Source organism: Paenibacillus pectinilyticus, from assembly GCF_001700435.1.
GTDB classification, from domain to species: Bacteria; Bacillota; Bacilli; order Paenibacillales; family NBRC-103111; genus Paenibacillus_E; species Paenibacillus_E pectinilyticus.
Genome location: NZ_LYPC01000030.1, coordinates 115,343 through 311,372, shown reverse-complemented (window position 1 = coordinate 311,372; position 196,030 = coordinate 115,343). Strand labels below are relative to the sequence as shown.

Here is a 196,030-nt window from a genome sequence, read left to right as displayed (position 1 = left end):
TGGACTGACACCTCTTAGTCATAGTTAAGATTATTATTACTGCTACACTAAGAGACGTCCACTATTAATTCTAAGAGCATTTTTGTCGTTATTCGATTCAAGTAAGCGAATTAGCCAGATTAACTGTATGTTTTCCAGTTACTTGAAGCAAGCTTCGTAGGGACTCAGGCTATCTCATCCATGATCCGATCAATCAACGGATACACAAGCTCTTCTTCCAGCGTAAAATGCTTCAACAAAATGAGGCACGCCGTCAATAACTCAGAGGCCATCACATGGACGAAGTCCATGTCGATCGGCACGCTCATCGCATTGACACCGTTGACGTATGACTGTACGACTCTTTTGGCCAAATCGTGATCTTGCTCCAACACATGAATGGAGCGCGACACGGAGATCGCCATCGTCGGATGTAAATAGGACTGCAGACTCGGGAATAACACAGACTCTTCCCATTCCGAATGCTGCTCTAATTCTTCTACTAAGGAAAGTATTCCGTCCTGCAATTCGATTAGCCGACACATTCCAATTGAGCAATCTTCAAGGGAGTACAAAGCCGCAGCCAGCGTACGAATGTCGGAGAGCTGCTCACGCATTTGCACATGCTCCTCCTTCAAACGCTGGGCCAGCATTCTAAATTCACTAGGATTCACATTATCCGCCCGATTCGTTTGAATGCTCAAACGGTCACTCATTCGACATCCTCCTTTGAGTTTTCGTTAGAAAACTTACATCGTAAGCATTCACCTTAAAGTTTCTTTAGAAACTCTCTTCGTAAGCATTAGCTTTAAGTTTTCGTTAAAAAACTGGCATCGTATGTATAAGAGCCCCATACCGCATTATCAGTCTATGCGGGATGGGGCTCTTATCATGCGAAAGAAATGTCTATGATTAGCAGTTTAGCGAATTCGGCTTTCCGTCAAATGAAACTGGTTGACCAGTCGAAGCATCGACTGTGTGATTGCACCAACATCCCCGGTCGTTTGACGCACATGATGCATGTCTTGCAGAAGCGCCTGCACCGTATGCTCAACCTCCGCCGATATTTGGCGGTTCTCTTTGCTCACCGCTGCAATCTTCTCCATCAGCGCGACCACTTCTTCGACCACCTGCGTTTTCATGGTATCGTGTGCATTCGCGCTGCTAAGAATTTCAGAAGCCGCAGCAACAATCTGCGTCCCCTCCAGAACAACCTTCGTGCCTTCTTCCATGGAGACGAAAGCTTCATTCGCTTGAACCTCGATATGCTCAATCGCTTCATTGATCTCCATCGTAGATTTCTTCGTCAAATCAGCCAGCTTGCGTATTTCACCTGCTACAACGGCAAAGCCTTTCCCATGCTCTCCTACACGAGCCGCTTCAATAGAAGCATTTAAGGAAAGTAAATTCGTTTGTGCGGAAATTTCCTCAATAACTTTAAGCAGCTTCGGAATTTCCTGTGTCGTTTGCAGAAACGTTTGAATCGTCTGATTCGTTTGCGCAACCTTCGCCGAAATATCTGTCATCTTCTGACCGATGCGCTCTACTTCATCCTGCGCCACAGCGATTTGACCCGAAGCCTTCTGCTCCAACTCGCGCAAGGTTCCGCTCATATTTTGCGTAACATCCTTCGCGACATCAATATCCTTCAGCTGCCCACGAAGCGAGCGAATCATATCGTGGATTTTCGTACTCATCCGTCCAGTCGATTGCTCGGTAGAGCCTGTCGATTCATTCATCAATTCCTGACTGACTTGAACCTCTGCGGCCGCTTGCTTCACCTGCAGCATAATGCCTTCGAGTGAATCGATCATATTATTGATCCATTTGGCCAAATCCCGCGTTTCATCCCCTGCGAAATCATTCACCGTTAAACGCTGAGTCAAATCCCCTTTGCCCTCAGCATTAATGCGGATAAATTTGTTGATCTTCCCAAGCTGTCTCGCAATTGGCTTACTTCCCTTACGTCTGATCACGCTGGCGCCAATTCCGCCAAATACTAAACTTGCTCCCGCCATAATCACCGCACCAAGACCATTGGATACATGCCCATTCAACAACCAGAATCCAGCGGCCGAGACAATCATCAACAGAGCAATAAATCGCATCTGTAAGGAAAACATTTTCCAATCGATCGAACGAATCCGGTAAACTTCTTCCAAATCCCCCTCACACATCATCCCCCATACGTCCGGGCAATGCGGCAGTTGGAAGGTTACCCCTTTTCCAATAACAGAAATATGTCGATAATCGGAATATCCGGGGAACTCTACGAATAAATTATTTCCCTTAGCAATTGTTCCAGCAACACCCGGATGTAGTTGTCCAGTCGCAGGATCCGTGAACACGAGTTCAAGCTCCGTGTGCTCTTTTACGCCTACAATGCCATAATCCGTACGAACGCCATCCTTCAAATTGTCCCCATGCGTAAAGGTCAAATCTTCAAAACGGCTGCGTGATAACGCGGTCCCTGGGACGATTTGTTTATTTAACACGGGCTTCGCCATGAAGAGATAGTTGTCACCGGAGTCAGGATACACATGGCCTGATTCGCGTTGAATCAGATCGCCGAGCACATCATTCGGCACACGACCGCACGCCGCACCTTGCCACTCCCCATTCACCACAATAGGAGCTATAAAAGCGATCGTCATCGCATCATGAAAAGGTGACGTGCTTGGCCCAATTTGCAGCGTTAACGGATCGGAGAATGGCCCGAATAAGCATTTCACGCCTTTTTTCGATTCGTCTAATCCTTTGCCCAAGACACCGCCAGAGGCATAGGATCTACCAACATGTGCTGCGTGTGTGGAATATATTACAGAAGCTTGGCTATTCAAAATAAAGACTTCCGAGAAATCGGCCCCACTCTTCATTGAAGCAGCAAGCAGTCTTCCAACAATCGAAGGATCCTTCGGTAAAGGCTCAATCACAGGCTCAGCTTGTGCTAATTGTTCGAGCAAGCGATCCAAATTAGACCAGTAGGCTTTGGCCCAGCCGCGCAAAATTTCTGTTCGTGTGTGAGCTATACCTTCAAAAATATGCTCAACATCCTCTTTGATATGACGATTCAGGCGGTAAGACCACCACAAAGGCAGACCTTTTCTAAATCCCAGCCAATCAAACATACCGCAGCCCCCTCTTATCACATTTGCTGTGACTTTATTTAACATTTATCATATTCGACAATTTTATAGCGATTTGGTGAGATAAGCAAGATAAATTACTGAATATTCAAGAGCATCGCTTTCTTTTACAAAATTAACATGAATTCTGTCGATATTTTTATATGTAAGCTATATTGACATAATTTTCTGAAAAATTTACAATAGTATGAAAACCAGAGTTCACCATTACAAAGTGTTAACTTATCTAACAAATAAAGAACTTAGATCAGAAAGGAGGCCTGGTTTCTGCTTCGGGCCCATAGCTTCATGTAGCTTCCGAAAGCATAAAGATGAAACCAGGGAGCTGCGATGTCCAAACCTGAGAATCTGGTCACTACCCCTTATGATCCTCGTCCTTTTTTTGATGAAATGTTTATGAACGCGTACTCGGTTCGACCCCATTATCAAAGTGTCTTCCTTCAATTTATGTCGATGAAAGCTGGTAATCTTAGCAAGCGTCAATCAGCTACCATGAAACGAATGATGGAAGAAGGCATTACGTTCACCTTGTACAGCCCAGATCAAACGGAGGCTTTGGAGCGCACGCTTCCTTTTGACCCGATTCCTAGAATTATTCCGCAAGATGAATGGCTGAAGCTAGAACGCGGATTGAAGCAGCGAGTTAAGGCACTTAACCTTTTTCTCAAAGATATTTATCATGATCAAGCCATCTTGAAAGATGGGATTATTCCTCGGAAAATGGTGCTGTCTAACTGCTATTTCCGCCCTGAGATGATGCGACTATCTATACCCAATGATGTTTATATTACGGCCTCTGGGATTGATTTGATTCGAGATGAGCACGGGGAATACTTCGTTCTTGAAGATAACCTGCGTTCCCCTTCAGGCTTCTCTTATTTATACAAAAGCAGATCGATTATGACGCATTTATTCCCTGAACTCGTCTTCTCTCATTCCATTCAAGATATTGAGCATAGCTTAAATGTGTTTCTGACCGCACTTCGTAAATTGAGTCCTTCTGGTAAGTCAGATCCGGTCATAGGACTGTTGACACCAGGCTGTTATAACTCCGCTTACTTCGAGCATACGTTCCTCGCTCAACAAATGGGATTAGAGCTTGTTGAAGGGCACGACCTCGTTGTCATTGACCATAAAGTGTATATCCGCGGTATCAAAGGACTTCGTCAGATTGACGTACTCTATCGCCGCATTGACGATGATTTCCTAGATCCACTCGCTTTCGATCCGAGCTCTATGCTTGGTGTCGCTGGCATCATGAACGCTTATCGCGCCGGTAATATCAACATCGTCAATGCACCTGGAACGGGTGTCGCGGATGATAAAGCGATTTATGCTTTTGTACCTGATATGATTCGTTACTACTTGAATGAAGAACCTATTCTGAACAATGTACCTACGTATATTCTCGCGCGCCCCGATGAGCGGGACTATGTTCTACAGCATTTGAATGAAATGGTTGTCAAAGAAACCTCTCTTTCAGGCGGCTATGGCATGCTGATTGGACCGTCGGCTTCGGACATTGAGATCGCTGATTTTCGGCTTAAAATCATCGCAAACCCGGATCGCTATATCGCGCAACCCACGATCCAATTATCGCGAGCACCTGTCATGATGGAGGGTCAGATGGCGGCTAGGCATATTGATTTGCGTGCTTTTGTCATTGCGGGTGAAGATATTCAAGTGATTCCCGGCGGACTTACACGGGTTGCTTTGAAGGAAGGATCCCTCGTGGTGAATTCATCGCAAGGCGGGGGCTGTAAGGATACGTGGGTCATTCGTTAACGTGACGTATAATTCGAATGGAGGCCAAGAGACATGGTAATGATGGGACGTACAGCGGAAGCTTTATTCTGGATCGGTAGATATTCGGAAAGAACAGAGAACCACGCTAGGCTAATCGACGTGTACTATCATATCCGTGAGGATAAAGAGGCCAGCAATGGTCAATCTTGGAGCCGATTAATTGATACGATTGGTGATCGCGCTGCGTTTATTGAACAGTATGGCAGCTTCACCGAACAGCACGTGCTCCAGTACATTACGCTGGATAAAAATAATTCGAATTCCTTGCTCGCATGCACCAACCATGCACGGGCCAACCTGCGAAATATTCGTGAGAAAATGCCCTCTGAGCTCTGGGACATTATGAATGGCCTCTATTTATGGCTCAAAGAAAAAGAAGTCCGCGATATCACGAATGATTCGCCTCATCTCTTCTATCGCTTTATTCGCGATACGCTCTCTATGTTCCAAGGCGCAGCCACGTCCGTTATGCCTCGTGAGAATGAATGGCATTTCGTCGAGGCGGGCCGCTACTTAGAACGAGCAGAGAATCTGCTTCGGTTGCTGCAATCGCTCTGCTCCGAGTATGCCAAGGAGGACTTCTCCTCCTATCCGCTTATGCTCGCCGTCCTCAAATCCGTCAGCGGCTACGAATCGTACCGCAAAGAGTATGCGGACACGGTTAATTTGAACAGTATTATTAAATTTCTGCTGTTAAATGAGACCTTCCCGCGCTCCGTCTCTTTCTCCATTCAATCCTTGGAACGTTCGTTCAATGGCATTCAATTGGATGATCCAGAGTTGAATCACGCGGTGCATAAGCTCGCCAAGCTCGCTGGCAAAGTAAAAGCGAACCTCGCCTGTATGGATGAAGATGATCTAAAGTCTGGCAAGTTAGAGTCGACATTACAAACACTTCTGGATTCCTGCAACCTCATGGGCGCACGGATGTCGAAAGTCTTTTTTCCCTCTCGGGAGGAGGTTATTGCATGAAAAAGTTGGAAATCACCCACATTACTCGCTACTCCTACACCGACTCCGCACAGGACAGTGTCAATGAAATCCGGCTTACCCCGTTAACGGACGGTCGTCAGGCCTGCTATCATCATGCCATTACAACGGAGCCCGTCTCCGCCTTCTTCACGTACTCCGATTATTTTCATAATCGCGTACATGCCTTTACAGTCAATAAATTTCATCGTGAGCTCACGATTAAGATGGTCTCCACGGTCGTAACGCAAGTCAACGATAATAACCCTGTGGCCGTTCCCTCTCCGTATGAAGATAAAGCACAGCGGCTCGGCGATGTTTTCCAGAACGAGTATGCCGAATACTTGCTGCCCACCAGCTATACGGGGCTAACGCCAGAACTCAAGGTATACTCAGATGCAATTGTCGATGAAAATGTAAGCTTGTATGAGCTGCTTCGCACCATCTACACCACGATCCATCGCGACTTCACCTACGACCCCTCGGCTACGTCCGTGGGAACCACCGTTGGCGAAATGCTTAAGTTACGACGTGGTGTTTGTCAGGACTACTCACATTTTATGATCGCGATTTGCCGAGATAAAGCCATCCCAACCAGGTACGTGAGCGGCTACCATTTCGTTGGTGACCTGCAAGGAGGCAGTGCGGATTTCACGCAAGCATCCCATGCCTGGGTGGAATGTCTCATCCCTGGATCCGGATGGTTCGGTTACGATCCGACGAACAATTGTGAAGTCAATTGGCGGTATATCAAGCTCGGTCACGGCCGAGATTACAACGATATCGTACCTGTCAAAGGTGTCTATCGCGGCTCAGGTACACAGAATTTGGAAGTCATTGTCGATGTTAAACTCGTTGATTAAATGATCAATGTCGAAGGGCCAATGTCTGCTGGCATGCACCACGTCTATGTGGCAGTTGCCCAGCAGCGGGGCCCCGCTGTGATCGTTTCCCCTGTTTGAATCGCTTTTTCAATCATCATCCCCAGATAATGATCCTGCGAAGCCTCTGCAAGACTATAGAAGCTAGCTCCGCCGCGCGCATAATCGGCCATTTTTTGCAGACAGGTGGCAATCGCGATTTCATCGTCATACAACCTTGCTGGTGCAAACGGATTCTCATAGATCCAGCGTTCGCCACAAAGAATTCCTTTCAAGTAATAGCCTTCGGCGTTTTCCAATTCCCCTCTGTTCATTCGCTTAAGGTCTAGGCGCATTTCCGTGCACGAATCCTGCTGAATCAGAACACGATCATCAAAGATTTCGCCCCGTTCTCCCCTCACTGATAAATGATTGGATCTCACCCATGACCTATGCTGGTTATTCGTGAAGTCATAAATCCCCAGTCGATCGCCGAAATCCAGCCACGCCAAATCGCGTTGTAAAGGAATAAGTTTATCCTCCGTCGGCGGCCCACTTCGCGTAGGACCCTGAACCCAATTCGATTCGAAGCGCATGGCTCTAATGTTAACTTCTTCGTAAGTGATCCCCAGCATCTTCCGCATTAAGCTTACCGCATGATACGTTTGGGAAATCGATACCGTTGTCTCCGTAATTCTGCCTAATTGACCGGATTGAATCAACCCATACCGTGCTTCTTGCATCGGATAAAATTGATACTGCTCTGCCACTTGGACACGTGCACCATGAAGCGTTAATTGCTTATGTAGCTGCTCCAGTCCCGCAAGATCAGGTGCAGGAGGCGTCTCCAACAAAGCAGGAATGCCTAACTCCGCCAATTGTAAGACATAGTTAACGACCTCGGAAACATTAACGGATACGACAACAAAGTCCGGCTTTTCGTTCGCTAGCAGCTGTTCAAGCGTCCGATAGGTCGCAGTCCCCCATTTCTGCTCCATCTCTTTGCCTTTCGACTCGTCTCTTACTACCATACCGCTTATTTGAAAATGTTCAGGCAGGGCCTGTGCAATACGCAGATAATATTGTGCGCGAAAGCCTGCTCCGCCGACCAAACTGAATCTGGTTATCCCCATGTCAAATGCCTCCCTTGATTTTGGTTAAAAGATGTATTCTCTTCATGACCTCGTTCTCCTCATTCTCCAATGCACACGTTTTCATTATAACCTCGGGACACAAATACCTCCACCTCAATTGCATCACTTATTTCGAAATCACAAGTAGTAAATAAAAGGAATTTGAGTTCAAATGTGGAATACCTTACTACACAGATTTGAGGATGCTTCGTTCATAAATTAAAGGGGGCTAACGTGTGAAATCGACGGGAATTGTTAGAAAAGTTGACGAGTTGGGTCGGATTGTATTACCTATTGAGCTGCGACGCACACTGCATATTGATATCGGTGACGCCATCGAAGTCTACGTCGATCCAGAGCGGATCACACTCAAAAAATACATGCCCGCATGTGTCTTTTGTGGAAACTTCGAGAATATGACCTATTTCAAGGGTAAGCTTGTTTGCGGTACCTGCATTGATGAGATTGCCTAGGGGATCGGGAACACAACTACCGCTAAGAAGCATGTTATGAAGCCCTCAGGTGGTGTCCTGAGGGGCTTTTTTGTGTATGGCAGAGCCGGGGGGCTTGCAATACCGACTACCTTGGCTCGGGTTACCTTGCGGAGCATGAGATAGTCGGGTTTTCCGACTATCTTGGCTCGGTTTGCCTCTGCGGAGCTTGAGATAGTCGGGTTTTCCGACCATCTTCACTCGCGTTGCCTCTGTGGAGCTTGAGATAGTCGGGTTTCCCGACTATCTTGGCTCATATCGCCTCTGCGGAGCTTGAGATAGTCGGATTTCCCGACTATCTTGGCTCGGTTTGCCTCTGGGGAGCTTGAGATAGTCGGGTTTCCCGACTATCTTCACTCACGTTGCCTCTGTGGAGCTTGAGATAGTCGGATTTCCCGACTATCTTGGCTCGGTTTGCCTCTGGGGAGCTTGAGATAGTCGGGTTTCCCGACTATCTTGGCTCATATCGCCTCTGCGGAGCAGGTGCAAATCGATTTTTTCTACTTACACTCTCATTCTACCTCTGTCGCACACGCGCAAATCGATTTCTTCTACTTACACTCTCATTCTACCTCTGTCGCACACGCGCAAATCGATTTCTTCTACTTACACTCTCATTCTGCCTCTGTCGCACACATGCAAGTCGATTTCTTCGACTTACACACTCTTTCTGCCTCTATCGCACACTTGTAAGTCGATTTCTTCGACTTACACACTCGTTCTGCCTCTGTCGCACACGTGCAAATCCATTTCTTCTACTTACACTCTCATTCTACCTCTGTCGCACACGTGCAAATCGATTTCTTCTACTTACACTCTCATTCTCCCCCTGTCGCACACACGCAAGTCGATTTCTTCGACTTACACACTCATTCTGCCTCTGTCTCACACGTGCAAGTCGATTTCTTCGACTTACACACTCATTCTGCCTCTGTCTCACACGTGCAAGTCGTTTTCTTCTACTTACACTCTCATTCTGCCTCTGTCTCACACATGCAAGTCGGTTTCTTCGACTTACACACTCGTCCTGCCTCTTTCGCACACTTGTAAGTCGATTTCTTCTACTTATAACCAGTCGTACCTTAAAGCCTATCTATGACTGATTACCCCACTGTAATATGCAATCTTCTGGAGTGACTATCCCTTTTGAACAACAAGCATTTCCCACTCAAAAAACTAGAGTCCTTGCACGAGAAACTTCTCGCACAAGGACTCTTTCGCACACTCACTCGTTATACATACCGCCACAACTTGCAATTTCCGCACACTCTTTACTCACTTTCTACATTTTTCACTCACTCGTCACTCACATCGCCACATTCTGCATATCCCACTCACTCGTCACTCATATCTCCACATTCTGCATTTTCCACTCACTCTTTACTCATATCCACATTCCACAAATCCCACTCACGCGGTACACATCCCTTTCAACTTGCCTTCCCTCTCCCTCTCGCTTTCGCTCCCGCTCGCCTCTACCTCATCTCCACCTGAACCTGCTCAGGTCGGTACACGGCCAGCATTTCGCCTTCGCGATTCACCGCGAACATCACGGTACGCTCGGCTTCCAGCTCGAACGCATAGCTCCGGCCCGTTGCCGGGTCCGTCACTTCAATCTCCGTGTCCACGCCGAACTCGGAGACGAAGATCAACAACGCGCCCGCTTCGAAGCTCAGCTTACGCCCATAAATCCCTGGCAGCTGCCCGCCTTTCACCCACGTTAGCTCCGCTCCAACACCCGCTTGCTTCATCGCATAGGAGTATAGCTTCTCAAGCGCATCCCCACGCTCGTTCAGCTCAACCGGCAATGGGCACCAGATCAATTGCCCTTTCCCTAGCTCGTAGCTGCATACGATGCCATGCTGCGAGTTCCAGCTTCCGTCGTCGGATAACGCGACTTCTTTATTCAACTGAGCGATGCGAGCGCCTCCGAAGGACACAGGCATCATTTTGCCATCCAACACCATGGCTTCTTCCCGCACAATATTACTTAAAACCGTCTCACCCACAATATCCGTCAAACGCGGCGTAGGAGCCCAGTACTCATTCAACCCTAGCGGCCCTGTAAATAGCAAGGTTCCACCATTCTCACGCACATGCGTCGTCAAAGTCTCCAACGCGGCATCACTGAAGTTATGCGCACTCGGCACGATAATCAGCTTCGGCTGATCGGACGCCAGCGCCTCCAAGTGATACTCGCTCAAGCCACGGAACGGCACATTCATCTCATAAGCGAGTGTACGAGTGAGCTTGGCTGTGGCGTCTCCAGCAACTTTTCGCGTGGAAAAATCATTCGAATACGGGAATACAGCCACCACATCCTCTAACTTGCGGCCAACGAACAGATCACGGATCTCGCCCATGAATGCGCCGAAATCATACGATACATCCGCCTCCGGCTTCTCCGTCCCATCCGCACGAAGCGCTCCGATATGCGACTCATTGATATTATTCATATAGTAGTTAATATTCCAAATCCACTGCACAGCGCCCGCTCCGCCCGTAGAAAAAGCATACGCATACTTCCGCTCCAGAATATTACGCAGCTCATATTCCGAGCGCTTCGCTCGTCCATCTGCCGTTTCCACGTACATGATGCCCGTTTCTTGAATCAAGCTTGGCTTCGTCGGCGCCTTGGAGAAAATCCCGTCCCAAACTAGCTGATCCATCAGCCACCACGTGTGCACGGTTGTATAATCCACAGCTTCTGCGTAAAAAAATGGCGATGGCCGCTGCGCGCCTAAGCCTTCATCCTGACCCACCGTCGCCAATTGCGCCGGGTTGATACTGCGGATCGTCGCGATTAATTCCTTCGCCCAACGATTGTGCATATCCATGGTGAACAGGGTGTAGTCCAGCCATGGATTACCTTTTTTCTCCACACTCTCCGTTGTGTTCATGTTCACTTCCGAAGCATCTGGCAGACGCACGCTAGCGAAGCTAGGCAGTTCATCTGGCGACATATTCCAGCGCTCTTGCAGCTTGCGAATGTCTCCATGACGATTCTCCAGCCAAGCTACATAAGCCTCATGTTCAAAAGGATCACGCGCAGATTGCGGTCCAGCAAAAGGCTTGTTCGGATTAAACATCGAAGGCTCATTGATCAAATCCCAATGCACGTTCGTCGTTTCCTTATGTCTGGACACCACTGAGGAAATAAATCGCTTTTGCGCTTCCACGCTGCGCGGATCCAAATACGGATTCACACCCTCCCATAGCTCAGGCGTAAACGCGAAGAAATTAAACGTGACTTCAATGTGATGTCTTTTACACGTCAAAATGAAAGCATCGATGCTCCGCAGCACTTCCTCATACGGGTGCCCGTCCACGAACATGACTTGCCGCCACGCCGACCAAATTCCTGTACGCAGCAGGTTGATGCCCGCTTTGACCATTTGCGCGATATCACGGTCCCACACGGAAACGTTCGGCAAGAACAGGAATTTCCTCGCAACATCGCTCGTCATATACGTCATCCCAACGATCGGGAGCGGACGCCCGTCCTTCCAGAAGTAGTCCCTGTCACAGGACATAGGCGTACCTTCGCGCAGCAAATCGGCATCGTACCCCCAGAAGCCTTGGTTAAACGTACGCGTTTCCCCTGTATTCGCAACAGCTGTACAAATCGCGGTATAGTAACCCGCTTCGATATCGATAGGCATGTTCACCTTTTTAAAAGAGAGCTCGCGCGACGCATTCATACTGAATTCCGTCGTCCAGATCGGGATCGCATTCCCCTCTTTCATCACTTGCAACTCGAATGTCCATGAAACATTCTCTGAACTAGCTCCCGTCCGAAGCGCTAGCGTCTGCAATTGAACGGTCAAAGAGGCACGATCCCCAGGATCATAGCAGGCATAGTTCGGCTTGAACCAAATCTCGGTCACACCGCGTTTTGTAAAAGCAGCCAAATCAGCCAATAACGCTGTTCCTCCGTTACTCCAGAAGGTATCGTCCGTTACGATATTGGCAAAAATCCAACGACCCCCGGCGAACGAACCCTTCGTGTTCTCAAGGAGTACAATCGGTGCAGCGACTTCGCGACCTGCGTTTGAAATCCCTTTGAGCAATGGCGTGATATGCGCATCCATCGGTCCGCTTGAGCCGACTTGACCTGGATGATCATCCGTCCGTGTCACATGCAAGGCAAATCCAACCGTCGGTTGGATCGTGAGTAACGCCTCTTTGTCAGCTAGCAAAGGCAGTTCAACATGCGCCGCATATCGGGCAATAGGTGCATCATCCACAGGCAATATTTCATGAATCTGAAGCTGTTGATGATACGTCGTTTGCTCTATCTCCAGCTCCCAGCCATCAGCTCCAAGGTACGCTGGTACTCGAAAAGGTGCACTGCCGACATGTACGAATCCTTTGCCCTTGCGCGCATGTCCCAAAATAGCGTTCCACGCTGACTTCGGGAAATAGCGACCATGCAGATGAATGAAATTGTCTGCGCCTTGCGCCAGAGCCTCCTCTAACTCCTTTGCACCAACCACACGTCCGATTTCTGCAAGCTGTGCAACCGCCTTCTCGTCAGGTCGTGTTCCTTCATATGGAAATGAATCATCATAAAAAATAATCGTCGTACTCATCGTCTCAACCTCCAGAGGAATGTGTATCAAAATTTGTTCAATACTTATGTTTTGTTATTTTTGTTAGCCTAACAAATAATATTCATGCACATAATTTACTAACTTTCAGGAGATAGGTCAATGTTTTTTTCACATTCCACAGTCTCGCTTATCTTATTGACATTACCACCCTAATCAGGAACAATAGATTCGTTAGGTTTGTTATACACATGAATAGCTTCGGCACGATAATTTTCAACTCTTCTATAGTTAAAGGATGACGATCATGGGTAAAAAGATTTCCATGCAGCAAATTGCAGACCGACTTGGTATGTCCAAGTTTACGGTTTCTCAAGCCCTCTCGGGTAAATCAGGTGTCAGCGAAGAGAATCGGCTGCGTATTCAAGAGACCGCGAAAGCGATGGGGTATTTGATCCAGCAGCAGCATAGTCAACAGCCGATCCAACACGTGGCCGGGGAACAAACCCACACAACAGCTGAGGTCACTCCCTACATCCTTGTGTGGATTCAATCGGCCTACTTACAGGATAACCCCTTCTGGGGAAAGGTGCTCAGCGGTATCGCAACGGCCTCCAAAGCGTTAGGCTATGAACATCTGCTTGTCCCTGTCGCACCACATCAGCAGCCGCAATTGCAAATGCCTTCCTATCTCGATCCCTCGCATTGCATAGGGCAGTTACTCGCAGGAACATTTCCAGCTCAGTCCGTCATTTCGTTGAAGCAGTCGGGCATCCCGCTCGTACTGATCGACCATGATGAACCACTCGTTGAGGTGGACAGTGTGTTAAACAGCAATTTGGATGCTGGCAAAATGGCCTGTCAACGCCTGCTCTCCGCTGGAGCGAAGCGTATTATTTTCATTGGCGATGATCATTTCGCCATCAGCTTCAAAGAACGCTGGTGGGGCTGCCGCATGGCAATCGAGGACATGGCTGGACCAGCTGAGCCCTATCATTTGAAGAAATGGCACATTACGTTCGGTCAGCCTCATACCCACCAACAAATAGAACGCAAGGTCGCAGCCTTAACCGTGGAGTCGATGCCGGATGGCTTCATTTGCGCAAATGATCAGCTGGCGCTAACCTTGATCCCCTTGTTAAAACGCCACAACATCGACGTTCCCGATACCGTCAAAGTCATTGGGCTCGATAACATTGAAGCAGCCGCTTATGCGAGTCCACCGCTAAGCACCATTGAGCTAGGCAAGGAATCGCTAGGCATTCGTGCCGTCGAAACGCTGCTCTACCGGCTGCAGCATCCAGGCAGACAAGCTGAGAAAGTCGTTTTATCTGCACGCTTCATTGCCCGCGACTCAGGGTAACGACAAACACCAAAAAAGCGTAAAGGCCTCATGACAAACATGAGTACCTTTACACTTTTCAGACTAGCCATCTATCTTATAAATAACTGAGCCCAACTGAAATTAGCATTCCCGCCAGCGCAATCCAGAATAAGTAGGAACGCCCGATTCGTTTCAAGCTTCGATCTTGACGATCCATGACGGATTTCTTGCGCGAGCTGCTTGTTTTCGTTTCCGCATCTAATTCATCATTGACTTGTGATTTCCAACTCATGAATTGAAAACCGACACCGCTAATGACCACGGCCACCATCATCAAAATTAATGAACCCATAAATACCTTGTCCGCAATGGACGCCATGCTGCACCCAACCTCACTATCTGCCTGTAGTCGTTCTATTATACTTCAAATAGCGCTCAGAATACAGGAAAGCCCCAACCGTCGGCATGACAGTTGAGGCCTCTTATTACAAGGTGCGATCGCCTGGTTTCCAGTTCGCTGGACACAGTCCGCCTGCTTGCAGCGCTTGGAGCACTCGCAGTGTTTCGTCAACCGAGCGTCCAACGTTCATATCCGTTACCACTTGATAACGCAGAACGCTTTCAGGATCGATGATGAACAATCCGCGATGCGCCGCGCCCGTTTCATCGTCTAGGACGCCATAAGCCCGTGCTGTTTCTTTGGAGAAATCACTGACCAATGGGAATTTCACAGGGCCGATACCGCTTTGATCGCGCGGCGTTTGCGTCCATGCACGGTGCGTGTAGATGCTATCTACCGAAGCACCGACGATGTCGCAATCGAGCTCAAGGAATGCCTCGTAGTTGTCACTGAATGCCGTGATTTCTGTCGGACACACAAAAGTGAAATCGAAAGGCCAGAAGAAGAACACGAGCCATCTTCCACGGTAATCCTCTAGCGAGATTTTCTCCTCGAGCGTCTCCATATTTTTCGTCGAAAGAAGTGAAAAATTCGGTGCAGGAAGCCCTATTTTAGCCCATGGATGAGTAGCTTGTACGGTTGTTAGTTGTGTCATTGTGTAACCTCCTCTTCCGTTGTGGTTGCGATCTCGGCAAGTGCTTTTTTGAGTTTTGTGACGTTGAGCCCCAGAATCTTATGCTCGCCAATTACCGTGACAGGCAAGGACATCAAGCCCATATCATGCAATTCTTGGCCAAATTGATCATTCAGATCAATGTTTCTTTCTTCATAAGCAACGCTTTGATCCGTTAAATATTTCTTCAATTGTTGGCAATAAGGGCAGTTCGTGCTGGAATATACGATAACGTTAGACATGTTCGTTCATCTCCTCAAATATATATTATTGCTTATTCGGCACACACATCGTGTGCATTATTTGTATTGCGGGATCAATTGAGCCCGTTTGTTAATAAATTTATCGACAGCCATCGCGGCAATCGCGCCGTCTGCAGCAGCTACAACGGCTTGTTTAACAGGTGTACGTCTGACTTCTCCCGCCCCGAACACACCAGGGACCGAAGACTGCATCGAGCTATCTAAAATCATAAAGCCATCCTCGTCTAGGGGGACTTGATCCTGAAGGAAATCGGTACCTGGTTTACTGCCCGATAGGAAAACGAACACACCATCCACCGCTAGCACTTCCTCAGCACCCGAGCTTGTCCGAATTCGCAGACCCTGAACCTGATTGTCGCCTAGCACTTCTAGGGGTTTGGTTTTATAAAGAATGTTCGTTCCCGTAAGCTCTGGTACGTGATGAACGCCTTGGAGTTCAGGGCGCGGTACAACAAAGTGGATGTGACTAGCGAACTTACCCAAAGCTTGCGCCTCTTCCAGCGCTTCTTCCGAATCCCCGATGACAGCGACCGTTTTCCCTTCGAAAAAAGCACCATCACAGGTGGCACACGTGCTTACGCCGCGCCCCATCAAGTTCTCCTCACCAGGCAGCATGCGATTGCGGCCCTTTGATCCCGTTGCGATGATAATCGATTTGCCCTCATACATCCCATCGGCGGTGAACACGTACTTCGTGTCACCTTCCACATCCACATCCGTGATTGTCGTTTGTATGAATTCAGCACCAAAACCCTTGGCTTGCTCGCGCATCGTATCCAGCAAATCTTTCCCTGACAATTCGCCAATCACGCCGGGGTAATTAGCTATTTTGTGCGTAATCGCTAAAGCTCCGGTATTGGGGGCTTTGTCAATCACGAGCGTTTTCAAGTTCCCTCTAGCTGTATAAATCGCTGCAGAAGCGCCCGCGGGCCCAGCTCCAACAATAATGACATCATACATCGCGATGCACCCCTTCCAAGTTGTTATCTATAATTCATTGATAATCGATATCAGATAATAATTATTATAAATAATATTAAATGAAAGTCAATCCTTTTTTATAATAATTATAATTAAGAAGAGGAAAACAGGAGGAGAGAGGAAAACCCTTTGAATCAGGATGGTCAATTTTCGAGATTTGCCAAATGAATTTGAATTTGATCTCAAAAATCAGCTTTCAGTTGAGGGACAGAATGCAGAAAAGCCGTCAGTTCAACCCCCTGACGGCTCAATCATTTCAAATACGAATTATTAATCAGTTAATACCTTAATTTGTTACATCCACCCTGTCGGCTGTAATAAATGTGCCGGATGAACTCGCATTCTTCGTACCTGTAACCCTCACCTTAAGCGTATGCGGTCCGCTTGTTAGGGTCGGACTCGTATACAGAAGGACATTGTCGGACCTAGTTGATGCATACTGATCAACGTTGATCTCTGCTCCCCCATCGATAGATACTGCCGCTATGCCTACATTCGCTGCTTTGGCGCCATACCACTGTATCTTGGTACCGTTAAACGCCACCTGGAAGTAATTGTTTGCCGTGTTTGAGTAGTGGTTATCGGTCTGATAAGCTCCGCTTTGACTTCCGAAGTAGGACCAGCTTCCCACATAATTGAACTGGTTGTTCCCTGTGCCTGTTGTGTTATCATTCGTTGTTACGGTGACAGGGTTATAGGTGACGCTATAGCTGTCATTGTCCGTGAGTCTCATCTTAACCGTGTTGCTGTAACCCGAAGGAACTGTAATCGAAGTAGTATAATTACCCCAAGCCAAATCGTCATAGCCCCATTGATTATTAATAGCCATGGCAATACTAGGGGATGTTCCGCCTGATGGTACAAAGGTATCAACGACAACGTACCCGCTTTTTACAACAACTTTGATGGTATGCGTACCATTGGACAGTCCAGCAACACTATACAGTACCTGTTGGAAATTCTTGCTTGTCGCATAGAGGTTCAAATTAGATTGAACCAGTGTACCGTCTAAATAAATATCAGCTGTACCTAAGTTATTATTCTTAGGTCCTAAGAAACTTATGCCCGTGCCTGAAAATGTATATTGGGCATATGCACCTATCGTATTGCTGTACTTTTCCGTACCTTTGTAATCTCCTGCATCACTAAAAGCTGTCCATGTTCCGCTGTACGTAATGGAGGCATCCCTATCATCCATCCAATTCTTATTTAGCTCCATTCTCACCGCTGCCGTACCGTCCGATTCGGCCCTTAATCGGTTATTAGAGCCTGCCATGATAGCCGAGGCATACGTGATATATTCCTTCTGGCTTCTGAAATCATTCGTGGCGCGTCCTCCGATATCATTGCTGCCAAATAGGAAGAAGTCTTTCATGTCCTGTGACCATGACCAAGTAGGTTTGACTCTGTACGTATCGTTGTTTCCGCTAACTTTGTTAGCCACTCCCGTATTCCTGCCAATATGGTCGGCGGGATAAGCGGACCATAAACCCTTCCGATCCCAGCTCAATCGATCGACTGAACCTGAAACATCATAGATAACCCCAGTCTCTTTGGCCCCTGCTAGCGGATTAGTCAGACTATATCCAGTCGTAACGAGTCCGGCGCCATCTATACTTACCGTAAAGTTGGCCCCCATAGTCCCATATGCGCCGGAAATGCTAATCACGGCTTGGTTTCCTTGCACAGATTGGCTGATCGTGGAAAGCGTCCATGCTGGAAGATCGACCGGAGCCAGATTTATTCTCGGTCCACCAACAATAATTGTGCTTCCGTTATAGGTTCCGCTTGTTACCTGTCCCGTAGTCTTACTGAATACGACATTGAAGTTGGAGCCTGACACGGTAATGTTTGAAGCGTTATCGGTTATTGTTGGAGCTGGCCCCTGAACAGCTGGGAACGTCTTCACTGGTGTTCCTATTGTCAAATTGTATTCATCTATCAGTTTGGAAGATTTAACTGCTTGAATATTTAAAATATCGCCGTTCTGCCAGTTTCGTGCTGGTATGACGAGTGTACCATTTCCATGCGGAGCTATGTTCAAGTTCGTTATGCTGCCTGAATCAGAACCTACGCTCCAGTTAAAGGAAACTTCATTGAAGTTGGTATGATCAAACCAGTTCTTGATTGGAATTTGAAGCGTATTGCCGCTTCCTGGATTCGCAACAGGTGCATCCGTTATACGAACAGGAGAGTAGGCCTTTTTGGTCAACCAGAATTCTGGCTTATCCCTTCTCCAGCCATCGATGATACCCCATTCACCATATCCACCACTCGAAGTTGGCGACTCAAAAACCTCGTCAGTAGAAGCCCAGATCGCGCCTCCGAGCGACCCGGTAGTTGGGAACATGTTTTCCCAGAACTTCTTAATGCTTTCTCCCCAGAAATTTCTGGTATTCGGATCTCGCTGCTGCGTAGCTGTGTTGTAAGCGTTCACATGAACATATTCATCATGCAGTGTTGGCTGCGTTGCAGATGGGGCAAAATTGCCATTGTAGTTCGGATAATGGGAACTATTAATGTCGGTTGCTGTATTCCCCCAACTTACAATGGTAAGTCTCGTTGGATCCTCCGCTTTGGCATAATCAAGTTCTTTCTGAAAATTAGATCCCCAAGCCGTTTCATTACCAAGCGACCAAATGATAATGGAAGGATGACTCAAATCTTTTTCAAGCATCTCGGAAAACTGATTCATATAACTAGCCGTAAAGTTCGCATCACTTATGGTATTCGGATTCGTGCCAAATTCAGCGCCCTGCCAAACTACCGCGCTTTCTTCCTCTACATATATACCGTACTTGTCTGCTGCATCAAGAAACGCATCTGAACGCGGATAATGGGAGGTTCTGATGAAATTGATGTTACCTTCTGCAAATTTTGCTACCGTCGCATCATCCAGTGCATCATTCGTTGCACGACCCAATAAGGGATCTATATCATGCACATTGACGCCTCTTAGCTTAATTTCCTTTCCGTTTACGAATACTTGGTTACCGCTCTTAACGACTTTCCTGAAGCCTATTTTCTTCGTAAGGGTTTGTACAGTAGAGCCTCCAACAACTAAGTTTGTTGTTAAGGTGTACAGATTAGGGTGCTCCGCATCCCATTTCTGCGGTGAAGTGACAGGAATACTAACCGTACTTTCATTCGTCGATGCCGAAAGATTCAGCGAACTTGGACTAAGCACCACATTATTTCCCTGTGGATCTTTCAGGCTAAAGTTAAGCGTCCCGTTGCTTGCGCCGTTAAAGTATACTGCTCCTGTTACATTCAAGGTTGCGTTCGTATACGTTGCATCAAAATCGGTTGATGCTTGCAATCTGGTTGCATAGCTCTGAGGCAAGGCTATAAGCTTGACGTCTCTCAATATGCCCCCGATGTTATGCTTTGCATATTGATCTTCGTTTGAAATATCATTCGACTTGTCGGTAACGCCTACCGTAATCCATACTGACTGCCCTGGAGTGACATAGTTGGTTATATCGGCATCCCACCCAGAGAAACCGCCAGTATGGTCTCCGACATAGTTTCCGTTTACCCACACCCGTGCATAACTGTATACCCCTTCAAATCTTAAAATAACCCGTTTGCCGCTATAATCCGCAGGAATACTAATTTGTTTTTTGTAAGGGTATTCATAATTCTGTATGATTTGAAAATTTTGCATATAAGCTTCACCAGGCACCTGTATATCGCTCCATGCTGATGGATCCGTGGTGTTCTGCCAAAAATTTGCCGGAGTCGTCATATTGAATTTCCAAGTTCCGCTCAAACTGATGACAGGATTCGCAACGCCGGATACCGAAGTCGGTATTGGCACAATCTGGGGCCTTGGCCAAACTGCATTGGCTTCTGCCGATTGGGGTGCAAATTGCGCGATACAGGTAATCAGCATCATGACAATTAGATACATACTCAACCCTTTTTTTGTCCTCATGAATCATCCTCCTCTTCTTGTATACAACCCTCTACATGACAAACTCAATCTAATTTCACCTGCCACATATAGACCTTAAGATCAACTTTCACCTCCTTTCCTTGAGACTCCCATGTCTCTTGCTGGTTTTTAACCTTTGATACCCGAAGATAAAATCCCCTCAATAAGAAAACGCTGCAAAGAGAAGAACAACACAACAATGGGCAAGATGGCTACGATGGAACCTGCCATAACCATTTGGAATTCCGCCGAGTGCTCACTCATAAAGCTGGTAATGCCAAGCTGCAGCACCCAGAGCGATTTATCATTCGTTACGATAAGCGGCCACACATAGTTGTTCCAGTTCCAAATGAAAACGAGAAGTCCTACCGTGGTGAAGATTGGCTTCGACGTTGGCACGATGAGTCGAAAGAAAATACCGATCAGTCCAAGACCATCAATCCGCCCTGCTTCTTCCAGTTCTTTAGGGAAATTCATATAGAATTGTCGCAGCAGGAAAATGGAGAAGGGATGAGCGATGGCGATAACAACAATACCCCAAAGATTATTGATTAACCCGAGCTGCCGAATAACCATGAACAGCGGAATCATATACGTGGCGAACGGAATCATCATAGATCCAAGCACGAACATGAATATGATATTCCGGCCCGGAAATGTCAGTCTTGCTAGTGCATATGCAGCCATCGAATTCACGAGCAGCGAAAGCAGGACGATGGCAACGGTAACGAAGATCGTATTTTTCAAGTACACATCAAAATGAAAAGAGTTGAACAATTTCGTGAAATTGTCAAAGTGCATCTGTTGCGGAATAAACCTTGGTGGATACTGATTGAAGTCATTTTGTGACTTCAGTGAGCCTGACACCATCCATAACGTTGGCACCAGGGAAACAATTGTGTAAAAGATGGCCAGCACAAGCAGGAATGGTTTTTTTTGTCTCATAGCTTCTCCTATTGATTCACTGATTTGTTGACTCGGAATACCTTCACTTGGATAAGCGTTAGCACGAAGACGAGCAGGAACAGCAAGAACGATATCGCTGAAGCATAGCCAAGACGCAACTCGCCAAAGCCCAGATTGTAAATATAAAGCACAGTAATTTCAGTCGCCCTCGCCGGCCCACCCTTCGTCATAATAAGGAACAGGTCAAAGTATTGGAAGGCATTGATAATGTTGACGATAAACACAAATGTCATCGAGTTCTTCATCTGCGGCACCGTAATATGCCAGAATGAATGCCACCGATTAGCCCCGTCGATATGCGCAGCCTCATAAAAATCAACAGGGATGTCGAGTAGACCTGACAGCATAATAAGCATGTAGAAGCCGATAGACGTCCAGAAAAACACGTTGATGAGTCCAAACCATGAACCACCGGTCGTTCCCAGCCATGAGACGGGTTCAAAACCTAGGAAACTGATCAGATAGTTCATCAACCCCGAAGGAGCCGAATCCAGAATGAAGCGGAAAATAAGTACGCTGATAACCGTAGAAACGAGATTCGGGAAGAAGAAAAGCGTACGGAAAAAGTTACTCGACCTGCCAATGTGACGCACTAGCAGCGCGAGACCGAATGAGAAAATAAAAACGAGTGGCACGACGATCGACGCATACATGACAGAGCGCCATAAGGATCTCCAGAAATAAGTATCATCGAAAAGTCGCGTATAGTTGCCGAACCCAATAAATTTTCTTCCCCCGAGTAAGTTCCAATCATGCAAGCTGACAAAGAAAGCGTACATGGACGGGAAGAAGACGAATGCAAGCAGCAGCAGTACGGCTGGTGACATAAATAAGTAAGCGATCCATTGCTCCCTACCCAATTTGTTCATGCTATCCCTCTATTCTATTTCATAAGCAAAGCGCGGCGTTTCACCGCACCTGCTTACGCATTTGAAGATTTATTTGGCAAGCGTTTCTTTCACTTTTTTATCTGTATCTTTCACAATCGTATCGATACTGCGGTCCATAGAAAATAGTGCGTCTTGCACGGCGTCGTTCGTAGCTGTTACGATTTCTGGAGGCAGTGATAAATCCTTACGTCCTAATGGAACGACCGTATCCACCCAATCTTTGTAAATTGGTTTGCTGTAAATATCCTTCTTCGCATCCAAGACGGATTTGCGGGGCGCAAGGTGGAAACCGCCTATGGTGTTGAACTGCCCCATCCGATCCGTCCCCTCAAGCCAGAACCAGCGGATGGCTTCTTTCGCTTCTGCTTGATGACCCTTGGAGCTGACAACCATGTTCCAGCCGCCGAGTGTTGAGGTCTGTTTGCCTTGTGCATCTACAGCTGGGTATGGTACTAAGCCAATATTCTTGCCTGATTTTTCAATTGTTGGTGTAGCCCAAATACCAGAAAGCTGCATGGCCGTTTTGCCGCTGAGTAAGTAGTTAATATCCCAGCTGTCCGTCTGCAGCGTCGTGTAGATCGATCCGTCCTTCGCCAAATCGCGATACAATTGCAAGGCTTTACGTGTAGCATCGCTATCGTACGTCGACTTCTTGCCGCTTTCGTCAAGCACATTGCCGCCTGCAGCCCATAAGAAAGGCCAGAACTCATAATTCTCATAGCCCCCGCGAATCGGGCTAAGCGTGAAACCTTTGCGTTCCGGTGTGGTCAGCTTCTTAGCCGCATCGCGCAGCTCATCCCATGTCTTCGGAGGCTGAATATTCGCAGCCTTGAGTACATCCTTGTCATAGTACAAACCAATCGCGTCAATGATGAAAGGCATCCCATATAATTTTCCATTATATGTATTTCCCGCTAATGCTTTTTCGTTGAAATCTTTACGAACATCTCCGGCGATAAGATCATCCAGTGGAGCAGCAATGCCTGAGCTTACATACTTAGAGAAGTCCGAAGCATCCATTTCAAAAAAGTCCGGTCCCGCTCCGCTTGCAAATGCCGTACTGAGCTTGGAATAATAATCCGCAACTCCGCCTGCAACGATCGTGGTCTCCAACTTAATCTTGCTTTGGCTTTTATTGAAATCGGCCGTCCAGTTATTGAGGAAATCCACCGCCTCTTTCTCGCCATATTGATGATACCAAGCTTTAACGACGACTGGATTGCCTGAACTGCTTTCAGCTGGTTTGCTTGTATCCGATGTTGAACTCGTGCTTGTGCTGCTGCAACCGCTTGATACGATCATCATGCCGAGAATGGCGGCCATACTCGTTTTGGACCAATTCTTTGTTCTCATTGAAACGTTCACTCCCCTTATATGGTTATATGGATGACACGGCAAGAAGCTTGAAAAACAAAGTAGAATGGCTGTCATTCAAGCCGTATGCTAAGCCTGTATTCATCGTAGTATGAATGATGGACTCTCACAAGACACATAATTATTGGAAAAAATCCTTAAATTCACGCACTTGCTTCTGGTTATTGATCCCTATTTATAGAAAATGGTACAATTAGAGCGCTTCCAAATTTTGCATGCAGAGCAGGTGATTTTCATAGCTAATTTATTTTCATCCTATCTTCCCTGGAAGCAATTACGCCATCAACTCTCCCTGGGAGGGATAGTCCTCGTACTCCTTTCAATGGCCATTATTACCTATGCAACGATTCGGCAATCAACCCGTGTGATTGAACACAATTCATACCATTACATCAATCTGGCGCTGAATCAAACGGATCAGAACTTGCAACGCATCCTTCAGGTTGCTCATGATACGACGAACAAAGCCATCAATAATAAGTTGCTTCAGAAAACATTGATCGAATCTAAGCGTAATGGGGCTATGGATCCACTTACGTTCAGTTCCATTCGTGACTCCCTTAACACCGCGTTTGTAGATACGAACGTTATTTCCTATATGGAACTCCATTCTTTAACTGCCGAAACCGTCTCCTCAGGCATCTGCTTTCAAACCATTATGAGGGATGCTATGCGACGTGGCTCTGAAACGTTACAAGGTGCAACCTATTGGTCCATCACGGAAGATCAGCTTTGCCAAATCAGTACCCCCTACACGTTGACCGGTACACGAGCAGTCGTCAATTTGCTCAATCCCAATGAAATCCTCGGTTACTTGACCTACACCATTAATTTAAACTTCCTTACCGATATTCTTCATCGAGATAAAGATTCTTCATCCACTGTGATGATGCTTATAAGTGAAAACGGCGAGCCCATTATGAATCATTTAAGCGAAGAAGATCATACACATATGAAAGCACTTTTCACCAGTCATCCATCGATATATGATGAGCTTCGTAAGCGCCATAGTTACAACGACCAAGGCTACTTATTCACTTCATACGAAGATGTTTATACCCACTGGCTGCTTGTAGCAATTACACCTCAGCTTGAGCTAACAAGAGGTTTGAATGAGATTTATATTACGAGCCTATGGGTTGGCGGTGGACTCATCGTAGCAACGATCATTTTCTCCACACTGTTTGCATCGTTTCTGACGAAGCCCCTTCGTGATATCATCAGCAAGATGAAATTGGTTGCTTTCGGAAATTTTAAGGTAAAGGTGGAACCCCAACGCTATTTCAATCAAGAAAGCGAGCAACTCGCACTGCATTTTACCTATATGGTGGAAAATTTTCGTTACTTGGTGCAGGAGGTGTATGAGAAGCAGGATCTTGAGCGCAAAGCCACGCTACGAGCGCTGCAAGCGCAAGTGAATCCTCACTTTCTGTATAACACACTCGACAATATTTTTTGGGGATTGGAATCAGAAGGCGGTTCCAAAACATCACAAGTCATTCTTGATTTATCGCAAATGCTGCGGTATGCCCTGAATCCTAATTCTTCGATGACAACGTTGGAAGAGGAACTGTGGCATATCAAACGCTATATCTCGATTATTCAATACAGATACCCTGGGCGCTTTCAAACCCATATCCATGTCCCGGAGGAGCTGCTCTGTTGCCAAATACCGCGCCTGCTTATCCAGCCTATCGTCGAGAACGCGATCACCTACGGCATTGAACCGAAAAAATCGGCCAAAGAGCTTCGCATTGAGGCTACTGAAAGTCAGGGTATCGTTACTCTCACTATTTCTGACGATGGCGCCGGTATTCCGGAGGAAAAGCTGAAAGTACTCCTCAAAAAAAGACGAGCAACGGGCGAGCAACAGAGTGACAAAGGTCTTGGGATACTCAACGTACATGAAAGACTTGCGCTTCACTACGGTGACACATTTGGTGTGCAAATTTCAAGTGAAGTCGGTGTAGGTACACAAATTACGATGAAGTTCCCTAGCTTAATACATAAAGGAGATGAAGCAACAGGATGAACCCATCAAGAATTGTCCTTATCGATGATGAAATCAACATCCGGGAAGGTTTGCGACGCATTATCGATCGATCGCCATCGTTCCAAGTCGTGGCTGATTTTCCTGACGGCGGGGAAGCGCTAGAATGGTTAGAAAGAAACACCACGGACATCGTACTTTCTGACATCCGTATGCCAGGTATAGACGGTATAGAGGTGTGCAGTACCATAACCAACAAATGGCCGCAAATCAAAGTCATATTACTCACAGGGCATGCAGAATTCAATTATGCTTATTCCGCGATAAAGGCCGGCGTTCTCGATTACATTTTAAAGCCATGTGATCCAAAAATGATTATCGAAACCTTGGAGCGAGCCGCTAAAGCCGCTGTAGTGGCTGCAGCCAAGGTTAATGCTGATGACACTGCTGGTGAGAGCACATCGGGTGCCACATACAGCATTCAATCTACCAACCCTTGGATTCTAACGGCGGTGCAGTACATTGAGGCCAACTACGAAAAAGAGCTCTCCGTTCCCGACATCGCAAGTCGAGTTCATTTGAGCTCTTCCTATTTCAGCACAGTATTCAAGGAAGAAACGGGTCATAGTCTAAGTCATTTTATCCATTTGGTGCGCATTGAACGCAGTAAATATTTGCTCTCCGACTTACAATACAAAAGCTATGAGGTGGCGGAGCTTGTGGGGTATAAAACATTTCGTCACTTTAATGAGATATTTAAGATGATCGTTGGACAGACGCCGTCGGAGTACCGCCGCACCCTCGGCCCGCGTGTCGCGACTTCATGATGCTTACTGTGTGCCCTCCCTGTCCTCACGATGACAGTGAGGGCATTTCTTCAATCTTGCAGCAGCGCAGTGCGCCCGCCATCCACCACATAGGTGGCACCGGAAGCAAAGGACGCATACGAACTGGCCAAGAACGCGCAAAAGGCGCCAATCTCCTCGGGCGTACCTAAGCGCCCAACGGGATGCCGTTGCACGGTCTGCGCTCGTTCTGCTTGCGGATCGGGGAACGATTGAAACCAGCCATCATTGCCAGGCGTGTCTATGAACCCTGGGGCGATCCCAACCGTGCGAATGGCAGGTCCCCATTCGATAGCAAGGCTGCGAACGAGTCCGGTCAATGCCGTCTTGGCTACATTGTATGGAAAGCATCCTGGAATGGTTGCGATTGCATGATTGGACGTCATAATGACGATAACGCCATTGGTGCTTCGTTCCAGATAGGGCTTGCAGCTTTGGCTCATCATCCAGTGGGATTTCAGATTGAGATCCATGTTGCGCTGCCACGCGTCAGTATCACAGTCAGCAGCCTCACGAAATACGTTAGCTCCCGCATTTGAAACAAGAATATCAATACCTCCGAAATACTGAACAGTCATCTGCACAAAACGATGAACGGATTCGTCATCCGTAATGTCCAGTGCGGTAAACAAGATCATTTTACCTGATGTCATTTGCTCCAATTGGAATTGTTCCCACGCTGGACTGCTTTCTCGTGCACATGCAGCCACATGAGCACCCGCTTGTGCCATCATGCGCGCTACTCCTAGGCCAATCCCCCCTGATGCACCAGTAACAATCGCAACTTGGCCGCTCAGATCAATGTTTAGTGCCATTGTAAGTCTCCCCGTTTGCCAGAATGCTAACCACTTGCTTTATTCAATCCAACTACCACGCCTGTACACATCGTAATATGGATGATCAATGCCAACAAGTGACGTAATTGTTTGAAAAAATCCTTGAATTCACAAAAAGACGGCATTCCATTCAGTATTGAAATGAATGCCGTCTTGTGGATGAGTCTTCCCATTATCTATGCAATAGTGAACCAAATTCTGCTAAGAACTGCTGAATGAGTTCCAAATCATCTTGACTTAATGGATATGAAGGTTTTCTACAATAATCCGTTTTGATCAAACCTCTTTGTTGTAGGATGTTCTTCTCCACTTGAATGATGTATTCGCAATCTTTCATCCAGCATGAAATATAGACGAGCAATTTCTGATGAAGTTGTCTCGCTTCAATCTCCAAACCTTCTTTAGATAAGCGATAAATTTCAACGTAAATTTCAGCAAACGAACAGCCCGGCATGACGCCGCTACCGCCCGCCTTCATAACGTCCAGCATATATAATCCGGCATAGCCGTTCATAATAATTGCTTGATGCCGCTCTTGCAGAATACCATTTATGGTGTCCATCGGCGGATTGGACTCGATTTTGAAAACAACATTCGGATACGCATCGTAGATCTCAATTAACTCGTCGATGGCAATCTCCACGTTCGTTTCCGACGGCGCATATTGCACAAGCACAGGAATGGTTACAGCGCTTAATACAGCCCGGATATGTTCTTTAATGGCCTCCATGCTAGGATGAAGAAAGAAAGGAGGTAACAGCATTAACGCATCTGCTCCAATTGCTTGGTATTCCTTCGCACGTTTAACGGCCACTTCCGTGCTGTGATCAGTAACCGAGAGAACGCTGCGCACACCTGTGCCTTTCAGCTCATGAACAAATACAGCAGCCAATTCTTTTCGTTCAAAATCTGTGAACTTATAGAACTCACTCGCAATCCCGAACATCGTCAAACCCTGAATACCGGACTTTGACAGATGGCCAATTAAAGCACGGAAATCCGCCCAATCGATTTCCCCGTCCGTCTGGAATGGCGGAGCCATGATTGGATATACACCGTTAATGTCCACTTGATCCTGTTCCTTCCTATTGTTCATTTCCTGGCCTCCTGAATGAGATGTGCGAACTGCCTTGCGGTATGTGTCAATTCCTCATATCGTCCAGCCTCTATAGCATCCTTCTTCACTAACGAACCGCCGAGCCCAATAGCAACAGCCCCATTTCGAATAAACTGTGCTGCATTATCCAAGGTCACTCCGCCAGTTGGCATCATGGGAATATGCCCTAGAGGTCCTTGAAGCTCCTTGATATAATCAGTTCCCAATGCATTCCCAGGAAAAATTTTGATTAAATCAGCGCCCGCCTCATAAGCGGTTACAATTTCAGTTGGCGTCATGACGCCAGGTATGGATATTTTCCCAAGAGCGTTCGTCACTCGAATCGTTTCTAGATCCAAGATGGGGGCAAAAATAAAATCCGCCCCTGCTTGAATCGCTAGTTTAGCCGTCTCTGCATCGAATACCGTGCCCGCTCCTACCAACGTACGCCCGCCAAAATTATTTTTCAAACTGGCAATCATTTCGAAAACACCTGGCGTGTCTACAGTAATCTCCAACGCGCCTACGCCTCCTTCAATCAGCGCATGCGCGATATGCTGAATATCTTGCGGCCGGGGACGGCGAATCACAGCAACCATTCCTGACTCTTTGAGTTTCTCTACATTAGCCAATTTATTCATTGACGCTTCGCAGCCTCCTACCTAGATACATCTTGCGTTGACGAGCTCCTTGACATAAATTGCTCAACTTCCTCAATCTTTGGCAATCCTTCACTGTCTCCATTAACACCGACAACCAAAGCGCCAATGGCATTTGCTCGTCTAACAACCTTCGGTAAGGGTTCATCACGAAGAAGTCCGCTAAGGATACCTGCACTAAAGCCATCTCCTGCCCCAACCGGATCTACGACTTCCTGTACCAAAAAGCCCGGAACAACCCCATTTTCGTCCTCGTTTTGGTAGAAAGCGCCTTCTTTACCCAGCTTCATAATGACGGTCTTGCCGCCTTTCGTCAGCTTAGTTGCAATGGCTTCACGCGTATGCTCACCCGTTAAGAACATTCCCTCATCCATACCGGGGAGAATTATATGGGACTTTTGAGCAATATCGGATAACACCCTTCTCGCCTCATCCTCGTGCCAGAGCTTCAATCGCAGGTTAGGGTCAAATACAATCGTCACTCCGTTGGAACCCGCAATCTCTATTGCTGCATATACGGTTTCTCTGCAAGATTTGCTTAATGCAGGCGTTATCCCTGTTATGTGCAAATATTTAGCACGCAAAATGTAATCTTCATCTAGATCTTCGGGTTGCAGCATACTTGCTGCAGAGTGTCGGCGGTAGTAATAAATTCTTACATCGCCAGAACTCCTTTTTTCTTTGAAAAAAAGCCCAGTTGGCGCTTCTTCCGAGTATGTACAGCGGGAAACGTCGATGCCTTCACCTTGTATGGATTTGTAAATGAATTCACCAAAAGGGTCACGTCCTAGTTTACTGAACCATCCTACCGAATGACCCAATCTGCTCACACCGATGGCGACATTGGATTCCGCACCCGCCATTTGTCTATAGTATTGATTTTCGTACGCTAACGGCAGCATTCTGGCCGGAGTGAACAAGACCATGGACTCCCCAAAAGTAACCACATCCATTGATTTCATAAGCTGACACCTTCTTCTGTTCAATCAAACTCATACACTTATCGGTTACACTGTTACACGTAGAATTCTGGTCTTGCTTCGCGAATTCCTGGGTGGGCTTCCATGACTTCCTCAACCAAATCGACACCTAATCCCGGACGCTTCGATAATACGAGATGTCCTTGCTTCACTTCAATTGGATGATCAATGACTTCATCTCGCCAAGGAACATCATTGAACATAAACTCTTGACGGAAGAAGTTAGGCACCGAAGCACAGACATGCGCACTTGCCAAGGTGGAAAGCGGTCCATTCGGGTTATGCGGCGCTAGCAGTACATTATACGCTTCTGCCATCGTAGCCATCCGTTTCATTTCAGACGGTCCGCCGCAGCGTGTAATGTCTGGCATAATAATGTCAACCAGTTGTTTCTCAAGAATCTGACGAATCCCATATCGGGTATAATGACGCTCTCCCACACAAATGGACACTCTTGGATTCAGTCGATCACGAACCGCTTTTAAGGTATCTGCGCTTTCAGGTCCCACAGGTTCCTCATACCATGTAATATCTAACTCTGCTAATTTATCTGCCATTGTAATCGCTGTCTTAAAGTTGAGCATGGCATGGGTTTCAATCATCATATCCATATCAGAACCAATCGCATCTCGAACGGCCTTCGTTACGTCATAAGCTCTTTGTTGAAATTCTGGCGTCAGAGACAAATTACTGGACAAGTCTTCTCCATATAAATAATTCGTATGCGCGAATGGATCGAACTTCAGTCCGCCGAAGCCTGCTTCTTTTACTTTACGGGCTTGTTCTGCGTAATCGATGGCGTTATGACCGCCGCCAGTAAACCAGTAGTTGGCATAGAGCGGGATCTCCGTGCGGAACGCGCCGCCAAGCAGTTCGTAACATGGAACGCCTAATACTTTTCCTTTCAAATCGAGCAAAGCCATATCAATGCCGCTGATCGCACACATGCTTGCTCCGTATGGTCCAACCCAGTTCAAATCCCGATATAATTTCGTCCAGATAAAATCCGTTCTCATCGGATCAAGACCAATGATTCGTTCACCCACATGCTTAGCTGCTGCTTCAACAATGGGACTTCCCGGCCAGTTCGTTGCTTCTCCGACCCCTGTATAACCTTCGTCGGTATAAATTTTGATCATTGTCCAATTGTACTTAATGCCTTCAACCAACCATACTTTCACGTCTGTAATTTTCATAGGATAACCTCCGCTTGAATAAATAATAGATCATATCTTAATGATGTAATGATATGATCTATTTAAACGAATGTCAATCCTGATATTTGATGATTTGAGGAAAATCCCTGCGATATACTTAAAAATGATTAAAAACTATCTATTTTGGTTATAATTAATGATAAATTCATCATATCTATATCTCTAGGATTGCTAAAATCTTCGTACTTATCATTGTTGATGATACGCTTTACCAAGAAGATCATATGTATGTCTCTTTTTTTTCATGGTGATCTGAGCTATGCTAGAAGAAAATCTCGAGCCTATGGAACAAAGAAAGGTCTATTAACCTATGAAAACGATGGCATATGAAACTGCAATACAAGCAATTAAGGAAAAAATAAAGTCTGGCGAATGGAAAGCTGGAGATCGGCTGCCAACCGTACAACAATTAGCCATAGAACTTTCTCTCGGTATCTCTACGGTTCGGGAAGCCTTACGTATTCTAGAAAACCAACGTATTGTCAGCATTGAACATGGCCGAGGCATGTATTTGCGCAATGATCCTTTATTACTTGAAGACCCCACAACAACACTAGAACAGCTTGGGAATATTTCATTAGTCTCATTACTTGAGGCAAGACTGCTCATTGAGCCAGAACTCGCAGCGCTATGCGCTAAGCATGCCACGGATTCGCAAATCCAACAGTTACGGTACCTTGCGGACCAAATGGTTGTACAAATGCAAAAAGGGGGAGATTTCTTCGAAACCGATATGACCTTCCACCAGCTCATTGCAGAAGGGTCCAATAATCCGGTCCTGATCAGAATGATGTCCATGATAGCCCCCATTTCTGTTGAAGCAAGAAAACAAACCAATACTATCCCTAATATGCGTACAAAAGCATCGAACTACCACATTTTAATAGCAATCGCTATAGAAGAGCGTCATGCCGAACAAGCAAAATTGTTAATGGAAGCACATATTCGGGAAATGCTGCGCATGTTTATCCAGTAGGGAGGAACGACATGTACAAACCGCCAGGGATGATCCCTGACGGTTGTTTCTGATTGGAGATACCTTTTTAAGATCACATCGTCATTAAATGGATACTTTTATATGAAGCGCATTGTGTTTAATACAATCATTAATTCGTATACTCAAAAGCATCTACAGCCCCATATGTCCCACTAGAAGCAGGATTCTTCGTCCCTTTGACCACAACTTTAATCGTATGCGAAGCATTCGTTAACCCTGTCTTCGTATACGCCACTACTTGCTTGGTGACAGTTGACGCATACAGATCAATATTGCCTTGATCGAGCACCCCGTCTATGTACACATCCACAATGCCCATGTTTGGTTGCGTCATACTGATAAACTTGACCGAAGTCCCCGTAAACGTGAACTGCGCGTAAGCCCCTGCTGCCCCTGAATATTTCTCCGTCCCCAAATAATCGGCGGCTCCGCTATAGGTCGACCATGCACCGCTATACGTCACGCTCGAATCCTGATCGTCCACCTTAACCGTCGTAGTCACCGGGATCACATATTCGAACGCATCCACAGCTGCATAAGTGCCGCTGGAAGCAGGATTTTTCGTCCCTTTGTTTACGACTTTAATCGTATGCGAGGCATTGGACAGACCTGTCTTGGTGTATACCACTGCTTGTTTGATCGCGCTCGGCGCATACATATCCACATTAGCTTGATCGAGCACGCCGTCCACATACACATCCACAATCCCCATATTCGGCTGCTTCATACTAATGAACTTAATCGAAGTCCCCGTAAACGTAAACTGTGCATAGTCTCCTGCTGTCCCCGAATATTTCTCTGTACCCAGGTAATCGGAGGCATGGTTATAAGTCGACCATGTGCCGCTGTACGTCACGCTGGCATCTCTGTCGTCTACCTTTACAATCGTAGGACTAGGTGGAATCGCGGTTATTGTGTACGTCGATCCTACCGTAGTATTGAACTCAATCTGGTTATTGTCGACTACCGTGTAAGTAACAGGAGTGCCGCTCTGATCCACCACGCTAGCACCATTAATATTCAAATAAGAAAGCTTCGCTCTTGTTCCATCGAGTGATTTGACCTGTATACTCGTCGCCCGAGATTGCGACCAAGATACGCCAACTTCAAATCCACCTCGCGCTTTTATGCCAGAGAAACTTCCAGTTGTCCAAGAGGAAGGTAATGCCGGTAAAATATCAATATTATCTAGATGACTTTGTACAAACAATTCTGGATAATAAGCACCTTTCACTTGCCATTCGTTCACATATTGACCTGTCGGGTAAACGTCTGCAACGGAGATAGCCTTATCCCCCTCATTTAGACGCGCCCACATATAGGCACTATCTGGATGATATCCACCCGTTCCTCGATCGGTCAGCGATACTTTAACGGCATCAAATAGCGTAGGCGTGTCTCTCTTTGTAATTTGATCGAGAAAACCAACGCCAATTAAATGGGAAGCATGACGGTGACTTGGGTCTGAATTGACATAGTCATTATTCCACTCCTTAAGTTCTCCGTTGCTTGCAATCTGATAAGGAAGCAACAAAGGCAGGGCAGTTTGGATACGACCTCGTAAATCAACATCTGAAGGAGAATTCGCACCCAATATATTTCCCGCTTCAAGGATATTTTCAAACAACTCTCGAATTACCGTCATATCGATCGTAGAACCTTGACTAACTGCAATATGTGTTCCATCTGACAATACATACTTCGCTTCGGGAGATGTGGAAGGCGATGTAACGAGATAACCATCTTTATTCGTAACAAGAAGATCCAAAGCAAATTCTGCAGATCCCTTCATGAGAGGAAATGCTGTATTACGAAGGAACGATATGTCATGTGTAAACCGATAATGGTCATACACGTTGAACATAAGCCACATGCCACCCGTTGGCCAAATAGCCCATTCATTGTCCCCAGCACTAAGTTCTGTTTTGGCCCAAACATCGGATGCGTGCGGCACCATCCAACCGTCAAACCCAAAATCTGATTGTGCAGTTTTCGCTCCGTTTATAGCTAGATTTTTAATATACTTCCAAAGTGGATCGCCATTTTCAGAAAGATTTCCAGTCTCAATTAACCCGTACATCTTCTCTACATTTTCATTGAAAAAATGTGCCCCATAGGAAGTAGGCCTCCACTCTTTCTGCCACATGCCATTCTCGTTAAAAGGGCGGTCAAACGTATTCTCTCTGGAAGCGGCTATGGATACATAACGGGCGTATTGGTAAGTTAATGTGTAAGGCCTAGAACTACCCGAGTTGCCGTTAACCTCCGTCCACAACCTGCGGAACAAGCTCCGGTAATCCGTCTGATGGGCATCCAGAAGCTGTGTATAGGTTTTGGCAAAAGCTGCATTCATAATCCCATTTACGATCGGGGTAGGCAGATTACCGCCTTGACTTGGATTCGGATTCGTGAACGGATCCTTGTAACTTGTCGCGTCTGCATATAGCAATTCGATTACCGTAGCACCCGAAATGTTTAAATTACCACCCGTTGCGGTTATGGTTCCTCCCGTCGTTCTCACTCGAAGACGAGCATCAAACGTCATGCCTCTCCCTGTTGCCCACTGACTTGCGTACTCATCGTAGGGAGCTGTTCCTGTCATCTGGATCTCGTTTCCAGATGAGGATACCGTCCCATGCGTGTTCATTTCTGCCGGAAGCGTCATCTTAGCAGTCATACTCATCGGCAGGCCACCGTCATTGGTCATGCGTATGACCATAACGCGGTCCGGGTTACTGGCGAATACTTCGCGTGTGTACGTCGTGTTCCCCACTTTATACTTCGTCGTAACCATCGACTTATCCAGATGCAGCTCTCGATTATAGTCCGTATATCCCGTTGTATTCGGGACATCCAGAACGATCCTGCCAATCGGCAGAAATTCAGCCAATTGCGTGGATCCCCACATACCCGTTGCCGCTGTCTCAGCTGCCTTCAATTTATCCTCGCGATAGGTCACTGTCGTTGCTGTATCCGCTTGAGCCAACAAACTTCTCGTCGTATTCAGAGCGGTTTGACGAGCTGGCACATAATTATTAAAAGGTTCGCCAGAATGAAACGTTTTGTCACTAAGTTGAAGAATTTCCGAAGCGACACCGCCCGAAACTTTAGCGCCGAAGTATCCATTCCCAACGGGTGCTCCGTTAAAATCATTCCCGCTGGCCGGCGTTGTCCAATTAAATTTCAAATCATCCCAATTGCCCGTTTTCAGGACAGGGATCTCTGTGCCCCCTGCTTCCGTAGCCGATACCCGTGAGATGGAAGGAACCCCCGATGCCAATAGTGCTGTGGCCACCAGGGAAAACAAGGCAGTCGTTGCTGCCATTTTTCTTAATTTGCGAATTTTCATCAACTATACGTCTCCTTCAAGATTTGAATACGCTTCCATTAGTGCATAACTATCCACACTCAGCCACCAACATACCTAAAACCCCTACCTATAAGTTCGTATTTGTGTTGCATTCAACAGTTGCATCACCCCCTTTCTCACCTGTATCTTCATTGCCATTCCGCTACACAGTTTCTATCGTGATCGTTTCCGTTGCTAAGCCTGCCGAACTAGCTCTTAGGTTGATTGTTCCCGCTGCTCCATTGGACTGAACCAGTACGAGGCAATAACCGTTAAAAGCTTTACGCCGGTTCGATTTATCTGATTCATGACTACTTGGATTCCCGTTACCGACACCGATAATAGTACCCGATCCCTCTATTTTAAAAAGGATTTCATTATCGGCCGTTGGAACGATACGTCCCCCTGCATCCGCCACTGCAACTCTTATGACGACTACATCCTTACCATCCCTTTGAATCGTCGTACGATCGGGCATGAGCTTGATTTGATTCGGAGCGTCAGCAGTCGCAACCCGTTTCTCGAGAATGGCCACATCGTCCTTATATCCTATTGCCGTCAGTTCACCAGACTCATAAGGGACATCCCATGCTAAATGGGAATTTGGAATCATCGTCTGTCTGCCAAGGCTCACGTCATTCAACCGTAGTTCTACCGCGTCACAGTTACTATAAATCCGAACGTTAATCAGTTCGCCTTCTCTGCCCTCCCAATTCCAGTGAGGCATGATATGAAGCACGGGTTCATTCGTCCATACAGATTTGTAATAATAGTAGCTGTCCTTGGGAAACCCGCACGTATCCATGATGCCAAAATGCGAATTGATGCATGGCCACTCATAAGGCGTCGGTTCGCCGCGATAATCGAATCCGGTCCATACGACAATGCCCGTCAGGAAGGGATTCTGAACAACGTCGCTCCAAGCTTTCTCCGGTGTGCATCCCCAAGAAGGATACACAGTTCCGTATGCGGGAACATACCCGCGTATTTCGTCCGTCTCATAAATACCGCGTGTCGTTGTACAACTTGCGCTCTCGCTGCCGATCATGATCCGATTCGGATACGTGACATGATCATTCACATCCTGATCCTCACGCTGACCGTAATTGTAGCCCACAATATCCACGGCTTCCGCGTAGCCCCCGCCGTTCCAACCATGATTCAATGCGGCAGTCGTTGGACGTGTAGGATCAATCGCATGAGTCACATCGGATAACGTCTGCAGGATGCGAGCACCCATAACCGTCCCTTCCAAAATCTCTTCATTTTCCATACTCCACATGATGATACTCGGATGGTTGCGTCCCCTGTACAGCATTCGTTTCAAATTATCGATACCTTCTGGCGAGCTGTCGAGTTTACGGTTCTCTTCAATAACCATCATGCCCAAGCGATCGCAAGCATCAAGCAGCTCAGGTGTGGCAGGATGATGTGCGCTGCGGTACGTATTGGAGCCCATTTCTTTCAGCAGTTCGATTTTATATGCGATAATCCGGTCGGGAAGCGCCACACCTACTCCCGCGAAATCCTGATGATTACACGTTCCTTTGATAATCAGCGGTTTTCCGTTTAGGAAGAACCCTCGGTCCGTTGTAAATTCAATCGTCCGAATACCGAATGTCGTTTCATAGACGTCAACTACTTTCCCATCCCTATCGCGTATTTCCGTTAGAACTTGGTATAAATGTGGTGTATCGGGTGACCATAGCTTGGGATCAACAACAAGAACCGTATGTTCGAACGTCCGATTGGAGACAGAATCTATCAGACCTCCGGATGAAAAAGACCCGACCGCCTCTCCGGTCTGCTTATCTATGACAGTTGAAGTAACTAAAGCTGCAGCGGATATAGAATACGCATTCTCTACCGTTGTACGAATGCGAACATCGCTATACGATTCGGTTACAACCGGTGTCGTCACATATGTTCCCCAATGTGCCACATGCAAGCGTTCCGTCTTCGTAAGCCAAACGTGCCGATAAATGCCGCATCCCTCGTACCACCAACCTTCGCTTTCCGTAGCGTCTACTTTGACACAAACAACGTTCTTTCCCTCATCGCCATAGCGCAGCACATCGCTAAGATCATACATAAAGCTGGTGTAACCGCTTGTATGTGTGCCCATGAGATGTCCATTGACCCAGACGGTCGAATTCCGCATAACACCATCGAATTCAAGGCTAATTTTCTTGCCAAGATCTGCCTTCGCAATATCGAAAACCTTTACATACACGCCGATACCTGTTGGCAAATACCCGCTGCTGGCTGGCCGGCTGCCTAAATTCGGATCGTTGATATAATCGCCTTCTATGCACCAGTCATGAGGTAGATGCACGGACACCCAGTCTTTCGGAACGCTATCTGCATCAACACTTTTATCCACGAATGCAATGTCGAGCCAATCGCCTTCTTCCAGCTTTTCACAATCTGTGATACCTCCGGTCATACCGGCTTTAACGGCATACCGAATCGGAATGTCTCCTTTATGAAAAAGCCAATCTGTGTCAAAACTGTTCTTCGTGCGAACCATTTGTATATCCATAAGTTATATCCCTTTCATCCATAGACAGAAAGAAAGGAGACCTGCTTAATAAAGTCTCCTTCCCCATGTACGGTATGGTTATTTCTTCGTCGCTTTCCATTTGTCGATTTGAGCCTGCTTCTCTTTCACAATGTCATCTGCACCTGCAGCCTTCAACTTCTGAATCAGTTGCGGTAACACCGTATTAGGACCGGATGTACCTGTTTGAAGGGCATTTAAATACTGATTCAGCACTGTCGTAACTTGAGCAATTTTACTGTTTACAGGTTCAGGGTTAAAACTGAAACCTAGCAGGTCTGAAAAGGCAGCTTCATTATTCAGCTTTTGTGTTGCTTCCCAAGCACCAACTTGCGATTTATCGGTATAATAGCCGTTAAATTGGTTACCGAACATCCAGTCCGTGTTCGGATTATAACTGTTCGTCTCCGCCGTCACACCGCTTGGCATACCAATGACGTTATCTTCAACTTTCACGTAGTGCTTATTTTCTATCCCGTGCGAGATCAAATTGTACAATTGCTTATCGGTGTTCATCAGTTCCATGAACATCATGGCGCGCTCTGGATTTTTAGATGTTTTACTAATCGCATTTAATGTCGAGATGATACCTTCTGTCGATACTACCGGCTTCTCAAGATACGCGCTGACGAATTCAAAGCCGTACTTACCCTTAAGCTCCTGCTCGCCTCCAGGCTTCACCACACTGATCAAGGCTGCATATTTGCCAGCTTTCATATCGCCATCAGCTTGATCTCTTTTGGTCGAAGTGACATCTTTCTTGATGTACCCTTTATCAAACCATTTCTTCGCATCCTCGAAGTGTGTTTTCATTTCCGGCGTTTCATATTGATTGACAACCTTAAGCCCTTTATCACCGATCATCACAACACCAGGCGAGAATTGGTCGCCGATGGTGTCGAATTGACTTTTGTACGGAAGCGTGGCGTTGACTTCATTATTGAGCGCCAACGGCGTGATGCCTTTTTCACCCTTCAATACTTGATCAAAGAAGGGTTCCAAATCCTCACTCTTCTTGACTGTCTTAATATCTAAACCATATTTGTCGGCTAAATCCTTACGGATATACACCCCATATGCTTTGGCAAAAATTTGTTGATTAATGATGCCGTAAATTTTGTTATCGACCTTAGTCGCATCCCAGAACTGCGCTGGCATGCTCGCTTTCAGCTTAGGCGCATATTTAGTCAACAGATCATCTAGCGGAGCAAAGCTGCCTTTGGCTACATTTTGATAATAATTGTTCGTCCAGCTCGACGTAAAAGCAATATCATATTGCTCGTTGGTGGCGTTGATTACGTTCATTTTCTGATCATAGGCACCCCAATCGATCACACTCAGCTTCACAGTCGCATTAATTTTCGCTTTTGTAATTTTATTGATTTCATCCTGAACGAGGGCTGCGTCTTTCTGTACCGTTCCTGGGTAATACCAAGTTAGTTCCACTGGCTCTAATGCTTTGTCTGCGTTTTTACCAGTATCTGTTGGCTTAGCATCACCTGTAACTGCCGGTTTACTGCTAGTTTCTTCAGAAGATTTGCTGCATCCTGTGAGCGCCGTCATGACGATCAAGGAAGATAGGGTTAAGACTGTGAATACATGGCTTTTTTTCATTTGTTTGCCTCCCCTTAATCATGTGTATGATATATGCTAATCCGAATTATCGGCGATAGCTACTTTTAGCCTTTCACGGCCCCTACCGTTAACCCTCTGACAAAAAATCGCTGTACAAACATGAAAGCAAACAAGATAGGTCCTGTTGCCAGTACAGCAATAGCCATACGTGCCGTTTGTCCAGGTAATGCGATTCCCATCGTCTGTGGATTAGCCGAGATCGCATTAATGTTTTCCATAATCGAGTATAGTAGGTATTGCAATGGATAAATGCGAGGGGTATCGACATACATCAGTGCCAAATACCAGTCGTTCCAATACATTAGAATAATGAACAATCCGATTGTTGCCATGGCTGGAAGTGATAAGGGAATCACAATTTGGAAGAAAATCCGTAATTCCTCTGCCCCCTCCATTTTGGCACTTTCAATCAAAGATTCGGGAATCTGGGTGAAATAAGATCTTAGCAAGAGAACGAACCAAGGAATGACGATATAGGGAATGATGAGAGCCCATATGCTGTTCTTAAGGTGCAAATACTGCGTAACCAATATATACGTCGGTACGATTCCACCGTTAAACAACATCGTAAAAAATACGTAAAACGAAAGCGGCTTGCGCAGCACAAAGCTTTGACGTGATAATGTGTACGCTAACAACGAGGAAACAAGTAGACTTATTACGGTACCTATGGAGGTAACGAGTGCTGTCACACCATAAGCCTGCAAGATTTGTTTCGGTTCTGATAGTACATATTTGTAAGCGAATAAGCTCCATACTTTAGGGATCAGTCTATATCCATACTCCGAAATCGCGGTTTCGTCCGAGAAAGATGCAGAAACCACTAACAATAACGGGATGATGCAGAGTATACTGACGATGAGTAAAATGCCATTAACGACGGTACGTTGTACAATTTCCGTGTTGTTCACGTCTTGCGTTTTCATATTCGACCTCCTCACTTCCTTAAAACAACGCATTGTCCGGGTTAATTCTGCGAACAATCCAATTGGAGAGAAGCACCAGAACTAACCCCACAACCGCCTGATAGAACCCCGCCGCCGAAGCCATGCCTACATCGCCCAGCATACGTAAGGATCGGAATACATACGTATCGATGACATCCGTAGTCTCGTAAAGCATACCTGTGTTTTGCGGTACATGGTAGAATAACCCGAAATCCGCGTAAAAGATTCGTCCAATTTGCAACAATGTCATAATCGTGATGACAGGCGTAAGTAAAGGAATTGTTATCTTGGTAATTTGCTGCCATTTGTTAGCTCCATCTATCTTGGCAGCTTCATAATATTCATGACCGATGCCCATCATGGAGGCCAAATAGATCACACTGAAATACCCTATATTCTTCCACACATACACGATAATTAGTATGAAAGGCCAGTAATTCGGTTTAGCATACCACTGGATTTTGGAAAACCCAAACGATTCTAACAGCTTATTAATCATGCCACTATCATAGTTGAGCAAGGCGAAAGTAAAATACCCAACGATGACCCAGGATAAAAAGTAAGGAAAGAACAGCGCTGATTGGTAAAATTTAAGCAGTCCTTTTTTGCGGACTTCATTTAGTAACAAGGCGACGATCAGTGAGCTGACTGTTCCGATGACAATAAATAGGGCATTCAAGTACAACGTGTTTAACGTAATTCGCCAAGCATCACGTGTGGCGAAAAGGAACTCAAAGTTCTGAAAGCCAACCCATTTGCTGCCGAAAATCCCTTCATCAAATCGATAACGTTTGAATGCGATGACAAGGCCTAACATCGGTGTGTACGCATAAATAAGAAGGAAAAGCGCACCTGGCGCAGCCATCGCAAGCAGCCACTTGTTCTTACGCATCACATTTAAGAAGCTTTGTATTCTCGATCTTCTCTGGCTTTCTTTTACTGCACGGTTGAGCGTATTTGCATCATTGACTTGCATAGTAGTTTCACCACTTCCGTTCTGTTTTGATCATTCGTTGTGATTGCTTCGTAACTACAGCCTACCCCGCTTTTCCCTTGAGCGTAAACCACACAATTCAGCAAAAAGCCCGTCTTTTCCTTAATGTGCGGAATTTTACATGAAGTTCGGAATTTTGCACAAGTGTTCTAGACATGCCAAAAAGGCCAATTCACGGAGAATTGACCTCTTGCCATTCCTAACCAGACGGATGCCCACCAGCACATTTAATCATCAACTTTTTCTGCCGCTTCGGCAACCTTATGCAGTCGATACTCGCTAGTCGTTACGCCAAATTTTAACTTAAACATCTTATAAAAGTAGTTTTTGTTCTCCCAGCCAATGGCCTCCATAATGTCGGAGACTGTCCGGCTATCCTGTTCGAGTAGTTCTTTCGCTTTATTCAAACGAATTTCATTGATGTAATCCGCAATGGACATCTCGTAGGATTCCCGAAATAATTTACCAATATAATCACGTGATAAATTCAAGGTATTAGCGATCCCTTCATGGGACAGCGCCTTATCTGTATAGTTACTTTCCATAATCTTGACGATCGAGTTGATAATAACACTTTTGCGGCTGTTCTTGGATTGGTTGTTCACCTCGCAGATCATTGCAAATAATTCCGTGAATTTGACGAAAATTTGCTCCATGGTTTCGAGTGAACCTAATTCTTTGGTAAAGGAATAATAATCAATATCGAGCTTCCTACTGTTCCCGTTTGCTTTTAGTTCATTATTTTTCTTAAACAGCGTATAAGCGAACGAAAATAAATATGACATAGCCGTATCATAGGCATATTCGCCGATATAGCTATGGATTTCACCAAGGACTTCTTTCGCCTCTTCCAACCGGCCGTATAGCAAATGCTCCTCAAGCTTCACTTCCAGTTTCACCGGAGGTTCGAAATAATCGGCTTTAATATGCGCAAGGGAATCCGGCGTCAAGATGCAACCCCACCCGAAAAACATCCGGTACTTTAAAATCGTCTGAGCCTCCAAATAGGACCGGGAAATATCCGATAGATCCAAAGCAACATAACTAATTGCTGCCGATAAAGATAGCTTTAAATTGTCCGTTGTCCATTGCTGGATGTCACGTATGATGGCATACTGTTGGATTCGGTTGTACTCGTAAGTATCAGATCCCACTTCAAACAAGATGACGATACTGTCTGCTTCGATGTCAACAAATACGTTAGTAAACTTGCGACACGCAATTTCACTGGCTGCATTGCCAATGGCAAACTTCAATGATTTCTGGTCCCCATTGTTATAAACTCGCGTGAAATCATTGAATCGGTCGATGCTGAGAATAAACAGCTGATGACTCTTACCGGGTTCCAACGGGATATGATAGCTGCTAAACATCCTTTGCAAATAGGCAATATCATTCTCTCTATTCGAGAGTAAGTTTCGGAGGACATCCATCTTTTTAGAATAGACCGTTTCTCGATTTACTTTCTCTAACGATTTCATTTTACCAAAAAGTACTTCTACAGGGGCATATAAGTACCTGCTCAGAATGAAAGCCAAGGATAGTCCAACAGCTAGAAGTATGGCACAGACCAGAAATGTAATATGTTTCATCGTATTAATATCTTTGACGATAAGTTTATAGGGCACAATGCTGATGAAACGCCAATTCAAAATGTCCGAGGTGGCATAGGACAGCATAAATTTCTCATCATGCATCTTTTGCAACATATAACCGGATTGATCTTGGCGGATACTTGCGTATGGCTTGCTGGACCAGTCGATCAACCGATAATCAGGCGAGGTTGTCGTAACAATTTCCCCTTGTTGATTCAAAATCACAATATCCGAAATCGTTGAAATTTGTTTCTTGCTTAAGGAATGAATCATCTGGTTCAAGTAATCCACGTTAATATTAATGATAATAGCGCCTTGAATTTTATTATCCATTGCCGGTAGATCATAGAGAATGAAGGAAATAACGTCCATAGATGGATTGCTTTCCGTTTGACCTGCTAAACTGACAGGTATTTTCCTAAGAATCGGCGCAAACTTGGTCTCCGGGCTAAATTTCATCTCACTAACTACATTCACGATATCCTGATCGAAAAATGATTTGGCATCATTAATCGGAGATTTCCACGTCGAATAGTACTTGTCCAGCTTGTTATTATAGACGTAAACGGAATGTACGAACGGGGACTGCTCGACGAGCGTATTCAAATATTTGATTTGCGCGCTTACTAAATCGTAATTCTCTGTCTCACTGTACATCAGGGGGACATTTTTCTCATCAACGTACAGCGATACGGCAAAGTTTTTGGCATTTTCATACATGTAGTTAGCGCTGTAACTAATTTGCGATAGTACATTTAGATTCGCTTCCGACACTTGCCGGGAATGGATTTTCTCGAAGTTCAGGTACAAAATGAACGATAACAGCATCATGACCACGACAACCAGAAGCGTTATGGAAGCCACCATTTTCACGAATAGCCGCTGAGGTGCGTTGATGTTTTGCCCCATGAATACGTGCCCCTTTCTTGATACACATAACTCAATTATAGACGATTCCTGCGACACCTGCCCGAAAGCATTATTGTTTACAGTTTCGCCCCGTCCTTTATGAATATACCACAAGGGTACAACAAAGTGAGTTTGTTGTACCCTGCGTGTTACTACCTATTCGTTTGCAATCGTTCTTTCATCCACTCACAAACGCTCCACAGATCCGTTACTGGTTGATTCGAGTATGGCAAGGTATGCATGTAACCTGGCGGCCCTAATTCCGGCGTGATTGTCGTGATCGTAAAGCCCTTCTCGGCGCGGGCTTGCCTGATTTGCCTCCACCACGATTCATGGGCCGCTAACTCGGCGGCGTACTCCGGCGCACCGGGGTGAGGAACTTGCGGACCTTGCGCGTACCCTACACGGGCGTGGATATGAATCGTTCGCTCAACAGCGATCCGCAGATGATCCGCTTGATCTTCCAGTAACGTTTCGCAAACACAGCACCAATGACTGAAATCTGCCGTAATCTTCAAATCCGGCAGCGCATTCAACAGTCTTGACGTCGTCCACGGGGTAAACATAGCCCGGTGACGGTGCGTCTCATGACCAATTGGAATACCATGCTGTCTCTCCACTTCTAGCGCGCGTTCAAAGAACCGCAATTGCGTATCTTCATCCATCGAGTCGCGGGCGCTATGCGAAATAATCAACTGCGGCCGGAGAGCTGCAGCATCAGCCACGCCCTCGGCGAAAGTTCGATCATGATCCCCAGATGTCCCGATCAAAGCAATATAGGTTAGTCCGTGCTCCTCCAAGAGCTCTGCGAACTCGCTGCGCTGTTCCTTTGATGGTACTCCCGCTTCAACCCCTGTGTATCCGGAAGCGGCAATTTTCCCGAAATTCTCTCTGAGGGTACCCTTCTCCATCCCCCACAACGATTTATATAGCCGAAGCTCCAAGGTTCGTCACCTCTCCTTCTGTTCTTCTACGTTTGCGAACGACCTTCTCAATGACCGCGTCTCCTTGCAAGGTCGACATACATAACAAGCGACGACCTGCTTCCAGCTCTTGTTCTGAAATCATGCAAATGTCCGCGTCCTCCTGAACGAGCGTCCCCTCCACGACCTGGTAAAGACAGGTTCGGCATGTCCCATTTCGACATGTATAAGGAATGGGCACTTGTTGGCGGATCGCCGCGTCGAGAATCAATTCTTTGTCATCCACCTCGAACCAATGCTCGTTTCCTTCGTTCAGCACCTTGATGGAATTATTCATGATTTTTACGCTCGATAAGGGCGATTTTGGCTGTGATTCTGGAGAGGAATGGCTCATAATCCCATTGACGCTTCGCATTCGCTTGCCAGTCATCCCAACGCTCCGCCGCTTCTTCCATTAAATCCTCAATTGCATCAATATCATTATTCAGTTTGTAACTAAGCCATTTATGACCATACTGCATATGAATGCTCTCATCTGCCCAGTCGTAATCGAAATCTTGAGCGCTTGCCGTATCTCCCTGTGCCGTGAATTCTGTCACTAAGCTGCTTTTCCACACAGGTGCTTTATTCTCGAATTTGTGAATCATCGCCAACAAGGCCAATGGCCCATGACCGTTTTGCGAAATGTAATGATCAGCCACCATCGCATGGTCGACGCCGATTTCGAATCCCCACGCCTTTAGCCGTTTCTCACCCATTAAGCAATGCCGAAGCTCGTCATAACACCAACGGGCCGTATCCAAGTAGAACTCCCATGGCATATCCTCCCACTCCCACACCATGGCTCCGATAGCTTCGCATGCCCACATCTCATTCACATGGTTAATGGCCATGCACACTTGGCGCTCGATGAAGCTCATTGAGCTTTCTGCCGGTGTGAAAAATTTAGGAGGGAGATGATAGAGTGCTTTCTCGAATTTAGGATCACGAGCGGGTATTTCGGGCAATACGTAGGCAGGTCTCGCCGTAATTTCTGTGTTAATCGATAAGTCCTGAGCCGACTGGCCCTTCTTCTCTAGTCCGCCAATTTCCGTTAGATAACGTTCCAGATAGGATATCCAATCATCAGCCGCGACAAACCGTCGTGTGATTTGCGGATATAATCGTTGAACATCGAGCAGCTGCTCGGCGATCTCTTCAGGAAATCGTTTCATGAAAGCGATAGTAGGCGCATCGTCGATCGGCTCTGCGATCTGCAAGTATTTTTCATATCGTGTTTTTAGGAATTCTTTGGTCACGAAATAAACGCCCTCTATGAATTCCCGTTCATTGGCACACTTGCTAAGGACCTTCAGAAAATCTGTCAGCTGCTCATCATGGCCTTCATCAACGTCTCTACGCGGATAGCGAAGCTCAAGCACCCGGGAGCGCAAGGCGTTCGCGCGAAGTGAATCCTGCCACATATGGCGTGGAATCGTTTTTTTCAACTCCCAGTCCGAGACATTTAACAAATATCCACCCAACAAACGCATAATTTCACGCTCAACGTAATATAACATTTTTAACATTTCTGATGCGGAATCAACTGTCATACGACCTGGGTTCCCCATTATTAATGCTTGTGCCATCGACTCTCACTCCTTATAATCAGTAGTATATCTCGTTTATTAACTTGATTTTACCATGGTATAAGGATGGAAACGATTTGTGATTGTTATGAAAAATGTCAAAATTGTCGCTTTCTAAGGAGAATCTATATGGAGTACTTCCTCACGTTCCCTAACATGTATAGTGCTTTTCGAATGATCGGCATGAACTACGCCCGTACAGATAAAGATTGGTCTTATCCCAAGCACAAGCATACGTATTTTGAGTTTCTGTATTGTGTTGAGGGTGTCATTGAACAAACCGTCGGCGGTACGATTTACGAACTACACCCGGGCGATGCCATTGTTATGAAAGCAGGCTCACCCCACGCTTCTCGGACTGCCAAACCTGCGGTTTACTTTGGCTTTCATTTCGATGTCGAAATGAAAGCAGCAGTCGGCATTCTACAGAATGCCGTACTGCCGCTTATTTCTTCGAAGACGAAGTGGTCCAAAAATGGCTCCATAACCACTGCCGTAGAACAACTCATTCATGCTTTTCGGTCTCTGCAAGATAGACCGCACAGCGATCCGTCAGAGACTGTCTCTTCGCTCGACCGCTCCCTGGCAGAGTTGTCAATTCAAGCTCAACTGCTCGAATTTATTACCGACCTATGCCGCTTCTTCTTCGAACAATCCAAGCAAACGAACTCGGGAACTGGCACTTCCACGCAGTTCGCGCTCGCACACGAGGCGGCTTCATTGCTTGAGGCGGCTATTCATGAACCTCTTAAAATTCACGAACTAGCAGAAAGATTAAATGTAAATCGTTCTTATTTATCCGAATGCTTTAAAAAGATATACGGGCTTTCTCTTCGATCCTATTGGGCACAAACTCGCACACATGAAGCCAAGAAGTGGTTGACCGAATCCGAGCTATCCATTGAGCAGATCGCGGATAAGCTACAATTTTCTTCCGCGAGCCACTTCTGCCAGCACTTTAGACAGTGGACGGGGCTGACGCCACACCAGTTTCGCAATCAGAACGATAAAGAAAATCTGCCTACGGCGAATTACACGACTACTTACTTGTGATCTATAACTCAACGGATAACAACCTGTAAACCATGACAGCGGCTTGCGCTCTTGTCGCGTATTCATTCGGCGCAAATGTGCCATTATCGAAACCATTGATAATGCCGCCTTGCTGCATCATGGCAACGGCATCAGTAGCATAAGCAGCAAACGTCTCTTGATCTTTGAATGCGGCGGCCTCTTCTTTGTTCGGCAAGACGATTTTCATTGCTTTCACGGCCCGGTATATCATGGTGGCCATTTCTTGTCTGCTGATGGGATCTTCGATGCCAAAGTTTCCGTCTTCCCTACCGTTAACGATACCGACTGCTTGAGCCGTAGCGATGGCCCTGTAATACCATGCGCCCGCCCTCACATCGGCAAATGACGCAATGGCTTTAGCATCCTCAATTTCCAATGCTCCTATTAGCATTTGTATAAACTGTGCCCGTGTCACTTGGTTGTTCGGACCAAACCGTCCTTCCTCGACCCCGTTCACCACTTCTCTGACAGCGAGTCCCTCAATACTAGACTTCGCCCAAGCTACGCCTGAAAGATCTTGGAACGTGGCGCTTGCAAGGGCAGCCGCATATTGGCTAAAATGCTTCGGATAAAATTCTACCATGCCGCTCGATGCCTTATACTTGCTGTTGTTGACCGTTTGCACTGTTCCAGAATCGTTAATGTAGTACATGATGACTTTCTCAGTATCTTGACCCGGCAGAAGGTTGTAGGGCATGGATACCTTGATCGGACGTTCCCCACCGAAGTTACTGATCTTCTTCCCATCGACATTTAAGTCGAAATCGTACACGGGGTTACTGCCGATTTTCTTCTTCACTTCTTCAGCCATCTTGGATGGATTGACCTCGGAAACGGAGAGCTGAACGTTCGATGCGGATGCTCCGATACGACTTCTCAACAATTCGGTTGAGATTGAGATAGTTGCTAATCCCATCTTAACTTCAATGCGTTGAATACCGTTGGAATCAGACGCCAGAAGCTGCTGCGCCGGAAGGTTGACCGTTACCGCCTGCGCTGATTCAACCCATTTCACCTGAACATTAAGGGAAGGACCTTCTGCCTTTTTCATCGCTTCTGCAAGCGAATTGGCATCGAGTTGGACGCTCGCTTTTCCGTTTACGTCAGTTGTTGCTTCTACAACAATAACCCCACTGGCTGTTGCCGACGGTGATGAAGGAGCGGTGTCGGTGTTGCCAATGGTGATGCTATTGGTGTTACCGTCAGTATTACCATCAGTATTACCATCAGTATTACCATCAGTATTACCGTTAGTGTTTCCATTAGTGTTACCGTCAGTGCCACCATCCGTGTTACCATCGCCATTGCCACTGCTGTTGCCTCCGGTATTACCACCGTTGTTCCCGTCAGTGCTAGGCAGCACAGTAACATTTGCTTCAGCCTGTATATTCGTTCCTACCACGGTGCCGTACACTTGAAACGTTCCTGCTTGCGAATATAGTGACGCATCCGGGCTGATCCACACCACCGGAAGCTGCGCAGTCGTTTGATCGCTATATACAGCAGTTACGACACTTGGCAGCACCGGGGCAGTACCGGAAGTCGTTGTTACAGAAGTAGGTTGAATACTCACAACTTCCGGACCTACAGGTGGGTACGCGATTGCGTCGTCATCCTTTTGATAGGACTCTTCTGCCGTTTCGATCAACAATTGCGGTCCTAAGCTGCCTTTTTCCCTAGAGTAATAGTAGTGGGAAATATTATTCGCTGTTAGTGAGGAAATATCCAAACTAAGTTTCTTATCCCCGGCAAGCTCTGCTAACACCTGCGACGTTACGTCGATATCCACGAATTGTTGGGCTGGAGGCATCTCCCATGTGCCCAGATCCGCGCCTCCTGCCGGCTTGTTATTATAATTAGTTGTCGCTTCATCCCAACTGTCATCGCTGACAAATTGTACTTTGTCTGTAAAAGTCCCGCCAACAATAGACGATGTCAGGCGAAGCTTAGCGGATGCTACATTGCCCGATAAACCTGATAGATTGAAGCGAACGAATGTTTCGCGTGGGACAAAAGCCGAATTTCTCACCTCAAGATTCGTATTTTTACCATAGTTCGCAGTGGGTACACTTCCACTCACCATGGTGTCTGCCTCTGCACCAATCGTTCTGCCCGTAGACTTTTTCGTGTAAACCACGATCTTTGGCTTGCCGCCCCCATTCTCCTTCGCATAATAATAGTGAGAAACGTTATTTGTCGTCTGCGATGTGATAACCATGCTTAACTGTTTGTCTCCAGCAAGTTCGGTTTTATAAGGAGATGTGATATCCACTTCCACCGAACTTTCAGCCGATGGCATGCTCCATACCCCCAAGACAGCTCCTGCTGCAGGCTTGTTATTATAGGTAATTGACGTTTCTCCCCAAGAATCATCCTGAACGAACTGAGCTTGATCGGTAAACGTTCCCGCTGAAGCCGATGTCAGCCGCAGTTTCGCAGCAAATGCATTTGAATCCGCCGGAACACTCCCTAAATCAAATCGCAGATAAGAATGGCGATAAACAGTTGAACTCGTTGAGTTTCTTACTTCCAATTTCTTACCGGTCCCATAGTTCAAAGTTGGATTTCCTGACCACACATAGGCATCTGAGTTCACATCTAATTCGAAGAAATCCGGACGTCCTAACGTGTGGTCATTAATCTGAAACTGAACATTACTTGAACTATTCATGACCAATTTCCCAATATCCGAAATAACAGGAGCTCCTGTTTGAAACGCGAAATGATCCGCGATCTGAATTTCAGGTTTGCCATGCGGAGCGACATAAACGTTATACGTTTTCGAGTCCAAATCCGCAAGTAACGTAACATGATAAAGCTCATTCGCTTTATAGTCGAGCTTGATATTTTGCCCATAAGTATTGCCATTACGGACATCAAAGTAACCCTCGGCATTCATTCGGAGAATCATTGGCAAACCAGACTCACTGTTCACGACTGATGATTGTCCCGTATATCCGACTATGCCTCCAATTTGGTTCGCTGTCGGGACCAGGTCAAATTCAATGGATTGAACCCCTGAATGTCCTGCTCCCAAATCGATACTATTCTGATAACTGGAGGAGGAAGACCATGACGGTACGCCTACTGCATAAATATAACCACCAGTACTGGTATAGTTGGTTATAGGGCTACCATTCAATTTCACTGTAGTCGCACCAGAAGCTCGTATAGCAACGGCCGAAGCTGCGTTGGAGTCATTGGCGGCGACCAAATTCGATCCGGTAATCTCCAGAGTCGTGCCATTCCAGTCAACGGCAATGTCGGACACTGGCATTTTAGAAGCAATCAAATTTGACCCACTTTGCCCCAGTGTCGTTCCCGATTTCATGAGGGCTGATTTAACCTTACCGCTGCTCGTCTTCTCGATATAGGCCAGCTTCCCGTCAAATGAAAAGGCATCAAAGTTGCGTCTGAACTGCGGATGTTCTTCGTGAGACATATAATAATAACCCGAAGTTCCCACATCTCCGATGTTGTCAATCTTCAGCGAGCTGGCTACGGTAGTCGGAACTGAAAGACCAATTCGACTGACTTTGATGTCACGCTTCTCTCCACTTGCGGTCGGATACAAAACCGTGTCAAATGTCGTATTTCCAGACACGTTCTTCGTAAATGACGCATATGTGGCGTCAGATACCGAATAAAAAGCATTGGAATAATAACCATGATCGAGAGTGGCCGTAACTTGCTCGGGATCAGCAGGTACAACTTGGATATCACCGTAAGTGTCGCCAAAGACTGTGCTTACCTTTTTGGTGGACACATCTAGCGTCGGACTGGCTGTAGGCAGAAAGTGCCATGTTTGTTGGTACTTATTCGTTCTCGAAGGCGCTTCCACAACGTCCGAAACAATCGAGAAGGACGATTTCAGGAACAGGGTTTCACGCGAATGCTTAAATCCTGGCACATTTTGGGTCACACCCGTAAGGAAGTTGAACTTGCTATTATCTGTCCAATCTTGCAACCAGCCCTCAGACAAATTCTGAGGCGTATCGTTGATTTCAATCGTATTATGCGCTTCCGTTGAGAATCGCAGCCAGTTGGCAATCGGATCATCACTATAGGAATAGGCACCAGGATCAACCAATAAAGGTCTGCCATACGCATAATAAGTGATGGCGTTATCATCGGGATGCCTGTGGGGTGCCGCTTGCTTCACATTCGTAAACAAGTAGCGGTCATTCGGCGACCAGCCGCTCCGCATAATGGCACTTTTACTATCGGGATATAGAACTGACGTGTAGGAAGGCTTAGTACCTTCAACTCCTGACGTCCCTACATAACGTAAGGAGTCATCGTTCGTAATCTCACCTATTTGTTTGATCGTACCTTTGAGATCGGTGTACTGACTGTCCCCGAAAGTGGCGGCGTAGCCGTTCGGAAACGAAATATCGGCCAGGTATTTACCTAAATGGTTCAAATTACTATCAAATGCTCCTTGAAAAGGGACATTATTCATTGCCCCGAGCTGTTTAATTGCAATCATAGGAGCGGTTGTTACCGTCGTATAGGTATCACTAGACTCCATGTACGAGCCATCTTTATAAATCAGTGTCGACATTAAAAAGTCAAATCGGGCATAGGCCGTGGACAGCCAAGTTGTGGAATCAGTAAACTCAGGGAAATAAATGCCAAGGGAATATAACCCCTCCGTTTCAACCGTTCCATGATTGCCATCGGGACTGAATCCCCCAGGACTATTTAAGTAATCCCCTTTTTTCCAGAACGTTTTCAAAATATCCGTATTGGATTGCGCATTCATGGAGGAACTCTCTCTTAGCACATGGTACGCTTTCACCCAACGCGAAGCCCGAATGCCAGCATCAAAATTTCTAGGAAATGACCCAGCGCCATATACACTCGTAGAGACATCACCATCCGCGATAAAATCGACCATGTAGTCGATATATTTCGCCGCATAGCTTTCATTCCCGGTATTGATGTATTCCGCTAATAACGGATTCAGCCAGTCAAACCGGGTGATCTGATAATGGTATTCAATATCTGCAATGTTGGGTGCAGGACCAGCCCAATCCGTACCCGAGGAAAACCCTTGCCAAGAGAATGTTTTGCCATTTTGGTTTGCAAAAGTAAGCGTATTCTCATCCCAAGCTGTGTCGCCTGATTTATAGATCATCACATCTGTATTTCCATCTAATTCAGAATACCCTGATAATTTAAGTGTTGCCGCCGTAACCGTTCCCTTAATCGACGATAAGTCAAAATTCAGATAAGCTTTACGCGTATTCGAATCATAGGGAGCGCCGGATTCCTGTACTTGAAGCAGGGGCTCGCTGGCGTGAATAGCTGTATCATTACCACGAATATAAGTGTCCTTGGTTGGCGTCAATTTTACAGTATGAGCGCCCGTTCCATCCGTATATTGAATCTCGAGCGTGGGACGGCATTGTGGGAGCTGTGTCAGCGAGCAATCTTGCTCACGACTGTACATATTTGCTCGATTGGTTCCCTTGTAGCGTCCCATCAGCATGAAGCTAAGGTCGGAGCCCGCAGAGCCTTGAACCGTAGAAATCATATCCACGTTATACGTTGTGGGGGTAGACACAACCGTAAAGGTATTTAAATAATATTCTTTAAGCGGCGTTGCAATCTGGTCCATCAAGAGCGGCACCATCGTTGGATTTGAAACGAAATCCGTTGGAATCGTTCGGGTTGTTCGATTTTTATAATAGTCGAGTAAATCCGTTTTGGCCTGATCGTAATTGCCAGCTTTTACATCGGATTGCACGGTGCTTAACCCTGAGAATCCTTCGTAGTTCAGCTTGCTCGGCATTGTCCATCGCTGTCCCGCTTGATCCCAAGCGCCAAAGAAAGAGGCATCTGACACATTACTCGTCCCAGAGGAAGCGCTTACAATTACTGGAAATAAAGTTAACACCACTTGAGCAAAGACTAAGAAAGCTACGAATAAATAAGAACCCCTTTTTATATGTGAAGCCACTACATGTCTCATTAAAATACCTCCTTGTAATCTAGATATTCACCATTCATTATCAGAGGAATTCACTTCCGTTGGGTGAGTTACTTTGACAATAACGCCACCCAACGAGCTTATGAATTCTTTTTAACCTTACATGCTTGGCTTTTTCAAAAGGAACTAATCAACATATCCTGATCTCTAACGTCAACCAGATAACGCTCCTCATAATCGAATTCGAAAACGCCGTCCCTCACCTCCTTGATTTGAACAGCAGGCTGCTGCCCCCCTTTATACGGAATAAGCACCGTCAGAAAAATTCTTGAGCCGTTATAACGTCCCTGAAATTTCACTCGGGTAGAAGGTCTTGCGACATCATTAATATCCGATAGTCTTCCCGGCAAAAACTCAACCTGGCCTTGCTCATTTGTAAAAATAGCTAGATTCGCGATATCGCTTGCTGCGATGATACCGCCTGCTGCTTCTTGCACATCAGTAAAATCAAGATGAAAATAACGTTGCACGTTATGCTGCTCCAAACCCTCAACCCGATCCGCAATTACAACAAACTTGTCATGGACGAGAGAAATATGACGATAATGGACTATCGGCTCATAATTCAGATGGCAAGCGCTTGCGAGCTGGTAGATGCCTCTATCTTCCACATTGTAGATTTCCCCCTTTTTTTGGGGACCATATTCCCATGTGCTCTTATATTCAAAGTGATCACGGTCATCTATGAGAAGTGTGGAATGGAAGTTCGAGCTCTTGAACTGCTTGCGATCGTCATCATTCCTGAAACAAAAAAGACCAGGATCGCAAACCATATCTTTACCTAGCGCCGTAAAATCAAAGCTCATCAGATCGATATGGGCGTGTAAATTTTGAATCGGGCTGCGGCAAGTAAATAAGAAGCTAAGTGCCTCGCGATCCCAACCGCTGCGAATAATCGCTTGATGAAGCGTACGATTCCAAAATGTGGTTTGCTTATCACATAGAAATCGCTTTCCCTTTAAGGCATGCAAATCGCTTACGAATTGCTCCACATCTAGTGCGCGCCATACATGTCTGCTTGCCTCCTCCATAATCTCGCTCGTGTCCATCAAGTTAGCAGCCAGACCCAGCCAAGTCATATCGCCCAAGGCAAAATAGCCGTATACACCGCCCATTATTGCAAGATTGTTTGCATGTGAATCTCCCACAGGCACACATTTTCCTGTCGGCCTTAGTGAATAAATGGAGTAATCCAAATTATGCTTATACCGTTCCATATATGGCTCTGAGAACTGAAAGCCAAAACGCTTGGCCAGCACAACAGCAAGTCCGAACCAAAACATACAGCCATTATGATAGGATGGACAGCCTTCAATCTGCCCGCCATCCTCCGTCAACTGGGCGAAGCAGCACTTTTCGATGGCATCGATTGCAAAGTCTTTCCATTCCTCCGATTCCTTGAGCTCGGGGAAATAAAGCGCTGTGGTCAATATCCCTAAACATTCCATCAAATAATGATTATGATCCGCTTTGGGCCATAGCTGCGGTGATACCTTGCGTAAGATTTTAATTTGCTTATAGACCGCCGTTACATACTGCTCCAGCACTTCCTCTGTAAACAGCTCGGAGTGACCCAGATGCTCTAAGACAAGCGGCCAAGTCTTATAATTGCGTATGCCCAGTTCCAGCGCGCGAAGCGGATGACATTCGGAATAATAGCTGAGTGGAAGATCGATCATGTCCTCGGTAATTTCTACCGTTTCGATCCAGTTCAGCATTTCCTCAATCACTTTGCGGCCATATTTCTCATTCTTCGTTAAGGAGTAGGCTTGCAATAAATCCTGCCAATCGTTCATACGGTTAAGCTGCCACAAATACTCGTTGTCATTGTGTCTGTGTTCCAGCCAGCGAGGCGGATTGCCTACGAATTCCCTCATACCGCCTGTGCCGGGAAGCATGATCATTCCTTGATAAGCGAGCTCCGCCTTGGCTATCGTCTCTTGTGCGCTTTCAGGCAAATGACTGGCGATATACGCGCTCTTTACGTCCATCCGCTCTAAGCGTGAACGCAAATTGCCCAGCAGCACAGTTGTCGACATCGGCTCCTTCAACCATTGTTGTATGCTCATTGCTTTATCTCCCTGCTTCTTCTTACCAGAATAATGTTTGGCTCCCTTTCAATTTCAGGAGAGCTTCAATGAAGAAATAATCGCCGTAAATGACCGGTACTTCAATATGTCGGTTATCGGGATAACTTACCGTGGCTTTATGGAGTAAACCTTCCTCGTCAGAATCATGAGAGAAGTAATTGGCATAGAGGGATTGCATAATGTCACATGCTGATCTATGGTAGTATTCAGCCATTTCCCCTTGCGAATACTTAGCGATTTCCAGCAATCCGCTAGCCAAACACGCAGCTGCTGAGCTGTCTTTTGCCCATATTTGATCCTCAGCCGCCTTGAAATCCCAGGGAGGTACAGCATCTGCAGGAAGATTCTCCAGCACGTATTGGGATACTTCTATCGCCTTATCGAGATAGCGTTGATTTTGTGTATAGCCGTAAGCAAGTGTCAATCCGTAAACCGCCCATGCTGCGCCACGCGACCAAGCCGAACATGCCGAGTAGCCTTGACCGCCTAACTCCCCTATGCGTAAACCTGTATTAGGATCAAATACAACAACATGATGAACAGATCCGTCTTCCTGCAAAAACTCTCGAATGACGGTCTCAACATGCGCTTCAGCCATATGCTTGAATCTCGGATCACCCGTGGTTTCACTTGCCCAAAACAGCAAAGGAAGATTCATTAAGCAGTCAATAATGGCCCAGCCTTCTTTGCCCTCTCCATTCCATGCCCTGATAAAGTTGCCCTTGTTGTTAAAACGACCTGCTAAATGACTGGCAGCCGTAAGCGCTCTCCTCTTCGAGACTTCGTTTCCAGTTAATTTATAGGAAGCCACGGAAGATAAACTCCACATGAATCCTACATCATGATGAAGCAGCTCGAAATCGTGAAGAGGCATATCCAGTTTATTTTCACAGGACTCAGCGATTTGTCTATACGCCGGATTTTTTGTCTCTTCATACACCATCCATAGAATGCCGGGCCAAAAGCCATTGGTCCACCAATCAAGCTCATTGTCATCGTAACGTCCATTCACCGATACATGTGGAAACGTATCTCCAATTCGCCCGCTAGTCCGCTCTATCTTCTTCGCCACATCAAGCCAAGCAGCGTCGACCATCGATTCAACTAAACTGTTCATGTTGAAATTACCTCCATTTAAGTCACATCTAAGAAATGCTTGTTCTTAGCCTTTTAAAGCTCCGACCATGACTCCCTTAACAAAGTATTTGGAAACAATCGGATAGAAGAACAGGATGGGTAAAGTCGCAACCATAATCGTTGCATACTTAATCGTTTCGGCAATTTGAAAGCCTTGATCCGCACCGGCCCCACTTGTCATGCTTTCCGTCGAATTCGCAAGCAATATTTCACGTAAGATAAGCTGCAGCGGGAATAAATCTCTATCTTTTAGGAAAATCGAAGCATAGAACCATCCGTTCCATTTCTCAACGGCATAAAACATGATCATAACGGCTATGACAGGCATGGATAACGGAATAATGATCCGAAACAAGATGACATAGTGATTGGCTCCATCTATTTTCGCCGACTCTTCCAAGCTATCTGGAATGGCCATGAAAGAAGTTCTCATAATAATTAAATTAAAAGTACTGACAGCAAAAGGAAGTACAAGCGACAATAATGAATTGTAGAGCCCAACTCCTTTAACGACCAAATACAAAGGAATCAAGCCGCCTTGGAAGAACATCGTAAACAAAATAATAAATATAAACACGCGGTTCCATAAGACATTCTTTCGCGACAATACATAAGCACCAAGCGAAGTTAGCAGCAAATTTATAAATACGCCCACAACAATAATGATGAACGTGTTACTGTACCCCGTTAGAATACTATGATTGCTTAATACTCGTTTATAAGCCTCGAGATTCATTCCGTATGGCTTTAGAAGCAAGCCTTTATGAGCCATAAATGAGCTTGCATCGCTAATCGATGCGAACCCTACATAAACCAAGGGATATAGGGTGACTATAACTAATCCAAGCATGATGATCATAATAACGACATCAAATATCTTTTCGGACCGATTCATCTTGTTCATTTCGTCCCTCCTCCTTACCACAATCCGTTTTTAGTGATTTTACGGCTGATCTGATTCGCAGCTACTAATAAAATCAAATTAATCACGGAATTGAATAGTCCAACGGAAGCACTGAATCCCCAGTTAAATTCCAGTAAACCTTTTCGATAGACATAAGATGAAATCACATCAGCCGTGCTGTACGTTACCGGATTATAAAGCAAAATAATTTTCTCAAATCCGACATTAAGTAAATGGCCCATCCGCAAAATAAACATAATGGCGATCGTAGGTGCTATACCAGGCAGTGTAATGTTGAGGATCTGCCTCCACCGGCCTGCCCCATCGATTTTGGCGGCTTCGTATTGCTCTTGATCGATTCCCATTAAAGCGGCCATATAAATAATGGATTCCCAACCGATTTTTTGCCAAATTTCAGAGAGAACATAAATCGAACGGAAATACTCTGGCTTCTGCAGTAAGGCCTGCCCGTCACCGCCAAAATGAACAAGGGCCGAGTTAATCACACCGCCACTATTGGTGAAATCGGTTATGATTCCGCAAATAACAACCATCGAAATAAAATGAGGCATATAGGAAACGGACTGTACAAACCTGCTGAACATCTTATTCCTTAACTCATTGATTAACAAAGCTAATAGGATTGGAGCAGGGAACTCGAAGAGAATGGAATATAGACTAAGGATCAACGTGTTCTTAAGAATACGCCAGAAATAAAAGCTGTTTATAAAATCCTTGAAGTTCTGTAGGCCAACCCAATCGCTCCCCAGAATTCCTTTAATTGGAGAGAAATCCTTAAAAGCAATAACGGCTCCATACATAGGCGCATAATGAAAGACAGCGTAGTAAATAAGAACGGGAAGCATCATCAGATATAAGGATTTATTCAGAAGGAAATCCTTCACGAATAGATTCTTCTTAGTAATCATAAGGTTTCCTTCTTTCAAATTGTAAAATCTGGTTGTTGGTTAGAAGGGGAGGTACTCGCCCTCCCGCTTTCTCCTTCTATCGCTTGTTGTATCGATCCAAAGCCGTTTTCTGGATCTCAATCGCTCTGTTAATGTTCAACGTTTGAAGCTTGGTCATGTACTTGTCTAATTCTTCGACCGGTGCAGCTCCAAGAATAATTTTAAGAGATGTTTCATCCACTAAAGCATTCACTTCGTTCATAATTTTAGCCAATTCCGTGCTTTCTTCTGGAGAGGCGGTAATTGGAGGAAGCGCATATTTCGCAGCATCTGTATTTTGCCAAGTAAGGATGGCGTCTTTTTGCTGCTTCATTGTGTAGTACTGCTCAAGATAGCGAACATCCTGAACGAATGGACCGCTTGTATTTCCTCTGATGTAGAGACCCATCGCTTGCGCAAGGGATAACTTCTCAGGGTTGTTCATCAGCAAATCCGTATATTTCGGATACCCATTATCCATTTTGTAGCTAACGCCCTCGGTGCCGAAATTAAAGAAGTTATGTCCTTCTTCGCTATAGCCGTAGTCAAGGAATTTAGCGGCAAGTTCCACATTCTTGCTAGTTCCTGTAATTGCAATCATGCCACTAGGCTCCGAGCCAAATGCAAAGCTTTTTTGACCGAATTTCGGTTTATCACCCTTGTTCAGAACGGGATAAGGAGCTGCAACAAGGTTATATTTAGGATCTTTGGCTTGAACAGCGCCTATCCATTTCCCCATCCCACTTCCAGCAGCGCCGATGGAGGCACCGGATTTACCGGACGTCATGTTGGCGTCTTGCGCTTTAACATCGACCGTAGCGATATTCTTATCGATAAGTCCCTCGGCATACCATTTACGCATCGTAATCAGAAAATCTTTGTAAGCAGGCTGTGCCGGCCCGAACTTTACTTGGCCGTTATCCACATAGAAGGAACGGTTAATCCCGTAGGCTCCTATGAAAGCTCCATTATTGAGATCGTTGAGACCCCGGAATGTCAGTGGAGCCTCTACTCCTTTTTTCTCTTTGAATGCTTTCAATACCGTATACCACTCATCGATCGTAGTCGGCACTGGAAGATTCAGTTCAGTTAAATAGTCTTGTCGTACCATTGGCCCTTGGAAAACCATCAGAGATTCATCACCGCGTATGAATGGGAATGCATAGTAATTTCCGCTGTCCGTTTTCACCATTTTATCGACTTCGGGATGCTCTTTTAAATACTTCTTCAAGTTCGGAGCGTACTTATCAATCACATCATTGAGTTTCAAAATGGCTCCATCTTTGATCGCTTTTTCAGGACCGCCAGGGAAGTTCGTCTTCCAGTTATATTCAATCATGTCCGGCAGATCACCAGAAGCCAGCGTGACGTTCAACTGTTCTTTTTCTTGGCCCATAACAGGGTTTATAAAATTGATCGCAACCCCTGTTTTCTTCTGCCAATCTTGATAAAAAGGAATATCTTTCACACTTGGCTTAATCTGTAGGATTGGGTTAAAATCCGCTGTCCAAAATGAGAGCGTCTTATCTGTTTTCATCGGATACGTCGTTGCTGTTTGTGCGCTTGGCGCGGATGATGGTGACGTCGTTGACTGTGTATCCGTTTTGCCACTGCATGCGACTGCGAGTGAACTCAACATAATAATGGATAATGTGCTTGATATCAGTTTCACGTTCTTCTTCATCTGTATTTACCTCCCTATAATGTGTACGATTTCGATTTCTGGCGATTTCCCTTTCGCCTCTTTATTATGCTTCTGTTAATCCGCTTTGAATATCTTAAAATCCTCCAACAGCATCAAAAAAAACATAAAATCGATCTGAATTTTGTACAATCGCATATTACTTTTTTCATTTCCACGTCCAAAATAGGAAAAAAGACCGCTTTGCAGCGGCCTTCTTCGGTCATTTTAAATACATTTCTTTATATTTGCCAGGAGTAACTCCCTCATACTTTTTAAATATCCGAATCAATGCGTTAACATCGCTGAAACCGACAAGGCTGGATATCTCGTTCAGGGTGATGTTCTGACTTTCAATCAATTCTTTCGCTTTCACAATACGAACTTTATTCATGTAATCGAGAAGCCCTTCTCCTGTTTGCTCTCTGAACAATTTGGATAAATAGGTTGATTTCATATCAAACCGCAGACCAATCATGGAGATATTCATATCCGGGTCCTGATAATTTTCTTGAATAAAGCGGACGATATTTTGCGCTAGTGTCTCCAGATCCTGATGTCTGACTTGAATCAGCGCTGATTTCCTTTTGGCCAAATTATTGCTACATACTTCCCACAACATCTCTGTGAGCTGTTCATGCATATCCTGCATCGTTTCACATGCCGTCAGCTTCTCGATTTCTTTCAAACTACCGCCAGATGATTCTTCCTGTGCATCACCTGTTTCATGAAGTGCCTTCACCATCGTACTGACCAAATCAAACATCAAGCAGCGAGCCAGTGGTAACGAAATCTGATTAATTTTCAAATTCCTGTCCACGATGGAATCGAGCGTTTCCTTTGCCCTGTCATATTCACCAATTTTCAAAAAATTAATGAGCTGCTGTTCCACCTGTAGGGGGTAGTAATAGCCCTGAGGGATTTCATTCTGCGCTTCATTTTGAATTTCATGAAAAGAAATAATTTCTTTTCTGCCCATAATAAGCTTATACTCCATCGCATCAACGGACTCTTTGTAGGCAATCGAGAGATCGACAATGGATGTGTGGATATTACTGATCGAAACGGTAAGTTCGATTTGGAATTTAGTTTTCAAAAACTGCTGTGCTTCGCTGGCCATTTGACGAAGTTCGGTCAAGCTGCCTGCCTGCCCCGTGTCTCGGAAATTAATAATGCAAGCGAGCATGTTATCAATCTCCGTCATATACCCAATATGCCTCGTGTTCATGATCTCCTCAACTACATTGGCAACGATAAACTGAAGCAATTTGGCTTTCTCATTGTCACTCTTTCCTTTGATGCTAGAGAAAAACAGATCATTGGTCTCTAGATACAATAAAAGAACGGCGTACTGATCACTGTCAAAATGCATCTCGAAAGCAGGCAGCGCATCCTCTATCGGGATTTGATTATCTAACCTGCCTTTTAATAATCTAGTCATAAAATTAGATCGCAGCAAATAATTTTGCTGCTTTAGACGATCCTTGACTTGCTCCTTCTCATTGACGGTATTAGAAATCATGTGATGAATATATTGAAATTCGTTACTCCCGTCATGAAATTGATCCGCCGATTCATCTGTGAAGGCATGAATTAATTGTTTAATCGGATTATAGTTTTTCTTTAAGAAGAAGAACGTTAAGAGAATCCCTCCGAGAATACTCACAGCGATGCTAATGTAAGTAAACCACCTCACTTTGATCGCTTTTTGCCAAACAACAGCACTTGGCATTATCGTCACAAATTTAAGATTGGATTTCTTGGAAGCGATATAATCAAACACGGAGTCTTGTCCATTGTACGTTTCATGGAAGGACCCTTGATCTTCAGAAAGGACTCGATTCGTTAATACCGGATGCTGATTGGTCTCCAAAGAAGATAGCAGAATCTGATTATCTTTATTCAATACCAAAACTTCGCCCCCGTTGAACATTTGAACGTTCTGAAGAGCAGTTAATAACTTTGCCCCATCGACAAGAATCACGACCGCTCCCTCAGGCTTGGCATCAAGGTCCGTTGTAAAATAACTAATATGGGCAATGGACTGATGAGTACTACCGTCCACCCCTCTGTAGACCATTGGAACAAAAGCCGGCTCTTTCTTCGAAGTGATCATGGACATCCAATCACCATAGCTGAGATCAGGGTTGTCATGGACTTCCTCGTATACATCCTTGCCGCTTCGTACCACCCCTGGCAATAGACCGGTATCGCTCGGCGCGTAATAGACATAGAAATTAGTAATTTGTGGATAGAAGGTTTTGTACATTTTAAAATCCATCGCCACTTGATAGAGGGAATACTGGAAGTCATCCCGCCCCATTTTATTCGTATACATGAGATCTTGGATTTTGGTATTCCAAGTAATCTCTGTATTCAGTCTTAAAACACTCTCAAATTCATTGTCCATGATTTCACGAACTTGTTTCAATAATGCATCGTTTGCCCTATGAATTTCATCTTCGAGAGCCGCATTTGATTCACGATATACAAAAACACCAATTAGAATCGGCAGAAACAAAATGGCAACGTAAGAAAATAACCAGGTTAAAATAACGCTTCGTCTTTTCATCCAAATATTGTTTAATATGATGTTAGCCTCCAATCCCAAGCAAGAAAAATGTGTAATTTCATGTTACACTACCTTATCTCGGTTTGAATAGAGCGAACATTAGTTATTGCCCAATTAACATTTAATTAGAACAGGAAACATAAACAAGATCTATCTGCATTCTGCAGAACACTGTTGGACAATTGACCAAGCCTTTCGGTCATTGCAGAATATGTAGCATAAAGAGCAGTCGGAGAACTTCTCATCTCTCGACCGCTCCTTTGCAGAACTGTCTACTCAAGCTCATTACTCGAAATTATTACTGATATATGCCGGTCAGTTCTCCTTGAAGATATCGAATTTCAACTTACCCTTTAACTGCACCTACCGTTAAGCTGCGCTCTACCTGAGAACTCATAAGTAAATACAGAATGATCGTAGGCAGCGTTGACACGAATAGTCCTGCTCCGATGGGTCCCCAAGAAGTGGCGTGTTGCCCCGACAGCGACATGATCCCAACCGTCAACGTCTTCAGGTTATCACTGCTGATAAACGTAATCGCAAACATTAATTCGTTCCATGAGGACAAGTACGTAAATATGGAAACGGTTGCGATAGCTGGTGCCACCAACGGCATCATGATCGAAGCAAATGTCCGATAGATTCCGCTGCCGTCTATAAAGGCGGACTCTTCAAGCTCTCGGGGAAGTGTAACGAAAAAATTAACGATGACAATTATCGCCAGAGACAATCCGAACCCGGTATAAGGAAGAATCAATGCTAGTCTAGTGTCCAGAAGACCCGTAGTTTTCAGAATAAGAAATACCGGTAGCAAGGCTGCATGAATAGGAATCATTAGCCCAATCATAAAAACGGTCAGTGTCACTTTACTGAGCTTCCATTTCATCCTTGACAAAGAATATGCGGCCATAGTCGCCAAGATGGCGGTAAGCAGCATTGTAGCAAATGTAACAATCAAACTATTGATAAAATAGAGACTTAGCTTACCACCAGCAAACAAGGAACTATAATTTTCCCAATGCCATACCTTCGGAAAACCAATTACGTTGCCACTGAATATATCTGCGTTATCTTTCAATGAAAAAAGAAAGAGCCATACCAAAGGAAATAGTTGAATAATAGCAAATACGATGAGAAAAAACTGCATAATCAAGGTACTGATCCTGATTCCGCTTTTTCGTCGTGAAGCATTCTTTGCCTGTTGTACAGTCATTATTAGGCCTCCTAACGAAAGTAATGGTCTAGTCTGTTTTAAACATTTTTTGAATCATAACCGTAAACAATAAACACTCTAGAATGATGATGATCGCAAGAGAGCTTCCGTATCCGTATTGATACTGCTTAAAAATATTGCTGAACATCCATGTACTTGGTACTTCAGTAGCATGCATCGGGCCGCCATTCGTCAATACATAAATGAAATCAAACGTTTTTAAGGATCCAATAACAGCAAAGATTGTCGACAATTTCAGCATCGGCTTAATGAGCGGAATCGTAATATAGAGGGATGATTTCACTCCCGTTGCCCCGTCAATCCGCGCAGCCTCATAGAGATCCTCCGGTATGGACTTGGCTGCTGCAAACAGAAGCAGCATATGATAGCCGATAAATTGCCAAACGATAGGGATGAAGGTAGCAAGTAAAGCAGTTTTGGGGTTGCCTAACCATTCCCCTTTCCAAGCTTCCAATCCGAGACTTCCCAAGACCCCATTCAGAAGACCAAAGGAAGGATGATAAATTTTCATCCAGAGCTGCCCGATAACAACCGTGGACATAACAACTGGGATAAAATATACCGTACGATAGAAACGGTTACCTTTCACGTTACTAGCTAAAAAGAGCGCTAAGACTAGCGAGATCGGAAGCTGTACAAAAACGGAAAGGATGGCAAGCACAATGGAATTCCATAGTGACTGTCTGAAAATATCATCATCACGAAACATGGTGACGTAATTCTCAAGACCGACGAATACCCCCTTGCCTACGCCGTCCCAGTCCAACAAGCTGTAGTAGAAGGAAATAAAAACAGGCAGCAGCACAATGACTGCGTACCACAATAATGCTGGCAATGTAAAAAACAATATCGCTTTCTTGTTGCTTAAAACGCGATCCATGATAAGATCCTCCTTGAGGGAAAGGAGGAGAGCGTTGAACTCCCCTCCTCACGGATATGGTTATCTCTCTAATGCCTGCATTTGAGTCCCAAATTCTTGAGGCGTTACTTTGTTTGATAGAAGCTTTGCGACAAGATTCATATGCGTTTCTCCTTGTTTGCCCCCCAAGTACAAGTCATACAAGGGAACAACACCGGTAGATGTTTTGAAATTCGCTAGAACATCTTTCAATATCGGGTCGATTTTAGACTCGTCGACGTTCGTTTTCCACGTAGGTAATCCAGCCCCTGCTTTGTAACCTTCGCTTGATAGATTTTCAGTCAAATACTTCAAGAATTGAACAGATTGTTCTGGATACTTGGTTTTCGAGCTTACCATGAACGTATCAAGCACGCCGCCAATCCATTCATTTTCGTTCCCCGCTGCTCCTTCTATCGTCGGAAATTTCATAACCTTAACTTTGGCTTTCACATCTGGAGCCGTGTCCAGTGTTTTTGCAAACCAGCTGCCATTGTAATACATCGGTATTTTACCTGCCAGGAACACGGCCTCCGACTCATCCCGAGATAAACCCATGTAGCCTTTCATAAAAGCATCCGCTTTCGCTAATTCCTGAAGCTTTCCTGTCGCTTTTGTAAATGCAGCATCTTCGAATGATGCTTTACCTCTCAAAGCATCGTTATTCAGCTTTGCTCCACCTTCACGCAGTGCGAATACGTTTTCGTAAAACTCGCTTGTCCACAGATCCTTGCCGCCTACTGCCATCGGATCGATGCCTTTGGCACGGAACGCTTTTACTGCATCAAGGAGCTCCGTATAGGTGGTCGGTATTTTAATATTGTTCTTATCGAACAGTTCTTGATTCACGAAAAAAGTTCCAAGCCACATCGTATACGGCAAGCCGTAAACTTTACTGTTATAGGTTAAATTGTCCAGAGAACCTGCTGTTAGCTTATCTTTGGTTCCGTCGTTCAGGTATGGATCCAGTGCTAGAACCTTACCGCCATCAACAAATGGCTTCGAAAAGCCCGCGCCATAGCTAAAGAATACATCCGGAAGTCCATCAGCCGCTGCAGCAGTTTGTACTTTCGTTTTATAAGCGTCGTTCTCGGCGGACTCCACGTCCACCTGAATATCAGGGTGGTCTTTATTCCATTTCGCTACTAGCTCATCCCGAATGGGCTTGAAATCTCCTGAAGGCCAAATGGTCCAGAGTTTCAACTTAACTTTCTTCGCCGTTGTAGAAGACTGGCCCTCCGTTCCATTGCTAGCGCTATCATTGGAGGCTTTGTTGCCGCTTGAGCATGCAGTTGCAGAAAAAATTAGGAATAATGCCAATACTAGGACACTAAATCTTTTCATCTTACAGATCCCCCCTTAAATTAACTTGCATCTATCATGTTCGCCTTCGTCATCAAGCATAATCGCCTGGCTGCGTCTTGCTCTGCATGGCAACGCCAAAATCTGTATAAATTCGTTGGGTCAAGTCGATGCCCCGCCCGCCCGCGATATGATGTGCAAGGATCTGGAAAGGTACGATGAGTGCAATGGGTGCTTGGTATTCATCCAATGATAGAGGCAGCCCAAGCGTCCGTTCATCGTTACTTTCGCCCAGCCTAATGGTGTACGTATACGGTGTGATGCGCGATTCATAGGCTCGGAGCGCCTCGAGTCGATGTTTGACCGGACTTTCCGTTTCCAAGAAAAAGATGCGGTGCTCCGGATTGACTTCTAGGTACGGGCCGTGCATGAATGCTTCTAGTTCGATCCCTTGCGTCGGCAGTCGGACCGTTTCTGAGAATTTGGTCTCCATCTCTTTTGTCGTGCCAACGGCCGGCCCATTACCGACCACAGTGAATCGGGGAGCACCCACGAATTCCTCTTTATATTGCTCATAGAAGTTTTCCGTAGCCGTTATAATGTCGGGGAGAGCTTTTCCGAACTTTCGTAATGCCTCGAGCTCACTGTTTACTTGATCGTCCGAAGCGATCCCTTTGCGCTGTGCAAGGCGGAGTCCGGCGAGCATGAAGGTTAGCACCGTCGCAGTGAAGCCCTTGGTCACGTACCCTACTCGTTCCTTGCCGCAGCCGATCTCCGTCGTTGCGTTCGCCACCTCAGAGATCGCGCTGTTCTTATCGCTTGCCATCGCTATCGTCCTTATATCGGATTCCTGACGTACTCGGGCTAAAGCGCCGATCGTCGACGTGCTCTGGCCGCTCTGCGAAATGCCGATGGCAAGATCAACATGCGGGGAGATACGGTCATAATGTGTAAAATGAAACGGCTCTTTGATCTCCATCCGGACATTTGCCCGGTTCTCGACATAATACTTTGCGCTTAAAGCAGCATTATAGCTCGAGCCCGTTGCGAATACGAGCCAATCAGACGTACCGAGCGCGATGTCGACGAATTCCTCCACGTTATCCGGAAAGCGCGAGAGGATCGATTGAACCATCTCCGACTGTTCCAACACGTAGGTCATCATAGTAGGTTTATCCATAAACCGCAGTCCCTTCCCCGGTCATACCGATCGCTTGCATACCAGCCAATGCTGCCCCGACGAGCCCTGGCTCCGGCAACTTCGTATTCACAAGAGGTCTGGTAACGAACCTCATCGTTTTCGTATTTAAATATGACTTGACTCTGCCCACAAAATAATCACTCTCCATGACACCGCCGCCCAGAACGATCGTATCGGGATCGCTGACGCGCACGAGGTTCATGATGAGCGCCGCTGCGGCGCTTGCCGCTTCTTCGCAGACACGTGCGCCGAGCTCGTCTCCACTTTCCGCCGCAGCGAAAATGGCTTGGGCAGGGACGCGTTCGCCACTCAGAACTTCCAGAGACGAATTTGGATATTGGCTCTTCAGAACGACCACTCTCTCATGAAGACCAAGGCCCGAAGCGATCCGTTCGACGCATCCTTTACGCCCGCAGCCGCAAATCACATCGCTGTGCAAATCAACAACCATATGGCCGACTTCGCCCGAATTAAAACTCGCGCCGTTCACGTAATGGCCATCCACAATGAATCCTGCCGCGATTCCAGTGCCGATATTCAAATAGATGAAATTATCGGACTGCTTCCCCCATCCGAACTGCTGCTCCGCCTTCGTCGCACAAGCGACGTCATTGTCGATGCCGCAACGAATTCCGAACGTTGATTCGATGATCGCCTTAACGTCGGTCTCCACGGATTTCCCCGGTTCGATCTCGAGCCAGACGCCTCGCTTCTCATCGACACGACCGACAACACCAATCCCAATCGCCACTGGCTCCACCTGAAATGAAGAAGTCTTCTTATAATCTGCTATCGCATGAATAATATTCTGCATCGCGATTGCTTGGCTTGTCGTGTCGCTTGGATAGGATTTCGTCCGAATAATCTCTCCCTCACCCGTGACCTCCCCTAATAGAATGCTAGTACCTCCCAGATCGACCGCAATGACCGATTCTGAAAACTGTTTTTCCATGGAACACACCCCCTTATTATATGGTAACGTTACCAAACAAGCTCGTTTGAAGCGGTTACAAATGCAATCTTAGCAGGCGATAACACTACTGTCAACCCCCACTTTCCGCCTAAACAACAAGGAAATCCATTCATTACAGTCGGTATTCCACAAAAAAATAATTTGGAATCGTTACCATATACCTGTTGCGCTGCTTGATAAATTGCGATAGAATTAAACTAGTAGCAAGGTTTGCAAAAAGGATGTGTCAAATTGAAGAGCAAGATTACAATTACAGAGATTGCCCAAAAAAGCGGCGTGTCCGTATCCACTGTATCGCGCGTGCTGAACAATAGCCCCTCCGTTTCCCAGAAGAAACGAGAGCGTATCCAACAAATCATCGACGAGCATAACTACACCCCCAGTGTATTCGCTAGAGGTATGATCAATCAAACGACCAAAAACATCGGTGTTATTTTACCGGATATTACGAATCCTTATTTCGCCTCCTTATTTCTTCAAATCGAGAGTTTCGCCTTGAAAAACATGTACGCCACACTCATGTTTAACACGATGTTCTCTCGCGACTCGAGGCGCTTCGACACGCACTTAACTGAAGAAGATTATTTCAAGATCATTCTTGAGAAGCAAGTGGATGGCGTGCTGATTCTTGGTGGCCAGATTGATAAAGAGGATATCGCTGATTCATTCATCCATGCCCTTAACCAGCTTCACCAGCACGTGCCAGTGGTCGTTGTCGGAAGCAAAATCGAAGGATGCGAATGCTTGTTTGTCGAACGGAATCTCAAGCAGGGCGTTACTTCCATCGTGCATCATTTCATTGCGCTAGGCCACGACAGGATTGGGTTCATCGGAGGAGAGCCTGGTATTCGCGTCACCTCTTCCCGGATTGAAGCGTTCAGCAAGGCCATGAAGTCGCTCGGACAATCCGTCTATAACCCTTACATCGTGACCTCGGACTATTACGCGCCGGACGGCTATGCTGCAATGATCCAATTACTCGATGCTAACCCGGACAGGCTGCCTTCAGCAGTCATCGCCCATAACGATATGGTAGCGCTCGGCGCGATTCGCGCCATGAAGGATCGAGGGGTACACTGTCCCGAGCAGATTGCCATAGCAAGCTGTGATCAATTTCAACTGAGTGACTTCAGTATTCCGCGACTGACTTCAATGGATCAGCATAACGAGTATTTGGGACGAATGGCCGTACTACAGATGATTAGCGCGATTAACGGCTCCGACGAGACGATCACCATTAACCATTCTCCTGAACTCGTGATTCGCGAATCGTGCGGCGCCACTTTCAAATCCGGTTAAGAAAGTCCCTCCAGCAAAAACGCGCCCCAAAAAATTTAGGGGATCGCGTTTTTTTGTGCTCAGAATGTTATTTTTTAGATTCTCATTGTTTCTGTGGATTATGGCAAGCATTTGTAATAAGTTTGTGAATTTATGTTAATGTTTAATGAGTTGACTTTACTTTTCTAAAGGAATCATAACAGTTAACGTTGTGCAGATGGATTCTACGCTTTCCACAGAGATTGTACCCCTTTGATGATGCACGAGGTTATATGTGATCATTAAGCCATGTCCGGTTCCGCTAACATATCACATGGAATACCGCACCCCTGATCCTGAAAGCTAATGGTTTCGAATTAATCATCCCTCATGTTAGTGAGGCGAATTGAGACCGCCACTTTGCATCACTTCAATACCATTATGATAAGGTTGATAAACACTTGTTTGATTTGATTAAGATTGTAATAAATCCATACTTCCTCTTCCGTCCAATAACTCACCATTTCAATGTCAACCATCATGGTCTGAACATTCATTAGTGAAGCCTCCGAATGCCACGTAGCATTGGTTATGCGCTATCGTTCGTTGGCACACTTGTCATCGGACAAGCTGCGGTTGAGGCGGGAATTGTTTCCGCGGCTATGGTCATTGTAGTTTCGATAACTGCAATTTGCAGTTTTGTCTTCCCTTCCTACGATTTATCCAACGCTATTCGCATTCTGCACTTCCCTTTTATGGTGACGGCTGCTTCTTTTGGATTATTGGGAATTCTAACAGGATTGTTTGGACTCGCTATGCATATGAACAATTTGTAATCGTTTGGCGTACCGTATTTAAGTCCTTTCTCACCACTAGAGCTAGACAAGCAGAAAGATCCCCTGTTTCGGTTCCCTTTTCACATGTTATTTTCAAGATCCCGTTTCGTTCGTGCAGGCAATGTGGTCAACAAAAAGAAGAATAACGTCAGGAGTTGGCATTCGCGTGTGCGATAAACACTTTCCTTATTGATGTGTGTCCTACTTCTAAGTGGTTGTTGGAGTCGCAATGAGTTTAATGATATCGCAATTGCTGAAGAAGTGGGTATTGATATCGCAGGAGATCAATTTGAATTCTCGGTCCAGATTGTAAATCCTGACAGTATGTCGAAAACCAAAGGGGATCAAGCTCTACCTATTATCATATATGCCGCCAAAGGGAGCACGCTAAATGAAGCGGTTAAAAGGTTGGCTTCATCGATGTCAAGAAAAGTCTATTTCTCACACATACGCATCCTTGTTCTATCGGAGGAATTGGCTCAAAGAGGCGTTTCGAAGTCAATGGACTACCTACAAAGACGCAATGAATTCAGATCGGATTTCAAGTGTGATGACCCCGTTGGCATACAAATTGTAGGTAACACCGCTTCTGGAACAGGCACCAATAAAAGTAACATTAACTTTGTTACCCCACCCGTTAGGTTGCGTTACTTTGGAAATGGCGTATTCAAAAATGATCGTCTTGTTGGCTGGCTGAATGAAAATGAATCACACGCCTATTCCATCATAACGGATCATTCCAAACCGTTCTTCCATGCATGTAGATTGTCCTCAAGGTGGATATGTTGGCCTTGATATTGAGCGCGGTAATACGAAAGTATATGCCAAAGTTAAAAATGACAAGCCGGAAATGTTCATCGAATCCAGGTTTGTGGGACAAGTCGCTACGAAACTCGAGACGATAAACTATTTAATTAAAGGAGCTCTTAACTTTGAAAACGCTGCAATGAACTTTCAGCAGCAATGGGATGAGCGCAGGCGGCCTCCATATGCGATTCTTATCGGACTTGTGTATCCTCTTCTAATTTTACTTATCGGATTAATTCATAAGTTTAGAACGAAATATAACGTCAAATAAATACTTAATTTTCAACTTGGTCCATGCCTTTTGATTCTATGGGTAACACATACAGGGGCGAATGTGATCAATAGTGGAAAGTCATACGTGTAGGCAAAAGTACTAGAATTCATAAAGATGTACCACTACAATTTATACAGACAATATAAGAATAATCCAGCTGTAAGTGTCTTGCTAAACGTGCTCCCTGCGCTTTATATCGAGATCGATAAAGCCTTTCAGCTCTTCGAAATCTTTGCCACGGTTTTACATACCAGCTTGTACCTCTGCCAAATAAATCCGAAGCAATTTTACATCAAATAAGGAGATTCTTACGCTAGTACAAAATGGTTTGAATATCTTGCTGCGTTGAACGATCTGACCATCATAGGTGGCCAGATCGTCGACACCCGTTCCCCCTTCTACAATCAGAGTGGCATGGATGAAAACCGCACGAACGTTATCGTCGATACCTTTAACGGGCAGATCTGTCTCAAAACAGTGCCGAATACTGGCTTCCCCGTCGCAGAAAAGTCTCTGAGCTCTTCATTAAAGCCATATGTGCACATCAGTATGGCCAATCTTCGTAATAACGACGCCTTCGGCACAACCCTTTCAATGTAGCGAATAAGTTCTCTTACCGCACCTTTCAACGCAATTACTCCAATCCTCATCATTACCAACCTCGCTCCTGCATACGTTGAGACGCATCCAGCTTGGAAATTTCAATTCCCTTCATAGGAGTACCAAGATCTTTGGAAATTTCAGCAATCAATCTGTAATCGGTATAGTGAGTAACAGCTTCTACAATCGCTTTCGCGAATTTTCCCGGGCTGTCGGATTTAAAAATACCGGAACCGACAAATACGCCATCAGCACCAAGGTGCATCATAAGCGCCGCGTCAGCAGGTGTAGCTACGCCGCCTGCGGCAAAGTTAACGACTGGAAGTTTGCCAGTTTCAGCAACTTGCAAGAGAAGCTCGTACGGAGCACCAAGCGTTTTAGCTTCAAACATTAGCTCATCCTTGGACATGCCTTGTACTTTGCGAATTTGGCCTTGAATCATTCGCATGTGGCGAACTGCTTCAACGATATTGCCTGTTCCAGGCTCACCTTTGGTACGAAGCATCGAAGCGCCCTCGCCAATACGACGCAGGGCTTCACCTAGATCACGAGAACCGCAAACAAAAGGAACCATAAAATCGCGTTTATTGATATGGTAAACTTCATCAGCAGGTGTTAAGACTTCACTCTCATCAATATAATCAACGCCCAGTGATTCAAGGACTTTCGCTTCTACAAAATGTCCAATTCTTGCTTTCGCCATAACGGGGATAGAAACAACTTTCATAACCTGCTCCACAATCGTTGGATCAGCCATACGGGATACGCCGCCAGCCGCACGAATATCAGCAGGTACTCGCTCAAGAGCCATAACTGCGGATGCACCAGCCGCTTCAGCGATTTTCGCTTGTTCAGCATTCATGACGTCCATGATGACGCCGCCTTTTTGCATTTCGGCCATACCTGTTTTGACGCGGGATGTTCCAATTTCCATTTTTTTCGTTCCTTCCACTATAAATTAATGTTTTCTTTCATTTACTCCAGTTCTCTTTGGTTTTCAACTTTCGACCCTCTTAATATATGGTTATATTATGTTTAAATAACATATTTTTCAATTAAAGTGCCAAGTCGAAGCACTCGCATTCCTCGTTTCTACCTCTCACGGAGGGGAAGCCGTTTCTTGCTCCTTTACTAGGTCGTTGCGTTTATGGATTAAAATCTGCAGCTGCTCCGTGCTTCTGTTGTCGTTGTTAAAGTCTGATTTGCTGACCATGGCCGTATTACCATCTCCAGGAACGGTTAACATTTCTTCCGTTCCAGGATTTGCTGTAGAAGTTGTTCCATTTGACGTCCTGTTCCCACAGTTTGAGAATTGTAAAGGCGCCAAATTTTACGATCGCATATGGTGTAGAAAGTAGATCCTATACCATTTAGGCATAATTGACTCTTATCAAATCTGCAGCACTAATTTCGTCAAATCGATTCAAAAGGTGAAGTGAAAAACGTTTAGCCCTACACTAAACGTTTTTCACAAGAATTAATATTTAACACAGATCGTGGAAACCTCACTGTAGAAATCAAGGCTAAACATACCACCTTGACGCCCAATTCCACTTTGCTTCTCTCCGCCATATGGTGTTCTTGGATCTCGAAGGAACCATGTGTTTACCCAAGTCGTACCTGCTTCAATTTGATGCGCCACGCGTAATCCACGGCTGCTATCCTTCGTCCAAACGGAAGCGCTTAAGCCATAATGCGTGTCATTTGCATACTGAATTACCTCTTCTTCTGTATCAAATGGTTGTACGGTAACGACTGGACCAAAAATTTCCTCATTAGTCACCCGGCAACTTTTATCTAATCCACTAATAATGGTAGGTTCCACATAATACCCCTTACCTTGACCTTCCGCACGTTTTCCACCCGTTTCTATGGTGCCACCTTCCGCTCTGGCTAGTTCAATATATTCAAGTACTCGTTCATAATGCTGTTTACTAATTAATGCACCAATGTTTGTGTTTGGTTGCATTGGGTCTCCCACAATTTGCTCTTTCGTGCGGGCAACGAATCTTTGCATGAACTCTTCATAAATGGACCGTTGCACATAAATACGTGAACCACATAAGCATACGGCACCTTGATTAATAAAACTACTTCTCAACGTCGTATCTATTACCGTATCCAGATCGCAATCTTCAAAAATAATGTTAGGATTTTTACCACCGAGTTCAAAAGAGAATCTTTTTAAACTTTCCGCCCCTGCCTTCATAATACTTTTTCCAGTTGAAGTCTCCCCCGTAAAAGCAATGGCTCTAATATCCGGGTGCGCAGACAACGCCTCACCAACAACTCTCCCATTGCCATTTACAACATTGATGACACCATCCGGAAGGCCAGCTTCCTTACAAATCTGCCCAAGCAATGTTGCTGTCATTGGTGTCCAACGGGCAGGCTTCAATACAACGGTATTCCCCATTGCAAGACAAGGAGCTAGTTTAGCGCATAGTAGCAAGAGTGGAAGGTTCCAAGGATTAATCATGCCGACGACCCCAAGTGGACGACGAACTACAATATTCACTGCCCCAACTTCCATAGGATAGGCATCCGTACCCATTGTTGATATAAAATTAGCATAAAAATGAAAGCTTCCCGCAGCGCGTGGAATGTCAACATTCGTAGACAACCATAAAGGCTTTCCTGTATCCATGGTTTCTAACATGGCTAGTTGTTCTTTTTTCTCTAGGAGCAGATCCCCTATTTTTCGTAAAATCGCTGCTCTCTCACTTACTTTGGAATTCTTCCATCCATTGTTAAACGCATTTTTCGCTGCCTCAACTGCTAAATCAACTTCTTCTTGGCTACCCTCTGCAACTCTGCCAATAACTTCTTCTGTAGCAGGATTGATATTCTCGAACGATTTCTCACTTTGAATGGGGATATACGTTCCGCCGATAAAGTGCTGACAATCAAACCCTTTAGAAATTTCCACCATGGTTAGTCCTCCTTGAATATATTAAAATTTTTATTAGAGATATTTCATTTCCATAGCTTAATTCGAATTTTGATCTATATTATTTGTTAAATGAACTTTAGGGTCTTTTGACAGTAAAGCTCTTACAATAAGATAGATTATCCCTAATGCCATCCATGAAACTCCGACTATTTTACCGATTGTTGATAGACCGAATAAAATATAGAGGCAGACTACGATCCCGATAAATGGAACAATCAAATGCTTGAAAATATTTCTTTCCTTATTTCGAATGTAATAATGGCTAATGACCGACAAGTTGACGCAAGCAAATCCGAATAACCCACCGAATGAGATCAGGTCTGATAAGATTGGCAAGCTTACTAACAGAGCTCCTGCGATCGCCATAGCTGACATTAACAAGAGATTATGGACAGGAGTCTTAAACTTGGGATGAATATAACCAAAAAACTTATTAGGAATAACATTATCCCGCCCCATCCCGTACAACATGCGGCTCGCTGATATTTGGCTGGCCAAACCAGCGGCCACATTCGATACAATAATCATTACGGCAATGAACGTCTGAACAAAAGGATGGGACACGGTTTCAAGAATGGCATAGAACGCTGTATCCGGATTATCGATCGCCGTGTAATGACCTATCACGACCATGCCTAAATAGGTTATGGTTACGAAAAAAATCGTCTGAATGATACAGGTAATGAACAGAGCCGTACCAATCTTTTTGCCACTTTCACGCGTTTCTTCCGCCAGTGTTGTAATCGCATCGAATCCCAAATAGGCAACAATAACAATAGCAGATCCACTGATGAGTGCACTGAACGAAAATGTGTCCGGATTATACAAAACATTCATATCAACAAGCTGCAGGCTACCTGTAGTAATATATTGTATAGCCGAGACAACAAAGGTAATGACAACGACGATCAATAGTATGGCTAACCCAAAATTTACTTTCGCTGCAATTTCAATACCCAGAATATTAATAACCTTGACCGGTATAGCAAATATAAGTACCCAAGCCCAAATCGGAATACCAGGGACAAGCTCGTGCGCATAACTGGCACTAATGAGGTATGTCAGCATAGGAAGGAATAAATAGTCTAGCAAAATCCCCCATCCAGCCATAAACCCAAAACGAGGATGAAGTGCACGTTTGGCGTATGTATACGTAGATCCAGCAACAGGAAATGCTCTTACCATTTTGCCAAAACTGTAGGCCGTGAAGAGCATAGCTACAAAACCGATCACATATGCCATAACAGAGTGTCCATTAGAAACTTTCGTAATAATTCCGAACATAGCCATCGCTGCTACAGGATTCATAAATATTAGACCAAAAATGACAAGATCCCATATTCTTAATGATCTTTTTAATCCATTTGTACCTTGGTTATCTTGGATTGTTGCATCCATATGGTTCGCCATTTCATTACGCCTCCGGTTCATATAAGAAGTTAGGAAATCGCTTTCAATTTATCACTTCATTAATTAGCCCATCTTATGAATGACCCGGAAGTTATTGAATTTCCAATTCAGCGTAATTTCAAGTATGTTATAGTAGCCACCCACCTCTAAAAAAGATGGGCAGCTTGAACCCTTTCTACCTCCCTAATCCTTGTTCGAAATTAAGCAATACTTTGTCAATAATCTCGATAATCTTGGCAATCTCTTCTTGATTAATGACTAGTGGAGGAGCAAAAGCTAGCATATCGGAACCTTCATACGTTACACCCCGACAAATTAATCCATTGTTAAGAAGCTCTGCAGCGAGTCCTGGGGCAATAGGGCTCTCGAATCGTTCATTCGTTGTTTTATCTTTATAAAGTTCAATAGCTCCCATTAGTCCTATTCCTCTGACTTCACCCACGATCGCATGTTCTTTCTGCAGCCATTGGAATCCTCTTAATAGTTCTTCACCCATCATTCTTGCATTCTCTACTAGATTTTCCTGTTCTATAATCTCAAGATTTTTTAGACCAACGGCACAAGACGTAGGATGACCGCTGTACGTATATCCATGGAAGAAGATTCCGTTGGATAATTCCTTTAAATCGCTGTGAATTTGTTCGGAGATAATTAAACCTCCTAATGGGATATATGCACTTGTCACACCCTTAGCAAAACAAATAATATCAGGAGTTACACCAAAATGCTCAATCCCAAAATTTTTCCCAGTTCTTCCGAAACCGGTAATGACTTCATCTGCGATAAACAAGATATTATGCTTGTCACAGATTTCCCTGACTTGTGTAAAGTAATTGTCTGGTGGAAGGATGACTCCTCCTGTACCTTGAATAGGTTCAGAAATAAATGCGGCAATGGTGTCTGGTCCTTCCGTTTCAATCAATTCAAGCAAAGCTTCTATCGAAAAATTGTCCACCTGAAAAAAATCTGGTAGTGGCGAATTTGTAAATGTTCTAAACGCTGCAAGGCCAGTTGCACTAGTCGATCCCATGGCTACACCATGATAAGATCTTCGGCGAGAAATAATTTTCTTCTTCTCAGGCTGACCTTTTAACATCCAATAATATCGAACTAATTTGAAAGCGGTGTCATTTGATTCCGATCCACCAGAAGTGAAAAATACAGTATTTAAAGACTCGGGTGCTAATTCAGCAATTTTAGCAGAAAGTAAGATTGCCGGTTCATGACTAAACGTAGAAAAGCATGAACTAAATGCAAGCTTCTCCATTTGATCCATAGCCGCCTGACCCAGCTCAGTGCGTCCATATCCGACATTGACATTCCACAAACTAGAGAAACCATCAAGGTAAGACTTCCCTTTTATATCTTTTACATAGATCCCTTTTCCTTCCGTAAAAATCAAGGCAGGGCCCTTCTCTTGTTGTTGTTTAATTGAGGAAGTCGGATGTAAAAAGTGTTTTTTATCTAGCTCAACTAGTTCTTGATATCTACTCTCTGAATATCCCGTTATTGATTCTTTTTCTTGTGCCATTTTTAATTCCTCCTTTTAATTAGTTGCATGTTATCCAATAGGAAACTTGGAAGCTTACTTATTATTTTAGAGAAAACTGTACATGGTGTCTGACCCATATCGGATTTTCATTCGCAATATCGGAAATAATTGTAAGTTGAAAATTTCAAAACCGCTGCAATGTTCCGTGCCGTTTGCTTCATATTGATAGAAGCATGCTCAAATGCTTCCGGAAGGGTGACGACACCAGGAACAATGCTAAATAAGGCGTCTATTCCGTGGCGAAGGACGATGTCACTGTCTGGAGAAATGCTGCCAGCAAGGGCGAACACAGGAATTCCATACTTTTTGGAAGCCCTGGCAACTCCGATAGGCGTTTTGCCATAAATCGTCTGGGCGTCGATTCGCCCTTCCCCTGTAATGACCAAATCTGCCTCCTTCACGATGTTGTCGAAATGAACGGTTTCTAATACAATATCGACGCCAGGCTTTAGATCCGCAGAAAGAAACGCCATCAATGCGGCTCCCATGCCGCCTGCTGCTCCTGCTCCAGGTATATCCCTGACTGATTTTTGTAATGTGCTTTCATATATCTCTGCAAAATGGGCCAGGTTATGTTCAAGCTGGTTCACCATTTCAGGGGTAGCGCCCTTTTGCGGTCCATAAACTGCCGATGCACCCGTCAAACCTGTTAATGGATTATTTACATCACATGCAACCTCTATCTGTATATTTCTCAGTCTGGGATCTACATTTTTCAGATCAATAGAGGCTAGTTCTGCTAATGCCCCGCCACCGTGACCGATTTCGGCCCCATATCTATCTAGCAGCTTCCCGCCAAGCGCTTGAATCATTCCTGCTCCGCCATCGTTTGTCGCACTCCCGCCTAATCCGATAATGAGACGGGAGACTCCTAAATCTAAGGCAGCAAGGATTAATTCACCAGTTCCTCTTGTTGTTGTGACTAGCGGATTTCTATAGTCAGCTGGGACAAGATGTATACCAGATGCCGCAGCCATTTCAATGACAACCGTAGTGCCATCGCCAAGCCATCCGAAGAACGCTTTAACTGGCTCGCCCAACGGACCTGTAACTATTGTTTCAATTATGGAACCATTCGTAGCGGCAACAAGCGATTCAACGGTACCCTCGCCGCCATCGGCCATCGGGAGTTTGACATAGTCAGCATTAGGAAATATTTGCCGAAAGCCTTGTTCAATCGCATTAGCTGCTTCTAGAGCGGTTAAGCTTTCTTTAAAAGAGTCGGGTGCTATCACTATTTTCATGGTATTTGACTCCCTTCATCCACATGAGAAAAAGAAGTGACTACGATCCATCACTTCCTTAATTCTTATCATACGTGTGTTAAGTATCTTTCTTTCATTTGACAGACCGTTTCATCGCCTGGCTGATTCCAAATTTGTTCATTAAAGATTTCCACTTCAATTGGCCCGTTATAGCCGGTTTTCTCTACAGCCTGGCGAATTCGGCTTATTTCGATGACACCGTCTCCCATCATTCCGCGACCCTTTAACATATCTGGCACGGGGATAATCCAATCGCATACATGAAAACCTAGTATTCTTCCTGTGGCTCGATGGATTTGGTTATACAAATCAGGATCCCACCACACATGGAAGACATCGACGACAATGCCTACCTGGTTAGGTTGGTAGGCTTCAGCCAAGGTATTGGCCAAGTCCAATGTGACAACAACCGAACGATCAGCAGCATACATCGGGTGCAATGGCTCAATCCCTAATTTCACCCCATAAGATTTCGCAAACGGGACTAATTGCGCAATCCCGTCGGCGACCATTTGCCTGGCGGATTGGATATCCCGATCAGGCAAGGAGCCGCAAACCATAACCAGCACATCCGTTCCTAGTTCTGCAGCTTCTTCTACTGCCCTTTTATTATCATCAATCCTTTTTTGTCTCTCGGAGGCCGTTACAGCCGGGAACATGCCTCCTCTGCACAAGCTTGAAACCTTGAGCCCAGCATCCTTTATTAGACGCTTACTCGTGCTTAAGCCCAATTCCTCCACTTTATGGCGCCACGGGGCAATCCACGGAACTTCTGCACGTGCACAGCCCTCAATCGCTTCGCGAAGGCTCCACTGTTCCGTTGTCATTTGGTTTAGGCTCAATCGTTTAAAGTCTTCCACTTTATAAGTCCTCCTGACGAATACCCGCTAAGTTTAATACCTGCTTCATTCTTTCAGCAGCAAGCTCCGGGTCCAATAGAAGCCCAGCTTGATCAGCCAGTGCAAATAACTCAGAAAGGTGGACAATGGATCGTGCACTTTCAGCCCCGCCAATCATGCGGAAGTGCGATTGATGCCCATTCAGGTAGGCCATAAAGACAATTCCGGTTTTATAGGAATAGGTTGGCGTTTGGAAGATATGACGTGACAAAGGAACCGTTTTTTCTAATAAATCATAGTATGTGTCGTAATCCTTCTTATCCAAAGCATGAAGAGCCACCGCAGCTGCTGGTGCTATCGCATCAAATATTCCTAATAGCGCATGACTGTAACCCTTTTCATCCCCTTTGATTAATTCCGGATAGTTAAAATCATCTCCGGTGTACATGTTAACCCCGGGAGGAAGAAGCCTGCGCATCTCAATTTCACGGGATGCATCGAGTAAAGATATTTTGATTCCATCGACTTTTTCTTTATTGTCCCAAATGACATTCAGGCAAACTTCCATCGCATTATCCAGGTTTTTGTAGCCCCAATAGCCTTCTAGGGCTGGATCAAACATGTCGCCTAACCAATGTAGAATAACGGGCTTAGACACCTGTCTGAGTATATTGGCATACAACTTTTCATAATCCTCTGGTCCTTGCGCACAATGAGCTAACGCCCGGCTCGCCATTAAAATGATTGGTGAGTTGTTCTTTTCTACGAATTCACATTGCTCCTCATAAGCAGCTTGTACGTCCGCAAGTGTGACGGACGATCGGGGGAGGAGATGATCTGTACCCGCCCCGCAGGCAATTCGTCCTCCCACGGCACGAGCTTCAGCAGATGACCGCTCAATTAGCTCCTTAGCCTTATCCCAATGGAGAGCCATCCCACGCTGGGCTGTATCCATCGCTTCTGCTACCGAAAGGCCAAGTGACCAAAGATAACGCCTGTAGGCGAGCGTATCATTCCAATCAATGTTGGCATTTAAAATAGGGTCCCTATTAGCCAGTGGATCGCAAACGACATGCGCTGCTGAAAAAGCCACTCTACTTTTAAATTGACCCTCCGGGATCGTAAAAGCACCCGCTTTTCCTACAGCATGTTGATAGGTTCCGCCATTCTTACTTGGCAGTGTACACAGTTTCCCCATCCTGTTTCACCCCCAAACTTAATTCCGGGACATCAATCCAACGGCGTTCTGCCCACGATTGAATGCCTAAGTCAGCCAATTGCGTGCCTTTAGCTCCCTCTAACAAGCTCCATGCAAATGGCTCATCCGCTGCAACATGCTTTAGGAATAACTCCCATTGTATTTTGAAACCGTTATCAAAGATTTGATTATCCGGAACGTTCACCCATTGTTCACTAAAATTAAATGGATTCTCGATATCAGGATTCCAAACGGGTTTTGGCGTATTCACGCGATGCTGCACCTTGCAATCCCTTAAACCAGCAACCGCGCTTCCTTCCGTACCATCTACTTGAATGGTCAACAGATCTTCGCGATTTACTCTCACTGCCCAAGATGAATTTACTTGCGCAATGATGCCGCCTTCAAGCTCAAAAGTCGCATAAGCTGCATCATCAGCCGTGCACGCATAGGGAGTTCCCTTTTCATCAATTCGTTGTGGAATATGAGTCACGCCTAAGCAGGAAACCGACTTAACATGTCCAAACAAGTTATCCAAGACGTATCGCCAATGGGCAAACATATCGACAATCATTCCGCCGCCGTCTTCTTTCCGATAGTTCCAGGAAGGCCGCTGCCCTTCTTGCCAGTCACCCTCAAATACCCAGTACCCGAACTCCATGCGAACGGATAACATTTCCCCGAAGAATCCTGAGTCCACCAATCTCTTTAACTTTAGCAGTCCTGGCAAAAATAGTTTGTCTTGAACAACCCCATTTTTCACTCCTGCCTGAGTGGCCAATTCCGCCAACTCTAATGATTCTTTCGTGCTTGTAGCCGTTGGTTTTTCACAGTAAATGTGCTTTCCTGCTTTGATAGCTTTTCTAATTGCTTCTACGCGTCGAACCGTTGTTTGCGAATCGAAATAAATAATATTATACGGATCTGCGAGACACTCATCCACGTTAGTGCTCCAACGGTCAATCTTGTGCTTTTCCGCTAAGGCTTGGAGCTTATTGGCATCTCTTCCTACCAAGATTGGATCTGGCATGATAATATCTCCATTTGCCAGGGGCACTCCGCCTTGTTCACGAATGGCTATAATCGATCTAATTAAGTGCTGACGAGTCCCCATCCTGCCGGTTACACCATTCATAATAATCCCAACTTGTTTTACTGTCATCGTAGTTTTCCTCCTTGATTTGGGCTTATAGACTAAGCTAATTAACAGATTTGCTCCTTTTCATTTTAAGAAAATGAGCAATAATAATCTCATCCAAATCGGAAACAAGTTTGCAATATCGGAGAAAATCAACGATCTGATGTCTTGCCTGATATACGGTATCTATTCGGAGAAATCCCGACTAACTTTCTAAATGTCCGGTAAAACGTCGATAACGTTTCATATCCAACCTCGAAGCAAATCGTTACAATATCTATATCCGTTTGCGATAGCACTTCTTTTGCTTTATTGATTCTAATTTGTTGTAGGTATTGCAGAGGAGTATCATTGAATTTTCGTTTAAAAATGTCATTCATATACCTCGTAGAAACACCGAAAAATGCAGAAAGGCTTTCTGCTGTTATGTTTTCAAAATAATGGAGTTCAATATATTCTTTCATTTGAATTGAGCGAAAATCATTGGCATCCTGGATATGAACGGAATCTTGCTGTCTCAATAAGAGAATAATAATCTCAAGCAGATAAACCGGCATAGCTAACTTGCCCAATACATCATCGTTTTTTTGTTGGTACATCATCTTTCTAAATAGTGGTCGAATTTGACTGGCTGTAAATAAATCAAGCTCAACATGCACAGAATGATGCTGAATGAAAGTAAGAAGTTGAGCCGGATTAATCATTTTCAATGCTGGAATTGAAAAAGCTAAAACAAGAACGGTCAGTTTGCTCTTCGCTTTAATCGAATGCATGCAGTTCGGCGTGATAATGACAATCTTATCTTTAGAAAAATCAGAATCCTTTCCATCAAGACGGATTTCCCCTTCCCCTTCCAGAGCGTAAAGAACTTGGAAATGATCATGATAATGATCAGAAACCAACTCTCCTTTGTGGTGGTTGCTTTCATATAAGGAAATTCCAGTATCCGGGAACGGAATGTGATTGAATAACCCCTTATCCAATTTGAGTCACCTCTTTTCAGATCAAGCTAAATGTAAAAACAAGATCCACGAAACGATCATCCCCAACGAAAAGGGGGAGCGATACACTCCCCCCCCTTTCCAAGAATATAGTTATCTCTCTAACGCCTGCATTTGAGCGCCAAATTCTTGAGGCGTTACTTTGCTTGCCAAAAGCTTCGCCACAAGGTTCATATGCGTTTCCCCTTGCTTGCCTCCCAGGTACAAATCATACAGAGGTACAACACCGGTGGATTTATTGAAAGCCGCTAGAACATCTTTCAATACAGGATCGATTTTGGACTCGTCGACCTTCGTTTTCCACGTAGGCAATCCAGCCCCCACCTTGTAACCTTCGCTTGAGAGATTTTCAGTCAAATACTTCAAGAATTGAACAGCTTGTTCCGGATACTTGGTTTTGGAGCTTACCATGAACGTGTCGAGCACGCCGCCAACCCATTCATTTTCATTTCCTGCGGCTCCTTCGATGACAGGGAATTTCATAACCTTCACTTTGGCTTTAACATCCGGAGCAGTATCCAAAGTTTTGGCGAACCAGCTGCCATTGTAGTACATCGGTATTTTACCTGCGAGGAACACGGCCTCCGACTCATCCCTAGATAAACCCATGTAGCCTTTCATAAAAGCATCCGCTTTCGCTAATTCCTGAAGCTTTCCTGCCGCTTTCGTAAATGCAGCATCTTCAAAGGATGCTTTGCCTCTCAAAGCATCGTTATTCAGCTTTGTTCCGCCTTCACGCAGTGCCAAGATGTTATGGTAAAACTCGCTCGTCCAGAGATCCTTGCCGCCTACCGCCATCGGATCGATTCCTTTGGCACGGAACGCTTTGACAGCCTCAAGGAGCTCGGTATAGGTTGTCGGTACTTTAATATTGTTCTTGTCGAACAATTCTTGGTTAACGAAAAAAGTTCCGAGCCACATGGTATACGGCAGGCCATAAACTTTACTGTTATATGTTAAATTGTCTAGCGAGCCGGCTGTAAGCTTTTCTTTTGTTCCATCTTTCAAGTATTCGTCCAGAGCTAGAACCTTTCCGCCATCTACAAATGGCTTCGAGAAGCCGGCGCCATAGCTAAAGAAAACATCCGGAAGTCCATCAGCCGCTGCTGCAGTTTGTACTTTTGTTTTATAGGCGTCGTTCTCAGCGGATTCTACGTCCACTTGAATATCAGGATGGTCTTTGTTCCATTTGGCTACTAACTCATCCCGTATGGGTTTGAAATCTCCGGAAGGCCAAATGGTCCAGAGCTTCAGGTTTACTTTTTTGACAGGTGCTGAAGACTGACCGGCGCTTTCAGCCTTGTTGCCAACGCCGTTATTTGCCTCTTTATTGCCGCTTGAGCATGCAGTTGCAGAAAACGTCAGGAGTGATGCCAATGCCAGGACTATAATTTTTTTCATATTGCAGATTCCCCCTTAGATTAACTTGCACCTTAATATTCGCCTTCGCAGTCAGGCGTAGTTGCTGGGCTGCGTCTTGCTCTGCATTGCAACTCCGAAGTCGGTGTAGATTCGACTGGTCAAGTCGATGCCCCATCCGCTCGCGATGTGATGCGCAAGGATCTGGAAAGGTACGATGAGCGTTAGAGGAGCTTGCTATTCGTCCAAAGTGCCGATCGTCGACGTGCTCTGGCAAGAATGGAAATGTCATTTTAAAATCATATATCGCATCGATAATTTTCTGTTGAGCGATTGCTTAATTCTTCGTATCGCTAGACTTCTCCCTCCGCAGTGGCCTCCCCTAACAGAATGCTTGTATCTCCCAGATCGACCGCAATCACCAATCTTGAAAACTGATTTGTTATGGAATACATCCTCAGCATTTTTGATAACGTTACCATTTAAAAATTTATTGACCGGTCACAAAGAAGCTTACCAGTCAAATGTAATCGCTGTCAATACCATATTTATTGATTAGTGGAAAATATATAGCGGTATTTAATAGAACTCATTTATATTCAAATTTATTGGTATCGTTATCAAAAACCTATTGCGCAGCTTGATTACGTGCGCTAAAATCTAACTAGTGGCAAGATTTGTAAATGAATGTATTCGTTCTGAAGAGTACGATTACTATTGAAATCGCCTTAAAAAGTGGTGTGTCCGTATCACGCATGCAGAACAATAGCCCCTCCGTTTAGAGATTATCTACATACTCAAGTTGAATCAACTGAGTGAGTCGTATGCCTTAGTAGGGCATGTGCGGTTATATAAGGGTGTGCCTTGAGAGTGGTTCCCCTACTTTATTAAGTATTAAAGCGCGATGTCTTCGATAACCTCGTGTACCATGTACTTTCGATACAGCCTCATTTTCGTGCAGACCAAGGAAATGAAGCGTATCAAGAAGTGTCATTCCCTTTCAATATTCACAAACACTCTCAATGAAATACTGTTAGTAGCTTTAGGTGACGAGTAGACAGAAAAGAGAGAAGTGACAGCCCGTGCATCAACAATATCAATTAACGGTTGAAGAAGTGTTGAAACGCCCTTCCTTTGGGCATGCCTACATCGCGGCTGGCAGGGTGGGCTTAGGACAGTTGGTACGGTGGGTTCACATCATTGAAGTAATACAGTTTGAACAACTACTCCAAGGAGGCGAGATGATTCTAACCACAGGGGCAGCGTTCAAACAGGATACGAATTCGTTCATGATCTATTTGGAGCAGTTAATCCATCGCAGCGTGTCCTGTTTGTGTTTGGAAATGGGGCACTATATCAGCTCTGTTCCCCAAGCATGGATTGATGCGGCAGAGGCACGGGGTTTCCCATTGATTATTTTCCGAGAAGCGGTGCGATTCATTGATATTACGCAAGATATTCATGCTCATATTATTAATCAGCATCATATCGCTCTTCAGGATTTGGAGAAAATATCTCGTGAATTTCATCGCATGACACTGACCTCCCAGGGCGTTTCACATGTGCTTGCGCTTTTGCAAAGGAGTACGCGTGCGCAAGTTATTTATGTGCCCGTCGATGGTCAACCTAAGTTCACGCCTCCTGTAGGAAAGAAGGAGTCCGCACAATGGCTGTCTTTTCTTTCGAATCGAAGCGCAGAAAGTGGGAATGAGAGTTCGGGAGCTGTACCTTCTGTTGAAGTTTTTGGTGGCCTGACAGTGATTGTCCAGCCCGTAGGAGCTATGGGCAAAACCTGGGCTAACCTTTTACTCGTGCTTGATCGGAAGCCGATGGAATATGAGTTTTTAATTCTAGATTCCGCTTCTCTCTCTATTGCACAGGACTTGCTCCGGAAACGCTACATGGAAGAGCGAAAATTATATTCGCAGACGCTGTGGGTCGATGATCTTCTTCAGATGCGCATTCACGATGCAGAGCAGATCAAGGCGCTGATCGGGGCTGAATATAAGCGGTTAAGTGTACTGCCTTATCAGGTGATATTGATTGAATTCGAAGAGGAGCATGAGGAAGGTCTATCTGTTGAAGAAGACGGGATAGAGTCTGCTGGATTGCATTTGTCGCTTGCTGTGAGATCCATTTTTGAGAGACAGCTATTTCATCCCATCATCACGCTGAAACACAACAGACTTGTCGTCATGGCGTTCGATAAGGCGCAAAAGAAGCAAACGAAGGAGCGGCTGCAGCACGTTTTTTCGTCCCTCCAGGATATGAAGGCTGACGAGAGCATACAGTTGAAAATTGGGGTCGGGCAGCCTAATCACAACTTACTGCATGCCCACAAGAGCTATCAGGAGGCGCTGCAAGCACTGTCACTGGCGGTTTTGCAACAGAAGAAAGTCATGTTTCACGATGAGTTAGGGGTATTTGAGCTTTTTTTTCATATGGCGGATAAAGGGATTCTGGAGTCATTTGTGCGAACGTATCTCGGGCCGATTATCGACCATGATGTGCTGAAAGGCAGTGAACTTCTGCGTACCCTTAAGATCTATCTAGACCATGATGGCTCGAAGCAGATTGCTGCGCAGCAGCTTTTTATCGTAAGGCAATCGCTTTATTATCGACTTGATAAAATCGAAGAACTGCTTGGCGCTGACTATATACTTCCTGAGAAAAGATTAGCGCTGCAAGTAGGAATCCGGGCGTACCTACTGCTATATCCGGAGAAGATACTATGAAAAGAATTCACTCTACTTTTTGACAAAATGTCTAATGGAACGGCCATGAATCTCTCTTATACTTGGAAACAAGCAGAGAGCGATCCTTAGTTAAAGGGATCCTCAAGAGAGGTTGATGTAGCATGCTTATTGGTGTTCCTAAGGAAATTAAAAATAATGAATTTCGCGTTGGTATGACACCGAGCTCGATACTTTCATACAAAAAAGCAGGACATGATGTTCGAATCGAAACATTAGCAGGTCATAGCATTGGATTTACAGATGAGGATTACACGAATGCGGGGGCGACAATTGTTGCTACCGCTGCTGAAGCATGGGCCTCGGACATGGTAGTGAAAGTGAAAGAGCCGCTTCCTGAAGAATATGGATATTTTCATAAAGGGATGATTTTATACACCTATCTGCATTTGGCACCAGAGGCTGAATTAACGCATGCGCTGATTAGCAAAAAGGTAACTGCGATCGCATATGAAACCATCCAACTTGATAATGGCAGCTTACCTTTGCTAACGCCAATGAGTGAAGTGGCTGGACGCATGTCCGTACAGATCGGTGCTCACTTTCTAGAGAAAGCCCATGGCGGCAAAGGGATTCTGCTTGGCGGTGTACCAGGCGTAGAGCCAGGTAGAGTAACTGTTATCGGCGGTGGAATTGTCGGTGCAAATGCAGCGAAAATGGCCATTGGCCTCGGAGCCGAAGTGACAATTGTTGATTTGAACGCAGATCGGCTTCGTCAGCTTGATGACCAGTTCCACGGACGTGTAAAAACAATCATGTCCAACCCCTATAACATTGCAGAAGCAGTGCGCCACGCTGATTTAGTTATTGGTGCAGTGCTCATTCCAGGGGCACGCGCTCCTCGGCTTGTGACCGAGGATATGGTGAGAACGATGAGCCCTGGTAGCGTTATCATTGATGTTGCGATTGACCAGGGCGGATCGATCGCAACCATCGACCGCATTACAACGCATGATCAACCAACCTACGTGAAGCACGGCGTCATCCATTATGCAGTTGCTAACATGCCAGGAGCTGTGGCACGCACTTCCACGCTAGCGTTGACGAACGTCACTACAACCTATGGTTTGCAAATCGCCAGCAAAGGCTTCGCACGTGCAGCGCTTGAGAACATAGCAATTGCAAAAGGTATTAACGTGGCGCTCGGCCATGTTACGTATCAAGCAGTTGCTGAGGCACATGGCTTCGAGCATACGGATATTTTTGCGCTTCTTCAATAAAATGTTAATAAATGGGAACTTCTGCACTTCTGCGGAAGTTCTTTTTTTGATGCCGCTGCTAGGGAAGTGGGAGTCTCAGTCCCCACCACGTCACAAAGCGCTACAACAAAGCTCCTAATATCCTAAAAATGGAGTTCTCAGAATCCCTTTCATCCCAACTCACGGTATATCCATTCAAGTAAATTCGCAAAGTATCAACTTTATGTACCTAAACTTCATCTAGGATAGTTTAGTTCAATCTTAACGGAGTACGGACAATTCTATCTTGAGATCAGTGTAAATTAATGGGGTTTTCACGATTCAGCTTACCAAATCCCACTTAAAAACATCACATCATCGGATGTTAAGTGTGAGGATTGACATAGGAGGTTCTCGCCCAAGACAGCCTCACCGATAGTGTCAGGCAGGCGAATTCGCTCCCCTTGCCATTCTTGTTGAAACCATTGATTGGACAGTCCGATATCCTTAGAATCTAACCTTACTTGCCAATCCCCTGCTAGATCCACGAACTCAGACTTTCTGTTATGTATTTAATTTGGAGGACGTAAGAATGGAGAGGCAAATTTCCCGCTATGCTTGAGTGATTCTGAGACAATATTTTAACACCACTTTATCACCAAAATGTAATCTAAAAATCATGTCGGATGACAAGAAAATGATGTTAACTCTATCTAAGACTTTTGTAAGCTCTATTTCATCGAGGTGTAAAGGTTTCTTAAGGACTGCTCATCATAAAAAAGATGCTGGCGCTTGAACCATCAGCGCAGCATCCTTTGCACAGCAAGTGAACTACCCTTTCACACTTCCCGCAGTAACTCCCTCAATAATTTGTTTTTGCAATAGGCCATAAAAGAGCATAACCGGCACAACGCAGAATACAATCCCCGCGGACATCTGCGCGTAGTTGGACAGCTTCGCGTCCCGGAACTGAACCATTCCTACAGGCAACGTACGCAGCGCATCGTTCGATAAGAAGTAATTTGCAAGTAAAAATTCATTCCAGTTGCCGAGAAACGATATGATAAATACAGTAACGATAGCGGGACCTATGAGCGGCATTATGATTCGGACAAAAATGCCTTTGGCACTTAAGCCATCAATGACAGACGCCTCTTCTACCTCTGCAGGCAAGGAGCGCATGAATGCCGCAATGATAATCGCAGAAATCGGAATTGCATTAGCAACATAAGGAATGATGAGAGCCAAATGGGTATTCAGCACCCCAATTTTTTGAAGCAAGAGGTAGATCGGCAGCATCAAGGAAGTGTTCGGAATGAGCATACCTAGCAATAAGATACTGAAAATAATTGCACTTATCTTCTTATACCTCATACGCGTAACGGCGAAAGCCACCATCGATGAAATCACAATCGTCAGCGTTGAGGACAGCACCGAAATATATAAACTATTAAAGAAATAAACATTAATCTTCGCATTTACCCAAGCATCCACATAATTTTCCCACTTCAGTTGCTTCGGTAAACCGAACGGATTTAATGCAATTTCCGCATTGTTCAATTTCAACGAGGAGAAAATCACGAAAAGAAATGGAAACAAAATGATGAGCAAATACGCCATCAAAAATATGTGATTTCCGCTTTTTTTCAGCGCTCTCATCATTAGTAATCAACCCTTTCAGCACGTCTAGCAAATAAGACTTGATAGATGACAGTAATCGCCATCGTGAAAATAAAGATCAAGAAGGATAAGGCGTTGCCATAACCATATTTGAAGTTCGTGATCGCATATTTGATCATATAGGTTGCCATGACATCGGTCGAACCTGCTGGCCCACCCTTCGTCATTACGATAATAATGTCCGCCGCCTTCATGGAACCGGCCACGGATAACATAATGACAACGCTGATAACTGGAACGATCAGCGGCATCGTAATTGTTCTCACACGTTGAAAACCTGTTGCACCATCGATCTCTGCCGCCTCGTCCAACTCTTTCGGAATCGTGAGAATGGCTGCAAGAATCGTAATAATGTAGAACCCAGACCACTGCCAGCAGTTGGTAATCAGAATCGACAGCATCGCCGTCTTCGAGCTGCCTAGCCAATCGATCGGCGCTCCTCCGAAGAACACAATTATTTTATTAAGCAGACCTACATCATAGTTATAGATGAATCCCCATAATATGCCGATGACGGCTGTCGACATCACAGTGGGCATGAATATCGCCGTTTTATACAAGCCTTGAAGCTTCTTTACATTCGCAATCATAAGTGAAGCAACGATCGTGATCGGTACTTGGATAAAGACAGAGAATAGAATGAAATAACCGTTATTTTTAACGGAGTTCCAGAAGACCGGATCTGTCAGCGCTTTCGTATAGTTTTGGAAGCCAATGTATTTCGCATGTTCAGATATCCCGTTCCAGTTCGTAAAGCTGTAATAGAGCGAACTAATGAGAGGATAAATGAAGAACATAATCAATAAGACAAGCGCAGGAACAATGAAAAATAAATAGGTTATCGGACTTTTTAATGTCTTGTTCATAGAAGCCACACCACCTTACCAGTTTCTTCATCTAACAACTTGTGTGGCGTCACCTTCTCTTCGATCAGGGACGCCACACAAGTCACATTACACAGATATTATTTTGCGTCGGCATTCGCTTCGTCTTGAACTTTTTGAATGGACGCAGCAGCAGCCTCAGGTGTTGTCTTATTATCAATCAGCTTTTGAATTTGAGTGCCGATTTCCGTCGTTACATCCGCAGACACTAAGGCATCAAAAGCCGAATAGGAAGAAGTAGAATGCAGCAGTACCGACATGATCTCCAGCAACAATGGATCTTTTACGCTTGCTTTGACTTTTGCTTCATCAAGTTTCATGCAAGGCAGTGAGCCCATTTGAACGAGAAATTGCATCTGCATGTCTTCGGTATAGAAATTTTTAATGAATGATTTCACCGCAGCCATTTTTTGCGGATCCTTGGCAACATCTGCTGAGAAGGCATAACCGTTGTTCATATCCTGCATTAACGATGTCTGGTCTCCCACGCCTTTCGACATCGAAGGGAAGTTGAAGAAGCCCACTTTGGAAGCCATCCCAACACCCGCTCCGCCTTCTTGGAATAATGAAGCTGCCCAGCTTCCGTCAAACATCATCACAGACTCGCCATTTATGAATTGTGTATTGTAATCTGCATACTCAAGTCCCAATTGGGCTTTTTTGAAGTATCCTTGATTTACCCAATCCTTATGAACTCGGAATGCCTCAGTAACTGCAGGATCTGTCCACTTTGCTTTACCAGTCGAGAACTTCGAAGTTACATCCGGACCGGCTAGTCGTGACCAGATTTGGTTCGTCAACATCAATGGAATCCATGCGCTCTTCGAAGCGCCAGAGAATGGAATCTTTCCATCTGCTTTAATTTTCTCCATCAGCGTTATAAGTTCGTCATATGTTTGAGGTACCTTCAAGCCTTTCGCTTCAAAATAAGCTTTATTGTAATACACGCCTTCTGCCCCGGCAGCCATTGGCAAACCATAGACTTTGCCATCCAGCGTCCATGCTTCTAGGTTCGTGAATTTATCCTTAATCCCGAGTTCTGTCAGGATCGGCGTAATATCCAATACCTTGCCTTCCTTCGCAAACATTTTCACATCCGGGCTTCCGAATGCATCGAATATCTCCGGCACTCTCCCCGATGCCATTTCTCCCCTAATTTTATCTTTACGATTGACCTCTCCATCGACGCCATCCAATTTAACCTTTAAGCCAGGCACTTCTTTTTCCATCTTTTTGATGGCTTGCATGGTAATATCTAATGTCTTTTGTCTTCTTTCTCCAATAAGCGCATGACGGAATGTAATCTCAACCGGCTTCCCGGCTTGGGATTCGGATGCCTCTTTGCTTGCTGCGGGAGAAGCAGCATCCCCTGGGTTAGAACTGCACCCTGTTAATGCAACGGATGATACCAACATCAAGGACATTACTGAGAATAACATTTTCTTCATTTACATGACCTCCATTAATTTGATATTCGATTAAACCTAATCTCCCGGCTTTGCCTTGCTCTTCCTTGCAACTCCAAAACCGGTATCTACTGCGTACAGATCCGCAAGCAGGGACATCCATTTACCGGCAAGTCCAACCCACACTTCCTTATAGGTGGCATTGTTGAATTGCGGCCAGTAAGGCACATCCTCATTGCCGAAGGTTTGTACACCAACTGGGATCTCACCGGTCATTTCACCGCTAAGCACCGAATATTGCTGCGCATATCGGTACCCTTCGCCATACATCAGAGATTGGCCGAAAGGGTTCTTTCCAACGATCCACTGCAACTGCCCCTCTGCAATATTCAACAACGTGTTATCGTTTAGATAGCGACCGACGATCGATGCCGCTTTGCCGGTGGACAGTAGAATCGCGTTATTGCCTTTAAAGGAGAACCACACCGGGAACCGGCGCAAGTACACCTCATCGGATAACTGGACACCTTCCTTCAATTGCAGCTTGTAATCTTCATGCGCTTGTTCATCAACAAGCAAGTGTTGATATCCGAAGCTCTTCTCATCCAAATGCTCATCCGCCAAATAGAGTCCGCTTGATATCATCGGATACGGAGCCGTATAGGCACTTAAATGCTTTAGGTACTCTCCATACGCTTGAATCGATACGAGCCAGCTATTCGCTTCAGCATGCAGAGGCTGTGTCTCATGAACAGCGACGAGCGCCTGCAAGTACAGATGTTCACGTGCCTGATGATTGAAGTGTTGAATGACTTTTTTCGCTGGATTGCGGTAGAAAAATCCTCGAATTGCCGTGTCGTCATGCAATCTAATGCCATCTAACTCCTGTGACTGCTGCACATAACGGATAAATTCAGCCGCTTTCTCGGCATAGAATGCATCTTGAGTCTCCTTATACAGCATGGAAGCCGCCCAAGATGCCGTAGCCATATACAAGCTCTCTGAGGTTTGATAGGTATGCTCCCAGAATATCGGTTTTTGGTCGAAGCCGACTTCCTCGTACACATCGAGCGCATATTGGAAATCCTCCTTCGCTATGTCTAACAAGTGCCAAGACAAGGCTTCATTCGGTAGACGGGAGTGAACACTTGCTTCAATCCCCGCGCAATAGAAATTTTCATATGCTTGATTGTGTACACGCGCTGCACAATCATCCAAATTGCCGATCCGTCCGTCCGTCCAACGCGTGATCCCGGCGCTTGTCGCACGATAGCCGTCGCCGAACCGCATCTTCAGTATGAAATCCAGGCCCCATTCCCCTTCTTCTATTAATCGTAGATACAAATCTTCGTCCAGCGGCTTCATCTGCTCTGCTAACTCGAACAATGCCTGAGTCACTTCTGCGGTCTGAATCATTTGTTGGGATACATCCCCCGCATCATGCCATCCGCCATGAAACGCAAGCTTAGTTCCGTTATGCTGCGCGATAACATCTCCATGGCAAGTACCATGTATGCCAGGAACCGGATAGCCGCAGCGTTCACAGAACACGAAGTTCAACGACTTCCAGATCGAAGCTTGCCATACATCCGCTGACGTCCCGATTGTAAACGGCTGTGAAACCGAATCTCCTGCCTGGATCAAATAGCGACCTTCATCTGTCACTGGCGTGAAATCCATCCATTGAAACTGCCCAATGCCCGTTTCCACCAGTTCAATTCTTCCTGAAAATACAATTTCATCTTTTGTCTCACGGACAATGTGGAACTGTTCAGCGTCCAAATGCTGTGCTAGAGCCGTCTTGACACTTCCTGCTCGGTATCCAGAGTGAGAGAATACAATTTCACGCGGACTTGGCGCCCACCCCTTCGTAACTTCCTGTTGATCGACCAGCTCCAATTGAATCGATCGAACGTTGAGTTTCATCCAATCTCCCGTCGCATGTGTCTTCCCGTTCAAGAAGTATCCGATTTCAATCTCAGTAATCACATCACGCGGCAGATCCGCAATGTTCAAGTACACGGTGTTCCATGCTGTGTCCGATACGTTAATCCCATGTACCCCTTCTCGGAAATACAGATCGGGAATTGGGATAACTCCCTCATTACGGAATTTGATCATAATGTACGTATTCGGCGTGCCTTGAAAATCCGCTTTTAATTCGATTGCGAGCCGATTGAAGCGCTCCCAATTCTGGCCATCAATTTTATGCGTCAACCATGCCTCTCCAAAATTGGTATAATCCCCGTCTTCAGGAGCGCCTTCCGGCCAATGCGGCATCACCGTCGGTGATATGATCATTAACGATTGATCCCGATCTACCTTCATTTCACCTACACCCTTGAACGTCCATGCATCCACGCTTGTCTCTCCAGCACGATATATCATTTGAGAATCAAGGACTTGCAGCCTCTTCTGAGCTTCTTCTAACGAATGCTCCGTATATCGAGGCAATGGGCGATGAATGTAACCCGACTGTTTAATATCTTGAAGTAATTGCTTGTACATGTATGTCTCTTCTCCTCTTGCTCTAGGTAATCTTCTCGCAAGCCCTGTCCATGCAGCACCTACGAGCCCCCGCCTCCTTGTTTTCCACTTTGGTATGAACACATATGTACATCGTTTAACACCATGTCACTCTGCTTACTAACCGTCAAACAGCCAAGCTATTGAAGCTGTCCAGCGCTCTGCTCTTCAGGATCAGTGTAGCTGCAAGTGATCTCTCGAAGTACTCATATTCGGCTAAAATAGCGCACAATGAATCATTTCCCTATCCTACAACTGCTTGTTGAACAAAAGATTTATCATAGCTATTTTCTCCATTCCGCTCTTGATAGCTAACAAGCTATTCGATATATATTAAGTGTGTATCGATACACACTTAATATATCAGCCGTTTTGTATGCCGTCAATATCATTATTGAATTATCTTCAAGATTACTTTCTTCAAATTCCCTTTATTTATAGCATATTTTAGACAAAACAAAACAAACCGAACAAGCGACTGGATTAAACCAGACCTCGTTCGGCTATGTAGAAAATGATGTGTTGCGTTACACATCCTATTGCTTTTCAACTATTCATTCATCGCAATCTTGCTTGACAGCTATCCCTGACGATCAGCTTCGCTTTCAACACAACCTTCTCCTTAGGCAGCTCTGGGTCGTTGATGATCGCAATAAGCCGCTTGATCCCGGTATAGCCGAGATTGTACAGCGGCTGACGCATCGTCGTAATCGGCTTGCAGCCGCTATTGTAGTCCGACGGCGTCTCGTCGTCGAAGCCGACGACCGATACGTCTTCCGGCACACGGATGCCCGCCTCTTCCATCGCTTGAATCGCCCCGAATGCAGAGATGTCGCTCGCGAAGAAGATCGCCTCCGGCATTTCCCCGCCTCCGTCGATCAACTTCTTCATCTCACGATAGCCCGCGTCGTAATACGCGCGGCCGCTGCGAAAGTTCGACTCCTGCGACGGCTGCTCCTCAGCTAACTCGAACGTCGGATACAGAATAAGGTCGCTCTGCACCGGAATCTGGTTATCCTGCAGCGCGAGAATATATCCATTCATCCGCTCGAGCGTAATTTTCAAATTCATATTGCCCGCCATATGCGCAATGCGACGATGACCCTGCTTAATCAACAGTTCTGTCGCCTGGTAGGCGCCCTCCACGTTATCGATTATCACCTTGTCGACGTCGACGTTGTCCACGTCATTCTCGATTAGTAGAAACGGAAAGGTCGAATCCGACAACTCGCGGATTAATGTATCGTCGGTCGTCAAGCTGCCATAAATAATGATGCCGTCTACGCGTCCCTGCGTCAGGTAGTTAATATGCCGCTTCTTCTTCTGCAAGTTGCCCTTGGAGGAGCAAAATAGCAAGTTGTATTCGTTCTCTTTGTCGAAGTCTTCCGCTCCCTGCTCAAGTCCCGATATGAGGCGAGCGACGAACGGAGCTCCGATATTGTCAAGTACAATGCCTATGCTATGTGTCTTCTGAAGGACAAGCGAGCGTGCGATTCCATTAGGCCGATAATTCAGTTCCTTAATAGCCAACTGAATCTTCACTTTCGAATCGGGACTCACACCCGTCCGCCCATTCAGAAACCGAGAGACTAGTGTAGTGGATAGCCCCGCACGTTCCGCCACATCCTTAATCGTTGCCATTCATTCACACCCCTACTGTCATAATAATCGCTTTGAAATCGGGTAAACTACTAGATGTAACCCTTTCAGCGATTGATCTCCTTTTTGGTGTCGGAACCTTAGGATATCATGATTTCACTAGATTGGGTTATTTTTCTATGAGAACTTCCCATTGTCCAGTATATCTTAAAACTGAATCATTTCTAACTTGAATCAATTTCATAATCAAAAGCCTTACCACGATTGAGTTTTTAAGATGCGAAAAAAGGGGTACCTCCCCAAATCTCGAAGTGTTTGGTTACCTTACCTACACCGAGAAGATAGGATGAACTCCCGATGTATAGTATTCGCCAAGAAGTGCTATTCTCCCTGCACGAATTATTAGAAATGTCACCCAAAGATACCTACAGCCTGGCGTTTGAAACATTCGACATTTCACCCTTCTTGAAGATAGTATCCAAAAAGAGCTTAAATGTAAAACCGACGCAGCTAAATTTTGGCGCCTACTGTATTGCTGTACTTTTCCGTTCCTTTGTAGTCACCTGCATCACCGTTGTACGTAATGGAGGAATCTCTGTCATCAATCCAATTCTTATTTATTTCCATTCTAACCGCCTCCGTACCGTTTGATTCAGCCCTTATTCGGTTATTGGAGCCAGACATGATGGCTGAGGCGTAGTTGATATATTCCTTCTGGCGGCGGGATAAGCGGACTATAAGCCCTTCCGATCCCAGCTCAATTGATCGACCGAACCTGATTCATCATAGATAACACCGGTCTCTTTCGCCTCCGCTATCGGATTGGTAATACTATACCCAGTAGTAACAAGTCCTGCGCCATCTATACTCACCGTGAAGTTGGCCCCTATGGTGCCATATGCGCCGGGGATGCCAATACTGAAGTTGGAGCCGGAAACTGTGATGTTCGAAGCGTCATCTGTTACACTGGGGGCTGGTCCCTGAACAGCTGGGAACGTTTTAATCCGCGTCTCTACTGAAAGGTTGTATTCATCAAACAGTTTCGAAGACTTAACCGCTTTAATATTTAGAATATCGCCATTCTGCCAGTTTCGTGCCGGTATGACGAGTGTACCAGTGCCATGCGGCGCTATGTTCAGGTTGGTTATACTGCATGAGCCATCCCCCGACTCAGTGTAATTAAAGGAATGCTTTTTAATTGTTTCAATCGTTTCTAATGTAGGACTGCTTCCATCCGTATTCGCTGAAATTAGAAAATCCCGAAAAGCCGTATCTCCTTCCAGTCCAATAGCCATATGTTCTTTTGAAGCAGCAATAATTGAAATTGGATCTAACGGGTATTTCTGTTTGAGCGCTACTTCGTATGTTGAATATTACAATTTATGCCAAAAAAAAGTATCAGAATAATTCGCAAGTGCGAAGTATGTAGCGGCTATGAAAGCTAGCGTGTTACGTTTTTGATATTTTGGGTACACCAGAAATCCTCCCTCAGTCGGCAGACGCCTCCGATGTCGCATTCCGGGTAGTCTATGAAACTGCATCTCACTTCAGCCGAGAGTACGCCAGTATGTTTAATAAGGAGAAGAAGATGATGATGAGGAGGAGTTCGTTCATTTGATCTCGTATACAAGTTGACCAATACACAAAAAAAAGCTCCCCCCTACATTTTGAAGGGGGAGCTTCTGTACAAACAAGCGGTTTGGATCTAACTGACTGACCTAAGGTTAGTCATTATTACAACAGCCTTCTTCACCGTTCAAGTGCCCGGAACGTTCGATTTTCGTTTTCAAATATTTCTCGTTATATTCGGATACATCTCCCCAAAGTTGCACCCGATCCTCTACATCCAGACCTGCCTTGCTAAGCGCATCTAATTTTTTGGGATTGTTAGTGATTAGTGTCACCGGCTTTGTTCGGAGTGCTTTTAAAACCTTGATAGCATCGCTATAATCACGTGAATCATCCACAAAGCCAAGTTGAAGATTGGCATCCACAGTATCGTATCCGTTTTCTTGTAGAATATAGGCAAGCGCTTTGCTAAAGAGCCCAATACCTCGTCCTTCATGATTTGCTAGGTAAAATAACGCGCCGCTTCCATGCTCAGCAATATGCTTCAACGACTGATGGAGCTGATATCCGCAGTCGCATCGTTTACTGCCAAAAATATCTCCAGTGTGACAGATCGAATGAAACCGAATCAAAGCATGCTCTGCGTTTTGAAAATCCCCATGGACAAGTACACTCGATTGTTGATATTCCGCTAAATTAGCAGCAGATAATTTGGCGACAATACGCTCAAAGTCTTCCGTCACTTCCTTGCAATTGAGCCAGCAGTACCAATTAAACTGGATGGTCTCCCCAAATAAGTTTATCGGCAGCTTGATGGGGCCGACAAGATATACCGCGCCTTCGTCGTTTTTGATCAGTTTTATTTTCTCTTGTAAAAGTGAAATCACTTTAGGATCAAATCTTTGAGCCACTGGCATGGATACTTCTCCTTTTCAATTTGCAATTGGGATTTCCAACAAATGATCATCTATTTTTCTTAATTCCCTTACACAACCGAGCATTGCCGGAATACTAACACGGCGATAAAATCGGTCGAAATCCTCCTTAATCGTTTTTAGGAACTTGTAAAAAGAAACAATCGGCGCATCGATATGCACCGATTGGAATTTGTTTTCCTCCATATTAAGGCAAGGATACTTGTAACTCATTAATTTTACCGCCAGACAGCTTAAATGTATGTTTTAAAAAGAATGGGCTGGGTAGATTAGTTTTATCAAAATCGCCGTCAAGCGACGCGATAACGGCGTACACGCCATCATGTTCCGTTGCATCAGTTATTTCAAAGCGAACATGAGCACCAAAGATATCGGTTTTACTCCAATTTCGAATTTCTTCTATACCTCTAAACTCCCGATTATCGTCAAAGACGTAGGCATCGTCGTTGAATGCTGCAAGAAATGAATCTAATCGTTCCTCGTTTGAAGCATCGAAATATGCTTTTACGGGACCTGGTAATTGATTCAAAAATAACCCCTCCTTTTTGTAAAAGAACAGAAAATAATTAAACCGTTGGAATCGTTCCACCGTCGATTACGTACTCGCTTCCCGTAATGGAAGCTGAGCGATCGGATGCCAAGAAAGCTGCAAGTTCCGCTACTTCTTCAGGTAGTCCTGGACGACCGATTGGAATGCCTCCAAGCGAGTCCATAAGTTCCTCTAACGCAGCTTCGCGACTACCAGCAACTGTCGCGATGCGGTCGATCATCCGATCTGCTGCTTCCGTCTGAATGAAGCCTGGCGCAATCGTGTTGATCCGAATCCCCTTTGGAGAAAACTCCTTAGATAATCCTTTGCTGTAATTGGTCAACGCTGCTTTTGATGCTGCGTATGCTAGGGTAGTTTCATAAAGTGGCAACTTTCTCTGGATAGAGCTTACATGGATGATAACACCCTTTCCTCGCTCTACCATCATTGGTAGTAAACTTCTGTCCAATCGGACAGATCCAAGTAGATTCATGTTCAAAGTTTCTAACCAATCATCCTCAGTTAAGGCCAATGCACCACCAGGAGGCGTTGAAGCACCTCCGACTGTATTTATAAGAATGTCGATACCACCTAACTTTTCTTTCACAGCCTCAACAAGAAGCGCCGTGCCTTCAGGCTTCGTGATATCAGTTTGAATAAAGTGAACGCCTGGAATGTCGTAATCCGTCGGAATTGTACGAGCCGTTGTAAGGACTGTGGCTCCAGCTTGGGCCAAGCGCTTTACAATCGCATAGCCCATCCCTTTTGTACCTCCCGTTATTAATGCCCGTTTGCCTTGAAATTCATGTTCGTAAGATGAAAATTTCATTTTTCTATATCTCCTTTAATTAATTATTTTTGGTCACAAGTATTAGCATATCCCTACAATTTAGATAATTCTAATTGATAATAATAATTGATCTTATTATAAATATTCATGAATGGGTAAAGTATAAAGTAATACCTCACGATTTTTGAAATTCCATACTTTAATTTGATACTTTGACTACTGGACGAATCACGCGGATTGCAAGGATAGCAGCACTAGCTACTCCAAGTGCACCAAACCATACAACAGAGCTTATTGGCATGCTCTTAAGCACAATACCTCCAAGACCCGCGCCAATTGCCATGGATAGCTGCTGAGTGGAAGAATACAAACTAATCATAATACTGGATGCTTCTGGTGCCTGACTCACAAGGTTAACCTGCTGGGTTGGACCAGAAGACCAAAGTGACAAGGACCAGAGAACAAGGACTAAGAGTACAGCCACAATCGAGTGGGCGCTTAGAGCAAGAAGAGCAAGAGAAATGGCATGAATGATGAGCCCAGAAAGCAATGTTTTTCTTACACCCCATTTATCCGTTGCAGATCCACCAATTTTGGCTCCAATCATACTTGCAAAACCAAATATGAATAAAGCCACACTGATCATGCTAGTGCTCATATTGGCCACGTTTAGGAGAAATGGTGTGATGTAAGTAAAAGCAATCGAGTAACCTAAAATCCAGAAGAATATCACAACGAGTGCCATCACTATTTTTGGATTTTTAAGGAATGCGAGTTGTTTAACTAACGGTATAGGTGTTTCACCCTCCGTACGTGGAATAGCAGCCATCAAAATGAAAATAGCAACAAAACCAAGAATGCCCAATGCAGCAAAGTTTAATTTCCAGTTCATATTCGCGGCAACCAGTCTTCCAAGCGGAATACCGATCACAAAGGATGTACTAAAGCCCATTACCACTGTAGAAATAGCACTTCCGATCTTTTCAGGCTTTGCTAATTTTGTAGCCATTGTAATTGCTACAGTCAGGAAAATACCCGCACTGAGAGCAAGCACTACTCTTGATAAAAGCAAAGGTAAGTATCCTGGCAAGAAAATAACCATCGCATTACCGATTACAAATGTAACAAGTGACGCAATAAGTAGCGTTCTTCTATCCATTCTAGCTGTTAATGCTACGAGAATCGCTGTGCCGATTGCATAACTGAGTTAAAAGATAGAAATTAGCTGACCCGCGGAAGCAACAGATATTCCTGTATCTTTAGCAATGATATCTAGGAAGCCAGCAATTACATATTCAGATGTTCCAACGAAAAAGGTAACTATCGCTAGAAGTAAAATTTTCAATGAGTTTGACATGGTTATACTCCTTTTATATATAAAGTGTAAGTTCATAGCATCTGCATTAAATTTTGATTAATTGGCAGCAGGGAACACACCTGTTTCGCTAATGAGTGAATAAACAATAAACTATATAGAATTGCATGCATGATCGTCCTTTCTAAGCAGATTTTTTTATGATGTGAACACGCTTGTCCGCAACACCTGAATTATCATAACAATGTACATTCAATCAGTCTAATGCATGATATCTATGTTTTATATTAATTATTTTCATGTAATCTGCGAATTTAGAGAATAGAAAACGGACGCATCAAATGCGTCTTTGCTTGTATTTCACTGTCATGGCTGCTATTGCTTCAATCCAATTCGGTATGTATGATGATAACAGAATTTAGGTCGAGATTAAGTTTAGGAGGAACCTATGGAACTTACACAATTAGAGTATTTTTTGGAAGTTGCCCGAACGGAGCATTTGACGAAAGCAGCAGAATCATTATCAGTTACACAACCTGCTCTAAGTCATTCGATTTCAAAATTAGAAACTGAGCTTGGTGTACCTTTATTTGAACGAAAGGGCAGAAATCTGCAGATAAATCGATACGGTACAATGTTTGCTAAGCGTGTGGAGACAATTTTGAAGGAAGTGGAGCGTGGAAAACAGGAAATTGAAGAATACGCCAATCCTGATTCAGGAGTCATACATCTTTCATATTTAAATATCTTGGGAGTTGATTTCATCCCACATCTCATTCGTGAATATCAACAAGCCAATCCCAAAATCACTTTTAAGTTGACACAAGGAGACAAAGGCTTGATTTTAGATCGGGTTGAGAGCGGTGATTCCGATTTGATGATAACATCTGAAAGGCCTGTAGACGATACATATGAATGGTTATCGATTCTCTCTCTGCCGCTGTATCTTATCGTCTCATCCCAGCACCCGCTTGCCAATCAGGAATCTATTAGCTTGAAGGAGATAACCGGAGAGCCGTTTGTAGGTTTAAAGCACAACTGTTCGCTAAAAGATTCACTCTTGGCCCGTGTTCATCATATGAATTTCACTTTAGTCTCCACTTACGATGCTGAAGATCTACCAACAGTGGCAGGCTTCGTATCGGCAGGTCTTGGTGTATCTGTATTGCCAAAAACAGCTGGACTGGAACTGAACGGCTTAAGATGGATCAAGATTGAGGAAGAAGGCTGGGTTTGGGAAGTTGGTCTACACTTAAAAAAAACAGATTCTTATCGCCCGCTGCTCAAAAATTCGTTAGCTATATGCAAGAAAATTTTAATTAATTCCTCTCTTAAGCGAAAACTGGCGATGTGGTTCCTCATTCATTACTAATATTAATTAATATTATGAAAATTATAAATTATACAATACGAATTCATGTGTGTATAGTTGGTTAGGAAAACGGATGCCTCCAATTAAATTACTATGGAGCCTTTTAATATTCATTATGGAAAGGATTTGATATTCCAATGCCAGCTTACGTTATTTTTATCAGAGAAAAGACAACTAATATTGAAGAATTAAATGTCTACGCATCTAAAGCGCCGTCAGCGCTTCAAGGTCATTTATTGAAACCTCTTGTCATGTACGGTATGCATGAAGTCATTGAAGGACCGGAAATAGAGGGAGCAGCTGTGTTGGAATTTCCAGGTATCGAGGAAGCGAAATCTTGGTACTATAGCCCTGCTTACCAAGATGCCGTTAAGCATCGAATGAAGGGTGGCACTTATAGAGGCATTATAGTAGAGGGTTTTGCGAAAGAAGGTTCGGAAATATGAAAGAAGATTTCGTATTCCACTTGTTTGACAAACAACTTGACGCTTTTATCGAATTGATGAACAATATAAACCGCGGCAATGGAGAAAATAATTATTCTCTCCATTGCCGCTTTACCTGCGGATTTCATCCGATCCGTCCTCTTTCATTTAGCTTCATTAGTTAAATTGCCAACAACTTAAACTGAGGTTGCCGTATTGATAGCTGCGATGAAGCAGCTTTGCCTGACGATTGGAGTCTCCGGATCCCATTGCAAGAAACAGCGGAATAAAGTGTTCACTTGTTGGCACCGCCGTTTGGGCATTAGGAGCCAATTCATGATATTGAAATAGCGCCTCTGTATCCCATGACTCAAGCTTATTCTGAAGCCAGTTGTCGAACTGCTCAGCCCAATCGTCGTTTCCTTCAGACTGCCAATTCAATCTTCTTAAATTATGAACCGTTCCACCGCTTCCGATAATGAGAACATCTTTTTCTCTAAGCTCCCCCAAGGCTTTGCCAATCTGATACTGCTGCTCGTTGCTCAGATGACGATTCACGGATAGAGCGACAACCGGGATATCCGCCTCCGGATACAGCAGCTTCAAAACTGCCCAAGCTCCGTGGTCAAGTCCTCTACCCTCATTTAGAACACTCTGAATGCCTTGCTTTTCAAATAGTGCTTGAACATGCTCGCTTAGTGAACGATCCCCCTTGGCCGGGTAGGTCATCGTATAGAGCTCATCTTGAAATCCGCCAAAATCATAAATGGTTTCATAAGTCTTAGCAGCACTGACCGTTTGTACCGACTCTTCCCAGTGAGCGCTAAAGAGCACGATTGCCTTCGGTCTAGGGTTATTGTCCTTAAAGTTTTTAAGTAGTTGTGTGTACGTATTATCCTCAAGTACGATCGACGGGGCGCCATGCGCGAAAAAATAGGAAGGCATCATATCGCTTCTCACTCCTTAATTGTAGTTAAACCAGCATCTTTCTTAAGCCAATTCAGAAAATCAAATTGGTTTTCTTCCGAAACGCCATGGTCGGTAGGATATAGGTTAAATGTTAGGCGCGGCGCTAACTCCTTGAAATATGCCGCCGTCTCGTGACCAATTCGAACTGGGAATACGGAATCATACTCGCCATGCGAAATAAATACCGATACATTCTTCACACTTCGCAGCGGATACTCCGACTTCACAAAGTCAGGAACGTACCCGTTCAGGGAAACGATTCCCTTCAGCTTATCACCCATCGTAAGTGCTAATGTCATCGACAGAATTGCGCCTTGACTAAACCCCAGCAAATACCGTTTGCCTGGATCGATGGGATACTTTTCCGTCACATAATGAATGAATGCTTCGAGTTGTTTAGCCGCTTCATCAAACATCTCACGGATAGGATTGCCTAGGCTTTTCAAATCATAATACTGATAACCCGAGCCAAGGCGTAGATTGCCGCGGATGCCGATTATAATGAAATCATCTGCCACCGGAGCGAGCAAATTGAACATATTTTTTTCATTAGAGCCTTTGCCGTGCAGGGTAAAGATGACTGGATATTTCTTGTCCGAGTCCATATTGGCCGGTAGATGAATGTCATAGTAATAAGTGGGATTCATAAAAATCCTCCTTCGTTGTAAGTTAAGCTTAGCGATTGACATAAATATTAGTAATAAAGAAATAAAGTTTATATAACTAATTTAAATCAGCATACATTGACTTGTCAACGCAAAAATTGCTAATATGAAATTATAATTCTTATTACTAATATTTAAGGAGTGCATGAGGATGGATATCGGCTCAACTATTCGAGCGATTCGGAAAAGAAAAAATATCACCATCGCTCAAATTTGTGAAGAAACCGGCTTATCCCAAGGCTTCATGAGTCAGGTTGAAACTAATAAAACTTCCCCCTCTATAGCAACGTTGGAGCATATAGCACAGGCTTTGAATGTACCATTAGCATATTTGCTTCTAAAGAAAGAAGATCGAATGCATATTGTTCGAAAGAATGAACGAAGCACCACAACAAGCGGCTCCGAATATCTGAAGGTGGAGCACCTGAGCTCTACGAAGAACGTTAGAATGATGCTTGTAGAGTTCCCGCCCGGAGCCTCTACTGGAGATACACCTCATGCACATGAAGGTGAGGAAGTCCATTTAGTTATTAAAGGTAGCATTTACGCAGAGCAGGGAGAGGATGGGGCTGAATTCGAAGAGGGTGATTCGTTCAGTTGGAACGCATGTACGCCCCATGTGGTGAGAAATATCGGGAAAGAGACGGCAATCGTACTTATATCCCTCTACACAGAAAGTGACAGCGGACGAGACCTTATATAAACGTGTAAACCAAAAAACACCCTCAGTTGAGCCAAGCGGCCAAGTTGGGGGTGTTCTTTTTCAACCTTTTTCACATTTGCCAAAAGGTTTCGTCCAATCGTAGAAAACCTGTTACACGGCAGGGAGCAGTTGGCTCTTTTCTATTCATTTTATATACGCGAACCCCGATAAATTTAGTATACTTACTAGAGTTACTCGGGGTGGAGGAATGATGGTGAAACGGGAAAATAGGAATAAGCTGCGATGGATTGGCGCAGTTCTTGGGGTTGCCCTCTTGGTTAACTTGTACCAGCCGGCAGCTTATGCACTTACAACAGTAAAACAAGTGATTACAGGCCAGCCCTCGTCTACTTATGGCGAGTCGGTTCAACTTACTTCCGTTGTGACAGATGGTGATTTAGGCGGATCGACACCAGCTGGGAGCATATCGTTCTACGATGGGGGCACATTGATTGGAGAACCGCAGGAGCTCGTTGCTTCAGAGCCGGAGGTTGTTTATAAGAGCTCAGGGGATGCACCGGTGCAAACTGGATTAAAATTCACTTGCTCGAACTGTCCTGTTATTCAATGGGGCGGAATGAATTATTGGGCGTACAGCGATTATGAAAATAGTGAAACTACTTATTTATATGGGTATGATGCGAATAATTCTTTAGTAAAATCTTGGCAGCTTGCAGGGATTCGTTACGTTACGGCTATCACAGTAAATAACATTGATAAGACTGTTACGCTTGTAGGACAAAGCAATGTGCAAACGACACGTACTTGGGAGCAGCTTGAAAATTTCAATGCTCACGCCTCTTTGTCCTTTTCCAGCCTAGGAGTCGGGTCACATACGATAACAGCTAGTTATTCAGGCGCAGACGGCATCCATAATCCACAGTCGACTACTTTTGTACATACGGTTAATGCGATTGAAACCAATACCACGCTCACCTCAAATGCTGGACTCCGATACGTTGGCGAGCCGCTTACTTTCACGGCGACAGTAGCCAATACGAGTGGCAATCAGGTCATGCCGGAGGGAACGGTGACGTTCAAGGAGGGCTCGACTGTACTTGGCTCGGGGACGTTGAGTTCAGGAATAGCAACATGGACGGCGTCCAGTCTAGAAGTGGGAACTCATTTGATCACAGCACAATACGGTGGAAGTCTCACACATGTTGCCAGTAGCTCTAGCTCCATCCCCGTGGTGGTCAATCTGATCCCTACGTCATCAACTTTGACGGTTCCAGGAGCAACAGACGCAGCTTCCAGCTATGGAACATCCTTGACGTTAAGAGCATCCGTAGCGAATACCATAGGTAGCTCAATTACACCAGATGGTATCGTAACTTTCAAAGATGGTTCAACCACATTAGGGACTGCCATACTTCATTCAGGAACAGCTGAATGGTCGGTGCCCGATAGTTTATCCGTTGGGGCGCACTCTTTTAATGCGGAATACGGCGGAGACAGCAACCATGCGATGAGCCCAGCAGCTACAGTCGGGCATACCGTTAACAAAGCAAGTACATCGACAACCCTATCATCATCCGGTGGGATTTCTGTCGGTGAAACGACGACGTTAACCGCACAGGTAATCAATACATTAAATCCTAGCATCAAGCCTACAGGCACAGTTACTTTTAAAAATAACGGCGTCGACTTGCAAGCGCCAGTCCCACTAAATAGCAGTGGCACTGCGGTGCTTGCCACTCATGATCTGCCGGTAGGCGATCTCGTCATTACGGCGGCATATAGCGGTGATGATAATCATGTTATGAGTGCCTCACAGCCAATGACCCAGCCTGTATCCAAAGCACCGGTTATTGTTCAACTGTCTGTGGCACCGCAATCAGGGGAAAGCATATACGGACACACAGTGAGTGTAATGGTGCAGGTCGTTAACGCAGGCAACGGTGGGTCCGTTCCAACGGGGACGGTAACACTTTCAGGTACAGGCGGCTTCAGTAATTGGCCGAGTGCTTTGACACTGACGAACGGAACAGCGACCTGGGAGACCGACCAGCTTGCTGTTGGCACGCATACGGCCGTCGCAAGTTACTTAGGAGACGACGAGCACCTTAATGGGGTGTCAACCAGCAGCAGTCTGCAGATTAAACCAATCCCTGTATCTGTCGAGGTTACCTCTTCAGTAACGGAGGCTGTTTATTATGGAACTCCCCTTATATTTACCGCACATGTAACCAATACGAATGGAGAGTCACAGATTCCTGCTGGCCATATTATTTTTAGTGGCGGCAACTTACTAGACACTCCCGTACAACTTGACTCGGCAGGAACTGCTGCTATCACCTCAGCAGCACTGCTACCAGGAACTTACCCGATTCAGGTCACGTACGTTCCAGACCTGCTGCATGAAGCTAAGACGTCAGCCCCGATCACCCAAGTCATCAAACCGAATACCCAGGGGACTGTGCTCATTTTGAATCATCCGAGTGGAACTTTCCAGCTTGGAGAATCTATTCAATTCTCCGTATCCGCAGGGAACTTAATCGGTGACCTGACGCAGCCTGGCTACATTTCGTTGAAAGAGAATGGCACTGAACGGGCGAGGGTAACGACCGATGTGTACGGGAATGCGGAAATCAACTTAACAGGCGTTAGCTCTGGCACGCACCAATATACAGCGCTGTATGAAAGAAGTGGCCTTACAGATGGCACAGAGTCCCAAGCTGTGACAGTCGTTGTGCAGCCTGCTTTCACACAGCTTGTGCTCACAAGCGATGCCTATGGCAAAGTATTGCCAACATCCACACCGTGGATCGCGGCTGTTGTTCATGGCGCTAACTCAACATTTACTTTTCAAACAGTTTCTATGGAAGCCGGTACTAGCACCGAGTTGAAGCGGATGGATCCGCAGAGCGGCCAGCTAGGCGCAGTCATCGAGGTGACGAACGGACAAAGTAAACCTGTTTCGTTCGTGGAAGGCTTGAACCGATTCCAAATAAAAATAGTGAGCTTGGACGGGACCGCTTCGTCCACACATATCGTGTCCCTCTTTTATCAAAAAGAGGCGAAGCTGTGGGACATTACTAACGTTCTTGCCGTGACGCGATTGGGTTACGACATGGATGGTAATAGTACGTTTGATAAAGCGGACATCATTGAATTATTGAAGCTAATTGAGCCGGTTTCCACGGAATCGCCGCGACCTTAATTTAAAGAGATCAGGTATGTGAAAAAGGCATTTCCTTTGTAGTTATCAACTACGGGGAATGCCTTTTATTCTTTAGTCATGGCCTATGCCCATTTCGGAACAGGCAAGTATCCAGTCGTTTCACTGGAACATAGATTGGTGTATAAACTTGAACGTAAAGGAGAATCTTAGATGGCTTATACCAATTACGCTTACCCTCAATATCCTGTTACAACTCCATATCCCATAGCAACTCCATATTCTGTAGCTACTCCCTATCTAATCCCAGTTGCGACACCCTATTACCCTTATTATCATCATGGTTGGCATGGTGGTCATTGGCATGGTGGATGGCACGGTGGACACGGAGGACACGGTGGTGGTCATTGGCATGGTGGAGGTCATCACCACCGCATCGATCAACCGAAAGAGTAGCTATTCTTCCGAGAGAAAGGGATTTATCCCTTTCTCTTTTTACTTTTCATTCAGATCAGTTTCCTCCTTTAGCGTATTTTTGTCAAAAGGAAATGCTCCATAGCTCCAATAGTAAGAGGAAACTGTCAGAGAAATAGGTGAACGCAAAAAAGAGCCACCTTGAACGTAGGTATGCCTACTTCAAGATAGCTCTGATTTGTAATTCCTAGGTATCCCCTTGCCCGCTTTATACTACTGGATATGGTGGGTATGGATACGTGTTGTACGGCGGGTATGGATACGGGTATGGATATGGGTACGGATATGGATAATAGTTCGGTGTTAACGCGTCATAAATGATTGGAGCTGCAATCCATGGGAGCACGTTATTGAAGCCGTTATTAAATCCACCATGGCCAGGAAAAAAGCCAGGTCCATGTCCGAAGCCGCCCGGGCCATGCCCAATACCGCCAATACCTCCAGGGCCGTGACCGATGCCACCGATGCCGCCAATGCCTCCCGGCCCGTGTCCGATGCCGCCTGGCCCGTGCCCAATACCCCCACCAATACCTCCCGGTCCGTGGCCAATGCCACCTCCGTGACCTCCTACAGGTGGACGAAATTCTAATTCTTCTTGCTTCGCCATATCGGAATCACTCACATTCTTGTATAGTTTGATTTTCTTCTATACTGTATGTGTGCGAATGCCTACTCGGTGAACGATTGCCCAAAAAATGGGCGCAGATTATTTCGATCTAAGTGCTTTCTCTTGCGCAGCCTTTTCACTTTCATAATCTGCTTCATAGGTAGTAATAATTGAGGTATCATACGCATTCGCTACAAGCTTCGCTCTCATATCACTCATAATTTGAGCAAATTGACTATCCGTTTGCGCTATTACTGCCCAACCTTGCGATTTTAAACTCTCATCGTGCGTGGAAAGATACTTCGCATATAGATCCAGCAACTCACTTGCCGCCTTTGACCTAAGAGCTGACACACGGGAATCTGTCTCCGCCTTAATCGATTCAAATGTTGGCTTCGTAACACCACCGCCGCCACCCCCACCAGCAACCGGCGCCGTTGTTCCCGGCTTCGTAGTCTCCGGCAGCTTCTCATCATCCTTCTTCACTTCCGTTGTAGTTGCAGATACCGTATACGTTACTGGATCCCAATTTATCGTTTTGCCAACGGATTCAGAGAAGAAGCGAATCGGCACGTACAGACTGCCGTCTACAATATACCCAGGCAACTCGTCCGAAGGACTCTTCGTCACCCCGTCGAATACATATGAAATTTTTTCCTTATACACCGTCAAATTGCTCAGAGCCAGCTTCGACTTATCCAGCTTCTCTTCACTTTTCGTATACACCTGGGCATTGATCTTGTACTCATTAATGTTAATCTTCTCCGAAGCTTTAGGCTCCGCAATCGTGACCGTATAAGTAGCCGGATCCCAGCTTACCGCTTTATCCAACGAATAGGAAATAAAACGGATCGGCACATACGTCGTTCCTTCATATATGAACCCTTGCTGGCCTTCCGGCGGTGCATACTCCTTACCGTCAAATGTAAAATGCATCGGAATTTGATAGACATTCACATCCGTAGGCGTTTGAGCTGCAGATGCGAGCGTGCTGAACCCCATCGTTAGAGCTAGGGATAAACCTGCGATAATTTTAAAATGATTTCTAACTTTCATGTAATAAGCCCCTCTTCTATGTCGGATTCCACTACTAAATATACTTTATTATAGTCTCTCATTAGGCCTAAAGTCACATATTATCTGTGAGAAAAAACAAAAAAAGCACCAAATAGGGTGCTTTTTACATAAAATTTAATCGTTTCTAAATAAACGAACGACATATTTCGACATACATTTTAAAGTATAAACCGTATATTAAAGTAAGTTCTATCATACGCAGGAGGCGAAAAGATGCCGAGTTACTATTTTACAGAAGTATGGACGCCTTTAAAACTAGTAGGAATTAAGCTTTTTAAAGACGATGAAGGTTCGATTTGGATCAAATATTGGGGATTTAAACGTAAAAAGCTTTCAAACCACAAAGATTAACGTTAAAAGCGTTTCAGCTCAGACGTCGGCTATTGTCACAATTTGCGACGAGATCCGTAGTATATACCAGATCAAGAATATGAGAAGGGACTAAAGACATGGTCGATAGTCCTATTCCTCGTCCATTAACTTTCAAGAAGCCATGACTGGCTGCTCAATCGATTTCACATCAAATGCTGCCGCGGCCATCTCATCCGCTCGTTTTGCTGCCGCAAACACGCTTAAATAGAAAACGCAACCACTCAGCCATAGAATAATCAATGCAATCACCCAATACATAACTAACCAACCTCCTGTTTATTTTTTCACACTAGATCAATCGGAGGCCCGTAACCGGCAACTGGCTAACCTATTAGATTACTCTAACTTAGTCCCTATAGCTTTGCGTCATTGATTTTCATCAATTTTGCCATTATCCTACGAATTATGTGAATATCAGTTATAGGTATATTTTAGCAGATTGTATAAGAGTTTCATCAACCTTCAGAATCATTGTTAGACCATGAAGCTAGTCCATTAGACCCGTTGTTTGCGTATTCTTCATTGCTTATTCAGAAGTAATTGGGACAATTGATTGATTGCACTACTTTGCGCGGTTTGTTTCATCGAGTTGTAGGTCTGTTTCCATGTATTAATCTCCGTCGCACTGACACCAGCTTGTTCCGCTTCTGAAACAATCCCTTTAAAACTCGTATCACAACTGGCTTCCGCACTCGTAAATTTGCCCATGAACATGCTTTGAAGCGAACTTAAAGTCAACGTACTATTCGCTTTCTTCGCACTGACCACGCCATCTATCAGATTATGAATATCTCCCTGACAACTAACCCCTAGTGCATCCAACTTCGATTTAAAACCAGCTGCAACAGCTGAGTCCGTACTTTTCGTTTGGTCATTCCCTGTCACAGGCTTTTCGGAACTGACTTGCTCTTTCGTAGCTGGTTCAGCTGGCTTGCTTTCAGGCTTCGTTTGTTTTTTATCCTTCAGTTCTTGCTCAACTCGTTTGCGCTCTTGTGGATCATCGATGCCAATTAATTCTATCGGGTAATTAGGATCAAGAATGAGTAGACCCTTGCCATACTGCTTCGTTATCGCGCGTAAAGCTTTAATTTCATCATCAGTTAATTTGGAAAGTAAGAGATCTCGAATCTTCTGCTTCTCTTCCGTAGACATATCGCTTTTGGCTTCCCCAGTTAGGTAATATACCTCTTTCAGGGATAATCCTGATTTCAATAATAACGCGGCTACATCAAGTGCATCCTGCGTTTTGATCGGCTTACTTGCAAACTCCGCTGCTTTATCTACAGGAGAGCTTAATATACTGGGTAGCTTAGGATCTTTCGTATCTGATAAATTTTCGATTGAGTTGGCTGCTACGGCCGGATCTTGGTGTCTCTGTACAATGTCTGCAACATCAATGGAACGAATCTTATAGTAGATAACACCTACTATAATCGACACGACGAGAACAATTGCGCTCACACTGCCGATCAACCACTTCTGCCATGTCTTCAACGACTTTTTCCTGCGTGTCATAAGACTGTTAACCATCCTTATGTGATAAAGTTTGAGACTCCCTCTAGCAAGTCCTACCGGCTCACCAGAGGGGTAATATCAACTTGAAAATTGCATGATTTCTTCCCAACTCATATAAAGACGAATAACGTCCTCTTCGATTAGCTCGCTGCCTGTTTGAACCTCGATGAATTCCAAATCTGTAATTCCCCTAATACTATGACGAGAGCGTGTTGGAATTTGAATAACGTCCCCGGCCTTCACAGGAATGTGCTTCTCATTAAGGACAATCTCACCTTCACCAGCAATAAACGTCCATGTTTCACTTCGTTTGTGATGTAATTGATAACTCGAGTTCTTGCCGGCACCAATACAAATCCGCTTCGTCAGCACGTACTGATTGTCCGCAAGCTTACTATAGTCTAATACCTTGTACCAACCCCAGCGTCTTTCTTCGTACATGGGTCTTTGCTCAACATCTCGCATGATATCCTTAATTCTAGGACTAGAAGCCTTGTCTGAAACAAGAATACCGTCTGGACTTGTCACCACAACAATATTAGACAAACCAATGACCGTTACAGGAATATCCAACTCATTGACGACATGCGTATTAACAGAATCATCACTAATAATACCATTGCCCATGAGCTGCGAATCTACTTCTTCCGTGAGCGTATTCCATGTACCAAGGTCCTTCCAGTACCCATCATAGGGAGCCACCACAACATGGCTGGCCTTCTCTACAACTTCATAATCAAAGCTAATTTTCGCCAAATTATCGTACTGTTTGACAAGTTCTTCATATTGAATTGGAATTCCTTTCAAAATAAGCATATCAATCAAATAATTTAATTTAAAAGCAAAAACCCCACAATTCCAAAGCGCATTCTGCTCAATTAAGAGCTTCGCTTGGTCTTCGTGGGGTTTCTCCGTAAAGTGACTAACCTTATAGTAGGTTTCGTTGCATGTTTCTTCTTTGGGAACAATGTAACCATATTTCGCAGAAGGATAAGTTGGTTTCACACCAATGAGTCCGATATCCGCACCAGATGTAAGAACAACATCCTCTAACTCTTTCACCTTCTTAAAAAATTCATTCTCCACATAAGGATCCACCGGCAATACCGTGATTACCTCATCTAGACTAACACCTACAATGGAATACAAATACGTAGCTGCCAAAGCAATGGCCGGGAAGGTATCCCTCCGATCAGGCTCTACAATAATGGGCGCATCGGTGCCGAGCTGGCTATATATCATATCCAACTGCACTTTCCCAGTAGCCACATAGGTGGAGTCAGAAAGTTCGACGTTCCCAATCTGCCGCCATACACGCTGGACCATTGATTCCATCTGTCCTTCTTCATTCTTTAAGACTTTCAGGAACTGCTTGGAACGTGAATCATTGGATAATGGCCAAAGACGTTTGCCGGAGCCTCCGGATAGTAGGACGATTTTCATAGGCGTTACCTGCCTTTCCACATGCATTTTTTTCTTAAAATTCATGATTAAGATTAAGATTAATTGGATGCCAACGTTCGTTTTTTATCAATTTCATTTAAAAGCTCATTTGAAATGTCAGTAGATACTTTTCTAATAAATAAGTTCGATGAACCCATCACTTCATCTATATCTTGAATAGTATAGTACTTAGATAACGAAGCATGTATGAGATGTAAATTTGACCACTTATATGTTCCCCGTCCTTTATAAGGACCTTCACCACCATCTTGATTGTTATTTTTATAAGAAGTTTGAAAGAAAACAGTATGGAAGTACTTCTCATCAGGCGCAAATGAGTGCTGAAAATATTTATCTATTTGTGGATTACTTTGTATAACTCCAAGCATTTCTTTTGCACATTTCCCACTTATTGCCCACCACTGTGATCCAAAAAACACATCCATTTTGCCACTTTCTGTTAAAATAAATGGTTTTTTCACTCTAAAACAACTCACTAGTTTCCTAAATACTCTTGTAACTAGATGATTTATGATAATTTTATCCATTATAAAAATTCTTTCTACCTGATTGAGGTAGTGTCTACTATTGGATTTGGATATGTTAAACCCCCTAATAAATTCTATTCCTTTATTCTTTTCAAAAAAAGAATGAATACCTTCATTAGAAACCAGAGGATAATCTGCACCCGATAAGAGAATATGCCGAATATATTCATACGAAGATTCCGTTGATATCTTTAACAATTTTTTAGTTGCTTCAATCATATTAAAGCCCCCCCAATATACAGGAACTCTATCCTTTATTAGGGTAATATTATTCCTTCCCTCTAATCGTTTTGCAAACTCATCTATTTTTGTTTTACTGTCGATATGTATAAAAAAGTCTGAGTTATGGTCTAGCGAATCTACCAGTCTTTCACAGTGATCTATATCGTTATGGACCAATAATAAATATGCGATCTTATTCATTTATTTGCTCCATTCAAAAAGTTCTACCTTCTTTGGCAGAACTAGGATGTCAAATACAATAACAATTTTTTGTATTTTGATAAAGCCATATCTTTTTTTAAATATTCTTCTAAATATTTCCTCCCATTTAATCCTTTGAGAATCAATTCAGAGCGATCTTTTTGAATAATATCTTCAAGTTGAAGAGTGATCCCATTATAATCCTCAGGTTCAAGCACGAACCCACACTCACTGTTTACTATTAACCTATGAGCTTCACTACCGCTCTCTAATACACCTAAGACAGGCTTGCCAGCTGCCATTACACCATATATTTTACTAGGAACAGAGACTCCTTTAATTCCTTTTTGATTCACAACCCAATGTATATCTGCAGCATTTAACGAATATTTAATAGAATCTTTTGGTTGAAACTCTAGGAAATGAGTATTTGTTAAACTGTTTTCATCTGAATAACGTATCATGTCTTTCTTAACAGCACCATCTCCAATAAAAACAAATGCAACATCACTATTGTCCTTAAAATGCTTTACTAACTTTATGATGTTTTCTAAATCATAATATAAGCCCAAATTCCCTGAATACATAATGATAAGTTTATTTAACAGACCATATTTCAATAAGAATTCTTTAACCCTAGGATGATCCTTATCTAAGGGAACAATATCTTGTTCATCTGTCCAATTATTAATTACAGAATTAGATGGTATTGAATTACTATTTTTTGCAAATCTGTGAGCAAGCGTTTCCTGCATATCCGTTCCAACAGTAATTACATGATCAGCAAACTTACAGCTTAAATTATCTATGAATCTTGCGATACCGAAAATAACCTTATTCTTCGTATATTTAACTGCTTCTGCCTGTTCAGGATTAAAGTCCTGAATATTATAGATATGTTTAGATCCCTTCAAAAATTTACCAATTGTACCTATTAAGCCACCTAGCACTGGTGGCGTGGAGATTGTATAAATGACATCTGTCTTTCTTTGTTTTAGTAGTGCGACTATTGCAAATAAAAAGTAGGCTGTAATATATTTCAGCCTACTCAACTTATTACTTTTATCCAATTTGGGTAATTTAATTCTCACTATCTCAATATTTTCAAGATCATCATATATAAATCTCTTGCCACTAGCGTCTGCTTCTGCTCCCTCTGGTATAGCAGCAACCACTGTGATTTCAAAGTCATTTTGCAAATATAAACATAATTCTGTCATTAACTGCCCCGTTGATGCAAAATCCGGATAAAAATAGTTAACAACGAATACTATTTTCTTTTTCTTCACCCAATTTTCTGCTCCTTTTTCTTATTATCAAGAACCTCTTTAAAAATTTTCATTAACTCAATAGCACTTTCGTTCCAATTAAACATTGAAGCTCTAAGGAATCCTTTTTCTCTCAAACTTGTCATTTTATCATTATTTGAAGAAAGTTCAATGATAAACCGACTCCATTGTGAAACGTCTCCGGTATCTAGTAAGATACCCGCATCACCCACAACTTCTGGGATTGAAGAGTTATTTGAAGCGATTACTGGACATCCCATATTCATAGACTCAATAACTGGTATTCCAAATCCCTCAAATAAAGAAGGAAACAAAAACAATTTTGCCCCATAATACATTGACTGAATATACTCATTTTCAACATAATCAATGAAAACAATATCTTTCTCAACTTTTTCCTCTCTTGCAATAGTTTTAAGCTTTTCTTTCAATTTATGTCTTGCACCAGTAATAATAAGCTGGTGTTGTTCAGATAGTTTATCCTTAGATAAAGCAAATGCTTTAATTGCTAATTCAGCATTTTTGTGTTCATAGTGACTTATAGCTAAAAAATAAGGATAATCAATACTGTATCTTCTTTCAAAACTATCATGATTTGATTTATCAAAAGACTCGAGAGTCATATTACATCCATTATAAACTACTTTAATCTTCCCTTCAAAACCAGGGACAAATGAGCATAAATCCAATTTTGTAAATTCTGATACCGTTGTAATTGCTGAACTATTTCTTATTGTTAACCTATATAAAATATTTTTGTAAATATCTTTGAAAAAGCCCTGTGAAAAATGCCTAAAGTTTAAGTCGTGTATAGTGACAACACTCTTAATTTTTAGCTTCCTAAATGGAAGTAAAAAACATGGACTGAAAAATATTTCTAATTCAAGATGCTTGATTTGCTTTTCAATGAAAAGATTTTCAGCAAATATCTTACTAATAATATTTTTCTTTGATTTCAAACAGATGCACTTTATATTATCAGCTTTAAAAGCAAACATTTCCTTATTTCTATCTGTCAAAAACAAATAATACATATTACTTTTATTTTGGATTAAGGACTGCACTATATTAAAGGCATAAGTATAATTTCCACCAATATTTTTGGTTGGATCGAATCTTAGAAGATTAATTCCGATGTTCAATTGAGTGTATCCTCCATTACTGTGACTTAAGTTAAGTTATAGAACTGCATGTTTGATTGCTAATGCTACAGAACGAGCATATGAAAATGGATGAATTTTTCTCCATAAACCAAAATTCAACTTCCAAACTGAGTTGATGTATTCTTTATTATTACAAACCCATGATAACGACTCCACTAGATTGCATTCATCCGTAGGATCTATAACAATACCATTCACTTTATCAACAATTATATCTCGTGTAGCTCCTGCAAATTTCGAGGCGATAACAAAGGTCCTTGTTGCTAATGCTTCATTAACGACAAGACCCCAAACTTCAATTAATGAAGGGAAAACGAGACAATCCGCTTTAATTAAATACGGAATCAACTCTTCCTTTTGTTTATATCCTTCGAAACTAATATGATTATCTAACCCATTCATAGCAACTTGTTCTTTATATTGATCTTCTTCAGGCCCAGAACCAACAATTTTTAAAACCCAATTTTTATTGGGAATTTTCGCAAGTGCATTGATCACCTCAGAAAGGCCTTTTCTTTTAATTAATTGACCTATAAACAACATTTGTATTATTTCGCTTGATGGTGATTCATTTTCCTTATTGTGAACTAAATATTTTTTATAATATGACTTAACATCCACCGTGTTATAGCCAGTGATAATTTTCCTCTTATCCACTCCATAGTGTATTAAACATTCTGTAGCAGCTGAACCATAAGTAACAAATGCGTTAGCTTTACTAAAAAATAGGCGACGCAAAAAATTCACCAAACTATTCTTCACTCTACTACTTTCTAACGTACTCCCCCACCAAACCATAAATTTCTTCCGAAATACTTTAGCATATAATAATGCTACCCAATATCCTACTGCATCATAACCTGAGGTTATGATAACATCAGGTTTGAATTTCAACAATCTCAAAAAAAGACCAGGATTAAGATGTAATCCCATATCTAAACTTTGTATATATGAATGCATCCCTGGTAAACAAAAATGCTTGTACTGTATCTCTTGATAATCAATTTCCCATTCCCTATTTTTTTCTCTTTCTTCCAGATACCAAACTGTTAAATCTATTTCTTCATCATTAATTTTATTTAACACAGGAATACGGTAAGGAGCAATTGTATTAGTTAATAGTAGTACTTTGATCATTGTTCTTTTCTCCTATATAAGATAGCATTTTAATCGAAGTTACGAATTACGGCTGACCTTCCAATAGAAAAATAATCAATCTCTGCCCTTTGAGCCTCTTCTAGCGTAAAACAATTCCTCCCATCGAAGAATACTGGATTTTTCATTAATCTACCGGCTACTCTTAGATCAATTTGTTTAATTTGATCCCATTCTGTCAATATAAATACACAATCCGCATCATACATTACTTCATTTATATTTGTATTAAACGTTACCCTCGGATTAAGTATTTTTTTGGCGTTTTCAATTGTAACTGGATCATATGCAATAACACTTGCACCTAACGATATTAGTTTATCTGTAATGACAACTGATGCTGCATCTCTCATGTCATCAGTATTGGGTTTAAAAGAAAGACCAAGGATAGCAATTTTCTTTTCACTTAGATCACCGAAATATGAAATAGCCTTCTCAATTAATGCTTGTTGTTGGCCTATATTCACTTTAATTACTGATCTTAATAACTCGAAATCATGTTCAACATTTCCAGCAATTTGTACTAATGCTTTGGTATCTTTAGGGAAACAAGATCCTCCATAACCAATTCCTGCCTTAAGAAAATGCTCACCGATCCTCTTATCTTTCCCCATACCTAAAGCTACATCTTCGACATTTGCTCCCACTTTCTCGCATATTTTAGCAATTTCATTGATAAAGCTTATTTTCGTAGCTAAAAATGCATTAGCAGCATATTTAATCATCTCAGCACTTCTCGTGTCTGTTAGAAAATATGGTATATTAAACTGTTTATGAAGTTCTTCAACAATGGCTAATGCTTTTGAACTATCCGAACCTAACACTATGCGATCTCCATTAAAAGTATCTTTAATAGCAGTACCTTCGCGCAAGAACTCCGGGTTAGATACCATATCGAAATCAGTATCATGTACTAGATTTTTCTTAATTAACTCACCTATATAGTGGTTAGTCCCCACTGGTACTGTGCTTTTAATAACGATTACCGCGTATTTTTTAATGTAAAGTGCAATATTAGCTGCAACAGACTCTACAAATTGTAGATCAGCAGTTCCATCTTGTTTACACGGTGTGCCAACAGCAATTAAAATTACTTCTGCATGTTCAATTCCATCCAAATAGTTATCTGTAAATTGTAGTTTTCCATTATGAATATTTTTATTCATTAATTCTTCTAAATTCGGTTCAAAAATTGGTGACTTCCCTTTCCTCAACTGAGCAATTTTATCTTGATTTACATCTATACATGTTACTTCATGTCCAATTTCAGCGTAGCAAACTCCACTCACCAAACCTACGTATCCCGTACCAATAACTGTTACTTTCATATTGTTCCACTGATCCTCCTCAAGTCCATCGAAGTTATATTATTGACTGTCTTTTTATTTAGTTACAGTTGTTTTCTCATTTTTCTAATAGCAAAAAATTACCCCGTTTGCGGTATATCATGTAAACATGAACTTATACTTAAGTTTCCAAATAAAAAGGAGCCTTTCGGCTCTCGTGCAAACAAACTAAAATCATGATGAACATTATAGGTGAGTCATAAATTGGTTCTGAGAATAATGCTGTAATGAACAAAGGTAATATTCCTAATATGTAGCTCTTTTTATCGCTGGCTATTACAATAGGTAAAGTATAAATAAGTAAAACAATTACCAAACCGATTATTCCAATCATATGAAGACTTGCTATTAAATTTATTCCTCCATTAGTTTCTATCGGAGAATTTCCAACTCCTATGCCAAAAACATGTTGAGTAAACATTCTCATACTGAATGACATCGCCCCAGTTCGGTCAGTTATCGATGTTGAATGAGTGACCATTTTATTAGATATCCCAATATATGGTGCGTACATAATCAAGTAGTATACGAATGGAAACACAATTATGGGAATAATATACCTCTTATTTAGTATCATTCTAACAGCTATCGTTCCCATGTATACTGCAATTCCAGCAGTTGACAAAGTACCAATAATTCCACCTAAGAGTAATATCGTGTTTCGTTTAAATCCTAGACCATACTTATTCAAGGACATTATTGCCCAAATCATGAATGCCTGAGATATCCCTGATTCTCTAAAGATCCCTAAAAACCTTTGAAATACGTGCCCCTGAACCGTCATTACACCATATATTGGAGTAAAAGGGAAATACACACTTCGATAATTAACATCATCTGTAATAAATGAGAATATTTTCAGTTTTTCAATTGGAGTTAATATGGATATCGTTAAAGTTACAATATAAGAAGCACATAAGAAAATCATCATTTGTATAAACAATCTAAATAATTTATACCTAATACCTTCATCACTAATCATAATTGCAAAAGAAATAATTGTTATTACACCGGTTATTGCTCCTTTTAAGATGTCTGAGGATGCAATTGGTGATGATGTTAAGGTCGCTTGTAGCATGATATACACCCAGTAAGTACACACCAATACTATTATTAGTAAGTAATTTTTACGGAACTGAAACACCCTTTTTAATGAGTTTTGAAGAAAGTAAATATACAAACAAAGCAAGCAACAAGATATGCCAAGTATCGTGAAATCGCCACCAAATGCCGCTGGACGCAGACACATTAAAGAAATAAATAGAAGATAAACTTTAATTCGTTCCATTTCATCCTCCTGAATTTATTCTATCGAGGATTATAACACGCAAGAAGTTTAGACCACGATATTTTTTATTATAAACCATTAAGAACTAAGAACTGCACAGGAAGTAAACAACTAAGCCAATGTTTTATATAACTAACTTACTAGAAAATTAATCATTATTATTTCCACGAAATTATAAACTCAAAATCCTTATTTACGAAAGAAGTCATAATATTTCGTTTCAAACACTTCACTATCTATCATTTTGCTATAATTATCTTGACTATCATAAATGTTCTTTCTTATCTCATGAATGTTTTTAATACTTTTAATTAACTTCTCCGCTAGGTCTTTAATATTTTCAGAGAGAAATACTGTACCAAGATTATATTTTTTTATTGTAAAACCAATTTCTCCATTATCAGGACCAATTATTATTTTTTTCCTTATTACTCCCTCAGTCAAAGGACCACTCTGTCCCGTGAAATATTTCCTATAAGGAAGTACTACCATATCTGAAATATTAAAATAACTCGATACCATCTCATCTGGAATAAATTCTAGATTGAGATATACTTTTTGTTCTAAACCATTTTCTTTAATTAACTGTTCTAAATAATCCCTTTTGAAATACTCTTCTTTACCAGCAATTATTAAGGTGAAATCTACCTCTTTAATTTTGTTCGCTGCTTTAATTAGAATATCTATCCCCTTATCGAATCGTAGACCTCCAAAACATAATATATAAGGCCTCTTCAACTCTTTAAGTTCATTAATTATTATTGAGTCATTATCAATATTGTTTTTAATTATTGGATGTAGGTTCGGATAGTTAATACAATTTATCTTATTATTGTTATACGTTTCTCCCAGTTGTTCCACAAATAAATTTCTTGTGTAATCTCCGTGTACTATTATTTTTGATAATACCTTTTGTTTTAATAAAAATCTCATTCCTATTATTTTTGATTTTCTATTTGGAAACCAATGTAAAGTAGCGGTAATTTGCACATGAAATAAATATATTAGTGGCCATACAAATAATAATGGAATTATCAAACCATCCAAATAAAACAAATGTATACGTCTATATTTTCTTTTTTTTGCGAAATACAATAACTTTATAAGCATTACAATTCTTTGCAGAATCTGAGGAACGTGCTTAATATTAACGTCTACTTGATATACATCTATTCTTTCTTTTTCAAGTTTATTAATAATATTTCCACTAATCTCAGGGGAAGCATAACAACACTTTATTTCATGTAATTTCCCAATTACTCCTTTCATAGCAGCAAAGTTATAATAAAAATGATGACCACCATTTGATGTATCAAAGAATAAGATTTTTCCCATTTATTTCTACCTTTCTAGGTTATAAGACTACTTGTATTAGTCGATACTTCAAATACCAACTGTTCATAATGAAAAACCACTTTTAAATTCGCTTCTTATTCTTAAAAATTTCAAATAAAAGCAATTTAATATATTTTCTAAATTCTTTCTCCGAAAAATACAGTAGAGCAATAAAACTAATTAAGTATATTATGCAAAAAATAAATAAACAGAAAAAATTATTTGGCGAAAAAGGTAAGAATATCTTAACTATAATCGTTGTTAATACTATAATAATAGTACTTTTCCAAGTGTTGAAGTTAGTTATTATTCTCAAATTCGTTTCTTTAGCAAGTGACTTTATCAAGAGCAGCAGTATTGTAATATTATAAACAAATAACGATATCGGAAAGGCATAGATACTAGAATAATCTTTAACTAAATACAAAACTACAATATACACTGGTAAGGAAATATACATTACTTTCACTGTTAAAGTGGTTTTACCTAAAGCATATGCTACTTTCAGAAGAACCTGAATTACACCACTGATTAATACTATAGGAGCAAAATAGTAAAATAGGGTGGAAACGATACGTGAATCTTGATTTGCAAACTTACCGTGTTCTAGCAGCAATTTTACGATCTCTTCATTAAATAAAATAATAAAAAGCTCCGCGCATAATAATCCAATAAATACTATTTTCAAACAAAAGGAAACCGTTTTAGTAAATGATTCAGAATTCCTATCAGATTCCGTGACTAGTTTAGGAAAAATAACTGTAAGTATTGAGTTAATAAACAAAATATTGGGCAAAGTTGTAATCTTTCCAGCGTAATTAAGGGCTGCAATCGTACCTTTACCAATTACAGAGGATAGACTTCTCTCAAAATAAACCTGTATGCTGCCTGAAATGTTAACAAGTACTACCCTTGGAATTTCCTTTAGTAGAAAAAATGAATGTTTTATTTCTGCAATTTGAAAATATTTCATAGTTGTTGGAAGCAAGAAAATTAATCTTCCAACATGTGCAATTAAATAACTCAAAGCTAAACCGTAGATACCAATTTTCGGAACTAAAATATAGGCAATTAGTATTAATATAAAATTGAATATTACTCCATTTAGTCCAGCCAATATAAACCTTCCATTTATATTAAGCGTAGCAACAATTACTCCAAGAAAGACAGATGCAAGCATTGCTATTAACATTAATCTTCCGACGCCAATTAATGAGCTTATATCATGACCTTCAAAGCCAGGAGCAAGTACTAAAGCTATATACGGGAAAAGAAAGTAGAGCAAAATGAACAAAATAAATACAATAATACTTAACAATAAAAGTACCGCTCCTGCATAGCTCTCCTGTTTTTCATGATTATGATACTGTTTCATATAAATATTACTCGCAGCAGAACCTACAATTGTGACAATTAATTCTGGTATGTAAGTACCTAAATAATAAATATCTGCACCTATTGATAATCCAAAATATCGTGCTATCTGAATCTCTCTAAAGAATCCTAAAATTGCTGAAATGACTCCAAATGCAACAAGAATACTAGCATTTACCCTTAAATTTTTCATTGACGTGGTCACATTATTTATCCTTATCTGAATTTAAAACTATATATACTCTATAAAATTGAGCATCAATTAATTCATCTTTTGTAACACAGGCAAAATCTTCAACAATAAAATAATATACATTTTCCTTTTTGCTGTTGGTAGTAACATCTTAAATTTATATAGATATTTTAATATTCTACTTTGAAAAAATTCATCCATCCTCATATCAAAGAAGCTACCTTTTTCAAAAAGTTGGGGATGCTTTTTATAGAATTTTTCTTTATCATTGTTTACATTCGTATTACTTCCATAAGTTAGTGTTAATTGTCCATAATGAACAGCATAAGAACTACCAACTAAATAAACGTTTAGTCCTTTCTCTTTTAGCTTTAACCACATTTCTATATCATTAAAATTTCCACTATATTCTCTTGTCATACCATCTAACTTCTTATAAACATCCTTTTTAAAAATATTCAGGTTAAAAGTCATTCCTGGTGATTCACAATCTCTTGAAAAATAACTAGATGAGAATTGCTGTGTGGGTAAATCTGATCTAGAAAGATATGGAATTAAACAACCAATATTCAAATCTCCGTTCTTCCAGATAAATCTATCTATTGCAGTAAAAGTCGTCGGTGTTACATAGATATCTGATGCCATGGTTGCAATCCAATCTTCTGTCAAATGCTCGACTCCATAATTATAGCCTTCAGCAAATGACATCATTCTGCCTGAATGTAAATATTTTATCTCTATTGATTCACAAAATGAACTCAAATCATTATCAGGTATTTCTGAACCATCTGACAACACAATTTCACGTACTTCAGGACAATTTTTCAACAAAGATAAAGCAAACATCGCAGAATATTTAACTGATATTGGATGTGAATCTTTACTGAAATAATTTACAACTACTCCAAACTTGATTGACATACGTCACCCCAAAATCTAAAATCAATTTCAAAAAAAACCTGCCAATTCGCAATTAATTGACAGGTAAGATACTTTTAATTTAAATGAAAGAGCTTTTCTTCTCTGCTAAAATCCGCTTCAAATCCGCATCCACCATCATATGAATCAATTCCTTAAACCCTACCTCAAGTTCCCAACCCAACTTCTCTTTCGCCTTCGTACAATCTCCCAATAGCAGATCAACTTCAGCTGGCCTTACAAAAGCCTGATCAATCACAACATAATCCTCATAATTCAAGCCTACATAGGAAAAGGCTACTTCCAGTAGTTCTTTTACTGTATGCATTTCTCCAGTTGAGATAACGAAATCATCTGGTTCTTCCTGCTGCAACATCAACCACATTGCTTTCACATAGTCGCCCGCGAAGCCCCAATCGCGAAGGGAATCAAGATTACCCATACGAAGCTCATTCTGTAAGCCTAATTTAATTCTAGCAACAGCATCGGTTACTTTACGTGTTACGAACTCTATGCCGCGGCGCGGAGATTCGTGGTTGAACAGGATACCTGAACAAGCAAACATATTAAAGCTTTCGCGATAGTTTACTGTAATCCAGTGACCATATAATTTTGCTACACCATAAGGGCTGCGAGGGTAGAATGGCGTCGTTTCTTTCTGCGGCGTTTCTACGACTTTCCCGAACATCTCACTACTAGACGCTTGATAGAACTTCGTATCTGGCTTCATGATTCGAACTGCTTCTAACATGTTGGTTACGCTTAGGGCTGTCATTTGTCCAGTAGCCAAAGGTTGTGGCCATGATGCAGCTACATAAGATTGTGCAGCTAAATTATAAACCTCATCCGGTTGCGACGTTCTTACTGCTTCTATTAAGGATGCCAAGTCGGTTAAATCACCTGACAGCCATTCAATTCGATCTTTAATATGTTGAACATTCTCATAATTCGGTGTGCTCGTACGTCGACGTAGACCGTAAACTTTATAGCCTTTGTCCAACAAAAACTCTGCCAAATAGGAACCATCTTGTCCTGTTACACCTGTAATTAATGCTGTTTTCAATGTAATTGCCTCCACTTGTATGCTGATCTATTTCGTAACAACAACATGATTATCGAGAAACCACTGATAAGCTGAACGAATCCCGTCTTCAAGTTGAATCTTTGCTTTCCAGCCTAGATTAGTTATTTTAGTCACATCGACTAACTTTCGCGGGGTACCGTCTGGCTTCGATGTATTGAATACTAAATCACCGTCATACCCAATGACGTTCTTAATCAATTCAGCAAGCGCTTTGATGGAAATATCCTCACCAACACCTACGTTTATAATGTCATTACTCTCATATTCATCCATTAGGAACAAGCAAGCATCAGCTAGATCATCCGCATGCAAAAATTCACGCAACGGCGTACCCGATCCCCATATCTCTACATGAGGCGTAAGATTAATTTTGGCTTCATAAATTTTACGCATTAGTGCGGGTAGTACGTGTGATTTCTCCAAATCAAAGTTATCGTTGGGTCCGTACAAATTGGTCGGCATAACCGAAATATAACGCGTTCCATATTGACGATTATAGGACTGACACATTTTAATGCCCGCGATCTTAGCTATCGCATAAGGTTCATTCGTTGCTTCAAGCTCACCTGTCAATAAATATTCTTCCTTAAGTGGCTGCGGAGCCAGCTTCGGATATATGCAAGTTGAACCTAGAAACAATAGCTTGGTCACACCGGTTTTGTAAGCTGCATCAATGACATTGGTTTGAATAAGTAAGTTATCACGGATGAAATCAGCCGGATACTCGTTATTAGCAACAATACCGCCGACTTTCGCCGCAGCCATGAACACGTAGTCAATCTTCTCTTGGGTAAAGAATGCTTCTACCTCATCGAACTTTCTGAGATCTAATTCTGAGCTCGTACGATACACTAAATTGGTATAGCCCTTCGCTTGCAATCCTCTCAATATGGCAGATCCCACTAATCCTCTATGTCCCGCGACGTATATTTTAGCTGTTAGTTCCATGGAACACCTCTATTTGTTTATGTTTTTAATAGGCGTCTTTTGATCCCAAAAGCACCTTGCTCGTTTTCAAAATAATTTTCAAATCCGTCATAATACTTCTGCTTTTGATATATTGTAAATCTAGCTCTACCATTTTCTCAAAGCTAACATTGTTCCTACCACTGATTTGCCACAGACCTGTGCAACCAGGAACTACGTGCAATCGCTGCTTATGGTAATCGCTATACTGTTCCACTTCCCTCACCAATGGTGGTCTTGGGCCCACTAGACTCATTTCACCTTTCAAAACATTCCATAACTGCGGAAGCTCATCCATGCTGGTTTTACGTATAAATTTACCCATTCTTGTAATTCGCGGATCTTCTTTCAGCTTAAACATGTGACCTTCAATCTCGTTCTTCTCTAGCAAATCTGCCAACAACTCTTCCGCATTTGAAACCATCGATCGGAATTTGAACATTTTGAACTGCTTCTCATCTTTACCAACACGCAGCTGATAGAAGAAGACCGCTCCCTTGCGATCCTCAAGCTTGATTAGTACGGCTAAGATAAGAAAGACAGGTAAGCAGAGGACGATGCCAACAAGTGCGCCTAAGAAATCCACTACTCTTTTGACAACGACATACGAGGTTTTTTCTTGGTACACTGCCTTTACTTTCCTACTGGCATAATACTTCTCTGCCTCTAATACCGGAGTCTCTGTGGAGATATTCGGCATCTGATTGCCTCCTAGCTATATGTTAAGTGTGATCGTTTTTCTCTCTCTACAACGTCTTGTAGGGCTTCAAGCAAAGGGTTTCTCAATTCATTATTTTTCAAAGCAAAATCCAGCGACGTTAAAATAAACCCTAATTTCTCGCCTACATCATAACGTTTTCCTTCAAATTGATAAGCAAATACGTCTTGAATTTTATTTAATCTAGCGATAGCATCTGTTAATTGAATTTCGCCTCCAGCACCCGCTTCTTGATGTTCAAGAAAATCAAAGATCTCCGGTGTTAGTATATAGCGTCCCATAATGGCTAAATTGGATGGGGCCGTGCCCAGCGCTGGCTTTTCTACAAAGCTGCGAACATTATATAGGTTGCCTTCATTACTAATCGGATCGACAATCCCATATCGTTTCGTCTCTTGATCGCTTACAGGTTGTACACCAATTACGGAAGACTGTGTTAATTCAAATTGATTCATTAATTGCTTTAGGCAAGGCGTTTCGGCACTGACAATATCGTCTCCAAGCAGCACAGCGAATGGCTCATTACCAATAAAACGTCGAGCACACCATACAGCATGACCCAAGCCTTTGGCTTCTTTTTGCCTAATGAAATGGATATCAACCTTCGCTGGTTTAAGAATCTCTTGAAGAAGCTCATGCTTTCCTTTTTCCATCAAACTGTACTCTAGCTCAAATGCACTATCGAAATGATCCTCAATAGCTCTTTTCCCTTTACCCGTAACGATGATAATGTCCTCGATACCAGATTCAATAGCTTCCTCAACGATATATTGGATGGTTGGTTTATCTACGATCGGAAGCATTTCTTTCGGCATGGCTTTGGTTGCAGGCAGAAACCTAGTACCTAGCCCAGCAGCAGGAATGATTGCTTTTCTAATTGTTTTGTCCATAGTTTCTCCTTTTGTAATATTTATACAACAATTTCCATTTTTTAAAATTTTCTTTTAAAAAAACCAGTCATATCTTCTTTGTCCAAAAATACATGACTCGTTTTTTCAATGAAAAATATAGGGCATTTAACCCCACCTCACATCACACCACCGATGATTTACATCTAAGGCGGCACGCGCCCACAGCATGATCGAGTATCTACAGTGATAAAGGTCTAGTAGACATTACCTTATGAAGAAATCCCATTTACGATCTAGCAATTAGACTAAGTTAAACCCATATGCCGAAATGTTTACTTGGATATGGGCTTGTCTTTGTCACTACTGCGTTTCACCATAGTAATAGTAGTAGTACGCATCTTTATTTTTACGATCAACGTTGTTGAGAATGACACCAAGGATTCGTGCTCGCACATTATCCAGATTCTGCTTCGCCTTAAGCACCGCATCTCGCTTGGTTTTGTCTGAATTGACAACCAAGATCACACCATCAGCACGTGTCGCAATGATCTGTGAATCGGTCACGGCAATCGCCGGTGGCGCATCGATCAAGATAACGTCGAACTGGAGTTTCAACTCTTCGATGACGCTTAGCATCTTTTTGGAAGCAAGAATTTCCGATGGGTTAGGTGGAATCGGACCCGAAGAAATGATATGCAAATTCGGAATAAATGTATCTTGCAGCACTTCTTGAATCGATAATTGATTCGTTAATAGATTGGTTAGACCCCAACGGTTAGACACACGCAATGTGTGGTGCATAGTCGGTTTTCTGAGATCTCCGTCAATGATTAACACTTTCTTATCCGTTTGGGCATAAGCGACAGCGAGATTAATAAGCGTAGTTGACTTCCCTTCCCCTGGCCCTGCGGATGTCACCATAATGACTTTCAACTCTTCATCAATGGAGGAGAATTGGATGTTCGTTCGTAACGCTCGATAGGCTTCCGAAATGGGTGATTTGGGATTCTGATGTGTGATGATAGGTCGTTTATTGGTTGAGTTTGACATCGGATTGTCCCCCCACTCTTGATTCCTTGGTTTGTTTACTATGATTCTGAAAATCTTCAGGTCTCATCTTCGTGATCATGGCTAAGGTTGGCAGTCCTAAGAACTGTTCCACTTCTTCCTCTGTTGTCAGTTGATCATTCAAATATTCCAACAAGAAAGCAATTCCAAGCGCAATCATCAACGACACGACAAAGCTAATTGCAACGTTTAACTTTTTATTTGGTTTTACCGGTATCGGTGCAACCTTATCCTTCGCTTCATTCAGCAAAGAAATATTATCGACTTTCATAATCTTCGGAATTTCACTTTGAAAAACAACAGACACGGCATTCACAATGCTAGCTGCTCGCTCATACGAAGGATCTTGCACGATCAGGGTCATGACTTGTGTATTGTTAACCGAGCTAACTTTGACCGTATTGATTAATTGCTCGGCACTTATTTTCAGGTCTGGGTAATCAGCAACAACCTTGTCCATAATTCTTGGTGTGCGAATAATTTCTTTATAGGTGTCAATGAGTCTGATATTTAAATTAACCGTATTGAGGTCAACTTGGGTGGATACGCCTACTTGATCATTAGATTTATTCACAATTAACTTCGTTGAAGCTTCATAGATCGGCTGCAAGAAAAAATAACTAACTACACCTGTTGTCATTGTTGCTATTGCAACAATTGCGACTATCATCCACACCCTTTTCCTAATGATTTTCAAATAATCTTTTAAATCGAGTTCCATGCCATTCCCTCCGTCTACATGATGTCAAAGCCTCGCTTTGGTCTATATCTCTACTGAATATTTGCTCGAAAAGATAAGGAATCCCCCCCTCTATCTGGTAGAGATGAGGATTCCCTCTGACAACTAGTCCCTGTTATTTATTCAGCAAACGATAAATGACGACCGCAGCTTGAGCTCGCGTGGAGTTCGCATTCGGATTAAATGCGTTGCCTTCCTCGCCAATGACAATACCTTCTGATGCTGCCAGAGCAACGCCATCTTTCAATGAAGCGTTAATCGAAGCCGCGTCAGTGAAGCCCTTCAGTGCTTCTTCAACCTTAGCCGGGCTCAATGTGATGCCTTTAAGTGCCAAAGCTCTGGATGACATAACAGCCATTTCTGCACGTGTAATCGATCCATTCGGATCGAACTTGCCAGCTTCTTTCCCATTTACGATGCCGTTCTGAACAGCAGAAGCTACATAGACTTTGAACCAGTCTGAATCGTTAACATCACTGAAGTTTTCAGTTGCATTGGCATTTTCCAATGAGAAAGTCTTCACGATCATTTTCGCAAACTCAGCACGAGTGACTAGGCCATTCGGATCGAAAGCTTGCTCAGCACGACCTTCTAAAATCCCTTTCGCTGCCGCAACTTGAATTTGTCTGCCAGCCCATGCCTTAACGGAAGTTGTATCGTTGAACGCTACTTTGTTTTCTACAACTGTGTACGTTGAGAAACCATTACGAACTGCGTTCAGTACGCCATTGTTATAGCTGCCGCCGTAGAATTCTAATTTGCCATCTACGATTTTCGCTAGGGATAACAATTCTGTATCAAATTTGCTGCCATTCGGTACCGGGATTGTAACCTCAATTGGTGTGCTAAAGCTGCTAACCTTGTTGCCACCTGATGAGAATTCAAACTCGTAAACCCCAGCTGCTACCGGTAATTGCGTTACATTAGTAGCCACTGTTGTATCTTGGTTAGTCACTTTAAGCGTTGTATCTGCGCCGAACTCAGATGGGCTTATACCTAATGAAAGACCGTTCATGGAGATAGCAACTTTATCCACACCGTTCGCAATAGCTGCTGCAAGCAGTTCTTTCGCTAACGGAATTTCTGTTGACTTCGCTGAAATTGTGCCGAAATCAAGATTCAGTTGAACTTTCTCCGTCTTCGCATTCGGATTCAATTGTTTCAATTGATCATTCAACTCTTTCGCTTTTGCAGCGATTTCTTTCATTTTGTTCGCAAGATCAGCTACGTTCAAAGTCGGTTTAGCTGTACCGCCATCCACTTTAATGGTGGAGGAAAGATCTAGGTTTGCGAGTTGTTGAATCGCATTTTTTACAGCGTCTTGTGCTTTTTGGAAGATTTCTTGTTTCTTCGCATCGGATGCGCCTGCAAGATCTTTTTGAAGATCTTTCAAGCCATCTAAAGCTTGAGTAGTACTATCCTTAGCAGGAGGCAGTGAACCTGAGCCTGAACCTGTGTCTGGGTTTGTTGTCGTTGTTGTTGCTGTTAGAGTGTAGCTGTCTGAGATGAAAAGTAACAGGTCAAACTTAGAATGAGCTTGAAGAACACCACTACGACTACCACTAGTCACGCCATCAAGTACGAGTTTATTATTATTTTCAACTTTCACACCAGTTCCTAGCGCGCTCCAAGTTAAAGGTAAATAACTAGTCAAATTAACTCCGGATAATTTCAGAGTTCCTACGCCAACTGATGTCGAAGTCACTGTGCCAGGCGTGTACGATAATTTATCTTTAAGCAAATAACGGATACCAGCAGATTCGATAGCTGCTCTAGCAGAAATCGCTTTAGCACCTAAAGCAGTTGCAATATTGTTCTGCGCAGTATCAAGATCATTCAGAGTAAGATGGTAATGCGATAGGAATTTGCTGAGAAGAAGATCTTGAGAGATCTTGGTAGTTACAATGGTATTCAAAGCACCCTTAATGGAATCCAAAGTACCACCTGAAGAGAAAGCTTGAGCAACGCTTAGTAACAAATCAGCTTTGTTAGCTTCCAACGCATTAAAAGCAGCCTCTTGATAAGCAATTACGTCTTGTGTTGTTAACGTTTTAGTAGGATCAACACCATGGAACAAAACATTAACAGCATTGCGAACACTTGCATTATTAATAATCGTTCCAATCGTTGTTCCCGCATCATCATAGAACAGATCCAAACCATTGATTAATGCAAATATAGAGGCAACATCTACACCTGGCTGTTCTAATTTAGTCCAAACATCCCCAAGAAGATTCTTCATCTGAGTAGGTGTAAGTGTTTGGTGCGTAATTAGATCTCTTACGTCTTTTGTAACTTGGAACCCTTGCTCATCTCTAGCAAGTTCATCGTGAAGTCCACTCAACTTTTCCAATACTGAAGTAGGAATTGTTACTGGTGCCACAGCTGCAGAAGCAACCCCAACCGAAATACCCAACTTACTAGCCAATCCTTGCTCACTTAATGGAAGTCCAGCAATGGAAGCAAACATGATGCTTGCTGATAATGTGGTTACGGCTAATTTCTTTTTCATCGTCATGCTAAAATTCACCTCTTCAATTTATTTTGATACCTTATTTAGATTTCCAAAACTGAAACCATTTCGGCCTCGACCACGCAGGAGGAAGTGTTTCTATCGGTAAGTTATGTATAATCCTGTTGGCGTTATTTTGAAAAGTGTTCACATAATCCTGCCCTAACTCCGCCCGTAATGCTTCATAGGCTTCTGCAAGCGCAAACCCTCGATTGGATGTGTTGTGCGCATCAGACGATACGAAGTGAGTTAAGTTATTCTTACATAATTCAAATGTAAATGACTGTATGGATTTGCCGAAATGACCGAGCAAGGAATGGGCTGTGACTTGTGTTAAGGCTCCTAGTTGTACTAATTCCAGCAGTTTCTTAGGATCCTCAGCAATCTCACGATTGCGCTCTGGATGTGCAATGATCGGTACAATATCCATCAATTGCAGTTCATGCAATAGATCATGAATCCCGCTTGAAATACGGTCAGACGGGAACTCCAGCAGCATGTAGCGCGTGCCATCTAGCGTAGAAGTCCGATTCGTTTCAACGTCATCAATTAAACCGCGATACACACGAATCTCTTGACCTGAATGAATGCGAAGTGGAATATCCCTTCTGTCTAGCTCTTCTTGAAAAGCATGAACCTGCTGCTCAACGAAATTAGCGTCATTCGTAAATCGGCCATTCTCGTGATGAGGGGTTGCAATTACCGTATGTATGCCTTGTTTTACAGCTTGCCGGGCCATTTGCACAGACTCTTCTAGGTCAGAAGCCCCGTCATCCAACTCCGGTAGGATATGACTATGTATATCAATCATGGTAGACCCCAATCACTAGGACTAACTAGTCGTGTTTCGACATAATACAAGATATTCTAGCACTATTTCGTATGAAACTCTGATGAAAGTGTAACATATATGTAAATACTTGCCTACCTCAAAAACTAGGAAACTAGAACTATAAAGGCTTTTTAGTGTAATTTTTATTAAAAATTAATGATATGTAATTGTTCCGAATTTTACATGCAATTCAGGCTCACAGCTGCATATTTACATATAATCTTACAATTATACTTAATATTCTATTTCAATCGACAAATCATGACAAAATACCCATACCATTCGACATAGATTCTAAAGGCCTATCTGGTTGAATTTTCTGTAAACTATAACATACGTTTTTTTGAGCTAGCATACTAAAAAAATAAGCCTCATTTGTATTTTTTTTATACAAGAGGCATCCCGTTCCTAATTTTCTTTGCTTTTTTCCCTATTTCTTCCTAAATCCAATCAAATCGCAAAGCCCCACAAAAAAAACAACAATCGTTGTGAGGACAATTAAACGAAAATCCCAGGCATTCGGGAACTCATTCATTGTGGTGTTAGTAACTCTTAGGATCAGCGTGAAAAATAATAAGACCAAATCAAAGAACATACAGTAGGCCATGCGTGCCGAAAGCTTGTTGAGCGGAAGTTTGTCCATCATTTTGCCGAATCCAAATAAATCGTTCCACTTTCCGGAATCAGTCGTCTTCTGGGGGGAGTTGGTCTTATCCGGTTCCTGATCAGCGTTCGGTTTCGGTTCGTTTGACATGTTCAGTGTCTACTCTCAGTAGTGGTTCAGCGGCATCATGCCACATTAGAATGGCACCAATAAAGCACATCCCCACAATGAATATTCCCCCCAATGGTGACAAAAGCCTCAACTCCCACGTTAAGATGATTGCTAGAATGCTCACCAATATTAGGATCAACGCGCCTGTTAATTTCATTGAGTTCCCTGCCATAATCTTTTTACACCTCCCTCTTTGATGAAGCTACAATAGTATATGAGAGATTAATAGATTCGGTGATAGGTCACCATCCGGATACACGGCAAAAAGACCTAAGGGATCGTCACCCCTCAGGTCTAAGGTTCTATGCTTATGTGCTTATCTGTTCAGCAGACTTCCCACATAGCGGAGCAGCTCATTCGCACATACCGGGCAATAACCGTGCTCATCGATTAACTGCTTCGTCACATCGTTGATCTTCTTTAACTGTTTCTCATCTGGTGTTTTCGTAGAGGTGGTGATCTTCACGATGTCTTTCAAATCGGCGAAAAGCTTCTTCTCAATCGCTTCACGTAAGCGCTCGTGCGAGCTGTAGTCGAATCTTCTGCCTTTGCGTGAGTAGGAAGAAATGCGGATCAAGATCTCCTCGCGGAATGCTTTTTTCGCATTTTCCGAAATACCAATCTGCTCTTCGATCGAACGCATCAACCGCTCATCTGGATCCATCTCCTCGCCGGTTAACGGATCTTTTATTTTCCCCCAGTTGCAATAAGCTTCAATATTATCCAAGTAGTTATCGAAAATCGTTCTAGCCGACTCCTCGAAGGAGTAGACGAACGCTTTCTGCACTTCTTTCTTGGCAATATCGTCGTATTCCTTACGGGCAACCGAGATGAAATTGAGGAACCGCTCCCGTTCGTCTTTGGTAATGGATGGATGCTGATCCAAGCCGTCCTTCAGGGCACGCAGCACATCTAGGGCATTGATACATTGAAGATCCTGGCGGATCAAAGCACTTGAAATTCGGTTAATAACGTAGCGCGGATCGATGCCGCTCATACCTTCTTCTTGGTATTCATTTTGCATTTCCTTCAGATCGGCTTCTTTGTAGCCTTCGACGACTTCTCCATCGTACATACGCATTTTTTTGATCAAATCCATGCCTTGCTTCTTCGTTTCCTTCAAACGCGTGAGAATCGAGAAGATCGCAGCCACACGAAGCGCATGAGGCGCAATATGGATGTGAGACATATCACTCTGACCAATGAGCTTGTAGTAAATTTTTTCTTCATCAGATACGCGCAAATTGTAAGGAATTGGCATGACGATCATCCGCGATTGCAGGGCTTCGTTTTTCTTATTGGCGATAAAAGACTTATACTCCGTCTCATTCGTATGCGCGATAATGAGCTCATCGGCACTAATGAGGGCGAAACGTCCTGCCTTAAAGTTACCCTCTTGTGTCAGCGAGAGTAGATTCCAGAGGAATTTCTCATCGCACTTCAGCATTTCCTGGAACTCCATGATACCCCTGTTGGCCTTATTCAACTCACCGTCAAAACGGTATGCACGCGGGTCCGACTCGGAGCCGAACTCCGTAATCGTGGAGAAATCGATACTGCCTGTTAGGTCCGCTATATCTTGAGATTTGGGATCTGACGGGCTGAAGGTACCAATCCCTACGCGACCTTCTTCAGAAACGAACACACGTTCCACATGCACATCTTCGATACAACCGTTGTACTCGGTTTTCAGACGCATTTGGCAGGATGGGCATAGGCTGCCCTCAATTTTGACCCCAAGCTCCCGCTCGATCTCTAATCGTAATTCCATTGGAATCAGATGTAGCGGCTCCTCGTGCATAGGACACCCTTTGATTGCGTAGACAGCCCCCAGATCTGTTTTGGCAAACTGCTCTAACCCACGCTTCAGCATGGTCACAATTGTGGATTTCCCACCGCTTACAGGACCCATTAGCAACAAAATACGTTTACGAACATCCAATCGACGGGCAGCGGAATGGAAATATTCTTCCACCAGCTTCTCAACGGCACGATCTAGACCGAATATCTCTTGGTTGAAAAACTTGTAGGATTTGTGGCCCACCTGGTCGTTGATGCCTTGCGAAGCAATCATATCATAGACCCTTGAATGCGCAGTTCTCGCGAGTCCAGGATTACTGCGAAGCAATTCTATGTACTCCGCGAACGTACCGGTCCAGCTCAATGAATCCTTCTCCGTACGATGCTCTGAAATTCTTTTGAATATGTCCATGGGTACCTCCTTTCACTGCTGCCTTTCAGGAATAGGTCAGCTCGTGATGGTGAATTGTGTACTACAATCCTATGCACCCAAGAGGGATAACTTGCCCGAAATTTTAAAGAGAATTGGGATTTGTATCTTTCTCCAAAAAAAGGCTCATGCCATTGGAAAGCGTTCTAGACTGTGAAAATGATATGAAAACAAAGCAGGCAAGGTATGGAAAGAGCATGAAAACCAACCACTTCCACATCTGGATGTAGCGTGGGTGCGGCTAGCGGTTGGCAAGCTCTACGGACGATTGACGGGGACACAGCGGAGTGAACTCCTCCACTTAGAATGCTGATCGGTTATTGCCAAGGTGAGGCAATGGGAAAGGGGCGATAGAAGGAGGTGTGTGTACTATCCCCCTTCATTCAGGATGCTTTTCGGTTACTGCTAAACTGAGGCTACGCGATAGTGTGGATAGGAGGGAGCTATGTGCGCTATCCCTTTCACTCAGAATGCTTCTCGGGTTAGTGTCAAACTGAGGCAATGGGATGGTGGCGATAGAAGGAGCTATGTGCACTATCCCCGACACTCAGGGTGCTTCTCGGCTTAGTACCAAACTGAGTCTACGGGATAGGGGTGATAGAAGGAGCTATGTGCACTATCCCCAACACTCAGGATGCTGCTCGGGTTATTGCCAAACTGAGGAAAGGGCATAGTGTCGATAGAAGGAGCTATGCGCACTATCCCCAACACTCAGGATGCTGCTCGGGTTATTGCCAAACTGAGCGAATGGGATAGTAGCTATAGAAGGATCTATCTGCACTATACCCACTACTCAGAATGCTTCTCAGTTATTACCAGACTGAGGAAGGGGATAGTCGCGATAAAAGGAGCTATGCGCACTATACCCACTACTCAGAGTGCTTCTCAGTCATTTCCAAACTGAGCGAATGGGATAGTGGCTATAGAAGGATCTATCTGCACTATACCCACTACTCAGAATGCTTATCAGTTATTTCCAAACTGAGCGAATGGTATAGTGGCTATAGAAGGATCTATCTGCACTATACCCACTACTCAGAATGCTTCTCAGTTATTTCCAAACTGAGCGAATGGGATAGTAGCTATAGAAGGATCTATGTGTACTATCCCCACTACTCAGTGCTTCTCAGTTATTTCCAAACTGAACCAACGGGATAGTGTCGATAGAAGGAGCTCCATTGGATTTATACAGTGTATACTCTCCAATTAGGGAGGAATTTTCTTTTTCATTGGATTAATACATTACAAGTACTAATTTTCACAAATGAAATCGCATACATCATTGTTTTGAATGGATTTATCCAATCAAAGTCAAAATTCCGTCTCTTTTTAGCTTGTTCTAATGGATTTATCCATTGGTGGCGCCTCTGCTCCAAGTTTTGGAAGCTTTCGTCACCTAGCGCTTACTTGGTCAGTACCTAACGCACAAAAAGCAAGAGCACGCGTATCCCACGCGTGCTCCCCATTCGCTTACAGCAGTCGCTGTAAGCGTAGAATCGTAAACCGGTTGCGCACGAACAGCGCATCCTGCAAGGACGCCTCCACCAACGCTGGCTCGACGCCAAGCTGGTCCGGCGTCACAGGCCCCTGCACCGCCGCGAGCCACGCAGCAAGCTGCTCAGGCGCCGGCACCCCGCGGGCGATGTCCAGCACATCGCCCCAACGCGCCGCGATGCGCACCTGCAGCGCACGCGCATCCACCCCCATCGCCGACGCATTTTCCGCGATGATGGCCTCGGCCATGAGCACGGTCGCGACGCCGACCTTCGCGCCGTGCAGCAGCGCGCGGCGGCGCTGCTGCAGAAGCACCATCTCCCAATAATGGGAGAGATGGCGCTCAGCCCCGGAGGCCGGCCGCGAGTGGCCGACCAAGAGCATGGAAAGGCCAGATAGAATCAGGCCTTCCATCAATCGGCGCAGGCCAAGCTCCGTGCGCTGCGCAATCTCTTCGAGGTGAGCGGTGCACAGCTCGACGGCCTCTAACGTCAACCGAGCGCTTAGCTCGCAGTAGTGCTCGTCCAGCAGGACGCAGCCCAGCGACCAGTCTGCCAGTGAGGTGTGCTTGCCGAGCATATCGCCAACGCCAGCCGCGATCATCGCTTGCGGTGCCGCTGCCAGAATGCTCAGGTCAGCAAAGATAGCTTCCGGCGACGAACACGGAATCGTCTGCTTGAAACCGCACACGATGAGCGGTGCGCCTACTGACGCAAAGCCATCAACCGATGGCGCGGTTAGCACAGACAAGAATGGCCGCCCTGTACGATGGCTGACAAAACGCACAATGTCGTGAATCGTTCCAGCTCCGACGGCGAGCAAGACCTTGGACGTCATTGAGGTATCCAGCATCAACTGAACGATCGCTTCTTCATCAGCAGCCACTCCCCCCATGCCGTTCTCCCGAATGAGGCTTACGCCTACTTTTACCTGATTCTCCTCTAATAGCGAGCGCAGCTTCTCCCCCGCCACACCATACGTATTCGCATCCGCGACAAGCGTCACTTCGCCGTAACCAGTTTCCTTCACATAGCTGACAACATCAGTCAGCGCATTTGACTCTATAACAATACGGCGAATCGGAATTTCATGATTTTGCCCACAAGCGCACGCAAACCTTTTTCCCAACCATTCATTCAATAATTCACTCCTATCTATCATCTCCCAACATGTACGTACAAGTGATTCTCTCACCTTTTCTATCGCAACCTATGCTATAATGAAAGCCATTCTGGCACACTTTATGCAGGAAAAGAGGAGAACGAAACCCTCATGCCGATCCAAACCGAAACGGAGCTTTACGCTCCGATTAAACACTTTTTTGAACAGCGCGGGTACACTGTCCGTGGGGAAGTGAAGCATTGCGATTTAGTCGCCATCCGCGGTGAAGAACCTCCTGTCATTGTTGAGTTGAAGAAAAGTTTTAATATCCCGCTCCTTGTTCAAGGAATTGAAAGACTCAAGCTGACGCAGGAAGTCTACGTCGCTTTCGAGCTCCCGAACAAAGGAAAAGCCCCCCAACGTTTACAATGGGAGGATATTCGCAGGCTTTGCCGCATGCTGGGCTTAGGTGTCTTGACCGTTCAATTCTACAAACGCAAACAGCCCACAGTCGATCTCGTCTGTGAGCCTACTCCCTATCAATTACGCCCGAATAAACGGGCTTCAGGTAAGCTGGTTACGGAATTTCATGAGCGCAGCGGGGATTATAATGTGGGCGGAAGCTCTAAACAGAAGCTGATGACAGCCTATCGAGAGAAGTCGCTCCATTGCGCCTATCTGATGCAGCAGCTCGGCCCCTTAAGCCCGCGGCAGTTGCGTGAGTTGACCAGCAATATGAATGTCAGCTCGCTGTTGCAGCAAAACTATTATCGCTGGTTCATCAGACAAAGCCGCGGTATCTATCATTTAACCCCAAGCGGTGAGAAAGCATTAGCCGATTATTCGCATGTTACACACGTTTTTCAAACACCTATCATCCATGCGCCTTAATTGTACCTAGCAGAATCTTTAATCTAAGAACGTATAACAACCTTATGTACATTCGTTTCCACATTCATTCGCAGTAATGCTTTGTTCATCCAAATGGCCGCCTGCGAGCCTTCGCCCATCGCTATCGTGACCTGCTCCGCATGTACGCCGACATCTCCCGCGGCCCAGACAAAAGGCACACTCGTCATTTTGCTGCGGGGATCTGTCATGATATGCCGGTTCTCCATCCGATCAGCGCCAAGCTGTCTAGCCAAATCGGACTTCACTTCGTTACCGCCAAATGCAATGAAGCCTCGCTCCGCTTGCAGGCGTTCACCATCCGTGAGCATAACACCAGCGAAGCTGCCAGGCGCATCCACGATAATGTTCGCTATATCTTTGGCGACATAGTGAATCCCTTTTTCCTGCATCTCATTCAGAAATTTACTGCGTACAGCGCACTGTTGATGATTCACATAGGTGAGTTTATCGGTTCTCCACCGCAATTTCAAAGCCATGGCTGCACCTGCATCCCCCGACCCCATCACAATGGTGCTGCGACCCCGAATCTCATACCCATCGCAATCGGGACAGACATACACGGTAAGTCCTAAGCATTCTTTTAGCTGAGGCAGCTCTGGCATCCGATCCAATAAACCCGTTGCCAACAGAAGCGTACGTGCTTCATACCCGCGGCCACTCTTGCCCCACAGCTCGAAGCCATCCCCGATTTTCCCTTTCGCGACAGCTTGTACGACTTCATCCTGGACAAACATAACCCCAAGCTTCTCGGCTTGCAATCTGCCTAATCTTCGCAGTTCTTCCCCGGATACGCCATCTGGCCAGCCTAAGATATTATGATAGCTCCTGCATAGCGTAGAACGGCCGTAACCCGCATCAATCACAAGCACCTTGTGCTCATACCTGCCTAATTGAATAGCGGCTTGCAGTCCAGCAATGCCTCCTCCGACGATAATACTGTCCACGTGCTCCATATATGTCAGGCACCTCTTCTCCTATTCTCTACCCTCTAGGATATCCGAATGAAGGGGCTCTCATCCTTAGTTGCCTAACGATTCTTAATCGACCAAACCAAGCCAAATTGGGTGAGAGATGCCATTAATAAAATCCACGGAATCCAACCGCCATCCAAATCGCTGCCGAAAGAGATTAAGACAAGAATGGAAATAACTCGACCTACATTTAAGAAAAACTCGCGAACGACCACGCTTTCTACCTTCAACTCCCCTTTGAGCGGAAGTTCAGCAATCAAACTATAATAGTAACCCGTCATTGTATTCCCTTGCAGTGGTGCAAAGATGGAGTACAGAATCATGAAGCCTACAACCGACCATACATTTAAGCTCCCTATAATAAAAGAGATCCCTACGAGATACCCCACTGTCGATATAGTCAAGTAAAGGCGACCCCTGCTTGCATTTGCATATTTAGAAATAAAGATCCCCATCACAATGCTTAAACTCGAGTAGAGAACACCGAGATAACCTACCATATCTTCACGAGGCAATACCTTAAACAATAGAATGTTAGGTAGAAACAACATCGTGCCTTGCAGCAAGCCCATACCGAAGAAGCCGAGCAAGGCTTTCACCCAATCGAGCTTTTTTTTCATAATAAGACCCGTATATTTCAAATAATACACACGGTGATGGCCGCCAGAGGCTTTAATTTTGAATGAGATAATAGCTGCTAATAAGAACATACAGAAAGCGATGGTGAACACAATCGTGTAACCGCTAAGTCCTTCTTTTAAACGAATAATGAAGCCCGCCAGTGCCGGTCCTGCGAGTGTCGCTGCTGTGAAAAACATCATATTATACGCGAGATAGCGGATTCGATTCTTTTCTGTCGACACGTCATACATCAGCGTCAAATAGCCAACCCAGTAGAATGCGCTTGCAAGACCATTAAATATGGCGAAGAGCACATAATAATCAACCAACCGCTCCTGCGCAATACTCACACTTAAATAGAAGAGACCAACTAATACGATACCAAGTCGGTATGATACCATGCGATCCTTCTTCTTGATCATGTAACCACCGATGGCGAATCCGATCGGAGTTAGGATATAGACAATCATGCTGTAGGTCCCATTAACCACAACGCTATGTGTGAGCCGCCATAAGTACAAATTGAGGAATACCCCTGACATGGAAGCACCAAATTGAAAAACGGAATGAATAACTAATGAGATGACTGCCTCATGCGACAGCTTTTTCTCCGCGGGAAGTGTATTTCCTCTGCTCTGTAGCCAAGATCGGATTTTTAGATTCATGGTAGACCTCCAGTCCTCTTCATTGTAACAGCCATTTCTCTATCTGTTAAACAGCAAAAAGCCCCAGCATTGGCGCTGAGGCTTTAATAACGGGCGGATTCAGGTTACTTCTTAAGGCTATCCCATGTTTTCTGGAATTCATCCAACATTTGATCCTTCGTATACTTCTTGGCAACATAACCTTGCATGATATCGCCGAATTTTTTACTGGAAGCTTCGCCGCCAGGGAATTTGAACCAGTTCCAGCTAAGTGTTTTACCAGCTTTGCTGTAAGAGATAATGTCAGCTGCTAATGGCCCTAGTACTTTCTCGTCAGCAGGGATCGTTTTGAAAGCTGGAATGAATTTGAATTCTTCAGTGATATATTTCTTACCGATATCGGAGCTAACCATCCAGTTCAAGAACTTCTTCGCTTCGTCTTTGACAGCGGAGTTTTTGTTGATAACCCAGTTATTCGGCACGCCTACGAACAATTTATCGTTTGCAGCGGCATCATCGCTGATCGGCATTGGCAAGAAGCCAATTTTGATGTCAGGGTTCGTTTTGGAAATTTGAACTTGTGTCCAGTTCCCTTGTTGCGTCATCGCTGCTTTACCTGTAGCAAAATCCGTTACTTGCGTGTTGTAATCCGTTTGCAATGGATTTTTGTTACCGTATTGCAATTGAAGATCAAACAATTTCGTCCATTGGTTGAATACTTCGTTGCCTGTAATTTTAGAAGTTCCTTTGTTCAAGCCATCGATGAAGGCATTCGGATCTTTCTGATAAGCAAATGGAAGATTCACGAAATGATTCCCTAGTACCCACCACTCACCATAGCCTGTTTCAAAAGGTGTAATTCCTGCTGCTTGCAGCTTTTTCGCTGCCGCTTCTAGTTGTGTGATTGTTTTTGGTAATTCTGTAATGCCCGCTTTAGCAAAAAGATCTTTATTGTATTGGAAGCCGTAGCCTTCCAAGTTCAGCGGTTGACCATACAATTTGCCGTTTTTGGTCATAGGCTCTTTCGCTACATCGACAAGATCTTTGACCCAAGGTTGATCCGAAAGATCTTCCAAGTTATCGATCCATTTATCTAAATCGGAGAAGCCGCCATTGTTGAAAATGTCTGGTTTGTCACCTGAATTGAATTTCGCAAGCAACGCAGCGCCGTAGTCTGCTCCACCGCCGACGGTGTCGACTTGAATTTTCACGTTTGGATTGAGCTTTTGATATTCTTGCACCAATTTACCAAGTTGATCCGCGATCTCTACTTTGAACTGGAACATTTTAATCGTAACTGGTTTAGCGCTAGTTGCAGGTGTTGTTGTTGCCGTGGATGTTCCTGCAGATGCCGCTGGCGTAGTCTCGTCTTTTTTGCCGCAACCCGTTGCTAATACGGATAAGGATAGTACAGCAGCCATCGAAACCATCGTTAATTTTTTCATTGAGGTAGTGCCTCCCTTTAATATGAATCTTCGTTTTATCTGACAACGTTTGTTGAAGCGTCATCCCTTACATGCTTCATTGTAAACACTTACATCCGCAGTTAACACCTAGTATATTGAACATAAAGGTGGAATATCTTGAACTCATTTACAAATATGTCATCCTTTAACTGAACCTGCAGTAATGCCTTCTACGATGTGCTTTTGTAAGAATAAGAAGAAAATAACGATTGGCAATACGCTTAATGTTAGACCCGCAAGAGCTAAATCCCATTGTTTCGTATATTGCCCGAAGAAGGAGAAGGTAGCAAGTGGAATGGTTCTCAGTTCAGGGTTACCCAATACAAGTGAAGGCAATAAATAATCATTCCAGATCCATAAGCTGTTCAAAATGACAATCGTAATCGACATCGGTTTGAGCAGCGGGAACACGATTTTCCAAAACACGCCATACGGTGAACTGCCGTCCACTTTCGCTGATTCTTCAATTTCTAACGGGATGGATTTAATGAAGCCATGATACAAGAATACATTTAAGGAAACGCCAAAGCCAAAGTAACAAGCAATGAGCCCAAGCTTGCTATCCATTAATCCAACCTGGCTTGCCACACGAACAAGCGGGATCATGATGGACTGGAACGGAATGACCATCGCCGCAACGAACGCCAAGAAAACAAGATTGTTGAACTTACTTGCCTTCCTCACCATCCGATAGGCCGCCATGGAGGAGATAACGACTAAGCCTATATTACTTAGAACGGTAATGAACAGGGAGTTGAAGAACGCCTTCGGAAAGTTCATAATCGTCCATACTTTGGTGTAGTTACCGAAGAATAAGGCTTTCGGCAATTTCGCCGTATTGGCTGCCAGCTCAGGAAAAGTTTTCAACGAGTTAACGATAACGAAATAGAATGGAATTAAGAATAGCAAAGCTACTAGAAAGCCCAGAACCTCTAAGGCAAATAATCGACCGGTGTATTTTTTGATGGAAGCCATTAGACCTCGACCTCCTTACGTTTGGTGTACATCACTTGAATGGTGGAAATGATGGCAACGACAATGAAGAAGATCAGCGCTTTCGCAGTACCTAAGCCATAACGGTTATTGCGGAACGCTTCTTGATAAATATTAATCGACACGGATTCCGTTGAATTGAACGGCCCGCCTTTGGTCAACGAGAAGTTGAGATCAAAGATTTTGAACGACCACGAAATGGTCAGGAACAAGCACACGGTCACAGCTGGCATGATGAGCGGCACGATGATGCTTCGTAACACCTGCATACGAGATGCGCCGTCAATATATGCAGCCTCTAACATATCCTTAGGTACATTCGATAGTGCGGCAATGTAGATAATCATCAGATACCCTGCGCCTTGCCATACGCTTACAATGACGATCGCCCAGAAAGCTGTTGGTGAATCCCCTAACCAAGGAAGCTCGAAGAATCCGATATGTGTGAGACTACCAAGGGTTGCAAACCCTTTTACAAAAATGAACTGCCAGATAAAACCGAGTAACAAGCCACCGATGACATTCGGCATAAAGAAAATCGTGCGCAGCATATTCCTTGTCTTCAGTGCTTGTGTGAGGAGCAGCGCGAGCAAGAAGCCGACGAGGTTTGTTAGAATGACATTGGTCACGGTTAATCGTGAGGTGAAGCTGAAAGCGTTACGATAGTCCTGATCATGGAATAATATTTTCTTGAAATTGTCTAAGCCATTGAAAGTGACACTCGTTGTCACACCGTTCCATTCGGTGAATGAATAATAGATGCTCATCATGAATGGAATCAGCACCACGACACTAAAAAATAATAATGCAGGCCCAATAAATACCCATTGCTGCAGCCATCCTGAAAGCATTCTCTTTGATTTCACTGGGAAGTCCCCCTTACCATTTTGCTACTATACCCCAAGTATAGAGTGCAAGCCTTCCCCAAAACACTGACGATGGTGACCCATTAGGTGGAATTTGTTGACCTCTCCTGCTACAATGTAGGGGAAAATCCCAATATAGAAACCGAGCTGATGCAGCGTGATTCGCCACAGTATTCGCAATAAATTAATCTTATTTTTGATCATCGCCACGCTCGTTCCCTTCCTTACTTCGCTTGTTGTTTCCTACTTTTTCACGAAGCAGCGAGTGACAGAGGATACGCTTACGAACAATTCAGCCTTACTTTCACAGGGTAAAACGAATCTCATCAACTACTTGGATGGCGTTGTTCAAGCCTCTTCCACCATTTACACAGGGATTCATCTTGCCGAGCTTGGCCAATTCTACGATATTATCCAATCGCAGCGAGAGATCGATTACATGAGCGATAAAGTGATTAAGAGCGGTCTTCAGGTGATGTCTCATTCGGTCAAGGAAATCAAACAAATCTATTTGTACGCTTCGGTCAGTGATCGCTCTTACCTGGCTAGCAATGACTCACAAGTGACGACCGTTGGTAAATATGAAGGTCTCAAGCCCTTCCCAGCCAAGCAACTGGTGTATTTCGAAGCAACGCACCTTAGCAACACGTACGATTTGGTACGCAGTGTGTATTCTGTGCCTTCGCCAGTTATCTCTATGCACCGCAACATCATGTACTCACCTAACAATACATCCATTGGTGAGCTTGTGATTGATTTGAATTTGGACCTCGTCTCGCAGATTTCGCAGAGCTTATTCACCCACGATCAAGAAGAACTGTACATTCTGGACGAGACGGGACACATCGTCTATGGTCCTGATCCGGCTAAGTGGGGACAGCAGCTCGAAGGCAGCTGGGGAGACGAAGCGGTCCATAGTACGTTAGAAAAAGGAAATTATGAGTGGAATAAAGGCGCTTATGCAGGGATCAATATGTATGAGAAAATGCACACCGACTACCTAAACTGGACGATTGTAAAACGTCTTCCCTACGCACAGCTTACCAAAAATGCTCGTCAGCTGACTCTCATTAATGCCCTGATTCTCTCCTTCTTTATGCTGATTGTTGTCGCTGGCACTGTTTATATTAGTATTCGTTTTACAGCTCCAATTAAGCAATTAATACGTTATATCACACGCATTCAAACAGGACAAGCTGGGCTTGGCGATCGTCAAAGCGATATTGAGTTGACTCGTACCGATGAAATGGGTATTCTGGCCAACCGCTTCCATGGCCTCATGCAGGACTTGGATCACATGGTGATGCGGGAATATCGCTTAGAGCTTGCGAATAAATCCAATCAGCTGATGGCGCTGCAGGCGCAGATCAATCCACATTTTCTGAATAATGCCCTGCAATCCATCGGCACATTAGCGTTGCAGCACGAGGCACCGAAGATTTATACCTTGATTAATTCTTTGGCTAAAATGATGCATTACAGCATGAACACGAACGAATCTGTCGTTCCGCTGCGCAAAGAGCTTGATCATATTAAGGCGTACTTGGAGCTGCAGAAGCAGCGTTTTGAGCACCAATTTGATATCGTTTACGAGATCCAAGAAGGTACCCAACCTTTAGCTGTGCCTAAAATGATTCTTCAGCCGCTTGTCGAAAATTATTTCAAGCATGGCTTTAAACCAGGACACGCCCAAGCCGCGGGACTCCTGCGCATCGCATCTGCGCTTTTGACTACCCCGGATGGGGATATCTTGCAGCTGACCGTCGAAGATAACGGAATCGGCATAACGGACCAACGGCTGATGGAAATTCGCAGTCGGTTGCGCATGCCTTCCACGCCAGATGAGGCCTGCATCGGACTTCGCAACGTCTTGACTCGTGTACAGCTCTACTTTAATGATGATGCCGCGCTCGAGATTGCGCACGTGCAGCCCCAAGGTTTGCGAATCGTCATCCATATTCCGATGAAAAAAAGGGAGTAACCTGACATGAAAGTTTTACTTGTTGATGATGAGAAACACGTTCGGGATGCGATCCGATTACTCGTGAATTGGAAGCTATTCGGGATTGATACCATATTAGAAGCACAAGATGGCGAGGCCGCCATTGAAATCGTGCGCAACGAACATCCGGAGATCATTATGACGGATATGATGATGCCCATTCTCAATGGCGTCAAGCTGCTCGAATGGCTGCATCGCCATGCGCCAGATGCCAAAACCATCGTGATCAGCGGTCACGACGATTTCTCTTTACTGCGACATACGGTGAAGTATGGCGGTACGGATTATATTTTGAAGCCGATCGATCCGGATCAATTGAATGAAGCCTTGGACAAAGCGATTCAAACTTGGCTCAAAGAGGAAGAGCAAAGACATGCGAATCGCGAGCTGAATATCGAGGTGAATCAATTCAAACCGATTTACTGGGATAAGCTGCTCTCCGCCTTGATCGCCGAGCCTGGTACGTATGAGCCTGTCGCTGATCAGCTGGAGCGCGAGCTTCATTTACCCAGAGGCGTCGCAAACTGCCGTGTCGCTATCCTCTCTTTGGATACGATGGAAGCTAGTATCAAGAATAAATTTAGCCAAAATATCGACCTCTTACTTTTCTCATTGATCAATATTTGCAACGAATTTCTCGTTACAGAGCAGCGCGGCTATGCGTTCCGTCACTTACACAATCTCCATGAAATTGTGCTCTTGATCTGGTCCACCCCTTCTACGGCAGAGGGTCTTCTTGCGACGATTAACGATGGGATTCGAACTACTTTGCACACGCGGGTTGATTTTGGGATTGGAAGTGCCCACGCATTTCCTCAACAATTGAAATTGTCCTATCAAGAAGCCCGTGACGCCCTGCGACAAAGGAATCTCAAATCCAAAGAAACGTGGATTCATACGACCTCACAGTCGGCCAAAACCTCACAGACATCGCTCACTTTTCATCAATATGAGGAACAGATCAACCTCGCTATTCGCAGCGGAAACGTGGAACAAATTCAGGATGTCGTTAAGCTGTGGATCGACGCTGTGAAAAGCAGTGAGACCATCACGCCTGAACAGCTTGAGCATTGGTGGGGGGAATATCGGGTCATGATGCGCCGCTGGGTGCAGCAATTCATACCGAATAGCGGAGAGAACGAGGTTAATCCACTTCTTCTTGAGGAAAGTGCATCGTCCATCATGACACTCGACGAGAAAGGCATTCTGTCCTTATCTCTCTGGCAGCAAGAGCTGACACGAAGCCTCGTGCAGGTATCGAAGCTGCATCTGGAGGGACAGCACAAGGATAACAATGTGATATTCGAAATTGCTAGCTTTCTAGAGAAGCACTATCATGAGGACATTTCGCTTGCGGATATTGCCAGCCGTTTCTATCTTAGCCGCGAGTACATCTCTCGTAAATTTAAACAGGAGTTCCAAGTGAATCTCTCTGATTACTTAGGTCAGATTCGGATGAGTAAGGCAAAGGTGCTTCTATGCAATCCGAATCTTCGTATTTCACAGGTCGCTGAGATGGTTGGGTATCAGGATGAGAAGTATTTCAGCAAAGTTTTCAAAAAAATGTCGGGCATGACCCCCAATGAATATCGAAAAACAGCAAATTCTATCTAATATACCGAGAAAATAATGGAATATGCTATACTAGTAGTGAGAGGTGATTTTCATGAGTATGCCCATCGAAAATGCAACGGCGAATTCTTTTCCCCGCACGTCGAAGGCAACCAGGGTCAAAAGAAAAACGTACGTCATCTTATTTATGGGTTGGGTCATGCTGATCGCAGTCGGAGTAGCAGCAACGATGATGTACACGGAGCATCTGAGGCAACAAATATCGACCGATATCGCACAGCAAACCCAGCAACAATTACAAGTCGTTCAGCAAGATTATCAGAAGCAAGTCTCCGATCTGAAGGATAGCGTTACATCCGATATGAAGACTTTGCAGGCCAAAGTTGATTCATTGAATGAATTATTGGCTTTCACCAAGGATAGCGCTAACAGTAAGACCGATAATAGCAATCAGCTGTATACACAGCTCGCGGACGTTAAGAAGAAGCTCGATGATCTACAGAAGAATCTGGATGTGTTGAAATAATGACAGCGAATTCGATTCAGCAAATCAACCGTGTAATGTTACTTGCCTGCGCACCCTTTCTAGGCATGCTGATTTGGCTTCTCTTCGTTTCCTTGCATATTTCCATTCCAACTTGGACGCCAGCGGCATCATCACCAGTTAATTTCCATCAAGAAACACTGACCATGAACAGCTTGTTAACCCAAGCCAACAATGATGCTGTTCAAACCAAAACCATTATTCAGCAGTACTTTCAGCTGTATGAGAAAAGCACGGCAGAAGTCACGACCATGCTCCAAAACGCAGCAGCCCAAGCACTCAAACCCGGACTCATCTATGATGCACGTATAACTGCTAAGCTAGGCAGCCCCCTCAGGCAAGCAAGCTCAGGCAATATTGATATCCAACTGTACGCTTTGAATGAAAAAAACTATACAGGATATGCTCTTAAGGTGAACCTTAAAAGCGATAAAGCTGTTAAGCTCGTCTTGGGTAATGATAAGCTCGGCTCCAGTGAAACAACGTTAGCCGCGGCTTCGCGCTATGGTGCACTCGTTGGCATCAACGCCGGAGGCTTCGCGGATGATAGTCGTGGCCGGCGCTACCCACTAGACACAACTGTCATGAATGGGAAATATGTAAATGGCTTCTTTCCCACCAACAATGACACGGCTTTCATCGGCTTGAACAAAGATCGCAAGCTGATCGGCGGGAAGTTCAGCTCGCAGGCTGATCTGGACAAGCTGAACCCTTTGATGGGTTCGACCTTCGTTCCTGTGCTTCTCAAGAATGGCAGCAAGATGACCATTCCGTATCAATGGCAGAGCTCGCCAGCGCGAGCAGCCCGAACGGTTATGGCTGATTATAAGAACGATCAGCTCCTCTTCCTCGTCACTGACGGGTACAACGAAAGCGGTAATTCGGGTGCAACCCTTGCTGAGTTGCAGGACAAGATGCAGCAGTTAGGCGTTGTCGACGCTTATAATCTCGATGGAGGCGGCTCTACTACCTTAGTCTGGGGTGGAAGTGTCATTAACCGTCCTTCTGACGGCAAGCTTCGACCACTCGCAACGAACTTCTTGTTTTTCAAATGACCCAAATTATTCACACAAATTTCGTTTCTTTTTTGGGGATGGTTGGGTATAATAAGCCTTAACTATGTGTAATCGCTCTTTAACCCTATAGGAGGTGCAGCAATGTTCGGTTTATCCACTACATTTTGGCTCGTTAATTCCGTTTTTCTGTTATTCCTAGTCGCGATGTTTACGGCTTCCTATAACGAGGACAAAACAAAAGGCCTATAAGATTGTTGTACATTCACTTGTCGTCCGCTTCGGACACGCAAAAAAAGCATCTACTTTCTCGAAGGAGAAAGCGATGCTTTTTTTCTTTTCTTGTCTACGCTCTGGCTTTGAGCAGGTTCATTTCAGTTACACACACGCCACAAATGTAACGCTCTTTGAATTCACTGACACTTTCCATGCTGCCACAGAATACACATTTCGGACGATATCTCTCAAGAATGATATGGTCACCCTGCACCAAAATTTCAACAGGATCGCCTTCATTCATTTGGTATCGCTTTCTCAACGATTTAGGTAATACGATTCGTCCCAATTGATCGACTTTACGTACGACTCCAGCTGGCTTCATCATAGGACTTCACCTCTCTTTTCCTATACGTTTCCTATACATGCACAAATTTCACTTCGACTAACCTATTCCTATCGAGCTTACGGATTACTATTCGCCGTCTTTCATGAAATTCCTTCTGTGTAGGCCCTGAAATCTTTCTTTTCTTGTCAAAAATGTCGGTTCAGCCCTAATAAACGTAGGTCCTAATAACTATTCAAGACCTACAAACCCCGTTTGACGCAATCCTTCATATAAAATAATTGCCACAGAATTGGATAAATTTAACGACCTTACCGCATCCGACATTGGCAACCGAATTAAGGTTTCCGGGTGTTGACGCAGCAACTCTTCCGGCAGCCCTTTCGTCTCTTTACCAAATACCAAGAAATCTCCATCCTGGAACGTAAAGTCCGAATAGCGCTGACTTGCTTTCGTCGACGCAAAGAAGAATCTACTGTCCGGATACGCTGCCATAACTTCAGCAAAGGAATCGTGGTAGTCAATCTTGACCGAGTGCCAATAATCGAGTCCCGCGCGTTTCAGTGTTTTGTCATCCGTATCAAAGCCCAGGGGTCTAACCAAATGAAGATGAGTGCCTGTGGCGGCACATGTGCGTGAAATATTGCCTGTGTTCGCAGGAATTTCGGGTTCTACTAATACAATATGGAAAGCCATCTCTGCCTAATCACCTCATTCTCTATCCTATTATAACCTGATTCCAATTGCAATTTAACACAGGGTTAACTTTATCTTAATATCACGATGATAGATAACCCTCATACTAGAGATATCCTTCATTAAAAGGAGTCCACTACACAATGAAAAAGAAAATTCTTATTGTTGACGACGAGCCATCTATCTCGATGCTTATTGAATTTAACCTCAAGCTTGCCGGTTTTGAAGTGCACTGTGTTTTCGACGGGGAAGCCGTCTTTGGTGCCATTCAATCTTTCCGTCCCGACCTTATCGTGCTCGATTTAATGCTGCCCAAAATGGACGGCTTACAAGTATGCCGCAAACTCAGAAGCCAAAACAACCTTGTCCCTATTATTATGTTGACCGCCATGCAGGATCTTACAGATAAAATTGCCGGGTTAGATAACGGTGCAGATGATTACATGACGAAGCCATTCTCCCCACAGGAGCTTGTCTCTCGGATTCAAGCCATTCACCGCCGTATTCAGACGCTGCCTTCCTCCACAGAGGAAGCACCTATCGCTATTGGCCAAATCTCTGTCAAAGCAGAGCAGCGTGAAGTGACGATGAACGGAACACCCATTGAGTTGACGCCGAAAGAATTCGAATTGCTACTCTTCCTGTGCAAGCATCGCGGCAAAGTCCTGAGCCGTCAACAACTGCTTCATGGTGTATGGGACTATCATTTCCTTGGTGATACGCGGATTGTCGATGTCCATATTTCCCACCTTCGTGACAAAATCGAACAGAACGCGCGGCATCCTGAATACATCATGACGATTCGAAATGTAGGCTACAAGTTAACTGAACCTGTTATCAAAGAATCGTACGCTTGATCAATATGAGCTATATGCTAACTCCATTTAGGGGCTTTGCCCCAATGTACAAACAAAATAACCTCAGCTAAGTCAGATTAACGACTTGGCTGAGGCTATTTGTTCTTCTAGGCTTTCATGTTCACTGTAGCTTGCTCAGCTTGCTGATGCTCTAAGGATTCGCTTAACCGCTCTTTACTCATGAGAAACGCCGCGATAACAGCCAAGGCTGTTGGAATGAGTGCCCACATGAACGTATACGTAATCGAAGAAGATAAGCCTGCTGTTATTTTGTCTAAAACCGGGGCTGGTATTTGAGCGCGCATGTCAGGTGCTAGAAGCACTCGTGGATCACTGAATGCAGGATTATCTGACATGGCACCTTGCCCGCTCGATGCGAAAATATTTTTGAGCTCCGCTGTGAAGTTATTCCGCTGTAGAATGCCGAAAAGCGTGATCCCCAACGTCATACCTAGGGAGCGAATGAAAGAAACTGTCGCATTCACTGAACCGCGCTGCGCAGGCTCAAAGTGATGAATGGACGAATTACCAAGCACGGAGAAGCTGGCTCCGATACCCACGCCTACGACGATCATGCATAGCGTAACGAACCAACGGCTTGTATCTGGCTGCAATTGGGTAAGCATAACCATTCCGATAGCAAGGACCACAACGAAGATCATCATGATGCTGCGGTACCTCATTTTATTCATCAAGAAACCGCCGCCCACGGCTGAGAATACGGAACCTACCATCATAGGCAGGAGAACCAGACCTGAATTGGTTGCAGTTCCGCCAATTACACCTTGAATGTAAATTGGAATGTAAACGGAAGCGGTAATAAAGCCCATACCACTTAACAAACCAAGTGCATTACTCGTTGTAAACAAACGTACTTTGAACATCGGAAATGAAATGATAGGCTCAATGACTCTTCTCTCAATCACAGCAAAAGATATCGCTAGTATCGCGAAAGCCGCAAATAAGCTGATAATTAAAGTGGAATCCCACGCATATTTATTACCTCCAAGTTCAAGAGCGAACATGAGGCTGACAACAGCACCAACAAGGGTAACCGCGCCCCACCAATCAATCTTTTGCTTCGTATGAATCGGTGATTCCTTGTAAAAGGTCGCGATAAAAATCAATGCCAAGACACCAAGTGGAATGTTAACGTAAAATACCCAATGCCAGTTAATATAATCTGTGATATACGCTCCTAACAAAGGTCCAAAAATACTAGAAAGACCGAAAACAGCTCCGAATAACCCGCCCAATTTGCCGCGTTGTTCAACAGGTACTGTGTCAAACATAATGGTAAAAGCAATTGGAATCAACGCTCCGCCGCCAATCCCTTGGATCGCGCGATAAATACTAAGCTGCACAATGCTTTGCGCAGTGCCACACAGCATGGAAGCACACAAGAATACTATCAAGCCAAATATAAAAAATCGCTTGCGCCCAAACATATCGGAAAGTTTCCCGAAGATCGGCATCCCCGCCATTTCAGCCACCATATAGGCAGAAGTTACCCAAACAAACTTATCCAGTCCGCCTAGATCACCTACGATGGTTCCCATCGCCGTGGCAACAATCGTGTTATCCATCGAGGCCATCAACATGGCCAAAAGCAAACCTGCTAAGACAAAACCTACTTTGTTCTCTTTACTTGTCATTCGTACACATTCCTTTACCGTTCTTTTTGTAAGTTACCTAATTACTGAACTCCCTTAATCCTCTAAACCTTACGCGATTCCTTCACAATAGCGCCTTTCTTTTTCTCCAAATGCACCTTATATTCGACCAAATCGACTTCGCAGCCAGGACCTATGACAACTTGGTTGCCACGAACAACCTTAGCTTTCGTATGCTCCAAGTAAATGTCGTCGCCTTCAATAATCCCAGCTGTTACCGCGGCATGCGATGAGGGTCTGAAGAAGAGACTTAACGGATGAAGCAAGCTCGCTTTGCGAATTCTTATTTTCTCTCCGCCGATTTCCTTCGCTGATGAATCTTGGAACAGTCTGATGTCAATCTCGCCAGCGTTAAGTAAACCACCTACATCAAACAACCCTTTAAGCTTAAATACTTCCACTTCGCAATCACCGCCGGCTGCAACTTGACCCTTGAAATCGATCTTATTGCCTTGCAAATGACCTTTCACTTCCATGGTCCCTGATCCAGTTAACACGCCAATATCCGCATCACCGCTGATACTTACCGTACCGGAATTTTTCATTGTATCGCTTTGAGCATTTCCTGCCATTGAAAATGTCCCAACGATGCCAATATGACCAGCCTGCAGTTCGCCATCCATCTCAAGCGTACCCATACATTTAAGATGACGGCACTGCGTATCACCTTCAATGATGCCTTCACCGACAATTTTCACGCGATCATACAGGCCTCCCGCCGCGGTTGAACTGCCTGTTATGTTCAGATTACTTTTTGCCGATCGTATGTTCGTATCTGATCCCATTGTACATCATCTCCTCCTCGTTGCGCTACACTTTTTCACTATGTTTTACTTTCGATCTTTTATCTTGAACTAGCTTCGACGTGTACTCGATCCGTCCAATTTCGCACCCAGGCCCAATGGTAATCTGCTGCCCTCTAACGACATCCGCGGTTGTGTACTCTAGATAAATATGATCCCCTTCAATCGTCTGGGCAGTTAATTGGTTTCCAATCGCAAGCGGCAGAATCTTCAACCATCGCGCCAAATCTATCCCTGCTTGTTTACGAATTTGAATCCGTTCTCCACCGATTTCACCAATTTTGCAGTATCCGTGTAAAGTTATGAGTATCGTATCCGCATTAAGCGTTCCTACTTGCAGTCTACCGTTCGCAGTGAATTTCTCCGCCTCGCAATTACCCGTAATCGAAGTATAGCCGTTGATTTCAAGGTTCTCCCCAGCAAAATGACCTTCGATCTTCGCCCTGCCATAAATACGTGCACGCTTCGATTTCAGATCTCCTTGAATGGTTAACGTCCCTTTCATCTCTGTTGTTTCCGTAGAAATGTTACCGTTCACTTCCGCTCTGCCATTCACGTTAAAATCAGTACAAGTGACGTCACCATCGATCCGTCCTAAGCCTTCAATTTTGGCAACCTGAAAGTTCCCTCCATTGCAAGAACCTATCCCAGAAATGCTCAAATTCCGCTTACTTCCTATAGCCACCCTCTCCACCCCCTCACATTGTTGTAAATTTCAACTTCAATTCTTCAATTTTCTTCGCTACTTGTATACGAAATACGACCTTTACGCGTGGCTCAACGTACAATTCACTCCCTGTTGATATCAGTAAGAACAACGTTAGCCCCATCTTCCGTATAAAAACCAAATCACATGGCTTATCCTCGAACTTGCCATACTGTTCAACCATCGTCAGAAGCAGCTGTTTCCCTTCATCAAGACTCATTTCACCTGATTGCAAACACCCATCAAGGAGAAATAAAAATAGTGTCTGTTCAAAGCTGTACACAGTTAGCGAACCCATTAGTGGGGAAGCAAACGCCAAAGTCTCCATCGAAACAATGTTTCGTTTCATCAACTCTACTTTATCTATTTGCAGATCACTTGGTACCGTCGAAAAAACATCCGCTAATTCATCCAACGATAAGTCATCTTTCATATTCAAAATTTTATCGATACGAGCGAGCATCTGTCCTTTCGGAAAAAACGTCTCCTGCCCCGTAAATGCTGACTTCCGGATAAACCATTCCTCTGGAACTAAATTTTTACGCTTCCAGCGGTATAATTGTCCATAGGATATGCCTGTTAGCTCTAATAGCTCTTTCTTCGAAATCAAATCCTCTTCCACCGTACATCCCTCCTCCGTATAATCAATGTAACATAACATTGTTACGTTGTAAATCAGCCTTGAGACTGATCAGAAACATCCCTTCACTCAAAAGCCGGCTGACTCCATTTCCAATCTGAGCCTTAGGGATAGTCTCCATAGCGAGATTCTACCGGCACTATCCCTTTCACTCAGAATGCGACTCACTCCACATCTAACCTGAGCCTCGGGGATAGTCATTAGAGGTCTATCGATAGGCATTTCCTGTTCCGCCTCGGCGCAAAGCAAAGAACCCGTCCGACCTAGAAACAGGCCGAACAGGTTCTTTTTATATCACTCTCAAGCGTGAGAGTCATTTTGCAACTTTTAGAATACAAAATCATCATCCGTCAAAGCTTCAACGTGGATCGTGCGCACGTACCCGTTTCCTTTTTTGGAAAAGAAGTCATGCTGTTTCGTCTTCGTGCTCAGACCGTTCAGTACGATTGGGTTGATTTCCTCTTCCGGAAACATAGGATCAACACCTAGGTTCATGAACGCTTTATTCGCGTTATAGCGCAAGAATGATTTCACGTCATCTGCCAGACCTAGCGGTCCGTATAGACTTTCTGTGTAACCCTCTTCATTAGCATGAAGCTCCTTGAGCAGACCACATAACGTCTCGTACGCTTCATCCTGCTCAGCAGGACTGAGCTCCGCGTAAACCTCTTGTGCTAGCACGCCGATGTATAACCCGTGGATACTCTCATCACGAAGAATCAAGTCGATGATTTCGCCGCTGCTCGTCATTTTACCCTGCCCAGCCAAATACAACGGATAGTAGAAACCACTATAGAACAAATAGCTTTCGAGTAAAACCGATGAAGCCATCGCGAGATACAGCTCTTTATTCGTTGTAATATTTTCATAGTAATGTGAAATTTTGTTCGCCTTAAATTGCAAGTGTGGATTACGCTCCACCCATTGGAATAGCTCGTTGATCTCTTCTGTCGTAGATAGCGTTGTAAAAATCGAACTATACGACTTCGCGTGAATCTGCTCCATCATCCCCATGAAGCTAAGCACAGCTTTGCGCTGCAGTCCATCCACATGCTCAAGAATCTTCGGCATCCCGACGCCGCCTTGCATCGTATCGAGCAAAGTCAGACCGCCGAGTACTTTCATATAGAGCTCACGCTCAACAGGGCTTAGTGTAATCCAAGACATTTTATCGTCAGACAGCGGAATTTCTTCATCTGTCCAGAATTGCATAATATTTTGATTCCAGAACGTTATCGTAAAATCATCATCAGGACGGTTCCAATTCACCGCTTTTTTGACAATTGGCTTGTTCACAGTTGGTGCACTTGTCATGTATGGATATCCCCTTCCAACTTATACGGAGCAGCTTACACATTCCTCAACAGACAGTTGATTGGTTCGTGTGTAGTAAAGCGATTTAAGTCCTTTATGTGCCGCATACAGGTATAATTTAGCAAGTTGTCTTGTTGAAACATCACTGTTTACGTGTAAAATCGTCGAGATCCCTTGATCCACATGGGTTTGAATCTCCGAAATCAGATCAAGAATCTTGAATTGATCCATTTGATACGCGGATTTGTAGTAAAAGAAATTGTCACGCGCCATGAATGGCATCGGGTAATACGTTGTTGAGTTCGCATAGGTACGCGTCTCAATCGGTTCAACAATCGGCATTACGCTGGAAGTTGAGTTTTGGATATAGGAAATACTTTGCGTTGGCGCGATAGCAAGACGGTACGCATGGTATAAGCCATGTTTTTGTACTTGCTCAGAGAGCGCGCTCCAGTCGCTTGGCGATGGAACTGGCATGCCTTCGAATAGTGCTTTCACTTTATCCGTCACAGGACGGTAATCTATCGCAATATAACGGTCAAAATAGTTGCCATTCGCATACTCGGACTGCTCAAAGCCTTCAAATTTTTGACCTGATGCCTTAGCAATCTCCATACTTTTTTCGATGGAATAGAAATTCATTGCCGCGAAGAAGCTGCGAACGAAATCCTTCGCTTCGTCACTTTCGTAGGCAATTTTGTTTTTGGACAAGTAGCCGTGCAGATTCATAACACCAAGACCAACGGAATGCAGCTCACGGTTCGCTTTAGCGACACCTGGTGCATTGCTAATCGTTGTCATGTCTGTCACAGACGTTAAGGCGATCATGCCTTCATGTACGGTTTCGCGCAGCTTTTTACGATCCATTACATTGGCAATGTTCATGGAAGCTAGGTTACAGCTGATATCACGAAGAATTGTATCTTCTTGGCCGTAATCCGTAATTTCTGATGTTTCTTGCAGTTGGAAAATTTCCGTACAGAGATTGGACATTTTGATTGTCCCGATCCCTTTCAGGGCATGATCTTTATTCGCATTCGTGCGATTCATGATATATGGATAGCCGGATTCCAGCTGTGTAGTCGCTATTTTGGTTAACATGTCGCGTGCGCTCATGACAACCTTTTTTCTAACTTTCGGGTTCGCTAGCAGTTCATCGTACATTTCGTCTAAATCTAAATCATCTAAATGCTTGCCATAAGCTTGAAGCACGGTATAAGGCGCAAAAATATGTAGAGGTTTGTTCTCCTCCGCCAACTTGTAAAACTTATTAGGAACAATAAGTCCGATGGAAAGAGTTTTCAAACGGGATTTCTCATCCGCATTGATTTTCTTGCTGTCTAGGAACTCCATAACGTCCCAGCCAAAAATATTGTAATACGCTGCGCCTGAACCCTTGCGTTGACCCATTTGATCCGCATACGAGAACGCATCTTCCATAAGTTTAAGAACTGGAATAATCCCTTTTGCCGCTCCCTCAACGCCTTTAATCGTTTCACCGCGCCCGCGAAGCTTCGATAAATTCACGGCAACACCGCCGCCAATTTTGGAAAGCTGCATGCACGTTGCTAGTACATAGTTGATTGAGTTTAGCGAGTCATCCATTTCTAGCAAGAAACAGGAAACCAATTCACCACGGCGACTTTTCCCCGCGTTCAGGAATGTCGGTGTCGCTGGCTGCAAACGTTGCTCCATCATTGATAAGGCAAGAACTCGTGCTGTTTCTACGTTTCCGCGCCCTAAGTACAAAGCCACAATCGCTACGCGGTCTGGGAAATGCTCTAAATAGGACTTCTTATCATCACTGCGCATCGCGTAATCCGTATAAAATTTGGAAGCCGCCATGTAGGAAGCGAACTCGAATTGATTGTCGTGTGCCACTTGGTAGACGCTGTCTACTTCAGCTTCTGTGTAGTTCTCATAGACGTTCTCGTAGAAGTTATTCTCGATCATATAACGAACCTTCGAAGAGGTGTCGGGGAATGTGAGGCTCTTACTGTGGACTTCCTGCATGAAGACTTCAACAGCTTCTTTATCCTTCTCTAATTGGAAAAAACCATCCGTGCCGCGTTGCATTAATTCATTATTAAGTTCAATGTGCCGCAATTGCTTGTACCCCCTGAACGAATCGTTCTACATCATTTTTGGTGCCTGATAATTCAAATTTACTTAAAACAGGAACATCGTAGAGCGCGGAGATCGTATCTGCGCTTTTGGCGAAGCCATCTCCCCAATTGCGGTTTCCGCTCGCTGCTACCCCTTGTAGACGAGAAGAGTTACTTTCTAGGAAAGAAGCTACCTTGGGTGGAATTTGTCCAAAACCGGTTGTATACGTAACAAGCACAAAAGGCTCGTCCATTGTCATTGCGTCCTCAATTTGTACCGCGGGCATTTGGAGCTTCGCGATAAATCGGCGAACATTCCCAGTTTTTGAATCGTAAGCAATCAACATAGCTTCCGTCTCCCATCATTCTCAATTCTCTCTATCTTGCACTGTCACTTGCAGGGTAACCTATATGTAGTGAACACACGAATTCTAGCGTCTGTCTCACGTAGGTAATACTACCTTCAATCGACAGAATCTGCATTTCCCTAATAACTCCGTATGCGATCAAAAAAGCTGAAAACCTGCGGTTTACCTTGGTTTCTGGCGCTATTTTGCCTGAAAGCTAGCAATCTCGCAATGCGCTTTTTATCACGACATCTAGTTGATAGATTCAAATTTATATCAATATATTGTGTTTGTCAACGAGCAATACGGCCTATTGACACACCAAAAACACCTAAACCTAGACGGGGCGTGGCTCTATAGGTTTACAAAATATTTTTTTAATTTTTACTTGATTTTTTCGAATTTGTCGATCTACCTAGGACGATTATCCCCCACTAGATCTAGATGCAATGCTTGCCTAAATTAACGTCCCTAAACCTGCTCAGAGACCCATAGACGCTTCCAAAGCCCTCCGGCGATAACTCATGCCTCCAAGCAAAAAAAAGCTATTCACAAGCACACGAGGGTGCCAGGAATAGCTCGTTTGTTTTTTAGCTATTGCGTTGTTGGAAATCCGTCATGAATTCAGCTAGTGCTTTACAGGACGTGTAAGGTACAGCGTTATACGTAGAAGCACGTAATCCGCCAACACTACGGTGACCCTTCAAACCTACAAAAACTTGTTGTTCTGTTTCTTTAATGAACTTCTTCTCCAGCTCTTCATCCTGCAAGCGGAATGTAATGTTCATTGTCGAACGGCTGCCTAGATCCACAGGTCCGCGGTAGAAACCGTTACTGTTATCAATCGCGCTATAGATAAGGCCTGACTTTTCAATATTATTTTTCTCAATAACCGTTAATCCGCCTTGCTCTTCAATCCATTTCAAAACAAGATTTACCATGTAGATCGAGTAGGCTGGCGGCGTATTGTAAAGGGAATTGTTTTTGCTATGCGTTTCGTAGCGCAGCATGGTCGGAATTGTTTTCGGCAGATCCTGTAACAAATCATCCTTGATAATCGCTACGGTTACACCTGAAGGTCCAAGGTTCTTCTGTGCGCCAGCATAAATCATGCTAAATTTCGACACATCGACTGGACGGCTCAGAATGTCACTTGACATGTCAGCGATCAATGGAACATTGCCTGTTTCCGGATAGCTTTGGAACTGAGCGCCTTCAATAGTCTCGTTGGAAGTGACATGCAAATAGGAAGAATTCGCAGGTAGGCTCAATCCACTCAAATCAGGGATTTTCATGAATTTCTGTTCCTTGGAGCTTGCGACTACGGCAACTTCACCGAACAGAGCAGCTTCTTGAACCGCTTTTTCAGCCCATGCGCCTGTAAGTACATAACTACCGACTTGACCAGCGCGCAAGAAATTCATAGGAATCATTGCAAATTGGGAGCTTGCCCCACCTTGCAAGAAAAGAATTTGGTAGCCAGCCGGAATACCGAAGATACGTTTCAATAATTCTTGTGTTTCATTGTGCACTTGCTCATATTCCGAACTACGGTGAGAAATTTCCATGATGGACATGCCAATACCTTTAAAATCAACAAACTCCTCTTGCGCTCTTTGAAGTACTTCGAGCGGTAACGCCGCAGGCCCTGCGTTAAAGTTATAGGCCCTGTTTCCCATGAGTGACCACACCTTTGCTTTTGTATTATGGCTATGATAGCAATATTCTGTTCAAGCATCAAGTAAAAACTCAAACCCTTTATACGAGACTTGATAGAATTCCCCTGTAAATCGCAACCATTTCATCCAGCTTCATGCGCACAAGGCCACTGGAAGAAGGACAAACATAATCAACAACACCTTCGACCATGGGATCCGGCTGACTCCCCCAGCTCATTCCCTTGCGACCGCTATACTGCTCGTAAACGCCCTTCCCCACGAAACAAACCACCTTAGGGCGATAGGTCTGAATCTTTTGTTTCAAAAGTAATCTGCCTTCCCGATACTCCTCTTTGGTGATTTCTGCTGCGGTTAGGGAAGGCCGTGCCACAATGTTTGTGAAGCCATAGCCGATATGAATCATATCGCCATCTTCCTGCGGCTTGTAGAGCCTAGGTGTTATTCCCGCCTGAAAGAGAATGCGATAGAACCGATTGTTCGGATTCGCATAATGATGTCCTGTTTGACCCGACCGAATGCTGGGGTTATAACCAACGAATAGGATTTGCAAATCCTTTCGAATATGATCTGAGATTGCCGCAAGCTCCAACTGCGCACCTCTTTCTATGTTAGATAAACTTCAAATTTTCGTATGATTTGCCAAGAACCGTTGTCGCATCCCCTTTTAACCAAGAGTCAATTACAGTATGATACACCGAGCGGAAATCCACTTCATATTTGAGATCCCCATTGTCCAAATGACTCAAGCTCGGATAGGCCCCGTATAGACCGCCTTTCACCTTCCCGCCAATAACGAACATTGGTGCCGCTGTTCCATGATCCGTTCCACCGCTTCCGTTCTCCTTCACACGACGACCGAACTCGGAGAACACCACCACTGCAACGCGATCCTGCAGCCCTTGTGCTTCTAGATCCTGATAAAAAGCGGTCAAACCCTCATCAACCTGCGTCAATGTTCGCTCGTGCATCAGTTTCTCATCGGCATGATCATCAAAGCCTCCTACTTGAACATTGAAAAGTCGTGTGCCTGACTTACCTGCTAACAGCTTCGTGACGACCTGCAAGTCTTTGGCGAAATTCGTATTGGGATAGGTCACTTTATTCGTATAAGCAGCGGAGAGCGATTGTATGGCTTCTACACTCTTGTACGCCTCGGATCCTCTCGCAGAAACCACGCGCAATTGTTCCAATGAATTCGAACCGCCATACATATCCAGAAAAGCTTTGGAGATTCTATTCTTGTCCAGATTAGCTGCTTTAGGATCAAATACATAGTAAGACTCTAGGGATTGAACGACTGGAAAACTGGATGTATCTGAAGCAAAAGCCTTACTTCCTGATGCCCCAATTTGAATGGCTTTAAGGGGATTGTTGTTGCTCTTCAGAGAAGCTTCCGCGTAACGTGCAAGCCAACCGCTTCGACTTAATTTGGCCGGCTCCGCCGTTTGCCAGATTTCCATAGAGCGGAAATGCGAGTGATTCGGCTCCGGATATCCGACTCCTTGTATAATCGCCATATGACCTAATTTATATAATGCGGCTAAGCCCTTGAGGCTTGGATGTAAGCCGACTTGGTGATCAAGCGCCAATACATCCTTCTGCTGGTAAGCAAGCGTGGGCCGAGCGTCATAGTAGGTACCTTGCCCATACGGAATCAGCGTATTGATCCCATCATTGCCACCGTTTAATTGTACAACGACAAGCACGGGGTCATCCACTTCAGAGCGTGAGCTTCCAGTAAAGAGGGAGCGACCCGTTTCTGTGAAAAGTGCACCGCCAAGCCCCAATGTAGCAAATAATGCTGTACCTTTTATAAGAAAATCTCTTCTCGTTAGCTTCACCTTGCTCCCTCCTCTATGTCATCTGAGCTTCTGGACTAATCAAAACAAGTTGCAGTAAGCCTCGCAGGCCTGCTGTTTGCTGTTTCGGTTGTTTCGTATGTACAAATGTGTCACTAGCATAGGAACTCAAGCTCTTCATAGTTTGCTCTGATAAAAGGGGAATCCCCATGCGAAGGGCCCACAGCTTTGCCCATTCCAAGGGTGAATCCGATTGCTCTGGTGTAAACTCGGCAGCGGTCAAGGACTGTCCATTCACTTGCTTGGCAATGCTCTCAGCGAATTGATACCTCGCTAGCAAGCAGTTCGTCGTGAGCCACGTGGCGCCCCCTCTCCAGCCTGCTACGTCTGGCGGCGAATAAAGCTCCTGTCCCATCTTCCGCATCGCTTGCGCATGCCCTTTGGCGACCGAGAGCTTACAGCATTTCAGGATGCCCGCTACATACTCGGCCGGTGTTTTGATCAGACTCATGCGATAGGTGTCCGCGTAGAATTCATCGGATAGGAAAAGCACTTGCAACACTTCCCCGATCGTTTGCTTCTTCGCAACAAGCTCGGATATCGATTGAACCCAGCTGTCTGGCGGCGTGTCCGCAGCAAAATAATTCAACAGCTTCGTGGCCAAGAACGTGGGCAATGATTGCTGATGAAATAAAACATCGATGACCTCATCCGCGCCAAACTTGCCGCTTTCACCTAAGATCATTTTCGAGTCGTTGTCATGCTGCTTGGCATTATACTGAATTTGGTGTTCGTTTTTGTTATATGCCCAACCTGTGAAAGCCCTCGCTGACTCTTTGACGTCCATTTCGGTATAGTGTCCGATCCCTAAGGTGAACAGCTCCATCACTTCTCGCGCATAATTCTCATTCGGCTTACCCTTCTTATTCTGGTTGACATCCAACCAGATCATCATCGCAGGGTCCTTGCCGACTTCGGTCAGCAGCTCTTTGAAATTGCCTAAGGCCAATTTACGAAACAGCTCATTTTGCCCCACCATGAGGGTCGTGTCCTTCACTTTATAGTTCGCCGTTGCAAAATGTCCATGCCAAAACAAGGTCATCTTCTCGATGAGCGGCGCTGGAGAGTTCACCATTCGATACAACCAGTACGTCTGCTGGTCCGCTAATTGGAGAGGATCCATCGCCTTCTTTCCATCTGCATGGAATTGGTCAAAAGGGACTAGCATTGGAGCATTCGTCAAAAGCGGCTCCCCTGCCACGAGACGTCGTACCGTTTCCTCCCGTCCAAGTGCCACACAAGCCGCTACTTCTTCCTTCGTCGAACCAAATCCCGCACGCAGCAACAGATGAACAACTTCCCTGTCCGTCCACTGGAATCCCATGATCTCCCCACCGTTCGTTTTTTCCATACTGTACCACATACATATGTCAAAAGTGTGTAGTCGGATGAATCCGGTTAACACGAAAAACCAAGCCAGGTGGCTTGGTTTGTAAGATGTACCGTTTGATGTATCAGTTGGCATACGAGCAGTTGTTTCGCCACTTATTTCGTTACACTTGCCGTTAGCTGCTGCGCAAGTCCTAGGAAAGATCGGACAACACGACGAACACGTAAATCTACATCCGGGTGGATATCCGCGAATGCCACATCCACGCGGAAGCTTTTGCGCTGGTCACCACCAATTGAAATCCATTCTGGGCAATTGATCCCGTGTAAATTACGAACTATGGTCTGCAGTTGCGTCAATGAGCTGACAGCAACAGCACCGCCGGCCGAGCTTACGGAAAGCACCGCTTTATTATTGAAATGATCCTGCCCGACATGATCGAGCGCATTTTTCAAAACTCCCGAAATTCCGCTATGATACTCCGGTGTCGCAAGAACGATCCCATCAGCCTCTAGCAAGGCATGTTTAAAACCCTCTAACGCCTGGTGACCACCATGGGTATCCTCAGGTGAATAAAAGGGAAGCGGCGTCCGGTATAGGTCGATAAGCGTTACATTATGTCCCTCCTGTACGGCGAGGTGCTTAATATATTCGGAGAGTCTTGTGCTTGTCGCAGCGCTATGGTTGCTTCCAGCAATGATCGTAATGTTCATTCACTTTCATCCTTCCTAAGCTAGTATGCATAGGAATATTATACCTGACTTTTCTTATCTGTCCACACTTATTTAGAATAATTATTAATAAATAGAAACTACATATAAAAAGAACTGCCCTCCTCATAGTTAGCTATGAAAAGGGCAGTTCTTCTATTGTTATGAAATAAGTGCTAAAGAATTAGCAATCGAAGTAAAGGTTGTACTCGTGCGGGTGAATACGGATTGCTACAGCTTTCGCTTCGCCACGTTTCAATTCGATGTAGTTATCGATGAAATCTTGTGTGAATACGCCGCCTTCAGTCAAGAATTCGGAATCTGCTGCAAGAGCATCCAAAGCTTCATCTAATGTACCAGGAACGCTGCGGATCTCAGCTTTCTCAGCATCTGACATTTCATAGATGTTCGTATCGAAAGGACCGTATCCAAGAGCACGTGGATCGATTTTCTTTTTGATACCGTCAAGACCAGCCATCAACATTGCCGCGAAAGCAAGGTATGGGTTAGCTGTGCTATCTGGTGTACGGAATTCAATACGACAACCTTTAGGTGTCACAGCTGCGATTGGAATACGAACTGCTGCAGAACGGTTACCTTTGGAGAATACAAGGTTAACCGGTGCTTCGTAACCAGGAACTAGACGTTTGAAGGAGTTTGTACTTGGGTTCGTAAGTGCAATCAACGCTGGAGCGTGATACAAGATACCACCGATGTAGTTAATAGCCAATTCAGAAAGGTTTGCATATGCGCCTTTTTCGTAGAACAAAGGGTTACCTTCGTTGAAAATGGACATATGAACGTGCATTCCGCTACCGTTATCACCAAATAGTGGTTTCGGCATGAATGTTGCTACTTTACCATATTCTCTCGCTGTGTTAGCAACGATATACTTATATTTAAGAAGGTTATCTGCTGTTTTTGTCAAAGTGTCAAAACGGAAGTTGATTTCAGCTTGACCAGCTGTTGCTACTTCGTGGTGATGACGCTCAATGCGAAGACCCGCGTCAGCAAGTTTATTACACATTTCAGAACGGATATCTTGTTGGGAATCCATTGGAGCTACTGGAACGTAACCGCCTTTAACTGGCACTTTGTAACCAAGGTTACCGCCTTCTTCTTTACGCGCTGTGTTCCAACCAGCTTCTTCGGAGTCAACTTCGAAGTAAGATTTGTTCATACCATTTTCGAAACGTACATCATCAAAGATGAAGAATTCGGATTCTGGTGCGAAGAATGCAGTTGTACCTACACCCGTTGTTTGCAAATATTCTTCAGCCTTTTGAGCGATGCTACGTGGATCACGGTCATAACGGTCGCCTTCAGGTGTATGGATGTTGCTCATAATGATCAAAGTTGGGTGTGCTGTGAAAGGATCAATATACGCAGTTTCCGTATCTGGCATCATTACCATGTCAGATTGTTCAATACCACGGAATCCTGGGATGGAAGAACCGTCAAAAGCTACGCCATTTACGAATGTTTCTTCATCTACTTCTGTAGCTGGCAAAGAGATATGCTGCGCTTTACCGGAAAGACCAACGAAACGAAAATCTACCCACTCAATATTTTTTTCCTTGATAAGGTTCAACACGTTTTGAACTGACATTTAAAAAACCCTCCCATTTCCGTACATTCAACGTACTTTACATGATTAATGTTCAACTTTTGCTTGTTTTCTTTCACATATTATATAGCGATACTACTTTCACAGTCAATACTTATGTCAGGTATTTTTTATCGGAGTGTAAGCTATTCTTACACAATTTATCCACACTTCACATATATCCAAAAATAGGAAACGAGTTTCTCCGATTACGAAGAAACCCGTTCCCATCGAACCCTGCTTATTAAGCTAAAATCGCTTCTTTTTTCGTATCAAACTTCTTCCCAAGGAGTGGAGCCAGCTTCTCAAGGTCAGCAAGCAAATGTGCAAACTGATCTGGGAACAATGATTGTACGCCATCACCTGTCATGGAATTATCTGGATCTGTATGCATTTCGATGATTAAACCGTCAGCGCCTGCAGCAACAGATGCTTTGGTCATCGGAACAACTAATTCTCTGCGACCCGTTCCGTGACTTGGATCGGAAATCACTGGCAGATGGCTTAATTGTTTCAGCACTGGAATTGCTGATAAGTCTAACGTATTTCTTGTGTATGTCTCGAATGTACGGATTCCGCGCTCACATAGCATCACGTTTGGATTGCCTCCAGCGAGGATGTACTCAGCTGCGTTCAGGAATTCATCATACGTGGAGCTGAATCCGCGTTTGAGCAAGACTGGCGTTTGAATCGTTCCTAGCTTACGAAGCAAATCGAAGTTTTGCATATTACGCGTACCTACTTGAAGAATGTCAGCGTATTGCGCACAAACATCTACGTATTCCGGTGTCATGACTTCAGTAATTGTAAGAAGACCGTGCTTCTTCCCTGCTTCCGCCATCATGATCAAACCTTCAACCCCAACACCTTGGAAGCTGTAAGGACCTGTTCTTGGCTTAAAAGCACCGCCGCGAAGCACTTGCCCGCCAGCCGCCTTAACCAATCGAGCAATCTCGTCGATTTGCTCTGGTGTTTCAACCGCGCAAGGACCGCCCATAACGACAAGCTGCTCGCCGCCGATTTCAACGCCTTTGATGTTAATCACCGTATCCGCAGGATGGAAATCGCGGCTGGCTAATTTGTAGGACTTAGAAATTTTCACAACTTGCTCCACACCTGACATTTGACGAAGCTGCTCAGCTAATTTCGGATCGGCTTGACCGATGATGCCAATGACCGTACGATCTTCACCTTTGGATACGTGAGCTGTGACCCCTTGCTTTTCAATAAATTGTACGATTTCTTGAATACGTTCATCCGACGTTTTGTTCGATGTAATTGCGATCATGTGATCCACGCTCCTAATTCGTTTATATGTTATTTTATGTTATTATTTCACTTACACGCTTCAACGCTTGTTCGCTTCTACGCTTTTAATCACTAAAGTAAATATACAACGCTTGACGATATTTCGTCAAGCGCTAATTTATTTACTTATTCATTTGTCTCCGAAGATGTTAACTGATCCTTACGGAGTCTACGTTTCTCTTTGCGACGATTCGTGTGATATTTGAGGAGCAGCATAACTGGGAAATACGCGACGAGGCCAAGGACCAAACCAACTACCATACCGCCAACAATTAAATCTAAACCACTTCTTATGATATTAGAAAGAAGATGCGGCAAATGATGAATCAGGTAGTACTTGAAATGCTTCGGTACTAACGCTTCCCCCACCTGTTTGTTCAGAATAGACATAGGGATATAAATGACTTTCCCGAACACAAAGCCAATCAATGCCGCGGCAAAGTTAGCTCTTAGAAGATAAACTAATGGGAAAATAAGGACAAACGCGAACCCCGCTGTTGGCAATGTGAACATCTCCACAAATAAGCCTACGGAAAAGCCTCGAGCAACCATGGATGGACCACCCTTGGCCCGCAAAAGCAGCAAATATTTGTATCTAAACCAACGCTTGGTACTTCTCCAATCGTAGCGAGCTTTCATTATTTTCACCTTCTGAGTACTTTGCATGCTAGTTCAATCCCGTCGAGTAGAATAAGCAGGAATTACACGTGACTTGCTGCTTTAGATTTAACAGTGGGAATAAGTTTCTTCATATTAATAGTACGTTTGATTTCCCAACTGGTTTCATCTTTCGCATCATAGTTTTCTAAAAAAGTAATAACTTCTTTCGTAATTGGGGTTGGTGTTGATGCACCTGATGTGACCCCTACTTTACGCACGTTCGCCAACCATTCCAGCTTCAATTCGGAGACATCCGAAATACGATAAGCCATAACTCCCGCAATCTCTTGCGAGACCTGTGCTAAGCGATTCGAATTGTTACTTTTGGGATCTCCCACGACAACAACGAGGTCTACTTCTTTCGCTTGTTCTGCGACAGCTTCTTGCCGAACTTGCGTAGCCAAACAAATCTCATTATGAATTTCAGCTTTAGGGAAAAGGGACAATAACTTATTCATGATATGCTTAATATCCCATTGACTCATGGTTGTTTGGTTCGTAATGATGATTCGATTAGACTTAAGCTGCAGAGCTTCAGCTTCCTCCAGCTTTTCAATCAGATGTACGTGTTCAGGGGCTACACCGATAGCGCCTTCTGGCTCTGGATGCCCCTTTTTGCCAATATAAATAATCTCGTAGCCGTCCGCGACTTTCTCGCGAATCAGATCATGGGTCTTCGTTACATCTGGACACGTGGCATCAACGACCGTCAAGCCTTTGTCACGTGCCATTCGTCTTACTTCTGGGGAAACACCGTGCGCGGTAAAAATGACGGTCCCTGTTTCGACTTGGGACAATATCTCGAGACGATTGTCTCCATCGAGTGTAATAACGCCTTCTTCTTTGAAGAATTCCGTCACATGTGCATTATGAACAATCATCCCTAAGATATATATAGGTCTGGGAAGATTTAAATTTTTCGCAGTTTGCATAGCAAGTGCCATAGCATCAACAACCCCATAACAGTAACCTCTGGGGGATATTCGAACAACTTCCATTTCTTCCACCTGCCTAGCCATTTGTTTTTCTTCTAATTATATCTGATTATATGGCATGAGGGAAGTTTGCTGGCAGCCAGATCAGAAATGTACTGCCCTCGTCTTTACGCGTCGTCACTTCAACAGATCCATCATGCTCATCGATGATCCATTTGGCAATCGAAAGGCCAAGCCCCGTGCCCGTTGTAACCCCTCTCGATAAATCCGCCCGATAAAATCGATCAAAGATATGAGGAATATCCTCTTTATCCATTCCTATCCCCGTATCCGAGATTCGGATACCGATAAAACTCTCCGTTCGTATGGCTTCCAGCCTAACCGTGCCTGCAGGGGTATACTTAAATGCATTTTCAATAAAAATGAACAGCAACTGTTGCAGATAATCACGATTACCTAGCACCATCGCATCTTCGAGCGCATCTAACTCTCCTACCTGCCACTCGGCGGTATGTTCCAGCAGCTGTGCCCTTCTTGCCACCTCTTGAACAAGGGGTTTGAATTCCACCATGCTTTTCTCCATGATCACACCTGCATCCGCTCTCGCTAATGCAAGCAAATCATTCACCAATCGGCTCATGCGCTGTGCTTCACCTGCAATATCATGCATGGCTTCTAGGGACATCTGTACCTGATCGGGGGTAGCCAACGTTTGTGTGCCTGATGTTTGCTTCCACATCTTCTCTAACAGATCCACGTTGCCGCGAATCGTTGTTAGCGGCGTCCTGAGCTCATGAGAAGCATCCGATACGAATCGACGCTGCGCGCGGTAAGCTTCATCTAATTCCACATACGTGATCTGAATACGCGACAGCATACCATTAATTGTGTTGGTGAGTCTGCCAATCTCATCTAACGGCCCATCATAGTATATGCGCTTCTCCAGATCATCTCCACTGCCGATTTGATCAGCCGCATAAATGACACGTTCGATTGGTTTTAATGCCTTCCGTGCTAAGAACCAACCGAGTGAAGCCGCAACGATAATCGTGAGAATAGCCCAGATGATGAGCGTATAGCGCAGAATTACGGCGGTTCTCTCATAGCTGCCAATCGGTACGGCCGATTGCATGACACCGATGAGATTAGACTTATCATCCCGAATACCAAGATAGTAGATGAGAATATCTTGATTGAGAAACTTGGTTTTCTCAAAGAAACCAGCTTCCGTTTGTAATTTATCGATAACTGCTTGACTCAAGGGCAATGTTTGATTGTAATTTTGCAAATTCTCAGACCGATTATAGCTTTTAAGTAAGACATTATATAATTGTAAGAAGGTATTCGTGGAGATGAAATCTCTACCCTCCAGCTCTAAATCAAGCGTGAGGCCTTTCTTCGAAAGCACATAACTTGTCTGAATACGGCCAGCGCTAATAACTGCTTCTTTCTTCACGTCCTGACGAATTTGATCATAAAGGAAGAAGTTCAGAAGGAAATAGAGCACAATCCCAAATAACAGCATGGTGAGAGCCAATATGCCTGAATACCAAAGCGTCAGCCGCAGGCGGAGGGACATCTTTAATTTTCCCCTCTCATAACATAGCCTGCTCCCCGGACCGTTTGAATCAATCGTTTATGACCAAATTCCTCCGTTTTCTGACGCAATAGTGCGATGTAAACCTCTAACACATTGGACTCCCCGCTGTAATCGTAGCCCCAGATTTTCTCCATAATGACATCTCTTGAAAGCACTCGCTTCGGATTCTGCATAAACAAATGCAATAAATCGAACTCTTTCGTCGTCAATTCAATTAATTTCTCCTCGCGAAACACCTCACGTGTGTCCAAGTCCAAGGTAGCGTCCTCAAAGCTCAAGCGATTGTTCATCTGTTCGGGACGTTCTGTCCGCCTGCGAAGAAGCACACGTACGCGTGCCAGCAGCTCTTCTAAAGCAAAGGGCTTGACCAAATAATCGTCAGCACCCAAATCGAGTCCCTTCACGCGATCACTAATATCATCCTTCGCCGTCAGCATGAGGATCGGCACCTCGCTGCCGCTTTCGCGAATACGTCGAACAACTTCCCAGCCATCCAGCTGCGGCATCATGACATCTAAGATAATAAGCTGAGGCTCTGTCACTAGCATTTGCTTGAGACCCTCTAAACCATTAGACGCTGTATTCACTAAATATCCTTCAAAAGCAAGTCCCCGCCTAAGCATGGACGTGATTTTCTCATCATCATCGATTACCATAATGTTCTCTCTCATTGGTTGGCCCCCATTCTACTTCCTATTGTATCAAAAATAGCGCTTAGCAAAAAGAAGCGGAGCCTGCAAGCTTGCAGCCGCAGACTCCACTTCCTTTGTATGAAAAACTCTCAGGTTCGTTCTGCTTACAGCTTACTGAGCCGGTGTGTCAACAACTGTATTTTTATCGCCAATGGTCACAGGTACTTCCGTACGTTTACCATCTCGAATAATACCGAGTGTCACTTTATCGCCTACTTTGGTACCTTGAACCTTGGTGATCAGCTCTTGCGAGTTTTTAATCTTCGTCCCATTGATATCTACGATGACATCATATTGACGCAGACCTGCTTGGAAAGCTGGGCTCTTACGTTGAACACTGCCAACTAATGCGCCATCTGTGTTAGACAATTTCAATTCGCTAACCCAATCTTGACCGATATCTTGCAGACCTACCCCAATGTAAGGAACCGGTTCTTTCGGGATCGTTACATTGTTTTTCAAGTTATCAAGAACGGAGGAAATGGTGCTTGTCGGAATCGCGAAACCAATTCCTTGTGCTTGCGAGCTTACCGCTGTGTTAATACCGATAACTTCGCCATTCAAGTTAAGCAACGGACCACCGGAGTTACCAGGGTTAATGGAAGCATCCGTTTGCAATAAATGTTTATATTCACGCGTCCCCTTCTCATCAGGGATACTAATTGGACGCTCTTTCGCACTAAGTACACCTACGGTTACGGTGTGGTCGAAACCATACGGGTTACCAATAGCAACAACCCAGTCACCAACGTTAACATCGTCAGCTTTACCAAGTGGAAGGATCGGGAAATCTTTGGTTCCTTCGATCTTGAGCACAGCCAAGTCTAAATCATAGGAGCTGCCTTGCAGTTTCGCCACGAACGGCTTGTCATAACCCTCAACCGTTACTTGCACTTCATCAGCACCATCTACAACGTGTTCATTCGTTAAGATATAGCCTGATTTTTCAAAAATAAATCCAGTTCCCATACCGGCCGGTTGTAGCTCCGTGCTGCCGGAATTGCCTGAACCACTCTTCGGTGTTGTTTGACCGCCACCGCCATTGTCGCCAAAGAACTGGCGGAAGAACGGATCATCGAAAAGTGAATTCCCACCGTTGCTGCGGCTGGATTGCTTAGGTTTCACCAGGGATTCAACCTTTACAATCGCAGGTCCCGCATTTTGTGCAATCGCCGCAATATTACCAGGACGAACAACGTCTAATGCAGCATTCTTCACTTCGCCGCCGTTGCTGTTGGAGCCGCTAGCCACCGTTGAAGCCGAGCTTGAACCTGAAGCCAGCGGTTGGTTGCCTGAGAACATGTTCGTTTTGTCCGCGGTAAACATTAACGCGCCTACAACGACAGCTCCAGCCATGAAAGCTGCGAAAATGCTTTTGACTGAGGAACGTTTCTTCGCATTCGGATCCCAAGCTGCCGGTCCTTGAGGCGCATTCTCAGGTCCAAAACTAAATGGACGCAAAGTCTTAGGAGGCGTTACTTCAACATTCGACGTTCCTTCTGAACTTGAGGAAGACGTTGTAAGGGCTTGCCCTTCACTTTCTTCATTAAATGCGGATTTGTAAGGACCATAGGAATAGTAGTAGGAAGGTCTTTCCTTATTGGGTTCTTGATCATCATTCACACGTGATTCATTGTGGTTATCATTGTTAGTTTCATTATTATCGTTATTCTGCGGCTTGAAAAAGTCGCTATAATCTTTTTTGTTATCGTCCATAGGTCTTACCTCCATTGATTAAAGTTATAAGTGCATGTATTTTTTTGTAGGATCATGTTGTTCTCTATGTGTCTATCATGCACCCACAACCTTAAACGAATATTAAAAAACAATAAAATGGAGGTAAAAATAGGACATTATTTAATGAACCCAAGCACTTTCCACTTTTTGCAAAAGATTTTCGGCTTCTTTCACCCATTTATCCTCAATACCGGCATCGGAATCAAGTGGCGCTTGGAATTGATCTATCAAAGCACCAGCGGTCTCTAAGTCTGCTTCCGAGTCAAGCCCTTCATTATATACGTGTTTGAGTACAAATGGTTTACCAACCTCAACTAGCGCATCCGTCGATTCCGAATCGCCATCAATTCTTCCCGTAACGACTTGAACGGGTATTCGCAGCCATACTTTATGCTCTTCATCTAGAAAACGGTCAAAGTAGCCGTGGTCGTATTCCCAGCCACCGCCCAAATTAAAATCAAATTGTGAAAGTTGGGCACGCACATTGTCAAATGTTTCTTGAACATGCTCTAGTGAGGAAGATAGTGGTTTCATGGGGTCGGACACTCCTTAAGCGCTCATATTAGTTTACTTACGCATAGAATGTGCCAAAATAGCGTTTTTATGTGCGAAAAGTCCCCTCAATTTGTTTCTTCTGTTAAACCCATCCTTTGCGATGAGCGTAAATGGCTAACTGCGTGCGATCATCAAGTTCACACTTCATCAGTAAATTACTGACGTGTGTTTTGACGGTTTTGATACTAATAAAGAGATCTTCAGAAATATCCTTATTGCTTTTCCCCTCGGCAATCAACAGGAGCACTTCACGTTCACGTGCGGTCAACCCTTCTTGTTCAGGCAATTCGCTTCGCTGTCTTATCCCTCTAGTGAGTGCTTGCGACACTTCTGCATTCATAACCGGCATGCCGCGGTAAGCACTTTGGATCGCGTGTATCAATTGATCCGACGATACCGTCTTGAGCATATAGCTAATGGCACCCGACTCAACGGCCTCAAGCACCTTGGCTTCCTCCAAGAAGGAAGTTAACATAACCACTTTCACTTGTGGGAACTTGTCACAAATCAACTTCGTTGCACCAATCCCGTCAAGAACTGGCATGGTTAAATCCATTAGAATAACGTCAGGCAGGTTCGGAATACGTCCATCCTGCAGCTGATCAAAAGCATCTCGACCATTCGATGCCTCTCCCACAACCTCCAGATCAGGCTCCAGTGAGATGTAGGTTCGTAAACCGACGCGAACCATATCGTGATCATCAACAATCATAACTTTGATAGTCGTACTCATTCTTGTCTTCCCCCTGAATGTGCTGTAAATCGCGGGATGCGTACACGCACGCGAGTTCCAGACCCTAATTTACTATCGATTTCCACTTCGCCACCTAGCTTCTGTGCGCGTTCTCTCATCGTGGACAAGCCATGGGAAGCAGAAGGAATATCTCTTCGTTCAAAGCCTTGACCATCATCTTGCAATTGCAGCACATATTGGTGCTCTCTTTCATAAATGGCTAACCTTACTTGCTTGGCAGACGCATGCTTGATGACATTCGCCAACCCCTCCTGGATAATCAGGAAAAATTGATGCTCGATCGCTTCAGAAATGGTTTCAGGCAGTGAAACATCAAGTTGACCCTGGAGTTCATGGGTCCGGCAATATTCCGGGAACCATTTCTCCAGGGCTTCTTGTAAGCTCATATCTTTCAATTCGATCGGTCTTAGCTGTGAGATGAGCCCTCGCATCTGTTTCTGCGCATGATGCGACATTTCGATTAGTTGATTCATCAAGGCCGGCGCAGCCGTTTGGTTCCGCTCCAAAACTTTAGGAAGCGAAGAAGCCGACATATGGATAGCGAACAGCTCCTGACTTACCGTATCATGAAGGTCCCTTGCCAGTCTGCGTCTTTCCTCCATCACGGCATTCTCCGTTAGTTCCTGATCCCGAATCGCTTCGGCTTCGCCGAGCTTTTGTAACAGTTGAACACGTTCTTCGATCGCAGATGCCATACTATTAAATGCATCATATAAGTATAAGAAGGGCTCGACAGGCTCCATTTCAATGCGAACGGAGAAATTCCCTTTGGACAATTCCAGCATCGCAACATGCAATTCATCAACTTTACGCTGCCATCTTCTAGTCGCAATGTAACCAACTGTCAAGCAAACCACTAGAATGGCGATGACGAACCACATCCGGAATTCCCACGAAGTAAGGTCCTGCTGATAATATTCAAGGGCGATATAAATACCTGAAACTGTCAGTATGCCTGAAATCAGAAAGTAATTCAGCAGCTGCCACTTCATATTGAACATTCGCAATTTGTACATGCTCCATCCTTAACCTATCTTTTTAATAGTAATATCGCCAATAAACATGCTGGTCGTGACAATAATTTTGCGTTCAGCTTCCTCATAATGAGAAGTTTGTGTTCTCACACTGCGTAGAAATCCACTTTCGCGACGATCAAGCACTTTCATATCACCAATAAATGAGCTGGCCATGACACGAACTTCCACATCCATGTCGTTCGGTATAAAGATTTTCACATCGCCGATAAATGCTGTAACATGAATCGCTGTCTCGCCACGCGGAATCGATGCACGTGTTAAATCAATAACGGAATCTCCGATAAAATGAGAAATCTGAATCGGCTTTAACTCCCAAGCCTCTTGGCCAAGATGAACATCTCCGATAAAGCCATGGCGGTGAAGAACATCGCCCGAGTCAAAGTTACGCACAAAGCCATCATATTTATGATCATAGTGATGATCAAAGTTTGGCTTCTTCGATAAGTTAGGACGGATCGGGCGCGCTTGAGGCTCGTGATTCCCCATTTCCTCCGAGTTGAGTTCGTCAGAAGACTTCCAATTCTTCAAATCATCTTCCGGATATTTCCCATGAATATCTTTCAACACTTCCTTTTCCTCATCGGTTAGGCCATATTTCACATGACTCGTGGAGGTAAGGTCCTCTTCCTTCTTAGGTATAGTTGATGACGCTTTGGATGAATGCCAACTACTTGAATCCCATTGTTTCCCGTGATGTGCGTGTCTTTCTCGATGGAGTTCACGTCTTTCTTCGCGACGTGCCATCCGGATATCTACTCTGGCTTTTCTCATTTCATCTCTTGCTTTCTTAATAGAAGGCCAATCTGGCGACTCTTTCTTACTCGGTCTAAAAATCACATTTAAACCAAAGAATATAAGCGCGATGGGCGCTAGAAATTTAAACATTTCACCAAGCGACAGCTCTGTCAGGTTTAAATTTTTGAGCAGAAAAATCGTCCCAACGCCACACATGACCAGACTGCCTATGGATCCACCCCAATGGTTCCTACGCTGCGTCACGAATCCAACCAGTCCGTAAAAAATAAGTATGGCAGGCCAATACGTGGAAAACATATAGGCAACATCGACATGAATGATACCTAATTGATTTAGTAAAAAGAGCGCGCCCGCGGCTACGAGAACAAGCCCCCAGATCATTCTTTGAAACATATGCGGATTCATACGTTCTTCCTCCATTTGTGTGAAGCGTTGTTAAGATATCTCTAGTTTATAAGATCAAGGTTCGATTGAAAAGAGACGTTGGATTGAACAAGTCCTCAGCCTTAAGACCGATATGTGAAGACCAACTCTAATAATACCTCACATGACTGTAAGATAAGACGAACAAACCTCATCTCATGTTATATATTCTTACGTATTCCGTTGACATGCTTATCATGAGAACCGTATAATTGGTGCTGAGAACGCAAGTATTGTAAGGGGAGAATACAGGAATGGATCAAATCCAACAGCTTACTTCTGGCCTGGATACCATCTGGGTTGTTTTGACTGCTGCAATGATTTTATTAATGGAAGGCGGATTCGCCTTACTTGAAGCAGGTTTTGTTAGGCAAAAAAATGCCGTTAGTATCATAATGAAAGTATTTGTAGATATCTCCTTTGGTGCCCTCATCTTTTACTTTGTTGGATTTGCCCTTATGTATGGCAAAGATGCCGGAGGATTCATAGGCACAACAGGTTTTTTCATGGGAGGCGATTTATCCCACATCGCCTTAACCATCTCGCATGAAACCTATTGGTTATTCCAATGCGCCTTCGTTATTGCTGTTATTTCAATTGTATCGGGTGCCGTTGCAGAACGCATCAACTTTCGCGCATATATTCTTTATACGATAGCCATGACTGGATTAATCTATCCGATTGCCGGTCATTGGGTATGGGGCGTTCATGGCTGGCTCGGCAAACTCGGCATGGTCGATTTCGCGGGTTCAGCCGTCATTCATGGACTCGGCGGTTTCTCAGCTCTCGCTGCCGCGCTGCTTATCGGCCCACGCATCGGCAAATTTTCTCCAGATGGATCTGCCAACATCGTTCCTCCGTCTAATTTGCCACTCGCTTCTGTTGGCGCCTTCATTCTTTGGTTCGGTTGGTTTGGCTTTAACTCTGGGAGTACATTAAGCGCTACCAATACTTCGATTGGCCATATTGCAGTAACAACCATGTTATCTGCAGCCGCAGGTTGTGCGACTTGTATCTTGTTCACCATGATGCGCTATCGCAAAGCAGATCCACCCATGGTTATCAATGGCGCACTCGCAGGACTCGTTGGCATTACCGCAGGCTGTGCTTTCGTTAGTGATGTTGCAGCTATCTGTATAGGCGCCATATGTGGCATCGCCATGGTCTACGCAACGGAAATTCTAGAATCCAAACAGATTGATGATCCCGTAGGCGCCTTCCCTGTTCATGGTATCAGCGGAAGCATAGGGACACTTGCTGTCGGGTTATGCGCGAAACCTGACACGATTCGTGAAGGAACAGCCGGCTTATTCTATGGCGGCGGCTTACATCTCTTAGGTGTACAGGCATTAGGGCTAGTCACCGTCTGTGTTTGGGGATTCCTTATGACGTGGGTTTTCCTGAAGTTAATTAAAATGATCGTCCCTCTTCGTGTAAGTCGCGATGAGGAACTCGTTGGGCTGGATGTTGGTTCACACGGGGTTCCTGCTTACAGCCAAGAAGAAGGATTCCTAGATTTGCAGCATTTGAAGAACAATCAATAATCCGTGAAATTCTTATATTAGAAAAAGAAGAGGACGCTGCAACCGCAGTGTCCTCTTCTTTAATTAAGAAAATATATCTTCGAGTTCGTCCGGAACCGTGATGTCGTCTCCCGGCTTAGAATCTTTCATGATCTGTCTAGCAACCTCAATTTCAGCACGAAGCTTTCTCACTTGCTCCATAGGTTTCTTCACATAATGAATATACTCAACAGCAAGATGATGATCTGGCTTCTTCCCAGAGAGCATGCGACGAAACGATGACATTGTTTGATAAGCCCGTTCTTCCTTCATTCTCTTGACCTCGTATCGCTCAACAACCTGCTCAATCTCGCGAGCCTGTTGTTCTTTGCGTGCAATATAAGCTTCCAAGAAGGGAAGTACCTCTGCAGCTTTCCTAGGTGCTCTTAATGGCTTTCCATCCGAACGTAAAGCTTGTAGCATGATCCTTCACCTATCTTTCCGTGTCAAGAATTATAACAGTAATCTTATTTTACACTAAAAAGACGGGTTTGAGAACAATTAATTTAACACTAAATCGATTCCTACGACGCCAATTGGGTTCCCCATGTCATCTATGATCGATTTGGACAGCGTAATGCATGGTTTTTTCGTAATAGCTGACACGTACTCTTCCGAAACGAAGAGCTCACCTGCCATCGCGCGCTTCCACCACTCTCTCCCTTTGGCGTTCACCAATCCTGCCTCTGGCTGCGAGAAGATAAAGGTGCCATCTCCACGGTTTGACCAAATCGCTTCAATACCCACGGTTTTCTTCAGAATACCTTGCAAATGGGAAGCATGTTTATCTTCCACCAATGATTTGATATCCGGGACCCGAACAAGGGCATTCAGCAATTGTTTCATTTCTTCAATATTCACACGAACCGTTCCTTGCTTACTCTTCAAACCGACCGCTTGAATGGCTTTGATAAGCTCTGAGGAAGAACGATCTAAATTTTGATTGATGTGCTGAAGCCTTGAGACTTCTTGACGTTGCTTTTTCATCTGATCGAGCGTATGTTCAACACTCGACATCGTTTCATTCATCAAATCAACGACCTCACCAAGTGAAGATCTGGTTCCCGTAACAAGAGAGGACTGTTGTTGCGTCGAACTTGTTGTGCTTGCAACAAGGCTATTCACATGAAGGATCAACGAGAAAATCGTATCGATCTTTCCTTTCATCACCTTCATTTCATCAATCCCATGGATGACGGAGGCTTTCTCCTCAGCTACTGCAGCAACGACCTGCGAAACGCCGCTCTCGATATCTGCCAGCAGCTCCGAAGACTTCTGAACAGCTTCATGACTTTGTGCGGCCAGCTTCTTAATTTCCTGTGCCACTACCGAGAAACCTCTGCCGTTCTCACCGGCTCTCGCCGCTTCTATCGAAGCATTTAAAGCCAGCAGTGAAGTTTGATTCACGACTTCAGTAATAAACATATTGATTTCTTCAATCTTGGACGTATGTTCGGTTAGATCCTGAATCTTCTTCTGCATCGTATCATTGTTCACATGCAAATCGTTCATGACCTCGTCCGTTGCATTCAGTGAGCGGCATACATCAACGACGGTGTCTTTGGTCTGCTCGCTTTCCCTATGCATATGTAATGACGAATCCAAAATCTGGTCTGCAGCTGCAGCCACTTGCTGAATCGCCGCAAAAGCTTCTTGCAGCTGTCCAGCGGCGTGCTCGCTTCTTCCCTTTAATTCTTCTTCCCCTTGGATCGATGCATCTGCGATTTGAAGCAAATGACTGATAGAGCGATTCACTTCTTCTACCGCCGCCGCTAAACGATCTGCAACAACTTGCGACTCCTGGATGAAGGTACGAAATTGTTCTTCGTGAGCAACACTTCCCTGTTGTGCCCGCGATGACGCCCCAGATCGAATCAGGGCGATACTTCCCATCAGCAGCAATATGGCTAAACTAGCAGCCGTGAGATAGGTTGAATCGACAAATAAAGCGGATACATTCACTGCAACGCCAAGAAGTATAAAACCATAAAACCAAGCTTTTTGCTTTGAATCCGTCGACATCAGCAACTGGAACTCCTCCCAAAAGGAACCAAAATGTTAGTTTTTGTTACATTATATCGAATTTAGGAGAGCTTGAACAGCAATAAAAAACGGAGACCCTCTCGGATCTCCGTTTTTCGTGTAACCTATTTTTTATTTATTTTGATTTTGTGTGTTAGATTGTTGCTGCTTGCTAGGTACCGCTGTTTCTGTAGCAAATTCTACGTCTTGCGCTGCTTTCTTGTTGCTCTTGTTCTTTGCCATCTTCAATCACCTCCTGTATGCTTATGGTTTCCCAAACAGGATTTTTTATGAGTTTCTTTTTTCAAAAAATTGACCACTCACAAAGCTTTAGCAGGGGCTAGAATCTCATCCTTTAACTGATTCCAAATGACCTCAGTCACTTTTCCATTCCCTTGTTTTACAATAAACACCTTGACGGTCTTCTTACCCCACTCTTTGTAAACCTGATCCTTCGTGTCAAAATACAGATCAATCTTCTTGCCTTTAATCGCACTGCCTGTGTCGGCAACAACACCATACCCATAGCCCGGTATGAACAAAACCGTTCCTAAAGGAAACACCTTCGTGTCTGCCGCGATCGTTGATAGGGCTTTATCATCCCGCTTCACCTTAATACCCGAATACGTAATCCCATAGGTTGGATGATTCGGACTTTTACCCGTGGATTCCTTACCAGCGAAATAACCAGTTGCAGTCACTTCAACGGCCTTGTACTTCGATAGATCTGAATCTATTTTCGGAACAAAGCGGTAACTCACTTGTTGTTGACGCTCTTGCGCAACAGGCATAGCAACTGAAATCGCGGGTCCTGAAGGATATCCTTGTTGCTGATCTCGTATATGGGTAGCGGAATTTGCCGCCCTATGGTTACCTTGATTGCTAGCCTCTTCTCCGAAAAAAACGATCAAAACCGTTAGCATCATCCATGCGAGTATCCATTTAGACTGCACCTGTGCATTGGTTGTTCTCATTCCTTAAAACCTCCCCCTACTAAAGCAGGTTGTCCATTCCCTTGCATCAATAAACCTCCACATACAGACTCACTGCATAAGGTGCCCTCCTTTAGCTATCTTATGCACCTTTGGGAGAACGCAAAAAAGCAGAGAAGTGAAGTCACTTCTCTGCTTCTTATAGGAACAAATGGGGATTACAGTTTGTTTTTAATTTCTTCTTGAATCAGGTTAATAACTTCAGCAATCGGTTGTGTACCTAGATCACCTTGACCGCGTTTACGGATGGACAAGCTTTCGTTCTTCACTTCGTTCTCGCCAACGACGAGCATGAAAGGAATTTTCTCCAGCTGGGCTTCACGGATTTTGTAACCGAGCTTCTCATTGCGATTATCCGCTTCTACGCGAATACCAGCTTCTCTTAGTTGCTCTGTCACTTGGTTGGAGAATTCCTCAAACGCAGGAGATACTGGAATTACTTTCGCTTGTGTCGGCATTAACCAAGTTGGCAGGGCACCCGCGAAATTCTCAAGCAAGAAAGCCGTCATACGCTCCATTGTGGAGATAATTCCTCTGTGAATAACGACTGGACGGTGCTTCTGACCATCTTCCCCTGTGTACTCCAATTGGAAACGCTCAGGCAGCAAGAAATCGATTTGCGCTGTGGAAAGTGTTTCTTCTTTTTTGAGAGCAGTTTTGATTTGAACATCCAGCTTAGGGCCGTAGAACGCTGCTTCACCTTCAGCTTCGTAGAACGGCAAGCCTAGCTCTTCTACAACCTCACGCAGCATGCGTTGGGAAGTTTCCCACATTTGATCATCGTTGAAGTACTTCTCAGTATCCTTCGGATCACGGTAGGAAAGACGGAAACGATAGTCTGTAATGCCGAAATCTGCGTATACTTGACGGATCAAGTTCACAACACGGGAGAATTCTTCTTTGATTTGATCCAAACGGCAGAAAATATGCGCGTCATTCAAAGTCATCGCACGCACGCGGTGCAAGCCAGTCAAAGCTCCAGACATTTCATAACGGTGCATCGTGCCAAGCTCAGCAATACGGACCGGAAGATCACGGTAGCTGCGCATCTCACTCTTATAAACCATCATGTGATGAGGGCAGTTCATAGGACGCAGAACAAGCTCTTCATTGTCCATGACCATTTTGGGGAACATGTCTTCTTGGTAGTGCTCCCAGTGTCCAGAAGTCTTATACAACTCAACATTCGCTAGAACCGGTGTGTACACGTGCTGGTAGCCTAGACGTTCTTCCAAATCCACAATGTAACGCTCCATTGTACGTCTCAGCTTCGCACCATTTGGCAGCCAAAGCGGTAAGCCTTGTCCCACTTCGCGGGAGAAACCAAACATTTTCAACTCGCGGCCCAATTTACGGTGATCACGCTTTTTCGCTTCTTCCAAAAGGTGCAAATGCTCATCCAACTGCGCTTTCTTAGGGAAAGCTGTGCCGTAAATACGTTGAAGCATTTTGTTCTTGGCATCGCCGCGCCAGTAAGCACCAGCTACGCTCAACAATTTGAACGCTTTGATACGGCCAGTGGATGGCAAATGCGGTCCGCGGCACAAGTCAAAGAACTCGCCTTGGTCGTAGATCGTCAATACAGCGTCTTCCGGTAAATCACGGATCAATTCCAACTTGAACGGATCTTCCAATTCTGTGAAAATGCGAATCGCTTCCTCACGGGAAACAACACGGCGCGTAATCGCTAAGTTTTCGTTCGAGATGCGTTCCATTTCCTTTTCGATTTTGATCAAATCTTCTGGGTTCAAGGGTGTTTCCAAATCGATATCATAATAGAAGCCGTCCTCAATGACTGGACCGATTCCTAGTTTAACTGCTTTGTTGCCATAAATGCGTTTGATCGCTTGTGCCATCAAATGCGCTGTGCTGTGACGGTACATTTCCAAGCCCGCTTCGCTATCTAAAGTCAGGATTTCGACATCTGCATCGTTGTCTAAAGCAAAAGATAAATCAACGGATTTACCGTTAACTTTACCGCCAACGGCATTTTTCTTCAGTCCGGACGAAATGGATTCCGCCACTTGCTCAATTGTCGTACCTACTGCATATTCTCTTACTGCGCCATCTGGTAATTTCACTTGTACAACCATCTTCGTTGCCTCCTAATTTGTGTTAATAAAAATGAACGCAAAAAAGCACACTACATCCCATAAAGGGACGAGTGCGCTCAGCTCGTGGTTCCACCCTAGTTCGATTCGCTCCTATCCAAGGGATAAGTCGAATCCTCATCAGCATTCGTTAACGGGAATGATTCCGGTACTGTATAGTATCGGACCTGCAAATCAGGCCGAATTCCACAATACGGCTACAAAGGGGTAAACAATCCGATTCGCTGAAGGAGATTGCAGCCTGGTCTCCTCTCTCTGAGCAGTTCATACAGAAAGTTCTTGTCTTTGATACTAACGCCTTCGTTCACTATTATAAATGGCGAGCGGGGCAAGGTCAAGGGGATAGTTGATCCTGCTTCTTCGTGTCGCCGAGATAGAGGTCACACGTGCGGCAATAACCGCAAACCGTTGTACGATCTTCAAAGATCTGCCGAATCGTTTTGATGATCGTAAGCTCAGGGTCACGCGTATGAATAACAATGTTGGCCGGAGAGACCGTAATGAGCGTGCTTACAATCATATCCTCAAAATTGATATCCTTCTCCAGCATTTCCATTCGAAAACTTGCGTCAAATTCATTCGCGTCTATAGGCTCCATCCGGTCATTCAAAATGACAAACTCATGTCCACCTTTGTGAATGAGATGTGCCGCGGGAATCTTAGCTTCCTGAATATAGACGAAGTATTGCAAGAGTGAAATGAATTCCTGATACTGCCGATCCATCATAAATTCGTCAATCGCGTACTCCGCGATTTCACGCAGTTCTTCCTTGTATTCCTGAAGGCGGAATTTAATAAAGCCATCTAAGCTAAGATGAGGCTTCTCCTCCAGTAAACCACTCAAAAGCTCCTTCAGTATCTGAATCCGACGGATACGACTTGGACTACTGCTCATTAGCGGCAGACCATCCACGTCACTCTCCTGGATCAAGGATTGCTTGCAGTACCCTTCAATGGCGATTAGATCAGATTCTTTCTCGTATTTAAAATCCTTTGTGATCAGATTGCGCAGGATCTCCGATTCCTTGTCCGCAACAATGTGGCTAGCCAAGGTCTCTGCCAGGCATGCTCTCACCTGATCCTCATGAACAAACGGGTCATGAAGAACACTCCCCGCCTCCACTTCCACATAAATAAAAGCACGTGTTTCACACCAAGTGTAAGTAGCCGTTAAGCCATTTTGGACGATATGTAAATGCTGCAGCGCTTGATTGACCTTCGCGCTTAGCGAACGTACATAGGATTCCTCGACATTGATCAGGGCAATTGCAAACAGTTCCATGTGCTCACTCCTTCCATCTATGCATCCTCCTTTTAAGAGTATATGGTCGATAGGTGGGAGATATACAACGAACAATTTGCCATTTGCGGAAGGGATTTGGGCATGCAAAAAAGGAGCAGCACTAGGCCGCTCCTCATGAAAGTAAATAGGCGTGTTACAGCTCCATTAGAGCCTTCACGAGCAAGAAAGGGAGGACACCAATAGAGACAAAAGCATACAGGAATCCTTGCACAAAACTTTTAAACAGTTTCACAAAAATCACTCCGATCTTCGATCCCAAATTTGTGGTGTTCCCTCATTGTACGCTTATTGACCGATGGTTACCTGAAGATTAGATTAAAATTATGCGTATTGGAAAAAAGAAGCAGCCGCGGCTGCTTCTTTAAGATAAGTATGAATATTAACTCTATGATTTAAGTGGGAATTTTCATACTATTTTAATATAGTTATTGTATCATTTAGTCAAAGGAGTGATGGCAATGATCTCTTTTAACTACAATGAATGGCTGGATGAATACAATGACTGCTTAACCCTTTTTGAAATGTTTGGCGATGAACATTATTTGCTAGAAGCCACCGAAGTTCTCCATAGTCTTAAAGCTGTTCTAAGACGCATAGATCACAATACTAAACTTACACAATGCATTAACAACGATGTGTGTCGCAACTATAAGTATATTTTATCGGAAGATTTTTGATGAACATAGACAAGGGTATCTGTAAAAAGTGTGACTAACGCATTTAAGCGATGGTCACTTTATTTGTATAGATGAGCTTATCGAGACTTACCTCTTGACGACAGCCAAGCCATTGTAACGCAAAAAGACGCCTATCAATTTTTAAAATTGATAAGCGTCTTTATCATACATCATCTTAGTTCTGCATCACAAAATCACGATCAATCTTCACATTCTCGTCGTCAAACACGCGCAGAATCTGATACTTCGTATTCCGCTGCGCTGGGATTTTACCCGCTTGACGGATGATGTCCAGCGTCGAGGACACGTTGACCTTATGCGTAGTGCCCGCGGCGGATACGACGTTCTCCTCGATCATCGTGCTGCCGAAGTCGTTACAGCCGTAGCTTAGCGTCTGTTTACCAACCTCAGGTCCCATCGTGACCCATGAGGATTGGAAGTTCGGCACATTGTCCAGCATAATGCGGCTGATGGCCAATGTTTTCAAATATTCTTCAGGCGTCACTTTCTCCGCCTTCATGTTCGTGTTGTCCGGTTGGAACGTCCACGGGATGAAAGCTAAGAAGCCCGGTGTGTTCAGCTTCTGCAGAAGCACATCGTCCTGCGCATCACGGATGCGCAGCATATGAAGCGCGCGCTCTTCCATGGATTCGCCGAAGCCGATAACCATTGTTCCTGTTGTGTGCATGCCGATCTTGTGAGCGGTTTGCATCACGTCCATCCAATCGCGCCACGAACCTTTGAGCTTCGAGATCTTACGACGCGTGCGGTCATCAAGGATCTCAGCACCGCCGCCAGGCAAGGAATCAAGCCCTGCTTCGTGCAATTGGCGAACGACTTCCTCCAGTGACAAGCCGTCAGAAACATCTTTCATTTTCATAATTTCAGCGGGTGAGAAGGAATGCATCGTGATATCAAAGCGCTTCTTAATCTCGCGCAAAATATTCGTATAATAACTGAAAGGCAGATTCGGATTCGTACCGCCTTGCATCAAAATTTCTGTGCCATCCACATCCAACGTCTCTTGAATCTTCTGGAAAATCGTCTCATCCGGCAGAACATAACCTTCCTTCGAACCTGGAGGGCGGTAGAACGCACAGAATCGGCAATACACATCACAAATGTTCGTATAGTTAATGTTCCGCCCAATCACGAAAGTCGTGATCGGATCCGGGTGCCATTTCTTCATAATCTGATTGGCGGTGTCGCCAATTTTCTCTATTTGATCGGATTCGAATAGCGTAATACATTCTTCTACATCAATTCGTCCGCCTGCTTGTGCTTTATTTAAAATGCGATCGATCGGTTTCACAGTAGATCACTCCTTTACTTTCTGAAGGCTCGTATCCAATTATCGTACCATATTCATGCCAAAAAAGCAGCACAGGGCTGCTTTTTCCAGTCGTTATTCCTAGCTAAATATGAATAATTTCTGAATACAGAGGCGGTTAACCTCGCAAGGCTTGTTCCAAATCTTCAATAATATCCTCGATATCTTCGAGTCCTACCGAGTATCTCACAAGACCGTCTGTAATCCCACGCAGCAATCGAACTTCCTTCGGCATCGCAGCATGCGACATCATCGCTGGATACGATAAAATACTTTCGACTGCACCTAAGCTTACGGCTACAAGTGGAATCTTCACTTTACTCAGCAATTTCTTCGCTTTCTCGCCAGATCCAACGTCAAATGAGACGACAGCTCCGTAGCCTAGCGACTGCTTCTCGTGAATTTCACGGCCTGGGTGGTTAGGAAGACCTGGGTAGTAGACCACATCAATATCAGGCTGCTCGGTCAGCCATTGCGCTAATCTGCGAGCACCTTTCTCGGACATTTCCATACGAGCTTGCAAGGTTTTCATACCGCGAATGAGCAGCCATGAATCTTGGATACCGAGCACGTTCCCCATGCCATTCTGAATTTGCTTCATCCGACGGCCCAGACTGTCATTCGCTACAACAGCTAGCCCAGCTAGAACATCACTGTGCCCGCCAAGGAATTTCGTTGCGCTATGCAGCACAATATCGATCCCTAGCTCGATTGGACGCTGATGATACGGTGTCATGAAGGTATTATCCAGCATCGTAAGTAAATCATGCTCTTTGGCAAATTTAGCAACCTCACCAATGTCTGTGATGCGGAGCGTAGGGTTCGAAGGCGTTTCGATGAACACAGCTCTCGTGTTGGAACGAAGCGCCGCTCTCACCTGAGCGATGTCCGTCATGTCGACAAACGTGGATTCCACGCCCATGCGATTCATAATCGTCGTCAGTAAGCGATACGTACCACCGTATACATCTTCCGTACAGATCACATGATCGCCCTGTGACAAAAGCATTAACGCTGATGAAATCGCGGCCATCCCCGAAGCGAATGCGAATCCACGCGTACCGCCTTCTAATAAAGCTATATAATCTTCCAATGCTTGACGCGTTGGATTACCTGATCGTGTATAATCATACTCTTGATTAGCATCCACATCGGCTTGATGAAAGGTCGAAGCTTGGTATAACGGAACACTGGAAGCTCCTGTTGCTTGGTCAATTTCACCGCCAAAATGGATCAGTTTGGTTGCAAATTTGCCATGGGGCTTGCGTTGTTCTTTATCTGAAGAATGGCTCATGATTGTGAAGCTCCTTCCAACTCGGCTTGTGCCGCTTGCAGGGCATTGGACAGATCCCCAATGATATCATCGACATGCTCAATTCCTACGGAGAAACGTAGCAGACGGTCATCGACACCAATTTGCTGTCTAATTTCAAGCGGAATATCCGCATGGGTTTGTACGGCTGGGTACGTCATCAAGGATTCCACACCGCCTAAGCTTTCCGCGAAAGCAATCAGCTTAATGTGACGAAGAATTGGCTCAACTAAACGAGCATCATTTACTTTGAAGGAGAAGATCCCTGTGTTACCGCTGGATTGCTTGTTTTGAATCGCATGACCAGGGTGTGACTCAAGCGCCGGATAGTACACATTGGAGATCAGCGGGTGCTCTAATAAGAAGTTCGCAATCGCTGTAGCATTCTGTTCATGACGCTCCATGCGAAGCGCTAGAGTTTTCATCCCTCTCATAAGCAGCCAGCTGTCTTGCGGCCCGAGCACAGCGCCAATGGAGTTATGAAGGATCGCCATTTGCTCCGAAAGCTCTTTGCCCTTCGTTACGATCAAACCGGCAAGCACGTCATTATGACCGCCCAAATATTTCGTCGCACTGTGAATAACAATATCCGCACCAAGCTCAATTGGGCGTTGCAGGTATGGCGTAAGCAACGTGTTATCAACGATGGATACGATGCCCTTTTTACGGGCCCACGTACAGACAAGCTCGAGATCCGTAATCATCATGAGCGGGTTCGTTGGTGTTTCGATAACGAGACCTTTTGTATTCGCTTGGTACGCACCTTCTAGGGCATCCAAATCGTTCGTATCAACGTACGTAGCGGTTACACCGAAACGGGACATAATTCTTTCTAATAGGCGATACGTACCGCCATATAAATCCAAGGAAACGATCAAATGATCACCTTGGCTGAAATAAGCGAAAATCGTTTGCAAGGCTGCCATTCCTGAGGAACAAGCAAAGCCAGCATCACCGGATTCGAGCCCCGCGATCGCATCTTCAAGCACTTTACGGGTTGGACTTTTGGTACGCGCATAGTCAAAGCCCGTGCTTTGCCCTAGCTTAGGGTGGCGAAATGCAGTTGCTTGATAAACGGGAAAGCTTACAGCACCTGTCACAGGTTCTTCAATGGAGCCAATTTGAGCGAGACGACTTTCGATTTTCAACAAGGGAATTCCTCCTCAAGGTATGGGTATGGATGCGATTTCTAGTTCAATTACAATTGCGAACTTGCCAAGCTTTCATTAATATTAACGGTTAGTTCAAACGGCGTTTCTTGATATACATAATAGTTCAGCCAGTTCGAGAACAGCAAGTTCGCATGCGCTCTCCACGTATTATAAGGCATTCTACTTGGATCGTTATTCGGATAATAATTGTTCGGAATGTCGATTGGCAGCCCTTTGCTCACATCGCGATCATATTCCCACTTCAAGGAGCACGCATCATATTCGGAATGTCCGGTTACGAAAATATGCTTCCCATCTCGCGTTGCAACGATATATACGCCAGAGTCATCGGATTCTGCTAAAATTTCCAAATCTGGACATCGTTCAATATCTTCTCGACTAATATCGGTGTGGCGAGATTGCGGCACATTGAACACTTCATCAAAGCCGCGCAGCAGCTTCGTGTTCGGGACACTTACCGTGTGAGGGAAAACACCGAACATTTTCTTCTCAAGCGCATATTTCCGAACACCGAAATGATGATATAAACCGGCTTGAGCAGCCCAACAGATATGCAAGGTGGACGTCACGTTACGCTTGCTCCATTCCAAAATCTGCGTCAGCTCTTCCCAGTAGTTCACATCCTCAAAATCCATTTGTTCCACGGGCGCACCGGTAATAATCATACCATCTAGCTTATCGTCTTTGATATCATCAAAGGTTTTATAGAACATATCTAAATGCTCGAGTGAAGTATTCTTGGACGTATGTGTCTTGGGGTGAAGAAGCACGAACTCCACTTGCAGTGGCGTGTTCCCGATCAAGCGCAGCAACTGCGTCTCCGTCGTTTCCTTTGTCGGCATTAAATTAAGCAGGGCAATGCGAAGTGGACGTATATCCTGGTGATACGCGACGGATTCATCCATGGTGAAGATGTTCTCTTGGTTTAAAATTTCTTTGGCAGGCAGGTTGTCAGGAATCTTGATCGGCATCCTGTTCACTCCTCTTCTTTAGTTTGAGTTTGATCAAAGGCCTATATGAACGCAAAAATGACCTTCTCTGGAATCAGAGAAAGGCCATAGAAAATCAAAGTCAATGTCCTTCTCTTATCTCCCAGATTCGCTGTAAACAGCGTTTCCGCAAGAATTAGCACCGTGCTCCCCTTTGGATTACAAAGGTTTGTCGGTTGCCGGGTGTCATTGGGCTAGTCCCTCCACCTACTCTTGATAAGAAAACGTAACGTATGCGATTAGCATTATCATACTATAAATTGAACTAAAGTCAAGATGGTCAGCTTGTTCCAATTTAAAGGAATTGCAAATTTCTTGAATTGATGTAAATTCCATTTCTTTATGATACAATATGTATCAATAAATAGTGTTTAATTTTATCAAAAGAAGGTTAACTATGTAGGTAAAAGAACTTATCAAGAAATGAGGGATCTTCATGTCCACCCAAACAACGGATAATTTCTCGGCATTCGCTTCCTTGCATCGCTTCTTTTCCCTGATTGAAACCACCAAACCAACGCCAGAACAAGCCGATAAGGCTGTCTCACAGCTTTACCTGATTTATGGAGCAACAAGCGAAGAGGATCTGATGGAGCGCGGCGCACCCGAGTTAATTCAAATGTATTTGGAGATTAAAAATAAAATTCTAAGTGCCGCCATGTAAGTTATGGCGGTTATTTTTTTGGCACAGGCCTAGCCTTTTTTCCATACGATATCAAAACGACAAATTCCCTTATTTCATCAAACTTTTTGGCTTGAAACGGGATATATGAACAGGTATACTAGACAAGTATTCGACACGGACGAAAAAGGAGGGCATACGCTTGGACGGAGACCCGAGGAGTAGCACCTGCAAGGTCAGCAGTACACAATTTCAAACTGTAGGAATGCAGTCGGTTGTCTCTTCATCCCGAGCTATGCTCTTCTAGATGAACATAACCGGCTCATTCCATGCAAAGGGGTGAGCAGATGAAAACACGGTTGGTTCAAAATGGTATTTTTACGCTTGTTGATGACGTGACCGCTGCGCTTACACCGCCTAGTCAAGGTTTCTATTGGATTGATGCGGGGATTGAGGATCTGGAATTACTTCAGCCTCTTTTTCATCTGCATGATTTGGCCGTAGAAGACTGTCTAAGTGAGGAAGAACAGCGTCCGAAGATTGAATTTTATGATTCCCATTATTTTATTGTGATTAATAGCATTCGTTTTGATGATGAAGAAATTTTCTTACGCGCACTTAATCTATTCTTAAGCAAACATGTCATTATTACCGTTACACGACAAAAAATTAATGAACTCCGCGCACTCAAACCGTTCCTCTGGGAGGAAGAAGTCAATAGTGCCGATCGTTTCCTTTATCATTTGGTCGATTTAGTCGTCGATAACTATGTGGCCGTCGGTGACCGAATTGAAGCGAAGATTGAGAAGCTGGAAGAAGATATTCTGATGGCGACGAAAAAGACCCATTTGAATGAAATTATTGGACTTCGATCTGAAATTTTGTGGTTGAAAAAGGTACTCGTCCCTCAGCGCGATGTGATCGGAACGCTTGGTAAAAAAGAATTGCGGCTGATCGATCATCAGCTCCAGAAGTATTTCGGCGACATTTATGAAAATGCCGTCAAAATCGTGGATACCTTCGATACGCTCCGCGATCTCATGGGGAACTTACGAGAAGCTTATCAGTCCAGCCTCGCGAACCGTGCGAATGATATCATGCGCGTGTTTACCGCACTGACAACGATCTTCATGCCCTTAACCTTCATTACCGGCGTCTTCGGGATGAATTTCGATAATATATTGGGCCTGCATGTGGCTCACGGCGATGAATTCGTGCTTGCGTTCATGGGCGCGCTTGGTATTGCCATGTATATACTTTTCAGAAAGAAAGAATGGTTATGAACCCATCGGATAGGATATAGGTGACTTCTGGCAGTAAGCTGCGGGGAAGTCACCTTTTTTGCGTCTGCTTATGCTAGCTTAATTTTGACAAACTTACGCTTCCCAACCTGCAGAATGTCGCCATCCTGCGGAGCGATTAGCGCATGAATATCTGTAATTTTTTGCTCGTTTAGTTTAACTGCCCCTTGCTCGATACTACGTCTTGCTTCCCCATTTGACGATTGGAGCGATAAATGGACTAACAGCTTGATAAGGGTGATACTCCCTGCGTCCAAATCACTGCTGATTAAGCTTACTTCCTCCATTTCATCCGGTAACGCCCGCTTCTGAAAAACCGTAATGAAATGCTGTTCCGCTCCTTCAGCAGCTTGCACGCTGTGGTACATGGTCACATAGGCTTTAGCCAGCCTCATTTTGGCATCTCTTGGATGAATGGTACCTGTGGAGAGACCTTCCCGAAGATCCTCCAATTCCTTATGGGATAGGGATGTTGTAAGCTCAAAATATTTGAGCATAAGCGTATCGGGAATGGACATTGTTTTGCCAAAAATATCATTCGGCTGCTCATCGATACCGATGTAGTTGCGCAAGCTTTTGCTCATCTTCTGAACGCCATCAAGGCCTTCTAATAGCGGCATTAGGATCGCCACCTGACCTTCTTTCACCTCGTACGCCCCTTGTAGGGTTCGGCCCATCAAGATATTAAAGGTCTGATCCGTTCCCCCTAGTTCGATATCACTTTGTAAAGAAACCGAGTCGTAGCCTTGCATCAACGGATAGAAAAATTCATGCACATGAATGGGCTGATTCGCCGCATAACGTTTAGCAAAATCATCTCTTTCCAGCATCCGCGCGACAGTTACTTTACCTGCCAGCCGCAGGACATCATCGAAACGAAGCTCACCCAGCCAGGTGGAGTTGTAGTAAAACGTAGTCCTCGTGAGATCCAGCACTTTGGACAACTGGGTCTGGTACGTTTGCGCGTTATGCTTCACATCT

At 44.2% G+C, this 196,030-nt stretch carries 157 protein-coding genes, 2 pseudogenes and 2 riboswitches (1 of these 161 only partly in view); of the genes and pseudogenes, 29 read left to right on the top strand and 130 right to left on the bottom strand.

Translation table 11 applies throughout. The features are described 5' to 3' along the window. Nucleotides 1–164 precede the first annotated feature (164 nt). Both A8709_RS33105 and A8709_RS33100 read right to left on the bottom strand, forming a co-directional pair. The gene (locus A8709_RS33105) at nt 165–695 is read right to left on the bottom strand and encodes a hemerythrin domain-containing protein (protein ID WP_065859348.1); all 531 of its coding nucleotides are present in this window, start codon (nt 693–695) and stop codon (nt 165–167) included. 204 nt (nt 696–899) lie between these two features. Continuing rightward, complete coding sequence (locus tag A8709_RS33100; RefSeq protein ID WP_065859346.1) at nt 900–3,107, bottom strand: methyl-accepting chemotaxis protein; 2,208 nt, start codon at nt 3,105–3,107, stop codon at nt 900–902. A 348-nt stretch (nt 3,108–3,455) separates the two neighbouring features. Here A8709_RS33100 and A8709_RS33095 point away from each other — a divergent pair, with 348 nt between their 5' ends. Genes A8709_RS33095 through A8709_RS33085 form a run of 3 tightly spaced genes read left to right on the top strand, consistent with a single transcriptional unit; the run spans nt 3,456 to nt 6,763 of the window. After that, complete coding sequence (locus A8709_RS33095) at nt 3,456–4,910, top strand: circularly permuted type 2 ATP-grasp protein (RefSeq protein ID WP_065859344.1); 1,455 nt, start codon at nt 3,456–3,458, stop codon at nt 4,908–4,910. Between the two features lie 33 nt (nt 4,911–4,943). Then, the gene (locus A8709_RS33090) at nt 4,944–5,903 is read left to right on the top strand and encodes an alpha-E domain-containing protein (RefSeq protein WP_244163379.1); all 960 of its coding nucleotides are present in this window, start codon (nt 4,944–4,946) and stop codon (nt 5,901–5,903) included. Continuing rightward, on the top strand, nt 5,900–6,763 hold the full coding sequence (locus tag A8709_RS33085; RefSeq protein WP_065859342.1) for a transglutaminase family protein: 864 nt from the start codon (nt 5,900–5,902) through the stop codon (nt 6,761–6,763). Before A8709_RS33090 ends, A8709_RS33085 begins: the two co-directional genes overlap by 4 nt. A gap of 44 nt (nt 6,764–6,807) precedes the next feature. Here A8709_RS33085 and A8709_RS33080 read toward each other — a convergent pair whose 3' ends face one another. Then, the gene (locus A8709_RS33080; protein WP_208607786.1) at nt 6,808–7,893 is read right to left on the bottom strand and encodes a Gfo/Idh/MocA family protein; all 1,086 of its coding nucleotides are present in this window, start codon (nt 7,891–7,893) and stop codon (nt 6,808–6,810) included. Between the two features lie 236 nt (nt 7,894–8,129). On the opposite strand from A8709_RS33080, the gene A8709_RS33075 reads away from it, so the two are divergent. After that, nucleotides 8,130–8,366 carry an AbrB/MazE/SpoVT family DNA-binding domain-containing protein gene (locus A8709_RS33075; RefSeq protein WP_065859340.1) on the top strand — a complete coding sequence of 79 codons (237 nt, stop codon included), beginning with the start codon at nt 8,130–8,132 and terminating at the stop codon, nt 8,364–8,366. A gap of 1,493 nt (nt 8,367–9,859) precedes the next feature. Here the strand turns inward: A8709_RS33075 and A8709_RS33070 are convergent. After that, nucleotides 9,860–12,976, bottom strand: coding sequence for an alpha-amylase family protein (locus A8709_RS33070; protein WP_065859338.1), 3,117 nt, complete (start codon nt 12,974–12,976; stop codon nt 9,860–9,862). A 265-nt stretch (nt 12,977–13,241) separates the two neighbouring features. Here A8709_RS33070 and A8709_RS33065 point away from each other — a divergent pair, with 265 nt between their 5' ends. Beyond that, entirely contained in the window at nt 13,242–14,297 is a 1,056-nt protein-coding gene (locus tag A8709_RS33065) for a LacI family DNA-binding transcriptional regulator (protein WP_065859336.1), read from the top strand. Nucleotides 14,298–14,373: 76 nt separating this feature from the next. Here the strand turns inward: A8709_RS33065 and A8709_RS33060 are convergent, their stop codons facing one another. The 8 genes from A8709_RS33060 to A8709_RS33025 form a co-directional block, all read right to left on the bottom strand. Then, nucleotides 14,374–14,637: a hypothetical protein gene (locus A8709_RS33060; RefSeq protein WP_065859334.1), complete on the bottom strand. Its 264-nt coding sequence runs from the start codon at nt 14,635–14,637 to the stop codon at nt 14,374–14,376. A gap of 106 nt (nt 14,638–14,743) precedes the next feature. Continuing rightward, nucleotides 14,744–15,313 (bottom strand): peroxiredoxin, encoded by a 570-nt coding sequence (locus tag A8709_RS33055; protein WP_065859332.1) that lies wholly within the window; start codon nt 15,311–15,313, stop codon nt 14,744–14,746. Beyond that, nucleotides 15,310–15,573 carry a glutaredoxin family protein gene (locus A8709_RS33050; RefSeq protein ID WP_065859330.1) on the bottom strand — a complete coding sequence of 88 codons (264 nt, stop codon included), beginning with the start codon at nt 15,571–15,573 and terminating at the stop codon, nt 15,310–15,312. The genes A8709_RS33055 and A8709_RS33050 overlap by 4 nt, the downstream gene beginning before the upstream one ends. A 57-nt stretch (nt 15,574–15,630) precedes the next feature. Then, nucleotides 15,631–16,554, bottom strand: a complete 924-nt coding sequence (locus tag A8709_RS33045; RefSeq protein ID WP_065859328.1) for an NAD(P)/FAD-dependent oxidoreductase — start codon at nt 16,552–16,554, stop codon at nt 15,631–15,633. A 307-nt stretch (nt 16,555–16,861) separates the two neighbouring features. Further along, a complete protein-coding gene (locus tag A8709_RS33040; RefSeq protein ID WP_065859326.1) occupies nt 16,862–20,512 on the bottom strand; it encodes a glycoside hydrolase family 2 in 3,651 nt (1,216 codons plus the stop codon). Between the two features lie 129 nt (nt 20,513–20,641). Beyond that, nucleotides 20,642–21,457, bottom strand: coding sequence for a carbohydrate ABC transporter permease (locus A8709_RS33035; protein WP_065859324.1), 816 nt, complete (start codon nt 21,455–21,457; stop codon nt 20,642–20,644). A gap of 8 nt (nt 21,458–21,465) precedes the next feature. Beyond that, nucleotides 21,466–22,347, bottom strand: a complete 882-nt coding sequence (locus A8709_RS33030) for a carbohydrate ABC transporter permease (protein WP_065859322.1) — start codon at nt 22,345–22,347, stop codon at nt 21,466–21,468. 69 nt (nt 22,348–22,416) lie between these two features. Continuing rightward, complete coding sequence (locus tag A8709_RS33025) at nt 22,417–23,721, bottom strand: ABC transporter substrate-binding protein (RefSeq protein WP_065859320.1); 1,305 nt, start codon at nt 23,719–23,721, stop codon at nt 22,417–22,419. A 343-nt stretch (nt 23,722–24,064) separates the two neighbouring features. Here A8709_RS33025 and A8709_RS33020 point away from each other — a divergent pair, with 343 nt between their 5' ends. Beyond that, the gene (locus A8709_RS33020; RefSeq protein ID WP_065859318.1) at nt 24,065–25,774 is read left to right on the top strand and encodes a cache domain-containing sensor histidine kinase; all 1,710 of its coding nucleotides are present in this window, start codon (nt 24,065–24,067) and stop codon (nt 25,772–25,774) included. Beyond that, entirely contained in the window at nt 25,771–26,559 is a 789-nt protein-coding gene (locus tag A8709_RS33015) for a response regulator (protein ID WP_065859316.1), read from the top strand. The genes A8709_RS33020 and A8709_RS33015 overlap by 4 nt, the downstream gene beginning before the upstream one ends. Before the next feature lie 50 nt (nt 26,560–26,609). Here A8709_RS33015 and A8709_RS33010 read toward each other — a convergent pair whose 3' ends face one another. The 5 genes from A8709_RS33010 to A8709_RS32990 form a co-directional block, all read right to left on the bottom strand. Then, nucleotides 26,610–27,392, bottom strand: coding sequence for an SDR family NAD(P)-dependent oxidoreductase (locus A8709_RS33010; RefSeq protein ID WP_065859314.1), 783 nt, complete (start codon nt 27,390–27,392; stop codon nt 26,610–26,612). Between the two features lie 193 nt (nt 27,393–27,585). Continuing rightward, nucleotides 27,586–28,509 (bottom strand): dihydrodipicolinate synthase family protein, encoded by a 924-nt coding sequence (locus A8709_RS33005; protein ID WP_065859312.1) that lies wholly within the window; start codon nt 28,507–28,509, stop codon nt 27,586–27,588. Further along, nucleotides 28,506–29,150, bottom strand: coding sequence for a bifunctional 4-hydroxy-2-oxoglutarate aldolase/2-dehydro-3-deoxy-phosphogluconate aldolase (locus tag A8709_RS33000; RefSeq protein ID WP_065859310.1), 645 nt, complete (start codon nt 29,148–29,150; stop codon nt 28,506–28,508). Before A8709_RS33000 ends, A8709_RS33005 begins: the two co-directional genes overlap by 4 nt. Before the next feature lie 17 nt (nt 29,151–29,167). Further along, nucleotides 29,168–30,130 carry a sugar kinase gene (locus A8709_RS32995; protein WP_065859308.1) on the bottom strand — a complete coding sequence of 321 codons (963 nt, stop codon included), beginning with the start codon at nt 30,128–30,130 and terminating at the stop codon, nt 29,168–29,170. A 53-nt stretch (nt 30,131–30,183) separates the two neighbouring features. Continuing rightward, the gene (locus A8709_RS32990) at nt 30,184–31,344 is read right to left on the bottom strand and encodes a mandelate racemase/muconate lactonizing enzyme family protein (protein ID WP_065859306.1); all 1,161 of its coding nucleotides are present in this window, start codon (nt 31,342–31,344) and stop codon (nt 30,184–30,186) included. 331 nt (nt 31,345–31,675) lie between these two features. On the opposite strand from A8709_RS32990, the gene A8709_RS32985 reads away from it, so the two are divergent. Then, nucleotides 31,676–32,341: a FadR/GntR family transcriptional regulator gene (locus tag A8709_RS32985; RefSeq protein WP_065859304.1), complete on the top strand. Its 666-nt coding sequence runs from the start codon at nt 31,676–31,678 to the stop codon at nt 32,339–32,341. Nucleotides 32,342–32,471: 130 nt separating this feature from the next. Here A8709_RS32985 and A8709_RS32980 read toward each other — a convergent pair whose 3' ends face one another. The 9 genes from A8709_RS32980 to A8709_RS32940 form a co-directional block, all read right to left on the bottom strand. Continuing rightward, on the bottom strand, nt 32,472–35,711 hold the full coding sequence (locus tag A8709_RS32980) for a glycoside hydrolase family 95 protein (RefSeq protein ID WP_065859302.1): 3,240 nt from the start codon (nt 35,709–35,711) through the stop codon (nt 32,472–32,474). A gap of 163 nt (nt 35,712–35,874) precedes the next feature. Continuing rightward, complete coding sequence (gene galA, locus A8709_RS32975; RefSeq protein WP_084225723.1) at nt 35,875–38,253, bottom strand: beta-galactosidase GalA; 2,379 nt, start codon at nt 38,251–38,253, stop codon at nt 35,875–35,877. A 78-nt stretch (nt 38,254–38,331) separates the two neighbouring features. After that, nucleotides 38,332–39,885: an ABC transporter substrate-binding protein gene (locus A8709_RS32970; RefSeq protein ID WP_065859300.1), complete on the bottom strand. Its 1,554-nt coding sequence runs from the start codon at nt 39,883–39,885 to the stop codon at nt 38,332–38,334. Nucleotides 39,886–39,950: 65 nt separating this feature from the next. Beyond that, nucleotides 39,951–40,832, bottom strand: coding sequence for a carbohydrate ABC transporter permease (locus tag A8709_RS32965; protein WP_084225721.1), 882 nt, complete (start codon nt 40,830–40,832; stop codon nt 39,951–39,953). Between the two features lie 19 nt (nt 40,833–40,851). Beyond that, nucleotides 40,852–41,745 (bottom strand): ABC transporter permease, encoded by an 894-nt coding sequence (locus A8709_RS32960; RefSeq protein WP_208607785.1) that lies wholly within the window; start codon nt 41,743–41,745, stop codon nt 40,852–40,854. Between the two features lie 329 nt (nt 41,746–42,074). Beyond that, on the bottom strand, nt 42,075–44,351 hold the full coding sequence (locus tag A8709_RS32955) for a helix-turn-helix domain-containing protein (RefSeq protein WP_065859296.1): 2,277 nt from the start codon (nt 44,349–44,351) through the stop codon (nt 42,075–42,077). Between the two features lie 152 nt (nt 44,352–44,503). Beyond that, a complete protein-coding gene (locus tag A8709_RS32950) occupies nt 44,504–45,295 on the bottom strand; it encodes a sugar phosphate isomerase/epimerase family protein (protein ID WP_065859294.1) in 792 nt (263 codons plus the stop codon). Next, on the bottom strand, nt 45,276–45,611 hold the full coding sequence (locus A8709_RS32945; RefSeq protein WP_065859292.1) for a 2Fe-2S iron-sulfur cluster-binding protein: 336 nt from the start codon (nt 45,609–45,611) through the stop codon (nt 45,276–45,278). The genes A8709_RS32950 and A8709_RS32945 overlap by 20 nt, the downstream gene beginning before the upstream one ends. Then, nucleotides 45,604–46,902 carry a DUF455 family protein gene (locus A8709_RS32940; protein WP_065859290.1) on the bottom strand — a complete coding sequence of 433 codons (1,299 nt, stop codon included), beginning with the start codon at nt 46,900–46,902 and terminating at the stop codon, nt 45,604–45,606. Before A8709_RS32940 ends, A8709_RS32945 begins: the two co-directional genes overlap by 8 nt. A gap of 129 nt (nt 46,903–47,031) precedes the next feature. Here A8709_RS32940 and A8709_RS32935 point away from each other — a divergent pair, with 129 nt between their 5' ends. Continuing rightward, nucleotides 47,032–47,955: a helix-turn-helix domain-containing protein gene (locus A8709_RS32935; protein WP_065859288.1), complete on the top strand. Its 924-nt coding sequence runs from the start codon at nt 47,032–47,034 to the stop codon at nt 47,953–47,955. 1 nt (nt 47,956) lies between these two features. Here the strand turns inward: A8709_RS32935 and A8709_RS32930 are convergent, their stop codons facing one another. From A8709_RS32930 to A8709_RS32875, 12 genes are all read right to left on the bottom strand, one after another. Next, a complete protein-coding gene (locus A8709_RS32930; RefSeq protein ID WP_065859286.1) occupies nt 47,957–53,953 on the bottom strand; it encodes a CBM96 family carbohydrate-binding protein in 5,997 nt (1,998 codons plus the stop codon). A gap of 134 nt (nt 53,954–54,087) precedes the next feature. Further along, nucleotides 54,088–56,040, bottom strand: a complete 1,953-nt coding sequence (locus A8709_RS32925) for a heparinase II/III family protein (protein WP_065859284.1) — start codon at nt 56,038–56,040, stop codon at nt 54,088–54,090. 22 nt (nt 56,041–56,062) lie between these two features. Next, on the bottom strand, nt 56,063–57,178 hold the full coding sequence (locus A8709_RS32920; RefSeq protein WP_065859282.1) for a glycoside hydrolase family 88 protein: 1,116 nt from the start codon (nt 57,176–57,178) through the stop codon (nt 56,063–56,065). 45 nt (nt 57,179–57,223) lie between these two features. Then, complete coding sequence (locus A8709_RS32915) at nt 57,224–58,102, bottom strand: carbohydrate ABC transporter permease (RefSeq protein ID WP_065859280.1); 879 nt, start codon at nt 58,100–58,102, stop codon at nt 57,224–57,226. 14 nt (nt 58,103–58,116) lie between these two features. Then, the gene (locus A8709_RS32910) at nt 58,117–59,031 is read right to left on the bottom strand and encodes an ABC transporter permease (RefSeq protein WP_065859278.1); all 915 of its coding nucleotides are present in this window, start codon (nt 59,029–59,031) and stop codon (nt 58,117–58,119) included. Between the two features lie 76 nt (nt 59,032–59,107). Further along, nucleotides 59,108–60,733 (bottom strand): extracellular solute-binding protein, encoded by a 1,626-nt coding sequence (locus A8709_RS32905; protein WP_065859276.1) that lies wholly within the window; start codon nt 60,731–60,733, stop codon nt 59,108–59,110. 220 nt (nt 60,734–60,953) lie between these two features. Continuing rightward, complete coding sequence (locus A8709_RS32900; RefSeq protein ID WP_084225715.1) at nt 60,954–63,302, bottom strand: AraC family transcriptional regulator; 2,349 nt, start codon at nt 63,300–63,302, stop codon at nt 60,954–60,956. A 346-nt stretch (nt 63,303–63,648) separates the two neighbouring features. Beyond that, on the bottom strand, nt 63,649–64,515 hold the full coding sequence (locus tag A8709_RS32895) for a carbohydrate ABC transporter permease (RefSeq protein WP_065859274.1): 867 nt from the start codon (nt 64,513–64,515) through the stop codon (nt 63,649–63,651). Nucleotides 64,516–64,543: 28 nt separating this feature from the next. Next, nucleotides 64,544–65,416 carry a carbohydrate ABC transporter permease gene (locus tag A8709_RS32890; RefSeq protein WP_065859272.1) on the bottom strand — a complete coding sequence of 291 codons (873 nt, stop codon included), beginning with the start codon at nt 65,414–65,416 and terminating at the stop codon, nt 64,544–64,546. Between the two features lie 60 nt (nt 65,417–65,476). Then, on the bottom strand, nt 65,477–66,778 hold the full coding sequence (locus tag A8709_RS32885; protein WP_065859270.1) for an extracellular solute-binding protein: 1,302 nt from the start codon (nt 66,776–66,778) through the stop codon (nt 65,477–65,479). Nucleotides 66,779–66,830: 52 nt separating this feature from the next. Further along, nucleotides 66,831–67,916, bottom strand: a complete 1,086-nt coding sequence (locus A8709_RS32880; protein WP_065859268.1) for an SIS domain-containing protein — start codon at nt 67,914–67,916, stop codon at nt 66,831–66,833. Further along, nucleotides 67,909–68,889 (bottom strand): ROK family protein, encoded by a 981-nt coding sequence (locus tag A8709_RS32875; RefSeq protein WP_065859267.1) that lies wholly within the window; start codon nt 68,887–68,889, stop codon nt 67,909–67,911. The genes A8709_RS32880 and A8709_RS32875 overlap by 8 nt, the downstream gene beginning before the upstream one ends. A gap of 252 nt (nt 68,890–69,141) precedes the next feature. Here A8709_RS32875 and A8709_RS32870 point away from each other — a divergent pair, with 252 nt between their 5' ends. After that, the gene (locus A8709_RS32870) at nt 69,142–70,209 is read left to right on the top strand and encodes a LacI family DNA-binding transcriptional regulator (RefSeq protein WP_065859265.1); all 1,068 of its coding nucleotides are present in this window, start codon (nt 69,142–69,144) and stop codon (nt 70,207–70,209) included. A gap of 383 nt (nt 70,210–70,592) precedes the next feature. Here A8709_RS32870 and A8709_RS35575 read toward each other — a convergent pair whose 3' ends face one another. Further along, nucleotides 70,593–70,724 carry a hypothetical protein gene (locus A8709_RS35575; protein ID WP_279615912.1) on the bottom strand — a complete coding sequence of 44 codons (132 nt, stop codon included), beginning with the start codon at nt 70,722–70,724 and terminating at the stop codon, nt 70,593–70,595. Between the two features lie 15 nt (nt 70,725–70,739). Between A8709_RS35575 and A8709_RS35755 the strand changes: the two genes are divergently transcribed. From A8709_RS35755 to A8709_RS32855, 3 genes are all read left to right on the top strand, one after another. Further along, on the top strand, nt 70,740–71,003 hold the full coding sequence (locus A8709_RS35755; RefSeq protein WP_065859263.1) for a spore germination protein: 264 nt from the start codon (nt 70,740–70,742) through the stop codon (nt 71,001–71,003). 192 nt (nt 71,004–71,195) lie between these two features. After that, nucleotides 71,196–71,798 carry a Ger(x)C family spore germination protein gene (locus A8709_RS35770; RefSeq protein ID WP_141692731.1) on the top strand — a complete coding sequence of 201 codons (603 nt, stop codon included), beginning with the start codon at nt 71,196–71,198 and terminating at the stop codon, nt 71,796–71,798. Then, nucleotides 71,758–72,081 carry a hypothetical protein gene (locus A8709_RS32855; RefSeq protein ID WP_065859259.1) on the top strand — a complete coding sequence of 108 codons (324 nt, stop codon included), beginning with the start codon at nt 71,758–71,760 and terminating at the stop codon, nt 72,079–72,081. Before A8709_RS35770 ends, A8709_RS32855 begins: the two co-directional genes overlap by 41 nt. Before the next feature lie 407 nt (nt 72,082–72,488). Here the strand turns inward: A8709_RS32855 and A8709_RS32850 are convergent, their stop codons facing one another. The 13 genes and pseudogenes from A8709_RS32850 to A8709_RS35365 all read right to left on the bottom strand — a co-directional run. Then, entirely contained in the window at nt 72,489–72,737 is a 249-nt protein-coding gene (locus A8709_RS32850) for a type 1 glutamine amidotransferase family protein (RefSeq protein WP_065859257.1), read from the bottom strand. Further along, a complete protein-coding gene (gene pdxS, locus A8709_RS32845) occupies nt 72,737–73,618 on the bottom strand; it encodes a pyridoxal 5'-phosphate synthase lyase subunit PdxS (RefSeq protein WP_065859255.1) in 882 nt (293 codons plus the stop codon). Before pdxS ends, A8709_RS32850 begins: the two co-directional genes overlap by 1 nt. 165 nt (nt 73,619–73,783) lie before the next feature. Beyond that, on the bottom strand, nt 73,784–73,930 hold the full coding sequence (locus A8709_RS35010; protein ID WP_208607784.1) for a hypothetical protein: 147 nt from the start codon (nt 73,928–73,930) through the stop codon (nt 73,784–73,786). A 231-nt stretch (nt 73,931–74,161) separates the two neighbouring features. Beyond that, on the bottom strand, nt 74,162–75,616 hold the full coding sequence (locus tag A8709_RS32840; protein ID WP_065859253.1) for an aldehyde dehydrogenase: 1,455 nt from the start codon (nt 75,614–75,616) through the stop codon (nt 74,162–74,164). A gap of 57 nt (nt 75,617–75,673) precedes the next feature. Beyond that, nucleotides 75,674–77,047 (bottom strand): APC family permease, encoded by a 1,374-nt coding sequence (locus tag A8709_RS32835; protein ID WP_065859251.1) that lies wholly within the window; start codon nt 77,045–77,047, stop codon nt 75,674–75,676. 175 nt (nt 77,048–77,222) lie between these two features. Beyond that, a complete protein-coding gene (locus A8709_RS32830) occupies nt 77,223–78,578 on the bottom strand; it encodes an aminotransferase family protein (RefSeq protein WP_065859248.1) in 1,356 nt (451 codons plus the stop codon). A 107-nt stretch (nt 78,579–78,685) separates the two neighbouring features. Beyond that, nucleotides 78,686–79,843 carry a glycerate kinase gene (locus A8709_RS32825; protein WP_065859246.1) on the bottom strand — a complete coding sequence of 386 codons (1,158 nt, stop codon included), beginning with the start codon at nt 79,841–79,843 and terminating at the stop codon, nt 78,686–78,688. A gap of 68 nt (nt 79,844–79,911) precedes the next feature. Continuing rightward, nucleotides 79,912–80,691, bottom strand: coding sequence for a sugar phosphate isomerase/epimerase family protein (locus A8709_RS32820; RefSeq protein WP_208607787.1), 780 nt, complete (start codon nt 80,689–80,691; stop codon nt 79,912–79,914). A 34-nt stretch (nt 80,692–80,725) separates the two neighbouring features. Further along, on the bottom strand, nt 80,726–81,901 hold the full coding sequence (locus A8709_RS32815) for a dihydrodipicolinate synthase family protein (RefSeq protein WP_065859243.1): 1,176 nt from the start codon (nt 81,899–81,901) through the stop codon (nt 80,726–80,728). Beyond that, on the bottom strand, nt 81,873–83,063 hold the full coding sequence (locus A8709_RS32810) for a Gfo/Idh/MocA family protein (protein ID WP_065859241.1): 1,191 nt from the start codon (nt 83,061–83,063) through the stop codon (nt 81,873–81,875). The genes A8709_RS32815 and A8709_RS32810 overlap by 29 nt, the downstream gene beginning before the upstream one ends. A 128-nt stretch (nt 83,064–83,191) precedes the next feature. Further along, nucleotides 83,192–84,022 carry a helix-turn-helix domain-containing protein gene (locus tag A8709_RS32805; RefSeq protein ID WP_065859239.1) on the bottom strand — a complete coding sequence of 277 codons (831 nt, stop codon included), beginning with the start codon at nt 84,020–84,022 and terminating at the stop codon, nt 83,192–83,194. 111 nt (nt 84,023–84,133) lie between these two features. Next, on the bottom strand, nt 84,134–85,441 hold the full coding sequence (locus A8709_RS32800; protein WP_084225711.1) for an extracellular solute-binding protein: 1,308 nt from the start codon (nt 85,439–85,441) through the stop codon (nt 84,134–84,136). A 51-nt stretch (nt 85,442–85,492) separates the two neighbouring features. After that, nucleotides 85,493–85,636, bottom strand: a pseudogene (locus A8709_RS35365) (sugar isomerase); the annotation flags it as partial. Nucleotides 85,637–86,481: 845 nt separating this feature from the next. Here A8709_RS35365 and A8709_RS32795 point away from each other — a divergent pair. Next, nucleotides 86,482–88,134 (top strand): PucR family transcriptional regulator, encoded by a 1,653-nt coding sequence (locus A8709_RS32795; RefSeq protein ID WP_065859235.1) that lies wholly within the window; start codon nt 86,482–86,484, stop codon nt 88,132–88,134. Nucleotides 88,135–88,256: 122 nt separating this feature from the next. After that, entirely contained in the window at nt 88,257–89,372 is a 1,116-nt protein-coding gene (gene ald, locus A8709_RS32790) for an alanine dehydrogenase (RefSeq protein WP_065859233.1), read from the top strand. A gap of 789 nt (nt 89,373–90,161) precedes the next feature. On the opposite strand, the gene A8709_RS32785 is transcribed toward ald, so the two are convergent. The 11 genes from A8709_RS32785 to A8709_RS35355 all read right to left on the bottom strand — a co-directional run bounded on the left by A8709_RS32785 (nt 90,162) and on the right by A8709_RS35355 (nt 102,605). Beyond that, a complete protein-coding gene (locus tag A8709_RS32785; RefSeq protein ID WP_065859383.1) occupies nt 90,162–90,989 on the bottom strand; it encodes a carbohydrate ABC transporter permease in 828 nt (275 codons plus the stop codon). A 2-nt stretch (nt 90,990–90,991) separates the two neighbouring features. After that, a complete protein-coding gene (locus A8709_RS32780) occupies nt 90,992–91,876 on the bottom strand; it encodes a carbohydrate ABC transporter permease (protein WP_065859231.1) in 885 nt (294 codons plus the stop codon). A 98-nt stretch (nt 91,877–91,974) separates the two neighbouring features. Next, a complete protein-coding gene (locus A8709_RS32775; RefSeq protein WP_065859229.1) occupies nt 91,975–93,342 on the bottom strand; it encodes an ABC transporter substrate-binding protein in 1,368 nt (455 codons plus the stop codon). A 36-nt stretch (nt 93,343–93,378) separates the two neighbouring features. Further along, nucleotides 93,379–95,808: a glycoside hydrolase family 9 protein gene (locus A8709_RS32770; RefSeq protein ID WP_065859227.1), complete on the bottom strand. Its 2,430-nt coding sequence runs from the start codon at nt 95,806–95,808 to the stop codon at nt 93,379–93,381. 576 nt (nt 95,809–96,384) lie between these two features. Then, the gene (locus tag A8709_RS32765) at nt 96,385–97,467 is read right to left on the bottom strand and encodes a LacI family DNA-binding transcriptional regulator (RefSeq protein ID WP_065859225.1); all 1,083 of its coding nucleotides are present in this window, start codon (nt 97,465–97,467) and stop codon (nt 96,385–96,387) included. A 692-nt stretch (nt 97,468–98,159) separates the two neighbouring features. After that, nucleotides 98,160–98,720 (bottom strand): hypothetical protein, encoded by a 561-nt coding sequence (locus A8709_RS32760; protein ID WP_065859223.1) that lies wholly within the window; start codon nt 98,718–98,720, stop codon nt 98,160–98,162. Between the two features lie 429 nt (nt 98,721–99,149). Continuing rightward, entirely contained in the window at nt 99,150–99,911 is a 762-nt protein-coding gene (locus tag A8709_RS32755; protein WP_065859221.1) for a GTP cyclohydrolase II, read from the bottom strand. 205 nt (nt 99,912–100,116) lie between these two features. Then, entirely contained in the window at nt 100,117–100,458 is a 342-nt protein-coding gene (locus tag A8709_RS32745; RefSeq protein ID WP_065859217.1) for a nuclear transport factor 2 family protein, read from the bottom strand. A 37-nt stretch (nt 100,459–100,495) separates the two neighbouring features. After that, nucleotides 100,496–101,287, bottom strand: a complete 792-nt coding sequence (locus A8709_RS32740) for an SDR family oxidoreductase (protein WP_065859216.1) — start codon at nt 101,285–101,287, stop codon at nt 100,496–100,498. 160 nt (nt 101,288–101,447) lie between these two features. Then, nucleotides 101,448–102,443 (bottom strand): MFS transporter, encoded by a 996-nt coding sequence (locus A8709_RS32735; RefSeq protein WP_279615915.1) that lies wholly within the window; start codon nt 102,441–102,443, stop codon nt 101,448–101,450. Between the two features lie 12 nt (nt 102,444–102,455). Beyond that, on the bottom strand, nt 102,456–102,605 hold the full coding sequence (locus A8709_RS35355; protein WP_244163377.1) for a hypothetical protein: 150 nt from the start codon (nt 102,603–102,605) through the stop codon (nt 102,456–102,458). A 406-nt stretch (nt 102,606–103,011) separates the two neighbouring features. Between A8709_RS35355 and A8709_RS32730 the strand changes: the two genes are divergently transcribed. Then, on the top strand, nt 103,012–103,935 hold the full coding sequence (locus A8709_RS32730) for a LysR family transcriptional regulator (protein WP_244163376.1): 924 nt from the start codon (nt 103,012–103,014) through the stop codon (nt 103,933–103,935). A 137-nt stretch (nt 103,936–104,072) separates the two neighbouring features. Beyond that, nucleotides 104,073–104,381, top strand: coding sequence for a DUF1330 domain-containing protein (locus tag A8709_RS32725; RefSeq protein ID WP_065859214.1), 309 nt, complete (start codon nt 104,073–104,075; stop codon nt 104,379–104,381). 156 nt (nt 104,382–104,537) lie between these two features. Here the strand turns inward: A8709_RS32725 and A8709_RS32720 are convergent, their stop codons facing one another. Both A8709_RS32720 and A8709_RS32715 read right to left on the bottom strand, forming a co-directional pair. Next, complete coding sequence (locus tag A8709_RS32720; RefSeq protein WP_065859212.1) at nt 104,538–105,308, bottom strand: DODA-type extradiol aromatic ring-opening family dioxygenase; 771 nt, start codon at nt 105,306–105,308, stop codon at nt 104,538–104,540. An 8-nt stretch (nt 105,309–105,316) separates the two neighbouring features. Continuing rightward, entirely contained in the window at nt 105,317–105,976 is a 660-nt protein-coding gene (locus tag A8709_RS32715; RefSeq protein ID WP_065859211.1) for an alpha/beta hydrolase, read from the bottom strand. Nucleotides 105,977–106,145: 169 nt separating this feature from the next. Between A8709_RS32715 and A8709_RS32710 the strand changes: the two genes are divergently transcribed. Both A8709_RS32710 and A8709_RS32705 read left to right on the top strand, forming a co-directional pair. Beyond that, on the top strand, nt 106,146–106,697 hold the full coding sequence (locus A8709_RS32710; protein ID WP_065859209.1) for a helix-turn-helix domain-containing protein: 552 nt from the start codon (nt 106,146–106,148) through the stop codon (nt 106,695–106,697). A gap of 214 nt (nt 106,698–106,911) precedes the next feature. Beyond that, nucleotides 106,912–109,860 carry an Ig-like domain-containing protein gene (locus A8709_RS32705; RefSeq protein WP_167357229.1) on the top strand — a complete coding sequence of 983 codons (2,949 nt, stop codon included), beginning with the start codon at nt 106,912–106,914 and terminating at the stop codon, nt 109,858–109,860. A 640-nt stretch (nt 109,861–110,500) separates the two neighbouring features. Here the strand turns inward: A8709_RS32705 and A8709_RS34840 are convergent. Both A8709_RS34840 and A8709_RS32690 read right to left on the bottom strand, forming a co-directional pair. Beyond that, nucleotides 110,501–110,914, bottom strand: coding sequence for a hypothetical protein (locus A8709_RS34840; RefSeq protein ID WP_167357228.1), 414 nt, complete (start codon nt 110,912–110,914; stop codon nt 110,501–110,503). An 84-nt stretch (nt 110,915–110,998) separates the two neighbouring features. After that, the gene (locus tag A8709_RS32690) at nt 110,999–111,955 is read right to left on the bottom strand and encodes a copper amine oxidase N-terminal domain-containing protein (protein WP_065859201.1); all 957 of its coding nucleotides are present in this window, start codon (nt 111,953–111,955) and stop codon (nt 110,999–111,001) included. A 234-nt stretch (nt 111,956–112,189) separates the two neighbouring features. On the opposite strand from A8709_RS32690, the gene A8709_RS34835 reads away from it, so the two are divergent. Continuing rightward, nucleotides 112,190–112,327 carry a hypothetical protein gene (locus A8709_RS34835; protein ID WP_167357227.1) on the top strand — a complete coding sequence of 46 codons (138 nt, stop codon included), beginning with the start codon at nt 112,190–112,192 and terminating at the stop codon, nt 112,325–112,327. A 132-nt stretch (nt 112,328–112,459) separates the two neighbouring features. On the opposite strand, the gene A8709_RS34830 is transcribed toward A8709_RS34835, so the two are convergent. The 23 genes from A8709_RS34830 to A8709_RS32575 all read right to left on the bottom strand — a co-directional run bounded on the left by A8709_RS34830 (nt 112,460) and on the right by A8709_RS32575 (nt 140,747). Continuing rightward, the gene (locus A8709_RS34830; RefSeq protein ID WP_167357226.1) at nt 112,460–112,606 is read right to left on the bottom strand and encodes a hypothetical protein; all 147 of its coding nucleotides are present in this window, start codon (nt 112,604–112,606) and stop codon (nt 112,460–112,462) included. A gap of 53 nt (nt 112,607–112,659) precedes the next feature. Further along, nucleotides 112,660–112,748: riboswitch (cyclic di-GMP riboswitch) on the bottom strand. Nucleotides 112,749–112,867: 119 nt separating this feature from the next. Then, entirely contained in the window at nt 112,868–113,863 is a 996-nt protein-coding gene (locus tag A8709_RS32685) for a hypothetical protein (RefSeq protein WP_065859199.1), read from the bottom strand. Nucleotides 113,864–113,941: 78 nt separating this feature from the next. Next, nucleotides 113,942–115,306, bottom strand: a complete 1,365-nt coding sequence (locus A8709_RS32680; protein ID WP_065859198.1) for a sugar phosphate nucleotidyltransferase — start codon at nt 115,304–115,306, stop codon at nt 113,942–113,944. Between the two features lie 59 nt (nt 115,307–115,365). Further along, nucleotides 115,366–116,277, bottom strand: a complete 912-nt coding sequence (locus A8709_RS32675; protein WP_065859196.1) for a beta-1,6-N-acetylglucosaminyltransferase — start codon at nt 116,275–116,277, stop codon at nt 115,366–115,368. 41 nt (nt 116,278–116,318) lie between these two features. Continuing rightward, a complete protein-coding gene (locus A8709_RS32670) occupies nt 116,319–117,566 on the bottom strand; it encodes a glycosyltransferase family 4 protein (protein WP_065859194.1) in 1,248 nt (415 codons plus the stop codon). After that, complete coding sequence (locus A8709_RS32665; RefSeq protein ID WP_065859192.1) at nt 117,563–118,708, bottom strand: glycosyltransferase family 4 protein; 1,146 nt, start codon at nt 118,706–118,708, stop codon at nt 117,563–117,565. Before A8709_RS32665 ends, A8709_RS32670 begins: the two co-directional genes overlap by 4 nt. A 36-nt stretch (nt 118,709–118,744) precedes the next feature. Beyond that, entirely contained in the window at nt 118,745–119,866 is a 1,122-nt protein-coding gene (locus A8709_RS32660) for a glycosyltransferase family 4 protein (protein WP_065859190.1), read from the bottom strand. 29 nt (nt 119,867–119,895) lie between these two features. Then, on the bottom strand, nt 119,896–121,212 hold the full coding sequence (locus tag A8709_RS32655; protein WP_065859188.1) for a UDP-glucose dehydrogenase family protein: 1,317 nt from the start codon (nt 121,210–121,212) through the stop codon (nt 119,896–119,898). Nucleotides 121,213–121,351: 139 nt separating this feature from the next. Continuing rightward, the gene (locus tag A8709_RS32650) at nt 121,352–122,518 is read right to left on the bottom strand and encodes a hypothetical protein (RefSeq protein ID WP_065859186.1); all 1,167 of its coding nucleotides are present in this window, start codon (nt 122,516–122,518) and stop codon (nt 121,352–121,354) included. A 189-nt stretch (nt 122,519–122,707) separates the two neighbouring features. Beyond that, on the bottom strand, nt 122,708–123,853 hold the full coding sequence (locus A8709_RS32645) for a glycosyltransferase family 4 protein (RefSeq protein WP_065859184.1): 1,146 nt from the start codon (nt 123,851–123,853) through the stop codon (nt 122,708–122,710). A gap of 82 nt (nt 123,854–123,935) precedes the next feature. Then, the gene (gene murJ / locus A8709_RS32640) at nt 123,936–125,420 is read right to left on the bottom strand and encodes a murein biosynthesis integral membrane protein MurJ (protein WP_065859183.1); all 1,485 of its coding nucleotides are present in this window, start codon (nt 125,418–125,420) and stop codon (nt 123,936–123,938) included. A gap of 69 nt (nt 125,421–125,489) precedes the next feature. Further along, a complete protein-coding gene (locus A8709_RS32635) occupies nt 125,490–126,341 on the bottom strand; it encodes a glycosyltransferase family 2 protein (RefSeq protein ID WP_065859181.1) in 852 nt (283 codons plus the stop codon). 79 nt (nt 126,342–126,420) lie between these two features. After that, the gene (gmd, locus tag A8709_RS32630; RefSeq protein WP_065859179.1) at nt 126,421–127,401 is read right to left on the bottom strand and encodes a GDP-mannose 4,6-dehydratase; all 981 of its coding nucleotides are present in this window, start codon (nt 127,399–127,401) and stop codon (nt 126,421–126,423) included. 27 nt (nt 127,402–127,428) lie between these two features. Then, a complete protein-coding gene (fcl, locus tag A8709_RS32625) occupies nt 127,429–128,370 on the bottom strand; it encodes a GDP-L-fucose synthase (protein WP_065859177.1) in 942 nt (313 codons plus the stop codon). Nucleotides 128,371–128,395: 25 nt separating this feature from the next. Further along, nucleotides 128,396–129,088 carry a sugar transferase gene (locus tag A8709_RS32620; protein ID WP_065859175.1) on the bottom strand — a complete coding sequence of 231 codons (693 nt, stop codon included), beginning with the start codon at nt 129,086–129,088 and terminating at the stop codon, nt 128,396–128,398. A gap of 11 nt (nt 129,089–129,099) precedes the next feature. Beyond that, on the bottom strand, nt 129,100–129,996 hold the full coding sequence (galU, locus tag A8709_RS32615; RefSeq protein ID WP_065859173.1) for a UTP--glucose-1-phosphate uridylyltransferase GalU: 897 nt from the start codon (nt 129,994–129,996) through the stop codon (nt 129,100–129,102). A 321-nt stretch (nt 129,997–130,317) separates the two neighbouring features. Next, on the bottom strand, nt 130,318–131,007 hold the full coding sequence (locus tag A8709_RS32610; RefSeq protein ID WP_065859171.1) for a CpsD/CapB family tyrosine-protein kinase: 690 nt from the start codon (nt 131,005–131,007) through the stop codon (nt 130,318–130,320). Then, on the bottom strand, nt 130,988–131,746 hold the full coding sequence (locus A8709_RS32605; protein ID WP_065859169.1) for a YveK family protein: 759 nt from the start codon (nt 131,744–131,746) through the stop codon (nt 130,988–130,990). Before A8709_RS32605 ends, A8709_RS32610 begins: the two co-directional genes overlap by 20 nt. Nucleotides 131,747–131,879: 133 nt before the next feature. Continuing rightward, the gene (locus A8709_RS32600; RefSeq protein ID WP_065859167.1) at nt 131,880–134,282 is read right to left on the bottom strand and encodes an S-layer homology domain-containing protein; all 2,403 of its coding nucleotides are present in this window, start codon (nt 134,280–134,282) and stop codon (nt 131,880–131,882) included. Between the two features lie 34 nt (nt 134,283–134,316). Beyond that, on the bottom strand, nt 134,317–135,087 hold the full coding sequence (locus A8709_RS32595) for a tyrosine-protein phosphatase (protein WP_065859165.1): 771 nt from the start codon (nt 135,085–135,087) through the stop codon (nt 134,317–134,319). Between the two features lie 451 nt (nt 135,088–135,538). Next, nucleotides 135,539–135,862, bottom strand: a complete 324-nt coding sequence (locus tag A8709_RS32590; protein ID WP_065859163.1) for a hypothetical protein — start codon at nt 135,860–135,862, stop codon at nt 135,539–135,541. 337 nt (nt 135,863–136,199) lie between these two features. Then, nucleotides 136,200–138,095 carry a PrkA family serine protein kinase gene (locus tag A8709_RS32580; protein ID WP_065859160.1) on the bottom strand — a complete coding sequence of 632 codons (1,896 nt, stop codon included), beginning with the start codon at nt 138,093–138,095 and terminating at the stop codon, nt 136,200–136,202. Nucleotides 138,096–139,583: 1,488 nt separating this feature from the next. Then, nucleotides 139,584–140,747 carry a sn-glycerol-1-phosphate dehydrogenase gene (locus tag A8709_RS32575; RefSeq protein ID WP_244163375.1) on the bottom strand — a complete coding sequence of 388 codons (1,164 nt, stop codon included), beginning with the start codon at nt 140,745–140,747 and terminating at the stop codon, nt 139,584–139,586. Between the two features lie 132 nt (nt 140,748–140,879). On the opposite strand from A8709_RS32575, the gene A8709_RS32570 reads away from it, so the two are divergent. Continuing rightward, nucleotides 140,880–141,599: a DUF2161 domain-containing phosphodiesterase gene (locus tag A8709_RS32570; RefSeq protein ID WP_065859156.1), complete on the top strand. Its 720-nt coding sequence runs from the start codon at nt 140,880–140,882 to the stop codon at nt 141,597–141,599. Nucleotides 141,600–141,622: 23 nt separating this feature from the next. Here the strand turns inward: A8709_RS32570 and A8709_RS32565 are convergent, their stop codons facing one another. From A8709_RS32565 to A8709_RS32545, 5 genes are all read right to left on the bottom strand, one after another. Continuing rightward, the gene (locus A8709_RS32565) at nt 141,623–142,573 is read right to left on the bottom strand and encodes an NAD(P)/FAD-dependent oxidoreductase (RefSeq protein ID WP_065859154.1); all 951 of its coding nucleotides are present in this window, start codon (nt 142,571–142,573) and stop codon (nt 141,623–141,625) included. A gap of 74 nt (nt 142,574–142,647) precedes the next feature. Continuing rightward, the gene (locus A8709_RS32560; RefSeq protein WP_065859152.1) at nt 142,648–143,877 is read right to left on the bottom strand and encodes an MFS transporter; all 1,230 of its coding nucleotides are present in this window, start codon (nt 143,875–143,877) and stop codon (nt 142,648–142,650) included. A 104-nt stretch (nt 143,878–143,981) separates the two neighbouring features. Beyond that, the gene (locus A8709_RS32555) at nt 143,982–145,301 is read right to left on the bottom strand and encodes an ABC transporter substrate-binding protein (protein ID WP_065859150.1); all 1,320 of its coding nucleotides are present in this window, start codon (nt 145,299–145,301) and stop codon (nt 143,982–143,984) included. Nucleotides 145,302–145,460: 159 nt separating this feature from the next. After that, nucleotides 145,461–146,297 (bottom strand): carbohydrate ABC transporter permease, encoded by an 837-nt coding sequence (locus A8709_RS32550; RefSeq protein ID WP_065859148.1) that lies wholly within the window; start codon nt 146,295–146,297, stop codon nt 145,461–145,463. Beyond that, entirely contained in the window at nt 146,297–147,166 is an 870-nt protein-coding gene (locus A8709_RS32545; protein ID WP_065859381.1) for a carbohydrate ABC transporter permease, read from the bottom strand. The genes A8709_RS32550 and A8709_RS32545 overlap by 1 nt, the downstream gene beginning before the upstream one ends. 172 nt (nt 147,167–147,338) lie before the next feature. On the opposite strand from A8709_RS32545, the gene A8709_RS32540 reads away from it, so the two are divergent. The 4 genes from A8709_RS32540 to A8709_RS32525 are packed head-to-tail and all read left to right on the top strand — an operon-like array spanning nt 147,339 to nt 152,354. Beyond that, nucleotides 147,339–149,162 (top strand): cache domain-containing sensor histidine kinase, encoded by a 1,824-nt coding sequence (locus A8709_RS32540; protein WP_065859147.1) that lies wholly within the window; start codon nt 147,339–147,341, stop codon nt 149,160–149,162. Nucleotides 149,163–149,168: 6 nt separating this feature from the next. Beyond that, nucleotides 149,169–150,797: a response regulator transcription factor gene (locus A8709_RS32535; protein ID WP_065859145.1), complete on the top strand. Its 1,629-nt coding sequence runs from the start codon at nt 149,169–149,171 to the stop codon at nt 150,795–150,797. 52 nt (nt 150,798–150,849) lie between these two features. Continuing rightward, nucleotides 150,850–151,281 (top strand): hypothetical protein, encoded by a 432-nt coding sequence (locus A8709_RS32530; RefSeq protein WP_065859143.1) that lies wholly within the window; start codon nt 150,850–150,852, stop codon nt 151,279–151,281. After that, nucleotides 151,281–152,354, top strand: a complete 1,074-nt coding sequence (locus A8709_RS32525) for a phosphodiester glycosidase family protein (RefSeq protein ID WP_065859141.1) — start codon at nt 151,281–151,283, stop codon at nt 152,352–152,354. Before A8709_RS32530 ends, A8709_RS32525 begins: the two co-directional genes overlap by 1 nt. Before the next feature lie 304 nt (nt 152,355–152,658). On the opposite strand, the gene A8709_RS32520 is transcribed toward A8709_RS32525, so the two are convergent. Together A8709_RS32520 and trmL are read right to left on the bottom strand one after the other, a co-directional pair. Then, entirely contained in the window at nt 152,659–152,913 is a 255-nt protein-coding gene (locus A8709_RS32520; RefSeq protein ID WP_056624765.1) for an AbrB/MazE/SpoVT family DNA-binding domain-containing protein, read from the bottom strand. A 192-nt stretch (nt 152,914–153,105) separates the two neighbouring features. Further along, nucleotides 153,106–153,570 (bottom strand): tRNA (uridine(34)/cytosine(34)/5-carboxymethylaminomethyluridine(34)-2'-O)-methyltransferase TrmL, encoded by a 465-nt coding sequence (gene trmL / locus A8709_RS32515; RefSeq protein ID WP_065859139.1) that lies wholly within the window; start codon nt 153,568–153,570, stop codon nt 153,106–153,108. Between the two features lie 143 nt (nt 153,571–153,713). Between trmL and A8709_RS32510 the strand changes: the two genes are divergently transcribed. Further along, nucleotides 153,714–154,427 (top strand): response regulator transcription factor, encoded by a 714-nt coding sequence (locus A8709_RS32510; protein ID WP_065859136.1) that lies wholly within the window; start codon nt 153,714–153,716, stop codon nt 154,425–154,427. 107 nt (nt 154,428–154,534) lie between these two features. Here A8709_RS32510 and A8709_RS32505 read toward each other — a convergent pair whose 3' ends face one another. From A8709_RS32505 to liaF, 23 genes are all read right to left on the bottom strand, one after another. Next, nucleotides 154,535–156,082: an MDR family MFS transporter gene (locus A8709_RS32505; RefSeq protein ID WP_065859134.1), complete on the bottom strand. Its 1,548-nt coding sequence runs from the start codon at nt 156,080–156,082 to the stop codon at nt 154,535–154,537. Between the two features lie 62 nt (nt 156,083–156,144). Then, nucleotides 156,145–156,885: a hypothetical protein gene (locus tag A8709_RS32500; protein WP_065859133.1), complete on the bottom strand. Its 741-nt coding sequence runs from the start codon at nt 156,883–156,885 to the stop codon at nt 156,145–156,147. Nucleotides 156,886–156,910: 25 nt separating this feature from the next. After that, entirely contained in the window at nt 156,911–157,588 is a 678-nt protein-coding gene (locus A8709_RS32495; protein ID WP_084225705.1) for a polymer-forming cytoskeletal protein, read from the bottom strand. A gap of 13 nt (nt 157,589–157,601) precedes the next feature. Next, nucleotides 157,602–158,231, bottom strand: a complete 630-nt coding sequence (locus A8709_RS32490) for a YhbD family protein (RefSeq protein ID WP_208607783.1) — start codon at nt 158,229–158,231, stop codon at nt 157,602–157,604. A gap of 345 nt (nt 158,232–158,576) precedes the next feature. Beyond that, nucleotides 158,577–159,563 (bottom strand): class 1b ribonucleoside-diphosphate reductase subunit beta, encoded by a 987-nt coding sequence (gene nrdF, locus A8709_RS32485; RefSeq protein ID WP_065859129.1) that lies wholly within the window; start codon nt 159,561–159,563, stop codon nt 158,577–158,579. A 21-nt stretch (nt 159,564–159,584) separates the two neighbouring features. Further along, nucleotides 159,585–161,669 (bottom strand): class 1b ribonucleoside-diphosphate reductase subunit alpha, encoded by a 2,085-nt coding sequence (gene nrdE, locus A8709_RS32480; RefSeq protein WP_065859126.1) that lies wholly within the window; start codon nt 161,667–161,669, stop codon nt 159,585–159,587. After that, nucleotides 161,656–162,015, bottom strand: a complete 360-nt coding sequence (gene nrdI / locus A8709_RS32475; protein ID WP_065859124.1) for a class Ib ribonucleoside-diphosphate reductase assembly flavoprotein NrdI — start codon at nt 162,013–162,015, stop codon at nt 161,656–161,658. The genes nrdE and nrdI overlap by 14 nt, the downstream gene beginning before the upstream one ends. Nucleotides 162,016–162,605: 590 nt before the next feature. Continuing rightward, entirely contained in the window at nt 162,606–163,694 is a 1,089-nt protein-coding gene (serC, locus tag A8709_RS32470) for a 3-phosphoserine/phosphohydroxythreonine transaminase (RefSeq protein WP_065859122.1), read from the bottom strand. 79 nt (nt 163,695–163,773) lie between these two features. Continuing rightward, entirely contained in the window at nt 163,774–164,283 is a 510-nt protein-coding gene (locus tag A8709_RS32465; protein WP_065859120.1) for a mismatch-specific DNA-glycosylase, read from the bottom strand. Between the two features lie 19 nt (nt 164,284–164,302). Beyond that, nucleotides 164,303–165,535, bottom strand: a complete 1,233-nt coding sequence (locus A8709_RS32460) for a DUF1501 domain-containing protein (protein WP_065859118.1) — start codon at nt 165,533–165,535, stop codon at nt 164,303–164,305. A gap of 13 nt (nt 165,536–165,548) precedes the next feature. Further along, a complete protein-coding gene (locus A8709_RS32455; RefSeq protein ID WP_244163374.1) occupies nt 165,549–166,904 on the bottom strand; it encodes a DUF1800 domain-containing protein in 1,356 nt (451 codons plus the stop codon). A 134-nt stretch (nt 166,905–167,038) separates the two neighbouring features. Further along, nucleotides 167,039–167,596 carry an NADPH-dependent FMN reductase gene (locus A8709_RS32450; protein ID WP_065859116.1) on the bottom strand — a complete coding sequence of 186 codons (558 nt, stop codon included), beginning with the start codon at nt 167,594–167,596 and terminating at the stop codon, nt 167,039–167,041. A gap of 181 nt (nt 167,597–167,777) precedes the next feature. After that, nucleotides 167,778–169,202, bottom strand: a complete 1,425-nt coding sequence (glnA, locus tag A8709_RS32445; RefSeq protein WP_065859114.1) for a type I glutamate--ammonia ligase — start codon at nt 169,200–169,202, stop codon at nt 167,778–167,780. Between the two features lie 241 nt (nt 169,203–169,443). Beyond that, on the bottom strand, nt 169,444–170,487 hold the full coding sequence (aroF, locus tag A8709_RS32440) for a 3-deoxy-7-phosphoheptulonate synthase (protein WP_065859112.1): 1,044 nt from the start codon (nt 170,485–170,487) through the stop codon (nt 169,444–169,446). 146 nt (nt 170,488–170,633) lie between these two features. Continuing rightward, nucleotides 170,634–171,146, bottom strand: coding sequence for a DUF2062 domain-containing protein (locus A8709_RS32435; RefSeq protein ID WP_244163373.1), 513 nt, complete (start codon nt 171,144–171,146; stop codon nt 170,634–170,636). A 62-nt stretch (nt 171,147–171,208) separates the two neighbouring features. Continuing rightward, the gene (locus A8709_RS32430; RefSeq protein ID WP_065859108.1) at nt 171,209–172,165 is read right to left on the bottom strand and encodes a 4-hydroxy-3-methylbut-2-enyl diphosphate reductase; all 957 of its coding nucleotides are present in this window, start codon (nt 172,163–172,165) and stop codon (nt 171,209–171,211) included. Between the two features lie 46 nt (nt 172,166–172,211). Then, nucleotides 172,212–173,681 (bottom strand): sensor histidine kinase, encoded by a 1,470-nt coding sequence (locus A8709_RS32425; protein ID WP_065859106.1) that lies wholly within the window; start codon nt 173,679–173,681, stop codon nt 172,212–172,214. Between the two features lie 2 nt (nt 173,682–173,683). Next, nucleotides 173,684–174,373, bottom strand: coding sequence for a response regulator transcription factor (locus A8709_RS32420; RefSeq protein ID WP_065859104.1), 690 nt, complete (start codon nt 174,371–174,373; stop codon nt 173,684–173,686). Between the two features lie 132 nt (nt 174,374–174,505). Continuing rightward, nucleotides 174,506–176,110: a S1C family serine protease gene (locus A8709_RS32415; protein ID WP_065859102.1), complete on the bottom strand. Its 1,605-nt coding sequence runs from the start codon at nt 176,108–176,110 to the stop codon at nt 174,506–174,508. Between the two features lie 141 nt (nt 176,111–176,251). Beyond that, nucleotides 176,252–176,665: a YugN family protein gene (locus A8709_RS32410; RefSeq protein ID WP_065859100.1), complete on the bottom strand. Its 414-nt coding sequence runs from the start codon at nt 176,663–176,665 to the stop codon at nt 176,252–176,254. A 103-nt stretch (nt 176,666–176,768) separates the two neighbouring features. Further along, nucleotides 176,769–177,419, bottom strand: a complete 651-nt coding sequence (locus A8709_RS32405) for a response regulator (protein ID WP_065859098.1) — start codon at nt 177,417–177,419, stop codon at nt 176,769–176,771. Then, a complete protein-coding gene (locus tag A8709_RS32400; protein ID WP_065859096.1) occupies nt 177,416–178,456 on the bottom strand; it encodes a HAMP domain-containing sensor histidine kinase in 1,041 nt (346 codons plus the stop codon). The genes A8709_RS32405 and A8709_RS32400 overlap by 4 nt, the downstream gene beginning before the upstream one ends. A 9-nt stretch (nt 178,457–178,465) precedes the next feature. Next, on the bottom strand, nt 178,466–179,638 hold the full coding sequence (gene liaF, locus A8709_RS32395; RefSeq protein WP_065859094.1) for a cell wall-active antibiotics response protein LiaF: 1,173 nt from the start codon (nt 179,636–179,638) through the stop codon (nt 178,466–178,468). Between the two features lie 272 nt (nt 179,639–179,910). On the opposite strand from liaF, the gene A8709_RS32390 reads away from it, so the two are divergent. Continuing rightward, nucleotides 179,911–181,200 (top strand): ammonium transporter, encoded by a 1,290-nt coding sequence (locus A8709_RS32390; RefSeq protein WP_065859092.1) that lies wholly within the window; start codon nt 179,911–179,913, stop codon nt 181,198–181,200. 63 nt (nt 181,201–181,263) lie between these two features. Here the strand turns inward: A8709_RS32390 and A8709_RS32385 are convergent, their stop codons facing one another. The 9 genes from A8709_RS32385 to metA all read right to left on the bottom strand — a co-directional run bounded on the left by A8709_RS32385 (nt 181,264) and on the right by metA (nt 193,108). Beyond that, nucleotides 181,264–181,641 carry a hypothetical protein gene (locus A8709_RS32385; RefSeq protein ID WP_065859090.1) on the bottom strand — a complete coding sequence of 126 codons (378 nt, stop codon included), beginning with the start codon at nt 181,639–181,641 and terminating at the stop codon, nt 181,264–181,266. Between the two features lie 78 nt (nt 181,642–181,719). Then, a complete protein-coding gene (locus A8709_RS32380) occupies nt 181,720–183,240 on the bottom strand; it encodes a methyl-accepting chemotaxis protein (protein WP_084225701.1) in 1,521 nt (506 codons plus the stop codon). 320 nt (nt 183,241–183,560) lie between these two features. Further along, complete coding sequence (locus A8709_RS35570; protein ID WP_065859088.1) at nt 183,561–184,214, bottom strand: 3D domain-containing protein; 654 nt, start codon at nt 184,212–184,214, stop codon at nt 183,561–183,563. Nucleotides 184,215–184,390: 176 nt separating this feature from the next. Further along, entirely contained in the window at nt 184,391–186,325 is a 1,935-nt protein-coding gene (gene thrS / locus A8709_RS32370) for a threonine--tRNA ligase (protein WP_065859084.1), read from the bottom strand. Between the two features lie 352 nt (nt 186,326–186,677). Further along, nucleotides 186,678–187,625 carry a putative sporulation protein YtxC gene (gene ytxC / locus A8709_RS32365; protein WP_065859082.1) on the bottom strand — a complete coding sequence of 316 codons (948 nt, stop codon included), beginning with the start codon at nt 187,623–187,625 and terminating at the stop codon, nt 186,678–186,680. Between the two features lie 873 nt (nt 187,626–188,498). Continuing rightward, the gene (gene mqnC / locus A8709_RS32355; RefSeq protein WP_065859078.1) at nt 188,499–189,635 is read right to left on the bottom strand and encodes a cyclic dehypoxanthinyl futalosine synthase; all 1,137 of its coding nucleotides are present in this window, start codon (nt 189,633–189,635) and stop codon (nt 188,499–188,501) included. Between the two features lie 136 nt (nt 189,636–189,771). Next, nucleotides 189,772–190,947 carry an aminotransferase class V-fold PLP-dependent enzyme gene (locus tag A8709_RS32350; protein ID WP_065859076.1) on the bottom strand — a complete coding sequence of 392 codons (1,176 nt, stop codon included), beginning with the start codon at nt 190,945–190,947 and terminating at the stop codon, nt 189,772–189,774. Continuing rightward, nucleotides 190,944–192,113 carry an aminotransferase class I/II-fold pyridoxal phosphate-dependent enzyme gene (locus A8709_RS32345; protein ID WP_065859372.1) on the bottom strand — a complete coding sequence of 390 codons (1,170 nt, stop codon included), beginning with the start codon at nt 192,111–192,113 and terminating at the stop codon, nt 190,944–190,946. The genes A8709_RS32350 and A8709_RS32345 overlap by 4 nt, the downstream gene beginning before the upstream one ends. Nucleotides 192,114–192,163: 50 nt before the next feature. Next, nucleotides 192,164–193,108 carry a homoserine O-acetyltransferase MetA gene (gene metA, locus A8709_RS32340; RefSeq protein WP_065859074.1) on the bottom strand — a complete coding sequence of 315 codons (945 nt, stop codon included), beginning with the start codon at nt 193,106–193,108 and terminating at the stop codon, nt 192,164–192,166. 111 nt (nt 193,109–193,219) lie between these two features. Continuing rightward, nucleotides 193,220–193,349: riboswitch (SAM riboswitch) on the bottom strand. 213 nt (nt 193,350–193,562) lie between these two features. On the opposite strand from metA, the gene A8709_RS32335 reads away from it, so the two are divergent. Together A8709_RS32335 and corA are read left to right on the top strand one after the other, a co-directional pair. Beyond that, on the top strand, nt 193,563–193,790 hold the full coding sequence (locus tag A8709_RS32335) for a hypothetical protein (protein ID WP_065859073.1): 228 nt from the start codon (nt 193,563–193,565) through the stop codon (nt 193,788–193,790). Nucleotides 193,791–194,095: 305 nt separating this feature from the next. Further along, nucleotides 194,096–195,031, top strand: coding sequence for a magnesium/cobalt transporter CorA (gene corA / locus A8709_RS32330; RefSeq protein WP_065859071.1), 936 nt, complete (start codon nt 194,096–194,098; stop codon nt 195,029–195,031). Between the two features lie 68 nt (nt 195,032–195,099). Here the strand turns inward: corA and tyrS are convergent. Next, nucleotides 195,100–196,030, bottom strand: a pseudogene (tyrS, locus tag A8709_RS32325) (tyrosine--tRNA ligase); it runs 329 nt beyond the window's last position.

What these genes read in the sequence shown, in the direction of transcription:
- A8709_RS32610 (WP_065859171.1), bottom strand. Translation starts at nt 131,007, where the DNA reads ATGTCAAACTCAACCAATAAACGACCTATCATCACACATCAGAATCCC.
- A8709_RS32940 (WP_065859290.1), bottom strand. Translation starts at nt 46,902, where the DNA reads ATGGCACAAGCATTAATAATGGGGAACCCAGGTCGTATGACAGTTGAT.
- A8709_RS32690 (WP_065859201.1), bottom strand. Translation starts at nt 111,955, where the DNA reads ATGAAAGTTAGAAATCATTTTAAAATTATCGCAGGTTTATCCCTAGCT.
- A8709_RS32525 (WP_065859141.1), top strand. Translation starts at nt 151,281, where the DNA reads ATGACAGCGAATTCGATTCAGCAAATCAACCGTGTAATGTTACTTGCC.
- A8709_RS32645 (WP_065859184.1), bottom strand. Translation starts at nt 123,853, where the DNA reads ATGGGAAAAATCTTATTCTTTGATACATCAAATGGTGGTCATCATTTT.
- A8709_RS32570 (WP_065859156.1), top strand. Translation starts at nt 140,880, where the DNA reads ATGCCGATCCAAACCGAAACGGAGCTTTACGCTCCGATTAAACACTTT.
- A8709_RS32835 (WP_065859251.1), bottom strand. Translation starts at nt 77,047, where the DNA reads ATGGCGAACCATATGGATGCAACAATCCAAGATAACCAAGGTACAAAT.
- nrdF (WP_065859129.1), bottom strand. Translation starts at nt 159,563, where the DNA reads ATGACAAGTGCACCAACTGTGAACAAGCCAATTGTCAAAAAAGCGGTG.
- A8709_RS32885 (WP_065859270.1), bottom strand. Translation starts at nt 66,778, where the DNA reads ATGAAAAGATTTAGTGTCCTAGTATTGGCATTATTCCTAATTTTTTCT.
- A8709_RS32765 (WP_065859225.1), bottom strand. Translation starts at nt 97,467, where the DNA reads ATGGCAACGATTAAGGATGTGGCGGAACGTGCGGGGCTATCCACTACA.
- liaF (WP_065859094.1), bottom strand. Translation starts at nt 179,638, where the DNA reads ATGAATCCGCATATGTTTCAAAGAATGATCTGGGGGCTTGTTCTCGTA.
- A8709_RS32550 (WP_065859148.1), bottom strand. Translation starts at nt 146,297, where the DNA reads ATGGCTTCCATCAAAAAATACACCGGTCGATTATTTGCCTTAGAGGTT.
- A8709_RS32720 (WP_065859212.1), bottom strand. Translation starts at nt 105,308, where the DNA reads ATGATGCCTTCCTATTTTTTCGCGCATGGCGCCCCGTCGATCGTACTT.
- A8709_RS32915 (WP_065859280.1), bottom strand. Translation starts at nt 58,102, where the DNA reads ATGAACAAGATGAATCGGTCCGAAAAGATATTTGATGTCGTTATTATG.
- A8709_RS32995 (WP_065859308.1), bottom strand. Translation starts at nt 30,130, where the DNA reads ATGAAATCAATGGATGTGGTTACTTTTGGGGAGTCCATGGTCTTGTTC.
- A8709_RS33035 (WP_065859324.1), bottom strand. Translation starts at nt 21,457, where the DNA reads ATGAGACAAAAAAAACCATTCCTGCTTGTGCTGGCCATCTTTTACACA.
- A8709_RS35755 (WP_065859263.1), top strand. Translation starts at nt 70,740, where the DNA reads ATGCCACGTAGCATTGGTTATGCGCTATCGTTCGTTGGCACACTTGTC.
- A8709_RS32910 (WP_065859278.1), bottom strand. Translation starts at nt 59,031, where the DNA reads ATGATTACTAAGAAGAATCTATTCGTGAAGGATTTCCTTCTGAATAAA.
- A8709_RS32925 (WP_065859284.1), bottom strand. Translation starts at nt 56,040, where the DNA reads ATGAGCATACAACAATGGTTGAAGGAGCCGATGTCGACAACTGTGCTG.
- A8709_RS32760 (WP_065859223.1), bottom strand. Translation starts at nt 98,720, where the DNA reads ATGGCTATTGGACTGGAAGGAGATACGGCTTTTCGGGATTTTCTAATT.
- A8709_RS32565 (WP_065859154.1), bottom strand. Translation starts at nt 142,573, where the DNA reads ATGGAGCACGTGGACAGTATTATCGTCGGAGGAGGCATTGCTGGACTG.
- A8709_RS32335 (WP_065859073.1), top strand. Translation starts at nt 193,563, where the DNA reads ATGTCCACCCAAACAACGGATAATTTCTCGGCATTCGCTTCCTTGCAT.
- pdxS (WP_065859255.1), bottom strand. Translation starts at nt 73,618, where the DNA reads ATGGAAATTGGAACATCCCGCGTCAAAACAGGTATGGCCGAAATGCAA.
- glnA (WP_065859114.1), bottom strand. Translation starts at nt 169,202, where the DNA reads ATGTCAGTTCAAAACGTGTTGAACCTTATCAAGGAAAAAAATATTGAG.
- A8709_RS33010 (WP_065859314.1), bottom strand. Translation starts at nt 27,392, where the DNA reads ATGGCACTAAACATTGATCTGAGCGGCCAAGTTGCGATTGTTACTGGT.
- A8709_RS32890 (WP_065859272.1), bottom strand. Translation starts at nt 65,416, where the DNA reads ATGGATCGCGTTTTAAGCAACAAGAAAGCGATATTGTTTTTTACATTG.
- A8709_RS32780 (WP_065859231.1), bottom strand. Translation starts at nt 91,876, where the DNA reads ATGAACAAGACATTAAAAAGTCCGATAACCTATTTATTTTTCATTGTT.
- fcl (WP_065859177.1), bottom strand. Translation starts at nt 128,370, where the DNA reads ATGGAACTAACAGCTAAAATATACGTCGCGGGACATAGAGGATTAGTG.
- A8709_RS32960 (WP_208607785.1), bottom strand. Translation starts at nt 41,745, where the DNA reads ATGCGTAAGAACAAGTGGCTGCTTGCGATGGCTGCGCCAGGTGCGCTT.
- A8709_RS32415 (WP_065859102.1), bottom strand. Translation starts at nt 176,110, where the DNA reads ATGGACGATAACAAAAAAGATTATAGCGACTTTTTCAAGCCGCAGAAT.
- A8709_RS35355 (WP_244163377.1), bottom strand. Translation starts at nt 102,605, where the DNA reads ATGTCAAACTCATTGAAAATTTTACTTCTAGCGATAGTTACCTTTTTC.
- A8709_RS32520 (WP_056624765.1), bottom strand. Translation starts at nt 152,913, where the DNA reads ATGAAGCCAGCTGGAGTCGTACGTAAAGTCGATCAATTGGGACGAATC.
- murJ (WP_065859183.1), bottom strand. Translation starts at nt 125,420, where the DNA reads ATGAAAAATTTAAGGGTAAATGCTAGTATTCTTGTTGCATTTGGAGTC.
- A8709_RS32450 (WP_065859116.1), bottom strand. Translation starts at nt 167,596, where the DNA reads ATGAACATTACGATCATTGCTGGAAGCAACCATAGCGCTGCGACAAGC.
- A8709_RS32425 (WP_065859106.1), bottom strand. Translation starts at nt 173,681, where the DNA reads ATGTCCCTCCGCCTGCGGCTGACGCTTTGGTATTCAGGCATATTGGCT.
- A8709_RS33070 (WP_065859338.1), bottom strand. Translation starts at nt 12,976, where the DNA reads ATGAGTACGACGATTATTTTTTATGATGATTCATTTCCATATGAAGGA.
- A8709_RS33100 (WP_065859346.1), bottom strand. Translation starts at nt 3,107, where the DNA reads ATGTTTGATTGGCTGGGATTTAGAAAAGGTCTGCCTTTGTGGTGGTCT.
- A8709_RS32400 (WP_065859096.1), bottom strand. Translation starts at nt 178,456, where the DNA reads ATGTACAAATTGCGAATGTTCAATATGAAGTGGCAGCTGCTGAATTAC.
- A8709_RS32965 (WP_084225721.1), bottom strand. Translation starts at nt 40,832, where the DNA reads ATGAAAACGCAAGACGTGAACAACACGGAAATTGTACAACGTACCGTC.
- A8709_RS32410 (WP_065859100.1), bottom strand. Translation starts at nt 176,665, where the DNA reads ATGAAACCACTATCTTCCTCACTAGAGCATGTTCAAGAAACATTTGAC.
- A8709_RS32405 (WP_065859098.1), bottom strand. Translation starts at nt 177,419, where the DNA reads ATGAGTACGACTATCAAAGTTATGATTGTTGATGATCACGATATGGTT.
- A8709_RS32655 (WP_065859188.1), bottom strand. Translation starts at nt 121,212, where the DNA reads ATGAAAGTAACAGTTATTGGTACGGGATACGTAGGTTTGGTGAGTGGA.
- A8709_RS32830 (WP_065859248.1), bottom strand. Translation starts at nt 78,578, where the DNA reads ATGGCACAAGAAAAAGAATCAATAACGGGATATTCAGAGAGTAGATAT.
- A8709_RS32660 (WP_065859190.1), bottom strand. Translation starts at nt 119,866, where the DNA reads ATGATCAAAGTACTACTATTAACTAATACAATTGCTCCTTACCGTATT.
- A8709_RS32770 (WP_065859227.1), bottom strand. Translation starts at nt 95,808, where the DNA reads ATGTACAAGCAATTACTTCAAGATATTAAACAGTCGGGTTACATTCAT.
- A8709_RS34835 (WP_167357227.1), top strand. Translation starts at nt 112,190, where the DNA reads ATGCCGAGTTACTATTTTACAGAAGTATGGACGCCTTTAAAACTAGTA.
- ald (WP_065859233.1), top strand. Translation starts at nt 88,257, where the DNA reads ATGCTTATTGGTGTTCCTAAGGAAATTAAAAATAATGAATTTCGCGTT.
- A8709_RS32985 (WP_065859304.1), top strand. Translation starts at nt 31,676, where the DNA reads ATGAAAACGATGGCATATGAAACTGCAATACAAGCAATTAAGGAAAAA.
- A8709_RS32980 (WP_065859302.1), bottom strand. Translation starts at nt 35,711, where the DNA reads ATGAAAATTCGCAAATTAAGAAAAATGGCAGCAACGACTGCCTTGTTT.
- A8709_RS32840 (WP_065859253.1), bottom strand. Translation starts at nt 75,616, where the DNA reads ATGGTGGAAATTTCTAAAGGGTTTGATTGTCAGCACTTTATCGGCGGA.
- A8709_RS32875 (WP_065859267.1), bottom strand. Translation starts at nt 68,889, where the DNA reads ATGGAAAAACAGTTTTCAGAATCGGTCATTGCGGTCGATCTGGGAGGT.
- ytxC (WP_065859082.1), bottom strand. Translation starts at nt 187,625, where the DNA reads ATGGAACTGTTTGCAATTGCCCTGATCAATGTCGAGGAATCCTATGTA.
- nrdI (WP_065859124.1), bottom strand. Translation starts at nt 162,015, where the DNA reads ATGTTGATTGCTTACGATTCAAAAACTGGGAATGTTCGCCGATTTATC.
- A8709_RS33015 (WP_065859316.1), top strand. Translation starts at nt 25,771, where the DNA reads ATGAACCCATCAAGAATTGTCCTTATCGATGATGAAATCAACATCCGG.
- A8709_RS32730 (WP_244163376.1), top strand. Translation starts at nt 103,012, where the DNA reads ATGGAACTTACACAATTAGAGTATTTTTTGGAAGTTGCCCGAACGGAG.
- A8709_RS32920 (WP_065859282.1), bottom strand. Translation starts at nt 57,178, where the DNA reads ATGAACAGTTTAGTTGAATCGATGGTCGACGCTGCTTGGCTTGATGTG.
- A8709_RS32880 (WP_065859268.1), bottom strand. Translation starts at nt 67,916, where the DNA reads ATGGATAAACCTACTATGATGACCTACGTGTTGGAACAGTCGGAGATG.
- A8709_RS33060 (WP_065859334.1), bottom strand. Translation starts at nt 14,637, where the DNA reads ATGGCGTCCATTGCGGACAAGGTATTTATGGGTTCATTAATTTTGATG.
- A8709_RS32635 (WP_065859181.1), bottom strand. Translation starts at nt 126,341, where the DNA reads ATGTCAATCAAGTTTGGAGTAGTTGTAAATTATTTCAGTAAAGATTCA.
- A8709_RS32785 (WP_065859383.1), bottom strand. Translation starts at nt 90,989, where the DNA reads ATGAGAGCGCTGAAAAAAAGCGGAAATCACATATTTTTGATGGCGTAT.
- A8709_RS32775 (WP_065859229.1), bottom strand. Translation starts at nt 93,342, where the DNA reads ATGAAGAAAATGTTATTCTCAGTAATGTCCTTGATGTTGGTATCATCC.
- A8709_RS35010 (WP_208607784.1), bottom strand. Translation starts at nt 73,930, where the DNA reads ATGTTAACCGTTCCTGGAGATGGTAATACGGCCATGGTCAGCAAATCA.
- A8709_RS33045 (WP_065859328.1), bottom strand. Translation starts at nt 16,554, where the DNA reads ATGTATGATGTCATTATTGTTGGAGCTGGGCCCGCGGGCGCTTCTGCA.
- A8709_RS32930 (WP_065859286.1), bottom strand. Translation starts at nt 53,953, where the DNA reads ATGAGACATGTAGTGGCTTCACATATAAAAAGGGGTTCTTATTTATTC.
- A8709_RS32935 (WP_065859288.1), top strand. Translation starts at nt 47,032, where the DNA reads ATGGAGTACTTCCTCACGTTCCCTAACATGTATAGTGCTTTTCGAATG.
- A8709_RS33065 (WP_065859336.1), top strand. Translation starts at nt 13,242, where the DNA reads ATGGGTAAAAAGATTTCCATGCAGCAAATTGCAGACCGACTTGGTATG.
- A8709_RS32430 (WP_065859108.1), bottom strand. Translation starts at nt 172,165, where the DNA reads ATGGAAGTTGTTCGAATATCCCCCAGAGGTTACTGTTATGGGGTTGTT.
- A8709_RS32350 (WP_065859076.1), bottom strand. Translation starts at nt 190,947, where the DNA reads ATGAGCCATTCTTCAGATAAAGAACAACGCAAGCCCCATGGCAAATTT.
- A8709_RS32820 (WP_208607787.1), bottom strand. Translation starts at nt 80,691, where the DNA reads ATGACAACGGAACAGTGGAGCCTTCGCGAAGCGATTGAGGGCTGTGCA.
- A8709_RS35575 (WP_279615912.1), bottom strand. Translation starts at nt 70,724, where the DNA reads ATGAATGTTCAGACCATGATGGTTGACATTGAAATGGTGAGTTATTGG.
- A8709_RS33050 (WP_065859330.1), bottom strand. Translation starts at nt 15,573, where the DNA reads ATGTCTAACGTTATCGTATATTCCAGCACGAACTGCCCTTATTGCCAA.
- A8709_RS32560 (WP_065859152.1), bottom strand. Translation starts at nt 143,877, where the DNA reads ATGAATCTAAAAATCCGATCTTGGCTACAGAGCAGAGGAAATACACTT.
- A8709_RS32535 (WP_065859145.1), top strand. Translation starts at nt 149,169, where the DNA reads ATGAAAGTTTTACTTGTTGATGATGAGAAACACGTTCGGGATGCGATC.
- A8709_RS33000 (WP_065859310.1), bottom strand. Translation starts at nt 29,150, where the DNA reads ATGAATAAATTGGCTAATGTAGAGAAACTCAAAGAGTCAGGAATGGTT.
- A8709_RS32850 (WP_065859257.1), bottom strand. Translation starts at nt 72,737, where the DNA reads ATGATGAGGATTGGAGTAATTGCGTTGAAAGGTGCGGTAAGAGAACTT.
- A8709_RS33080 (WP_208607786.1), bottom strand. Translation starts at nt 7,893, where the DNA reads ATGGGGATAACCAGATTCAGTTTGGTCGGCGGAGCAGGCTTTCGCGCA.
- A8709_RS32810 (WP_065859241.1), bottom strand. Translation starts at nt 83,063, where the DNA reads ATGACAGTAAAACAAGTTGGGATTATTATGAATGGTGTAACCGGCAGG.
- A8709_RS32510 (WP_065859136.1), top strand. Translation starts at nt 153,714, where the DNA reads ATGAAAAAGAAAATTCTTATTGTTGACGACGAGCCATCTATCTCGATG.
- A8709_RS32685 (WP_065859199.1), bottom strand. Translation starts at nt 113,863, where the DNA reads ATGACACGCAGGAAAAAGTCGTTGAAGACATGGCAGAAGTGGTTGATC.
- A8709_RS32755 (WP_065859221.1), bottom strand. Translation starts at nt 99,911, where the DNA reads ATGCCAGTGGCTCAAAGATTTGATCCTAAAGTGATTTCACTTTTACAA.
- A8709_RS32580 (WP_065859160.1), bottom strand. Translation starts at nt 138,095, where the DNA reads ATGGACATATTCAAAAGAATTTCAGAGCATCGTACGGAGAAGGATTCA.
- A8709_RS32545 (WP_065859381.1), bottom strand. Translation starts at nt 147,166, where the DNA reads ATGCTTTCAGGATGGCTGCAGCAATGGGTATTTATTGGGCCTGCATTA.
- A8709_RS32420 (WP_065859104.1), bottom strand. Translation starts at nt 174,373, where the DNA reads ATGAGAGAGAACATTATGGTAATCGATGATGATGAGAAAATCACGTCC.
- A8709_RS32590 (WP_065859163.1), bottom strand. Translation starts at nt 135,862, where the DNA reads ATGTCAAACGAACCGAAACCGAACGCTGATCAGGAACCGGATAAGACC.
- A8709_RS32725 (WP_065859214.1), top strand. Translation starts at nt 104,073, where the DNA reads ATGCCAGCTTACGTTATTTTTATCAGAGAAAAGACAACTAATATTGAA.
- corA (WP_065859071.1), top strand. Translation starts at nt 194,096, where the DNA reads ATGAAAACACGGTTGGTTCAAAATGGTATTTTTACGCTTGTTGATGAC.
- A8709_RS32990 (WP_065859306.1), bottom strand. Translation starts at nt 31,344, where the DNA reads ATGAAAATTACAGACGTGAAAGTATGGTTGGTTGAAGGCATTAAGTAC.
- A8709_RS32675 (WP_065859196.1), bottom strand. Translation starts at nt 116,277, where the DNA reads ATGAATAAGATCGCATATTTATTATTGGTCCATAACGATATAGATCAC.
- metA (WP_065859074.1), bottom strand. Translation starts at nt 193,108, where the DNA reads ATGCCGATCAAGATTCCTGACAACCTGCCTGCCAAAGAAATTTTAAAC.
- A8709_RS33020 (WP_065859318.1), top strand. Translation starts at nt 24,065, where the DNA reads ATGGCCATTATTACCTATGCAACGATTCGGCAATCAACCCGTGTGATT.
- A8709_RS32595 (WP_065859165.1), bottom strand. Translation starts at nt 135,087, where the DNA reads ATGATTGATATACATAGTCATATCCTACCGGAGTTGGATGACGGGGCT.
- A8709_RS32855 (WP_065859259.1), top strand. Translation starts at nt 71,758, where the DNA reads ATGCATGTAGATTGTCCTCAAGGTGGATATGTTGGCCTTGATATTGAG.
- A8709_RS34830 (WP_167357226.1), bottom strand. Translation starts at nt 112,606, where the DNA reads ATGTATTGGGTGATTGCATTGATTATTCTATGGCTGAGTGGTTGCGTT.
- A8709_RS32800 (WP_084225711.1), bottom strand. Translation starts at nt 85,441, where the DNA reads ATGAAAAAAATTATAGTCCTGGCATTGGCATCACTCCTGACGTTTTCT.
- A8709_RS32905 (WP_065859276.1), bottom strand. Translation starts at nt 60,733, where the DNA reads ATGAAGAAGAACGTGAAACTGATATCAAGCACATTATCCATTATTATG.
- A8709_RS32505 (WP_065859134.1), bottom strand. Translation starts at nt 156,082, where the DNA reads ATGACAAGTAAAGAGAACAAAGTAGGTTTTGTCTTAGCAGGTTTGCTT.
- A8709_RS32710 (WP_065859209.1), top strand. Translation starts at nt 106,146, where the DNA reads ATGGATATCGGCTCAACTATTCGAGCGATTCGGAAAAGAAAAAATATC.
- A8709_RS32680 (WP_065859198.1), bottom strand. Translation starts at nt 115,306, where the DNA reads ATGAAAATCGTCCTACTATCCGGAGGCTCCGGCAAACGTCTTTGGCCA.
- A8709_RS33055 (WP_065859332.1), bottom strand. Translation starts at nt 15,313, where the DNA reads ATGACACAACTAACAACCGTACAAGCTACTCATCCATGGGCTAAAATA.
- A8709_RS33085 (WP_065859342.1), top strand. Translation starts at nt 5,900, where the DNA reads ATGAAAAAGTTGGAAATCACCCACATTACTCGCTACTCCTACACCGAC.
- A8709_RS32945 (WP_065859292.1), bottom strand. Translation starts at nt 45,611, where the DNA reads ATGAATAATTCCATCAAGGTGCTGAACGAAGGAAACGAGCATTGGTTC.
- A8709_RS33090 (WP_244163379.1), top strand. Translation starts at nt 4,944, where the DNA reads ATGGTAATGATGGGACGTACAGCGGAAGCTTTATTCTGGATCGGTAGA.
- A8709_RS32530 (WP_065859143.1), top strand. Translation starts at nt 150,850, where the DNA reads ATGAGTATGCCCATCGAAAATGCAACGGCGAATTCTTTTCCCCGCACG.
- A8709_RS33105 (WP_065859348.1), bottom strand. Translation starts at nt 695, where the DNA reads ATGAGTGACCGTTTGAGCATTCAAACGAATCGGGCGGATAATGTGAAT.
- A8709_RS33095 (WP_065859344.1), top strand. Translation starts at nt 3,456, where the DNA reads ATGTCCAAACCTGAGAATCTGGTCACTACCCCTTATGATCCTCGTCCT.
- trmL (WP_065859139.1), bottom strand. Translation starts at nt 153,570, where the DNA reads ATGGCTTTCCATATTGTATTAGTAGAACCCGAAATTCCTGCGAACACA.
- A8709_RS33005 (WP_065859312.1), bottom strand. Translation starts at nt 28,509, where the DNA reads ATGAACAATAGGAAGGAACAGGATCAAGTGGACATTAACGGTGTATAT.
- thrS (WP_065859084.1), bottom strand. Translation starts at nt 186,325, where the DNA reads ATGGTTGTACAAGTGAAATTACCAGATGGCGCAGTAAGAGAATATGCA.
- A8709_RS32715 (WP_065859211.1), bottom strand. Translation starts at nt 105,976, where the DNA reads ATGAATCCCACTTATTACTATGACATTCATCTACCGGCCAATATGGAC.
- galA (WP_084225723.1), bottom strand. Translation starts at nt 38,253, where the DNA reads ATGGATATACAAATGGTTCGCACGAAGAACAGTTTTGACACAGATTGG.
- A8709_RS32600 (WP_065859167.1), bottom strand. Translation starts at nt 134,282, where the DNA reads ATGACGATGAAAAAGAAATTAGCCGTAACCACATTATCAGCAAGCATC.
- A8709_RS32650 (WP_065859186.1), bottom strand. Translation starts at nt 122,518, where the DNA reads ATGGAACGAATTAAAGTTTATCTTCTATTTATTTCTTTAATGTGTCTG.
- A8709_RS32385 (WP_065859090.1), bottom strand. Translation starts at nt 181,641, where the DNA reads ATGCTACAAGCTTTACGTTCGGATGGAAAGCCATTAAGAGCACCTAGG.
- A8709_RS35570 (WP_065859088.1), bottom strand. Translation starts at nt 184,214, where the DNA reads ATGAGAACAACCAATGCACAGGTGCAGTCTAAATGGATACTCGCATGG.
- A8709_RS35770 (WP_141692731.1), top strand. Translation starts at nt 71,196, where the DNA reads ATGTGTGTCCTACTTCTAAGTGGTTGTTGGAGTCGCAATGAGTTTAAT.
- A8709_RS32605 (WP_065859169.1), bottom strand. Translation starts at nt 131,746, where the DNA reads ATGGAACTCGATTTAAAAGATTATTTGAAAATCATTAGGAAAAGGGTG.
- A8709_RS33025 (WP_065859320.1), bottom strand. Translation starts at nt 23,721, where the DNA reads ATGAGAACAAAGAATTGGTCCAAAACGAGTATGGCCGCCATTCTCGGC.
- A8709_RS32435 (WP_244163373.1), bottom strand. Translation starts at nt 171,146, where the DNA reads ATGAAAGCTCGCTACGATTGGAGAAGTACCAAGCGTTGGTTTAGATAC.
- A8709_RS32620 (WP_065859175.1), bottom strand. Translation starts at nt 129,088, where the DNA reads ATGCCGAATATCTCCACAGAGACTCCGGTATTAGAGGCAGAGAAGTAT.
- A8709_RS32555 (WP_065859150.1), bottom strand. Translation starts at nt 145,301, where the DNA reads ATGAAAAAATTAACGATGGTTTCGATGGCTGCTGTACTATCCTTATCC.
- A8709_RS32740 (WP_065859216.1), bottom strand. Translation starts at nt 101,287, where the DNA reads ATGAAATTTTCATCTTACGAACATGAATTTCAAGGCAAACGGGCATTA.
- A8709_RS32455 (WP_244163374.1), bottom strand. Translation starts at nt 166,904, where the DNA reads ATGGAAAAAACGAACGGTGGGGAGATCATGGGATTCCAGTGGACGGAC.
- A8709_RS32900 (WP_084225715.1), bottom strand. Translation starts at nt 63,302, where the DNA reads ATGAAAAGACGAAGCGTTATTTTAACCTGGTTATTTTCTTACGTTGCC.
- A8709_RS32815 (WP_065859243.1), bottom strand. Translation starts at nt 81,901, where the DNA reads ATGGGGAAACTGTGTACACTGCCAAGTAAGAATGGCGGAACCTATCAA.
- galU (WP_065859173.1), bottom strand. Translation starts at nt 129,996, where the DNA reads ATGGACAAAACAATTAGAAAAGCAATCATTCCTGCTGCTGGGCTAGGT.
- A8709_RS33040 (WP_065859326.1), bottom strand. Translation starts at nt 20,512, where the DNA reads ATGAGGACAAAAAAAGGGTTGAGTATGTATCTAATTGTCATGATGCTG.
- aroF (WP_065859112.1), bottom strand. Translation starts at nt 170,487, where the DNA reads ATGATCGCAATTACATCGAACAAAACGTCGGATGAACGTATTCAAGAA.
- A8709_RS32970 (WP_065859300.1), bottom strand. Translation starts at nt 39,885, where the DNA reads ATGAAAAAAAGCCATGTATTCACAGTCTTAACCCTATCTTCCTTGATC.
- A8709_RS32380 (WP_084225701.1), bottom strand. Translation starts at nt 183,240, where the DNA reads ATGTCGACGGATTCAAAGCAAAAAGCTTGGTTTTATGGTTTTATACTT.
- A8709_RS33030 (WP_065859322.1), bottom strand. Translation starts at nt 22,347, where the DNA reads ATGAACAAATTGGGTAGGGAGCAATGGATCGCTTACTTATTTATGTCA.
- A8709_RS32500 (WP_065859133.1), bottom strand. Translation starts at nt 156,885, where the DNA reads ATGGGATCAGATACGAACATACGATCGGCAAAAAGTAATCTGAACATA.
- A8709_RS32895 (WP_065859274.1), bottom strand. Translation starts at nt 64,515, where the DNA reads ATGACTGTACAACAGGCAAAGAATGCTTCACGACGAAAAAGCGGAATC.
- A8709_RS32390 (WP_065859092.1), top strand. Translation starts at nt 179,911, where the DNA reads ATGGATCAAATCCAACAGCTTACTTCTGGCCTGGATACCATCTGGGTT.
- serC (WP_065859122.1), bottom strand. Translation starts at nt 163,694, where the DNA reads ATGGGAAACAGGGCCTATAACTTTAACGCAGGGCCTGCGGCGTTACCG.
- A8709_RS32955 (WP_065859296.1), bottom strand. Translation starts at nt 44,351, where the DNA reads ATGGGGCAAAACATCAACGCACCTCAGCGGCTATTCGTGAAAATGGTG.
- A8709_RS32825 (WP_065859246.1), bottom strand. Translation starts at nt 79,843, where the DNA reads ATGAAAATAGTGATAGCACCCGACTCTTTTAAAGAAAGCTTAACCGCT.